Genomic DNA, 230,686 nt, shown 5'->3' with positions numbered 1-230,686 from the left:
GCCTCGAGCAGCGAGGACTGGGTCTTGGGGGAGGAGCGGTTGATCTCGTCGGCGATGACGATGTGCGCGAACACCGCTCCGGGCGTGAATTCGAACTGCCGCTGCACGGGATTGAACACCGACACGCCGGTGATGTCGCCCGGCAGCAGATCGGGGGTGAACTGGATGCGGCGCACGTCGGCGTCGATCGTGGCCGCCAGGGCTCGCGCGAGCATCGTCTTGCCGACGCCCGGGACGTCTTCGATGAGCAGGTGCCCCTCCGCCAGCAGGGCGATGAGGGCGCTCTGCACGGCGTCGGGCTTGCCGTCGATCACCCGCGAGACGGAGGCCAGGATCTGCCCGGTCAGCCGGGCGAAAGAATCCGCATCCAGCGGAGCGTCGGCGCCGGGTCGGCTGGGGGTGTCGGCGCGGCGGAGTCGTGATGCCGCCTCGGGCGTGACCGTCTCGTCCATGGCATCCCTTGGGTCGCGGGGTGGAGGCGCGTCGTCGCCGCCGTGACCTGATCGTAACCCGCACGGCGGGGGCGGGGGCCCGAAACGGCGCCGCGCACAGGCGTCACACGGCGGATGCTCGGGCCCCTAGGATCGGGGAGCGTTGGTCCAGCCGAGGAGCCCGCGCATGTCGCACCCCACCCCGTCCCCGTCCGTCTCCACGCACGTTCTCGCCGTCGACATCGGGGGGACGAAGGTGGATGCCGCCCTCGTCTCCGTCGCGGGAGAGGTCGAGCGTCGGAGCGTGACCCGCCGCACCACCGGACGCTCCGCCGACCGCGACGAGATCGCGCGCCACATCCGCGAGGCCGCCGCCGGAGCGCTCGCCGCGGTGCCCGAGGCGCGGGTCGGGGCCGTCGGGGTGGGCAGCGCCGGTCCGGTCGATCTGCCCTCGCGCTCCGTCTCGCCGCTGAACCTGCCGCTCGCCGCGGGGCTGTCGATCGACGAGGTGCTCGCCGGACTCGTCGACGGTCCGATCCGGCTCGCTCTCGACGGCACCTGCATCGCGCTCGCCGAGCACTGGCGCGGCGCGCTCGTCGGGTGCGACGACGCGATGGCGATCGTGGTGTCCACCGGAGTGGGCGGCGGACTGATCCAGGGCGGTCGGCCCGTCGCGGGGGCGAGCGGCAACGCGGGCCACCTCGGGCAGACCTTCGTGCGCACCGTCGAGGGCGACGAGGTCGTGGCATCCACCCTCGAGGCCGTCGCGGCGGGGCCCGGGACGGTCGCGTGGGCCCAGCGGCAGGGATGGCACGGCGAGACCGGTCTCGACCTCGCGGCCGCCCACGCGGCGGGCGACCCGGTCGCGATCGCGGCCGTGACCCGCTCGGCCACGGCCGTGGGTCAGGCGATCGCGGCGGCGGCGACGCTCTGCGACCTCGAGGCCGTCGCGATCGCGGGAGGCTTCTCGCAGGTCGCGCCCGACTACATCGACCAGGTGCGCGCGGCCGCGCAGGCCGCGTCGCTGCACGCCTACGCGCGGCGCTGCCGCATCGTGGGCTCGGGCCTCGACGGCGACGGCCCGCTCCTGGGGGCGGCGGCCCTCGCGCTGCAGTCCTGACGCCGGGTCTACCCTGAGAGACCGAGGGACCGCGCCGCGGGCCGGCGAGTGAGGGCGGGGAGCATGCGTACGGGTTCCAACCTGCCCGCCGTCGGCGAGTACAACCAGACGCTGGTGCTCGACCTCATCCGGCGCTCGCCCGAGGGGCTGAGCCGCGTGGAGCTGTCGGCGCGCACCGGTCTGAGCGCGCAGACGCTGAGCAACGTCACCCGCCGCCTGGCCGACGACGGCCTCATCATCGAGGCGGGGAAGGTGATCTCGGGTCCGGGCAAGCCCCGCACGCTGCTGAAGCTCGAACCGCGCTCGCGTTTCGCCGTCGGGGTGCACCTCGACCCCGTCGTCGACACGATCGTGCTCGTCGACATGGCGGGTGAGGTCATCGCGCACGACGAGATCCCCGCCCTGCGCGACGCCGCACCGGGTGATCTGGTCGCCGCCGTCGCGACGGCGGTGGACGCCATCGTCGCGCGCGCCGAGGTGACGCGCGATCTCGTGCTGGGCGTGGGGGTCGCCGCCCCCGGGCCGTTCGACGCCCGCGGCGGTCGGCTGCTCGATCCTCCGCTGCTGCCGCAGTGGCACAACGTCAACGTCCGAGAGGACCTGGGGGCGGCCACGGGGCTGCCGGTCATCGTCGAGAAGGACGTCACCGCGGCGATGGTGGGCGAGATGTGGTTCGACCGCTCCGACGCCCTGAGCGACGCGATGTTCCTGTACTACGGCGCCGGCGTCGGCATGGGGCTCGCGGTGGCGGGGGCGCCCGTGCGCGGTCGCACCGGCAACGCCGGGGGTATCGCGCACGTGGTCGTGGATGCCGAGGGCCCCCTGTGCGCGTGCGGATCGCGCGGGTGCCTGGGGGTGTCGATCGAGCCGCGCGTGCTCATCGCCGAGGCCGGGTACGACGACGTCGATCCGCGCGCGGGCCTGGACCGTCTCGTGCGCGACGCGGCGGATCCCCGGCACGCGGCCGCGGGGGTGCTGCGCCGGGCGGGGGAGCGGATCGCCCGGGCCCTGGTGGTGACCAACAACCTGCTCGACGTCGACGAGGTCGTGCTCGGGGGCCCCGCCTGGGAGCGCCTGGCCGGGGTGCTCGCCGATGTCGTGGCGGAGCACGTGGCGGCGGATGCCGCGTCGACGGCGACGCTGCCGATCATCGTGCGCCGCTCCGTGGTCGGTCTCGACGTGGCGGCCGTGGGGGCCGCGTGCCTCATGCTGGACGGCGCTTTCGCGGCTCGACCGGCGCGGATGATGATCGCCCTCTGACACGGCCGTGCGCGTCCATAGCCGGGCGTGTCGTGATCGTTATCTTGCGTCGCGCGTCGCGACTTGCCGAGTTAGTCCATTTGATTTATAAAAGGTTCTGGCGACGCGGTGTCTCCACCCGAGCAAGGGAGCTTCCATGAAGAAACTGACGATGGCGACCGGTCTTCTGACCGCCACCGCCCTGACCGTGGCTCTGGCCGGCTGCTCCGGTGGCAGCGGCGACGCGGCGGACTCGAAGACGATCCGTGTGGCGTACCAGACCACGGCGACCTTCAACCAGATGCAGACGCTGATGGAGAACGCCAAGAAGCAGTACGAGGCCGCCCACGAGGGCATGACGGTCGAGCTCGTCCCGATCCAGGCCGAGGGCGCCGATTACTACACGAAGCTCGCGCTGATGAACAAGTCGGCCAGCACCGCCCCCGACGTGCAGTACGAAGACACGTTCAAGATCCAGTCCGACGCGGCCGCCGGCTACCTGCTGCCCCTCGACGACTACCTCGCGAAGTGGGACGACTGGTCGCAGTTCGCCGAGGGCGCCAAGCAGGCCGGTCTCGGCCCCGACGGCAAGACCTACGGCGTCTCGCTCGGAACCGACACCCGCGGCCTCTGGTACAACAAGGCCCTGTTCCAGGCCGCCGGCATCTCCGTGCCGTGGCAGCCCAAGACCTGGGCCGACATCCTCTCGGCCGCCGAGAAGGTCAAGGCATCCAACCCCGACGTCATCCCGATCAACGTCTACTCGGGCAAGACGGCGGGTGAAGCGGCATCCATGCAGGGTCTCGAGATGCTGATGTACGGCACCGAGGACACCCTCTACGACACCGACAGCAAGAAGTGGGTCGTCGGCAGCCAGGGCTTCAAGGACTCGCTGCAGTTCGTCAGCGACGTCTACCAGGGCGGTCTCGGACCGTCGCTGCAGCAGGCGCTCGACCCCAACATCTTCACCAGCGTGACCGCCGACTGGCTGCCCTCGTCGAAGCTCGCCATCGCGCTCGACGGCTCGTGGCAGTCCGCCGCGTGGGTCGACGGCGGCACCGCCGCGTGGCCCGAGTGGAGTGACGCCCTCGGCATCGCCGCCATGCCCACGCAGGACGGCCAGGCGCCCGGCACGACGAGCATGTCGGGTGGGTGGACCCTCGCCATCGGCAAGAACACCAAGAACGCCGACGCCGCGTGGGACTTCCTCTCCACCGCCGTCAACAAGGACAACGCCACCGCCTACGGCATCGACAACAGCCAGATCGCCGTGCGCGCCGACGTGGCCCAGTCCAGCGAGTACCTCGACGCCAACCCGAGCTTCAAGACCTTCTCGAGCTTCGTCGACACCACGCACTTCCGCCCGGCCACCGAGGACTACGACAAGATCTCGAACCAGATCCAGGTCGCCATGGAAGCCGTCATGACCGGCCAGTCCAGCGTCGACGACGCGGCCGCCGCCTACGACCAGGCCGTCATCGGCATCGTGGGCGAAGACAACACCCAGCAGGGCTGATCGTGACCGCCCTGGCTACCCCCGGGGCGACCGGAACCGACCGGGGGTCGCGCGTGAAGACGCGCGGCCTCCGGTCGTCGGCCCGGGCGCTCCCGCTCCTGCCGGCAGCCCTGCTGCTGGCGGTGTTCCTGCTCGGCCCCATCCTGGTGTCGCTGTGGGGCTCGCTCACCAACGCGACGCTGTCGGGATCGACGGCCGTCGCGAGCGACTTCGTCGGCTTCGACAACTACGTGCAGCTCTTCAAGGCCCCCGACTTCCCCGTCGCGGTGGTCAACACGATCGTCTTCGTGTTCTTCTCGGCCGTGATCGGACAGAACGTCCTCGGCCTGGCCCTCGCGCTCATGATGCGCTCGGGCAATCGCATCGTCACGGCCGTGGTCGGCACGATCGTCGTGACCGCGTGGGTGCTGCCCGAGATCGTCGCGGCGTTCGCGGCGTACGCGTTCTTCCGCGACAACGGCACGCTCAACGCCGTCCTCGCCGTCTTCGGCGTCGCGCCCGTGAGCTGGTTGTTCACGCTGCCCGTGCTCATGGTGATCTTCGCCAACATCTGGCGCGGCACGGCGTTCTCGATGATGGTCTATTCCGCGGCCCTGGCCGATGTGCCGCCCGAGATCACCGAAGCCGCCGAGATGGACGGCGCCAGCGGCGTCAAGCGCCTGCTGCACGTCACCATCCCGATGATCCGCTCGACCATCGGCACGAACTCGATGATCGTGACGCTGCAGACGCTGTCGGTGTTCACGCTCATCTTCGTGATGACCGGCGGCGGCCCCGGCAACAAGAGCACGACGCTGCCGATCCTCGCGTACCAGCAGGGGCTGAAGTTCGGCGAGCTCGGCTACGGCACCGCGATCGCGACGATCATGCTCCTCATCGGCGCCGTGTTCTCCTTCTTCTACGTCCGCGCGCTGCGCGAGGAGGTCTCGTCATGAGCGCCACCACCACTCTCCCCGAGGTCACGGGCCGCCGCGCCCGGTCGGTCACGCCCGCCCGGAACCGGAAGAAGGCCTCGCTGTCGTCGCCGCGCACCCGCGCGCTGAGCGTGCTGTCGAACACGCTCATGATCGTGATCGGCTTCCTCTTCGTCGTCCCGCTCGTGTGGCTGGTGACGGCGTCGCTCGACGCCCAGCCGACGCTCGCGATCAAGATGCCCGAGGTCATCACCCTCGACAACTTCGCCGCGGTCATGAAGCCCGACCTGCTGTTCCTGCCGCTGTGGAACAGCGTGCTGCTCGCGGGCGGCACCGCCGTCGCCACGGTCGTGCTCGCCTCGCTCGCGGCCTACCCGCTGTCGCGCTACAAGATGCGCGTCGGAAAGCCGTTCCTGTACGCGGTGCTCTTCGGCACGTGCCTGCCGATCACGGCGATCATGGTGCCCGTCTACAGCCTGTTCGTGCAGTTGAACCTCATCGACTCCGTCGGCGGCACGATTCTCTTCCTCACCGCGAGCGCCTTGCCGATCGCGATCTGGATGATGAAGAACTTCATGGACGGCGTCCCCGTCGAGCTCGAGCACGCCGCCTGGATGGACGGCGCAGGATCCATGCGCACGCTCGTGCAGATCGTGCTCCCGCTCATGCGTCCGGGGATCGCGGTGGTGTTCATCTTCACCTTCATCCAGGCGTGGGGGAACTTCTTCGTGCCCTTCGTGCTGCTGCTCAGCCCGGATTACCAGCCGGCCGCGGTCAGCATCTTCAACTTCTTCGGGTCGTTCGGAGCCGTGGCCTACGGCCAGCTCGCGGCCTACTCGATCGTCTACTCCCTCCCGGTCCTCGGTCTGTACGTGCTCGTACAGCGCGGACTCGGCGGCCCGTCGGCCCTCGCCGGCGCGGTCAAGGGCTGACCCGTCCCCCCAGACAAGGAACCTCTTCGCCATGCACGACCGCACCGCGCTCATCGAGATGCGCATCGAACGCTTCGTCCGCGAGCGTCTCGCCCCCGCCGTCTACCGCGCCCGTCAGCCCCTCGACATCCGGGCGTGGGAGGCCCCGGGCGAGCCCGTGACCTTCGCCGAGGCACAGGATGCCGCCTACCGCCCGTTCGCGATCGGAACGCCGTGGGGCCGGGCGTGGGGGACCACCTGGTTCGCCGTGTCGGGGGAGATCCCCGCCGCGTGGCGCGACGACGCGGGCGCCCTTCCCGCGGGCACCGTCGCCGAGCTCGTGATCGACCTCGGCTTCACCGCCGGCCAGAGCGGCTTCCAGTGCGAGGCCCTCGTGTGGAACCGCCAGGGCGCGCCCATCAAGGGCGTCTCGCCGTTCAACAACGCCAGCCCCGCCGCGGTCGACGCCGACGGCCGGGTCGACGTGCTGGTCGAGGCGGCCTCCAATCCCGACGTGGGCAGCCTCTTCACGTTCGAGCCCACGCCGGTCGGCGACCCCGCGACCGCGGGCGATGCACCTCTCTATACGTTGCGTGAGATGTCGATCGGCCTTCGCGACCTCGCGGTGTGGGACCTGCTGCAGGACTTCCGCCTGCTCCACGGCCTGATCGCCGAGCTCGACGCGACCTCCGCGCGCCGCGCCACCCTGCTGGAGGGGATGGATGCCGCGATCGACGCCGTCGATCCGCACGACGTGGCCGGCACCGCCCAGGCCGGCCGCGACGTCCTCGCTCCGCTGCTGGCCGCGCCCGCGGCATCCAGTGCCCACGTGCTGCACGCCGTGGGCCACGCGCACATCGACTCCGCGTGGCTGTGGCCGGTGCGCGAGACGGCGCGCAAGGTCTCGCGCACCTTCAGCAACGTGCTGTCGCTCATGGACGAGGACCCCGAGTTCGTCTTCGCGTCGTCGTCGGCGCAGCAGTTCGCGTGGATGAAGGAGCACTACCCGGCGCTGTGGGAGCGGCTCAAGGAGCGGGTCGCCGAGGGGCGCTTCGTGCCCGTGGGCGGCATGTGGGTCGAATCCGACACCAACATGGTCGGCGGCGAGGCGATGGCCCGCCAGTTCGTGGAGGGCAAGAGCTTCTTCCTCGAGGAGTTCGGCATCGACACCGAAGAGGTCTGGCTGCCCGACTCGTTCGGCTACAGCGGAGCCCTGCCGCAGATCATGAAAGCCGCCGGTGCGCGCTGGTTCCTCACGCAGAAGATCTCGTGGAACGAGACCAACCGGATCCCGCACCACACCTTCCGGTGGGAGGGCATCGACGGCTCGCGCATCTTCACGCACTTCCCGCCGGTCGACAAGTACAACTCCGAGGTGACCGCGGCCGACCTCGCGCACGCCGAGCGCAACTTCGCCGACAAGGGCCGCGCGCGCACCTCGCTGCTGCCGTACGGCTTCGGCGACGGCGGCGGCGGACCCACGCGCGAGATGACCGCGACCATCGCGCGCGCCCACTCGCTCGAGGGCGCGCCGATCGTGAAGCACTCGACCCCGCGGGAGTTCTTCGAGACCGCCGAGGCCGAATACGCCGACCCGGCCGTGTGGGCGGGGGAGCTGTACCTCGAGTTCCACCGCGGCACCTACACCAGCCAGCTGCGCACCAAGCAGGGCAACCGTCGCAGCGAGCACCTGCTGCGCGAGGCCGAGCTGTGGGCGGCGACCGCGACCGTACGCACGGGGGCGGAGTACCCGGCCGAGGCCTTCCGCCGCCTGTGGCGCCTGGTGCTGCTGCAGCAGTTCCACGACATCCTCCCCGGCACCTCGATCGCGTGGGTGCACCGGGATGCCGAGCGCAACTACGCAGCCATCGCGGCCGAGCTCGAGCAGATCATCGCCGACAGCCTCCGCGCGCTCGCCGGCGAGGGCGACCGGACGCTGCTCGCCAACGCCGCGCCCCACGCCCGCGCCGGGGCGCCCGCCCTGGGCATCGCGCCGGCGCCGGGGGCGCGCGACGTCGCCCCGCGCGCCGAGGGCGAGGGGTTCGTCCTCGACAACGGCATCGTGCACGCAGTGATCGACGGCCGGGGTCTTCTCATCTCGCTCGTCGACGTGGTGTCGGGCCGCGAGGTCGTGCCCGCGGGGCAGGTGGCGGGACTGTTCGAGGTGTTCCGCGACACCCCGACGCAGTGGGACGCGTGGGACATCGACGAGACCTACCGCCGTCACGCCACACCCCTCGACAGCGCCGACGCCGTGCGCGTCGACGGCCATGCGGTCGTGGTGGAACGCTCGTTCGGCGACTCCACGATCGTCACGCGCTTCGCGCTCGCCGCGGGGTCGCGCACGGTGCGCCTGTCGCTCGACGTCGACTGGCACGAGCAGCAGAAGCTGCTCAAGCTCGGCGTCCCCGTCGACGTGCACACCGACCGTGCGGCATCCGAGATCCAGTTCGGTCACATCGTGCGCCCCACCCACACGAACACCTCGTGGGACGCGGCGCGCTTCGAGACCGCCGCGCACCGGTGGGTGCGGGTCGCGGAGCCCGACTTCGGCATCGCCGTGACCAACGACTCGACCTACGGACACGACATCACGCGCCACGAGCGCGAGGGTGGGGGCACGTTCTCGCTCGTGCGCTTGTCGATCATCCGCTCGGCGATGTTCCCCGACCCCGGTCAGGACCAGGGCGCGCACCACCTCGAGGTGGGCATCGTCGTGGGCGCCGACGTGCTCGACGCCGTGGCCGAGGGCTACCGCACGAACCTCCCCGCGCGCGTGGTGACGGATGCCGCGCACGAGAGCGTCGCCCCGCTGGTGGCGATCGACGCCCCCGGCGTCGTCGTCGAGGCCGTCAAGCTCGCGCAGGACGGGTCGGGCGACGTGGTCGTGCGCCTTTACGAGGCGCTGGGGGAGCGCACGCAGGCGCGGCTCGAGGCCGGCTTCGACGTCGCCCGCGTGAGCGAGACCGACCTGCTGGAGCGCGACGTGGATGCCGCGGCGGTGACCGCCGTGCAGGGTGGCGTCGTGGATCTCGAGCTGCGTCCGTTCCAGCTCGTGACGCTGCGTCTGTCGCGCTGACGTCCGATCGACGAGCGGCCGGGGTGCATCGCACCCCGGCCGCTTCGTCGTGCGGGGGAGGAGCGCGGGTGGGAGGCGCTCCGCGGGTCGGGTAGGCTGTACTCGGCTCTCCGCGTGGCGGTACCCAGGCCAACTCCCCCAGGACGGAAACGTAGCAAGGGTAACCAGGCTCTACCGGGTGCGCGGAGGGTCTTTTCTTTGCCCGGAAACGGGCCGCGCCCCGGTGGCGTACCGTCCGGCGGCCGGATCTGCGGCGGTCGAGCCCTCGGCGGGCCGACCTGCGGCTGCGGCGACCGTGGCAGACGGATGCGCCGCACGAGCACCCCGCTCCTTCACGCTCAGCGCCGACACGAGCAGCACGATGAGCGCCAGGGCGACGCCGCCGACCGTTCCGGAGCCGATTCCGAGACCTCCGCGTTCCGGCTCCACGCCCAGCCAGTCCGCGATCGACGCCCCCAGGGGGCGTGTGACGACGTAGGCGGCCCAGAATCCGACGACGGGACCGATGAGGCGAGCCGAGCGCAGGCCCACGATGACCGCCATGACCGCGATGAAGAAGAAGACCCCGCCGAGGTATCCGAGTTCGGTGGTCGAGGCGAGGAGGTCGCCGGCGGCGGTTCCGGCCGCGAAGGTCGTGATCACCGCTGCCCAGTACAGCAGCTCGCGCCGATCGGTCGTGACGTGGTGCACGTCGACCGACCCCTCCGCGCGCTGCCAGACGACGAAGACCGCCGCCAGAGCGAGCAGGAACACCGGGGTCGACACGGCATAGGGAATTCCGAAGGCGACGTGGACGACATCGGCGGCCATGGTTCCGAAGATGCCCACCATCGATACCGCCGCCCAGTACATCGCCGGGACGTAGCGACGCAGACGCAGTTGCACCCCCAGGACGACGACGAAGACCACCGCGGTGAGCAGCACCGTGGGTACGGGATCGAAGCGCGTCACGAGGAAATCGGACAGAGCTTCACCCATTCCGGTCGTGAGCACCTTCACGAGCCAGAACGATACGGTGGGTTCGGCAACGCGCGAGCGCGTCTTCGCGCTCATGCTCCGGTCTCCTCCGTGCGGCCCGCGCGCCGTCGCCGTACGGCCGCGATGACCACCGGCAGGACCGACACCGCGACGATGACGATGACGAGCACGTCGATGTTGTGCGCGATGAACGGGATGCCGCCCAGCAGGACCCCCACCAGGGTCATCGCGCACGACCAGCCGACGGCGCCGACCGCGTTCCAGAGCAGGAAACGCCGGTAGGGCATGTCGGCGGCGCCGGCGACGAGGGGGACGTACGTGCGCACGATCGGGACGAAGCGGCCGACGACGAGCGAGAGGCCGCCCCACCGGGCGAAGAAGGCCTCGGCCTCGGCGAGACGCGCGGTGGTCAGAAGGCGCGCATCGTCGCGGAAGAGGCGCCGTCCGAACCGTCGGCCGAGCCAGAAGCCCACCTGATCGCCCGCGAGCGCCGCGATCGAGGCGACGAGCGCGACCTGCCACGGGGCGATGCCGAGGGGGCCGCTGAGGATGGCCGCCGTGACCAGCAGCGAGTCGCCGGGGAGGAAGGGGAACAGCACCCCCGACTCGATGAAGACGAGCAGGGCGATCCCGGCGAGGACGAACGGCCCGAAGGCCTGCAGCACGGATGCCGCGTCGAAGGGGTTCAGGGCGGTGAGCATGCGCGGGGATCCTCCGGTCCGGGGCGGGACGGCCGCCCGTGCCGGAGCGGGAGCACCGACGGACCCGACTGTAGAGCCGGCCCTCCCAGATTCCGCCAAGATTGACGGCGCCCGACGACCGTGATCGCGTCGGCGCGTCAGCGGCCGGGGGAGAAGGGCCCGTCCAGCACCGCCCACTGCAGCAGCATGATCGTCTTGGCATCCTGGATCGCGCCGGTGCGGATCATCGACAGGGCCTCGTCGATGTCGTATTCGAGGATCTCGATCTCCTCGTCCTCCTCGGCGAGACCGCCCCGGTCGCCCTCCCGCTCGGCGCCGTCGTAGGCCGCCGCGAAGAAGTGCAGGCGTTCGGTGACCGATCCCGGGCTCATGTAGACGTCGAAGACGTGCGCGACCTCGTCGACCCGGACGCCGGTCTCCTCCTCGGCCTCGCGGCGGATCGCCGTCACCGGATCGTCGTCGTCGAGGAGTCCCGCCGCGGTCTCGATGAGCATGCCGTCGGGGTGGGCGTTGACGTACACGGGGTAGCGGAACTGGCGCGTGAGCAGCACGGTGCGCCGCGACGGGTCGTAGAGCAGGATCGTCGCGCCGTTGCCGCGGTCGTATGTCTCGCGCGTCTGCGTGCTCCACTCGCCGTCGTCGCCGCGGTAGCGGAACGTCGTGGCGCGCAGCACGTGCCAGCCGGCGGCGAGCAGGCGCACCTCGGCGACCTGCACGCGCGGGTTGCGGTCGAGGTCGCGTCCGGTCAGGTGCAGGCCGGTGCGTCCGCGGTGGTCGGGGACGGTGGTGCCGGGGAGGGCGGGGTCGGAGGTCACGATCGCGAGCTTAGGCGGCGGTCGTCCTGATCACTCGACGCCGAAGCAACCCCGGGGCGGTGTCGGGGGCCCGCTCTAGGCTGGATGCGTGACGCAGAGCATCTACATCACGTCGGCCGAAGGTCATTCGGGCAAATCCTCCGTGGCTCTGGGCGTCCTCGACGCCCTCAGCCGCGTGACGCCGCGTGCGGGGGTGTTCCGCCCCATCGCGCGCTCCACGGCCGAACGCGACTACGTGCTCGAGATGCTGCTCGACCACGACAGCGTCGACCTCGCGTACGACGACTGCGTCGGCGTCACCTACGACGACGTGCGCGACGACGCCGATGCGGCCCTGGCCCGCATCGTCGAGCGCTACAAGGCCGTCGAGGCGCAGTGCGACGCCGTGGTCATCATCGGCAGCGACTACACCGACGTCGGCAGCCCCGCCGAGCTCGCTTACAACGCGCGCATCGCCGCCAACCTCGGCGCCCCCGTGCTGCTCGTGCTCGGCGGCCGCGCGCAGCAGGGGCACAGCGAGACGCTGGGCCTGTCGGTCGCCCGCACCCCGCAAGAGGTCGGACAGATCGCCTCGCTCGCGATCTCCGAGCTGCAGCACGAGCGCGCGGCGCTGTTCGCCGTGATCGCCAACCGCGCCGACGCCGACCACCTCGACGAGATCGTGGCATCCGTGCGTCAGGTCGTCGACGCGGCCCCGGTCGCCGGAGCCGACGGCCGCACCGTGCCGGTGTGGGCGCTGCCCGAAGACCGCTTCCTCATCGCCCCCTCGGTGCGCGGCGTGCTGCGCTCGGTCGAGGGCGAGCTCATCAAGGGCGACCCGGCCCTGCTCACGCGCGAGGTGCTCGGCGTCGTCGTGGCGGGCATGTCGATGGTCAACGTGCTGCCGCGCCTGCAGGAGTCGGCGGTCGTGGTCATCCCCGCCGACCGCACCGAGGTGCTCCTCGCCGCTCTGCTGGCCAACGCCTCGGGGACCTTCCCCTCGCTGGCCGGAATCGTGCTCAACGGAGGGTTCGAGCTGCCCGACTCGATCGTGCGGCTCATCGACGGCCTGGGCTCCCCGCTGCCGATCATCGCCACCGACCTCGGCACCTACGACACCGCCGTGCGCATCATGAACACGCGCGGGCGCCTGGCCGCCGACTCCCAGCACCGCTACGACACCGCGCTCGCGCTGTTCGAGCGCCACGTCGACACCGAGCTGCTCACGCGCGAACTCGGCGTCGCCCGACCGAGCGTCGTCACCCCGCTGATGTTCGAGTACGGCCTGGTCGACCGGGCCCGCGCCGACAAGAGGCGCATCGTGCTGCCCGAGGGCACCGACGACCGCGTGCTGCGTGCGGCGGCGACCGTCCTCTCGCGGGGGATCGCCGATCTCACCATCCTGGGCGAGCCGATCGAGGTGCGCGGGCGCGCGATCGAGCTCGGCATCGACATCCGCGACGCGGAGGTGCTGAGCCCCTTCGACGCCGTGCACGTCGACAAGTTCGCCACCGAGTACGCTCGGCTGCGCGCCCACAAGGGCGTCACCTACGCCCAGGCCGCTGACACCGTCACCGACGTCTCGTACTTCGGCACCCTGATGGTGCACCTGGGGCTCGCCGACGGCATGGTCTCGGGCGCCGCGCACACCACCGCGCACACGATCCGCCCGGCCTTCGAGATCATCAAGACCGCCCCCGGCGTCTCGGTCGTCTCGAGCGTGTTCCTCATGGCGCTGGCCGACCGAGTGCTCGTCTACGGCGACTGCGCCGTCATCCCCGACCCCACGAGCGAGCAGCTCGCCGACATCGCCGTGTCGTCGGCGGCCACCGCCGAGCAGTTCGGCATCGACCCCCGCGTGGCGATGCTGTCGTACTCGACCGGCGAGTCGGGCACGGGCGCCGACGTCGAGAAGGTGCGCGCGGCGACGGCCCTCGTGCGCGAGCGCGCCCCCGAGCTGCTCGTCGAGGGTCCGATCCAGTACGACGCCGCCGCCGACGCGGCCGTCGCGCGGGCAAAGATGCCCGGGTCCGCGGTGGCGGGGCGCGCCACGGTGTTCGTCTTCCCCGATCTCAACACCGGCAACAACACCTACAAGGCCGTGCAGCGCTCCGCCGGTGCCGTCGCGATCGGGCCGGTGCTGCAGGGCCTGAACAAACCCATCAACGACCTGTCGCGCGGAGCCCTCGTCGACGACATCGTCAACACCATCGCGATCACCGCGATCCAGGCCCAGGGGAGCCCCGAATGAGCGTCGTGCTCGTCGTCAACAGCGGATCGTCGTCGTTCAAGTACCAGTTGCTCGACATGGCGCACGAGCGCGTGCTCGCCTCGGGCCTGGTCGAGCGCATCGGCGAGGCGACCGGCGTCGCGAAGCACACCGTCTTCGCCCTGGCCCCGATCGACGGTCCGGCGCCGACGGTGACGGATGCCACGTACACGATCGAGCGCGAGATCCCTGATCACACCGCCGGGTTCGCGGTCATGCTCGACGCTTTCGCCGCGCACGGACCCTCGCTCGACGTGCACCCGCCGGTCGCCGTCGGGCACCGCGTCGTGCACGGCGGCGCGCGGTTCTTCGCGCCCACCGTGGTCACCCCCCTCGTCGAGATCAACATCGACGAGCTGTCGGTGCTCGCCCCCCTGCACAACCCGGCGAACCTCGCGGGCATCGTCGCGGCCAAGAAGGCGTTCCCGGCCGTCCCGCACGTCGCCGTCTTCGACACCGCGTTCCACCAGTCGCTCGCCCCCGAGGCGTACACCTACGCGATCGATCGCGAGGTCGCCGAGGCGCACCGCATCCGCCGCTACGGCTTCCACGGCACCAGCCACAAGTTCGTCAGCGAGGCCGCCGCCACCTTCGTCGGCCGCCCGCTCGCAGAGCTCAAGCAGATCGTGTTTCACCTCGGCAACGGCGCCTCGGTCGCCGCGATCGAGGGCGGCCGGTCGGTCGACACCTCGATGGGGCTCACCCCTCTCGAGGGTCTGGTCATGGGCACGCGCTCCGGCGACCTCGACCCCGCCGTCCTCCTGCAACTCGCCCGTCGCGCCGAGATGTCGATCCCCGACCTCGACACGCTGCTGAACAAGCGGTCGGGCCTGCTCGGGATCGCGGGCGTCTCCGACATGCGCGACATCCAGGAGCGACGGGATGCCGGCGACCCGGCGGCGCGGCTCGCCTTCGACGTCTACATCCACCGTCTGCGCGCCTACGCGGGCGCCTACCTCGCCCAGCTCGGCGGGGTCGATGTCATCTCGTTCACGGCGGGAGTGGGCGAGAACGCGCCCGCCGTCCGAGCGGAGGCGATGGCGACGCTCGGCTTCGCGGGGGTCGAGATCGATCCCGAACGCAATGCGGCGCGAGAGCGCGGCATCCGACGCATCTCCACCGATTCCTCGCGCGTCGAGGTGCTCGTCGTGCCGACCGACGAGGAGCTCGAGATCGCCCGGCAGACGCTGTCGGTCACGGCCTGACCGGGGAGGAGGGGCCGGGCTCGTCGCCGAACGCGGCCCGCGCCTGCGCGATGAGCTGGTCGCTCGTCACGTCTTCGCCGAGCGCGGTGCGCAGCGTGTGCGCCTGGATGGCGGTGACGATTCCGCGTGTCACCTCGTCGAGGGGCCGCCTGTTCGCCAGGGCCCAGGGCGTCGCGGCGGCGCGGCACGCGTCCGAGAGGGCTCCGACAGCTGACACGTAGATCGCGTGCAGGTCGGGGTCGGTCGTGGCTTCGCTCCAGATCTGGAGAAGGATCCGCCGGGGCAGGGCGCCCTCGTCCGCGCGACCGCAGACGAGGGCGACGATCTCGGCGGGCGTACGGACGCGGTCGGGGGCGGCAAGGAGCTCCTCGACGCGGCTCGGGATGACGTCGGCTGCCACGGCCGCCATGATGTCCGACCGGGTGGCGAAGTGGGAGTAGATCGAGCCGACCGACAGGCCCGCCTCGGCCGAGATGTCGGCGATCGAGGTATGCGCGAGCCCCTTCGCAGCTGCGGCTCGGAGGGTGGCATCCATGATCTCGAGTCGCCGCGCGCGAGCGGTCTCTTCCGTGAGGCGGGGCACGCAAGAAGAATACCCGCTCCCCATGTTATAAAAAGAGCAACTGTTCTGTTTGATACGGAGGGCGCCATGTCGACCACCCCCATCACTTCGAAGCGCACGCGGTGGATGCCAGCCATCGCCATCGGCGTGGGGGCCGCCCTCGTCGTCGCCCTCATCGTGGCGGCGTTCCTCTGGCCCACCGTCACGTCTTCCGTGAAAGGGATTCCCCTCGGCGTCGTCGGAGAACCGTCGGCCGTGGCTGCGGTCGAGCAGGGGCTGCAGCAGAACGCCGCGGGCGTGTTCTCGACCATCGCCCAGGGATCCCGCGACGATGCCGTGGCGTTCGTGCAGCGGCGGGAGACCTTCGGTGCGATCATCACGGGCCCGACGCCCGAGGTGATGATCGCCAGTGCGGCGTCGCCGTCCGTCGCGGCGATCCTGCGCCAGGTCGCCGGCTCGTTACAGCAACAGGCGGCGGCGCGTGTCGCCGCGGCCGGGGGCGACCCCGCGTCGGTCTCGATCGCGGTGACAGACGTCGTTCCGCTCGTCGACGCGGACCCCAACGGCTCCGCCCTCGCGGCGGTCGGCTTCCCTCTGACCCTCGGTGGCATCGCCGGGGGCGTGTTGATCTCCCTCCTCGTGGCGGGGGTGGGCCGTCGCCTCGCTGCGCTCGCGCTGTTCACGGTGGTGTCGGCGGGGGTCGTCGCCCTCGTCACGCACGCGTGGTTCGGCGTCCTCCCGGCTCCGGGCGGCTCCTTCGGGCTCGTGGCGGCCATCGCGGTGAGTCTGCTCGGGACGGCGTCCTTCGTGGTGGGCGCGAACGCAGTGCTGCGTACGGCCGGGATCGCGATCGGCGCCGGCCTCACCATGCTCGTCGCCAACCCGATCTCCGCCGCCGCGGTCCCTGTGCAGTTCCTCGCGGAGCCGTGGGGCCAGGTCGGCCAGTTCTTCGTCCCGGGTGCCGCCGCCACGCTGGTGCGTGATCTGTCCTACTTCCCCGCGGCGGACGCCACCCGCCCCTGGCTCGTGCTCGTCGCCTGGGCCGCGCTGGGCGTGGTGCTCAGTGCGGTCGGACACTTCCGCAACCGCGAGGTGGTGCACCTCGAGGCGATCGAGGAGGACGCCCCGATGACCCGACGCTCGCGCCCGGTCCCGCGCGCGTCGGTGTGAATCGCTCGACGCGACGGCGACGTCGGATCGTGTCCGCCGCCGTCAGCCCCCGGCCAGCGCCATGTGCACCTGGTAGCGATCCCCGCGGTACCACGAGGTGACGTGCTCGACCGCCCGGCCGCCGGCGCGCGAGGTGCGCCGGAACACGAGGACCGGCGACCCGGGGGGCACCGCGAGCGCCGTCGCGACGGCATCCTCGACCGCCTCCGTCCACACCGTCTGCTCGGCGGCGTCGATGCGCACGCCGTACCTCTCGGCCAGCAGGCCGTAGAGCGACGCGCCGAGGTCCTGCTCGCCGAGGTCGTCCGCGAGGTGCGGTGAGTACCAGCCGGTCTCGAGGGCCATCGGGATGCCGTTGGCCAGGCGCAGTCGCTCGATCGACCAGGCCTCCTCGCCCTCGTCGAGACCGAGGGCCGCGCGCACGTCGAGGGGAGGGATCGCCTTCTCGGCGCGGCGGACGAGGGTCGTGGCGACCATGCCCCGCCGACGCATGTCCTCCGTGAACGACGCGAGGTGCAGCTGGGACTGCACGCGCTCGCCGGCGACGAAGGTGCCCTTCCCCTGCACCGTGTACAGCTTCTGCTCGTCGATCAGTTGCCGCAGCGCCTCGCGGACGGTCGCCCTGCTCACCCCGTGGCGGGACGACAGCTCCCGCTCCGACGGGATGGCCGCGTGGGCCGGCCAGGTGGTCCCGATGTCCGAAAGCAGGATCGCGCGCAGCTGGGCGTGCTTGGGGATGGGGCCGGCGGTGACGGCGGGCGGGGTGTCGGCATCGCGGAGACGGGGCATGACGGCGTCGACTTTCGGTGTTGACACGCTCGGCGGCGGCCAGTAGCTTCACTGGTACGTACCAGTACGGGCCACGTGGTCGGTCGGGCGGGGACGATCTGACCTTTCCCAACCTATGCGACGGTCGCTGGTGCGTACCGTCGAACCGCCGCCCCCGAGGAGTCCCCGTGACCGTCATCCTGTCCCCGCTCGTCGGAGCCGTGCTGCCGCTGGCCGATGTGCCCGATCAGCTGTTCGCCCAGGGGGCGATGGGCCCCGGCGTCGCGGTCGAGCCGCCCCTCGAGGTCGTCGACGTCGTCTCGCCGGTGGAGGGCACGCTGCTGCAGGTCTTCCCGCACGCGTTCGTCGTCGTGACCGATGAGGGGCTGGGTGTCCTCGTGCACCTCGGCCTCGACACGGTCCAACTGGAGGGCGAGGGCTTCACCGCCTTCGCCGCCAAGGGCGACCGGGTCGCTGCGGGTACGCCGGTCATCGCCTACGACGTCCCCGCCATCCGCGCGGCGGGCTTGCCCAGCGTCGTCCCCGTCGTCGTCCTCGAGCGCTCCGCTGACGAGGTGGCCCTCCTCGCCGCCGACGGCGCCGAGATCGTCCCCGGCGCCCCGCTCCTGTCCATCTGATCCGTTCCATCACCGTCGAGAGAGAACCGTCATGGCCACCACCGTCCCCACCGCGCGCCGTCGCGGCATCCCGGGCTTCGCGCAGATGCAGCGCCTGGGCAAGAGCCTCATGCTGCCCATCGCGGTCCTGCCGGCCGCCGGCATCCTGCTCCGCCTCGGTCAGCCCGACCTGCTGGGCCAGATCGACCTGCCCGTCATCGGCCCCTTCTTCCAGGCGATGAGCGCCGCCGGAGGAGCCCTGTTCGACAACCTCGCGCTGCTGTTCGCCGTCGGTGTCGCGATCGGCTTCGCGAAGAAGGCCGACGGATCCACCGCCCTCGCCGCCGTCGTCGGCTACCTCGTGCTCGCGAACGTCTTCAAGGCCATGTCGCCGGTCGTCCTGGCCGGGCAGACCACCGCCGCGGGCGACCAGGTGCAGATCAACTACAGCGTCTTCGGCGGTATCGTCATCGGCCTGCTGACGGCGTGGCTGTTCGACCGGTACCACACCATCCAACTGCCGTCCTACCTGGGCTTCTTCGGAGGACGACGGTTCGTGCCGATCATCGTCTCGCTCGTGAGCCTCGTCGTCGGATTCGGGCTCAGCTATTTCTACCCGATCTTCAACACCGGGCTGACGGGCCTCGGGGCCTTCATCGGCGGGACCGGCGCGATCGGGGCGTTCGTCTACGGCTTCACCAACCGCATGCTCATCCCGCTCGGGCTGCACCACATCCTCAACTCCTACGTGTGGTTCCTGCAGGGCTCCTACACCAAGGGCGACGGCAGCGTCGTGACCGGTGAGCTCACGCGCTTCGCGGCGGGCGACCCCACCGCCGGCGCCCTCACCTCGGGCTTCTACCCGGTGCTGATGTTCGGCCTCCCGGCCGCCGCCCTCGCGATGATCCACCTCGCCAACCCCGCGCAGCGCAAGGCCGCGATCGGCATCCTGGGTGCCGCGGGTCTCACCGCGTTCCTGACCGGGGTGACCGAGCCGCTCGAGTTCGCCTTCATGTTCGCGGCCTTCCCGCTCTACGTCGTGCACGCCGTGCTCACGGGGATCTCCCTCGCCGTCGCGTACCTGCTCGACATCCACCTCGGGTTCTCGTTCTCCGCCGGTCTGTTCGACCTGCTGCTGTACGGCACGGCCCCGGCGGCGAACAACGTCTGGTTGCTCGTCGTGATGGGCGTGGTCTACTTCGGCGTCTACTACCTGCTGTTCCGCCTCGTCATCAAGAAGTGGAACCTGCGCACGCCGGGCCGCGAAGACCTCTCCGCCCCGGCGGCCGACGCCCCGGCGGTCGACGCCGACGCCGACCCCGCGGCGGCCGGCCCTGCGGTCGCCGGCGCCGTCGCGGCATCCGCGCCGCTCGCCGCGTCCGCACCGGTCGCTGCTCCCGCCGCCCCGGCTTCCTCCGGCTCGACCGCCGAGCAGCTCATCGACGCCTTCGGAGGTCGCGCGAACCTCGTGCACGTCGACGCGTGCATCACGCGGCTGCGCATGGAGGTCGCCGACCGCACGCTCGTCGACCACGCACGACTGAAGCAGCTCGGCGCCGCGGGCGTGCTCGAGGTGGGCGACAACGTGCAGGCCGTCTTCGGTCCCCGTGCCGAGATGCTCAAGAACGACATCCTCGAGGTGCTGTGATGAACTCCGGATGCCGCGGAGCCCGCGCACGAGAGAACGGGGAGCGCTGATGGAGGTCGTGATCGTCTCGACCCCCGAGGAGGCCGGGCGCCTCGTCGCCGACGCCTACGCGCAGCTGCTGCGGGCGACCCGGGCGGCGGTCCTGGGACTGGCGACGGGCTCCACCCCGCTGCCGGTGTACCGCGAGCTGGCGCGCCGTCATCGCGACGAGGGGCTGAGCTTCGCGCGGGCGCGGGCGTTCCTGCTCGACGAGTACGTGGGCCTGCCCGCGGGACACCCCGAGCGCTACCGCGAGTTCATCCGCACCGAGCTCGAGCAGCACGTCGACTTCGCCCCCGACGCGATCGTCGGCCCGGGCGATCTCGACGTCGCGCCGCTGGAGGCGGGCCCCGCGTACGAGCGGCTGATCCGCGACGCGGGCGGCATCGATCTGCAGATCCTCGGCATCGGCACCGACGGTCACCTCGCCTTCAACATGCCGATGTCGAGCCTCGCGAGCCGGACGCGCCTGAAGACCCTGACCCCCCGCACCCGGCAGGACAACGCCCGGTTCTTCGACGGCGACATCGACAGCGTGCCCACCCACTGCCTGACGCAGGGACTGGCGACGATCCTCGACGCCCGCCACGCGGTCATGCTCGGCTTCGGCCGCGGAAAGGCCCAGGCCGTGCGCGAGGCGGTGGAGGGTCCGGTCTCGGCGCGGTGGCCCGCGTCGGTCCTGCAGCTGCACCCGCACGCCACGGTCGTCGTCGACGAGGATGCCGCGAGCCAGCTCGCCTTCGTCGACTACTACCGCACGACCTTCGCCGGCAAGCCGGCCGGGCAGGGGCTGTGATGCGTCTGCGCGCCGCCCGGGCGCTCATCGGGGGAGCCTTCGTCGGCCCCGTCGTGCTCGACGTCGTCTCGGGGAGGATCGACCGCATCCGTCCGGCGACGGGCGACGAGAGCGTGGACCACGACATCGTCGACGGCGTCCTGACCGCCGGGATGCTCGACCTGCAGGTCAACGGGTCGTTCGGCGTCGACGTCGCGACGGCCGACGAGGGCGGGTGGCGCACGCTGCTCGCAGGACTCGCGGCGCGCGGCGTCACCGGCGTCGAGCCGACCGTCATCACCGCGCCCCTGGCCGACACCGTCGCCGCCCTCGAGCGGGTGGGGCGCGCCCGCGAGACCTTCGCGGACGAGCCCGTCGCGCGGGTGCTCGGCGCGCACCTCGAGGGGCCGTTCCTCTCGCCCGCCCGCAAGGGCGCCCATCGCGCCGACCTCATGCTCGCCCCCTCCCGCGCGCACCTCGACACCCTGCTCGAGCGTCCGGCCGCCCGCGCGGCGCTGCGCACCGTGACCCTCGCCCCCGAGCTGCCCGGCGCCCTCGACGCGGTGCGCCGACTGACCGCCGAGGGCTACGTGGTCGCCGTCGGCCACAGCGACGCCACCGCGGCGCAGGTGCACGCGGCGGGCGACGCCGGCGCCACGATGACCACCCACGTCTTCAACGCCCAGCGCCCGCTGAAGCCGCGGGAGCCCGGTGTGCCCGGTGCCGTGCTCGCGGACGACCGCTTCTTCGTCGGCACGATCATCGACGCGCAGCACCTCGACCCGAGCGTGGTCTCGCTCGTTCTCGCCTCCGCCGGTCGACGCACCGTCGGGGTCACCGATGCGATCGTCACGGCCGGGCTCGAGGCCGACCGCTGGTGCGACTTCGGCGGACAGCCCGTCGCCAACGACGCGCACGGTCTCGGACGACGGCGCGACGGCACGATCGCCGGAGCGGGGATCGTGCTCGACGAGGGGGTGCGGCGCATGATCGCCGCGGATCTCGATCCCGCCGCGGTCCTCTCGGCGTGCACCGAGAACGCCGCACGCTCGCTCGATCGCACCGACATCGGGCACATCGCCGAGGGTGCGGTGGCCGATCTCGTGCAGTGGGATGCCGCGTGGCATCCGTCCGAGGTCTGGATCGGCGGACGCGCCCTCTCGGTGGTGGCCCGATAGCCCTCGCGCAGCCGCCCCGCCACTACGCTGGAGGGGCGGCGCTGAGGGCGCTCGCGCCACCGCACCCCGATCTGGAGCACGCCGTGACCGACAGCCCCGACCTGCCCGACCTGACGTCGTTCGACGGCGTGCTGTTCGACCTCGACGGGGTGCTCACGCCCACCGCCGAGGTGCACATGCGCGCGTGGAAGACGATGTTCGACGAGCTGTTCGCCGCGTGGAAGATCGAGCCGGCTTACACCGACCGCGACTACTTCGAGTACGTCGACGGCAAGAAGCGCTACGACGGGGTCGCGAGCCTGCTGCGCAGCCGCGACGTCGAGGTGCCGTGGGGCGACCCGTCCGACGACCCGAGCGAAGACACCGTCTGCGGCGTCGGCAACCGCAAGAACGAGGTGTTCTCGCGCATCCTCCGCAGCGAGGGCATCCGCCCCTATCCCGGATCGATCGCGCTCCTCGACGTGCTGCAGACGGCGGGGACGCCCATCGCCGTCGTGTCGAGTTCGAAGAACGCCGTCGAGGTGCTCGAGGCCGCCGGCATCCGCGACCGCTTCCCCGTCGTGATGGACGGAGTGATCGCCGAGCGCGACCACCTGGCATCCAAGCCCGCCCCCGACGTGTTCGCGGAGGCCGCGCGTCTGCTCGGCGTCGACCCGGCGCGATCCGTGGCCGTCGAAGACGCCCTGAGCGGCGTGCGCTCGGCCGCAGCGGCCGGTTACGGCGTCGTCGTGGGCGTCGACCGCGGCGTCGGCGCCGACGACCTCGCGGCCGCCGGGGCGACCGTGGTCGTCGACGACCTCGCGGCGTTCGTAGACTGAGCCGTCGCCTGCGCGCGACGCCCTCGCCGCCGACCCGGGCGGCGAGACCGTGCACCACCCGTGCGGACGGCTCCACGCCGTCGCGCTCCGACCCGAACCCGCCACCGGAAGGCACGCCCCGATGATCGATCGCGATCGTTTCCCCATCGACGAGTGGCGACTCGTCGAGACGCAGTTCTCGATCGACGACGTGGGGGTCACCGAGACCCTCTTCGCCGTCGGCAACGGCTACCTGGGGCTGCGCGGCAACTCGATCGAAGGCCGCTTCGCCCAGGAGCAGGGCACCTTCATCAACGGATTCCACGAGACGTTCCCGATCCGTCACGCCGAGCAGGCCTACGGCTTCGCCGAGGTCGGCCAGACGATCATCAACGCCCCCGATGCCAAGGTCATGCGCGTCTACGTCGACGACGAACCTCTCTCGCTCGACGTCGCCGACGTGCGCGAGTACGAGCGCGTGCTCGACATGCGCCAGGGGATCCTCCGTCGCGACATTCTGTGGGTGACGCCCTCGGGCAAGCGCGTGCGCATCGAGGACGAGCGCTTCGTGTCGTTCGACGAGAAGCACCTCGCGGTGCTGCGGCTGACCGTCACCGTCCTCGACGCCGACGCGCCCGTCACCGTCAGCAGCCAGCTGCTCAACCGTCAGGACGGCGAGGGCATCTACGGCGGTTCGCCGATGGCATCCACCGGGGCCGGATTCGACCCGCGCAAGACCGAGAAGCTCAGCGATCGCGTGCTGCAGCCGCGCGAGTACTGGCAGGACGGCGAGCGTTCGGCGCTGAGCTACGAGGTGAGCGAGTCGGGAATGACGCTCGCCGTCATCTCGGACCACCTCGTCGATACGAGGAACGAGTACACGTCGCGGCGCCTCATCGAGCCCGACATCGCCAAGAACGTCTACCGGGTGCACGCGAAGGCGGGCGTCCCCACCACGATCACCAAGCTCGTGAGCTACCACACCTCGCGGGGCGTGCCCACGGGCGAGCTGCTCGACCGCTGCCGCCGCACCCTCGACCGCGCCGTCGAGACCGGCGTCGACCGCCTGGTCGAGAAGCAGATCGCCTGGTACGCCGACTTCTGGGACCGCTCCGACGTGCGCATCGGCGGTCACGGCGACCTGCAGCAGGCGACGCGCTGGTGCCTGTTCCAGCTCGCGCAGGCCGCCGCGCGCGCCGACGGACAGGGCGTGCCGGCCAAGGGCGTCACCGGATCGGGATACAGCGGCCACTACTTCTGGGACACCGAGGTGTACGTGCTGCCGTTCCTGGCGTACACGTCGCCGCTGTGGGCGCGCAACGCCCTGCGCATGCGGTACCTCATGCTGCCCGCCGCGCGAAAGCGCGCGCACCAGCTCAACGAGGCGGGCGCGCTGTTCCCGTGGCGCACCATCAACGGCGAGGAGGCCTCGGCCTACTACGCGGCCGGCACCGCCCAGTACCACATCAACGCCGACGTCTCGTTCGCGCTCGCGAAGTACGTGCGCGCCACGGGCGACGAGGAGTTCCTCGCCCGTGAGGGCGTGGACATCGCGGTCGACACCGCGCGGCTGTGGTCGACGCTCGGCTTCTGGCGCTCCAGCGACGCCGCGGCCGACGGCGAGCACGACTCGTTCCACATCCACGGCGTCACCGGACCCGACGAGTACACCACCGTCGTCAACGACAACCTCTTCACCAACGTCATGGCGCGCTTCAACCTGCGCTTCGCCGCGCGCACCGTGCGCGACCTGGCCGAGAACGACCCCGATGCGTACGCGCAGATGGCCGACCGCATGAACCTCGACCCCTCGGAGCCCGAGCGGTGGGAGAAGGCGGCCGAGGCCATGCACATCCCGTTCAGCGAGGCCCTCGGCATCCATCCCCAGGACGCCGTGTTCCTCGAGCGCGAGATCTGGGACCTCGAGAACACCCCGCCCGATCAGCGACCGCTGCTGCTGCACTTCCACCCGCTGGTGATCTATCGGTACCAGGTGCTCAAGCAGGCCGACGTGGTGCTCGCGCTGTTCCTGCAGGGAAACCACTTCACGGATGCCGAGAAGCTCGCCGACTTCGAGTACTACGACCCGCTGACCACGGGCGACTCCACGCTGTCGGCCGTGGTGCAGTCGATCCTCGCGGCCGAGGTGGGCTATCAGGACCTGGCGCTGGAGTACTTCCGTCAGGCCGCGTTCGTCGACCTCGGCGACCTGCACCACAACGCCTCCGACGGCGTGCACGTCGCGTCGGCCGGCGGGGTGTGGACCGCGCTGGTGAGCGGCTTCGGCGGCATGCGCGACCACTTCGGTCGCCTGACCTTCGACCCGCGCCTGCCCGCCGACTGGCCCGAGCTGTCGTACGTGCTGCACTGGCACGGGACGCGCCTGGACGTCACCCTCACCGCGACCGCGCTCACCCTGCGGGCCGGGAACGACGGCGGTCCCGTCGCCTTCGCGGTGCGCGACGTCGAGTACACGGTCGCCCCGGGCGAGACCGTGCGCGTCGCCCTGCACGGTCAGGGCCCGGTGCGTCCGGGTCGCCCGTCGATCCGCCAGCTCGAGGGCTCGGTACGCGAGGACGGCACCCTGCTCTCGGCGTCGGTGCCCATCGTCACCGCGGCGATCCCGATCGTGAGCGACGACGATTCCCCCATCGCGGTGGGTCTCGACGGCGGATTCTGAGCCTCCCCGACGCGGCGGCATCCCTTCGGGATGTCGCCGCGTTCGTCGGTGGGGGGCCTCAGGGCGTCGATCATGCCGCCGTGCGTCCGCGCGGGTCGTCGAGAACAGGGGATCCGGCGAGAACAGGACGGATGCCGGGGCTCCCGGCCTGTTCTCGCGCGATCTCCTGCTCCCCCGCGCGCGGGTGGGGTCCGGCATCCGGGAAATCCGGCGGTGCGCACCCGGTCGGAGCCGGTCACGGAGGCGATGTCGGAGGGACGCCGTAGGCTGGTGGAGTGACGACAGCCCTGTACCGCCGCTACCGCCCCGAGGCGTTCGGCGAGATGATCGGGCAGTCGCAGGTGACCGAACCGCTCATGACCGCCCTGCGCAGCGACCGCGTGGGTCACGCGTATCTGTTCTCCGGTCCGCGCGGCTGCGGAAAGACGACCTCGGCCCGCATCCTGGCGCGCTGCCTCAACTGCGCCGCGGGTCCCACCGACACCCCGTGCGGTGTGTGCGACAGCTGCGTCGAGCTCGGGCGCGGCGGCGGGGGATCCCTCGACGTCGTCGAGATCGACGCGGCGAGCCACAACGGCGTCGACGACGCGCGCGACCTCCGGGAGCGGGCGATCTTCGCCCCCGCGCGCGACCGTTTCAAGATCTTCATCCTCGACGAGGCCCACATGGTCACGCAGCAGGGTTTCAACGCGCTGCTCAAACTCGTCGAAGAACCCCCCGCCCACGTGAAGTTCATCTTCGCGACCACCGAGCCCGAGAAGGTGCTCGGCACCATCCGTTCGCGCACGCACCACTACCCGTTCCGCCTCGTCCCGCCCGCGGCCATGCTCGACTACGTCCAGGAGCTCTGCGAGAGCGAGTCGGTCGGGGTCGAGGCCGGGGTCCTTCCGCTCGTCGTCCGAGCCGGGGGCGGTTCGCCGCGAGACACGCTCTCTCTGCTCGACCAGCTGATCGCCGGTTCCGACGCGGATGCCGCGGGGCACGTCCTCGTGCGATACGAGCGGGCCGTGGCGCTGCTGGGCTACACCCACTCCGAGCTGCTCGACGAGGTCGTCGACGCGTTCGCCGCGGGCGACGGGGGAGGGGCGTTCGCCGCGGTCGACCGGGTCGTGCAGACCGGTCAGGATCCGCGCCGCTTCGTCGACGACCTGCTCGAGCGCCTGCGCGACCTCATCGTCGTCGCGGCGACGGGCGCGGGAGCCTCCGCCGTGCTGCGCGGCGTGCCCGACGACGAGCTGGAGCGCATGGCCCGGCAGGCCACCGCCTTCGGTGTGCACCGTCTCTCGCGCACGGCCGACCTCGTGGTCGCCGCCCTCGACGAGATGACGGGCGCCACCTCGCCCCGTCTGCAGCTCGAACTGCTCGTGGCGCGCGTACTCACGCACGCCGGCGTCGCGCAGGGGACCGCTCCGGCGACCGCCCACGACCTCGACGTCGCGCACACCGCCTCCGCGGCCCCGATCGCCCCCGCCACGGGGCGTCCGGCTTCCCCCGCGGCCGACATCGCCGCTCCGGGCGCCACCGCGCGTGACGGGGGAGCGGCGTCGTCCCCGCGCATCGCCGCACCGGCCGCCGCCGCGGCGCCGGTCGCGTCGCCGGGTGTGCCGCGCATCGCGTCTCCCGGTGTCGCAGCGCCCACGGTGGCCTCGCCGGGGGCGGCTCCGGCCGTTGCATCTCCGGGTGTGGCGGCTCCTACGGTGGCTTCTCCCGGTGCGGCTCCGGGCGTTGCGTCGCCGGGTGCGGCTCCGGGCATTGCGTCGCCGGGTGCGGCTCCGGCCGTTGCTACTCCGGGTGTGGCGGCGCCCACGGTGGCCTCGCCGGGTGCGGCTCCGGGCGTTGCTTCTCCGGGTGTGGCTTCTCCGGGTGCGGCGGCGCCGGTCGCGTCTCCCGGTGCGCCGGCCGCACCGGCGTCGTCGCGTGGTGCCGAGCCGAGCGGCAGCGCGCCGATCGCGCAGCCGGATTCCGCCGCCCCCGTGCGTCCGCAGTCCGGCCCGGACGCCCCCGTGGCGCCCGCGCCGGGGCGGTCCGCATCCGGTGCCTCCGCCGCGACCGCCCGTTTGCACCCCACCGCCGCCGCTGCCGATGACGCCGACGCGCCGCCGCCGTTCACCGACGACGACGCGCCGCCCCCCTTCGACGACGACGGCGACGCGCACCCCTTCGACACCGCGCCCACGCCCGGGGGCGAGCGAGCCTCGATGCCCGCCGGGGCGACAGCCCCGTCGTCGCGTCCCGCGGCTGATGGCGCGGCCCCGTCCGCCGACTCCGGCCCGGCGGGCCGTGCGGCTCTCGCGACCCCGCGCCCGTCCGAGGCGAACGCACCGGCTCAGGCGACGGATGCGCCCGCCGCGAGCGAGCGGTCCGCCGCGGCGGAATCGACGGCGTCGACCGCGGCATCCGCCTCTCCCGCTCACGGCACGACGCGCCCCGCCTCGACGGACGCGACCTCCTCCGCCGACGACCCCTCGCCGCTCGAGCCGATCGCGCCGACCCCGCCGGCGACGCCCGTGGGCCCCATCGAGCTCGGGCACGTGCGCGACGCCTGGCCCGAGGTGCTCGGGCAGCTCGAGGTGGCCAGCAGGTCGTCGTGGCTGGTGGTGTCCACGGCCACGGTCGCCGCGTTCGAGGCCGAGGTGCTCACCCTCGCCTTCCGCACGTCGGCCGACCTCGCGGCCTTCAAGACGCGCACCCCCGAGGGCGGCCCGAGCGAAGACCTCCGGCAGGCCATCCAGGCGGTGCTCGGCGTGCGCGTGAAGTACCTCGCTCGTCTCGAGGGCGACGGCGGTCCCGGCGGATCACCGCGCCGCCCGGGCGATGGATCGCCGGCCGGTCCCGGAGCAGCCCGCAGCGCGGGGCCGACGGCATCTGCTCCGCGCACCGCGTCCAGCTCGGCGCCCTACGCCTCGTCGGTGACCGAGTGGGCCGTGGCGCCCATTCCGACCTCCGACGGGGGAGCGCCGACCGCCCTGGCCGTCGACGACGAGCCCGACGACGCGGTGGTCGAGCCGACGCGGATCGCTCCGCACGCCGGCGCCGTGCTGCCTCCGCGCGAGGTCGCCCCGTCGGTCCCGGCGCCCGACGAGGTCGACGACGACGACGTGATCCCGCCCGCGGACGAGACCGAAGCGCCGCTGCCGCCCGTCGTCGTGCCCCGCATGGCCCCGCTCCGCGGCGGCGTGCAGCGCTACGGCGAAGCCGTGGTGCGCCAGATGCTCGGCGCCACCTACGTGCGCGATGAGCCCTACGAGCCCCCGACGAGGTTCAGCTGATGTACGACGGCATCGTCCAAGACCTGATCGACGAGTTCGGTCGCCTCCCCGGCATCGGCCCGAAGTCGGCTCAACGCATCGCGTTCCACATCCTGCAGTCGCCGTCGTTCGACGTCTCGCGTCTGTCGACGCTGCTCGGCGAGATCCGCGACAAGGTGAAGTTCTGCGAGATCTGCGGCAACGTCACCGAACAGGAGCGCTGCTCGATCTGCCGCGACCCGCGCCGCAACGCGACCCTGATCTGCGTCGTCGAAGACGCGAAAGACGTCGCCGCGATCGAGCGCACGCGCGAGTTCCGCGGGCTCTACCACGTGCTCGGCGGTGCGATCAGCCCCATCGCGGGCATCGGACCCGACGACCTCCGGGTCGCGCAGCTCATGCAGCGCCTCGCCGACGGGACCGTGCAAGAGGTCATCCTCGCCACCAACCCCAACCTCGAGGGTGAGGCGACCGCCACCTACCTGAGCCGGTTGCTGCACACCCTGGAGATCCGGGTGACGCGACTGGCATCCGGTCTGCCGGTCGGCGGCGACCTCGAGTACGCCGACGAAGTGACCCTCGGTCGCGCTTTCGAGGGGCGTCGCGCGCTCTGAGCTCCGGCGGGGCGACGCGTGCTCGCCCCGCGCCCGGCCCTCACCCGCGTCGGCGCCCTCCCCGCGGGTCGGCGGGCCGCGGCGCTCAGCCGCTTCGGAGCCGTCTCCGTGCATCGGCCGGCCGCAGCGCCCGGCCTTCACCCGCGTCGGAGCCGTCGGCGGGCGGCCGAGCTCGACCCTCATTCGCGTCGGTGCCTGCGCGGCGGGTCGGCGAGCGGCATCCGTTCGTCGAGCGGAGTGGCCTCGCGCGGATCCCCGCCCGAGACCGGGTGAGAAATCCGTTGCGGGGTGGTGAACCTTTCGTTCACCCGTTGCTCTCGGGGCGGACAGAAGGAAGGAGCACGTTCATCTCTGCGGAACAGTGCCGGACGACCCGTAAGTCCCGCACACGGGTCCGTCAGACAGGGGCCATCTCCGTGGGCGAAAAGCTCTCCGTCGCGCCTGCCCGCCGGGGCCGCGTGATCTTCGACACCTTCCGATCGGCGTACGATCCGCGGCTCGCCGCGTGGTTGCTGTTCCGCTCCTACGTCCTCCCCGAGCTCGCGGGCGTTCCGCTCGCGGCCCAGGACGCGGCGCCCGGGACCGGGCTGGTCTCGCTCGGCGTGTTCGGCGTCTGGCGCCTGCTGGCGACCAACAACCGCGAGCTCGCCCGATGCGCGGCGGTGTTCTCCTCGCCGGCCGCCGCCCTCGAGGCGGCGCTCGCCGACCAGCGTCGCACCGCGGAACTGCAGCTGAGCGCCGTGCGCGGTCCCTCCGCCACCAAGCACGCCTGGGTCCTGCGCGGCGGAGGCCGCCCCGTGGTGACCAGCGCCCGCTGGTACGAATCGGCGGGGGAGGCGGTTGCCGCCGGGCGGATGGCGTCGGCCGTCCTGGCATCCGCAGAGGTGAACGAGACCGTCAGCATCGGCACCGCTTCGGGTCGTCGCTCGCGCGTGCTCGAGCGTTCGACGTGACGGGCGTCGAGGACCCGGCATTCGGCGGCGGCCTGATCGCCGGGCGATTCCGCCTCGGGGAGCTGCTCGGATCGGGAGGCACGGCGTCGGTCTTCGCCGCCGTCGACACCGTCACCGGGCGACGGCTGGCCGTCAAGCTGCTGCACCCTCACCTGTCCGAGAGCGCACCCGTGCGCGACGCGTTCCTCGCGGAGGCGAGGCGGACGGCCCAGGTCGCGCACCCCGCCGTCGTGGTGATCGTCGACATCGGCGTGTCCGACGACAGCGGCACCCCGATCGCGTGGATCGCGCAGGAGAGGGTGGCGGGCCGCCCCCTCTCGGAGCACGTCCGCGCGGAGGGTCCCCTGAGTCCGCGGGAGGCGGTCGCCGTCGCGGCCGACGTGCTCGCGGGCCTCGAGGCGGCGCACGCCGCGGGGGTGATCCACCGCGACGTCTCGCCCTCGAACGTGCTGGTCCGGCGCGAGACCGACGGCGGCATCCGCGCGACCCTGCTCGATTTCGGCCTTGCCGACGCGGCGGGGCGCACCGCCCACGGCGACGACGTCCTGCGCAGTGCCGTGACCGACGCCACGGCCGGTGTCGTCGGAAATGTGCAGTACGCCTCCCCGGAGCAGTTGTCCGGTCGACCCGTGGGTCCACGGGGCGATCTCTACCAGGTCGGCGGTCTGCTGATGTTCGCCCTCACCGGGCGCGCGCCGTTCGACGGCGACGACCGCCTCGCGCTCGCGCGGGCGCACCTGAGCGCACCGCCGCCGGTCCCGTCGGTGCGTCGGCACGGGATCGCGCCCGCTCTCGACCGTGTCGTGGTGCGCGCCCTGCTGAAAGACCCCGAGGACCGCTTCGCCGACGCCGGCGCGATGCGCGCGGCGCTGCTCGCGGCGCAGGCGACGGTCGACGCGCCGGCGAGCGGCCCGCGGACCCCGCAGCCCGGGCGACAGCGGGCGGAACCGTCCGTTGCTCGACGCCCCGCGGCCGCGGGGGCTCTCCCGGTGGTTCCGTCGTCGACGCCCGCTCCGTCTCCGTCGTCGCCGGGGCGGCGCTCGGCCGGGTGGGGTACCGTCATCGCGGTCGTCGCGGTCCTCGTCGCGGCCGCGACCGCCGTGCCCCTCCTGGCCGGCGCCGGGCGCGAGATCCCCGTCGCCGAAGCCGCGACCCGGGCGCCGAGCCCCCCGCCGACGACGCCGCCCACCCCCGATCCCACCCCGATCGTGGCGAGCCCCTCCACCCCGCCGCCGGTCACCGTCCCCGCCCTGACGAGCTACGCCGACGCGCCCACCGTGCTCGCCTCCGCGGGGTTGCGGGTGGGGGAGGTCACCGTGCGCGACGAGGCGGCGGTCGCCGGAACGGTGCTCGAGTCGATCCCCGGCGCGGGCTCTTCGGTGCCCCGCGACAGCGCGGTCGCCCTCGTGGTGGCATCCGGATCGAACACGGTCCCCGAGGTGTCGGGGATGGATGCCGCGACCGCGACCTCGCATCTGCGTGCGGCCGGGTTCGCCACGACCGTCGTCGCCGTCGTCTCGGAGCGCGCGGAAGGACTGGTCGTCGCGCTCGAGCCGGCGGCCGGGAGCTCCGTCGTCCTCGGGTCCGCGGTGCGCGTGCTCGTCGCGCGCGCCCCCGCGCCGAGCCCGACGCCGACCTCGCCCGCGGTCACGCCCTCCCCGTCGCCGACCGTCGCGCCGATGCCCACCCCCACGATCCTGCGCTGACCGCATCCGGGCGGTGCGGTGCGGTGTCGTCCGCCGTCCACCCGTCGGGAGCGACCGGAACCGGATGCCGAGGCGCGCGCCGCGGCATCCGGGCGGGTCCCCGGGCCCCGCGTCGCGGCATCCGAGAGCGCTCCCAGGCCCCGCGCCGCGGCATCCGGAAGCCCTCCCCGGGGGCGCGCGTCCGACCGACCCCCGCATCCGGGCCGCCCGCGTCCGGGCGAGCCCTCGGACACCCGCCCCCGCGGCGTCGATGTCCGTCGTTCACCTTCCGGCGCTGCGCGTTCACCCGGCGGCCAGGGCGTGTGGCGGATCGATCCCGGCCGCGTTCACAGCCCACTCTTACCGTCGCTCATACCGGCTGACCCGAGCCGGTTCCCGGCACACGAGCGACGCGCGTCGCCGGCCTGCGCACGCGCCCCGTTCCGCCCGCCCCGGACCGGGGGAGCCCGCGGCCGGCCGCGCTCGATGGAGAACGCGATGACCGACACCACCACGGAGGTCCTGCCTCGGCAGGCGGCCGATCCGCTCGAACCGCGGTCGCTCAAGAGCGCCCCGGTCGTGTCCGATCGGATCTTCCGCGGCGGCGCGTATGCGGCGGGCGTCATCACGGTCGCCGTGATGCTGGCCGTGGGCGTCTTCCTCACCGCTCGCGCGGGCGACGCGCTCGTGGTGGCGGGACCCTCGTTCCTCACCACCCAGGAGTGGTCGCCCGAGACCGGCTCGTTCGGGGTCGCGGCGGTGCTGTTCGGCACGGTCACGATCGCCCTCGTGGCGATGTCGGTCTCGGTTCCGCTCGCCCTCGGGACGGCGCTGCTCATCAGCGAGATCGTGCCGCCGCGCCTGCGAACTCTCCTGATCACCATGGTCGATCTGATGGCGGCCGTTCCGAGCGTGGTGTTCGGACTGTGGGGGGTGTTCTTCCTCCAGGCCAACGTCATCCCCGTGGCCGAGTGGATCTCGGTCTACTTCGGCTGGATCCCGATCTTCCAGGTGACGGATGCCACGGGTGCCCGTCTCACCGAGGCGGGGGCGTTCACCTCGTCGGCCTTCATCGCCGGCATCGTCGTCGCGCTCATGGTGGTGCCCACCCAGACCTCGGTCATGCGCGAGGCGTTCTCCCAAGCACCCCTCGGCGAGCGCGAGGGCGCCCTGGCGCTCGGATCGACGCGGTGGGGGATGATCCGCGCCGTCGTGCTGCCCTTCGGGCGCGGCGGCATCATCGGCGGCACGATGCTCGGCCTCGGGCGCGCGCTCGGCGAGACGATCGCCGTGGTCATGATCATCTCGCCGATCTTCACCATCAACACGCAGCTGCTCAAGACCGGCACCAACTCCGTCTCGGCGCTCATCGCGCTGCGCTACGGCGAGGCGAGCCAGTTCGGGCTCTCGGCGCTCATGGCAGCCGGACTCGTGCTGTTCATCATCACGCTGATCGTCAACTTCACGGCGTCCATGATCGTGGCCCGGAGCCGGTCCGGAGCGGAGAGCAACTGATGGCCATCCTCACTCCCGAAGCCCCCCTCGCGGGCGAGGGCGCCCCGGGCGAGCCGATCCGCACCACCATCCCGCTCCGCGACGGGCACGTCGGCGAGCGCCGCGACCTGCGCACGGTCCCCTTCGGCGACCGCTTCGACCTGCTCGGCAGCGCCGCCGCGGCGCTCGCGGTCTCGACGCTGCTGTTCGGATGGCTCACCCCGATGACGGGGGTCATCGGGTGGGTCGTGCTGTCGTTCGTCGGCTTCCTCGGAATCTACGCGGTGATGTCGTCGCTGCGCGCCGACCGCCTCGCCGTGCGCGAGCGGATCGTGACCGCCCTGTTCTACTCGGCGGGGGTGATCCTGCTGGGCGCTCTGCTGTTCGTGCTGTTCTTCACGCTCATCCGGGGGTCGGCCGCCCTGATGAACGGCAACTTCTTCGTCGAGACGATGACCACGGCCGGCCCCCTCGATCCGCTGACCACCGGCGGCATCGCCCACGCGATCGTCGGCACCCTCATCCAGATCGGCATCGCCCTGTCGATCACCATCCCCCTCGGTGTGATGACGGCGGTGTTCCTCAACGAGATCGGGGGGCCCTTCGCGCGGTTCGTGCGAACGGTGTCGGATGCCATGACCGCGTTGCCCTCGATCGTGGCGGGGCTCTTCGTCTACGCCGCCGTCGTGACCCTCATCACGCACGACCGCTCGGGGTTCGCGGCATCCCTCGCCATCAGCGTGATGATGCTGCCGATCATCATCCGCGCGTCGGACGTGGTGCTGCGCCTGGTGCCGAACAATCTGCGCGAGGCGTCGTACGCCCTGGGGTCGAGCCGGTGGCGCACGGTGTGGAACGTCGTCCTGCCCACCTCGCGCTCGGGTCTCGTGACGGCGGTGATCCTCGGCACCGCCCGCGGGATCGGCGAGACCTCGCCCGTGCTGCTGACCTCCGGCGTCACGGCGCAGATGAACCTCAATCCCTTCTCGGGCCCCATGATCTCGCTCCCGCTGCAGGTGTTCGACTTCGTCAAATCGCCCGAGCCCAACATGATCGCGCGCGGCTTCGGGGCGGCGGCGACCCTCGTCCTGCTCGTGCTGACGCTGTTCATCGTCGCGCGCCTGATCGGCGGCCGCGGACCGGGCCAGCTCTCCGACCGCCAGCGCCGCGCGGCCGCCGCGGCCTCGGCGCGGGACGTCCGGCGGATGAGCACCGACACCGCCACGCACTCGCGCGCCGTCCGCCGCCTCGGAGCGCCGAGCGGTCCGGCATCCTTCCTCCCCTTCCTCCGCACGGGCTCCGCCCGCACCCTCCGCCCCCGACCCTCCGAGGAGAACCCGTCGTGAACCTTCGTCGCCGCTGGGGCCGCATCGCGGCCACGCTCGCGGTCGTGACGCTCGTGGCCCTGGTGCCCGCGCCGGCCCAGGCCGACGGCTACGTCCCCATCTCGGGGTCGGGCTCGACGTGGTCGCAGAACGCCCTCGATCAGTGGCGCAAGAACGTCGCGAACAACTACGGCATGACCGTCAACTACTCCGGCACGGGGTCGTCGGCCGGACGCAACGACTTCATCAACGAGACCGTGGACTTCGCCGTGAGCGAGATCCCGTTCCAGAGCCAGCCCGAAGACAACTCCCCGCCGGAGAACCCCGCGACCCCCTACGCGTACATGCCGATCGTCGCCGGTGGCACCTCGCTGATGTACAACCTCAAGATCGGCGGCAAGCGCGTGACCAACCTGCGCCTGTCGGGCGAGGTCATCGCCAAGATCTTCGCGGGCCAGATCACGAAGTGGAACGACCCCGCGGTCCAGGCCGACAACCCGGCCCTGGCCATGCCCGACGTCTCGATCACCCCCGTCTACCGCTCCGACGGGTCGGGCACCAGCGCGCAGTTCACGCTGTGGATGTCGAAGCAGTTCGGCGGGGTGTGGACCTACGGCATGCGCTCGCAGTTCCCGCAGGTGACGCCGGCGTTCAAGGGCCAGAACGGCTCGCTCGGCGTGGCGGGCTACGTCAGCCAGAACTACGGCGAGGGCGCCATCACCTACGTGGAGTACTCGTACGCGATGAAGTCGGGCTTCCCGGTCGTCAAGGTGCTCAACAACGCCGGGTACTACGTCGAACCGACGTACCAGTCGGTCGCCGTCGCGCTGATGTCGGCGGCCATCAACCCCGACCTCACGCAGAACCTCGATGGCGTCTACAACAGCACCGATCCGCGCGCGTACCCGATGTCGAGCTACTCGTACATGATCGTGCCCACGCAGACGAACAAGGTCTTCACCGCCGAGAAGGGCCGCACGCTCAGCCGATTCGCGACGTACATGCTCTGCGAGGGCCAGCAGCAGGCGTCGGCCCTGGGGTACTCGCCGTTGCCGATGAACCTCGTTCAGGCGGGATCCGACGTGCTGAAGAAGATCCCCGGGACGGAGGGCGGCGTCGACTTCGCCAACTGCAACAACCCCACCTTCAAACCGGGGGACTCGCCGCAGAACAATCAGCTCGCTCTCACCGCCCCGGCGCCGCCGGAGTGCGACAAGAAGGGCGCGACGCAGTGCGTCGAGGGCACCGGCGGAGCACAGGAGGAGACGCCGGCGACCGGAGCGGGAGGCGCGAGCGGGGGAGCGAACAGCGCTGCCGCCGCGGCCGGGGCGACCGGAACAGCCGCGGCGGGGGATCCCGCCGCCGCCGCGGCCGCGGGAACGACGGCCGGGGCGACCGCGTCGGAGCCCGTGTACGACGCGAACGGCAACCTCGTCGCCGCGGCGGCGGGAGGGACCTCCGCGGCCGTCTCGGCCCCGTTCACCCTCGCCGAGAACGGCTGGGGGACAGCGCAGTTCATCATGCTCGCCGCCGGTCTGCTCGTGGTCGCGGCGATCCTCATCCCGCCGTTCCTCGCGCGACGTCCGCGCGACGCGCGCCGATCGAGATAGCCCTCTCACCTGGGATTTGTCACGTTCGCACGTGCAGCCCGCGGTGGCGGTTCCTCGTTACCGCCGCGTTCATCCCGCCGACACCCGTCACCCGTCAACTGGTCTCGACGCTCGCTCGAGACGTCCGCCCGAAAAGGAAACACCCGTGACTGAACAGCGCCAGCGCCACCGCGCCGTGCCCCCCTCCGGGGGCCGACGCGCGCGGCGGGCGTCGTCGCCCCGGCACTCGGACGAGCCCCGCGCCCGGCTGCGCCGTCTTCTCGCGTCGAGCGCGGTCGGGGTGATCGCGGGCGTGACCATCTTCGGTCTCACGGGCGGCAGCGGAGCCCTCTTCGCGAGCGGATCGGCGGCCGTCGCCGACGACTCCTCCGCCGTGACCGTCACCGCCCGGCAGCAGGACGCCGACATCGCCGACGCCCCCTTCCCCGACCTGGCCGTGACCGTGTCGCAGACCCGCGCGCTGGAATCCCAGGGCATCGTCGTGTCGTGGACCGGGGGCAAGCCCTCGACCGTCCCGAGCTCGCAGATCGGCGGAGCCGACTTCCTGCAGGTGTTCCAGTGCTGGGGCGACGATCCCGCCGATCCCGGCACCCCCGACCGCACCACCTGCCAGTACGGTCTCGGCGGCGTCCCCGGATCCCACCGCGACGACCCCCGTGACAGCGACGCCTCCGTCGCCGAGCAGGACAAGGCGTTCACCGTTTACGGCGACGGGTTCGCGACGCCCACGTACACGTCCATCCCGTTCCGCGCGGCCAACGGCCGCACGATCGCCAACGTCGTCGACGGGAAGTACTCGTACACCAAGGACGCCGACGGCAAAGACGTCCTGGCCGACATGAACACCAACGAGTTCTTCTCGAAGTACACCACCAACATGGTCGCCTGGGCCGGCTCGGGCGGCGACGGCTCGGGCTCGGTGAAGTTCGAGGTGCAGACCGCTCTGCAGTCCCAGGGGCTCGGCTGCGGGTCGCCCGTGACCGCCGCGGACGGTTCGGTCTCGGGATCCGGCTGCTGGCTCGTCATCCTCCCGCGTGGCAAGGCCGATGGAGGGGCATCCTTCGTCACGAAGTCGGGGCTGTTCTGGGATGCCTGGAAGCACCGCATCGCGGTGAAACTCGACTTCAAGCCGCTCGGCGTGCGCTGCCCGATCGGCGCGAGCGAGCGTCAGCTCGCGGGAAGCGAGCTGATCAGCCGCGCCATCTCGTCGTGGCAGCCCGCGGTGTGCAATCAGACCGGGGGCTCGGTCTACTCGGCGATCACCGGTGCCGAGTCCGACGCGGCCCGCGCCGCCAACGGCACCGCGCCGGCGCCCCTCGCCCTCACCTCGCGCCCGCTGGACCCGAGCCTGGGCACGGATTCCCTCCGCTACGCCCCGATCGCGGTGACGGGAGCGGCCATCTCGTTCGCGATCGACCGCAACCCCCGGCCCGGTGACGACACGGTCCCCGAAGAGGACCGCTCCCGCGTCGGACTGCCGTTCACCTCGCTCAAGCTCACCCCGCGGTTGGTGGCCAAGCTGCTGACGAACTCCTACCTCGACTCGCTCCCGACCTTCGCCGACCGCGACCACCTCAGCCACACCGACGGCGACACGCGCGTCTTCAACCCGCGCAATCTCGTCAGCGACCCGGATTTCCTCGCCATCAACGACCCGGAGTGGGCGTACCAGTCGCTCGCGGCCGCGTCCCTGGCCGACGCCCTCGTCCCGCAGGGGCGGTCGGATGCCGCTTACGCGATCTGGCAGTACGTGATGAGCGACGAGTCCGCGCGACGGTTCCTCGAGGGCACCCCCGACGACTGGGGGATGACGGTCAACCCCTGGAGTGCGACGACGGATGCCGCGAACGCCTCGTCGCAGGCGATGACCCTGCCCCGCGAGGACTTCCCCAAGGCCGATCCGATCGAGCAGGCGGCCACGGAGGCGGCCGGTCCGGTCAACCTCGTCACGTGGCGCCCGTACGTCAACGACCTCGATGCCGGCGCCTACAACACCCTCCGCGGAGACGGCCTCACCCTCGGCGGGTGGGATCCGATCGCCACGCCGCCCAAGTACGGGAAAGCCGATCGCAGCCTGCCCGGTCGCCAGACGGTCATCGCGGTCACCGACACGGCATCCGCCGCCCGCTATCAGATCGTCACGGCGGAGCTGAAGAATCCCGCGGGCGAGTTCGTCGGGGCGACGACGGATGCCATGGCGGCCGCGGCCGCGGCCATGACGGCCGACGCCGGTCAGTCCCAGGTGGTCTCGTTCGACCCCACCTCGCCGGCCGCGGCGTCAGCGCGGGGAGCGTACCCGCTGACGATGCCCGTGTACGCCGCGGTCAATCCGAAGGCGAGCGACGCCGACCTGCGCCGCAGCTACGCCGCCTTCATCCGGTTCGCCGCGACCGACGGCCAGCAGTCCGGCACCGCGATCGGTCAGCTGCCGCAGGGCTTCCTCCCGCTGCCCGACGCCTGGCGCGACCTCGCGACGGCCGCCGCCGACGACATCGAGGCGGGGCGGATGCCGACGGCCGGGGGCGGTGGCACCACGACGCCCGCGTCGCCGGGGACGCCCGTGGCCGGCGTCCCGTTCCCGAGCGGCGGCGTGGTCGGGAGCGCCCCCGCCGCCGCGGCGGTGCCCGCGGGTGGATCGGCCCCCGCGGCGACCGCCGCCGACCCCTCCGCGACTGGAACCGCCGCCGCGGCGAGAGCGGGAGCGACGACCCCCGACGACCCCGACCTCGGCGCCCTGCCGGCCGCCCTCCCCGTCAGCGTCGCGGGCGGTCTCGCCTCCGCCTTCGCCGTCCCCCTGCTCGGCCGCCTGCGTCGACGTCTCTGACGTCGCGCCGCTGACACCCCACGACCTGCCCTCTCCCAACTGAACACCCGAACCCCCATCACTGCATCACACATCGAAAGGCATTGAGTTGAAGCTCAAGAAGCTGGCCGCCATGGGCGCGGCCTGCGGTATCGCGATCGCCGGATTCGGCGTCGCCTCGGTGGCCTCGGCCGAACCGGTCTCGAACAGCTACGCGCTGGTCGGGTCCGACACGCTGCAGGACTCCGTCAACGCGATCACGAACGGAACCACCCTCACCGGTTCGCTCGTGCGCGTGACCTCGAGCAACAAGACGCTCGGGAACTTCGACGCATTCGGTGCGACCGCGATCCAGACCAAGCAGGGCGGTCCGTTCTTCGGACGCCCCGCCGGGTCGGGTGCGGGTGTCACGGCGCTGCGCGCCTCCATCACCGGAGCGGCCTACAGCGGCAACGCCGGCGTGCCGGCCCGTCCGATCACCGGCCAGGTCGACATCGCCCGCTCCTCGAGCGGACCGGGCAGCAACGCCAACGCCAACGGTCTGCTCGCCTACGTGCCCTTCGCCCGCGACGCCGTGGGCTTCGCGTACAAGGGCGGCGACTCGTCGTGGGCCACGCTGAGCGCCGCTCAGCTGAAGTCCATCTACGAGTGCAACACCACCTCCGTCGGCGGCGTCACGGTCAAGCCGCGCCTGCCCCAGAGCGGTTCGGGCACGCGCAACTTCTTCCTCGGTGCGATCGGCAACCCGACCCTCGGCTCGTGCGTCACCGACGCCAACGGCACCACGCCCGAGAACGACGCCTCGGTGCTCGGCGCCAACGACCTCATCCCCTTCAGCGCGGCCAGCTGGATCGCGCAGGCGAACGGGGCGACCGGGGTCAACACCACCCTCAACTCCGGTGCCAGCTTCGGCTCCCCGGTCGGCGGCGAGCCCGCCTTCACGGGCACCGCTCCCAACCTCGTCCCCAACACGGACTTCTACAAGGACGCGACCTTCGGCCGCGACACCTACCTCGTCGTCGAGTACGCGCGCATCGTCCCCGGTGACGCGAAGTACGACGCCGGCCTGGCGAACCTCGTCAACCCCTCGGTCGCCAACAGCCTCACCAGCTTCGGTGCGCTGCCGGTCTCCGTGGGTGGCGTGAAGAAGAAGTTCGGCTTCCTCGCCCCCTCCACCACCACCATCCAGCGCGCGTTCGCGACGCTGTGACCTTCGAGCTCGGAAAAGGACTCACTTCGATGAACATCAAGAAGTTCGGGACGATCGTCGCCGCGGCGACGGCGGTCTCGCTTCTCGCGGGCGGCTTCTCGGCCACCGCGGCGAACGCCGCCACGCCGGCGCCGCAGTTCTACCTCCTCGACGGCGGCGACGGGCACCTGCTCGCCGACGACTCCGTCCTGAGCTGGGACTCCCAGGTCCTGGCCACCCCCGGACCGACCGTCGACGACATCACCGTCACGTTCCCGGGCACCCCCGACGCGACCGGCGTGGCCTACTTCATCGCCCCCCAGGGCAAGGAGACCACCATGTCGGCGTGGACGGCGTCCAGCGACGGCGCCCTCACCCCCGGCACGGTCGACATCATGTCGCCGAACCTGACCCTCTCGGGCTTCCTGTTCGGCAACTGGGCCCAGGTCAAGGCGAACGGCGGCGACTTCAGCCTCGGCTTCGCGTGGACCCGCAACAACGGCCTCAACATCGCCGACGCCGGCGTGAAGTTCGTCGGCATCCACGTCAAGCCCGGCGGCGACTGGACGTTCGACCCGCAGAGCTCCGGCCCCGCGGTCACGGCCCCGACCACCGTCAGCGGTGCGATCGACGGCCTCGTCGTCGGGACGCCGTTCTCGCAGACGCTGACCGCCGACGGCACGGCACCCCTCACGTGGTCGATCAAGGACGGCGGCTCGCTTCCCGCCGGCCTGACCCTCGACGCCTCCACGGGTGTCGTCGCGGGAACGCCCACAACCGGGGGCGCGTACAGCTTCACCGCCGTCGCGACCAACAGCGCGGGCAGCGCCGAGAAGGCCTTCTCGGGCTCCGTCACCACCGGCAAGACCGGCCCCGACAAGCCGTCGGGCTCCTCGGCGAACAAGGTCGACGTGGCCGACCCGGCGAAGGGCGCGAAGAACATCGTCGTCCCCGCCGGCGCCGCCAACAAGGGCAAGACCCTCGAGGCGTGGGCCTGGTCGGAGCGCACGGACCTCGGTCAGGTCACCGATGACGGCAACGGTAACTTCTCGGTCGACATCTCGAGCCTCCCCGGCGGCGAGCACACGATCGCCCTCGTGCTCCCCGGCGACGCCGACTTCGGCATCCTCGCCTGGGACACCTTCACGAAGGTCTCGTCGTCGGGCGACCCCATCGCCGACAACGTCGACCTGACGGCCGCCGTGACCGCGAGCGACCTGTGGTCGCTCAACGCCGAGGCCACCAAGGTCGATTTCGGCAGCGTCGCGCGCGACAAGAGCGTGACCAAGGCCCTCGGCAAGGTCACCGTCGTCGACGACCGCAATGTCCTCAAGGGGTGGGACCTCACCGCCGCGTGGAGTCCCTTCACCAACGGCGCCGGCGACCAGATCCCCGCGAGCGCGCTCGCGCTGACGCCGAAGGCCTACTCCGGCTACACGCCGATCACCGGTGTGACGGTCGGCACGGGCTCGACGATCGCCTCGAGCACGGCGGTCTCGACGCTCACCACGGGTGCGCTCTTCGACGCCGACCTCACCTTCACCGCACCGAAGGACGCGCAGACGGGCGACTACACCTCGACCCTGACGGTCACCCTCACCTCCAAGTGAGCTGACCCGCGCCGCGGCCGCGCGGAGGGATCCGATCGATCCCTCCGCGCGGTCCCGCGTCGGGCGCCCACGCCCGATCCGTTCCCCTCAGCCCTCGTTCACCTCGGCGACACACTCGCGTCGCCCCCATCTGCGGAGATTGACCGTGCTCTCCTCGACCTCGCGGCGCCGCTTCCCGGCTCTGGGCGCCGCCTCGATCGCCACCGCCGCGATCGCCGCCCTCCTGTGCGTTCCGACGGCCGCGTCCGCGGCATCCGGCGCCCCCGTGACCGTTCCCGCCTCGATCGCCGCCCCCGCGTCGACGACGCCGTCGCTCCTCGCCGCCGAGGGTGATGCGGATGCCGCGACCGTCGGCGTCGCGACCCGCCCCGCGGGTGAAGACGGCCGCCCCGACGGGCGATCACGCTTCACCGTCTCCGCCGACCCGGGCCAGACCGTGACCGACCGCGTGCTCGTCGGCAACACCGGCACCGCACGCCAGGACTTCACCGTCTACGCCACCGACGCGTTCAACGCCGACACCGGCGACTTCTCGCTGCTTCCGACGGATGCCACGCCCACCTCGGTCGGGTCGTGGGTGCGGTTTGACGACGTGAGCGATCGCGTCACGTTCTCCCTCGACCCGCAGGAGGTGCGCCTTCTCACCTTCACCGTCGCGGTGCCCGCGGACGCCACCCCGGGCGATCACGTCGGCGGGGTCGTGGCATCCGTCATCGAGAGCGGAGCGCAGGTCAACGTCGACCGTCGCGTGGCGACCGCGATCTTCGCCCGCGTGTCGGGGGACCTGCAGCCGCAGCTCTCGCTCACGAGTTACGAGGCGTCGTACGAGGGGGCGTGGTGGAACCCGTTCGCGGGCTCGGTGCGGTTGCGGTACACCGTGACGAACCCCGGCAACATCGCCCTCGCCGCCAACCTCACCTCGGGCGTCGGCACCTGGTTCGGCATCCCGGCGACGGGGGAGCAGGGCGGCGGGGTCCCGGTCCTGCTCCCCGGCAACAGCGCGACCTACGAGCACACGGTCGACGGGGTCGGCCAGTGGCTGTACCTCAACCCGCACACCGTGCTCAACCCGTTCGTCGAATCGCCGGATCCGTCCATGCAGCTCACCATGGTGCCCATCACCCGGGATGCCGTGACCTTCGCCGTGCCGTGGACGCTGCTCATCGTCGCGGCGCTCGCCGCGGGAGCGGTCCTGCTCCTGCGCTGGCGACGTCGCCGCGACGAGCAGCGCGCGCAGGAGTGGATGGACTTCGTCGCGCGCACCGCGGCCGATGACGCCGCCGCCCTCGTGGGGGCCCGGGCGGACGGCTCGTGAACCGCGCCCGGCGGCCGCGTCCCGTCGGAATCGCACGGTGCGTCCTGGCCGTGGCTCTGGCCGTGGGGTCGCTCGGCGTCGGCTCCGCGGCATCCGCCGACGATTCCGGCACGCTCTCCGTGACCATCACGGACGGCTCGGCCACGCCCACCCCGGCTCCGACGGCCGCCGGTGACGGCGGGTCCGGTTCGCCGACCGGCGGGGCGGGCGCCGTCCCCTCGGGCGGCTCCCGTCCGCTTCCCGCCCCCGCGCCGGCCCCGGGAGCGGGCGGAGGCGCCCCCGCCGGGGGCGGGACCGCGCCGACCGGCGAGGTGAGCATCGCCGGGATGCTGTACGTCGGCGGGTTGAACGCCGCGGCGACCCCCGCGGTCGATCCGGCCGGGGGAGTCGTCGACGTCTGGTTCACGGTGCGCAACGCCTCGTCGAGCCCCATCGATGCGACCGCGGACTTCTCGATGGACACGGGCATCTTCCCGCAGCGCCTCGACACCGTCGACGACGTCGCCGTCCCGGCCCTGCAGCCGGGGGAGACGCGCGTGGTCGCCGCGCGCCTGAAGCACGGGGGGCAGTGGACGCTTCTGTCGACCCACGTCACCCTCACCCCGCCCGAGAGCGTGGACGGCGTCGCGCTGACCCCCGTCACACGCGATGCGCTGGCGCTGATGTTCCCGTGGGTGCTGATCTCGCTCGCGGTGCTCGTCGCCGTGGCCCTCACGCTCGTGCAGGTGATCCGTGTCGGCCTGCGCCGCGCGGCGACCGCGACGGTGGTGACGACGTGACCCTGCTCGGCCGCCTGGGCCCGCGGTGGGCCGACACGGCCCGCGCCGTGGCCGGGGCGCTGCCGTTCCCCGTCGCATCCCGGCGGGCGGGTGTCGCCGCGTCGATCGCGTCCGCCCCGATCGCCACCCCCACGGGGGCAGCGGCACCGCGCGGCGCGCGTCCCGGGTCGGGACCGATGCCGCCGCGGCCGCCCCGCCGCCCGCCGCGGGCGCGTCCCGTCTACGCTCCGCTGGCCCCCGGTCAGGTGTTCCTGCGCGGGATGCTCGTGTCGCTGTCGGTGCTGGTGCTGGTGTTCCTGGTCAATCTGCTCGTGATCAGTCACGTCTCGCACTTCGCCGCGCAGCAGCAGGCGCGCGACACCTTCCGCGCGCAGCTGGCGGCCGGTACGGCCCCCGTGAGCGAGGGCGATTTCGAGGATCACCTGCTCCCCGACGGAGCCCCCGTCGGCATCCTCTCGATCCCGCAGCTCGGGGTCGACGAGGTGATCTCCGAGGGGACGACCTCCGGGGTGCTCATGCACGGACCCGGTCACCGGCGCGACACCGTCCTTCCCGGTCAGGCGGGGGTGAGCGTGCTGATGGGGCGCGCGGCCGCGTTCGGCGGACCCTTCGGTGGTCTCCAGTCCCTGCAGCCGGGCGAGACGTTCACCGTGCGCACCGGGCAGGGCGAGCAGACGTTCGAGGTGCTCGGCGTGCGCTACGCGGGCGATCCGACACCGCCTGCTCCTGTCCGCGGCGAGAGCAGGCTGATCCTCATGACCGCGCGCGGGGCGCCGTACCTCCCGACGGGGGTCGCCTACCTCGATGCCCGCGCCACCGGGGCGGCGAAGCCCGCCGGCGCCCGCCAGACCACTTCGATGACCCTCCCTCCCCAGGCGCAGCCCCTCGCGACCGACATGACGACGGTGTGGGCGCTGGTGTTCGCCCTGCAGCTGCTCGTCGTGGCCGAGTTCGTCGCCGTGTGGGCGTACCGCCGCGTCGGATGGCAGAAGACGTGGATCGTCTTCGCCCCCGTCCTCCTGCTGGCGAGCGTGTTCGTCTCCGACCAGCTCATCCGCCTCCTCCCCAACCTCCTGTGAGCGAGACCCCATGACCTCGACCCCCGATCCCCGCGACGAGGCGAACGCCCCGGCGTGGGACGATGTCGCCCGCACCGAGGTGCACCCCGTCGGCTCCGCCGCGGGAGACACCTCGGACCCCTTCATGACCGACGTCCTGGGCCCCGACGAGGCGTTCATCCTCGCCGAGCTTGAACGCGACGGGCTCGAACGCGACGGGCTCGATCGCGAGGGGCTCGATCGCGACGGGCTCGCCGAGGCGGATCGCGCCGGGGCGACGGCTGTCGCCGCCCCGCCGACGTCGCGGCGCGGGGGGCGGCTCTTCTCCCGTCGGGACCCGTCGCCCTCGGTCGACGTCGCTCCGTCCGCGGCCGCCCCCTTCGACACCCGCACCGCGGTACTCGCCCCGACGGCCCCGCCGGTGTTCACCGCCCCCGGTCTCACGGCGCACGCACCCGCCGCCTGGCCCGAGGTCCCCGCCCCGGCGGCGGCGTCGCTGTCCGAACTCGATGCGCGGTCGATCTCCGCGTGGTTCGGCGATCATCAGGTGCTCCTCGACGTCTCTCTGACCATGCCGGCGGGTCAGGTGACGGCCCTCATCGGCCCGTCCGGGTGCGGCAAGTCGACCTTCCTCCGCATCCTGAACCGCATGCACGAGCTGGTGCCCTCGGCATCCCTCGCCGGCGAGGTGCTGCTCGACGGCGACGACATCTACGACGCCGGGCACCGTCTCATCGACGCCCGCAAGCACATCGGCATGGTCTTCCAGAAGCCCAATCCGTTCCCGGCGATGTCGATCTACGACAACGTCATCGCGGGACTGCGGCTCACCGGCACCCGCGCCTCGCGCGACGAGAAGGACCATCTCGTCGAGACGTCGCTGCAGAGCGCTGGACTGTGGAAGGAGGTCAAGGATCGCCTCCGCGCCCCCGGGGGCGGCTTGTCGGGCGGCCAGCAGCAGCGTCTGTGCATCGCCCGCTCGCTCGCGATCAAGCCGCGCGTGCTGTTGATGGACGAACCGTGTTCGGCTCTCGACCCCACCTCGACCCGCGTGATCGAGGAGACGATGGGCGAGCTGCAGAAGGAGCTGACGATCGTCATCGTCACCCACAACATGCAGCAGGCGCAGCGCGTGTCCCAGCAGTGCGCGTTCTTCCTGGCATCCCAGGGTCAGCCCGGCCACATCGTCGAGCACGGCGACACGGATGCCATGTTCGACTCGCCCATCGACCCCCGCACGTACGACTACGTCAACGGGCGCTTCGGGTGAGGCGCGGCGCATGACCCTCTTCGATCAGCAGACCGCCGTGCTGCCTCCCGCGCGCCCGATCGAGGAGCCCGAGCCGGTCCGGTCGGGGACGGCGCTCCTCCTCGCCCTGCTCGCCGGCGCCCTCGTCGTCCTCCTCTCGGCGGCGGTCTTCATCGCCGAGACGGTGGCCCGCGCCGAGGCGGAGCGGACGGTCGCCGACGGGGTCCGCTCCGCGTGGGCGATCTCCGGGAGCGAGCGCGTGCGGGTCGACATCCCCGGTTCCATCCTCGTGCAGGAGGCCCTCGGACGATTCGACCGCGTCGACGCGACGGTCTTCAGCCTGCCGACCGGCCGCGCCAACGCGGATCTGACCGTCTCCCTCGAGGGCCTGCGAGGGACAGACGGAGGATGGGATGCCGACCGCGTGTCCGCGGCGATGACCCTGACCGCGCCGCAGGCCACCGCGCTCCTGATACCCGCCGAGGAACAGGGACGGGTGCGCATCGACTTCTCGGGAGGCGACATGGTCGTCGGCGGGGCGATGCCCGGCGCGGCCGACGCGAGCGTCACGATGACGCCGCGCTTCGAGGGCGGTCGGCTCGGCGTGGCGCTGTCGGCCGTCACCGTGAACGGAGCGACCCTCTCGGCAGAGCAGGTGCAGGCGCAGACGGGTGCCGATCCCGCCGCGACGGGGCCCGCTCCGCTCTGCCTCGCGGAGACCATGCCGGGCTTCCTGCACCCGCGCGACGTGCGGATCGCCGAAGGGCGTCTGCGCATCGAGTTCGACATCGACCGGGACGCGTCCGAGACCGACGCGGGCCGACGACCCGGCTCCTGCCCCTGACCCGGCGTCGCGCTCTCCCGCCCCGGCTCGCTCCCGCCGCCGCCGCTATGTGCGGCTCTAGCGCCGCGCGCGCGCTCGCACGCGCGTGACGCTCGACAAGGTCGCACGCACCGGCTGCCCCAAGTAGATGCCGAGCGAGGCGCCGACCGCGAGCGCGATGCCGATGGTCGCCGCACCCGCGAGGGTGGTGACCCCGGTCATGAGCACGGCCGGGTCGTCGCCGGACTCCACGATTCCGAGCAGACCCCGGAACACCGCCGCACCCGGGACGAGCGGCAGGATCGCGGCCGTGGTGATGGCCACCGACGGCACGTGCAGACGGTAGGCGACCACGATCCCGACGAAGCTGCCGATGAACGCCCCCACCCCGCTCGCGGCGGCGACCTCGAAGCCGAGACCCGTCGCGGCCACGTAGCCCGCCCACGCCACGAGACTCAGAGCGGCGCTGACGAGGATGATGCGCGCCCCCGCCCCGTTGAACACCGCCACGGCGACGGCGATCACCGCGGCGCCCACGAACTGCAGGACGACGGGTCCGAGGGGGAGGGCCGTCGACGGCGGCGACATCCCCAGTCCGATCACCCGCACGGTCTCGAGTCCCGCGAGGATCCCGAGCACCACGCCGAGCGTCTGCGTCGTCAGCTCGAGGATGCGGCCCGTCGCGGTCAGGGCGAAACCGTCGATGGCATCCTGCGCCGCTCCCACGACCGTGAGCCCGGCGAGCATGAGCACGATCCCGGATGCCACGATCACCGACGGTCTGATCGCGGCCGCCGCCTCGATGCCGGTGTACCGCAGCAGCGGCGACAGTGCCGCCACGACGGTGAGGACGAAGCCGCCGGCGATCTGCGCGAAGAAGTACGGCACGCGCGCGCGGGCCATCAGGTACTGGGTGGTGGCGGCCAGCGCCGCGGCGATGAACGACAGCACCAGCGCGAGCCAGTTGGCGCCGAACATGATCGCGACCCCCGCCGCGAGGGAGGCCTGCGAGACGACGACGATCGCCGGTCGGTAGCGGAACGGCAGGCGCCGGATGGCGCGGCAGCGCGCGATCGCGTCGTCAAGGGCGAGCCCGCCGGTGATCTCGGTCACGAGGGCCTGGAGCCGCTGAAGTTTCGCGTGGTCGGGGACGGAGCCGCGCACGACCCGCAACAGGGTGGTGGGGTGACTGGCCCCGGGCCGGCTGTGCGCGATCGTGATCGAGTTGTAGGTGACGTCGACGTGCACCGGGTCGAGCCCGTACGCCCCGCACACGCGCACGATCGTCAGCGTGACCTCGTTCGCGGGCGCGCCGACGACGAGCATCGTCTCGCCGATGCGGATGGCGAGGTCGAGGATGCGCGTGGCGAGCGCCTCGTCGATGACGGGCAGCAGGGTCGTGTCGAGCGACGTCGCCTCGTCGGCGTGGACGAGTCGGCGCAGCGACGACAGCCAACGGCCGGGGGTGAGCGGCATCCGAACGCTCCAGGGGGAGGGGGGTGGAACCCGTCGATCCTATCCGCGACGCCGTCGGGCGCCGGTGCGCTCGCGCATGGCGGAGGAGGTATGCGCGCGCCTCTAGGATGATCCACGGGCGCGGCTCGAGCGCCGGCGTCGTGACACTCCGACGCACAACCCCTCCGGGAGTTCTCCACATGGCTCTGATCGTCCAGAAGTACGGCGGTTCGTCCGTCGCCGACGCCGAGAGCATCAAGCGCGTCGCCAAGCGCATCGTCGACACCCGTCGTGCCGGTCACGAGGTCGTCGTCGCCGTCAGCGCGATGGGAGACACCACCGACGAGCTGCTCGATCTCGCGGGCCAGGTCGCCCCGATCCCCGCGCCCCGCGAGCTCGACATGCTGCTCTCCAGCGGCGAGCGGATCTCGATGGCGCTGCTGGCGATGGCGATCCACTCGATGGGCTTCGAGGCCCGCTCCTTCACCGGCAGCCAGGCGGGCATGATCACGGATGCCACCCACGGGGCCGCCCGCATCGTCGACGTCACACCGGTGCGCCTGCGCGAGGCCCTCGACGAGGGCGCCATCGTCATCGTCGCCGGCTTCCAGGGCTTCAACCGCGACACCCGCGACATCACCACCCTCGGCCGCGGCGGTTCCGACACCACCGCCGTCGCGCTCGCGGCGGCGCTCGAGGCCGACGTGTGCGAGATCTACAGCGACGTCGACGGCATCTTCACCGCCGACCCCCGCGTCGTCCCGCTCGCGCGCAAGCTCGGCCGCGTCGGCAGCGAAGAGATGCTCGAGCTCGCCGCCAACGGCGCCAAGGTGCTCTACATCCGCGCGGTCGAGTACGCCCGCCGTCACGGCGTGCTGATCCACGCGCGTTCCACGTTCAGCGCGAGCGAGGGCACCTGGGTGCTCGACGCCTCGAAGAAATCCCCGCTCGTCCCCGAGGGAGCCACCATGGAAGAGCCCATCGTCGCCGGCGTCGCCACCGACCTCAGCCAGGCGAAGATCACCGTCATCGGCGTGCCCGACGTGCCCGGCAAGGCCGCCGACATCTTCAAGATCGTCGCGAAGTCCGGCGCCAACGTCGACATGATCGTGCAGAACGTCTCGGCCGCCGCCACCGGCCGCACCGACATCTCGTTCACCCTTCCCAAGACCGATGCCACGACGGCGCTGAAGGCGCTCGCCGGAGAGCAGGCCGAGGTCGGGTTCGAGAGCCTCGTGCACGACGACCAGATCGGCAAGCTCTCGGTCGTCGGCGCGGGCATGCGGACGCACTCGGGCGTCTCGGCGACCCTCTTCGAGGCGCTCAGCATGGCCGGGGTCAACATCGAGATGATCTCGACCTCCGAGATCCGCATCTCGGTGGTCGTGCGCGGCGTCGACCTCGCCGAGGCGGCCCGCCTCGTGCACACGGCGTACGGTCTCGACGGCGACGCCGAGGCCACCGTGCACGCCGGCACCGGTCGCTGACCCCTCGGAACAGTCTTCGCGCGTCGACCTGGGGCTTCGCTCCCTGAGTGCTGCGGTGGTTCCGTTGCCGGAAGCGGCAGACCCCCTGCGTCGTGTCCCTCCCCACGACCCGGTCCGCCGACCGGCGCCGTCGTCGATCCGGGCTCGTCCCGCAACGCGACGCAGGAACTTCTCCCGCCCTGCGGCGGATTTCCGCCGGATTCCGGCGCGAGAGCGACAGATCTCCTGCGTTTTGCCGCCCGGGTCATCGCCTCTCGGCGACCCGCGCTAATCTGACCCGAACCGCCGCCGTCGCGGCATCCGCCACCCGAAACACCCGAGGACCTCGCATGACCCGCATCTCCGATTCCGGAATCTCCCTCGCCGTCGTCGGCGCCACCGGCCAGGTCGGCACCGTGATGCTCGAGATCCTCGCCGAGCGGTCGTTCCCGATCCGCGAGCTGCGCCTGTTCGCGACGTCGCGTTCGGCCGGGTCGTCGATCGAGTTCGGCGGGCACTCCGTGATCGTCGAAGACGTGGCCACGGCCGACCCCGCCGGCGTCGAGGTCGCGCTGTTCTCCGCCGGGGCCACCGGCTCCCGCGCGCACGCGCCCCGCTTCGCCGAGGCCGGCGCCCTGGTCATCGACAACTCCAGCGCGTGGCGCATGGATGCCGAGGTCCCCCTCGTCGTGAGCGAGGTCAACCCGCACGCGATCGACCAGGCCGTGAAGGGCATCGTCGCCAACCCCAACTGCACGACCATGGCCGCGATGCCCGTGCTGAAGGTCCTCGACGCCGAGGCGGGCCTCGAGCGCCTCATCGTCAGCACCTACCAGGCTGTCTCGGGCTCGGGGCTGGCCGGGGCGCAGGAGCTGCTCGGCCAGGTCGAGGGCGTGCTCGCGCAGGGCGACGTCGAGCGCCTCGTGCGCGACGGCTCGGCCCTGGACTTCCCCGAGCCCGAGAAGTACGTCGCCCCGATCGCCTTCGACGTCATCCCCTTCGCCGGCAACCTCGTCGACGACGGTCTGAACGAGACCGACGAGGAGAAGAAGCTGCGCAACGAGAGCCGCAAGATCCTCGAGCTCCCTGACCTCCGCGTCGCGGGCACCTGCGTGCGCGTCCCCGTCTTCACCGGCCACTCGCTGAGCATCAATGCCGAGTTCGCCCGCGACCTCACCCCCGAGCGCGCCCGCGAACTCCTCGCCGACGCCCCCGGCGTGCGTCTCGAGGAGGTCCCGACTCCGCTGCAGGCGGCGGGAACCGACCCCAGCTACGTCGGCCGCATCCGCGCCGACCAGTCGGCGCCCGAGGGCAAGGGTCTCGTGCTGTTCATCAGCAACGACAACCTGCGCAAGGGAGCCGCGCTGAACGCCGTGCAGATCGCCGAGCTCGTCGCCCAGAAGCGTCTCGCGACCGCCTGAGACACGGCATCCGGATGCCGCTCGCGAGGTGTCTCGACATCGAACCGACCGATCTCTCGATGTCGAGACACCTCACGGCCCGCACCTAGAATCGACGGGTGACTGAAAACGTCGATGTTCTCCTCATCGGTGGCGGCATCATGTCCGCCACTCTCGGCACGCTGCTGAAAGACCTCCAGCCCGATCTGAAGATCGCGGTGCTGGAGCGCCTCAGCGACGTCGCGCAGGAGAGCTCCAACGCGTGGAACAACGCCGGCACCGGTCACGCGGCGCTGTGCGAGCTGAACTACACCCCTGAGGGCAAGGACGGCTCGATCGATCCCGCCAAGGCGGTGACGATCAACGAGCAGTTCCAGCAGAGCCGTCAGCTGTGGGCCTCGCTCGTGGCCGAGGGCGTGCTCGACGAGCCCTCGACGTTCATCAACGCCACCCCGCACATGACGTTCGTGCGGGGCGAGAAAGACGTCGCCTTCCTCCGCAAGCGCTACGAGGTGCTCAAGCAGCAGCCCTTGTTCGCTGGCATCGAGTACACCGAGGACTCGCGCGTCATCAACCAGTGGGCGCCCCTGCTCATGCAGAAGCGGCGCAAGGGCGAGCCCTTCGCCGCCACGCGCGTCCCCGCCGGCGCCGACGTCGACTTCGGCTCGCTCACGCGACAGCTGTTCGCGAACCTGCGCGAGAAGGGCGTCGAGGTCGTCACCAACCACGACGTCAAGAAGCTGAAGAAGCAGAAGGACGGGTCGTGGGAGGTGTTCTACCGCCACGTGATCGGCGGCACCCCCGGCTCGATCAACGCGAAGTTCGTCTTCGTCGGCGCGGGCGGCTGGGCGCTCAAGCTCCTGCAGCGCTCCGGCATCCCCGAGATCAAGGGCTACGGCGTCTTCCCGATCGGTGGGCAGTGGCTCAAGACCTCCAACCCCGACATCGTCGCGAAGCACCGCGCCAAGGTGTACTCCCAGGCGTCGGTCGGCGCCCCGCCCATGTCGGTCCCGCACCTCGACACGCGCGTGATCGACGGCGAGTCGTCGCTGCTGTTCGGCCCGTTCGCCACGTTCAGCCCGAAGTTCCTCAAGAACGGCTCGATGCTCGACATCGTGACGCAGGTGCGCCCGCACAACATCGGGCCCATGCTGAAGGTCGCGGTCGACAACCCGAGCCTGATCAAGTACCTCGTGAGCGAGCTGCTGAAGACCCACTCGAAGAAGGTCGACAGCCTGCGCGACTTCATGCCGACGGCGAAGGACGAGGACTGGGAGCTGCTCGACGCCGGTCAGCGCGCCCAGGTGATGAAGCGGGACAAGGACAAGGGCGGCGTGCTGCAGTTCGGCACCGAGGTCGTCACCGCGGCCGACCACTCGATCGCCGGTCTGCTGGGTGCCTCGCCGGGCGCCTCGACCGCGGTGTCGATCATGCTGGGCCTGATCAAGACCTGCTTCCCCGAGCGGATGCCGCAGTGGGAGCCGCGCCTGCGCGAGCTCATCCCCAGCTACGGCGAATCGCTGAACACGCAGCCCGAGATGGCTCGCAAAGAGCTGGACGCCACGGCTCGCGCGCTCGCGATCAACCCCTGAGGCCCGCGTGGCGAAGCTGTACTTCCGCTACGGCGCGATGAACTCGGGCAAGTCCACCGCGCTGCTGCAGGCGGCGTACAACTACGAGGAGCGCGGTCAGCGCGTGCTGCTGGCCAAGCCCGAGATCGACACCAAGGGCGCCGATCAGATCGACAGCCGCCTCGGCGTGACGCGACCGGTCGACTTCCTCGTGGGGGCGTCCGACGACCTGCGCGAGACGTTCCACGCGGCGGCCGGTCACGCCCCGGTCGCGTGCCTTCTGGTGGACGAGGCGCAGTTCTTCACCGCCGAGCAGGTAGACGACCTCTTGCGCATCGCGGTGCTCGACGGCATCCCGGTCCTGGCGTATGGCATCCGCACCGACTTCCGCACCGAGGCGTTCCCGGGGTCGGCGCGCCTGATGGAGATCGCGCACAGCCTCGAAGAGCTCAAGACGATCTGCCGGTGCGGGCGCAAGGCGATCTTCAACGCCCGGCTCGTCGGCGGACGCTTCGTCTTCGACGGCGATCAGGTCGCGATCGACGAGGGGCAGATCGCGGGCGAGGTCACCTACGAGTCGATGTGCGCGGCCTGCTACCTGCGCGAGTCCGGAGGGCGTCTCGACGGTCGCTGAGTCGTCCCGAGGTCGCTCCGCTGCGGCCGCGTGGCCGGCTCGCGTCGACGCCGAGACGGCACGTCGCCGACGAGTCGGTTGCAGGATGCCGCCGAGATGTCAGCGGGATGCCGTCTCGCGATCGAACGGCCGGGCCCCGCGTCGACCGCGCACCGGCCTCGGCCCGGCGGACGCTCCGGCGATGTCGGCGGTGACCGATAGCCTGGAGGTATGCGCGTCCTCCTCGCCGGCGGTGCCGGTTACATCGGAACCCACACGGCCGTCGCCCTCCTCGAGGCCGGTCACGACGTCGTCCTTCTCGACGACCTCTCCGGCACCCACGCCGTCGCCGCGGAGCGCGTCGAGCGCATCACCGGCAAGCCCGCGCCGCTGGTCGTCGGCGACGCCGCCGACGAGGGCGTGGTCACGGGCGTGTTCGACGAGCACGGACCGATCGACGCGATCATCCACCTCGCGGCGTTCAAGGCCGTGGGAGAGAGCACGCAGAAGCCGCTCGCGTACTACTCGAACAACCTCGACACCACGTTCACGCTGCTGAAGGTGGGCATCGCCCGCGGCATCCGCTCGTTCGTCTTCTCGAGCACCGGCACGGTCTACTCCGATCCGGACGACCTGCCGTTCACCGAGGAGTCCACGACGAGCGTCGATTTGTCGAACGCGTACAGCAAGTCCAAGCGCATGAACGAGGTCGTCCTCGCCGACGTGGCCCGGGTGAACCCGGAGCTCAACGTCACAGTGCTGCGGTACTTCAACCCGGTGGGCGCGCACGCGTCGGGTCTCATCGGCGAAGACCCCGCCGGCATCCCGAACAACCTCATGCCCTTCGTCTCGCGCGTCGCGATCGGCTCGCTCGACGAGATCGGCGTCTTCGGCGACGACTACGACACCCCCGACGGCACGGGCCTGCGCGACTACATCCACGTCGTCGACCTGGCCGAGGGGCACGTCGCGGCCCTCGAGCAGGCGCAGCCGGGTCACCAGGTGTTCAACCTCGGCACCGGGCGCCCCGTGAGCGTGCTCGAGCTCGTGGCGTCGTTCGAGAAGGCCGTGGGTCACGAGCTGCCGAAGAAGATCCTCGACCGCCGTCCGGGCGACGTCGCAGCGACCTACTGCGACCCCGCGAAGGCCGCCGAGGTGCTGGGATGGCGGACGCGGTTCTCGATCGACGACGCCTGCCGCGACTACTGGAACTGGCAGACGAAGAACCCCGCGGGGTACGCCACCACCGCCGAGGCGTGATCGCGCGCGCGTAGGGTGATGTGGTCCGGCCACATCCTCGCGCGCCGGACGGAGGGGACCCCATGCCGAACAGCGCGCCGCGGGCCTGGCAGATCGTGCTCGAGCGCATCGAGGTCGATCTGCGCGACGGTCGTCTCGGCCCGGGCGACCGGCTGACGCCCGAGCGCGAGCTCGCCGCCCAGCTGGGCGTCGGGCGCTCGAGCGTGCGCGAGGCCGTGCGCGTGCTCGAGGTGCTCGGTGTCGTGCGGACGGCGACCGGCTCGGGACCGTCCGCGGGCGCGATGATCGTCACCACGCCGCGCGGGGGCCTCGCGGCGTTCCTGCGCCTGCAGGTGGCGGCGAACGGCTTCCCCCTCAGCGACGTGGTGCGCACACGCGTCGTGCTCGAGGGCGACGTCGCCGAGCGGCTCGCGCGCTCCGACGCGGACCTCACCGAGATCGTCGGCATCCTCGACGCGATGGATGCCGCCGACCTCGCGCCGGAAGAGTTCCTCGCCCTCGACGCCCGCTTCCACCAGTCGCTGGCCGAAGCGTCGGGCAACGCGGTGATCGCCGCGATGATGGCGGGCCTGCGCAGTTCGATCGAGGCGTACACGCAGGCCGGCGCGGCGCGACTGGGCTCCTGGACGCGGACGGCCGACCGGCTGCGGCAGGAGCACCGGCGGATCGTCGACGCCGTGGCCCGCGGCGACGCCGACGACGCGCGCGAGCGGGTGCGCGGCCACATCACCGACTACTACACCGAGGTGGCGCAGGCGCTGAGCCCCTCCGACCCCGCCGACGACGCGATCGGCGACGCCGCGCGCGCCGCCGTGCGCGCATCCCTGCCCTCCCGAGAGGAAGCCCCGTGACCGATCGTCCCGCCCGCCCGCCCCGCCCGCAGCACGTCCTCCACGTCGTCGGGACCGAGCGACTGAGCCCGCACCTGGTGCGCGTGCGTGCGCGGGGGACCGACCTGTCGGCGTTCCGCGAGAGCCCGCACACCGACGCGTACGTCAAGATCACCTTCGCCAAGCCCGAACTGGGGCTCGAGCCGCCGTACGACCTCGCCGCCCTGCGCGAGACGCTCGCCCCCGGCGACCTCCCCGTCACCCGCACGTACACCGTGCGCGCCGTCTCCGGCGACGAGCTCACGATCGATTTCGTCGTGCACGGCGACGAGGGTCTCGCCGGCCCCTGGGCCGCGGCGGCGCAGCCGGGGGACCGGCTCGTGGTCTCCTCGCCCGGGGGAGGCTACGCGCCCGACCCCGCGGCGGACTGGCACTTCTTCGCCGGCGACGAATCGGCTCTGCCGGCCATCGCGGCCTCCCTCGAGGCACTGACTCCGGATGCCGTGGGCGCGGCGTTCCTGGAGGTGCAGTCCGCGGGGGATCAGGTGCCCCTGAGCGCGCCTCCCGGGGTCGTCGTCACGTGGGTCTACCGCGGGGAGGCGCCGGCCGGCGCGACGCCGGTTCTGGTGGAGGCGGTGGCCGGGTGGCATCCGCTCGACGGCCGTGGGCAGGTGTTCGCGCACGGTGAGCGCGAGGCGATGAAGGCGCTGCGCGACATCGTCTTCACCCGGTGGGGACTCGAGCGTGCCCAGGTCTCGCTGTCGGGTTACTGGGCGTACGGACGCACCGAAGACCGGTTCCAGGCCGAAAAACGCGAACCGATCGGCAAGATCCTCTGACGCCCTCGGGTCGACCGGTTTCCGGCGCGAGCCCTCAGGCCTGCGCGCGCTCCGGGAGCGTGGGGATGAGCTGCTCGAGGAAGTCCGCGGTGTCCTCCCAGCCGTGCACGGCCTGGCAGGTCACGCCCATGGCCAGGACCGGGTAGTCGTTGCCGTCGGGATCGAGCCGGTCGCCGACGAAGAGCATGTCGTCGAGGGGGATTCCGGTGGTCTCGGCGAGCTTGCCCATGCCGTAGGCCTTGTCGATCCCGCGGTGAGTGATGTCGACCGAGGTCGATCCGCCCGAGCGCACCTCCAGGTCGGGGATGCGCGCGGCGACGGCCTCGCGGAGGCTGTTCTTCTTCTCACCCGTGGGGTCCCACGCCATCTTCGCATCGAGCGGGGCGGACTGGCCGAGGGCGGAGAACGTGATCTGCGACCCCCGGTCTTCGAGGATGTCGCCCCACGGCTCGGACTCCCAGAGGCCGAGGCGCTCGGCCTCTTCGCGCACCGCGGAGAGGGCACGCTGCTTCTCGTCGTCGGTGAGCGAGTGGGCGTACACGGTCTCGATCCCGGCGGGCGTGAGCCGGTAGTACTGCGTGCCGCAGGTGGGCATGAGGTGGAACTGCGCGAGGAGCTCCGGGGATGCCTCGGGCAGGCGCTCGACCACCTGGGAGCGGAACTGCTGCAGCTGACCGCCCGAGATGATGGCCACCTCGACGCGCGCGGCCAGCGCCAGGAGCAGTTCGCCGATGCGCGGGTCGATGGCCGACTTGGACGGCGCGAGGGTGTCGTCGAGGTCGAAGGCGACGAGGCGGGGCGAGGCGTCGGACACGGGGCTCCTAGAAAGGGGTCGTCGTGCGCACGCGACGCACGGGCTGCTGTCGACGGGCACCGGAAGGTGCCACGTGATCGCCCTCGATTCTACGGGTGACCGCGAGCGACGCCCGTCGCCGGTGAACGGGCGATGAGCGGGCGACGCGGTGGCCTCAAACCTTGCGCGACAGGGTGCCGATCCGTTCCCCGGCGCGGTCGTACACCGTCATCGTGTCGCCGGAGATCTCGGCGGATCGGATCCGGCGCAGCCACGTGTCCACTCCGAGGCACGCTTTCAGGGTGCCGATCCCCAGGGAGAAGGAAAGTCGATCGCCGTCGACCGAATAGGAGCCCAGGATGCCGTTGCACCCGTCGCTGCCGCGCACTTCCCCGTCACTCATGACGAGGTGTTCCGTTCCCGTCCCCACCCATTCCTCGCCCGTGAACGGCGGATCGGATCGCGGGCTGCGAAAGACGATTCCCATGCTCATGAATGCGACCGCCGTTATGGCCCCCCACCTGCGGATCATGAGATTCTCCTCATCTTTGACGGAATGCGAAAAAAGTTCTTACCCAACGCTCAGCTTGTCATAAGGTGATTCGCGACGCTGAGAGGTGGGTGGGGGCCCGATCAACGGTTCCCGTCCTGCTCATGGTGCGTTTTTTCACCAACGACATGAGATGAGACGATGACACGAAACATGAAGCGTATGGGGTGGGCCGGTGCGTCCGCCGCTCTCGCGCTCACCGCGTCCGGCTTGCTGGCCCCCGCGGTCGCCTTCGCCGGTGACGACCAGTCGGTTGCGCCCACGTCGGGCGCCGAGTTCGACGCGACCGCCAAGCAACTGCTGAGCAGCGACGAGCAGGTCCAGGCCGTCGCGAAGGACGGAAACGGCAACGTCGTCGTCTACGCCACCGCCGATGAGTCCGCCCTGCAGGGTGAGGCGAAGACGTTCGTCCAGTCGAAGTCGAACGTCGAGGTCCGGGTCATCGACAGCCCGGTCAAGGCCCTCGCGAAGAACGACGTCGTCGCCGGCGCCGGGTACTTCTCGACCGACCCCGCCAACCCCGGCCCGGGTGGTCTGTGCTCGATCGGCTTCACCGGGTGGAGCCCCCAGGGCAAGCCCGCGGTCATCACCGCCGGTCACTGCAACGAAGACGGCCTGTTCTCGGCCAGCTTCCTGACGCTGCCCTCGGGCGACCCCGCCGGTGGCGGCGACAGCGAGAACGGCGACGTCAAGGTCACCGACGAGCTCGGCACGCTCGCCTTCTCGCAGTTCGGCGGTCCCGGCAACAGCGTCGGCGCCGACGGCGACAACACTTCCGTTGACATCGCAACGATCGACGTCACCAACGCCGACCTCGACCTGCTCCCCGAGATCACCGACTGGACCACCGCGAAGAGCGAGGACCTGTCGGCCTCGACTATCGACGTCAAGGCCGTCGGCTCCGCGCAGGTGCAGCAGGCCGCCTCCAAGTCGGGCCGCACCACCGGTTACACCACCGGCACCGTGACCGGTGTCGACGGGTGGTCGCGCATCGGCAAGCCCGACAACACCTTCCGTTGGGTCAAGGGCTTCGCCGTCGAGAGCGACTCCCGCATCGTCAAGGAGGGCGACTCCGGCGGAGCCGTCTTCCAGGGCAACACCGCGGTGGGCGTCGTCTCCGGTGGCGATGAGGATGGTGTCTTCATGTGGGCCGCCGACCTCCAGGCCGGTCTCGCGCAGACGGACGGCTACACCGTCGCGCTCAAGATCGACGCTCCCGCCCTCACCACCCCCGCCGACGGCGGCACGGTGGGCGTCGGCGGCGTCATCTCCGGTACCGCTCAGGTGGGCACCACGCTGAAGGTCAAGCCCTCGAACGGCGACTCCTTCGACGTGACCGTCGACGGTTCGGGCAACTGGAGCTTCCCCGCTCCCGACAAGCTCGGCACCTACTCCTTCTCGCTCACCTCGGTCAGCGGATACAACACCTCGGCCACGGTCGACGCCTCCGTCGAGGTCAAGGCCGAGGCTCCGGTCATCACGACGCCGGCAAACGGCTCCACGGTCGAGAACGAGCTCACGGCCATCTCGGGCACCGGCCTCGCCGGCGCGACGGTCACCCTGACGGGCGACGTCAAGGGCTCCGCGAAGGTCGCCGAGGACGGCTCCTGGTCGGTCAAGACCGACCTGGGCATCGGTCAGTACAAGGTCACCGCCACGCAGGCGCGTGACGGCGAGACCTCGGCCGCGGCCACCGTCGAGTTCACCGTCGCCCCCTCGGCTCCGGTCATCACCGGCATCCAGGACGGCGAGTCGTACAGCGGCGCCGCGGTTCCCACCGCCATCACGGGTACGGGCCTGACGGGCGCCGACATCACGGTGACCATCAACGACGCGAAGGTCGGCGAGACGGTCGTCAAGGACGGCAAGTGGTCGGTCGTGCTCAAGGACGCCCTGGCCCCCGGTGACTACGCCGTGGTCGCCACCCAGACGGTCGACGGTGTCTCGAGCTCCGCGTCGGTGAGCTTCTCGGTCGCCGCCGCTCCCGCGCCCTCGCCCTCGCCCAGCGGCACCCCCGCTCCCGGTGGCAACCCCGGCGGCGGCAACGGTGGCGGCCTGGCCAACACCGGTATGGGTGACGTCGCTCCCCTCGCGTGGGGCGCTCTCGCCCTCATGCTGGGTGGCTTCGGTGCCCTCGGCTACCGCAAGGTGCGTCGCGCCACGCGCTAAGCATCTCTGAGTCAGCGCCCCCGGTGCCTTCCCGTTTCGGAAGGCCCCGGGGGCGCTTTCGTTCGTGCCGCCTTCGGCGCACCGCGGTGGGGCGTGGGGATCTCCGAGGTCGCCGCGGAGCGCGATATCGGGTGCTCACGATCCCGCGTGCGGGGACGGGCGGGGAGGTCGCCGGAGCTACGCGGGGTCGCGCCGCTCGCCCGCAGCACGGAAACGGAGAAGGGCTCCCGCTCCGGGCGTTGCACTGCTTGCCTGCAGCTGGAAAACGAAGAAGGGCTCCCGCGCTGCGGGGTTGCGCCGGGTGCCTGCAGTCGTGGAAACGGAGAAGGACTCCCGCTCCGGGCGTTGCGCCGCTTGCCTGCAGCGGGGAAACGGAGAAGGGCTCCCGCTCTGCGGAAGCCCTTCTCCGTGATGCGATGGTCGGGGTGACAGGATTTGAACCTGCGGCCTCGTCGTCCCGAACGACGCGCGCTACCAAGCTGCGCCACACCCCGTTGCAACTTGAAAAGTCTACCCTGTCGCGGGCCATGCTCCGAACCACGGGACGCTCCGGGCGCGCCGCGTCCCGAATGCGCGCGCTGTCGCACAGGTGGCGACGACCCGCTGACGAGCGGATCGTCGCCCCCGGGTCAGGATGTCGGCATCCGTCGACGACGTGCGACCGCCCAGGCGAGAACGCCCACGCCGGCCGCTGTGACAGTCACTCCGATGCCGCTCGCGGCGGCCATCCCCGGGATTCCGGTCGCGGCGAGAGACGCGGCCGGCGCGGCCGCGGGAACAGGGACGGCCGCCGAAGGCGAGGCCAAAGGGGCGGCGACGGCGGTCGGGGTCGGGCTCGCGGTCGGCGCCACGGGAGCGACCTGCTCCGTCTGCGACGGCGAGGCGAATCGCTCCACCCAGCGGTAGCCCGGGGCGACGAACGGCGCGTCGTCCGGTGTCTGCTCCGCACGGTCGATCCGCCACACCGCCGTGTACACGCCCGGGCCGGGAAGCGGCGGTGCCTGCACCGTATAGGTCCCCGGTCCGACCGTCGGGTCGGTACGAAGGGTGAGCTGCAAGATGGGCGCGAGGTTCGCGGGGATCTCGTCGGACTCGGCCGGCCACGCGTTCGTGCGGTACACGTCCGCCGTGGCCGTGAGAGTCGTGAACGATCCGTCGCTCCGACGCGGCCACACGCCCTCGAGGGGGCTGACCGTCACCTGGTCGACGAACGCCCCGTCGACGAGGCGCGCCGTCGTCCGGATGCGCGGGGAGAAGCGCACCGGGCGAGGTGCGGCATCCTGGGTCGACAGGTCGAAGGTCCAGGGGGCGGCCGGCCCCGCGGACTCCTGCTGTCCCGGTGTCGAGAAGTAGCGGATGGCCGCCGCGCGGACGGTGAACGAGCCCGAAGCCCGCACGACGTACGGTCGGCCGTCGACGGACGCCGACGCGGGCGCGACGATCGGGAACGTGTCCCCGGCTCGGACGTTCTCGCGCACGGCGGATCCGGTGTCGGTGAAGACGGCGTTCTCGAGGTGGACGGAGCCCGTCGCGGCAGGGTCGATGTCGACGGTCAGCGCGCCTTTCGTGGGGTCGTCGGCGTCGGTGGTCAGGGTCAGCGACCCGCTCGTGCGCGGAACGGGAATCGCTTCGGCCTCGGCGAGATAGCGCTGCGCGCGCTCTTGGACGGCGCTGCTGTTCTCGGGGCTCGCGCGCCGCATGATGAAGTCGATCGCCCCGGCGAGGTCGTCTCCCTCGTAGCCCCACGAATGCAGGGTCGTCTGCCGATCGACGATCGCCTTGACCGCCCAGCCCACGCTCGCCGCCTGCACCGGATCATCGGTCTGGCCGTAGGCGGTCACGAGGTGGTTGATCGAGACGAGCTGCTGGGGAGTGAGTCCGTTGACGTCGCTCGAGGTGCCGTGATCGGTCGTCGCATCCGTCGCCACGGGGAGCCCCGGATGGATGCAGTACGTGTGCACGTCTCCGACGCGCATGGATCCGTGCCATCCCGTGCGGGAAAGCGGTGCCCAGGTGCCGAAGCCGGTGCCGCGGTCGGCGGCGACGGCGGCCGGGGCGCCGGCGAGCGTGCCGATCAGGACGGTGAGCAGGAGGAGGGCGGCGGGCAGTCGCCGTGGCGGCGACGGTGGACGGTGCATGGGTCTTCCCTTCGGTCGAGGACTTCGATCGTCGGGGAAGCGCGGGAGGCGGATAGCGCGAAAGAGGCCGATCCGTGGATGGATCGGCCCCTTTCCCGGCGGGGGAGGAGTGGTCAGCGAGGGAGCAGCGTGAGCAGACTCGCCTCGGGGCGGCACGCGAAGCGCACCGGAGCATAGATCGAGTGCCCGAGGCCCGCGCTGACGTTCAGCGGCACGCTGCGTCCGCCCGAGGACCACTCGCTCAGCCCGCGCGCCTGGTCCAGCGGCAGGTCGCAGTTCGACACGAGGGCCTTGCGGCTGAACGGCACGCGTACCTGACCGCCGTGCGTGTGACCCGCCAGCAGGACGTCGGCCCCGAAGTCGACGAACGTGTCGAGGGTGCGGGTGTAGGGGGCGTGCATCACGCCGAGGGTGAGGTCCGCCGCTGGCAGGGATGCCAGCACGGGAGGGATCAACTCGGGCTTGTCCCACTTGCGGTGGGCGTCGTTGACGCCGAAGGCGGTCACGCGCAGTCCCTTGACCTCGACCGACACCGCGGTGTCGTCGAGGACGTGCCACCCCAGGTCGTCGGTGAAGAACCGGTCGAGCGCGTCGACGTCGAGGTGCTTGTGCGCGGGGAGGTTGCCCGAGGGGCCGATGAAGTAGCGCAGCGGATTGCGGGGCGCGGGCTCCTGGAAATCGTTGGAGCCGTGCACCACGAGACCCGGAACGCCGCGGAGGGGCGAGAGGGCGGAGCGGATGCCGGTGAGCCCGTCGCGGTGCCCGAGGTTGTCGCCCGTGTTGATCACGAGGTCGGGGGAGAGCTCCGCCAGTCGGGCCATCCACTCCTGCTTGCGGTGCTGCCACGGCGCCATGTGGGCGTCGGAGACGTGCAGGACGCGCACGGGCTCAGCGCCCTTCGGCAGCACGCGCAGGGCGTGGTAGCGGACCGTGAAGAGGTAGCGTTCGATCCCCATCCCCCACACGGCCGCCCCGACGGCGGCCGCCCCCGCTACCCCGAGGGGCGCGAGGGCGGCCTTCACCACGGGACGGGTCACGAGGGGCAGTCCTTCGCGACGATCGTCAGGGTGATGTTGGTGTTCTTGTTCGCGGACGAGCCGCCGGCCGGGTTGGTCGAGACGACCTGTCCCTCCGCCGGAGCCTTCTCGTCCTTCGAGCACGAACCGATGGAGACGGTGCCGAAGCCCGCGGACAGCATCGCGGCGCGCGCCGAGCTCACCGGCTGGCCGGCCACGTCGGGCACGGTCCCGCCCTGGCCGTTGCCGGGGTTCAGCGTGATGACGGAACCGGCCGGAGCGGATCCGCCGCCGGGGTTCTGCGCCGCGACGCGGTCGTTTCCGAAGTCGGCGTCGACCGGGTCGCCGATCGAGACGCGGAAGCCCGCGTTCTCGAGGGTCGATCGGGCGCTGTCGATGGACTGACCGACGACGTTCGGCAGATCGCGCTGCTGCGTGCGCAGCGAGCTCGACGGCGGATCGGGGAATCGATCGCCGCCGTAGAACTCGTCGGCGGCGCGCTGGGTCGCCTTGGCGATCGAGTAGCGCATGTCGGACAGCTGCTGGCCGTTCGAGTACTTGCCGAACAGGGTCTGGATGCCGCGCCAGTTGCCGACCCACACCGCGGTGGTGACCTTGGTCGAGGACTCGATCATCCAGGTGTTCCAACCCTCGTGCGTACCGGTCTTGCCGAGCACGGGAGTGCCGTCGCCCGGGTTCGCCGAGGCACCCGTTCCGCCGCTGGTCATGACCCCCTGCAGCGCGTATCCGGCCGCGGCGGCCACATCGGCGGTCAGCGCCGGCTGGCAGTCGCGCTCAGGAATCCGCCGCTCGGCGCCGTCGCTGTCGGTCACCTTGTCGATCACCTTCGGCTGGCAGTGCGTACCGCCGTTGGCGACGGTGGCGTAGGCGCCCGCCATAGCCAGAGGCGAGACGGGGTCGTTTCCGATCACGTTGTTGGCGACGGCCATGTCGATGTCGGTGCCGTTGCCGCGCGTGACGCCGAGCTTCTTCGCGGTCTTGGCGATGTCGCACAGGTCGAGCTCAGAGGCCATCGCGAGGTAGCCCGTGTTCAACGAGTCGCGCGTGAAGCGAAGCGGTGTGCCCACGTATCCCGGGTTGTTCGCGAAGTTCTGGATGGTGTCTTTCTTGTCGAAGTTGATCCAGTCGCCGGTGCACGAGTTCTTCATGTTCGGCACCGGGCCGAGACGACCGTTGAGGTTCTCGTTGAGGGAGTGCCCCTTCTCGAGCCAGTCGATGAGGGTGAACAGCTTGAACGTCGATCCGGCGTTGAAGCCGTCGGAGCCGCCGAACGTGCTGTCGCCGGCGAAGACGATCGAGTTGTACGACGGATCCGCCTCCGCCTGCGCCTGGTCCTGCGTGAACTTGGTGTTCTGCGCGATCGCGAGGACGCGACCGGTGCCCGCCTCGAGGCTGACCGCGGTCGAGCCGAAGTCCATGTTGGGGTACATGGCCGGCGCGTTGTCGTTCATCGCCTGCTGCGCGGCATCCTGGACACGCCAGTCGAGCGTGGTCTGGATGGTGAGACCGTCCTGGCGCAGCGCGCGCACGCGGTCGTCGGTCTCCTCGCCGAAGGCGGGGTCGTTCAGGATCGTCGAGACCACGTACTGGCAGAAGTACGGAGCGGCCGAGACGACGCAGCCCTGGTCGGTCGAGGTGATCTGCGGGGTGATCGGCTCGATCGCGAACTGCACGTATTGCTCGTGCGTGATCTTGCCGTCGGCCTCCATGCGGCTCAGCACGTAGAGCTGACGGCCCTTCGTCTCGCTGTAGCCGTCGGCGGCGTTCACGAGCTGCTCCTGCGTGATCTCGCCGTTGTCGCGGAGCGTGTACAGGGCTTGGATCGTGCCCTGGTCGACGTCGTCGATCGAGCCGTCGGGTGCCTTGTTCCACGCGGTCTCGCCGTCGTTGATCGAGCCCTCGGGGATGTCGATGCGGAACCGGTTGGGGTTCTGCACCATTCCCGCGAGAACCGCGGCCTGGCCGATGTTCAGCTGCGAGGCCGGGACGTTGAAGTACCGCTTGGCGGCGGCGTCGATGCCGTAGGTGACCCCGCCGAAGTTCGCGATGTTGAGGTAGCCGAGGAGGATCTGGTCCTTCGTGTACTCCTTCTCGAGCTGCACGGCGTAGCGCATCTCCTGGAGCTTGCGCTGGTAGCCCGCGGCGCCGTCGGACTGGATGGCCTCGAGGGCGCACTTCTGCAGGGCCTCGTCGCGCGTCATGGCGGGAGTGGTGTCGGTCGCGTCGACGGCCTTGGCGTCGCGCTCGCAGCGCTGCACGAGCACGTTCTTCACGTACTGCTGGCTGATCGAGGAGCCACCCTGGGTCTCGCCGCCCGAGGCGTTGCTGAGCAGGGCTCGGGTCGTTCCGATGAGGTCGACGCCGCCGTGCTGGTAGTAGCGGGGGTCTTCCGACGACAGGATCGCGTCGTACATGACCGGGTTGACCTGGTCGAAGGTGACCGGGGAGCGGTTCTGGTCGAAGAACTTCGCCAGCACCTGGTCGCCGGCCATCAGCGTCGTCGGCTGCATGAGCTCGTCGGGCTGCAGGTAGCTCGGCATCTTGTCGAAGATCGTGATGGCGCTGGAGGCGGCGGCGCCGGAGACGGCGATGGCCGGCGTCACGGCGGCGGTGACGAGGAGTCCGGCGACCGCGCTCAGGCCGACGAGGCCGACGATGCCGCCGAGGGCACCGCTAGCCGTTCGTTTGTTCTCGGGCATAGGCTTGATGCTAAGCGACGTTGCTGGGCGATGCCTCGAAGGCGTGCGCTCGCGCGCGCACCTATCCGATTCCGCGCGCGAGGTCCTCGCGCGCGGCGACCGCCGGGAGCCGTCACATGACCACGTGGGAATACCTCACCACGCCGCTGCTGATCCACAACACCGCCGCGATCCTCAACAACTGGGGCAAGCAGGGGTGGGAGCTCGTCCAGGTGGTGACCGGCCCCGAGGGCGGCCTGGTCGCCTACTTCAAGCGCCCCGTGGGCGGCGGGTCCGCCAACGCCGGTCTCGGTGCGGCCGAGGCCGCCGCGCGCCAGTTCGAGGGCCAGCAGTGAGCGTCTCGGAGCGCCTCGCCGCGCTGGGCGTCGAGGTCCCCGCGGTCGTGCCGCCGGTGGCGTCGTACATCCCCGCGAAGCGCCTCGGCGACCTCGTGTACACCTCCGGCCAGCTCCCGATGGTCTCGGGGAGCCTCCCCGCCACGGGCAAGGTGGGCGAGACCGACGGCCTCGTCGCCCCGGCGGATGCCAAGGGGTACGCGCGTCAGTGTGCGCTGAACGCGATCGCGGCTGCGGCAGCGCTCGTCGGCGGCGTCGACAACCTCACCGGTGTGCTCAAGCTCACCGGGTTCGTGGCATCCGTCCCCGACTTCACCGGGCAGCCGGGCGTCATCAACGGCGCGAGCGAGTTCTTGGGCGAGGTCTTCGGCGAGACCGGGGCGCACGCCCGCTCGGCCGTCGGCGTGCCGGTGCTGCCGCTGGACAGCCCCGTCGAGGTCGAGGTGGTCTTCACCGTCGCCTGACGCGACGCAGACGAAGGGCCGTGGACGCGAGGCGTCCGCGGCCCTTCGTCGTCGCGGCGCGCATCAGTGGGAGCGATCGGCGGGGGAGCGACCTCACCCCGTCTCCGCTCGGCGGGGACTCGGCGGATTCTGAAGATCGGAGGAGGACGATCACCCTCGTGACTCCTCCTCTTGCGTGGTCCGGCTCCCCGCTGACGACCCCTCCCGCGCGGCTGCGCCGCGCCGCCCTCATCGCCGTCGCGACCGTCTTCGGCCTCGTGCTGGTGGGGTTCGTGCTGCGCTTCACGAACCTCGACGTCGCGGCCTCGACGGCGATCCATCACCTCCGGCACGGCGTTCTCGCGCCGCTCGCGGAGGCCCTCTATCTCGCCCTGAAACCGGTGCCCGCGGCGATCATCATGCTCGTGTCGACGGTCGCGGTCGCCGGGCTGACCCGGTCGTGGCGGCAGGCCCTCGTCTTCCTGGGGACGATCGCGCTGACGTGGGGGTCGGCCGAGGCGATCAAGCTCGTCGTCGACCGTCCGCGACCGGGCCTGAGCGAGGCGGCGATGGCGACCGTCGGAAAGGCCGTCGACGCTTCGTTCCCGAGCGGTCACGTCGCCTTCACCGCGGCGTTCGTCGTGACGTGCGCGTACCTGGCGTGGGGAACGCGATGGCGAGCGTTCGTGATCGCGCCGGGGGCGCTCCTCGTGGCGTGCATGGTCGCCGCCGTCGTGATCGAGGGAGTGCACTACCTCGGCGACGCCTTGGCATCCCTCGTCTGGGTGGCGGGCATCTTCCCGGCGGCGCGCGGGCTGTGCGCGGTGGCGGTCGCGAGGGCGGATGCCGAGGTGCGGCGCCGACGCTCGCGTCAGGTGGTCTGAGCTCGCGGCGGCGGCAACGCTTCTCTTTGTGCTTCAGTGCTGGTACAAATAACTTGTATCCGGTGGGGAGTACAAGAGGGGGACTCGATGCTCGAGAAGATGTGGGAACGCGCTCCGCTGATCGTGGGGGAGCCGATCGGCGTCCTCGTCGTGGCGGTCGTGGTGGCGATCATCCTGGTTCGCACGCGACGTCGAGGAGAGACGGATCGCCCAGCGGCGTCTCACGCCGTCCGTGCGGGCGCCCTCTCCGTCGTCCTCGTGTGGGGCCTCGATCACCTCGTCAGTCGACTCCTCGTCGACTACCCGAGCATCGCCTGGTGGGCGTTCGCCGTGCCGATCGCGGTGGGGGCTGTCGCTCTCTGCGTCCGTCCGGAACCCCGCCGACCCGGAACGCGACGGACGGGCGCACCGACCGCGGTGGGAGTGCGGAGGTCGTGGTCGAGCTTCACGGATCCTCGCTTGCTGCGCGTCGCCGTCGCCCTCGGCGGGGTCCTGACGATCACGACCGTGTGCGCCGGGCTCGCCTCCTCTCCGGACGAGGCCGGGCGATGGGCCCTGCTCGTCTTCGGCGATGGCGGGACCACGAGCTTCTACGGGTGGGCGTACGGTCTTCCCGTCCTTCTCGCGACGGCCCTCCTGGCGGGGGTCGTGGGCGCGCGCCTGCGCCGCATCGCCGCACCGCCCTTCCCCGATGCGGGGGTCGCCGACGAGCGTCTCCGTCGGCGGGCGGCATCCGACGCCGTCGTCTCCGTCGCCCTCGGATCCGTCGCGCTCGCCGCGGGCGAGGTCTTCCACTTCCTCGGACGGGTGGGGCTCGGCAGCGTCGGGGCGGGCATCCCCGGGGTGGGGGACTTCACCTGGGGCACCCCGTACGCGGCATTCGCGGGTGCTTTCGAGGGGGCCGGCTGGCTCCTCTCGGTGGCTGCTGTCGTTCTGCTGCTCGGTCTCGCTGCGGGAACTCTCCCCCCGCAGCTCTTCGGACCTCGGATGCCGATGCGCCCGCGCCCCGAGACGCCGGTTCGATGAGTCCGACGGAGGAGGCCGTCACCTCGGCGATCATCGTGGAGCGGCTCCGGGGGCTCATCGTCAGCGGTTCCCTGGGTCGGGGGGAGAGGCTGCCGACGGTACGTCAGACGGCGGCGGACTTCGGCGTGGCGGTGGGGACCGCCGCGCGGGCGTTCCGTCACCTCGAGAGCGAGGGGCTCGTGGTGACCCGCACCGGCGGGGGAACACGCGTCGCCGACGACGCCTCGCCGCTTCCGGGTCCGGTGGTCGCGCGCGCACGCACCCTCGTCGATCTGGCGCGCGAGCACGGTGCGTCGATCGATGATCTGCAGAGCGCGCTCGCGGCGATCTGGGCCGAGACGGACTGAGCCGCGCCGAGTCGATCCCGCGTCCGCACGGCCGCCCGCTCCGCACGGCCGGCCCCTCCGCACGGCCGGCCCCTCCGCGCCGGGAGGCCCTCACCCCGAGGCGGAGGGGCGACGGCGGTCGTGGATGCCAGGGATCCCGGCATCCACGACCGCCGGTGACTCACTTCACCTGGGCGCTGATGACGCTCATGACGGCCGTGTCGGCCAGGGTCGTCGTGTCGCCGACCTCGCGTCCTTCGGCGACGTCGCGGAGCAGGCGACGCATGATCTTGCCGGAGCGCGTCTTCGGCAGCTCGCCCACGATGTAGACGTCGCGCGGTCGCGCGATCGGGCCGATCTGCTCGCCCACCCACCGGCGCAGCTCGTCGCCGAGCCCCTCGACGGGGTGCTGCTTCAGGTAGCGGCTCTTGATGATGACGAAGGCGACGACCGCCTGGCCGGTGGTCTCGTCCGAGGCGCCCACGACGGCCGCCTCGGCGACACCCTCGTGACCCACGAGCGCGGACTCGATCTCGGCGGTCGACAAGCGGTGGCCCGAGACGTTCATCACGTCGTCGACGCGGCCGAGCAGCCAGACGTCGCCGTCGTCGTCGAGGCGGGCGCCGTCGCCGGCGAAGTAGTAGCCCTTGTCGGCGAACTTCTCCCAGTACGTCTCGCGGTAGCGGTCGGGGTCTCCCCAGATGCCCCGGAGCATGCTCGGCCAGGGCTCGGTGACCACGAGGAGCCCGCCGCTGCCGTTGCCGACCGCATCTCCCGCGTCGTCGACGACGGCGATGGAGATGCCGGGGACCGGCACCTGCGCCGAGCCCGGTTTGGTCTCCGTCACCCCGGGCAGCGCCGAGATCATGATCGCGCCGGTCTCGGTCTGCCACCACGTGTCGACGATCGGCGTCTCGTCGGCCCCGATGATCTCGCGGTACCAGACCCAGGCCTCGGGGTTGATGGGCTCTCCGACCGATCCGAGCAGACGCAGCGACGACAGATCGAAGCTCTGCGGCACGTCGCGCCCGATCTTCATGAACGACCGGATCGCGGTGGGTGCGGTGTAGAAGACGGTGACGCCGTGGTTCTGGATGAGCTCCCACCAGCGGCCGGGGTGCGGGGTGTCGGGGGTTCCCTCGAAGAGCAGCTGCGTGGCGCCGTTGGCGAGGGGGCCGTAGGTGACGTAGGTGTGCCCGGTGATCCAGCCGATGTCGGCGGTGCACCAGTAGACGTCGGTCTCGGGGTGCACGTCGTGCACGACGCGGTTCGTGAAGGCGGCCTGCGTGAGGTAGCCGCCGGAGGTGTGCAGGATGCCCTTGGGCTTCCCCGTGGTGCCGGAGGTGTACAGGATGAAGAGCGGGTTCTCGGCCGGGAACGCCTCGGCCTCGTGCTCGGCCGAGGCCTGCGGCACGACGTCGTGCCACCAGATGTCGCGGTCGTCGGTCCACTCGACGTCGTTCTCGCCGCGCTTGACCACGAGGACGTGTTCGACGGTCTCCTGGATGCCGGACCCGTTGCGGTCGGCGAGGGCCTGGTCGACCGCGGGCTTGAGGGGGGAGACCTTGCCCTTGCGCCAGCCGCCGTCGGCGGTGATGACGAGCTTGGCTCCGGCGTCGTCGATGCGGGAGCGGAGGCTGTCGGCCGAGAACCCGCCGAAGACGACCGAGTGGACGGCGCCGATACGGGCGACGGCGAGCATCGAGGCGATCGCCTCGGGGATCATCGGCAGGTAGATCGCGACGCGGTCACCGCGCTCGATGCCCAGGTCGATCAGCACGTTCGCGAGGCGCTTCACCTCGTCGGTGAGCTCCGCGTAGGTGACGTCGCGCCGGTCGCCGGGCTCGCCCTCCCACCGGAGGGCGATGCGGTCGCCGTTGCCGGCCTCGACGTGACGGTCGAGACAGTTGTAGGCGACGTTGAGCTCGCCGTCGGCGAACCATTCCGCGAACGGGGGGTTGGACCAGTCGAGCACCCGGGTGAAGGGGGTGTGCCAGTGCAGCTCGCGGGCCTGGTCGGCCCAGAATCCCTCCCTGTCGGCGGCCGCGCGCTCGTACAGACTGCGGTCTGCGACGGCGTTCTCGGCGAAAGCGGCCGACGGGGCGAACCGCCGGGTCTCGTTGAGGAGGTGGTCGATCTGGCTGCTCATCGCGGCGCTCCTTCGCGTTCACATCACGCCCGCGTCGATGCGCGGCGTCCTGACCCTCGTCACGCTAGCCATCGCTCCGCGCGGAGGCCACCTCCGATAGTTGGCATCCGCGCAGCCGGGAAACAGGTGATATATCGCGATGAATAGGTCGTGGGAGTTGGCCGCGCCCCGCGGCGCGCGTACTCTGGTTGAGCCCGAACATCGCTTCCGGCACTCGCGTCGGGGGGAGCCCCCCAATTTTCCTCCGGCGCGCGGCGGCATCCCTCGCCCCCCACTGTAGGGATGCCGCCCCCTTCTTTTTCCGGGACGGTTTCCACGCCTCCTCCCCATCGGGCGGATCTGCTCGGCCCTCCACGGAACGGCCCGCGGGCCCGGCGGTGAGAGGGCGCTCTGCCTAGCGTCGAGGGCGTGGCATCCCTCGTTCCTCCCCTCCCGTCCGACACCTCCGCGCGCTCCGTCCCCGTGGAGCGGAGCGGCGATGATCCCGGTGCGGGCGACGAGGATGCCGCGGTGTCGTTCCTGCGACCGTTCCTCGACGATCCGCGCGTGACCGACCTCTTCGTCAGTGGCGCAGACGGTCTGTTCGTCGATCGCGGCGACGGGATCGAGCGGGTCCCGTCGTGGCGGGCGAGCGAGGCCGAGGTGCGACGTCTCGCCGTGCGTCTCGTCGCCCGCGGAGGGCGCCACCTCGACGACGCCTCTCCGTGCGTCGACGTGCGACTCGAACGCGGGGTCCGGGTGCACGCGGTGCTCGCGCCGGTGGCCGCTCGAGGAACGAGCATCTCGGTGCGCGTGCCGCGATGGAACGCCCCCGATCTCGACCTGCTGCATCGTTCGGGAATGCTGTCGACCGCGCAGCGGACGCTCCTCGAGGGCCTCGTCGACCGCCGCGAGAACGTGCTCATCACCGGCTCGACGGGTGCGGGGAAGACCACGCTGCTCTCCGCGCTGCTGTCGCGGGTCCCTTCCTCGGAGCGCATCATCACGATCGAGGAGGTCGCCGAGCTCCGTCCCGCACATCCTCATCACGTCGCTCTCGAGGCGCGGCAGGCGAACATCGAGGGCGCGGGAGCCATCACGCTCGCGCGTCTCGTCCGCGAGGCGCTGCGCATGCGCCCTGACCGTCTCATCCTCGGCGAGTGCCGCGGAGAGGAGCTGCGCGAACTGCTGATGGCCCTCAACACGGGGCACGACGGAGGAGCCGGAACCGTGCACGCGAACGGGCTCGCCGAGGTCGCGACGCGCCTGGAGGCGCTGGGAGCGCTGTCGGGGATGGATGCCGCGACCACCGCGCGGCAGGTGGTGAGCGCGATCGGCGCGGTGATCCACGTCGACCGTGCCGGCGGGCAGCGACGCCTCGCCGCTTGGGGCCGGCCCGTCCTGCGCGGCGGAAAGCTCGCGATCCGACGGGAGGAGGGATCGTGACCTCGCCCGATCCCTACGAGACCGTGATGCGGCTCGCCGTGCTCCTCACCGGGGGAGCGTCTCCCGCGCTCGCGTGGGGTCACCTGGGTGCCGGTGGCGACCCCACCGCGCTCGCGGCGGCGGCCGCGGCCGAGCGGGGAGACGACGTCGGCGCGGTCCTGAGCGCATCGGGCGGCGCGTGGGGCGACATCGCCGTCGTGTACGCCGTGGCGGTCGAGACCGGGGCACCCCTGGCCGAGACGCTGCGGTCGGTGGCCGGCTCGCTGCGCGACGCCGCCGAGGTGTCGGCCGAGGTGCGCGTCGTCCTGGCCGAGCCCCTTGCCACGGCGCGGCTGCTCGGGTGGCTGCCCGTCGCCGGTGTGCCCCTGGGGGCACTGCTCGGATCCGACACGATCGGCGTGCTGATCGGCGACCCGGTTGGTCGCCCCTGCCTGGTCGCCGGAGTGGTCCTGATCGCGGCGGCGCGGGCCTGGACGCGCCGGCTCGCGCGATCGGCGCGGCCGTCCTCGACCGTGCCCGGTCTCGACGCCGAGCTCTGGGCCGTCGCCCTCTCGGCGGGAGCGTCGCCCCAGCGGGCGCGGACGGTGATCGCCCGGCGCTCCCACGACGTCGACGAGCGGGCGTCGCGCGCCGTCGACGACACCCTCGATCTGGCGTTGCGGGCGGGCGTCCCTGCGGCTGAACTCCTGCGTGCCGACGCCTGGGCCGCCCGGCACCGGGCACGCACCGATGGGCGGGAGAAGGCGGCGCGACTGTCGACGCGACTATTGATCCCCCTGGGCGTGTGCACGCTGCCCGCCTTCCTCCTCCTCGCCGTCGTCCCCGTCGTCATCGGCCTGCTCCGCTCCGGGACGTTCCCCTGAGTCGGTGCCCGCCTCCCCACCTCGATTCGCCCTCTCATCCACCCCTGAAAGAAGGAGACCCCATGTCCGACCTCACTCTCGCCGGATCGCGCCCGTCCGTCCCCCGGCCCCTGCCGCCGCTGACCGGCCCGAGCGCGCGACGGTTGTTCCTCGACGAACGCGGAGCCGCCACCGCGGAGTACGCGATCGCGACGATGGCCGCGGTGGCCTTCGCCGGGCTGCTGGTCGTCATCATGCGCAGCGACGAGGTGCGCGGCATCCTGACCGATCTCGTGCGTCGCGCGCTGACCGTGCAATGAACCCGTCGTTCGTCTCTCGACTCCGTGGCCTGGGGGAGCGGGGCGCGGTCACCGCGGAGTTCGCCGTGGCGCTCCCCGCGGTCCTGATCGTGCTCGCCCTCGGCGTCGGGGCGCTCGGCACCGCGGCGACCACGCTGCGCCTGCAACACGCGGCGATCGAGGGGGCGCGCCTGCTCGGTCGTGGGGACGACGCGGGGGCCTCGGCCGCCCTCTCCGCGGCCGGGGGCACGATGACGGTGAGCCGCGGCGACGGCCTCGTCTGCGTCGCGTCGTCGGCGGCGGGCGGTCTTCCGCTCGCCCTCCCGCTCCCAGTCTCGGTGGCGCGCGCCTGCGCGCTCGACGGGGGACGCTGATGGCGGGGAGCGTGTCGATGATCGGCGTCGTCGCGGTCGTCGTGGGCGTCACCGTGGCGATGGCGGCCGTCGGCGGTGCGGCTGTGACCGCGCGACGCGTGGCCGGAGCGGCGGATGCCGCGGCGCTCGCGGCGGCCGACACCGCCAGCGGTGCGGTCCCGGGCTTCCCGTGCGACGCGGCGGAGCGGGTGACGGCGGCGGCGGGATGGCAGCTGACCGAATGCCATGTCGACGGCCTGGTCGCCACGGTCACCGTCGCCGGGGCGTACGGTGGAGTTCCCCTCGATGCGCGCTCGCGAGCCGGACCTCCCGATGTCTCGAGCCCGTGAGACCTCCCGGAACCCGGACAGGGAGGCGTGTGTATGGTGTGCATCGAAGAAAGGACCCCAGTGGCAAACGGAAAGAAGCTCGTCATCGTCGAGTCCCCGACGAAGATGAAGTCGATCCAGGGATACCTCGGCGACGACTACGAGGTGCTCAGCTCGGTCGGTCACATCCGCGACCTGGCGTCGAAGAAAGAGATCCCGGCCGATAAGAAGGCCGCGTACGGCAAGTACTCGATCGACGTCGAGAACGACTTCGACCCCTTCTACGTGGTCAACGACCGCAAGACGAAGACGGTCGCCGAGCTCAAGCGCGCGCTGAAGACCGCCGACGAAGTCCTGCTCGCCACTGATGGTGACCGCGAGGGCGAAGCCATCGCGTGGCACCTGCTCGAGGTGCTCAAGCCCAAGGTCCCCGTGCGCCGCATGATCTTCCACGAGATCACCAAGGACGCGATCAAGGAGGCCGCCGAGCACACCCGGGAGCTCGACGTCTCGCTCGTCGACGCCCAGGAGACCCGCCGCGTCCTCGACCGCCTGTACGGATGGGACGTCTCGCCGGTGCTGTGGCGCAAGGTCGGTTCCGGCCGCGAGGGCACGGCGCTCAGCGCCGGCCGCGTGCAGTCCGCCGCCACGCGCATGGTCGTGGAGCGCGAGCGCGAGCGCATGGCGTTCGTCTCCGCGTCCTACTGGGACGTCGAAGCCCTCGCCTCGCAGTCCGGTTCGTCCTTCACCACGCGCCTCAACCGCCTCGACGGCGCTCCCATCGCCCGGGGTGGCGACTACGACGACAACGGTCAGCTGAAGAAGGCCGTCGTGGTCCTCGACGAGGCGGCCGCACGCACCCTGGCCGATGCGATCACCGCCGCCGGCCGCGCCACCGTCGCCAAGGTCGAGGCGAAGCCCGGCACACGCAGCCCCCGCGCCCCCTTCACGACCTCCACGATGCAGCAGGAGGCCGGTCGCAAACTCTCGATGAGCGCCAAGCACGCCATGGGCGTCGCTCAGCGTCTGTACGAGAAGGGCTTCATCACCTATATGCGTACCGACTCGGTCGCGCTGTCGGGGCAGGCCATCTCGGCCGCCCGCGCGCAGGCCGTGGCGTTGTACGGCGACAAGGCCGTTCCCGCCAACCCCCGCGTGTACAAGAGCAAGTCGAAGAACGCGCAAGAGGCGCACGAGGCCATCCGCCCCTCGGGAGAGAACTTCCGCACGCCGGCGTCGCTGGCGTCCTCGCTCGACCGCGACGAGCAGAAGCTGTACGACCTCATCTGGAAGCGCACCGTCGCCAGCCAGATGGCGGATGCCAAGTACGAGACGACCACGGTCACCCTCACGGTCCAGGCGGGGGCCCAGGTCGCCGAGTTCACGGCATCCGGGACCGTCTACACCTTCAAGGGCTTCCTCGAGGCGTACGAAGAAGGCGCCGACGAGAAGCGCAACGACGACGACGCCGACCAGTCGTTGCCGGCCGTATCGGTGGGCGACGAGTTGACGGTGAGCGACGTCGAGCCGAAGGGCCACAGCACCTCTCCGAAGCCCCGCTACACGGAGGCGAGCCTGGTCAAGGCGCTCGAAGAGAAGGGGATCGGCCGTCCGTCGACCTTCGCGAGCATCATCGGCGTGATCCTCGACCGTGGGTACGTCACCAAGCGGGGGCAGGCACTCGTCCCGAGCTGGCTCGCCTTCAGCGTGGTGCGTCTGCTCGAGGAGCACTTCGCCGATCTCGTCGACTACGACTTCACGGCCGCGCTCGAAGACGACCTCGACGCGATCGCCCGCGGCGAGCAGCGGCGCACCGAGTGGCTGAAGTCGTTCTACTTCGGGTCCGAGAAGCAGGTGGGCCTGCGCCACATCGTCGACAACCTGGGCGAGATCGACGCCCGCGAGCTCAACTCGACGCGCATCACCGACACGGCGACGCTCCGCTTCGGCAAGTACGGCCCCTACCTCGAGGTCACCGACCCCGCGGCCGACGCCGATGCCAAGCCGCGCATCGTCAACATCCCGGAAGACCTCGCTCCCGACGAGCTCACGCCCGAGAAGGCGCAGGAGCTCATCGACGCACCCGTCGCCGGCGATCGCGTCCTGGGCGAGAACCCCGACAACGGCAAGCTCGTCGTCGTGAAGGACGGTCGGTTCGGTCCCTACGTGCAGGAGACGGATGCCGAGGAGCCCGAGGAGGTCGATCAGGCCACGGGCGAGGTCGTCGAGGCGCCCAAGAAGCGCGGCGTGAAGAAGGAAGCCGCTCCGAAACCACGCACGGCGTCGCTGTTCCGGTCGATGTCGGTCGACACGATCGATCTCGGCACGGCCCTGCAGCTGCTGTCGCTCCCGCGCGTCGTCGGCGCCGACCCGGCGACGGGCGAGGAGATCACCGCGCAGAACGGTCGCTTCGGTCCCTACCTGAAGAAGGGCACCGACTCCCGCTCGCTCGACAACGAGCAGCAGATCTTCGACATCACGCTCGAAGAGGCTGTCGCCAAGTACGCCGAGCCGAAGTACGGCGCGCGGCGCGCGTCGAGCGCGTTGAAGGAGTTCGAGGCGGACCCGGTCAGCGGCAAGCCGATCAAGCTGAAGGACGGTCGCTTCGGTCCCTACGTCACCGACGGCGAGACCAACGCCACGGTGCCGCGCGGCGAGAACGCGATGGAGATCACCTTCGAGCGAGCCGTCGAGCTCATCGCCGACAAGCGTGCCAAGGGTCCCGCGCCCAAGCGCGCGGCCTCGGCGCGCAAGCCGGCCGCGTCCAAGACCGCGGCGTCCAAGACGACCGCGACGAAGACGACGGCGACGAAGACGACCGCGGCGAAGACGACCGCGACGAAGACGACAGCGAGCAGGGCCGCTGCGTCCAAGACGACCGCCGCGAAGACCACCGCCGCGAAGACGGCCTCCACGAAGACGGCGGCGACGAAGACAGCGGCGACGAAGACGGCCGCGACGAAGACCGCGACCACGTCGTCGACCACCCGCAAGGCCCCGGCGAAGACCTCGTGACCGGCGCCGCTTCCCGGCCGCTGCACGCCCCTCCGGCGGCGGCGGCCGGGGGTCCCGGCCTGTTCGTCACCTTCGAGGGCGGCGACGGCGCGGGCAAGACGACGCAGGCTTCGCTGCTCGAGCAGTGGCTCGTCGGCGAGGGACGCGAGGTCGTGCGCACGCGCGAGCCCGGCGGCACGGAGGTCGGCGTCCGCATCCGCGACATCGTGCTGCACCACCGCGGCCACATCGCCGCCCGCGCCGAGGCGCTGCTCTACGCCGCCGACCGCGCGCACCACGTCGAGACGGTCGTTCAGCCGGCCATCGCACGCGGCGACGTCGTGATCCAGGACCGCTACCTCGATTCGTCCGTCGCCTACCAGGGGGCCGGACGCGTGCTCGACGCCGATGACGTCCGCGCGCTGTCGCTGTGGGCGACCGGCGGGTTGCTGCCCGATCTCACGGTCCTCCTCGACCTCGACCCGACGGCCGCGCGCCGTCGTCTCGACGCCGACGACAAGCCCTTCGACCGGCTCGAGGCGGAGAAGAGCGACTTCCACGCGCGGGTCCGGGCGGGATTCCTCACCCTGGCCGAGCGCGAACCCGACAGGTTCGTGGTCCTCGACGCCACGCAGCCGCCCGAGGTCCTCGCCGCCCGCGTGCGCGACGCCGTGTCGACCCGGGTGAGCTGACGACGACCGACGGGATCGATCCGCGCGGATCGACGCACACCGTCAGCCGACGCCCAGCAGGGGTGTCGGACCCCGGGATTAGGGTGGAACGCATGTCCGTCGCGCTCGAGTCGTCTCCGCGGGCCGCCGACGCGGCCCCCTTCCCGTGGGACGCCGTCTGGGGCCAAGACGAGGCGGTCGCGACGCTGCGACACGCGGCATCCGACCCCGCCGCTCTCGCCCACGCCTGGCTCATCACCGGCCCGCCCGGCTCGGGGCGCTCGACGCTCGCCTACGCCTTCGCGGCGGAGCTCATCGCCGACCCCGGCGACGAGCGCGCGCAGCATCAGGTGCTCGCGCGCACGCACCCCGATCTCACCGCGCTGCGGACGGAGCAGGTGGTCATCCGCATCGACGAAGCCCGACGTCTCGTGGAGCGCGCCTCGTTCGCCCCGTCTCTCGGGCGTCACCGCGTGATCGTGGTCGAAGACGCCGACCGCATGGCGGAGCGCACCTCGAACGTGCTGCTGAAGGCCCTCGAAGAGCCGCCCGAGAAGACCGTCTGGGTCCTGTGCGCCCCGAGCGACGCCGATCTGCTGCCGACGATCCGCTCGCGCGTGCGCGTGCTGCGACTGCGCGAGCCCTCTGTCGCCGACGTGGCCGGGCTCATCGTCGAGCGCACCGGCGTCTCCGCCGAGGTGGCCGAAGAATCGGCGCGGCACGCGCAGCGTCACATCGGCATGGCCCAGCGCCTCGCCACCGACGACGACGCCCGAGCCCGTCGGGCGCAGACCCTCGCGGCGGTCCTGGCCGTGCGGGGCATCGGCGACGCGGTGGAGGTCGCGGGGCAGATCGTGCGCCTGGCGACCGACGACGCGAAGGCGCTCACGGCCACGCGCGACGAAGAAGAGCGTCGCGCCCTGCTGCGCATGCTCGGCGTCGCCGAGGGGGCCGCCGTGCCTCCGTCGGTGCGCGGGCAGGTCAACGCGCTCGAAGACGATCAGAAGCGACGGGCGACGCGCAGCCTGCGCGACGGAATCGACCGCGTGCTCACCGACCTCCAGTCGCTGTTCCGCGACGTGGTCATGATCCAGTACGGTCGCGAGGCCGACCTCGTCAACGTCGAGCGGCTCGATGCGCTGCGCGCGCTCGCGACCCAGTGGACGCCCGCGCGGACCCTGGGCGTGCTCGACCGCATCTCCGTGACGCGCCGCAACCTCGAGCAGAACGCCGCACCCCTGCTGGCCCTGGAGAGTCTCATGATCACGGTGGCGAACGGATCCGCGCCGTGAGCCTGCGTCGACGGGTCGCGGCCCTGATCGGCGGCCTCGCGGTCGTCGCCGTCGCGCTGTCGGGCTGCCTCTACGCGCAGATCCCGCCGATGGCGCCCGACGGCGGTCGCTCGCTCGCCCCGCAGACGCAGGGCGTCGACGCCGCCCTCCTTCCCTACTACGGGCAGACGCTCACCTGGTCGGCCTGCGGCAGCGCGGGCTTCGACTGCACCACGGTGACCGCGCCGCGCGACTACTCCGACCCGGCGGCCGGCGATCTGAGTCTCGCGGTCATCCGGCACCGTGCGACGTCGGGGGAGCCGCTCGGCTCCCTCCTGACGAACCCCGGCGGTCCCGGCGTCAGCGGTGTCGACACCGTCCGCGACTCGCTCTCGCTCGTCGCGGACGAGGCCCTCACCCGGTCGTTCGACGTCATCGGATTCGACCCGCGCGGAGTGGGACAGTCGACCGCGGTGTCGTGCTACGACACCGCGGGGATGGACTCCTATCTCTACGACATCCCTCCGGGAGCCCGGGGGAGCGACGAGCGCAACGCCGCTCTCGAACAGCGGCAGGCCGATTTCGCCCAGGCGTGCGAGGCCGGCAGCGACGGCATCCTGCCCTACATCTCCACCGAGAACGCGGCACGCGACATGGACCTGCTCCGCGCGGTGCTGGGCGACGAGAAGCTCAACTACCTCGGGTTCTCCTACGGATCGCTGCTCGGCGCCACGTACGCGGGGCTGTTCCCCGAGCGAGTCGGACGCATGGTGCTCGACGGCGGCATCGACCCGAGCCTCGCGGGCAGCGAGAGCGGCATCGCCCAGGCGGTGGGCTTCGAGAACGCCCTGCGTGCGTTCATGGCCGACTGCCTGCGCACGTCGGAGTGCCCGTTCTCGGGCTCGGTCGACGACGCGATGGACGACGTGGCGTCGATGCTGGCCCGCGCCGACGCGCGCCCCCTCGCCAACGGCGACGGGCGCCTCCTCGGCGCCGACACGCTGCTCACGGCCATCGTCGCCGCGCTCTACAGCGACCAGAACTGGCCATACCTGCGTGTGGCCCTGGCCGACGTGCAGAACGGCGACGCCTCCGTCGCCTTCCAGCTCGCCGACTTCTACAACGGTCGGGTCGACGGCCGGTACACCGACAACACCATGCAGGCGCTGCGCGCGTACAACTGCGTCGACTACCCGCGCGAAGACGACGCCGACGAGGCCGCGGTGCAGCAGCAACTCGCGCAGGAGGCTCCCGTCGTCGCGCCCTACTGGGTCGGGCCCGATGCCTGCGTGGCCTGGCCCGCGCCCCCGACCGGCGCCCCCGCCGCCATCACCGCTCCGGGCTCGCCGCCCATCGTCGTCCTGGGGACGACGGGCGACCCGGCCACGCCCTACGCCGAAGCGCAGGCTCTCGCCGCCCAGCTGTCGCAGGGCGTCCTCGTCACGTACGTGGGCGAGGGGCACCTCGCCTACAACAAGGGCAACGACTGCGTGAACTCCGCCGTCGACGATTACCTCGTCGACGACACCGTCCCCGCCGCCGACCTGCGCTGCGAGTAGCCCGCCCGCGCCGCCGTGCGCCTACGCTTGATCCGTCACATCCCGAGGAGACCCCTATGACCGCGCCCATCGCCGACCTGGCGACCTACATCGACCACACGCTGCTCAAGCCCGAGGCCACCCGTGCCGACGTCGAGCGCGTCATCGCCGAGGGGGCCGAGCTCGGCACCTACAGCGTGTGCCTCTCTCCCTCGTTCCTTCCGGTGGAGCTGCCCGAGGGCCTCAAGCTCGCTGTCGTGTGCGGATTCCCCAGTGGCAAGCACCACGCCGAGGTCAAGGCCGCCGAGGCGGCCCTCTCGGTGGCGCAGGGCGCGCACGAGATCGACATGGTCATCGACATCGGAGCGGCGATCGAGGGACGCTATGACGTCGTCGAGGCCGAGATCCGCGCCGTCCGCACGGCTGCTCCCGCCCCCACGGTCCTGAAGGTCATCATCGAGTCCGCCGCGCTCTCCGACGAGGCCATCGTCGCCGTGTGCGAGGCCGCGGTCGCCGCGGGTGCTGATTTCGTCAAGACCTCGACGGGCTTCCACCCCGCGGGCGGCGCCACCGTCCACGCCGTCCGGCTGATGAAGCAGACGGTCGGAGATCGCGCCGAGGTCAAGGCATCCGGGGGCGTGCGCACGCGCGCCGCGGCCGAGGAGATGATCGCCGCGGGCGCGTCTCGACTCGGTCTGTCGTCGAGCCGCGACATCCTCGCGGACCGCTCCGCGAGCGGCGACTACTGAGCGCGTACCGCGAGGGCCGCTGAAGCATGTAAGATCGATGATCGTGCACGCGACAGCGCGCACATGCCGCCTTAGCTCAGACGGCAGAGCGATTCACTCGTAATGAATAGGTCAAGGGTTCGATTCCCTTAGGCGGCTCCGAAGGCCCCCACCCGCTTCCACCGGGTGGGGGTCTTTCTTCGTCTACGCGGCGAACAGCCCAGGCGCGGCTCGGCGGCGGAAGCCCCGAAAGCGCGAAGCCAGTGACGCCCCCGGCGCGCCGTCCGCCGCCCCACGCCCCGTGCAGCCCCCGGAAGCGCCGAGGAGGCCCGATAGGCTGGAAGCTCCCGTTCCGCGCCCCGGTGGCGCCCCTCCCGCCCGTAGGAGCCCCGTTGTCGAACGCCCTCGATGCCCTCATCGAGATCTTCACGTGGGTGGGGCTCGGTGGCGGGTCGCTTCTCGCCTTCGTCGCGGTGTTCCTGTTGCTTCTGGACGGGACGTGGCTCCCGGCGCGTGCGGTGGTGGAGCAGGTCGACGGCGGCCGCGTCGTGCGCTGGTTCGATGAGCACGGCGGCGTCAACGAAGCGCCCCTCTCCGCTCACGACGACGCGAAGGTCGGCTCCGCCGACATGGCCGACATCTTCTACCGCCGCGGTTCGGCCCACCGCATGCGCCTCACCCGCTCGTCGCCCGTGGTCCGCTTCCTCTCGCTGCTCGCGGGGGGCGTCCTGGCGCTGGGCGTGGTGGCGTTCGTGGTCTCGATCGTCCTGCTCTTCGCCCGCGGCTGACCCGGGGTCACGGCGTCCTCCCGACGCGGATGCCGACGCCGCGGACGATCGTGACGCGTAGGCTCGGCTCATGAGCCGGGCCCTGTTCATCGTCGACGTCCAGAACGATTTCACCGAGCGCGGGGCGCTGGGTGTCGAGGGAGGCGACGAGGTCGCCGCGCGGATCTCGCGCTACCTCGACGCGCACGCGGGGGAGTACGCCGTCGTGGTGGCCTCGCGCGACTGGCATCACGGCGACGACGACAACGGCGGGCACTTCTCCGCCACCCCCGACTTCGTCGACACCTGGCCGGTGCACTGCGTGGGCGGCACCTACGGTGCCGAGTACGACGAGGTGTTCGACACGGGTCGCGTCACCCACCACCTCAAGAAGGGGCAGGGCCGGCCGGCCTACTCGCTGTTCGAGGGCGTGTCCGACGACGGCGAGACGGCCGCGCAGATCCTCGACGCCCACGGCATCCGTCAGATCGACATCGTCGGCATCGCCACCGACTACTGCGTGCGGGCGTCCAGCCTGGACGCCGTGGCCGCGGGCCGCAACGTGCGGGTGCTCACCGACCTGATCGCCGGGGTGCATCCCGACTCCAGTGCCGCGGCGCTGCGCGAGATCGAGGCGGCCGGCGCCGTCCTCGCGCGCTCAGAGGACTGAGTCGCCCGCGTCGGGCTCCTCGTCGGCGCGGGGGATCGTCACCGTCACGGTCGTGCCCTCGCCCGGGGCGCTCTGGATGCGCACGGTGCCCCCGTGCTCCGACACGATGCGGTGGACGCTCGACAGTCCGATCCCGCGACCACCGTCGGTCGCGACGGCGAAGCGGCCGCGCTCGCCCTCGTGCGTGATCGAGGCGAGGTCGTCGGGATGGATGCCGCGACCGTGATCCCGCACGCGGACCGCCGCGCCCTCGTCGGTTTCGAAGGCGTCGAGCTCGATGACGTCGTCGGAGTACTTCGCGGCGTTCTCGAGGACGTTGGCGATCGCGCGTCGCAGTCCGAGCACGTCGGCCCGCACCGGGACGGCATCCATGGTCCCGAAGCGCACGCGGCCGAGGTCGCCGGGGAGCACGAGGGCGACCGCCCCGCGGGCGATGAGGTCGAAGGTGGCGCGACGACGGCCGCGCTCGGACGTGGATTCGACGTCGGCCATGAGCGCCTGGGCCATCGCGACGATGTGGTCGCTGGCCTCGCCCGCCAGACGCAGCAGGCGGTGATCGGGCGGGAGGTCGTCGGCGAGGAGGTCGAGGTAGCCGCGCAGGGCCGTCACGGGTGAGAGCAGGTCGTGCGCGAAGGTGCGCTGCAGGGCGGCGCGCTCGTCGGCCGCCTGCTTCTCGCTGGTGAGGTCGCGCACGATCTTCACGAAGCCGAGCACCTGGCCCTGGTCGCTGCGGATGGCCGAGATGGTCACGCGCGCCCAGAACTCGCTGCCGTCGCTGCGCACGCGCCAGCCGGTGTCTTCGACGTGGCCGTCGCGCTGCGCGGCGGCGAGCAGTTGATCGGGGATGCCGCGGCGCCGGGCCTCCTCGCGGTAGAAGCGGGAGAAGTGCGAGCCGAGGATCTCGTCTTCGGTGTACCCCTTGATGCGCTCCGCGCCGAGGTTCCACCCGCGGACGAATCCGCCGCTGTCGAGCTTCACGATGGCGAAGAGGTCGACCTGCTCATCCCAGTCTCGCGGGATGGAGCGACGGATGCTCGTCAGCGGGTGCGCGGGGTCGACCCCGGAAACCGTCGGGAGGGTCGGCGGCTCATCGGGCACGGTGGTCATGCGGCCGCGCCGTCGGTCGGGCTGCTTGCTGAAGGCATGGGTCGATCATGTCGTTCCCCGCGCCACTCCACCAGCGATTGACACCGGCTCCCGGGCCGCTCACCGGCTCACGACGAGACCGTGACCAGCGTGCGCTGCCACCCGCTCGACCCGTCGGGGGCGATGGGGGCCTGCTCCTGGATCTGCAGGTTCCCCTGCTTGTCGGTCGCGCGGACGGCGATGTAGTGGCTGCCGGCTTCGGCGGCCCACTCGAGGCGCCACTGCACCCACGACTGATCGTTGATCGGCGTCGACAGCTGCGTCTCCTGCCAGTCGCCGTTGTCGATCTGCACTTCGACCTTCTGCACGCCCACGGGCTGGGCCCACGCCATTCCGGCGATCACGACGGTGCCGGCGGGGACGGGGGTTCCGATCTTCGGCGTGTCCACCCGCGACGAGAGCTTGATGGGTGCCTCGGCCGCGTAGCCGCGGGGCGTCCAGTACGCCTCGTCCTTGTCGAAGCGCGTCACCGTCAGCTTCGTGACCCACTTCGTCGCGGAGACGTACCCGTAGAGCCCGGGCACGACCATGCGGACGGGGAACCCGTGCTCGAACGGGAGGGGTTCGCCGTTCATGGCCACCGCGAAGATCGCGTCGAGGTTGTCGTCGGTGAGCGCGCTGAGAGGAGTGGATGCCGTGTACCCGTCCACGCTCTCGGAGAGCACCATGTCGGCATCCGCCTGCACACCCGCCATGCGCAGCACGTCGCGGATGGGGACGCCGGTCCAGATGGCGTTGCCGACGAGGTTGCCGCCGACCTCGTTCGAGACGCAGGTCAGGGTGACGCCGTACTCGTTCAGGCCCATGTTCACGAGGTCGTCGAAGCTCAGCTCGACCGGGGTGTCGACCATGCCCTCGATCTGCAGGCGCCACGTGGTGGGGTCGACGTTGGGGACCGTGAGAGCGGTGTCGACGCGGTAGAAGTCGCCGTTGGGGGTGATGATCGGGCTCAGTCCGTCGATCTCCCAGTTGGCGCCCTCGGGCACGGTGACGGTCGTGCGCGGGGCGGGCAGGCGCAGCGCGTCGCGCGCGGCGGCGACGGAGGAGGTCGTGGCGTTGAGGATGCGCGATCCGACGCCGACGACGACCGCGCCGACCGCGGTGAGCCCGGTCAGCAGCAGGAACTGGCGTCGACCGGCGCGGAGGCCCTCGATGTCGCGCTCCTCGGCGGCGGCGACCCAGCGCTTCAGGCGAGCGATGGTGAGGATGAGCACGAACACGCCGCCCACGGTGCCGAGCACCGGCGGCAGCCACGCGAGGGCTCCGGCGCCCGCGCGGGTGATGATTGCGGCGGTGGCGAGCGCCCCGCCGATCCCGAGAAGCACCGCACCGACCGGGCGGAAGCGGTACTGCAGGACTCCGGCGACGGCCGCGGCGACGGCCGCGCCGAGTCCGACGCCCACGAGGAGCGCGATCTTGTCGGTCTCGCCGAACAGCGTGATCGCGAGTTCTTTCAGCGGGCGGGGCACGATGTCGACGATGAACGACCCGACCGCGAGCACGGGGCTGGCCGATCGCGCGACGAGCGCGGCGAACAGCTCGGCGATCGCGAGGAGCGCGGCGGCCGAGACGATGCCGGCCAGGGCCGCCCAGATCCAGGCGTGCGGTCGGCGCACTGTCTTGGTGTCGGTGGTCCGTGCCGCGGTGTCGGTGGTCATGGCATCCCTCGTTTCCGGAGCCACGCACGCGCGACCCTGCCTCGCTACCTGTTCGGAGCGGAGAGGGGATCGGATCGCTCCGGATGCGAACGCACCCGCGCAGGCTCAGAAGGGCGTGCGGGCCGGCGGGCGGGAGGGGGCGAGAGCGAAGGCCGCGACGCCCGACACGATCAGCACCAGAGCGACGGTGAGCCCGGGCGTCACGTGCTCGCCGAGGAGCGGGACGGCGACGAACGCGGTCAGCACGGGGCTGAGTGCTCCGGCCGCTGCGGGGATGCTGCTGCCCAGGTTCTTCACGGCCACGACGTAGCAGGCCGTCGACAGCAGGCCGGTGCCCACGCCCTGCAGCAGCGCGTACGCACCCCACGCCGGGAGGTCGATCGAGCCGGTGAACAGCTGCGAGGGCAGCGCACCGGCCGCCGCGAGGGCGAGGGCGGCGACGACGGAGACGAGAGAGACCACGGCGATGACGCCAAGGGGGTCGAGCTGCGTGCGCGCGAGGCCGAGCGTGTAGGCCGCCCAGACGAGACCGGCGGTGAGCAGCACCGCGATCCCGTCGGGTCCGGCGGCGCCTCCGGTGAGGGCGGCGCTGGCGGCGACCCCGGCCACGATCGCGGCGAGGGCGATCAGGCGCTGCCGCGAGAGGGCCGCCCGCCCGCGGATCGCGAGGAGGATCGTGACGAAGAGGGGGACCGTTCCGGGGACGAGCAGTCCGGTGAGGGCCGCCGAGGTGAGGTGGGCGCCCCACGCGAACAGCAGGAAGTGGGGGAGTCCCGCAAGCAGGACGAGGCCGATCACGGCCGGACGCTCCCCGCGCAGGCGTCGGAGCGTCCGCGGGATCCAGGGGGAGAGGGCGAGGGCGGGCACGCCGAAGCGCACGATGGCCGCGTCGCCGACGCCCATCCCGATTCCCTCGAGCGCCCGGGTGGACAGGGCGAACGACGACCACAGGCAGACGACGGCGGCGACGGCGGCCACCCCCACCAGGGTGCGCCGCGAGAGAGCGGAGCGGCGGGCGAGGGGGAAGCTGGTCACCTCGTGAGCCTAGGAAGGGCGTCGCGGCAGTCGATTGCGAATCTTGCGTCTAAGGATCAGTAATTGGCAGAATCTGCCGCATGGAGTCTCTCGACGCGATCGATCGCCTCATTTTGGCGGAGTTGCAGCGCGACGGGCGCCTCAGCAACCAGGATCTCGCCGATCGGGTGGGCCTCTCACCCTCGCCCTGCCTGCGGCGCGTGCGCCGGCTCGAAGACGCGGGGGTCATCGCGGGCTACCGCGCTGTCGTCTCGCCGCCGGCGGTCGATCTCGCGATCACCGCGTTCGTGCGCTTGCGCCTCGCGTCGCACGAGGGCGCGACGGTGGATGCCGTGGAGGAGAAGCTCCGCGCGATCCCCTCGATCGTGGAGGCGCACCTGCTCGCGGGGGACTGGGACTACCTCGTGCGGATCGTCACGCCGACCTTCGAGGAGTACGAGCGTCTGCTGCGCGAGCACCTGCGCTCGATCCCGTCGCTCGCCTCCATCGACACCACGTTCGCGTTCGGCGTCACCAAGCCGCTCTCTCCCCTCCCCGTCGACGGCGGGCACGCCGCTCGGCGACGATGACGGGCGACCGCCCCGCTCGCGGCATTCGGAACCGGCGCCCCGGGACGGCCGGCCATCCGTGCTCAGCGCGCCCGACGCTGCTTCGCGAGTTTCGCCACCACCCGGCGACGCACCTTCTGCACCTTCGGGTCGGTCCACACGCGGTAGGCCACGGTCCCCGCCGCCACGGCCCGGCCGATCGCCGTTCGCGCGATCACCGCGCCCGCCAGCCCCACGGCTCCGGTTCCGATCCATCGTGCAACGCCCATGGGGGCCTCCCTCTGTCAGGTGGAGTCCCAGCCAACGCGACGGGAGCGGGGATGCCACGCCGCTTGCGCCGCCCGGGGGCGGTGTGCTGTGCGCTCAGGCGATGCGCTCGCCCACGGCCGCGGCGAACGGTTCGAGGGCGCTGATGACGTCGTCCGAGAGAACCGTGGTGCTCGCGGCGACGGCATCGTCGATCTGGCTCGTCCGCGATGCGCCGATGATGGCGGTCGTGACGACGGGGTCGCGCAGCACCCACGCCACGGCGAGCTGGGGGACCGAGAGACCGGCTTCGCGGGCGACGCCGTCGATGCCGCGGATGCGTTCGAGGTAGTCGTCGGTGAGGGCCGAGGCGTCGAGGAAGCGGCTGTCGGCCGCCCGCGAGTCCGCCGGGACCGAGCCGTCGAGGTACTTGCCCGTGAGCAGACCCTGGGCCAGCGGTGAGAACACCGCGCTGCCGACGGCGAGCCCGCGCAGCGTCGGGAACAGCTCGGCCTCGGGCGTGCGGTCGAACAGCGAGTAGCGCGGCTGGTGGATGAACAGGCGCACGCCCTCGGCGGCGAGCAGCTCGTGCGCGCGGCGGGTGAGGTCGGCGGGGTAGTTCGAGATGCCGGCGTAGAGCGCCTTGCCGCTGCGCACGATGTCGGCGAGGGCATGCACGGTCTCTTCGATCGGCGTGTCGGGGTCGACGCGGTGCGAGTAGAACACGTCGACGTAGTCGGTGCGCATGCGCGTGAGGCTCTGCTCGAGGGAACGCATCAGGTACTTGCGCGAACCGCCGTCGCCGTAGGGGCCGGGCCACATGTCGTAGCCGGCCTTCGTCGACAGGAACAGTTCGTCGCGGTAGCGACGCAGGTCGGTGTCGAGGACGGTTCCGAACGTCGTCTCGGCCGCGCCGTAGGGCGGGCCGTAGTTATTGGCGAGGTCGATGTGCACGATCCCGCGGTCGACGGCGTGGCGCAGGATCTCGCGCTGCACGTCGAGGGGGCGCGCGCTTCCGAAGTTCTGCCACAGCCCGAGGGAGATGCGGGGGAGAGGGATGCCGCTGGCTCCGGCCCGCTGGAAGGGGACGTCGTCGTAGCGGGTCGCGGCGGCTTCGAACGGCGAGGTCAAGCGGGGGTCATCGGCGGCGATGGGCATGGGACTGCTGCTCCTGGGAACGGGGACGGGGGCGTTCCGACTCTGCCACGGCGTCCGCGATCCCGGGGGACCGGCGTCGCGTGGCGTCGCCTTGTCCCCGCACAGCGTGGACGCGGGCCGGGACGCCGTCCCGACCCGCGTCGGGCGTTCAGCCCGCGAGCTCGGCGCGCAGCAGGGCCGCGCCCGCGGTGAGCGCGCTGACCTTGTCGTACGCGACGTGACGCGGAAGCGGCGCCATGCCGCAGTTCGAGCTCGGGATGAGCTTGTCGGCATCCACGAACTCCAGGGCACGGCGCAGGGTGTCGGCCACCTCTTCGGGCGTCTCGATGCGCTCGCTGGCGACGTCGAGGGCGCCGAGCATGACCTTCTTGCCCCGGATCAGCTCGACCAGCTCGATCGGAACGTTCGAGTGGTGGCTCTCGAGCGAGATGGTGTCGATGCTCGAGCGCTGCAGCAGGGGGAAGGACTCCTCGTACTGGCGCCATTCCGAGCCGAGCGTCGCCTTCCAGTCGGTGTTGGCCTTGATGCCGTAGCCGTAGCAGATGTGCACGACGGTCTCGGCGCGAAGTCCCTCGGCGGCACGCTCGAGGGCGGCGACCCCCCAGTCCTTGAGCTCGTCGAAGAAGACGTTGAACGCCGGCTCGTCGAACTGGATGATGTCCACTCCCGCCGCTTCGAGTTCGCGCGCCTCCTGGTTGAGGATGGTCGCGAACTTCCACGCGAGCTTCTCGCGGCTGCCGTAGTGGCGGTCGGCGAGGGTGTCGATCATCGTCATCGGGCCGGGGAGGGCCCACTTGATCGGTCGGTCGGTCTGCGCGCGCAGGAACGCGGCATCCTCGACGAAGACGGGACCTCGGCGACTCACGGCGCCGACCACGGTCGGCACGCTCGCGTCGTAGCGGTTGCGGATGCGCACCGTCTCGCGGTTCTCGAAGTCGACCCCGTCGAGGTTTTCGATGAAGGTGGTCACGAAGTGCTGACGGGTCTGCTCGCCGTCGCTGATGATGTCGAGGCCGCGACGCTCCTGCTCCTGCACCGCGGCGCGCAGCGCGTCGTGCTTGCCCTCGACGAGCACGTCGCCCTCGAGTTCCCAGGGCGACCACAGCACCTCGGGCTTCGCGAGCCACGCGGGCTTGGGGAGGCTGCCGACGGTCGAGGTGGGCAGGAGGGTCGTCACGGCGGCGGTTCCTTCGCGGGTCATCGGACGGGTGCGGCGTAGTCGGCGGCCCACGCGTCGAGGATGTGACGGTGCGGCGTCACGAAGTGCTCCTCGGCGTAGCGGCCCTGGGTGACCGCGAGTCGGCTCCGCTCCTCGCGGTCGTAATCGATGCCGGTCCGCACGAACTCGGGCTCGTCGAGCGTCGGCCGGTAGACCTCGCCCGCGGGGCTGATGGCGTTGTAGATCTCGGGACGGTAGATCTTCTGGAACGTCTCCATCGTGGCGATCGTGCCCGCGAGCTGCAGGTCGGAGTACTCCGCGGTGAGGTCGTCGCGGAAGTAGAACGCGAGCGGAGCCACGCTGCCGCGCGGCATGAAGTAGCGCACCTGCAGGCCCATGCGGCCGAAGTAGTCGTCGGTGAGCGAGAAGGAGTCCTGCGCGTACTCGACGCCGAGCACGGGGTGGACCACGCCCGTGCGCCGGTAGGTGCGGCTCGTCGACACGCTGATGCAGATCACGGGCGCCTGCGCGAAGCGCTCCCGGTACGCGTCGGAGTCGAGGAAGTGCTGGAAGATCTTGCCGTGCAGGATGCCGAAGTCCTCGGGCACCGTGAAACCCTCGCCGCCGGCGTTGGCCGCGGGCAGGACGACGCTGAAGTCGTAATCGCGCAGGTACGACGAGAAGTTGTTGCCGACGATGCCGCGGTGACGCTCGCCGGTGCGCGTGTCGACGATGCTCACGTCGAGCACCTCGATGACGGGGAACTCCTCGTCATCCGCTCCGTCTCCGAAGCGCAGGTGCACCGAGACGATGTCGAGCTCGACGCGGTACCGGTCGGCGTCTCCCGGGACGAGCTCGTTCAGCCGGTGGTTCATCATCGACAGGGCGTTGCGGAGGTTCTGCTGACGGCCCGCGCCGCGCGCCAGGTTGGCGAAGTTGGTCGTGACGCGCGAGGACTCGGCGGGGGCGTAGTCCTCGTCGAAACGGGTGGTGGTGATGCTGAACGTGATGTCGTTCGCCATGACGGGCCAATCGGGTGCGGGGGCCGGGTGGGCCCGCTGATGGGAGTGGTCCCATGGTGCGCCGCGAGCTCGGTCATCGGGTAATTCCCCTTCACTATGCGGTGCTATAGCTTGGAGCTATGGCGAAGCGGTCGAGCGGAATCACCCTGCAGCAGCTGCAGTACTTCATCGAGGTCGCCGCCGAGGGCTCCATCTCGGCCGCCGCCGACCTGCTCTACGTCGCGCAGCCCACGATGTCGGCCGCCATGAAAGACCTCGAGACGCGCGTCGGTCGCGATCTGCTCACCCGCTCGGCCCGCGGCGTCACTCTCACGGTCGACGGCGTCGAGTTCCTCGGCTACGCGCGCCAGGTGGTGGAGCAGGCCGAGCTCCTCGAGCAGCGCTACCTCGGCAGGCCCCCCTCGCGCCGCCTGCTCGGCGTCTCCGCCCAGCACTACTCGTTCGTCGTCGACGCGTTCGTGCGCATGGTGAAGGCGACGGATGCCGCGGAGTACGAGTTCTCCCTCCGGGAAACGCGCACCTTCGACATCATCGAAGACGTCCGGACCCTCCGCAGCGAGCTCGGCATTCTGTTCCGCAACGACTTCAACCGCAACGTGCTCGACAAGCTGCTGCGCGATTCGGGTCTGGCTTTCCACCCCCTCTTCGTCGCGGAGCCGCACATCTTCGTCTCGCGGCGGAACCCCCTGGCATCCCGTCGACGCGCCACCCTCGACGACCTCGTCGATCTGCCCCGCCTGACCTTCGACCAGGGCGCGAACAATTCGTTCTACTTCGCCGAGGAGATCCTCTCGACGCTGTCGAGCCGGCAGGAGATCCGGGTGTCGGACCGCGCGACGATCTTCAACCTCATGATCGGTCTCGGCGGGTACACGATCTCGACCGGGATCATCAGCGACGACCTCGACCCCGAGATCGTCGCGGTTCCGCTCGAGGTCGACGAGCAGATCGAGATCGGGTGGATCGGCCGCACCGCCATCCCCCTCACCGAGCAGGCGCAGCGCTACCTCGACGAGGTGCGCGCGGTGGTCGCGGGGTTCGGGGTGATGCTGCTCGACGCGGGGTGACGGATGCCGCCCCGCTCGCTGCATGCCGCTGACGTGATGCGGGGTGCGGCACACTGACCCGCATGCACGGGGGAGCGCATCGCATCATCGGATCCGTCGCCATCGGCCTGTCGGCACTGCTGGCGGCGGGGTGCGGGGTGATGCCCTCGCCGGAGTCGAAGCTGGAGGACTCGCTCGCCCGGATGGTGGAGGGGGCGCAAGACTCGCTGTGGCCCTATCGGGCGGACATCGTCTCCGACCCGGAGGCTGCGGTGGCTCGGGTCGGCTCGGTCTCCGACGTCCGTCCCGCGTACGTCGACCCCGCCTTCGTGCCGGCCGGGGGAACCTACAAGCTCCTCGGCGTCACGACATCCGCGGAGGGCGCGTCGCTCATCCTCGCGACGTCGGGAGGTTCCGAGACGGGTGGAGGACTGTTCTACGACTACCGCAGCGCGGCGGTCTACTTCGAGCTGCGTTTCCCGTCCGGTGAGCGGAGGATCGACACCCTGGCCTCTGATTGCACCGACGGGCAGGGGCACGGCCTCGCCGACGTCGCCGAGGTCATCGACTACACGCGCCACGGGGAGCCGCGGTCGATCGACGGCCTCGACGTCCGCCGCACCGTGACCGCCGAGGATTACCCGACGATGCCGTGCCAGTGCTCCAGCGGCGGGACGTGCGGCTGCCCGGGCGGGTAGATCCCTCCGCGTCCGGTAGGTCAGTGCCAGGATGGGGCATGGCATTCGGGATGGCCCACGACGTACGACGCCCGACGGACTCCTCTCGCGCGGATCGGGTGACGTACGTCGAGCTGTTCTTCGATCTGATGTTCGTTTTCGCGCTGACGCAGTTGTCCGCCTATCTCTTCGAGAACCAGACTCCGCTCGGTGCTTTCGAGGGCATCATCATGGTGTGCGCCCTATGGTGGGCGTGGGTGTCGACCACGTGGGTGACCAATTGGCTCGACCCGGTGACGCTTCCCGTGCGCGGAGCGGTCGTCGCGCTGGGTTTCGTCGCGCTGGTGATGAGCGTCTCGATCGCGGAGGCCTTCGGCGACCGCGCGTGGGCGTTCGCGATCTCGTACGTCGTCCTCCAGGTCGGGCGCACGGGATTCATCGTGTGGGCGACGCTCCGTCACGACCGGCGGGTCGCGCACGATTTCGGCCTGATCCTCGGGTGGACCGTCGCCGGCGGCGCCCTCTGGATCGTCGGCGCCGTGTTGCCGCACGCGTGGCAGCTGCCGTTGTGGACGGCGGCCCTGGCTCTCGAACTGCTCGGCACGATCCTCGGGTACCCGATACCGGGGCGAGGAAGAGTCCGCATCCAATCGTGGGATCTGTCCGGCCCGCACATCGCCGAACGGACCTCGCTGTTCGTCCTCATCGCCGTCGGCGAGGGATTGCTCGTCACCGGCCTCGCTTTCGTCGAGAAGGAGTCGTCAATCTCATCGGTCGCGTCGCTGGCGACGGCGTTCGTCGCGGCCGCGGCCGCGTGGTGGATCTACTTCGATCACGGTGAGCGCGTCGGCGCGGAGGCGATCGAGGCCTCGGACGAACCGGGCCGACTCGCCCGCACGGTGTACACCTGGGTGCACCTTCCGATCATCGGCGGGATCGTGTTGATGAGCGTGGGCGACAAGGAGATGCTCTCGCATCCCGATCAGCGCAGTGCCGCCGCGACGATCGTCATCGTCGGCGCGCCCCTCCTCTTCCTCGCCGGAACCGTGCTGTTCCGACGGACTCTCGAAGGACGGTGGTCGCGCGCTCAGCTCTTCGGCCTCGTCGGTCTGGCCGTGCTCGCGGGTCTGGCCGTCTTCGTCCCGCTCTCCGACGCGCTCGCGCTGTCGATCACGGCCGCCCTTCTCCTCGTCGCCGTCGCCGCGGGCGAAACGATCGAGCGAGTGCGTCGAGGCCGCCGGGCGGGGGGATGACCGCTCTCACGTGTCCCGTGTGGTGGGCCCGGAGGGGCTCGAACCCTCGACCCGCGGATTAAAAGTCCGATGCTCTGCCAACTGAGCTACAGGCCCTGATGACACCAGCCTACCGGGACTGTCGCGCCCGGCGTGCTCACCGCCGCGAGCGCGCGACCACCCAGAACAGGTAGGCGCCGCCGACCACGCCGGTCAGCAGGCCTACCGGGATCTGCAGGGGAGCGAGCGCGCGCTGCGCGATGACGTCGGCGACGACGAGCACGCTCGCACCGGTGAGGGCGGAGCCCACGAGGGGGATGCCGGCACTGCCGAGCATCCGCCGCGCGAGCTGCGGGGCGGCTAGGGCGACGAAACCGATCGGACCGGCGACCGCCGTGGCCGTTCCGGTCAGGAGGGCGGCGACGACGATCAGGGCCAGACGCAGGCGCGGCGTGCGCACGCCCAGCGCGCGAGCGGTGTCGTCCCCGAGCTCGAGCGCGCGCAGATCCCGGTGCAGCAGCACGAGCACGAGACTCAGGATGCCGATCGACCCGGCGAGCAGAGCGACGTCGTCCATCGACGTCGCGGCGAGGCTCCCGTGCAGCCACTGGTCGGCATTGCGGGCGATGTCGATCGGGGCCCGCGTCAGCAGGTAGTCGTTGACCGCGGCGAGCAGCATCGACAGGGCGATCCCCGCGAGGATCGTGCGCTCGCGTGACACCCCGACGCTGCGCGCGATGAGCATCACCACGACTACGGTGAGCAGGCCGCCCGTCCAGGCTCCGGCCGCCGGCGAGGCGGTGGGGGCGATCACGATCAGGCCGATCAGCGCGCCGGTGGCCGACCCGGCGGTGAACCCGACGATGTCGGGACTGGCGAGCGGATTGCGGGCGAGCGTCTGGAACACCGCGCCGGCGAGGGCGAGGGCGGCGCCGATCAGCAGTGCGGCCAGCACCCGGGGTACGCGCAGTCCGAGCACGACGACGCTCGTGCGGGCGTCGGCGTGACCGGTGAGGGCGGACACGACCTCGGGCAGTGACGTGTGGAACGACCCGGTCGTGAGGCCGACGACGGCGGCGGCGAGGGCGACGGCGAGGGTCACCGCCGTGATGAGGACGCCGCGGCGTCGTCGCGCCTGCACGGCGGGGCGGGTCACGTCGTCCTCCGCAGAACGAGCCACAGCAGCAGCGGGGCGCCCAGGAACGCGGCGACGATCCCCGCCTCGATCTCGCCCGGGGCGGCGATGACACGACCGAGGATGTCGCTCGCGAGGGTGAGCGCGGCGCCGACGAGGGCGGCGAGGGGGAGGGAGCGGCGGACGTCGGGGCCCACGAGCCGGCGCACGAGGTGGGCGACGAGCAGCCCGATGAAGGCCAGGGGACCGGCGGCCGAGGTCGCGGTGGCGCACAGGAGGGTGATCGCCGCTCCCGCGCTGACGATGACGATCGTGGGCGACACCCCGAGCGAGCGAGCGACGTCCGTGCCGAGCGCGAGCTGGTCGACGCCGCGCGAGACGACGACCGCCAGGATCGCCCCGACCAGGGTGAACGGCAGGAGCTGCAGGGCCACGTCGGGGTCGCGCCGCTCGAAGGAGCCGACCGCCCAGAACCGGAACGACTCGAAGGTGTCGTCGTCGGCGAGGGTGACGATGCGCACCACCGCCGACAGGCACGCGGTCAGGGCGACACCGGCCAGCACGAGTCCGACGGTGTCGGCGCGGCGACCGGCGCGGGCCGCGGCGTTGACGAGGACGGCGGCTCCCGCGGCCCCCGCGAAGGCGAACCAGACGTATCCGCCGGCCGTCCCCACGCCGAAGAAGGCGATCGCCGTGACCACCCCCAGGGCGGCTCCCGCGTTCACCCCCAACAGGCCGGGGTCGGCGAGCGGGTTGCGCGTCACCGCGCGCATGAGCACGCCGGCGATGCCCAGACACGCGCCCGTCAGGAGGGCGGTGAGGGTGCGGGGCGCTCTGAGCTCGTGGACGATCACGCCGACGGCATCCCGACGGTCCGAGAAGAGGGCGGCGACGACGTCCGCGGGTGCGAGGGGTCGCGAGCCGACGGCCAGCCCGGCCACGGCCAGGGCGGCGACGATCACCGTCATCGCGACGATCCACGCGATCAGCCGCGTCCGTTCGGCCCGACGACGGGCGCCGTGGGGAGGGACCGGCGTCGCGAAGGCGACGGTGGTCGGATCGGGCACAAAGGTAAGGATAACCTCACTAGGTGATCGTCTTTCGTTCCCCGTCCCGTCATGCCCGTTTCCGTCCTCGCCGTCGTGGTGTCGCCTCCCTCGGCATCGGAGCGATCGCCGTCGCCGTCCTCGGCCTGACCGGGTGCGCCGGACCCGCCCCGACGACCGGGGTGGATGCCGAGGCCGGAGCCACGGGTCAGTGGGTCGTGGCGCGCGATCTCGAGCCGGGCATGGGGTCGAGCGCGGACGACGGCGTGTTCCCGCGCCAGGTCACGCACTTCGCCGGGGTCACCGACATCCCCTCGGCGCCGTCGCGCATCGCGGTCGTCTCGACGGGCCAGCTCGACGCGCTGCTCACCCTGGGCGTCGTGCCGACCGCGGCGACCCGCGCCGAGAACAGTGGACTCGTGCCGACCTACCTGCGCGAGGCCTTCCCCCAGGATGCCGCCTCCCTCGACGCCATGACCGACATCGGGCAACGCACCGAGCCCGACCTCGAAGCCATCGCCCAGGCCCGCCCCGACCTCATCCTCATCAACTCCACGCGGGGTGCGGAGCTGTACGACGCGCTCTCGGCGATCGCGCCGACGGTCGTCACGAAGGGCAACGGGGTGAATTGGAAGAGCGACTTCCTGCTCATCGCCGATGCGCTCGGCGATGAGGGCGCGGCACGCGGCATCCTGGACTCCCTCCAGGCGGACAGCGCCGCCTTCGCCTCGACGCACGCGAACGGGGAGCCGACGGTGTCGTTCCTGCAGTCCACCGGTGACCGCACGCGGATCATGGGCGTGCCGTCGTTCGCCGGCGGGGTGGCGCAGGACCTCGGGCTCGGGCGCCCGGCCTCGCAGCAGTTCGACGAGACGTCGCAGGACATCAGCGCCGAGCAGATCGATCTCGCCGACGCCGACCACGTCTTCTACGCGGGGATCGGCCAGGGTCTTGCGTTCATCGAGGACGCCCCGCTCTGGCAGACCCTCGGGGCGGTGGCCGACGGGAACGCCACGGCGGTGGATTACGACCCGTGGTTCACGAACGCCGGCCCGACGGCGGCGCGACTCGTGCAGGACGAGATCGTCGAGGTCGTCGGTCGGAACTGACGGCCCCGGTTGCGACGAAAGCGAGCGCCGGACCCCCTCGCCTGGGGTCCGGCGCTCGCCGTCAGGTCCGATCGGTCATCGATCGGTCGGAAGCGTGATCGCTCACGCTCCGAGGACTTACATCGGGGGCATCAGCACCGAGTCGATGAGGTACACGGTCGCGTTGGCGGTCTGGACGCCACCGCAGATGACGTTGGTCGAGCCGTTGACGGTGATCGAGTCACCCGAGCCCGCGACGGTGAGGTCCTGGCCCTCGACCGTGGCGTGCGTGCCGTCGATCTTGTCCGGGGCGATCTGGCCGGGGACCACGTGGTACGTGAGGATCTTGGTCAGGGTGTCGGTGTCGGTCTTCAGCGAGTCGATGGTCGCGGCGTCGATCTTCGCGAAGGCCTCGTCGACGGGGGCGAAGACGGTGAACTCGCTGCCGTTGAGCGTGTCGACCAGGTTCACGTTGGGGTTCAGCTGGCCGCTGACCGCCGCGGTGAGGGTCTTGAGGAGCGGGTTGTTCGAGGCGGCGACGGCGACCGGGTCGGCAGCCATGCCCTCGACCGAGCCGGCGCCCGAGGGAACGGCGGCGGCGTAGTCGGCGCAGCCGGGGCCCACGAGGTTGGCGGCCGGGTCCATCATCGACGACGACGCCGACGCGGAGGGCGACGCGGCCATCGAGGGGGCCATCGAGCTGCTGTCCTCGGCGGTGCCGCCCGAGGTGGTGCCACCCGAGCACGCGGTGAGAGCGAAGGCCGAGCCCAGAACGAGGGCGAGACCGGCGACGACAGGCTTCTTGTTGGTGAGCATGACATTCCTCCGAAATCGTTCGGATCGCGTCTGCGACCCGTCAGGGACACCCCGGTGCGAGGGGCGGTTCGCCGTGGAGCGGCTTACACAGGGTCTTCGGGACCCCCCGGGGATCGGATTGCGGAATGTTGCGAAAGGTCCGCGGATTCCCGTTGCGGCTGTGGTAAAAATCCTGGTCAGGTAGACATAAATATTCTTCAGAATATTTTTGAAACCGGCCCGGAAGGCGGGGCGCGGGCCGGTCGCCGCCCTCCTTAGCCCAACCGCGACGCGCGCGCACGTACGCGTGACTCCCGGGCAGCGTAGGGAATGATGGATGCCATGGTGATCGACGGCTTCGACCTCCCCGACGACGGGGCGGGAGCCGCCGACCAGATCGGCGCCCTTCTCCTCCGGGTCGCCGACGGTGACCGCTCCGCATTCGCCGCCGTGTACGACGCGCTGTCCGCTCGCGCGTTCGGACTCATCCTGCGGGTCCTCGTGGACCGCGCGCAGAGCGAGGAAGTCCTCCAGGAGGTTTTTCTCGAGGTCTGGCAATCCGCCGCGCGGTTCGCTCCGAACAGAGGACAGGGAAGGTCGTGGGTACTCACGATCGCGCATCGACGAGCGGTGGACCGGGTCCGGTCCTCGCAGTCGAGCACGGATCGGGATGTGCGTGCGGGCTTCCGCGATATGGATGTCGCTTACGACGACGTCTCCGAGAGAGTAGAACTGAAAATGGAAGGGCGGCGCGTCGTCGATGCATTGGCGACGCTTCCCGACGCCCAGAAGGAGGCCCTCACGCTCGCCTATTTCGGCGGGTACAGCCAAAGTGAGATCGCTACCCTCGTCGGGGCGCCGCTCGGAACGATCAAAACCAGGATGCGCGACGGATTGTCGCGACTGAGGATGGAAATGGGGGTGGACAAGTGAACGAGAGGGATTTCGCCGACCTCGCCGTCGGACACGCGATGAACGCGTTGTCGGAGGCAGATGAACGCGCGTACCAGGAGGCTTTGGCAGGCAATCCGCACTGGGACCACCATGTACGCGATGCCAGTGACATCGTCACCGCCATCAGCGCCTCGGTCGAACCCGTCGAGCCCCCGCCCTCCGTGCGGGAAGCGCTCTTCGCGCGCATCTCCGACCTCCCGCAGGACCCCGCTCCGCTGTCGGTGTCAGCCGGCGCGCAGGCGATGCTCGACGACGAGGACTTCGCCGCCGCGGGTGCCGCCCCCGTCGCCTCCGAACGCGAGGCGGTCGCGGTCGGTCCGTCGGCGGCATCCGGATGGGGGCCGCGTCGATGGTTCACCCTCGCCGCCTCTTTCGCCGCCGTCCTCGTGCTCGGATTCGGCGCGGTGACGGTCAGCCAGATCTTCTCCCCGCAGCCCGCCGTGGTCGCCCTGCAGCAGATCGAGGATGCCCCCGACGCCCAGTCGGCGACCACCACGCTGCCCGACGGCACCGTCGCGACCGCCCACTGGTCGCCCTCGACGGGGCAGAGCGTCCTCGTGACCGACGGGATGCCGATGCCCGAGGCCGGCAAGACCTACGAGCTCTGGTTCGTGCGGGGCGAGACGCCGATCGCCGCGGGAACTTTCGAACCGGATGCCGACGGCAAGGCGACCGCCGTGCTGCAAGGCGAGATGCACAGCGGCGACGTGATCGCCGTGACCATCGAGCCCGCGGGCGGCTCGCCCGACGGGACGCCCAGCACGGCTCCGGTCGTCGCCGTCGCCACGGCCTGAGCATCGACGGGGGAGCGGGTCGCTCGCGGCCCGCTCGCCCCGGGGCACGCTCTAGCCTGGAACGATGAGCGATTCACCCCGCGAATTCCACAAGCCGGTCCGCCGGCCCGCCGAGCTCTTCGATCGGCTGTTCTCGGCCGAAGATCCGGCGGAGGTCTCGCGCGTCGCGCACAGCACCGCCCAGGCCCTGCTCTCGCGGGTGCGTGCCGATCCGAGCGTCGACGTGGTCGAGCGCCTCGTCGCCTTCACCGACGATCACGGCATCGACGACATCGCGGAGCTGTGGTCGCGTTCGCCCGCACGGTCGCTCCCCGGTTCGCTGTGGCGGCTCTACCTGCTGCAGCTGATGATCCACGACGACGCCGCGACCGCGGCGCTGCTCTACGAGCGCGGAAGGGTCGAGATGGCCACCGTCGACGCGGTGGTCGCGGGCGCCCCCGCTCCGGCCGGCCCGGAAGAGCTCGTCCAGCTCATCGACACCATCCTGCGCGGTCTGTTCGAGGGGGACTTCGCGGTGGCCCTCGATCGTGCCGCGGCCTTCTGTCGCGTGCAGGCAGCCGGCTCGACGCACCTCGCCGACGACTACGAGAACACCGAGTCGGAGCGTGCGACCGCCCTCACCACGCGCGCGCTGCGGCTCGCGACGTACGCGGACGACCTCTCGGCCTCGGCCGCGCTCTGGCGCCGAGACGCCCTCAGCTGAGCATTCGTCGTCGCCTCGAGCGGGTCTCCCGCGCCGCGTCGCTGGACCCGCAGCGGAGTGTCCTCGACGCACGGCCGGGCTGAAATGTCAGGCCCGGAAGCGGGGGACGGCGGCGCGGACTGCGCGGCCGTCCCGCAAAAGAAAAGTGCCGGACCGCAGAACGCCTCTCGGCGCAAGGCCGCTCATAGCGGCAGAAGATGGAGCCCGGGGTTACTGCGGCCCGGCTGTAGAAGTGTAGCAAGGCGACCGCGAAGACATTCCCTCGCGCGCCCCCGTTGACAAGGCCCGGGCGTGTCGGACCCCCGGCGTAGGCTCGCTGCATGGCTTGGCGTTTCGCTCTCATGATCGACCCCGTGGCATCCGACGATCAGGGCGGCGATCACACCGGCACTCTCCGCGTCGTCGATCCCGAGGCCGCCGCCCTGCCGCTCGGCGAACTCAGCGCGCAGCGCGGAGACGGGGTCTTCGAGTCGATCGGTGTGGTCGACGGGCACCCCCACGAGGTCGGACCCCACCTCGAGCGTCTCGCCCATTCGGCGGCCCTGTGCGATCTCCCCGCACCGAACCTCGCCCAGTGGCGCGCGGCGGTCGACCGGGCCGCGACCGAAGCCGGGCCGGGGGAGAGCGTGATCAAGCTCATCCTGAGCCGTGGCGTCGAGGGGGGTCCGCACCCCACGGCGTGGGTCACCCTCGCGGACGCCCCCGACAACACGGGGGCGCGGCGAGACGGGGTGCGCGTGGTGACACTCGACCGCGGTTACCCCCTGGGCGTCCCGGCGCGGTCGCCCTGGCTGCTGCTCGGGGCGAAAACCCTGTCGTACGCCGTGAACATGGCCGCGATCCGCGAGGCCAAGCGCCGCGGGGCCGACGACGCCGTCTTCGTCACCACCGACGGTTTCGTGCTCGAGGCTCCCACGGCATCCGTGCTCCTCCGGATCGACGGACGGTTCGTCACCCCGGCGCCGAGCGCCGGCATCCTGCACGGCACGACGCAGCTCAGCGTTTTCGCGCACCTCGAGGGGCGTGGTCTCCAGGCCGCTTACGAGACCGTCCCGGTGGCCGATCTCGCGCGAGCGGATGCCGCGTGGCTGCTGTCGAGCGTGCGTCTCGCGGCTCCGATCTCCGCCGTCGACGGTATGCCCGTCGCGATCGACCGCGACCTCACCGACGAGCTGAACGCGTTCCTCCTCGCGCGTCGCGACTGAGCGGGGCTCGCGGCGGGAACGGGCGTGTCCGGCCGCGCGCGTGGCGACCGCCCGCGCGCAACGACCCGGCACGTGCAGCGACGTGGCGCGCGTCTGACCGAGAGCGCATCGCTATCGAAGGCGCATCGCGATCGACGGCCGCCGGGAACGACGAAGGCCCCGCCGGAGCGGGGCCTTCGCGGGGCGCCTTATCCGAAGCGTCCCGAGACGTAGTCCTCGGTGGCCTGCACGGTCGGCGCCGTGAAGATCGTGGACGTGTCGTTGTACTCGATGAGCTTGCCGGGCTTGCCGGTTCCGGCGATGTTGAAGAACGCGGTCTTGTCGCTCACGCGCGAGGCCTGCTGCATGTTGTGCGTGACGATCACGATCGTGTACTCGTTCTTGAGCTCGGAGATGAGTTCCTCGATCGCGAACGTCGAGATGGGGTCGAGCGCCGAGCACGGCTCGTCCATCAGCAGCACGTCGGGCGACACGGCGATGGCGCGAGCGATGCACAGACGCTGCTGCTGACCGCCCGAGAGGCCGCCGCCGGGCTTGTCGAGGCGGTCCTTGACCTCGTTCCAGAGGTTCGCACCCTGCAGCGACTTCTCGACGAGCGCGTCGCCGTCGCCCTTCGAGAGGCGCTTGTTGTTCAGTCGGGCGCCGGCGAGCACGTTCTCACGGATCGACATCGTGGGGAACGGGTTGGGGCGCTGGAACACCATGCCCACGTGACGGCGCACGAGCACCGGGTCGACGCCCGGGCCGTAGAGGTCGTCGCCGTCGATCAGCACACGACCCTTCACGTGTCCGCCGGGGATGACCTCGTGCATGCGGTTCAGCGTGCGCAGGAACGTGGACTTGCCGCATCCCGAGGGGCCGATGAAAGCGGTGACGGAGCGAGGCTCGATGTCGATCGAGACGCCCTCGACCGCGAGGAAGTCGCTGTAGTAGACGTTGAGGTCCTGGACCTCGATGCTCTTGGACACGAAGGTGCCTTTCTTGGGCTCAGCGCGCCTTGGGCGCGAACACCGCCGCCACGATACGGGCGATCAGGTTGAAGATGACGACGAGGACGACCAGGAGGAAGGCGGCTCCCCAGGCCTGGGCCTGGGAGGCGTCGATGTCCTGCCCCGGGAAGCTGTACGCGGTGTACGCCATGACGGGGAGGGTCTGCATCGGGCCTTCGAACGGGTTGGCGTTGAAGTTGTCGGTGAAGCTCGCCGCGATGAAGATCGGCGCGGTCTCACCGACGACGCGGGCCACGGCCAGCACGACGCCGGTGATGATGCCCGACGCGGCCGTCCGCAGCACGACCTTGATGATCGTGGCCGAGCGCGGCACGCCCAGGGCGAGCGACGCTTCGCGCAGATCGGCGGGCACGAGGCGCAGCATCTCCTCCGTCGAGCGGATGACGATGGGGATCATCAGCACGGAGAGGGCGATGGATGCCGAGAACCCGCTGAAGGCCTTCGGCCCGACGATCAGGCTGAACAGCGAGAACGCGAACAGACCCGCGACGATCGAGGGGATGCCCGTCATCACGTCGACGAGGAAGGTGATGGCGCGGCGCAGCGGGTTGCTGGGCTGCGCGTACTCGACGAGGTAGACGGCGGCCAGGATGCCGATCGGCACGGAGATGAGGGCGGCGATCCCCGTGATGATGAGCGTTCCCGTGATCGCCTGCCAGGCGCCCGCGGTCGCCACGACCTCGAGGGTGTCGGGGTCGAACGCCGTGCCGCCCACCTGCGTGATGAACTGCAGGTTCACGACCGCGAGTCCCTTGGAGACCACGGTCCACAGCGTCGAGATCAGCGGGGCGACGGCGAGCAGGAAGGCCGCGGTGACGAGCCCGCGCACGACGCGGTCGACGGCCTTGCGGCGGTTCTCGACGATCGAGGAGCCGACGCCGATGGCGATCAGGTAGAGCACCGCGGTGAGGATGAGCCACGCGGCGATGTTGAAGCCGCCGAAGAGCAGCTGCAGGCCGGCGACGACGATCGCGACGCCGACGAGCACCATCGGTTCGATGAAGCGGGGCAGCTGTCCGCTGGTGAGGGCCAGCGGCGCGGAGGGGGCCGTGACGGTCATGAGCGCTTGCCCTTCTTGCGACCCTTGGCGCCGGGGCCCGTCGCGCCGATGATGTAGCGGGCGAACATGTTGACCGCCAGCGAGATGACGAACAGCATCAGACCGGTTCCGATGAGCGCGGAGCGCTGCAGGTCGGTCGCGATCGGGAAGTTCAGCGCGATGTTGGCCGCGATGGTCTGGGAGTTGTACCCGTCGGTCAGCAGGAGCACCGAGTAGATGAGGCTGGGCGACACGATCAGCGCGATGGCCATGGTCTCGCCGAGGGCGCGGCCGAGGCCGAGGAGCGTCGCCGAGACCATGCCGCTGCGCGCGTACGGGAACACCGCCAGGCGGATCATCTCCCAACGCGTGGCGCCGAGGGCGAGCGCGGCCTCTTCGTGCAGGCGCGGGGTCTGCAGGAAGATCTCGCGCGTGATCGAGGTGACGATCGGGAGGATCATGACCGCGAGCACCACGCCACCGGTGAGCATCGTCGAACCCGTCGACGACACCGGGCCCTGGAACAGCGGGATCCAGCCGAGGTACTTGTTGAGGAACTCGCCGACGGGCAGCAGCAGCGGGCGCATGACGATGATGCCCCACAGGCCGAAGACGATCGAGGGCACCGCGGCGAGCAGGTCGACGACGTAGCCGAGGGCGCCGGCCACGCGACGCGGGGCGTAGTGCGAGATGAACAGCGCGATGCCGATGGCCACCGGCGTGCCGATGATCATGGCGATGAAGGCCGCCCACACGCTGCCGAAGAGCAGCGGGCCGACGTACTCCCAGAAGTTGGACCACTGCCCGTTCTGGTAGCCGGCGAGGTCGCCCTCGCTCCAGTTGGCCGTGATCGCGGGGAGGCCGCGAAGGATGAGGAAGATCGCGACGCCCGCGAGGATGATCATGATCGACACCGCGGCCGTGGTCGACAGACCCAGGAAGACGGAGTCGCCGACCCGGCGCTTGCCCACGATGCTCGTACGGGCCTGGGTCGAAGCGGTCGGATCGGTCGGTGCGGACGGGGCGGTCTCGGTGTCGGAGACGGTGTCAGTCACGGGGGACCTCACGCTCGGCACGGGTCATGGGTGCTCCTCGGTCGGGTGGTCTCTGAGGATGTCGGCTCAGCGGAGCGTTCGACCCGGGTCGACCGTTCCGATCAGCCCGGCCCGACCCGCACGGAAGGTGCGAGCCGGGCCGAAACCGGAGAGATGTTTACTTGATGGCGGCGAGCGTCTCGGCAGCAGCCTCGAGCACCGAGTCGGGCAGCGGGGCCGAGCCGGCGTTCTTCGCGGCGACCTGCTGGCCGAGCGTGCTGGTCACGAAGCCGAGGTACGACTTCACGAGCTCGGCCTGCTTGGCGTCCTTGAACGAGGTGCAGGTGACGGCGTACGAGACCAGCGGGATGGGGTAGGTCTCGGCCGTGAGCTTCGAGTAGTCGAACTTCTTCGACAGGTCGCCCGTGACGCCGTTGGAGGCGTCGACGGCCGCGGCCTCGAAGGTCGCCGTGACGGCCTCGGGGCTGTAAGCGACGGCGGTGCCGTCCTGGATGACCGACGCGGCGTTCAGGTCGCCGATGGCCGAGTGGTCGGCGTAGCCGATGGTGCCGGAGCCGGCCTTGACCGCCTCGACGACGCCGGAGCCGCCCTTCTGCTTCGAGACGTTGCCCTCGATCGGCCAGTCCTTGCCCGCGGGCGAGGTCCACACCGACGACTGGGTCGCGGCGAGGTAGTTCGTGAAGTTCTGGGTCGTGCCCGAGCCGTCCGAACGCGCGACGGTGGTGATGGCGCCGGCGGGAAGCGCGGTGCCGTTGTCCTTGGTGATGGCGGGGTCGGACCAGTCGGTGATCTGCAGCGCGAAGATCTTCGCGATGGTCTCGCCCGAGAGCTTGAGCTCGGTCACGCCGGGGATGTTGAAGATGATCGCGACACCGTCGAGGTAGACGGGGATGTTCACGCCGCCGTCGGTGCACAGCGCCTTGGACTGGGTCGTCTGGTCGGCGTTGAGGGGCGAGTCGGAGCCGGCGAAGTCGTACGCGCCGCTCAGGAAGTTGGTGACGCCACCGCCGGAGCCCTGCGACTTGTCGTAGTTGATCGTGACGCCCTTGGCCTGGGCGTTGTAGGCGCTGGTCCACGCGGCCTGCGCGTTGGCCTGGGCGCTCGAGCCACCGGCGGTGATCGTGCCCGAGAGGTTCGGGTCGATGCTGAAGGCCACGTCGGACGAGGTGGGGGAGGCAGAGGTACCCGCGGCGTCGCCGGAGCCCGAGGTGCCGGCGCAGCCGGCGAGAGTCAGGGAGGCCACGGCGGCCACGGAGCCCAGCAGGGCGAGTCGGGAGAGCTTCACGGTGTGAATCCTTCGCATGTTTGGGGACGGAACCCGGTGCAGGGTTCGTCGTGAACGGTAAACAGCGACTCTTAAGAGTCTGCGTTGTGCGGGTGAACGGAAGGTGAACCGGGGTGGCCCGTCCGGGGTGTTTCCCGGGGCCTTGTACTCTTCGTCCCCGTGACGACCTCTGCCTCCGCCGCCCAGGCTCCGCTCGATCGAACGGATGCCGCCCACCCCGCGCGCACGCTCGTCGACCTTCTGTCGGCGGTGGCCGCGCGGCATCCCGAGGCCTCCGCGATCGACGACGGATCCGGCGCCCTCAGCTACCGGGAGCTGCTCGCCCGCGTGTGGAAGACGGCCGCCGCCCTGCACGACGCGGGGGTGCGCCGCGGCGACCGCGTCGGCGTGCGCATGCCGTCGGGCTCGAAAGAGCTGTACGTCTCGATCCTCGCCGTGATGGCTGCGGGGGCGGCGTACGTCCCGGTCGACGCGGACGATCCGGACGAGCGTGCGCGCCTCGTGTTCGGCGAGGCGGGGGTGCGCGGGATCGTCGCCGGGACCGGGGAGTTCGTTCCCGCCGATGGTGACGGCGACCTCGTGAGGTTGTACGAGGGGGCCGCGCCGCACCCGAGCACGAGCGCCGTGCCGATCGTGGCCCCTCCCACGGTCGACGACGACGCCTGGATCATCTTCACGTCGGGATCGACCGGCGTGCCCAAGGGCGTGGCCGTGTCGCACCGCTCCGCCGCGGCCTTCGTCGAAGCGGAGGGGCGCATCTTCCTGCAGGGCGAGCCGCTCGGCCCGGGCGATCGCGTGCTGGCCGGACTCTCGGTCGCGTTCGACGCCTCGTGCGAGGAGATGTGGCTCGCGTGGGGTCACGGGGCGTGCCTCGTCCCCGCCCCGCGCTCCCTCGTCCGCTCGGGCGAGGACCTCGCGCCGTGGCTGCTGCGGCAGGGGATCACGGTGGTCTCGACGGTTCCCACCCTCGCGGCGATGTGGCCGGCCGACTCGATCGAGAACGTGCGCCTGCTCATCTTCGGCGGGGAGGCGTGCCCGCCCGAGCTGGCCGCCCGTCTCGTCGCCGAGGGGCGCGAGGTGTGGAACACCTACGGGCCCACCGAGGCCACGGTCGTGGCATGCGCGGCGCCCCTGGACGGCACCCTTCCGGTGCGCATCGGCCTGCCCCTGGACGGGTGGGCGCTCGCCGTCGTCGACGCGGAGGGGCTCCCGGTCGCCGAGGGCGAGGTGGGCGAGTTGATCATCGGGGGCGTCGGTCTCGCGCGCTACCTCGATCCCGCGAAGGATGCCGAGAAGTACGCGCCCATGCCGACCCTCGGGTGGGAGCGAGCCTATCGCTCGGGCGACCTCGTGCGCTTCGAAGCGGCGGGGCTCGTCTTCCAGGGCCGCGCCGACGACCAGGTGAAGGTCGGGGGCCGTCGCATCGAACTCGGCGAGGTCGAGTCGGCCCTGCAGGACCTTCCCCAGGTCAGCGCCGCCACCGTCGCGGTGCGCACCACCGACGCCGGCGTCCCCGTGCTCGTGGGATACCTCGTCATGGAGGACGGCCGCGAGCTCGATCGCGCCGCCGCCCGCTCGCTCCTGGCCGAGCGGCTGCCGGCCGCGACAATCCCGCTCCTGGGGGTCGTCGACTCCCTCCCCGTGCGCACGTCGGGCAAGGTCGACCGCGCGGCGCTCCCGTGGCCGCTGCCGGGAGTGGACGCCCCCGCCCCCACCGACTTCTCGGCCGACGAGGCGTGGCTCGCCGAGCAGTGGCAGGCGGTGCTGGGGCTGGCCGTGACCGATCGCAAGGCGGACTTCTTCGATCTCGGGGGCGGCTCGCTCGCCGCCGCGCAGCTCGTCTCCCGCATCCGCGCGCGCGTGCCGGAGTTCTCCGTCCCCGACATCTACGACGTGCCGCGGCTCGGCGCGATGGCCAAAGCCCTCGGGCCCCAGCTGGGCGACGAGGCACCGGCGTCCTTTCACCGGGCGGTTCCGACGCCGCGGGCGACGCAGTGGGTGCAGACCGTGCTCGGTGCTCCGCTGTTCATCCTCTCCGGCATCCGCTGGCTCCTGTACCTGCTCACGGCGTCGGCCATCCTGCAGCTCGTGCCCGGGTTCGAGGTGCTGCCGAGCGTCCCCTGGGGCATGCTCGTGGTCGGGCTGCTGGTCTTCGCGACGCCGTTCGGGCGGATGGCGATCGCCGTGGCATCCGCGCGACTGCTCTTGGCGGGCGTGCGCGCGGGTGACTATCCGCGCGGGGGCTGGGTGCACATCCGTCTCTGGCTCGCCGAGCAGATCGCCGACCAGGTGGATGCCGTCGGCCTGGCCGGAGCGCCCTGGGTGTCGTACTACGCCCGTGCGCTGGGCGCGCGGATCGGTCGCGACGTGGATCTGCACGCGCTGCCCCCGGTCACCGGTCTTCTCGTCGTGGGCGACGGGGCGTCGATCGAGCCGGAGGTCGATCTCACCGGCTACTGGATCGACGGCGACCTCGTGCGCATCGGCGAGGTGCGCATCGGCGCCGAGGCGACCGTCGGCGCCCGGTCCACTCTCGCGCCGGGGACGAGGATCGGCCGTCGCGCTGAGATCGCCCCGGGTTCCGCGGTCTTCGGGCGGGTCAAGGCCGACCAGTCGTGGGCCGGGTCTCCCGCCGTCCGCGTGGGAGGAACGGCCAAGGACTGGCCGGCCGAACGACCGCCGACGCCCACCCGCTGGCTCTGGGCCTACGCGGGGTCGGCGGTGCTGATCGCGCTGCTCCCGCTCGCCGCGTTCACGGTCGGCGGTCTCGTCCTCGCCCAGGGGATCCGCGGATCGGCGACCCTGGCCGACGCGGCGGGGGCGGCCTTCGCCTGGCTCGTGCCGGCCGTCGCCATCACGGGACTCGTGTTCGCGGCATCCGTGGTGCTGCTCGTCCGCGTTTTCTCGCTCGGGCTGGCGGAGGGGACGCACCCGGTGCGCAGCCGCGTGGCGTGGCAGGCGTGGACGATCGAGCGCCTGCTGGACGCCGCCCGGACGATCCTGTTCCCGCTGTACTCGTCGCTGTTCACCCCCGTCTGGCTGCGGCTGCTGGGCGCGCGCGTCGGCCGCGACGTCGAGGCATCCACCGTCCTCCTCCTGCCGTCGATGGCGCGGATCGAAGACGGCGCGTTCCTGGCCGACGACACGATGGTCGCGTCGTACGAACTGCACGCCGGATGGCTGCGGATCGGGCCGGTGCGCATCGGCAAGCGCGCGTTCCTCGGCAACTCGGGCATGGCCGCCCCCGGCCACCGGGTGCCGCGCGACGGACTCGTGGCCGTGCTGTCCGCCGCGCCGCGCAAGGCGAAGGCCGGATCGTCGTGGCTCGGTTCGCCGGCCGTACGCCTGCGGCGTCTGTCGGCGGAGGGCGACGAATCGCGCACCTACCGCCCCACCGCGGGGCTCCGGCTCGCCCGGACGCTGTGGGAGCTGTGCCGGTTCGTGCCCGTCGTCGTGACGTGCGCGATCGGCCTCGGGGTCGTGCTCTCGCTCGCGGCGCTGTGGCAGGGCGTCGGGCCGGTGTGGACGCTGCTGCTGTCGGGCGTGGTCCTGCTCGCGGCCGGGGCCGTCGCCGCCGGGGTCTCCACGGCGGCGAAGTGGGCGATCGTCGGTGTCATCCGTGCGGGGGAGCAGCCGCTGTGGTCGAGCTTCGTCTGGCGCACCGAGGTGTCGGACACCTTCACCGAGATGGTCGCGGCGCCCTGGTTCGCACGGGCGGCCGCGGGGACCCCGGCGCTGGCTGTCTGGCTGCGAAGCCTGGGCGCGCGTATCGGCCGCGGAGTGTGGTGCGACAGCTATTGGCTTCCTGAGCCCGATCTCGTGACCCTCGGCGACGCGTCGACGGTCAATCGGGGCTGCGTCGTGCAGACGCACCTGTTCCATGATCGAATCATGAGCATGGACACCGTCGAGCTCGAGCCCGGGGCGACCCTCGGGCCCCACAGTGTGGTGCTGCCGGCCTCGACCCTCGGCGCCCACGCCACCGTCGGTCCCGCCTCGCTCGTGATGCGCGGTGAGACCGTTCCCGTCGGTTCGCGGTGGAGCGGCAACCCCATCGGCCCCTGGCGCGCGGTGAAGGTGCGCGCCTACCAGTCGACGTCGTGAGCGCCGCCGACCCATACGCCCCGCAGAGCGGCGACGTGTCGTACGACGTGCTCTCGTACGATCTGACGCTCGGCTACCGTGTCCGCACCAACCGGCTCGAGGGTGTCGCGACGATCCGTGCCGTCGCCCGCGAGGCGCTGTCGTCGTTCGCACTCGACCTGGTGGGTCTGCGCACGAGCCGTGTCCGGGTGAACGGGATGCCGGCGCGGTACGCCGCCGGACCGCGCCTGCTGCGCGTCACCCCGGGTGGGTCGATCGCCGCGGGAGACTCCTTCGACGTCGAGGTGACGTACGCGGGCGCTCCTGCTCCGCGGCGCTCGCGGTGGGGCGCGGTCGGGTGGGAGGAGCTGACCGACGGTGCGCTGGTCGCGGGGCAGCCGATCGGCGCACCCACGTGGTTCCCGTGCAACGACCGGCCCGACAACCGCGCGACGATGCGTATGGAGATCACGGTCGACGACGGCTACACGGTCGCGGCCACCGGCGTCGCCGGGGCGAGCACGCGCCGCGGTGGACGGGTGACGACGACTTTCACCTCAGACGTCCCCACGGCGACCTACCTCGCTGCGGTGCACGTGGGCCCCTATCGGACACGCCCTCTCGCCGGCAGCGGGGAGGGCGTCGTACCGGCCGTGGTCGTCACGGCCCCGCCCGCGCTGACGGCGGCCGCCGACCGGGCGTTCTCGACGGTGCCCGACATGCTGCGTCTCTTCGAGCGGTTGTTCGGGCCGTATCCCCAGGAGGCGTGCACCCTCGTGGTGACGGCCGATGAGCTCGAGATCCCGCTCGAAGCCCAGGGCCTCGCCGTCTTCGGCATGAACCACCTCGTCCCCGCCGCCCAGCGGCTCGTGGCGCACGAACTCGCCCACCAGTGGTTCGGCAACAGCGTCGGTCTCGCTCGCTGGAGCGACATCTGGCTGAACGAGGGGTTCGCCTGTTACGCGGAGTGGCTGTGGTCGGAGCAGTCCGGTGCCGCCGTCGTCGAGAGCTGCGTCGCCGAGAACTACGCCCGTCTGGCGGCGAAGCCCCGCGATCTGCTGCTGGCCGATCCCGGACCCGATGACATGTTCGACGACCGCGTGTACAAGCGCGGCGCGATCGCCCTGCACGCGGTCCGTCGTGCGCTCGGCGACGGTGCGTTCTTCGACCTCCTCCGCGCCTGGACCGCCGAGCACCGCCACGGGCTGGTCACCACCGATGACTTCCGATACGCCGTCGAGCAGGCCGGGGGAGCGGATGCCGCGGCGGTCCTGTCGCGCTGGATCGATCACGAGGCGCTTCCTCCGCGTCCCTGAGCGTGGCGCTAAGCGTCAGCGCACGGCGATGGCGGCAACGAGGCCCGCGGGGGCCTCGATGTCGACACCGTTCCAGTCGCGAGGTTTCCTCGCGACGCCTCCGTCACCGGCCGCGTGTCGGATGCGGGCCGTCCAGGCCGGACCCTGACCGCGCACCTCCACCCGCGCCGGATCGACCGCGAGACCTCGTCCGTCGGCCTTGAGCACGGCCTCGACGCGGGCCCATCCGATCGCATCCGCGCCGCCGTGCGGGAGGATCCGCTCCAGGCCGGCGGCGCCGGCGGGGGCCGCATCGACGCCGATCCGCGCGTGGTTCCGCGTCACCGCCACCACGGCCCACCCCGGTGCGTACGAGACCGAGACGGCGGCATCCGCCCCCTCCACGTGCGGGCGACCGTGATCGGCTCCGCACGCGGCGCAGAGCGACGAGACGGTCGCGCCGGGGAGCAGCTCAGCGAGGATGGCCCTCGACGCATCGCGCCGGGGCGAGCCGGCGGGAACCTCCCGCCAGGCCACCTCGACACCGGGCGGAAGCGTCACACCTGTGGTTCGTGCGTCTCGATCGCGACGATGCCCGCGCCGGGGTGCTCGACCGGCACGTGCACCACCGAGAACGCGGCGGGCTCGAGCGCCGAAGCGCTGCCGAGGTAGGAGCCGCTCATGGTGCCGGTCGCCAGGGCGAGCTCGTGCAGGATGTCGGGCAGCACGGGACCGTGGCTGGCGAGCACGACGGGCTTGCGCGAACGCACCCGCTGCCCGATCACCGACCGGGCGTCGGCGCGTCCGTCTTCCCAGGCGTCCTGGCTGATCGACTCGGCGAACTGCACGCGCTGACCGATCGCCTGGGCGATGGGCGTGGCGGTGCGGACGCAGCGCTCCGCCGGGCTGGAGATCACGCGACGCACCCCGAACGCGAGCAGCGGCCCCACGATCGCCTGGGCCTGGCGTCGGCCGCGGGTGGTCAGCGGGCGGGCGGTGTCGCTGCCCTCCCAGTCCTCGCGCGACCGCGCCTTCGCGTGCCGCAGCACGACGATCGGGAACGTCGGCAGGGCGCCCTCGTCGACGATCCGGCAGAACTCGTCGAGGATCTCGATGTCGACGGGGTAGCTCAGCCGCTTCCGCGCCTTCTTCAGACTCACCCACTCGATCGCGGCGACCTCTTTGTTCGGCACGAACGACGAGGTGCGCACGGCCGCGTCGGTCGCTTCGGCCGCCCAGTAGTGCACGATCTTCGTCCGGCCGTTCGGCATCCGATATCTCGACACCCCCACGGGGACGCCCAGGGCGACACGGATGCCGGTTTCTTCGCGGATCTCGCGCACGGCGGTCTCGGCGAGGGTCTCACCGGGGTCGACCTTGCCCTTGGGCAGCGTGAGGTCGCGGTACTTCGTGCGGTGGATGAGGAGGATGCGGAGCTTGCCCTCGATCACCCGCCACACGACACCGCCCGCGGCGTAGACGGCGGTCTCGGTCACCGCGCCGTCCGCGCGCGCCGCTTGCGCTGCACGAGCGCCATCGTGTGCTCCTGCAGGTCGACCAGGGGAGCGCCCTCGGCGTCGGTGCTGTGCCGCGTCCATTCGCCCTCGGAACCGAGGTGCCAGGAACTGGTGCCGTCGTTCATCGCGAGGTCGAACAGTGTCGTCAGCTCGCGCACCTGCGCCTCGTCGACCACCCGGACGAGCGCCTCGACGCGGCGGTCGAGGTTGCGGTGCATCATGTCGGCGCTGCCGATGAACACCTGCGGGTCGCCGTCGTTCGCGAACGAGAAGATGCGTGAGTGCTCCAGGTAGCGGCCGAGGATCGAGCGCACGGTGATGTTCTCGCTCATGCCCGCGACACCGGGCTTGATCGAGCAGATGCCGCGCACCCACACCTCCACGGGCACCCCGGCCTGGCTGGCGCGGTAGAGCGCGTCGATGATCTGCTCGTCGACCATCGAGTTGACCTTGATGCGCACGCCCGACGGCTTGCCGGCGAGGGCGTTCTGCCGCTCCTTGTCGATGTGACGCAGCAGCCCCTTGCGCAGGTGCAGAGGGGCGACGAGGAGGCGCTTGAACTTCTTCTCGATCGCGTAGCCGCTGAGCTCGTTGAAAAGACGCGTGAGGTCGCGACCGACCTGGTCGTCGACGGTGAAGAGGCCGAAGTCCTCGTAGATGCGACTGGTCTTGGGGTTGTAGTTGCCCGTGCCGACGTGGCTGTAGTGGCGCAGGCGCCCCTCTTCTTCGCGGATGACGAGAGCGAGCTTGCAGTGGGTCTTGAGGCCGACGAGGCCGTAGACCACGTGCACGCCCGCCTTCTCGAGCTTGCGCGCCCACACGATGTTGTTCGCCTCGTCGAAGCGCGCCTTGACCTCGACGAGGGCGAGCACCTGCTTGCCGGCCTCTGCCGCGTCGATGAGTGCCTGCACGATGGGGCTGTCGCCCGAGGTGCGGTACAGCGTCTGCTTGATGGCGAGCACGTGCGGGTCGCGCGCGGCCTGCTCGAGGAAGGCCTGCACACTCGTCGCGAACGACTCGTACGGGTGGTGCACGAGCACGTCGCCCTTGCGGATCGCGCCGAACAGGTCGGCGCGGCCGTTCTGCTCGGGCGGCTGGAAGGCCAGCGCCGTCTTGGGCACGTGGGGCGGGTAGTGCAGGTCGGGACGGTCGATGCGCGACAGGTCGAACAGGCCGCGCAGATCGAGGGAGCCGGGGAGGCGGTAGACCTCCTGGTCGGTGATGTCGAGTTCGCTCAGCAGCAGGTCGCGCGTGACGTCGTCCATGTCGTCGGTGATCTCGAGACGGATGGGCGGACCGAAACGGCGGCGGAGCAGCTCGGCCTCGAGAGCCTGGATCAGGTTCTCGGTCTCGTCCTCCTCGATCGTCATGTCCTCGTTGCGGGTGAGGCGGAACGCGTGGTGGTCGAGCACCTCCATCCCGGGGAAGAGGTCGCCGAGGTGGTTGGAGATGAGCTCTTCGAGGGGGAGGTAGCGCACGCCCGGACCGTCGCCGGCGACCTCGACGAAGCGCGGGAGCATGGGCGGCACCTTGAGACGCGCGAACTCCTGCCGCCCGGTGCGGGCGTTGCGGATGCGGATGGCGAGGTTCAGCGACAGCCCCGAGATGTAGGGGAACGGGTGCGCCGGGTCGACGGCCAGCGGCATGAGCACGGGGAAGACGTTGCGCTGGAAGTACTCGGTCAGGCGGGCCGCGGTGTCGTCGTCGAGCGAGTCCCAGGTGACGACCTCGATGCCGGCCTCGGCGAGGGCGGGACGCACCTTCTCGGTCCAGGCGGCGGCGTGGCGCAGCTGCAGGCGGTGGGCCTCGGCCGAGATGTCGGCGAGCACGTCGAGCGGCGCACGGCCCACGTTGGTGGGGACGGCCAGGCCCGTCACGATGCGACGCTTCAGACCCGCGACGCGCACCATGAAGAACTCGTCGAGGTTGCTGGCGAAGATGGCGAGGAAGTTCGCCCGCTCCAGGACCGGCACGGTGGGGTCTTCGGCGAGTTCGAGCACGCGCTGGTTGAACGCCAGCCAGCTCAGCTCGCGGTCGAGGTAGCGGTGGTCGGGCAGCTGGTCGTCCTCGGCCTCGACGGCCTCGTCGAAGTCGTCGTCGTCGGCGTCGCCGAGCCCGGCATCCAGCGCGTCGTGTTCCATCATCCCCACATCATTGCAGGGGTCGGTGACACGGGAGTGAACACGCGGTTCCGCTCGGGTCAGGCGGGGGCGGATGCCGCCGCGGGCGCGTCGTCCTCGTAGACGTTGAACCGGTATCCGACGTTGCGCACGGTGCCGATCAGCTGCTCGAGATCGCCGAGCTTCGCGCGCAGCCGTCGCACGTGCACGTCGACCGTGCGGGTGCCGCCGAAGTAGTCGTACCCCCACACCTCGCTGAGCAGCTGCTCGCGCGTGAACACGCGGGAGGGGTGCGTGGCGAAGAAGTGCAGGAGCTGGAACTCCTTGTAGGTCAGGTCGAGCGGCTTGCCGTGCACCTTCGCCGAGTACGACGACTCGTCGATCGTGATTCCGGAGGTCTGGATGCGCGTCGACACCTGGTCGACCGTGCGCCGGCCCATCGCGAGGCGGATGCGCGCGTCGATCTCGGCGGGGCCCGCGCCCACGAGCACGACGTCGTCGATTCCCCAGTCGGTAGAGACGGCCGTCAGACCGCCCTCGGTGACGATGAGCACCAGGGGGGCTTCGACACCGGTGGTCGACATGATCTTGCACAGCGACTTCGCGCCGACGAGGTCGAAGCGCGCGTCGATGAAGATGACGTCGGCGCTGGGCGCGTTGATCAGCTGCGCCGCCTCGGCGGGGATCTGGCGCACGCGGTGGCTCAGCAGTTCGAGCGCGGGCAACGCCGCACCGCCGCCGGGGGCGGAGCTGAGAACGAGAAGCTGAGCCAAGTGGACCTCCCCGCGCGGCCTGCCGCGCACCCGATCATCTTAGGGTGAGGCGCCGCGCCCCACCGTCACCGGCGCTTCGCGTGCATCCGCGACGCCCTCTGAGTGATGATGGGGGCATGTCGACTCCCGACCTCACCCCCCGACGCACCTTCGGCGGGATCGTCGCCGTCTGGGTGCTCGCCGCTCTGGCCGGGGTGGCGATCGGTCTGTTCGCCCCGGCGGGATGGCGCGCCCAGTGGATCAGCGTCGCCCTCGGCGGTTGCATCATCGCGGCGTTCGCCGTGCAGCTCTGGTACGGCCGGTCGCAGGCCTTCATCCAGCGCATGGCGCTGAGCAGCCTCGGCGCCCTCGTCGTCCTCGGCGTCATCACGGCCGGTTTCGCGCTCGCGCAGCTCGCCGCCCTCTAAGATCGAAGCATGGACCTCCTCGCGCTCGAACTGTTCTTCGTGGGACTTCTCGGCCTCGCCTCGCTGGCGATCGCCTTCGTGTCGGGAACGGTCATCTGGAACCTCTATCGCGGCCAGCGCTGAGCGCTCCCGTGATCGAGATTCCGACCGACCTTCCGGCCGACCTCGTCCCCCTGTCGTGGCTCGTCGGTGTCTGGGAGGGCACCGGCGTCATCGACTACGAGGCCGACGGACGCACCTTCTCGGGCGAGTTCGCGCATCGCGTGAGCTTCAGCCACGACGGCGGCGCCTTCCTCAACTACTCGGCCGACGCCTGGCTCCTCGAGGGTGACGAGCGCCGCCCCCTGGTCTCCGAGATCGGCTACTGGCGACTGGCGCGGCCCGTCGGCGACGCCGACGCCGGTCCCGCTCTGCTGCCACCGACGGCGCCCGCCGTCGAGCGCACCGCCGACGACGTCGAGGCGCTGCGCAACGCCGACGGCGGCTTCGACCTCGAGGTGAGCCTCGCCCACGCCGACGGCGTGCTCGAGCTGTACGTCGGCCAGGTGAAGGGCCCGCGCATCGATCTGGCGACGGATGCCGTCGTGCGCACGGCCGGCGCGAAGCCTTATGCCGCGGCGACGCGCCTGTACGGTCTCGTCGACAACCACCTCCTGTGGGCGTGGGACATCGCCGCTCTCGGCCGGGAGCTCGGCTCCCACGCGTCGGCGCGTCTCGCCCGGGCGGAGTGACATGAGCACCCTCGCCGACGTCCCCGGTGCCGTGATCGACGAGCGGGGACTCCGCCACGTCGGTTCTCCGGTCGCGGAGCAGCGCAAGCTCGCCTCCGGTCGCGCCCTCGCCCCGCTCGGCGACAGGCGCGTGATCTCGGTGAGCGGAGACGACCGCCGCAGCTGGCTCGACTCGCTGTCGTCGCAGGCGCTCACGCACCTGGCGCCGGGGGTGTCGACCGAGATGTTGATCCTCGACCCGCAGGGACGGGTCGAGCACGCGGCATCCGTCATCGACGACGGAGAGACCACCTGGCTGATCGTGGACGCCACCGACGCCGAGGCGCTGGCCGCGTGGTTGACCCGCATGCGCTTCCGCCTGCGGGTGGAGGTGCGCGAACGCTCCGACGATCTCTTCGTGGTCGGCGGCACGCGCGAGGCGGTGGCGGGCCTCCGCACCGTCGCGCCCGTCTGGGTCGACCCGTGGCCGGAGGTCTCTCCCGGCGGCTGGGCGTACGCCCGCGTCGAGCCGCACCCCGGCGCCGAACGCGACTGGGCGGAGGCCGTGGTGGATGCCGCGGAGTTCGAGCGACTGCTCGACGCCGCCGTGCGCAGCGAGCTGTCGTTGGCCGGCCTCGACGCGGTCGAGGCGTTGCGGGTGGCCGCGTGGCGCCCGCGCGTCGGGGTGGACGCCGACGAGCGTCTGCTCCCGCACGAGATGGACTGGCTGCGCACCGCGGTGCACCTGTCGAAGGGGTGCTACCGCGGTCAGGAGACGGTGGCGAAGGTGCACAATCTCGGGCACCCGCCGCGCCGCGTCGTGGCCCTTCAGCTCGACGGCAGCGACAATCTGCTCCCCGTCCGGGGCGACGAGGTCCTCGCCGGTGACGTTGTGGTCGGCACCATCACCTCGGTCGCGGTGCACCACGAGGAGGGGCCGATCGCCCTGGCCCTGGTCAAGCGCACCGCCGCGGACGGGGTGCCGCTCGTCGTCATGACCGCCGACGGTCCGCTCGCCGCGTCCGCCGAGACCATCGTCCCCGCGGATGCCGGTGCGACGGCGGACGTTCCGCGCCTGCCGCGCCTGGGCCGCCGCCGCAGCAGCACCCAGGAATGAGCGCGGACGAGTCGTCGACGACCGTCGGGGTCGTCGTCCCTCGTTCCCGCTGGAGGTCCACCCTCTCCCGGCGCGTCCACCGCGTGCGCGAGTCGGTGCCCGCGATCGCCCAGATCGTCGTCGCCGCGACGGCGGCGTTCGCCTTCGCGCACTTCGTGCTCGGTCACCCGGTGCCCCTGCTCGCCGCGACCGTGACGGTGTCGAGCCTCGGGCTGGTGCGCGATGCCCGACCGTGGCGCGTCGCGGAGACCGTGCTGGGCATGCTCGTCGGCATCCTGATCGCCGAGGTCGTGCTGCTCGTCGCCGGTGCCGGCTGGTGGCAGATCGCCGTGGCGATGGCCGTCACGCTCGTGGTGGCGCGCTTCCTCTCGCCGCAGCCGGGATTCGCGCTGGCGGCCGTCGTGCAATCGCTCATCGCCCTCGTGCTCGTCTCGGGGGCACCGTTCCTGCGGCTCGTCGACGGGGCGATCGGCGGTGTCGCGGCGCTCGCGGTGACGGCCCTCATCCCGCGGACGCTGCGGCGCACGGAACTGCGCGACGCCGATGAGCTGTTCGACGCCATGGATGCCGCGATGTCGACGATCGTGCGGGCCCTGCGCAAGGGCGACCGGGCTCGTGCGGAGCGCGGTCTGGAACGGGCGCGTTCTCTGCAGACCTATGTCGACGCGTGGAGCGGGTCGTTGGAGTCGGGTCGCGAGGTGGCGCGGATCTCACCGTTCCTGCGCCGTCAGCGCGCCGAGCTGCAGCGCCACGAGCGCGTGCGGGAGGCCCTCGACCTCGCGACGCGCAACCTGCGGGTCGTGGCGCGCCGCGCCGCCTATCTCTGCGCCGATGGGCAGCCCCGCCCCGTGCCCGCCGATCTGCTTGCCGAGCTCGCCCGGGCGGCCGCCCTCGTGCGCGACGGCCTCGACGACATCTCGATGGAGCCCGCGGCGCGCGAGGCCCTCACCGCGCTCACCCGTCGCCTCGACCCCGCGCGGCTCCTCCCCGACGGCGGGATCGGCGAGCTCAACCTCGTCGCCGCGATGCGCCCGCTCGCGGTCGACCTGCTCGTCGCCGCGGGCGTGCCGTCGGCCGACGCGCGCGCCCTCCTGCCGCGCATCTGACAGACGCGGGCACGCCGCGCTCGCGCGGATCACCGCGGAGCGACGGCCTCCCACCGCACCCCGACCTCGCCCAGTCGCCATCGGTCGCGGCGCACCAGCGGCCAGCCCGCGTCGGCGAGGGCCTGCATCGCGGTGCGCCAGCGGTGCACCGGCCCGAAGGGGGCGACGCTCGCCGCGCGCGCCCACTCGCGATCGAGGGATGCCACGAACCCGTGCACGCGCTCCCCGTCGACGTTGCGATGGATGAGCGCTTTCGGCAGGCGCTCGGCCGCGATCGCGGGGGAGTCGAGCCCGCTCAGTCGCAGCGACACCGTGAGGGTGCGGGGGACGGCATCCGCCCCCACCTCCGCCCAGGTGGCGATGCGGCCGATCTCGTCGCACGTGCCCTCGACGAGGATGCCGTCGGGCTGCAGGCGGCCGCACATGCGCGTCCACGCCTCGGCGACGTCGGCCTCGTCGTACTGCCGCAGCACGTTCATCGCCCGGATGACGACCGGGCGCCGCTCGCCCGGCACGGGCACCTCGAAGCCGCCGCGGGCGAAGGAGATGCCGGGGACATCCTCGGCCTGTTCCCGCGCGCGCGAGACCCGGTCGGGATCGATCTCGAGGCCGAGGACGGTGGCATCCGGTCGGCTCCGGCGCAGCCGGGAGAGAAGCTCGAGCGGCGTCACCGCGCTCGCCCCGAAACCGAGGTCGACGACGAGGGGATCGTCCGTTCGGCGCAGCACGGGGTGGCGGGCGATCCACCGATCGATGCGGCGCAGGCGGTTGGTGCCCGTCGTGCCCCGCGTGGGGCGTCCGACGGGCGAGGGGGTCACTCCGACATGATGCCAGCATCGACTCGGGGGGCGGGCCCGCGCGTCGATAGCATGGAGTCATGCCTCACACGCTGATCCTCCTCCGCCACGGGCAGAGCGAGTGGAACAAGACCAACCAGTTCACCGGCTGGGTCGACGTGCGACTCACCGACCAGGGCAAGGACGAGGCCAAGCGCGGCGGCGAGCTGCTGGCCGAGTCCGGCGTTCTCCCCGACGTGCTGCACACCTCGGTGCTCAGCCGCGCGATCCAGACCGCCAACATCGCGCTCGACGCGGCCGACCGCCTGTGGATCCCGGTGAAGCGCTCGTGGCGTCTCAACGAGCGTCACTACGGCGCGCTGCAGGGCAAAGACAAGGCGCAGACCCTCGAGGAGTTCGGCAACGAGCAGTTCATGCTGTGGCGTCGCTCGTTCGACGTGCCGCCGCCGCCGCTGCCCGCCGACGATCAGTACAGCCAGGTCGGCGACCCGCGCTACGCGGGGATCGACGGCGAGGTCCCCGACACCGAGTCGCTCGCGATCGTCATCGACCGCATGCTGCCCTACTGGCACAGCGACATCGTCCCCGACCTCCAGGCCGGCAAGACGGTGCTCGTCACCGCGCACGGCAACTCGCTGCGCGGCCTCGTCAAGCACCTCGAGGGCATCAGCGACGCCGACATCGCCGAGCTGAACATCCCCACCGGCATCCCGCTCGTCTATCGCCTCGACGACGACATGAAGCCCCTCGGTCCGGGCGAGTACCTCGACCCCGAGGCCGCCGCCGCGGGTGCCGCCGCCGTGGCCGCGCAGGGCAACAAGCACTGACGCCGCGAACACGGAAGGGGGGTGGATGCCGCGGCATCCACCCCCCTTTCGCGTTCAGGCCGTGATTAGATGACCGGGCTCGGCTCGTGCTCGACCTCGTCGTCGGCGCCGGCCCAGTCGCCGGTCGCGAGGTAGACGACCTTCTTGGCGACCGACACCGCGTGGTCGGCGAAGCGCTCGTGGTACCGGCTGGCCAGGGTCGCGTCGACCGTCGCGGTGGCCTCGCCCTTCCAGGAGTCGCCGAGGACCTTCTCGAAGACGCTCACGTGCAGCTCGTCGATGTCGTCGTCGGCGTCGCGGATCGACTCGGCGATGCGCAGGTCCTGCGTGCGCAGCAGCTCGGCGAGCTTGCGCGCCACCTCGACGTCAAGCTCGCCCATGCGGGTGAACGTCGTCTTGAGTCCCTTCGGGATCGCGCGCTCGGGGAAGCGAGAGCGCGCGAGCTGAGCGATGTGCTCCGCCATGTCGCCCATGCGCTCGAGCGAGGCGCTCACGCGCAGGGCGGTGACGACGATGCGCAGGTCGCGGGCGACGGGCTGCTGGCGGGCGAGGATCTCGATGGCGAGCTCGTCGAGCTCGACGGCCTTCTCGTCGATGACCGCGTCGGCTTCGATGACCTCTTCTGCGAGGGACACGTCGCTGGTTCCGAAGGCACGCGTGGCGCGGTCGATCGCAACCGTCACGAGGTCGGCGATCTCGACCAGGCGGCTCTGGACGTCCTCGAGGGACTGGTGGAATACTTCGCGCATCGCGGGTACCTTCCTCGTCGGCGGCACGGCACATGGGTGTCCCGCAACCCTCGGGGATTCTTCCCAGCGAAGGTTAACGAGTGGTGCTGTGACAGTGAATAGTAGCCTCTGCCGCGGCCCGGGCGGGGGTGAACGGCGGGTGACGTCGCATCCGTCCCTTTACGCTGTGGATATGGAACAACCGCAGCTCTCGCTGCTCGCGCTCCTGGCGGGTCTCCTCATCGGGGCCGCGGTGGTCGGCCTCGTCGCCGGAGCCATCCGCTCCCGGAACCGCACCCTGGCGCAGACCTCGACCGAGGTGCCGGAGGGCGTGGAGGCCATGCTGGATGCGATGGACGACCCCGCGTTCGTGTGCGACACGTCGTCGACGGTGCTGGCGCTCTCTCCCGCGGCGGAGGTCTTCGGCGTGCACGCGGGCGAGGTCATCGCGAGCGAGGAGCTCAAGCGCGTGGCGCGCGTCGCCCGCGACACCGGGGCGGGGATCGCGGAGAACCTCCGCCTTCGCCGCGGCGCGGCTCCCGCCGAACCGAGGCTCGTCGCCGTGCGGGCGACGCCCATCTCGGGGCGCCTCACCCTCCTGGTCCTGCGCGACATCACCGAGCGCGAGCGCGTGGAGGAGATGCGGCGGGACTTCGTCGCCAACACCAGTCACGAGCTGAAGACGCCGGTCGGCGCCGTCAGCCTCCTGGCCGAGGCGATCGAGTCGGCCGCCGACGACCCCGCCCAGGTGCGCCACTTCTCGACGCGCCTGCAGGCCGAGGTGACCCGGCTGAGCGCTCTCGTCAACCGCATCCTGAGCCTGTCGCGTCTGCAGGCGGCCGATGAACTGCGCGACGTGCGCGACGTCTCGATCGACGAGGTCGTGACCGCCGCCGTCGAGGCCTACGCCGTGCAGGCGGATGCCGCCCAGGTGACGGTGGTGCGCGGCGGGACCAAGGGGCTGTGGGTGCGCGGAGAGCCGCAGATCCTCACCGAGGCCCTCGGCAACCTGGTCGCGAATGCGATCGCCTACTCGCCGGAGGGGTCGAAGGTCGGTGTGGGGGTCAAGCTCGACGACGGCGTCGTGGAGATCGCCGTCACCGACCGCGGTATCGGCATCCCCGAGAGCGACCAGCACCGGGTCTTCGAGCGCTTCTACCGCGCCGACCAGGCGCGCTCGCGGCGCACGGGTGGCACGGGCCTCGGCCTGTCCATCGTCAAGCACGCGGTCCAGCGGCACGGCGGCGAGGTCCGACTCTGGTCGAAGCCCGCGCGCGGCTCGACCTTCACCATCCGCCTTCCGCTGTCCGAGACCCCCGATCTCGACGGCACCCGCTCCAAGCCGCGTCGCAAGGGCCGCAAGGCCACCGCAGCGATCGCCGTACCCGTGAAGGGAGACACCGCATGACCCGCGTTCTGATCGTCGAGGACGAACCCGATCTCGCCGACCCGCTGGCCTACCTGCTGCGCCGCGAAGGCTACGAGGTCGAGATCGCCGAGGACGGTGCCCTCGCCCTCTCGGCGTTCCGCGAGCGGGGGGCGGACATCCTGCTGCTCGATCTCATGCTGCCCGGGATGCCGGGGACCGAGGTCTGCCGCCAGCTGCGGCTGACGTCGCAGGTACCGATCATCATGCTCACCGCGAAGGACTCCGAGGTCGACATCGTGGTGGGCCTCGAGCTCGGCGCCGACGACTATGTCACGAAGCCGTACTCCACGCGCGAGCTGCTCGCGCGCATGCGGGCTGTCCTGCGGCGGCGCTCGCCCGAGGAGAGCGACCTCGACGACCGCGTGCTGTCGGGTGGACGGGTGGTGCTCGACATCGACCGGCACACGGTGGCCGTCGACGGCAGCGAGATCAACATCCCCCTCAAGGAGTTCGAACTGCTCGAGGTCCTGATGCGCAACGCGGGTCGCGTCCTCACCCGCGGTCAGCTGATCGATCGGGTGTGGGGCACCGATTACTTCGGCGACACCAAGACGCTGGACGTGCACATCAAGCGCATCCGGTCGCGCATCGAGCGCAACCCGAGCGAGCCCAGCATGCTCGTCACCGTCCGCGGCCTCGGCTACCGCTTCGAGGCCTGAGGTCCGGTTCCCGCGATCCGGGAACGACGAAGGCGCCGACGGAGACCGTCGGCGCCTTCGTCGTTCGTCTCAGGACGCGGGAGTCGCGGAGGGCGACGGCGTCACGGTCGGCATGACCGGGACCGGGGTCACCGAGAAGGACGGCGCGGGCGTCGGCGCGAGCGTCGAGAGGTAGGCGAGGGCGCCGTCGAGGACGGGCACCTGCATGAGCGATCCCTCGCCGTCGCCGGACTGGAAGTACACCGGGACGGTCGAGCCGGGGACCGCGTCGATGTCGTTCAGGCGCAGCGGCTCGGTGTCGGAGGTGAGGTCGCCGAGGCTGAGCGTCTTGTTCGCCGGCACGATCACGTTGGACTTCACCGCCGAGGAGCCCTCGCCGACCTCGATGCGCAGCGTGAGCGAGTCGGAGGTGTCGTTGACGATGGCGGCCACGAGGTTGCCGGTCGTTCCGTCTTCGTCGGCCACGATGAGCGCGTTGCGCACGTGCAGCGGGCCGGAGTCGGCGGGGACGTTCACGCCGTCGGAGGCGGAATAGTCGATGGTGGTCGCCTGCGGTGCGATGAGGTTGCACCCCGTCGTGCCCAGCACGACAGCGGCACCCACGGCGATGGACGCGATCAGGCGCGTTTTCACGGATCCTCCAAGAACGGCAGACGACATCGGAATCATCCTACGGGGTCCGAGGCGGCGACCCGGCCCCGTCGTCGCCGTGCGGGCGCGCGGGAGCAGGAGGGGTGCGGGGTGGGCGGAACCTTAGCGCATGCGGGCCTGTGGTATCCTGGATGTTGCCGAAAGGACATAACTCCATGCTTTTTGAGGTTGGCGAGACCGTCGTTTACCCGCACCATGGCGCGGCCACGATCATCGAGGTCAAAGAACGCGTTATCAAGGGCGAGACGAAGAAGTACCTGAAGCTCAACGTCACCCAGGGAGACCTCGTCATCGAGGTCCCTGCCGACAACGTCGACCTCGTCGGCGTCCGTGACGTGATCGGCAAGGAGGGTCTCGATCGCGTCTTCGACGTGCTGCGCGCGCCTTTCACCGAGGAGCCGACCAACTGGTCGCGTCGCTACAAGGCGAACCTCGAGAAGCTCGCGTCGGGCGACGTCATCAAGGTCAGCGAGGTCGTTCGCGACCTGTGGCGCCGCGACCAGGACCGCGGACTGTCGGCGGGCGAGAAGCGCATGCTGGCCAAGGCGCGCCAGATCCTCGTGTCGGAGCTCGCTCTGGCTGAGAAGACCGACGAAGACCGTGCGAGCGTCGTGCTCGACGAGGTCCTCGCGTCCTGACGCCTCACGATCGGCGCGCACCCTCTGAGGGGTGCGCGCCGATCGTCGTCGCGGGCACGGGCGGGGCGTCGCCGCGCTAGCGTGAACGGGTGACTCTCACTCCGGTTCCGCGCCTCGCGGTCATCGTCGTCGCCGCCGGCTCCGGCACCCGCCTGCGCGGGGGAGCGCCGAAGGCCTTCGTCGGCCTCGACGAGCGCAGCATCCTGCATCACGCCCTGCGGGGAGTCTTCGCCGCCGAGGCGGCCCAGGTGGTGGTTGTCGTCCCCGACGGGTTCGAGGGGGAGGCGCTCACCGACGCGCGGGACGCGGCCGGCGACCGGACCGACCTGGTCACCGTGGTCACGGGCGGCGCCACGCGACAGGAGTCCGTCGCGGCGGGCCTGGGAGCACTTTGGGCCGATGTCGAGATCGTCCTGGTGCACGACGCAGCGCGGGCTCTGACCCCGCGCGCGGTGTTCGATCGCGTGGTCGCGGCCGTCGACGCCGGCGCCGTCGCGGTCATCCCGACGCTTCCCGTCGTCGACACGATCAAGCGCGTCGACGCCGAGGGTCATGTGGTCGCGGCGGTCGACCGCTCCGAGCTCGCCGCCGCGCAGACGCCCCAGGGGTTCCGTCGCGACGTGCTCGAGGCGGCGTTGCGCAGCGCGGACGACGACCATACCGATGACGCCGCGGCGGTGGCATCCGCCGGTCATCCGGTCCTCACCGTCGAGGGCGACGCGGCGGCGTTCAAGATCACGACGGCCCCCGACCTGGAGCGCGCGCGGGCGATCGTCTCGGAGCGTCCCCTCGCGGCGACGCTGGCCGCCCCGGCGCAGCGGGGTCCGCAGGTGGGCATCGGGACCGACGTGCACGCGTTCGGCGGTGACGGCACGCTGTGGCTCGCCGGGCTCGAGTGGCCGGGCGAGGTCGCCCTCTCGGGTCACAGCGACGGAGACGCCGTGGCCCACGCGATCGTCGACGCCCTGCTCGCCGCCGCCGGCCTCGGCGACATCGGCACGCATTTCGGCGTGGATCGCCCCGAGTTCGCCGGCGCCCACGCCGACGCCTTCCTCTCGCACACCGTGGGTCTGCTGTCGGCGGCGGGCTGGCGCGTGGGCAACGTCTCGGTGCAGGTGCAGGCCAATCGTCCGCGCTTCGCCGCGCGGCGCACCGAGGCGGAGCGCGCACTCGCGGCGGCCCTGGGCGGCGCCCCCGTCTCGGTGAGCGCCACCACGACCGACGGTCTCGGTTTCACCGGGCGCACGGAAGGCGTCGCCGCGTTCGCGACCGCCCTGGTCCTGCCGGCCTGAGCCCCGGGTCAGAGGCGACGGGTCATGAAGGTCGACAGCGGGTCGGCCGCGTACGGCGGGAACGGGCCGCACTCCTCGAATCCCTCGCTGAGGTAGAGCCGGCGGGCGGGGACGAAGTCGTCGGTGCTCCCCGTCTCGAGCCAGAGGCTGTCGATTCCCCGCTCGCGCGCATCGTCGACGATGCGGCGGAGGATCGCCCGGCCCACACCCCGCCCGAGGAACGCGTCGACCACCCGCATCGACTTCAGCTCCGCGCGGTCCGCGCCGAGGTCCTTGCACGCGCCGATTCCCGCGAGGTCGCCGTCGATCCACGCCGACCACATCCGGATGCCGTCGGCGGCGAGCCCGTCGACATCGAGCGCGTGCACGCTCTCGGCGGGCGTGTTCGCGAACATCCCCGCCAGGTGCGCGGTCACGAGGGCGCGGACGGCGGGGGAGGACGGATCGTCGGGGCGGATCTCGAGGGTCACCCCGGCACCCTAGTGCGCGGGTGTTTCGAGCGGGAGTCCGCGCCCCGAGCGCACGGAGCGGCGGCGCGCGGCCGACACGGGTCGCGGTCAGGGGCGGCCGGTAGGCTGGAAGGGTGACCGTTCGGCTGTATGACACGAAAGCGCAGGCTCTGCGCGACTTCGTCCCTCTCGACCCCTCGAACGTCACCCTCTACGTCTGCGGACCTACCGTGCAGTCGGGCCCGCACATCGGGCACGTGCGCGCCGCTCTCGCGTTCGACCTGCTCCGTCGTTGGCTCGCCCACCGCTTCGGGCGGGTCACGTTCGTGCGCAACGTGACCGACATCGACGACAAGGTCCTCGCCAACGCCACTCCGGCGGAGCCGTGGTGGGCCCTGGCCTACCGCATGGAGCTCGAGTTCACCCGGGCCTATGCCGCCGTCGGCATCCTTCCCCCCACGTACGAGCCGCGCGCGACCGCATCGGTCACGCAGATGCAGGAGCTGATCGGCGAGCTCATCGAACGCGGTCACGCGTACGCCGCCGCGGGCGACGTCTATTTCGATGTGCGGTCGTGGCCCGCCTACGGCGAGCTGACCCGACAGGGACTGGATGCCATGGAGCCCGCCGCCGACGCCGATCCGCGCGGCAAGCGCGACCCGCACGACTTCGCGCTGTGGAAGGGCGCGAAGGACGGGGAGCCGCCGTCGGCGATCTGGGCCTCGCCGTGGGGCCAGGGTCGACCCGGCTGGCACATCGAGTGCTCGGCCATGTCGCGGCGCTATCTCGGTCCCGAGTTCGACATCCACGGGGGCGGGCTCGATCTGCGCTTCCCGCATCACGAGAACGAGATCGCGCAGTCCACCGCCGCGGGCGACGCCTTCGCCCGGTACTGGGTGCACAACGGCCTGGTCACCGTCGACGGGCAGAAGATGTCGAAGTCGCTCGGTAACTTCACCCTCGCCGCCGACGTCCTCGCCGCGCACGACCCGCAGGTCGTGCGTTACGCCCTCGCGGCGGCCCACTACCGCTCGAACCTCGACGTGTCGGACCGCGCCTTCGCCGAGGCATCCAGCGCGCTCGAGCGCATCTCGACCTTCCGCGAGCGCGCGTCGCGACTCCCCGCCGCCTCCGATGGTCGCGCGGACGAACCGGGGGAGATCCCCGCGGCCTTCGCGGCCTCGCTCGACGACGACCTCGGGGTGCCGCAGGCGCTCGCCACCCTGCACGAGACGGTGCGCGCCGGCAACAGCGCCATCGACGCGGGCGACACCGCGGCAGCGATCACCGCCGCGCGCGCGGTGACCGCGATGCTGGGCGTCCTGGGGCTGGACACCGCGGCACCCGCCGCCGCGACGGGAGCGGTCGACACCGCGCTCGACGCCCTCGTGCAGGAGATGATCGCGCAGCGCGCCCGTGCCCGCGCCGACAAGGACTGGGCTGCCGCCGACCGCATCCGCGATGCCGTCGCCGCCGCCGGAATCACGCTGGAGGACACTCCGGCCGGAACCAATTGGAGTATCGATGCCTAAGCCTGGACGCCCGGGAGCACGCAACCCCGGCAAGAAGAAGGGCCCCCTGAAGGGCACTGGCGGGCATTCCCGCAAGGCGCTCGAGGGCCGCGGGCCCACGCCCAAGGCCGAGGACCGTGCGTGGCACCCCGCCGGTAAGCGCAAGGCCGCCCAGGAGCGGTACGCCGCGGCCGGCGGCAAGGCGAAGCCGGGCGTGCGCGCCGTCGGCGGCAACCCGAACCGCAAGAGCCCCAAGGCCTCCGACGACACCGAGACGGTCACCGGCCGCAACTCGGTGCTCGAGGCGCTGCGGGCGAAGATCCCCGCGACCGCGATGTACATCGCGCAGCGCGTCGAGATGGACGACCGCGTGAAAGAGATGCTGTCGATCGCGACGAACCGCGGCATCCCCGTCCTTGAGGTCACCCGCCCCGAGCTCGACCGCATGGCGGGCTTCGACGGCGTGCACCAGGGCGTCGCCCTCAAGGTGCCGCCGTACTCCTACGCGCACCCGCAGGACCTGCTCGAGCAGATCATCGACCGCGGCGAGGTTCCGCTGCTGGTCGCCCTCGACGGCGTGACCGACCCCCGCAACCTCGGCGCGATCATCCGCTCCACCGGTGCGTTCGGCGGTCAGGGCCTGATCATCCCGCAGCGCCGTTCGGCGAGCGTCAACTCGGCCGCGTGGAAGACGAGCGCGGGAGCCGCCGCGCGCATCCCCGTCGCCCTCGCCGCCAACCTCACGGCCACGCTCAAGGAGTTCAAGAAGCAGGGCGTCTTCGTCCTGGGTCTCGACGGCGACGGCGACGTGTCGCTGCCGGCCCTCGAGCTCGCCGATCGTCCCGTCGTGATCGTGGTGGGTTCCGAGGGCAAGGGCCTCTCCCGCCTGGTCACCGAGACGTGCGACCAGGTCGTGTCGATCCCGATCTCGACCGCGACCGAGTCGCTGAACGCCGGTATCGCGGCATCCGTCGCGCTCTACCAGGTGTCGACGCTGCGCGCCGCGAACTGATCCCCGCCCCTCAGGAAGGAACGTCATGCCCCGTATCGCCGTCATCGGAGGAACCGGCTACGCCGGTAGCCACATCGTCGCCGAGGCCGCACGTCGCGGTCACACCGTCGTGTCGGTCGCGCGGTCGGTTCCGACCGAACGCGTCGAGGGCGCGACCTACCTCGAGGGGACCGTCCTCGACGTCCCCGGTCTCGTCGCGCAGCTCGAGGGCGTCGAGGTCGTCGTGTCGGCGGTCGCGCCGCGCGGCGACATGGAGGGCAAGCTCCGCCCCGCGATCGCCGAACTCGTCACGGCCCTGCCCGAGAACGTGCGCGTGGGCGTCGTCGGCGGTGCGGGCGGCTCGCTCGTCGCCGAGGGCGGACCGCGCCTGATCGACACCGACGGCTTCGCCGAGGAGTACAAGCCCGAGGCGCGCGAGGCCATCGGCATCCTCGAGGACCTGCAGGCCGACGACACCGGGCGCGACTGGTTCTACGTGCACCCGGCCGGCGGCTTCGGCGCGTGGGCTCCGGGGGAGCGCACCGGGTCGTACCGCGACGGCGGCGAAGTCCTCGTCGTCGACGGCAACGGCGACTCCTTCATCGGCGGTGCGGACTTCGCGGTCGCCGTCGTCGACGAGATCGAGAACCCGAAGCACTCGCGCGGACGCTTCACCGTCGGTTACTGAGCCGTTCCGTCACGACGAGGCCGTGGCATCCCGGGTCGATCCCGGATGCCACGGCCTCCGCCGTTCCGGGACGATCACGCCGCCGCGGCCTCGGTCGGGCGCGAGATCACCCGATCGGCCCGAGATCACCCGCTCGGTACGTGTGCTCTCGGCCCGAGCGTGTGATCTCGCGCGACGGCGACGGCGACGGCGACGGCGTCGGCGAGGACGCGGGCCCGCGGCTCAGACGAGATCGCGCCAGTCGACCAGGTCGGTGTCGGTGGTGGGGACCTCACCGGTGGCCGGAGCATCGGCGTCGGACACCGTGGGGATCGACATCGTGTCGGTCGGCGGACCCATCACGGTCGCCTCGTCGCGGCGGTGGCGTAGGACGTCGTCGATGTACGAGCTGACGACCTCGGCGAGGGGGACCGAGCGGCCGCGCGCCTGCGACATGTACCACCGGTGCTCCAGCACCTGGTGGAACACCTCGGCGGGCTCGAGCTTGGCGCGCAGATCCCACGGGATGGCCATGACGATCGGCTCGAAGACACGGGTCAGCCACTCGTGGGCGACCATCTCCTCGTCGGCGCCGAGGCGTGAGACGCGCGCGCGGAACTCGTCGAGGTCGTTGAGCAGACGGCGCGCCTGATTCTCTTCGACGTCGAGGCCCGTCAGTCGCAGCAGACGGCGCTGGTGGTGACCGGCATCGACGACCTTCGGTTGGATCGAGACCTGCGTGCCGTCGCTCGCGGTGCGGATCGACATCTCGCCGATGTCGAAGCCGAGGGCGTTCAGGCGATGCACGCGCTCGGTGATGCGCCACGACTCGTCGACCGCGAACGACTCCTTGTCGGTGAGGGCGCCCCACAGCGAGTGATACGACGACACGAGCCCGTCGGCGATGGCGACGGCATCCACCCCGCCCTCGAGCCGGCCGCCGGCTTCGAGGTCCATGATCTCGCCGGCGATGTTGGTGCGGGCGATGTCGAGGTCGTGGGCCCGCTGCCCGGGGCTGAGGCGGTTGCCGTGCAGCTCGCCGGTCTCGGCGTCGACGAGGTAGGCGGCGAACTCGCCGGCATCCCGTCGGAAGAGCGTGTTCGACAGCGAGACGTCGCCCCAGTAGAAGCCCACGTTGTGCAGGCGCACCAGGAGCACGGCGAGGGCGTCGACCAGACGCGTAGCCGTGTGCGGGCGCAGCACCTGCGTGAACAGGGCGCGGTAGGGGAGCGAGAAGCGCAGGTGGGCGGTCACCAGGGCCGCGGGGAGCGGACGGCCCGAGGCATCGGTGCGTCCGGCGATGACGGCGACGCGGTCGACGCAGGGGGCGGCGAGACGGTCGAGGTTCCCGAGCATGTCGTACTCGCGGCGGGCCATCTCCTCGGTGGTCTCCTTGATGGCCACCACGCGACCGGAGAGGTTCGCGAAGCGCACGAGGTGACGGGAGATGCCCTTCGGCAGGGCGACGATGTGGCTGCTCGGCCAGTCGGCCAGGCCGGTCGACCACGGCAGCTGCAGGAGACCCGGGTCGACGGTGCTGGCGGTGATGCTGAGCGATTCGGACACGGAAACCTCCGGGAAAACGGTGCGGCGCGCCCCCGGCCCGACCAGGTCGGGATGCCGAGGACGCGCCGCGTCGATGCGTGGGTCAGGCGGAGGCGATGGCCCGGTCGGTCAGGCGCTCGCCCGACTCGAGGTCGAACACGTGCACGTGTCCGGGGACCGGGGCCAGCACGACCGTCTCGCCCGCGTTGGGGTGACGGCGACCGTCGACGCGAGCGACGAGGTCGGTGCGCTTGCCGTTGATGTCGACGTGACCGTACAGGTAGCCGTCGGCGCCGAGCTCCTCGACGAGGTCGACGACGACCTTGAGGCCGCGGCCGTCGGCCGGGGCGACCTGGATGTCCTCGGGACGCACGCCGATGGTGACCTCGGAGCCATGGGCCTTGCCGATGGTGTCGGCCTCGACGGGGACCACGAGGTCGCCGAACCGCACGCCGCCCTCGGCCAGGTCCGCGGTGAAGAGGTTCATCGCGGGCGAGCCGATGAAGCCGGCCACGAAGACGTTCTTCGGGGTCTCGTACAGGTCGCGCGGGGTGCCGACCTGCTGCAGCAGACCGTCCTTGAGGACCGCGATGCGGTCGCCCATGGTGAGGGCCTCGGTCTGGTCGTGCGTGACGTAGACCGTGGTGACGCCGAGGCGACGCTGGAGCGACGCGATCTGGGTGCGCGTCTGGACGCGGAGCTTGGCGTCGAGGTTCGACAGCGGCTCGTCCATGAGGAACACCTGGGGCTGACGGACGATCGCGCGACCCATGGCGACGCGCTGACGCTGACCACCCGAGAGGGCCTTGGGCTTGCGGGTGAGGTACTGCTCGAGGTCGAGGAGCTTGGCGGCCTCGAGGACGCGGGCCGCGCGCTCCTCCTTGCCGACACCGGCGATCTTGAGCGCGAAGCCCATGTTCTCGGCGACGGTCATGTGGGGGTACAGCGCGTAGTTCTGGAAGACCATCGCGATGTCGCGGTCCTTCGGGGGCACGTCGGTGACGTCGCGGTCGCCGATGAGGATGCGACCCGAGTTGACCTCTTCGAGGCCGGCGAGCATGCGCAGCGAGGTGGACTTACCGCAGCCCGAGGGGCCGACGAGGACGAGGAACTCGCCGTCTGCGACGTCGAGGTTCAGCTTGTCGACCGCGGGGCGGGTTCCGCCCGGGTACAGACGGGTTGCGTTGTCGAAGGTGACGGACGCCATGTTTTCTTCTCCTTCACCGGCAGGTACGTGCCGGACGATCCGTAGTGAATGGAATGAACGGGGGCGACCCCGTGCGCCCGACGTTGGACGCAGGGTCAGTATCGCACGTGTCTGGCCATTTCTCAGCCAGCCTCGTTAGCATCGTTGATCGTTCGCCCCACCCGCGCGTTCCCCCCGATTTCATGCGGCAGTCGTTTATGCCCGGAAGGTTTCATGTCCCACGACCAGACCCCGAACGTTCCCGCCGAACGCGACCGTCGCGAAGCGGTGCGCGAGAAGGCGCAGCAGGTCAAGGCCAAGCAGACGCGCTGGCGCATCGCGCGGCGCTCGATGCTGGCCGTCGGGGCCGTGGCGGTCATCGCCGTGGGTGCGGTGGGCGTCTCCGCGGCGCTGAACTCCCGTGAGGCCCGTTCGCAGGCCCTGCCCGACGCGGCGACCGACGACGGTTTCGTCGTGACCACGGCGACCGGTGTGGCCGACCCCCTCGCCGATCAGACCGTCGACGGCAGCGCCGCGACGATGTCGGCGGATGCCGCGCCCTCGGCCGCCCCGACGCCGGAGCCCACCGGTTCGGCGGCGCCCGTCGACATCCGCGTGTACGTCGATTACATGTCGACCGAGGCGCACGAGTTCCAGGCGGCCAACGCCACCCAGCTGTCGAAGTGGGTCGACGACGGTGCCGCGACCCTCACCTACTACCCGGTCGCCATGCTGACCTCCAAGTCCAACGGGACGAAGTACAGCCTGCGCGCCGCGGGCGCGGCCGCGTGCGTCGCGACCCACGCGTCCGACCGCTTCTTCGCCTTCAACCACGAGCTGCTCACGAACCAGCCCGCGGTGGACTCCGACGGGTACAGCGACCAGCAGCTCGCCGACATGGCGCAGGGCGCCGGCGTCAGCGACGTCGCCACGGTGCGCGACTGCATCGAGGACGAGACCTACACCTCGTGGGCCAAGGCCGCGACCGACCGCGCCATCAAGGGCCTGCCCGACACCGACGGGCGCGCGCTGACGGCGACGCCGACGGTGCTCGTGAACGGCACCGAGTACGTGGGCAACATGGACGACGCGAAGGAGTTCGCCCAGTTCGTGCTGACGGTCGACAGCAACGCCTACTACTCCACGGCGACGCCCACTCCGGCGGCATCCGCGCCCGCCACCCCCGTCGGCTGACCGGCCGACGCATCCCGGCAGGCCGACCGCCCCGTGCGGTCGGCTTCCTTATGAGATTCTGGTGACATGAACGACGAGCTCGAGGACTCCCCACCGCGGCGGTCCGGTGATCAGTTGCGGGTGTGGGTCGACGAGTTCCTCGGGCAGGGCCACGCCGTGACGGGCACCATCAAGGTGGTCGCTCAAGAAGACGCCGACCGTCAGGACACGGGCCTGGTCGTGATGAACCTGCGCAACACCACGGCGTCGATCTACATGCAGCCGCGCGGTTACGACGACCCCCTGTGGGAGGCGACGCTCACCGCCCGCCCCGAGGACCTCACGCTGAGTCCGCACGACATGGCGAGCCTCGCCGCGGAGCTCGTCATCGCCGGGAACCTCTGCTCGTTCCTGCAGTTCAAGTCCCTCGAGTGGGATCGCGAGAGCGGCCGGCACGCCTGACGACGTCGCGCGACGTAGACTCGTTCGCCGGGGCGCTCGTCGCCCCACGCCGGCTTGGCGCAATTGGTAGCGCACCGTACTTGTAATACGGGGGTTGCAGGTTCAAGTCCTGTAGCCGGCACCGTCTCTCATGGAACAGCCCCGGCGTCCCGGCACTCAGGATCCGTGACGCGCGGTCCACTCCCGGAACGGCGCCGTCGCGTCATCCACCCGGATCTGCTCGGCGGGCAGCGACCTGTCCTCGGGCGCCTTCGCGTACTCCCCGTAGAACGTCGCGAGCGTCATCAGCCGGTTGCCGTCCTCGTAGTGCTCGCCCTCCTCGTCGCGCGTCACGGCGTAGAAGAGGCGGTCCGGCTGGGCGTAGTACACCGCGCCCAGGCACATCGGGCACGGGTAGGCCGTGACGTACATGTCGTGGCCCGACAGATCGGTGAGGCCCTTCTCGGCGGCGGCGCGGATGGCGCGGATCTCGGCGTGCGCCGTGGGGTCCCCCTCCTGGGCGACGTGGTTGACCGCCTCGACGACGATCTCGCCGTCCTTCACGATGAGGCAGGCGAACGGCTTGCCTCCGGCATCCACGTTGTCGTGGGCGCGGGAGACGGTGAGGGCGGACAGTTCCTGGCGGTTCATGCCTCAACGCTAGGCGCCGGCGGCTCCCGTGGGCCGGGCTGTGCAGCGAGGGGCGTCCGTGCTACCGATCACGACAGGGCGCGCGCGAGAGCGACGAGGAACACCCCCGCCGCAGCGATCGTCACCAGCCCCGCGAGCAGAGCCCCGGAGATCGCGAGCGCGCGCAGGGGTCCCGGGCGCGACCCGGCCTCGACGGCGAAGAGCAGCGCGGCGACGCCGACGACGAGCATCACGAGATCGCCGACGAGGCCCCCGGGCGCCCAGACCACCGCCGCCAGGGCCGCCAGCCCCGCGACGAGCGCGATGACGTGACGGACCTGGTGGCCCGGTGATCCGGCGGCGGAGGTCACGGTGCGGCTCCTCGTCAGCGCGGGCGCACGCGGAGCCACCGGGAGCCGTGGGCGCCGAGGGTGAGACCTGCTCCGAGCCAGGTCGGTGCCGACGTGACGAGGTCGAGGGCCTCGGGAGCCAGCCCCGACAGGGTCAGGGGGTCGATCTCGACCGCGGTATCCGCGACGTTGGCGATCACGAGCACGCTGAACCCGTCGTCGCCGGGGCGGAGGAACGCGACGACCGACGGCACGCGGGCGTCGAAGGCGATCAGCTCGTTGCCCGCGAACTCGGGCGTCGACCGGCGGACGGCGAGCAGCCGCGTCAGGCGCGAGAACACGCGACCGGCGGGGGTGGTGGCATCCGTGCGCTCGGCGTACGCCTGCGCGGGGCGGAACGGCCGGTGCACCCACCGGCTGTCGCCCGCCTCCTCCGGACGATCGGAGTACCCGTAGTCGTTGAGCTGGGCCACCTCGTCTCCGAGATACAGCAGGGGGATGCCGCCGGTCGACAGGGCGAGCGCGTGGGCGAGGATGACCCGGTCCTCCCCGCCGGCGTCGCCGGCCTCGATCCCGGCGAGGGATGCCGTGGTGCCGGTGACGCGCGCATCGCCCGTGCGCGGGTTCTCCTGGAACGGCACGCCGCGCGCGAACGTGCCGGGGGCGCGGCCCACGTAGAAGTCGTTGAGGAAGCGCCGGTGCGGGTATCCGTCGATGCCGAGCTCGGCGGCATCCTCGTCGGCGAAGGTCCAGCCGATGTCGTCGTGGCTGCGCACGTAGTTGACCCACGCCGTCCCCTCGGGGAGGGCGTGACGGCGCTCGAGGGCCTGCTGCAGCAGGCGACCGTCGCGGGTCGCGAGGGCCTCCCAGGTGAGCGCCATCTGCAGGGGGTTGTAGGAGATCTGGCACTCCTCGGGCGAGATGTACGACACCACTTCGTCGGGGTGCACGATCGCCTCCGACTTGAACAGCAGGCCGGGGGCGGCCATACGCAGCACCGCGTTGAACGCCTGCAGCAGCAGGTGCGCCTCCGGCAGCGACTCGCACGTCGTGCCGAGCCGCTTCCAGATGAAGGCCACGGCATCCATCCGCAGGATCTCCACGCCCTGGTTCGCGAGGAACAGCATCTCTCCGGCCATGGCCTCGAAGACGGCGGGGTTGGCGTAGTTCAGGTCCCACTGGAAGTGGTAGAACGTCGCCCAGATCCAGCGACCGTCGTCGAGCTGCACGAACGACCCGGGGTGGTCGTCGGGGAAGATCTCGCGCGTGGTCCGCTCGTACGCGTCGGGCATCTCGCGGTCGGGGAAGATGAGGTAGAAGTCCTCGTACCCCGCCTCGCCGGCGATCGCCTTCTGCGCCCAGCGGTGCTCGTTGCTGGTGTGGTTGAAGATGAAGTCCACCACAAGCGAGATCCCCGCGCGGCGCAGCTCGGCGGCGAGTTCGGCGAGCTCCGCCATGGTGCCGAGCTTCGGATCGACCCGTCGGTAGCTCGAGACCGCGTAGCCGCCGTCGCTGTTGCCCTCGGGGCTCTCGAACAGCGGCATGAGGTGCAGGTACGTCAGACCGAGCTCTCGGAAGTAGGGGATGGACTCGCGGATGCCGCGGAGTCCGCCCGCGTACCGATCGACGTAGCAGACGCCGCCGAGCATCCGCTCGTTCTCGAACCACTCCGGATCGCTTTCGCGCGCACGGTCGAGCGCCTTGAGGTCGGCGGGTCGGGACGCCCAGGAGCGTCGGGCGAGGTCGACCACGGAGGCCAACCGCTCGAAGCCGTCGACGCGCTCGCCGTAGAGCCGGGTGAACAGGTCGTGGAGGCGCGGCAGGTGCACCTCGACGTGGGCGAGGAAGGTGCGGTCGACGTTGTCCGCCGTCAGGTCGGCGAGGATCGCCGAGACGTCGTGGGAGGAGCGCTGGAGCTGTGTCACGGGGAAAGCCTGGCGCATGCCGGGCCCATCCGTCGACAGCGGCGCGGGGTGGGCCCACCGGGGCGCGGCACCCGGGGCCGGGCGGACGCCCCCGTACGATCGAGCGGGGCCCCGGTGCGGGCTCGAGGGAGGAGAGCCGTGTCGGAGCGCGGAACGATCGGCGTCGCCGTCGGCGGGGCGGTGCTGATCGGGGCCCTGACGGCCCTGCAGGCGCGCATCAACGGCACCCTCGGCGCCGAGATCGGCGACGGATTCGTCGCCGCCGCGATCTCTTTCGGCTCGGGACTCGCGATCCTGATCGTCCTGTCGGCGCTCCTGCCCGAGGGGCGGCGCGGGTTCGGACGGCTGGTGGATGGCATCCGCTCTCGATCCGTGCCGCCGTGGATGCTGCTGGGAGGTCTCGCGGGCGCGTTCACCGTCGCCAGCCAGGGCCTGACGGTCGCCACGATCGGGGTGGCGCTGTTCACGGTCGGTTTCGTGGCGGGGCAGACCACCGGCGGTCTCGTCCTCGACCGGATCGGCTACGGGCCCGCGGGGGTCGTGCCGGTCACGGTGCGCCGGGTGGTGGGCGCGCTGCTGGCGATCGGGGGCGTCGTGGTGTGCCTGTCGGGCGATGCGCTCGGCGGGGTTCCCCTCTGGATGCTGATCGTCCCGGCCGTCGCGGGCGCGGGAGTCGCGTGGCAGCAAGGGACGAACGGCCGACTGCGCGTCCGCGTGGAGAGCCCGCTCACCGCGACCCTGGTCAACTTCATCGGCGGCACCGTGGTCCTGCTCGTGGCGGCTTCGGTGCACGTCGGCATCGTGGGGGCTCCCCGCGTCGTGCCGACGGAACCGTGGCTCTACGTCGGGGGAGCGGTGGGAGTCGTCTACATCTTCCTGTCGGCGGTGGTCGTGCGACGCACGGGTGTGCTGCTGCTGGGTCTCGGGTCGGTGGTCGGCCTGCTCACGACCTCGGTGCTGCTGGACGCCCTGTGGCCCGCTCCCGCCGCACCCGCGACCCCCGTGGCCCTGCTCGCCGCGGCGGTCGCGATCGCCGGGGTCGTCGTGGCCGCCGTGCCGTGGAGGCGCCGGATCCGCTGAGGCGCGCTCGGGGCGGATGCCCCGCGCCCGCCCGGGTATCCGGGCTGCGCCCGCTCGATCGCCCCACGAACGCGACGACGCCGCCGGCCGGAGCCGACGGCGTCGATCGCACAGGGACGGGCGGGGGTCAGAGGCGCGCCTCGTCGACCTTCCGCCGCTTCTTGCCACCGGGCATGCGGGACAGGTGCTTCGCGGCATCCACCGTCTTGCGGCGGATCGGACGCGACATCGTCGGCTTGCCGCCCACGTAGAGCCAGCCCAGCAGCACCTCGTGCTTCGCGAGGCCGTGGGCCTTGGCCAGCACCTTGTGGCGCGTGTTGTCGTCGGTGCGCCAGAACACCCCGAAGCCGGCCTCGTCGAGCACGAGGCTCAGCATGTGGGCGACCCCGGATGCCACGGCCTCCTGCTCCCACGCGGGGATCTTCTTGGAGCCGAGGTCGGCGACGACCGCGATGATGAGCGGGGCACGGCGCGGCTTGGAGGAGTACCCCTTCTTGCCGTCCGCCTTGTTCAACGCGCGGGCGAGGATATCGCGATCGGCCCCGCGGATCTCGATGAGCCGCCAGGGCTTGAGGCTCTTGTGGTCGGCGACGCGCCCCGCGGCCGCGACGAAGGCCTCCAGCTCCGGTCCGGTGGGGGCGAGGTCGGTGACCTTCGACCACGACCGGCGGTCGCGCATCGCCTCGAGGGCGCTCATGCTCCGTCGGCGGGGGAGTCGGCGGGCGTGAAGTTCAGCGACAGCGAGTTCATGCAGTACCGGTCGCCCGTGGGGGTGCCGAAGCCGTCGGGGAACACGTGCCCGAGGTGCGAGCCGCAGTTCGCGCAGCGCACCTCCGTGCGCTGCATGCCGTGGCTGTTGTCGTCGAGCAGCTCGACCGCCTCGGGGCGCACCGACTCGTAGAAGCTCGGCCATCCGCAGTGCGAGTCGAACTTGGTCCCGCTCTGGAACAGTTCGGCTCCGCACGCGGCGCAGGTGTAGAGGCCGGCGCGGCTCTCGTCGAGCAGCTCACCGGTCCAGGCGCGCTCGGTACCCGCCTGACGCAGCACCGCGTACTGCTCCGGGCTGAGCTCGGCGCGCCACTGGTCGTCGGACTTGTCGACGGCGTAGGTCATGTCTTCTCTCCTTCGTCCCCTCCATTGTCTCGTGCCCGACGCCGCTCAGGCCGTGCTGCGATGATTCGGGGGTGGATCAGGATGCCGTCGCCGCCGTCGTCGCACGATACGGGCGCTTCGCCCGCGACGAGGCGCCCGGCAGATCCGCCGTGTACGAGGCGTGGGCCCGCCGCGTGGTCGACGACGCCGACCTCGCCGCCGCGCTGGCCCGGATCCCCGACACGCGCCGTCAACCCCCGCTCGTCTTCGCCGTGACGCGCGTCCTCGGGGCTCCCACCGACGACGCGGACGCCTGGGCGCGGTGGGTCGTGGCGCACGCCGACGAGGTCGAGGCGCAGTGCCGGGTGCGCAGCGTGCAGACCAACGAGCCGCTCCGGTGCGCCGCGCTGCTGCCGGCGCTCGCGCGCATCGAGGGGCCGATCGCGCTGCTCGAGGTCGGTGCGAGCGCGGGTCTGTGCCTGTACCCGGATCGCTACTCGTACCGGTACCACCGGGGCGACGAGGCGATCGCCCTCGACCCCGCCGACGGGCCTTCCGCCGTCGAGCTGCACAGCGCACTGACCGGGGAGCCGACGTGGGCGATGCCCGAGATCGTCTGGCGCGCCGGCATCGACCTGAACCCGCTGGACGCCCGCGACGACGACGACCGCGCCTGGCTCGCCGGGCTCGTCTGGCCGGGGGAGCACGGCCGGCGCGAGCGCACCGTCGCGGCCCTCGACGTGGCCGCCGCGGATCCGCCGCTGCTCGTCGCCGGCGACGGCGCCGAGATGCTCCCGGCGCTCGCCGCGGAGGCCCCGCGGGACGCGACGCTGGTCGTCACGACGCCGGGCGTGCTCGCCCACGTCCCCCGCGCGGGACGCGAGGCGATCATGGATGCCGCGCGCGCCGCGGGCCGCTGGATCACCCTCGACGCCCCCGGTCTGCACGATGGGTGGACCACTCCGGCGCGACCGGAGCAGGGCGGGTTCCGTCTCGCCCTCGACGGCGAGATCCTCGCCGACGTCGATCCTCTCGGCGCGTGGGTGGCGTGGCATCCGGGACGGACGGGCCGCGCGCAGTAGCGTGACGAGCGTGCCTCTCTCCGACCGCGATCTCGCCTTCCTCGCCTTCGAGGGTGAATGGCGTCGCCATGCGGGAGCGAAAGAGGAGGCGATCCGGGCCGAGTTCGGTCTGACGCCGGCCCGGTACTACCAGCTGCTCGGTCGCCTCATCGACACCCCCGAGGCCCTCGCGCACGACCCGATGCTCGTGCGGCGCCTGCGCCGTCGGCGCGACGACGCGGCCGCGCAGCTGCGGTCGCGGCTCGGCCGGACGGCCGCGCGCTGATCGGACGCGCAGACTCCGACCGATAGCATCGTCCAATGGCCAGTTCGACCTTCCCTCGGGATCGTTTCGACGACCTGCCGGACTCCACCGGCCGCGTCGGCGCGCACCGCGCGGAGAAGCCGCGTCTGCGCGGATGGATCGTGTTCCTGTGGGCGGCCATCGCCACGCTCGTGCTCATCATCGTCGGGATCTTCGGCACGCTCGTCGCCTCGGGGCGCATCACCTTCGGTTCCGACACCGCTCCGGTTCCGACGGTCTCGGCCGAGCCGACCGTCGCGGCCGTCGTCGACACGACCTATTCCGTGGTCGTGCTCAACGGCACCGGTCAGGACGGCCTGGCGGCCTCGGTACGCGACCAGATCGTGGCGGCTGGATGGTCGGGCGACACCGTCGAGACGGGAGACTCCGACTCCTCCGACTTCGCCCGGACCACCGTCTACTACCGCTCCGAGGGCGACGAGGCGGCGGCGCAGGGGCTCGCCCAGGCGATCGGCGGGGCCGAGGTGGCGCAGAGCGACTTCCTGCAGCCGACCGACGACCCGAACACCCCCGACGACGAGAGCGCCGTCAAGCGCCTCGTCGTGGTGATCGGCCTCGACCGCGCGTCCGGCGCGACACCCTCGACGACCGCTCCCTGACCCCCGCTGCGCCGCGTGTTTCCGCGGCGTAACAAGTTGGGGGCACGCGCGTCAACAATGGCCGACGGGGCCCGTTCGGCGGCATCCCGCGTGCTTACGATGACCGAGTCATCCAGCAACAGGAGATTCGCATGACGCAGGGCACCGTCAAATGGTTCAACGCCGAGAAGGGCTACGGGTTCATCACCGTGTCCGATGGGCAGGACGTGTTCGTCCACTACTCGAGCATCGAGATGTCGGGCTTCCGGGTCCTCGAGGAGGGTCAGGCCGTCGAGTTCACGGTCGGGACCGGCCAGAAGGGCCCTCAGGCGGAGTCCGTGCGTCTGGCCTGATCCGCTGTCGCGAACGCCGTGGCATCCCTCTCCGGATGCCACGGCGTTCGTCGTCTCACGGACGACGTCGTGGCTTGCACTCCCCAGGGGCGAGTGCCAGAATGAGTTAGCACTCGCTTTCGTCGAGTGCCAAAATCTGGAAGTCACCCGTCCGGGAGGGACGACACACTTATGGCAAAGATCATCGCTTTCGACGAAGAGGCCCGGCGCGGTCTCGAGCGCGGCCTCAACACGCTGGCCGACGCCGTCAAGGTGACCCTGGGCCCCCGCGGTCGCAACGTCGTGCTCGAGAAGAAGTGGGGCGCCCCCACGATCACGAACGACGGCGTCTCGATCGCCAAGGAGATCGAGCTCGACGACCCGTACGAGAAGATCGGCGCCGAGCTGGTCAAGGAGGTCGCCAAGAAGACCGACGACGTCGCGGGTGACGGCACCACCACCGCCACCGTCCTCGCCCAGGCGCTCGTGCGCGAGGGCCTGCGCAACGTCGCCGCCGGCGCCGACCCCATCTCGCTCAAGAAGGGCATCGAGAAGGCCGTCAAGGCCGTCACCGACGAGCTGCTCTCCTCCGCCAAGGAGGTCGAGTCCAAGGAGCAGATCGCCGCGACCGCGTCGATCTCCGCCGCCGACCCCGCGATCGGCGAGCTCATCGCCGAGGCCATCGACAAGGTGGGCAAGGAAGGCGTCGTCACCGTCGAGGAGTCGAACACCTTCGGCACCGAGCTCGAGCTCACCGAGGGCATGCGTTTCGACAAGGGTTACATCAACCCCTACTTCGTCACCGACCCCGAGCGTCAGGAAGCGGTCTTCGAAGACCCCTACATCCTCATCGCGAACCAGAAGATCTCGAACATCAAGGACCTTCTGCCCATCGTCGACAAGGTGATCCAGGAGGGCAAGGAGCTCCTCATCATCGCCGAGGACGTCGAGGGCGAAGCGCTCGCGACCCTGGTGCTCAACAAGATCCGCGGCATCTTCAAGTCGGTCGCCGTCAAGGCCCCCGGCTTCGGCGACCGTCGCAAGGCGCAGCTGCAGGACATCGCGATCCTCACCGGCGGCCAGGTCATCACCGAAGAGGTGGGCCTCAAGCTCGAGAACGCGACCGTCGACCTGCTCGGCCGTGCGCGCAAGGTCATCATCACCAAGGACGAGACCACGATCGTCGAGGGTGCCGGTGAGTCGGAGCTGATCGAGGGTCGCGTGACCCAGATCCGTCGTGAGATCGAGAACACCGACAGCGACTACGACCGCGAGAAGCTCCAGGAGCGCCTCGCGAAGCTCGCCGGTGGCGTCGCCGTCATCAAGGCCGGAGCCGCGACCGAGGTCGAGCTCAAGGAGCGCAAGCACCGCATCGAAGACGCCGTGCGCAACGCGAAGGCCGCCGTCGAAGAGGGTGTCGTCGCCGGTGGTGGCGTCGCGCTCATCCAGGCCGGCAAGACCGCTCTGGCGAACCTCGAGCTCTCGGGCGACGAGGCCACCGGTGCGAACATCGTCAAGGTCGCCATCGAGGCCCCGCTCAAGCAGATCGCGCTGAACGCCGGTCTCGAGCCCGGTGTCGTCGCCAACAAGGTCTCGGAGCTGCCCGTGGGCCACGGCCTGAACGCCGCGACGGGCGAGTACGGTGACCTGTTCGCACAGGGCATCATCGACCCCGCCAAGGTGACCCGCTCGGCTCTGCAGAACGCGGCATCCATCGCCGGTCTGTTCCTCACGACCGAGGCCGTCGTCGCCGACAAGCCCGAGAAGGTCGCCGCTCCCGCGGGCGACCCGACGGGTGGCATGGACTTCTGATCCACGCCTGACGCCTGAGAACGCCCCCTCCTCCGGGAGGGGGCGTTCTTCGTTGCGCGGGGGTCGCGCCGTGGCCGCGCGGGTCGGCTGCGCGCGGGGGCCGCTCGGTCGGCCGCGCGCGGCTGCCGCGCCGATCAGCCGCGCGGGGGCCGCGCCGTGGCCGCGCCGGTCGGCTGCGCGCGGGGGCCGCTCCGGTGAGCGGCGCGCGGTGCGCGGTGAGCGGCGAGAGCATACGATCGGCGCGAGATCACGGGCTCCGGCGCCGTCGCGTCGTATGTTCTCGCGCCGATCGTGTGCTCTCGCGGTACCACGGCGCGTCCGGGCGGGGAGCCCGGGCGGGGAGCCGGGGCGGGGAGCCGGGGTGGGTGTCGCGGGGTCAGGCCTCGGGGCGGTAGCCCTCGGGGAGGCGCTCGAGCGGCTGCGTCTCGATCAGGGCGTGCTCGGCGGCGTCGCGACGATCGGCCAGGGGCAGCGAGACCCGGAACGTCGCGCCCCCGCCGGGGGTGTCGACGACCTCGACCGTCCCGTGCAGCAGATCGACGATGGATGCCACGATCGACAGGCCGAGACCGGATCCTCCGGTCTCACGCGTGCGCGAGGTGTCGGCTCTCCAGAACCGCTGGAAGATCTGGTCCCGGATCTGCTCGGGAACGCCCTCGCCGTGGTCGATGATCTCGATCCAGCCCATGTCGTTCTCGGCATCCACGCCGATGCGCAAGCCGATGGGGGAGTCGTCGGCGGTGAACCGGCGCGCATTGCCCAGGAGGTTCGCCACCACCTGCCGCACCTTGTTCTCGTCGCCGAGGACGATCGGTGCGAGCCGAGGCGACGAGCGCGTGACGCCCGCCGGCGGCGCCACCGGGGCTTCCCCCGTCGTGGCGGCCGGGTCGGCGGCATCCTTCGGCCGACGGCGCAGGCGCGACAGCGTCGCCCCGGCGATCGCCATGGCGGAGGTGGGCGGAGCCGCCCGCCGGCGGGTGGAGGGGGTCGCCGGGTGGCCACCGGAATCGAGCAGCGGATCGAGGGTGATGGTGGGCAGCACCAGCTCGTCGCGCGAGGTGGTGTCGTCGACCGTCACCTCGCGCTGCGGTGAGGTGACGCGCAGGTCGAGGGCCGCGTCGCGCGCGATCGGGCGCAGATCGAGGGCGGTGATGGAGACGTCGCGTCGCTCGTCGAGGCGGGCGAGGGCGAGGAGGTCCTCGACCAGCGCGCCCATGCGGATCGCCTCCTTCTCGATGCGCTCCATCGACTGGGCCACGTCCTCGTCGGAGCGGATGGCGCCCATGCGGTACAGCTCGGCGTACCCGCGCATCGTCACGAGCGGCGTGCGCAGCTCATGACTGGCGTCGCCGATGAAGCGGCGCATCTGCCGCACGGTGGCATCCCGCTGCCCGAGGGCGCCGTCGATGCGCGCGAGCATCGCGTTGATCGCGGTCTTGAGCCGCCCCACCTCGGTGTCGGGCACGATGTCGGTGAGACGCTGGCTGAAGTCACCGGCGGCGATGTCCATCGCGGTCGTCTCGACCTGCCGGAGGTTGCGGAACGCGAGGGTGACGAGCCACCGGGTCAGTAGAGCGGTGGCGATGAGGATGAGCAACGCCACGAAGGCGTAGATGCCGATGTACGCGGCGACGATACGGTCGGTGGGCGCCAGGGGCTGCACCACCATCTGCGTGTAGACCCCGGGGTTCCCGGGCACCTGCAGCACGCCGACGCGCGCCAGGAAGTGCGCGCCCGACTCCGGGTCTTCGAGTTCGATGCGCCGATCGATCTGCCCGTACGTCTGCTCCACCGTGAAGGTGGGGGGAAGCTCGGGCAGCGTCTGCGACGAGGTGCCGTTGTAGAAGGCCTCGCGGCGACCGTCGGGTCCGTAGACGACGACCATCGAGCCGATCTGCGGGGCGTTGTCGACCTGCGTGAACTCGATGCCGCCGTCGACCGGCGTCGTGGTGAAGATGCTGTTCGCGATGCTGCCCGCCGCCTGCTGGGCGAGCTGCTCGTCGAGGTTGTTCACCAGGGTGGTGCGCAGGAACACCATGGTGCCGATGCCCGCGGTGAACAGACCGATCGCCAAGAGCGCGACGGTCACGCCGGTGACCTTGGTCCGAAGGCTCAGACCGCGCCACCAGCGCGTCAGCGCATCGTCGGAGGGTGTCAGGACGGCGGCCTTCCGCTCAGGCGCTCTTGCCCGACTTCAGCATGTAGCCGAAGCCGCGCTTGGTCTGGATGAGCGGCTCGGAGGAGTGCGGATCGATCTTGCGGCGCAGGTACGAGATGTAGCTCTCGACGATGCCGGCGTCGCCGTTGAAGTCGTACTCCCAGACGTGGTCGAGGATCTGCGCCTTCGACAAGACGCGGTTGGGGTTGAGCATGAGGTAGCGCAGGAGCTTGAACTCCGTGGGGCTGAGGTCGATCGACACGTCGCCGACGCTGACGTCGTGCGTGTCCTGATCCATGGTCAGCTCGCCGGTGCGGATGATCGACTCCTCGTCGGCCTGCATCGTGCGGCGCAGGATCGCCTGGATGCGGGCGACGATCTCGTCGAGGCTGAAGGGCTTGGTGACGTAGTCGTCGCCGCCGGCGTTGAGGCCCTCGATCTTGTCCTCGGTCTCGTCCTTCGCGGTGAGGAAGAGGATGGGCGCCGTGTAGCCCGCGCCGCGCAGGCGCTTGGTGACGCTGAACCCGTTCATGTCGGGCAGCATCACGTCGAGCACGATCAGGTCGGGTTCTTCTTCGAGCACGGCCGAGATCGTCTGCGCGCCGTTTGCCACGGCTCGCACCTGGAAACCGGCGAAGCGCAGGCTCGTGATGAGCAGGTCGCGGATGTTCGGTTCATCGTCGACGACGAGGATGCGAGGAGCTGTCATCCCCTCATTATCGTGATCCCACCCCGCAATGTGCTGGATATGGAACGGAAAGCCGCGTGCTGATATGCGTCAGGCGGCCGCGGCGTCGATCCCGTCGGCATCCAGGATCGTGTACGCGTACCCCTGCTCGGCGAGGAAGCGCTGGCGGTTCTGGGCGAAATCCTGGTCGACCGTGTCGCGGGCGATGAGCGTGTAGAAGCTCGCCGTGTGGTTCGACTGCTTCGGTCGCAGCAGGCGTCCGAGGCGCTGCGCCTCCTCTTGCCGGGAGCCGAACGAGCCCGACACCTGGATCGCGACGGACGCCTCGGGGAGGTCGACCGAGAAGTTGGCCACCTTCGACACGACCAGAAGCGGGATGCTGCCGTCGCGGAAGCCCTGGAAGAGCTCCTCGCGCTCGGGGATGGGCGTCGCGCCGGTGATCTGCGGCGCGCCGAGCGCCTCGGCGAGCTCGTCGATCTGGTCGAGGTACTGCCCGATGACGAGAACGCGCTCTCCCGGATGCCGCTGCACCAGGCGACGGGTGACGTCGATCTTCGCGGGGGCCGTGGCGGCGAGGCGGTAGCGGTCCTCGTCGGCGGCCGCGGCGTACTCGAGCCGCTCGTCGGCCGGGAGGTCGATGCGCACCTCGTAACAGGCGGCGGGCGAGATGAAGCCCTGGGCCTCGATCTCCTTCCACGGCGCGTCGAAGCGCTTGGGGCCGATGAGGCTGAAGACGTCGCCCTCGCGGCCGTCCTCGCGCACGAGCGTCGCCGTCAGGCCCAGGCGCCGACGCGCCTGCAGGTCGGCGGTGAGCTTGAACACCGGGGCGGGGAGCAGGTGCACCTCGTCGTAGAGCACGAGGCCCCAGTCCAGCGCGTCGAGCAGCGCGAGGTGGGCGTACTGGCCTTTCCGCTTGGCGGTGAGGATCTGGTACGTCGCGATGGTGACCGGCTTGATCTCCTTGACCTGGCCGGAGTACTCGCCGATCTCCTCGGGCGTCAGGGTCGTGCGGCGCAGCAGTTCGTCGCGCCACTGACGGGCGCTGACGGTGTTGGTGACGAGGATGAGGGTCGTCGTGCGCGTATCGGCCATGGCCCCCGCGCCGACGAGGGTCTTTCCCGCACCGCAGGGGAGCACGACCACGCCCGACCCGCCCTCGGAGAAGGAGTCGACCGCCTGACGCTGGTAGGGCCGCAGGCTCCACCCGTCCTCGGCGAGGTCGATGGGGTGCGGAGTGCCGGGGGTGTAGCCGGCGAGGTCTTCGGCGGGCCAGCCGATCTTCAGCAGCTCCTGCTTGATGTGTCCGCGTGCCCACGCGTCGACCAGGTAGCTGTCGGGGCTCGGGTGCCCGATCAGCAGGGGAGCGATGCGCTTGTTGCGCGAGACCTCGCCGAGGACCGCGGCATCCGTCGAGCGCAGCACGAGGGCGCCCTCGTCGTCGCGCTCGATCACCAGGCGCCCGTACCGGTTGACCGTCTCGCGGATGTCGGTGCTGACCGACGCGGGGACGGGGAAGCGCGACCACTTGTCGAGCGTCTCGAGCATGGCGTCTGCGTCGTGGCCGGCCGCGCGGGCGTTCCACAGGCCGAGGCGCGTGATGCGGTAGGTGTGGATGTGCTCGGGTGCGCGCTCGAGCTCGGCGAAGACCGCGAGCTCGTGCCGCGCCGTCTCCGCCTGGGGGTGCGCGACCTCGAGGAGGACGGTGCGGTCGCTCTGCACGATCAAGGGGCCGTCAGACATAGCGTTCGAGTCTACCGGGGTCGCGACGGGCCCGGCGTCGCCCGGCCTCAGTCGACCGGGGCGACCGCGTCGATGTGCGACAGCGGGAGCGTTCGTTCGACGTCGGCGGCCCGGTCGCGACCCCGCAGACGGCCACCGCCCAGCCCCGTCGCCTCGAGGCGGAACACCCGCGCCGACCCGTCGGGCAAGCGCACGGTCACGTCGACGACGGCGCGCGCACGGACGGCCTGATCGAGCTCGCGCTCGAGCCACGCGGCATCCGAATCTCCCGCTCCGCTGCGCAGGCGCTCGAGGAGCGGACCGTAGGTCTCCACGGGGTCGGGGGCCGGCTGCTCCGCGCCGGAGAGCTTCGCGCGCTCGAGGGCGCGCGGTCGACCCTCGGCGTCGACGGCGACGGCGGGGTAGTGGGCGTCGGTGAGCGCCCAGAACACGACGTCGGCCGACACGTGCGAGACGAGATCGTCGTCGTCTCGGGCGAGCGCCACCGACCGCAGCGACTGGTCGACCTCCATCGATCGGCGCAGCGTCTCGTCGTCGGTCGTCACCCGGGTCAGCTGCGTCTCGGCGTCGACGCCGACGCGCACGCGCCCGTGCTCGGCGGACGTGCGCTCGATCACGTAGGCGAGCGGCTGGGGGAGGCCCGTGAGGGAGATCTCCGTCAGGAACGCGCGGAGCGATTCGGCCGTCTCTCCCGCGGTGATCGCCGCGCCGATGGTGCCGGCGCTGAAGCGGTAGCTGGAGGCCTGGGCGCGGGACTCGCGCGTCGCCATCGTGCGCAGTCGCACGTCGAGATGCGGCGCGAGGGGTCCGGGGGCGATCGCGGTGAGGTCGTTCTGCAGGTAGACGCGGTCGACCTCGGGAGGGAGGAGGTCGCGCAGCGCGGAGGTGTCGAGGTCGCCGCCGGCGGCGAGCGGGGCCGCCCACGGGACGACGCGTCCCGCGCCGTCGAGCAGTCCCCACCGCACGAAGCGACGGACCCACAGCGCGGCGCGCTCGGGCCCCTCGGGGTCGAAGGGGGTCGCGCTCGCCCACTGCTCGCCCGGGATCCAGCCCCCGTCGGCGGAGCGGTAGGCCCGCGGGAGGGCGTCGCGCAGGGCGAGGGCCGTTCGGGCCCACCGCTCGAGCGTCGGCAGGCGAAGCCACTCGCGCCCGGACGGCGACACCAGCCACGCGCGATCGTTCGCGCCGAGCAGACCCACGTCGGCCGCGAGCCCGACGAGGAGGTCGGCTTCGGCGGCGGTGGTCACCGCTCCCGCGTCGACGAGCCGGCGACGCTCCGTGGCGCCGAGGGAGCCCGAGCCGATCCGCCCCAGGGGGGACTCGAGGGTGAGCATGAGGATGTCGGCGACGCCGGCGGCGTTCGTGAACGCGGCCTCCGCCGCTTCCGAGGCCGACTCCGCGGGCGCCTCCCCGGTCGCGCCCCGAGGCGGGGACGCGGACGGCACGCCGTCGGGAAGCGCCTCGCGGACCGCGGTCGAGACGCTCGCGAACGGCACGCCGTCGTCTCCGACCAGGGCGTGGCCGACGAGCGCGTCGCGGGCCGCACCGCTCGCGGGCGTGCCCGCGACGGCGTCGAGGAGGACGAGCGCTTCGTCGCGCGAGAGGGAGGGGAGCTCTCGCGCGATCGAGAGGGGATCGAGCAGCGCCTCGGCCGCGTCGAACATGTCGCGCCACGGGCTCGAGGGCGACACGTGACGTCGCGCGAAGAGGTGCGCGAGATCGGCGTCGTCGCGCGCGCCCAACGAGACCGCCAGTGCGCGTTGTGCGGAGGTCTCGGGCACGTCAGCGGGCCTTGTTGGCCCGCGCCCTTCGGACGAAGCTCATGACGAGCACGGCGATCATGAGGGCGAAGCCGATCGGAAGGGCGAACAGCGGGATGACGACGATCACGGGCCAGGCGCCCTGCGTGAAGTCGCTGACCCCGGCCGGCTGCGCGAGGATCACGATGAAGAAGCACACGATCGACAGGGCGACCAGACCCAGCGACATGAACGTCAGGATGCGGTCGATGCGTCGGACGGGGACGTCGTCGCCCGGCGTGCTGCCGCCGGTGGTGCGGGTGCTCATCGCGCTCAGCCTACTGCCTGGCGCCGGTGTCGTAGGCTGGAAGACCGGGATCCGCTCGGTTCCCGCGTTCCGCCGCGCGTTCGCGCACATATCCAGCGAGGTGTCCATGCCCACCGGCAAGGTCAGGTTCTACGACGACGAGAAGGGCTTCGGCTTCATCAGCACCGATGACGGCCAGGACGTGTTCCTGCACGCCACGGCTCTGCCCGCCGGGACCCCCGCTCCCAAGGCCGGGACGCGCCTCGAGTTCGGCGTCGCCGACGGCAAGCGCGGCCTTCAGGCCCTGTCGGTGCGCGTCCTCGATGCCCCGGTGAGCCTTTCGAAGCGCTCCCGCAAGCCCGCCGACGACATGGCGATCATCGTCGAAGACCTCGTCAAGCTGCTCGACGGCATCGGGGGAGACCTGCGTCGCGGTCGCTACCCCAACGGCCCGCACGCCCAGAAGATCGCCGCGGTCCTGCGCAAGGTCGCCGATGACTTCGAAGCCTGAGCAGGGCGAGTTCGCGCCGGTCGCCGACGAGCGTCTGACCGGCGCGCACGACCTCGCGCTCTCGGCCCTGCACGAGATCACCCCGGCCGACACGGTCGGCCCCGCCGCCGGCTACACGCTCGAAGACGACGGCGTCGTCTCGCTGCGCTTCCACACGCGCCTGTCCGGATACCCGGGCTGGTTCTGGACCGTGAGCGTGGCCGTGGTCGAGGATTCCGAGCCGACCGTCCTCGAGGTCGAACTGCTCCCCGGCGACGGGGCGCTGCTGGCGCCCGACTGGGTGCCCTGGGCAACGCGGCTGGCCGAGTACCAGGCGGCCCAGGCCGCCGCGGCGTCCGAGGACGCCGACGACGAGTCGGACGACGACGCGGATGACGACGACTCCGACGACGACGAGTCGGACGATGACGATGACGAGGAGCCCAAGGCGCGCTTCCACGCAGGCGACCTCGACGGCGTCGACATCGACGAGCTCGACGCGGACCACGCGCACGACGACGCCGACGAGGCGGAGTCCGAGTCCGAGGATCACGCCGCCGATGACGGGGACGACGAGTCGGAAGACGACGAGTTCGACGACGACGAGTCCGAAGACGACGACGATCGCGACGAGGGCGAACGCAGCTACTGACTTCTGCTGCCCGACCTTCTCCCGTACGACGAAGGCCGCCCCGCGAGATGCGGGGCGGCCTTCGTCGTAGCGCGGTCAGGCGCCGGGCAGGTGCTCGATCGTGTAGTCGATCGCGCTGATGAGACGACGGACGTCGTCGGGCTCGATCGAGACGAAGGTCGCCACGCGCAGCTGGTTGCGGCCGAGCTTGCGGTAGGGCTCCGTGTCGACGATCCCGTTGGCGCGCAGGCTCTTCGCGATCGCCGCCGCGTCGATGCTGTCGTCGAAGTCGATCGTGACGACGACGGGGGAGCGGTCGGCGGGGTCGGCGACGAACGGGGTCGCCAGGTCGCTGGCATCCGCCCACGCGTACAGGGCGGAGGACGACTCGGCGGTGCGGGCACCGGCCCACGACAGGCCGCCGTTGTCGAGGATCCAGCCGAGCTGCTCGTCGAGGAGCAGGAGCGTCGCGAGCGCCGGAGTGTTGAGCGTCTGCTGCAGCCGCGAGTTGTCGAGCGCGTTCTTCAGGCTCAGGAACTCGGGGATGTAGCGACCGGATGCCGCGATCTTCTCGATCCGCTCGATCGCCGCGGGCGAGACCGCCGCGTACCACAGGCCCCCGTCGGAGCCGAGGTTCTTCTGGGGGGCGAAGTAGTAGACGTCGGCCTGGGCGATGTCGAGGTCGATGCCGCCCGCGGCGCTGGTGGCGTCGATCACGGTGAGGGCTCCGGCATCGCCCGCGACGCGGGTGACCGGGGCGGACACGCCCGTCGAGGTCTCGTTGTGCGGCCACGCGTAGACGTCGACGCCCTCGACGACCTCGGCGACCGTGCGGGTTCCGGGCGCGGCCTTGCGCACGTCGGGGGCCTGCAGCCACGGGGCGGCGGCCGCGGCGGCGAACTTGCCGCCGAATTCGCCGAAGACGAGGTTCTGGCTGCGGTTCTCGATCAGGCCGAAGGCGGCGGCATCCCAGAAGGCGGTCGACCCGCCGTTGCCGAGGATGATCTCGTAGCCCTCGGGGAGGCGGAACAGCTGCGCCAGGCGCTCGCGCGTGCTGGCGACGAGGTTCTTCACCGGCGCCTGACGGTGAGAGGTTCCGAGGATCGTCGCCCCGCGGGTGACGAGCGCCTCGAGCTGCGCACCGCGCACCTTCGAGGGGCCGCACCCGAAGCGGCCGTCGGCGGGCAGGAGGTCGGTGGGGAGTTCCACGTGCGGCATGGGTCCGATTCTAGGGTCCCGCTCTTCGCGCGCCCGCGCTCGTGTCGGAGGGGATCGGTAGGCTGGGAGGACTTGCCGCGCGACATCGAGGACTGCTGAATGACCGACCTGATCGACACCACCGAGATGTACCTGCGCACGATCCTCGAGCTCGAAGAGGAGAAGATCGTGCCGCTGCGCGCCCGCATCTCCGAGCGCCTCGGCCACTCGGGTCCGACGGTCTCGCAGACCGTGGGGCGCATGGAGCGCGACGGACTCGTCGTCGTCTCGGAGGACCGCCGGCTCGAGCTCACCGACGACGGACGCCAGAAGGCCGTCGACGTGATGCGCAAGCACCGTCTCGCCGAGCGACTGCTGAGCGACGTCATCGGTCTCGACTGGGCGTACGTGCACGACGAGGCCTGCCGGTGGGAGCACGTCATGAGCGAGCAGGTCGAGCGTCGCCTGGTCGAACTGCTCGGCCACCCGACCGAGTCGCCGTACGGCAACCCCATCCCGGGCCTCGACCAGCTCGGCGACACCGCCAGCTCGACGTTCGACGACGGCGTGGTGGGGCTCGTGCGCAAGCTCACCGACGCGGGTGGTCCGATCTCGGGCACCGTCCGCCGTCTGGCCGAGCCGGCGCAGGTCGATCCCGAGCTCCTTCAGCAGCTCAAGGCGGCCGGCGTCCTGCCGGGGGCGCGCGGCGAGTACCGCTTCAACGAGGGGTACGTCCTGGTGCAGATGGACGGTGTCGACGAGGGTCTCGAACTCCCCGTCGAGGTGGCCTCGCACATCTTCCTCGTCGCCGAGGCGTGAGGCGTCGGCCCGAGCGCCGAGGCTGAGCCTTCGCCGGGCATCGGGGACGGGCGGGGTCCGAAGCGTGACTTGTTCGTTATCTTCGGGTAGCCTCTGAGGGTCCACAGGCGAGAAGCCCGCCGTCGGACCCCTCGCGGTTTGCCTCATCGGCTCGTCGTCCGCAGAGGGTGAAGCCCGCACATCGTGCCCCCAAGATCGAGTGCTGACGAGCCAGCGTCATGGACGCAGAGGCGCCGGAGGAACTTTGGCTGAACACAACGATCCCGCTGCGGACCTACCCGAGGACCCCGCAACGGGCCCCACGCGAAAGAGCGCGCGCGCAGACGTCGCCCGCTCGACCCGCCGCCCCGTGACCCCGCGCATCGCCGCGACCGCGCCGACGACGCGCCCCGCCCCGACCGGCAGTGGCTCTTCGCCGCGCCGCGTCGGCAAGCCGCTGCGCAGCGCCGTGATCCTCTCGATGGTCGCGGGCCTGGTGGCGACGGTCGCGATCCCCGCGTACGCGGCCACCGTGCCCACGACTGAGAAGGTCACGCTGCAGCAGATGTCGGCTCCCGACAACCAGTCGCTGGTCGTCGCGTCCGACGCGACGGCCGAGAGCCTCGACCGCAGCAGCTACTCCGCCACCACCGCGGAGGAGATCCAGAAGAAGAAGGACCAGGAAGCTGCTGCGGCCGCCGCCGCCGAGCGCGCTCGACAGCTGGCATCCGCCGCCGGCGCGTCGGTGTCGAACGTCGACCTGAACATGACCGCCCCGGGCTCGGGGGAGGTGCGCTGGCCGCTGACCAGCTACATCCTCGGCCGTGGCCTGTGGGACTCGGGATACCACCAGGGCGTCGACCTGCTCGCCCCCGGTGGCCAGCCGATCTTCGCCGCCGCGGCGGGCGTCGTGAGCGTGTCGTCCGAGAGCTACGGCGGCTACGGCGTCGGCATCGTCATCGAGCACGTGATCAACGGCCAGAAGGTGTCGACGACGTACGGTCACATGACCTACGGCAGCCGTCAGGTGCAGGCGGGCGACACCGTCGCCGCCGGACAGCTGATCGGCCTCGTCGGTTCCACGGGCAGCTCGACCGCGAACCACCTGCACTTCGAGGTGCACATCAACGGTTCGGTGGTCGACCCCTACGCGTGGCTGCAGCAGAACGCGGGCTGACCTTCCCCTCGTGACGGCGGCGTGCCGGAGACGATCGTTCTCCGACACGCCGCTTTCCGTTTCCCCGCGCAGCCGACCCCGGGCGTGTCGTGGTGGGTTAGCCTGTCAGCGACGTCGGAAGAACCGGAGGGAACGCCGATGAACACCAGTCCGCGCATCCGCACCATGGATGCGCTCGGGCTGCTCGTTCTTCGGCATCGTGTGTTCGTATGCCGCGGTTTCGCCGCGATCACCCAGGCGCTGTCTGTCTAGACAGCGCCTTTTTTCATACCCCTGCGTCTCTGCCGTCGTCGCGAGTCGAACATCCGAGAAGCCGTCTCGGCCATTCGAGAGGAAGCGGAAATGCGCACACTGGTTCTCAACGCGGGCTACGAGCCCCTCGCCGTCGTGTCGTTCAAGCGGGCCCTCGTGCTCGTCATGAACGACAAAGCCACGGTCGTCGAACGCATCGAGGAAGACCCCGTCTGGGCGGCGGCCGGAACCTACGACCGCCCGGCGGTGATCATCCTCACGCGCTACGTGCGGGTGCCCGGGGCTCGGCAGGTGCCGGTGACGCGTCGCGGGGTCCTGCGTCGCGACGCCCACCGGTGCGCGTACTGCGGCAAGGCCGCCTCGACGATCGACCACGTCCTCCCGCGCTCCCGCGGGGGCAAGGACACGTGGGAGAACCTCGTGGCGTGCTGCCTGACGTGCAACAACGTCAAGGGCGACCGCACACCCCAGGAGATGCGCTGGGAGCTGCGGCTGGTGCCCGCTCCTCCGCGCGGCTCCTCGTGGACCGTCCGGGGGGTCGACAAGAGCGACCCGCGGTGGGAGCCGTACCTGGCGCTCGCCGCCTGAGCCGACGGGTCGGATGCCGTCCGGCCGGGATCCTGCCCGGACGGTGATTCCGCGCGCCCGCGACACGGGGGCGCGGCGGCGGCCTGGTCTCGCGAGCGGTAGCGGTGTACGCTAGGCGAATGCTTGTTCGCTCAACGAACGTCGACGCATGATCGACAAGACCGTCCCCGACGTCGCGGCCGCCGTCTCCGGCATCCGAGACGGCGCGACCGTGATGATCGGCGGCTTCGGTCGAGCCGGTCAACCGGTCGAGCTCATCGACGCGCTCATCGCCCACGGGGCATCGGGCCTCACCGTCGTCAACAACAACGCCGGAAACGGGGACACCGGCCTCGCCGCCCTCCTCGCGGCCGGTCAGGTGCGCAAGATGATCTGCTCGTTCCCCCGGCAGAGCGACTCCTGGGTGTTCGATCGGCTCTACCGCGCCGGCGAGGTCGAGCTCGAGCTCGTGCCCCAGGGCAACCTCGCCGAGCGCATCCGCGCGGCCGGGGCGGGCATCGGCGCCTTCTTCACCCCCACCGGCTTCGGCACGCAGTTGGCCGAGGGCAAAGAGACGCGCCGCATCGACGGGCGCGACTACGTGCTCGAGTACCCGATCCGCGCCGACGTGGCTCTCATCAGCGCCCGCGCCGCCGACCGCTGGGGCAACCTCGTCTATCGCGAGACGGCCCGCAACTTCGGCCCCATCATGGCCGCCGCCGCGACCACCACCGTCGTGCAGGTCGACGAGATCGTGCCGCTGGGTTCCCTCGACCCCGAGGGCGTCATCACCCCGGGTCTGTACGTCGACCGTGTCGTCGCCGTCGGTGAGCGCCGCTGGCTCCGCGACGGCGCCTTCGTCGGCGGAGTCGACATCGAGGGCCGACCCCTGGAGTCCGAGGAGGGCACCGCATGACCACCCGCATCTCGCGCTCCGAGCTCGCCGCGCGCGTGGCATCGGACATCCCCGAGGGCGCCGTGGTCAACCTCGGCATCGGCGCGCCCACCCTCGTCGCCGACTACCTGCCCGAGGGGCTCGAGATCGTGCTGCACACCGAGAACGGCATGCTCGGCATGGGTCCGGCCCCCGAGCGCGGCCGGATCGACCCCGACCTCATCAACGCCGGGAAGCAGCCCGTCACCGCGCTCGCCGGGGCGGCGTACTTCCACCACGCAGACTCCTTCGCGATGATGCGCGGCGGACACCTCGACGTCTGCGTGCTGGGGGCGTTCCAGGTGTCGGCCGGCGGCGACCTCGCGAACTGGTCGACCGGCGAGCCCGGGGCGATCCCCGCGGTCGGCGGGGCGATGGACCTCGCGATCGGCGCGAAGGACGTCTACGTCATGACCGACCTGCTCACCAAGGGCGGCGAGCCCAAGCTGGTCGCATCCTGCAGCTACCCGCTGACGGGCGTCGGGTGCGTCTCGCGCGTCTACACCGACCACGGCGTCTTCGACGTCACCTCCGACGGCTTCCGCGTGCGGGAGCTGTTCGGCGACAACACGCACGCCGAGATCGAGCAGCTCCTCGGCCTGGAACTGGAGTCCTGACCCATGCCCGCTTCCTTCGTCTACGACGCCGTCCGCACGCCCTTCGCGCGGCACGGCAAAGCGTTCGCCGACGTGCGCCCCGACGACCTCGCGGCCACCGTGATGGCATCCGTCGTCGAGCGCACCGGGATCGACCCCGCCCGCATCGAGGACGTGATCTTCGGCGATGCGAACCAGGCGGGCGAGGACAACCGCAACGTGGCGCGCTTCGGGGCACTCCTCGCGGGCTTCCCGTCGTCCGTGCCCGGAACGACCATCAACCGCCTCTGCGGATCGTCTCTGGATGCCGTGATCCAGGGCTCGCGCGCGATCGAGGCGGGCGACGCCGAGGTGATCCTCGCGGGCGGCGTCGAGTCGATGACCCGCGCCCCCTTCGTGGTCGAGAAGAGCCCACGGCCCTTCCCCGCGGCGAACCAGACGATGTGGAACACCTCGATCGGCTGGCGCATGACCAACCCGCGCCTGCGGAAGGACTGGACGATCTCGAACGGCGAGAGCGCCGAGAAGCTCGCCGAGATCCACGACATCTCGCGCGAGGAGCAGGACGCCTTCGCCGCGCGCAGTCACCGCCTCGCCGCCAGGGCATGGGCCGAGGGGCGCTTCGCCGACGAGATCGTGCAGGTCGAGGGGCACGCCCTCGCGCGCGACGAGGGGATCCGCGACGACTCAACCGCCGAGGTGCTCGCGGGGCTGCGCCCGGCGTTCCGCGCCGACGGCACGGTCACCGCGGGCAACTCCTCGCCGATCAACGACGGCGCCTCCGCCGTGCTGCTGGGCGCCGAGGGGGCGCTGGACGCCGAGCCCCTCGCCCGCATCGCCGGGCGGGCCGCGTTCGGCAACGACCCCGACGTGTTCGGCGTCGCCCCCGTCGAGGCCGCGAACCGGGCTCTCGCGCGCGCGGGCCGGTCCTGGGACGAGGTGAGCTTCGTCGAACTGAACGAGGCGTTCGCCTCGCAGACCCTCGCGTGCGCGAAGCTGTGGACGGCCCTCGACCCCGCGCTCCTCAACGAGAACGGCGGTGCCATCGCGATCGGCCACCCGCTGGGCGCCTCGGGCGGCCGCATCATCGCCCGGGCCGCGCACGAGCTGAAGCGCCGGGGCGGAGGGGTCGCGGTCGCCGCGATCTGCATCGGGGTCGGTCAGGGCCTCGCCGTCGTCCTCGAGCGCTGACGCGCGGATAGGGTGAGGCGGTGGACGAGCAGGGTGCCCCCGAGACCGTGCAGGCCTTCGCGCGAGGCCTCGCCGTCATCCGCGCCTTCGACGCGCAGAACCGTTCGCTGACGCTCAGTGACGTCGCCCGCCGCGCCGACGTCACGCGCGCCGCGGCCGGCCGGTTCCTCCGCACGCTCGAGAGCCTGGGGTACGTGCGCAGCGATGGGCGGTTGTTCACGCTGACCCCGCGCGTGCTCGAGCTCGGATTCAGCTACCTGTCGGCATCCACCCTCCCCGACGTCGTGCAACCGCACCTCGAGGCGCTCTCGCGCGCGACCGACGAGAGCGCCTCGGCGGCCGTGCTCGACGGCTCCGACATCGTCTACATCGCCCGCGTGCCGCTGCGGCGCATCATGTCGGTGGGCATCACCGTGGGCACGCGCTTCCCCGCGACGGCGACGAGCATGGGGCGGGTGCTGCTCGCGCACGCGGACGAACGGATCGTGGATGCCGTCCTCTCGGCGCCGCTGCCCGCCCACACGCCGCAGACCCTCACCGACCCGGACGCCGTGCGCGCCGAGCTGCAGCGGGTGCGCGAGCGCGGATGGGCGATGGTCGACGGCGAGCTCGAGCCGGGACTGACCTCGGTGGCCGTCCCCCTGCGCTCGCGCGACGGAGAAGTCGCGGCGGCCGTGAACGTGTCGATGAGCAGCGGCCGTCACGCCGACGAGGTGGTGCGCGAGCGGTTCGTGCCCGCGATGCTCCGCGAGGTCGAGGCGATGGAGGCCGATCTGCGGTTGCTGTAGCCGAGGCCCCGGTGGCCGTCTTGCGCAGAATCGCCCTCGCCGCGGATCCCCTCGATAGGGTCGGAATGTCGGCGCGATCGATTCCGCGACGACGCGGGGGAGTCTTCGAGTCGAGCTCCGTCCGCGTACGCGAGAGAGTGCCGGTCGCCGCGGAACAGCGCGGCGAGATGCCTCACGCGGAAGGACGACCTTCGATGACCACCGACACTCCCGCCCCCGCGACGGCCGCTGAGCGGACCGGCCTGCTGGACTCCCCGCCCGAGGAGCGCTTCGACCGGATCACCCGTCTCGCGCGCGAACTGTTCGACGTCGACTACGCCCTGGTGAACATCGTCGACGCCGACGAGATCTACACGAAGTCGCAGCCCGAGGGGCCGCGCTTCGGTCGATCGCCGCTCGAGGCGGTGTTCTGCGGCGAGACCGTCAAACAGGACGGCCTGCTCGAGGTCGACGACGCCACCGCCGACGAGCGGTTCCGCGACATCGCCGCGGTGACGGAGTACGGGATGCGGTTCTACGCCGGCTTCCCCCTGCGCACCGACGACGGGGAGGCCGTCGGCACGCTCTGCCTCCTCGACTCCGACACGCGCTCCCTCGACGCCGCGCAGCGCGCCACTCTCGAACAGTTCGGACGCTGGGCGCAGGCCGAGGTGCGCCAGAGCGACGACGAGGGGCACGCCGCAGCGGCCGGTCCCGCCCCGACGCGCGACGGCCTGGACGGCGCCGACGGCGTGCGCCTGGCATCCCTCGCGATCCCGCACGGAGTCGTCAGCGGCGACAGCAGCGGATGGCAGCAGGTGGGCGGCAGGGTGGTGCTCACCCTCGCCGACGTCATGGGCAAGGGGGAGGCGGCCGGGGCCGTCGCCGAGGCACTGCTGGGAGCACTGCAGGCGCGACGCGACATGCAGCCGGTCGAGGCCATGCTGTCGGTGGAGGCCGAGGCCCGCTCCGACGGTCGATACCGCGACGTGTTCGCGACGGTGTTCCACGCGGTCGTGGACGCCGCCTCGGGCACCGTCGACTTCGTCGACGCCGGGCACGGGCTCACCCTCGTGCTGCACGCCGACGGAACGAGCGAGCGGCTCGACTCCCGCAACCTGCCGCTCGGGCTCCGGCCCGCGGACGTCGAGTGGGAGCCCGGCCGCGTGCGGGTCGGACGGGGTGACCTGCTCGTGAGCGTCTCCGACGGGGCGCTCGACGCGTACGACTCCACCCTCGAGAGCCTCCGCATGATCGGCGACGACCTGCGGGCGGCCGCCGACCCGCGTGGCTTCTTCGACGAGCTCGCCCTGAAGGTCTCGACGCACGAGGTCGACGACGACGTCACGGCCGTCGTACTGTCGGTGCACTGACCGATACGGATGCCGGGTCCGCGCGCAGACGCGCGGGTCCCGGCATCCGTGCTCCCCGGAGCTCAGCGGGGGATCACGCGGAAAAGGAAGCGCGAGCGGACCATGGCGAAGATGATCCCGATCACCGCCGCGTGGATGAGCGTGCCCTGCCACAGGCTGCCGCGGTCGAGCCCCGGGATGTTCGCCACGGCGAGCACGAAGAACACGTGCACGATGAACACGTACAGGCTGGCCTGGCCGAGGGGGATCCACAGCCACCCCATGCTCTTCTCGAGCGGCTTCCACGCGACCGTCAGCACCGCGTAGCTGCACACCAGGACGAGGGGCAGGTCGAGCAGTCGCCCCCACTCGAGGAAGATGCGCTGATAGCCGGAGTCGTACAGGTTCGCGTAGAGGTCGGCGGGGAAGGGCACGGGGGTGAAGCCGTAGGCCTGACCCGCCCAGAGGTACACCAGGATGCCGGCATAGCCGACGACGAAGATCCCCACCCCGATCTTGCCCGGGAGCGAGGTGAGGGCCCGGATGATCTGCCGGCGGTAGAAGCCGATGACCAGGCCGTGGGTGAACAGCACCTGCCACAGCGCGAGGGGGAACACCGCGTCGAACTGCGAGGGGAGGCGCAGGGCCTCGGGCGCGAAGCCGTGCAGGGCGTAGACGCCCCAGCTGAGCGCGAGCACCAGCCACCACAGGCGGCGTTTGATGAGCCACATCAGAGCGGGGTAGGCCAGGCTCAGCACCACGAACAGGCCCATGATGTTGAACGGCCAGGGCCCCATCTCGAGCAGGAGGAACTGGCGCACCGCGTACCACGGGGGCGGATAGTCGAGCAGTCGCTCGCCGTTGGGATACAGGTCGTACACGCGGCCGCTGTCGCCCGTGCCGCCCTCGCCCGTTCCGCGGTCGGTGAACGTCGTGATCGCGGAGGCGTCGACGAAGGGCACGAAGCCGATCGCGAAGATCAGCAGGATCACCGCGAGCGCGACGACGTACTGCTTGCGCGCGCGTCCCCACGCCGCCACCGCGGCGCCCCACTCGCCGGCCCGCGCGACCGCCGCGGGGAAGACCATCCCGAGCACGATGCCGCTGAGCAGCACGAACAGCTCGGCCCCGGTGATCGCGCCGATCGCCTTCAGGGAGGCGTAGGCGAACGGGCTCGTCACCTCGATGTGCGTGACGACCACGACCACGATGATGAAGCCGCGCACCATGTCGATGCGCAGGTCGCGACTGGCCGAGGTGTCGTCGTAGCGCCACTTCGGCAGGGCCCGGCCGATGATCCCGGATGCCAGGAACGCCACCGCGAGGACGGCAGCGCTGCCGGTGATCCAGTTCATCTCCTCGTTCGGATCGGCCCCGGCCTGGCGCACCTGCACGGTCGCGGCGGAGCCCTGAGCGGGGGTGACGACGTCGGAGACCGGCCCCCAGCGGATGAGTCCGGTCGAGACGAGGTCATTGCGCAGGGCGGAGGCCACCTCTCCGTTCGCCGTCGCTCGCCAGTCGACCTGCCGTCCGCCGGCCTCGGCCTCGTCGCGCACGACCTCGAGCCACGTCACCCCGGAGATGAGGGGATGCCGGTCCAGCTCGGCGAGCACCTGCGTCCACCATCCGCGTTTCACCGACAGCTCGGAATCGCCGTCGCGCCCGAAGTCGTACAGGGCGCCGGTGTCGAGGAGGAGGGTCTTGCCCTCGCCCACGGCGAACCGGTCGTAGAACGACGCGCGCGGCGCGGTCGTGTACCCCCACCGCTCGTCGAGGCGGGCGGCGACCTCGCCGTCCTGCGGAGCGGTGTTGAGCTCGAGCGGGACGTCGCGGCCGGCCGCCGCGGCCGACTCGCCCTTGCCGAAGTAGTACAGCGACAGGCCCACGCGGTCGACGGAGTCGGCATCCGGGAAGTACGGGCCGTAGGGGTCGTCGGCCTCGGTGAACAGGCCGTCGCCGTCGGTGTCGATCGCGACGCGGTCGCGCGCGGTGATGGCGTCGAGGCGGCCGTCGGCGCGCTCGAAGGGGTATCCGGCGCCGTAGGAGGGACTCCACACCGTCTCGGCCGCGGACGAACCCGCGTGCACCGCGGCGGCCACCGTCTCGAACGCGCTCACGTAAGCGGTGGGCTGCTGACCCCACGAGACCCAGGAGCCGTTCATCTCGGGGGCGAAGCGCACGAACTGCTCGGTGCCGTACTGCGAGCGGTAGCGCTCGAGCCGGGTGTTGAGGTCGGCGGCGTCGGCCTCGGTGAGGGCCGCGAGTTCGACCGAGGGCTCGAGGGTCAGCACCAGGGACGCCCCCTGCGCAGCGACCTGCAGGGCGGCGTGCTGCCACTCCGAGATCGAGCGGGCGTCGAGCGGATACGACACGCGCACGCTGTACATCGCGGGCGTCTCGCCGAGGCGCGTGCGGTACCCGTCGGGGCCGTCGTCGCCCCAGTTCAGCTCGGGCCCGAAGCGCACCCCGTCGGTGGCGGGGGCGGCGGGCGTCGGGGTCGGCTCCGGATCCGCCGTCGGAGTCGGGGATTCGGTGGTCGCGCCCGCGACGGTCACCGCCGCGGGTGTCGCGGCGGCGAGAGCGGGAGCGCCGGTGAGGAGGAGGAGCGCGGCGGCGGCCCCCACGGCCGCCGCGATCCGTCGCACCGCGCGCGTCACGTCCTTCTCGTCTCCAATGTCCACACGTTGCGATCGCCCTCGCGGCGGAAGTCGACGTCGTCTACCCCCGCGTTGGCGAGGGCGAGGCCGCGGCCGCTCTCCTCCTCGGCATCCGCCATGCGCACCGACGCGAGATCGAGCAGGGGAGGATCGCCGTCGTCGCGGAACGTCGCGACCAGCCTCTGCGCATCGGCGAAGAGGTCGAGCGTGAACCGTCGCGCATCGGAGTCCCCGCGCGAGTGCTCGACGATGTTGCCGGCGATCTCGATCACCGCGGTCTCGAAGCCGAACCGCGTCGACGGCGTCACCTCGCCCACCTCGTCCCACCATCCGGCCAGCAGGTCGAAGATGGCCTCGAGGCTCGCCGGGGCGACGGCCGCGTCGAGCGAGCGCCGCGCGTCGCCGTCAGTCACGGAGGGCCTCGTCGACGCTCGGGCGGGGACGCAGCACGCGGTCGAGGTTGGTGAGACCGAGGACCATGGTCACCTGTTCGCTCGGTGCGGCCAGTCGCAGATCGCCCCCCGCCTGACGGGCGGTCTTCAGGCACGCCACGAGGGCGCCGAGTCCCGACGAGTCGACGAACTCGGTCTGCGACAGGTCGACGACCACGATGTCGCCCGCGCCGCGCGTGATCTCGGCGGTCACCGTTTCGCGGAACGACTTCGCCGACACCATCGTCAGCCGGCCTCGCGGGGTCACGACCGTTCCGTCGGTGCGGGAATCGATGTCGACCTGGAGCATGTCAGTAACCCTTCGGTAGGTGGTCGGAGGCGGAGTACAGCACCGCACGGATGATGATGCTGAAGACGGCGAGGTCGTAGAGGACCCAGGCGATGTTGACGAGCGGCGCGATGCCCTCGGCCTGGCCGACGGCGTAGCGGATCGTGACGACGCCGAGCGAGGCGACGAGCGCGCCCATCACCCACAGCTGCGGCTTGACCAGGTCCCACCGGGGGCGGTTCTCGAGCGAGCGGGTCTTCGGAGTCACCGAGAAGCCGAGCGAACGGCCGCGGTAGACGTTGTCGAAGGCGCTCGTGACGGAGCGGATCCACACCGGGAACAGGGCGAGCGAGTACTGCGCGCCCCGCCAGGTCGGTCGTCCGTTCGCCACGACGAGGAAGAGCAGCTGGTTGATGACGAAGAACGGGATGAAGCGGGCGAAGAAGTCCACGCTCCACGCCTGCACGGGCATGACCCCGAACGACAGGTACAGCACGGGGGCGGCGACGTACACGAGGGCCGCGAAACCGGAGAGGTAGCTCCACATCGTGCCGAAGTACATCAGGCGCTGGCCCCAGCTCATCCCCCTCTGCACGAGCGGGTTCTCGCGGAACATCACCTGCATCGTCCCCTGCGCCCACCGCAGGCGCTGGGTGAGCATCGTGGGCAGGTCCTCGGGGGCGAGGCCCTTCGCGAGCACCTCGTCGTGGTACACCGACTTCCAGCCGAGGCCGTGCAGGCGCATCGAGGTGGCCATGTCCTCGGTGACCGAGATCGTGGCGAGGGGCATGATCGCCTGCGCCTCCTCTTCGCGCCCGACGTCGAAGGACTCCACGAGCATGCTGACCGACTCCACCGCGGCCAGCGGCGACAGGCTGCGCTCGCCGAGGGCCTCGAGGGCGAGGTCGTCGAGAGCGGCGAGGGCGGCCGGGTCGCCCGTGACCTCGGCCAGTTCGGCGAGTTCGGCGCGCACCTCGGCGATGTCCTGGTCGGCGAGCTCGCGGCGCACCGCCATGATCTGCCGCTGGAAGGCGTAGGTGAGGTCGGCGAGGGCGTCGCCGCGCGCGATCCCCGCCTTGAGGTCGTCGAGCGCGACCGAGACGCGATCGAGGGATGCCACGATGCGGGCGTCGGAGGCGTGCTCGCGCCGCGCGCGGGCGAGAACGCGACGCGAGGAGCGGATGCCGCGGTTGACGGCGAGCGTGACCTCGCCGACGTAGCGCGAGACGCCGAGCTGCATGAGCGCCTCGCGGCGCAGAATCGCGTTGGAGCCGCAGAAGAAGGCGGCGTTCCACCCGTCCTTGGACTGCTGGATCGGGCCGTAGAACAGCGGGGCCTGGCTGCCGAGCGGATCGCTGGCCGGCACGTTGGTGAACCACTGCGGCGTCTGCACGAGGGCGACGCGGTCGTCTTCGAACCAGCCGAGCGTGCGGTCGAGGATGTCGGGGGAGGGGATCTGGTCGGCGTCGAGGATGAGGAAGAACTCGCCCTCGGTGACCATCAGAGCGTTGTTGAGGTTGCCGGCCTTGGCGTGGCGCGGGCGGTCGCGCCACGCCTCCGAACGGGTGATGACGCCGATGCCCTCGGCTTCGGCGAGGACGCGCAGCTCGGCGCGGTCGCCGTCGTCGAGGATCCAGGTCTCGTGCGGATAGCGGATCGCCTTGGCGGCACGGGCGGTCTCCATGACGAGGTCGAGGGGCTCGTTGTAGGTCGTCACGAGCACGTCGACCGTCACGTCGTGGCGCAGCGGGGGAGCGTCGTGACGCTCGCGCAGCCGCCACGCGCCGAGGCCGAAGAGGAGGGAATCGATGAGGCTGTACGTCTCGGCGAGGACGAGCGGGACCGCGATCCACCAGGACTCCCAGTTCACCGACGCCAGCCAGCGCCAGGTGATGTAGTTGATCCCCGTCGCCGCCGACAGGATGACGATCACGCGCACCAAGGCCAGGCGTCGTACGCGCGAGACGTCACGACGCCGGGCCTGCCGTCGCAGATCATCGCGACGGATCGTTGTTTCGACGACCAATGGGGGGAACCTTCCGTCTCTTTTCATCTTCTCTGAAGACGGGGTCCGCCGTCGATCCTTGACGCGCACGTCCTCGACGCGGGAGGGTACGCCCTCCGGGATGGCGGGAGGCGATCGGAGCGATGTCGGAGGTCGATCGTATCTTCGACCCACAGGGATTGAGAGAGTAGAACACATGTTCTAACCTGTGGGAGTGAGGGCGATCGTGAGAGACCAGGTGCAGGCCGTACCCGACATCACCGCGCTGCGCGATCGCCTCGAGCGCATGCAGGGGCGGCGCATGGACGCCCCCGTGCTCCCGACGCATCCGGCATTCTCCTCGCTTCTGCCCGGGGGAGGGTTGCGCTCGGGCTCGGCGTACGCCCTCGCCCGGTCGGCGTCCCTGCTGCTGGCGCTGATGGCGCGCCCCTCTCAAGACGGCGCCTGGTGCGGGGTCATCGGCATGCCCGAGCTGGGGGCCGAGGCCGCCGAGAAGTACGGCCTCGACCTCGACCGGCTCGTCTTCATCCCCGACCCGGGTCCGCGCTGGCTCGCGGTGACCGCGACGATCACCGAGGTGCTGCCGGTGGTGGCCGTGCGCCCGCCGGCCGTATCCGCGGCCGCGCGGGGAGGGGCCGAGACCACCCGACTGGCCGCGCGCCTGCGCGACCGCGGGTCGGTGCTGCTGGTGCAGGGCGCCTGGCCGCAGGCCGAGGCCGTGATCGACGTGGCCGATCCGCGATGGGCGGGACTCGGGCAGGGGCACGGGTATCTCGCCGGTCGCGAGCTCACGGTGTCGGTCAGCAGTCGCCGCTCGCCCCACCCCCGTCGCGCCCGCATGATGCTCCCCGCGGCCGACGGTTCGATCGAACTGCTGGGCGCCCCCGCCGAGCGCCTCGTCCCGCGCGAGCGCGAGACCTTCCCCGTGCGGGCGGTGGGCTGATGGCTGCGCCGACGCGCAGCCTCGTGCTGTGGTTCCCCGACTGGCCGATCACGGCGTTCGTGCGCGAGGCGGTGTCCCCACCCCGGCCGGATGCCGCCGTCGCGGTGTTCGCGAACAACCTCGTCGTCGCGTGCTCCTGGGCGGCGCGCGCGCAGGGCGTGCGACGCGGCCAGAAGCGACGTGATGCGCAGGCACTGTGCCCGGGACTGCAGGTGGTGGCCGCCGACCCCGTGCGCGACGCTCGCGCCTTCGCCCCCGTCGTCGCCCGCATCGAGGAGCACGCCCCCGGCGTGCAGGTGGTGCGTCCGGGACTGTGCGCCCTGCGGGCGCGGGGTCCGGCCCGCTACTACGGGGGCGAGCTCGAGGCGGCGCGCACGCTGATCCGCCTGCTCGACGACGACGGGTACGGCGGTGTGCGCGCGAGCGTGGCCGACGGCGTCTTCACCGCCGAGCAGGCGGCACGCGCGGCCGGCGCCGACGAGCCCGTGCGCGTCGTGCCGCCCGGAGAGGCGGGGGCTTTCCTCGCGCCGCTGTCGATCGCGACCCTCGACGACGACGAGTTCGGCAGCCTCCTCTCGCGCCTAGGGGTGCACACCCTCGGCGATCTGGCCGGGCTGCCGGTCGAAAGGATGCGGGAGCGGTTCGGCGAGAGGGGGGTGCGCCTGCACGCCCTGGCCGGGGGACTCGACTCGCAACCGGTGCAGCCGCGCACGCCCCCGCCCGAGCTCCACCGCGACGTCGCCTTCGAGCCTCCCCTCGAACTGGCCGACCAGATCGCCTTCGGCATGCGCGTGGCGGCCGAGGAGTTCATCGCGCGCCTCGGCGCGCACGATCTCGTCTGCACCGAACTGCGCGTCGTGCTGACCGGCGAACGGGGGGAACGCAGCGAACGCGTGTGGTTGCACCCCGGTTCGTTCGACGCCGCCGGGGTGGTCGACCGCGTGCGCTGGCAGCTCGCCGAAGACGCCCAGGGGATCTTCGGCAGCGGGGTCGCGGGGGTGCACATCGAGCCCGAGGCCGTCGACGCCGCCGCGCACCACGCCCGGGGGCTGTTCGGGGCGGGGCCCGACGAGCGCGTGCACCACGCGCTCTCGCGCGTGCAGGCGATGCTCGGCCACCGCGCGGTGGTGACGCCGGTCATCGGCGGAGGGCGATGGCTCGCCGAACGGCAGGTGCTGGTGCCGTGGGGCGACCGGGCCGTCACCGCGAAAGAACGCATGCGCCCCTGGCCGGGGAGCCTCCCCGACCCCCTCCCGGCCACCGTCTACCCCGAGCCCCGGCTGGTGGGGGTCACCGACATCGCGGGAGCACCCGTCACCGTGGGCGAGCGCGACGTGCTGAGCGCTCCGCCGGCGGTGCTCGAAACGGCCGGGCACCGCCGACGCATCCAGGAGTGGGCGGGCCCCTGGCCGATCAGCGAGCGCGGCTGGGATCCCCTGCGTGCACGCCGGGCGCACCGGTTCCAGGTCGTCGACGCCGATGGGGGCGCCTGGCTGCTCGTCGTCGAAGAGGGCGAATGGCGAGCGGAGGGGCGCTATGACTGACGGCCGCTCGTCCTCTGTCCGATCGTCCTCTGTCCGCTCGTCCTCTACCCGCAGGCGGGCCTCCGCGCCGTCGGCGTCCGACGCGGAGGTGCACTGATGGGCTGGACCAATCCGCCGGTGAAGTGGTCCGAGCTCGAACGTCTGCTCAGCGACGCCCGACGTCCGACCGGCGCTCCGCCGAACGGCGACGGCGGTGACAGCCCGGCGTGGTCGCACAAGCGCGGCGCCTACGTGCCGCCGACGATCGAGCGTCCGACCGACACCGTGCCGTACGCCGAACTGCACGCGCACTCGTCGTACTCGTTCCTCGACGGAGCCTCCTCGCCCGAAGAGCTCGTCGAAGAGGCCGAACGCCTCGGTCTGCACGCCCTCGCGCTCACCGATCACGACGGGTTCTACGGCATCGTGCGCTTCGCCGAAGCGGCCGAGGCCCGCACGGTGAAGACGGTGTTCGGGGCCGAGCTGTCGTTGGGACTCCCCGGCCCGCAGAACGGCGAGGCCGATCCGACCGGCTCGCACCTGCTCGTGCTCGCGCGACGCGAAGAGGGCTACCACCGCCTCGCCGCCGCGATCACCCACGCGCAGCTCAGCGGCGCCGAGAAAGGACGCCCGGTCTACGACCTGGAAGATCTCGCCGAACGCGCCGGAGGACCACGCGATCCCCAGTGGGCGGTGCTCACCGGATGCCGCAAGGGCGCGGTCCGGCAGGCCCTGGCGTTCGAGGGGCCGGCGGGGGCGGCGCGCGAACTCGACACCCTCGTCGAGCTGTTCGGACCCGAGGCCGTGCACGTCGAGCTGATGGACCAGGGCGACCCGCTCGACTCGCGCCGCAACGACGTGCTCGCCGCGCTCGCCGCCGAGCGGGGGCTCCCCACCCTCGCCACGAACAACGTGCACTACGCCGCCCCGCAGAAGCAGGTACTGGCCGCCGCCGTCGCCGCGGTGCGCGCGAATCGCGGCCTCGACGAGCTCGACGGGTGGCTCCCCGCCCACGCCGGGGCGCACCTGCGCTCGGGAGTGGAGATGGCCGCGCGCTTCGCCCGGTATCCGGGGGCGGTGGCGCGCACGGTGGCGCTCGCCGACGAGATCGCGTTCCCCCTGCGCCGGGCCAAGCCGGCCCTGCCGAAGCAGAAGGTGCCCGAGGGGCACACGCCCATGTCGTGGCTGCGGCACCTGGTCTGGGAGGCCGTGCCGAGGAAGTACCCGAATCTCTCCGACGACGACCGCCGCCGCATCGAGCGCGAACTCGAGGTGATCGAGATGAAGGACTTCCCCGGATACTTCCTGATCGTCTACGGCATCGTCGCCGAGGCCCGCCGCCGCGGCATCCTGTGTCAGGGGCGCGGATCGGCCGCCAACAGTGCCGTCTGCTACCTGCTCGACATCACCGCGGTCGACTCCATCTTCTACAAGCTGCCGTTCGAGCGGTTCCTGTCGAGCCTGCGCGACGAAGAACCCGACATCGACGTCGACTTCGACTCCGACCGGCGTGAAGAGATCATCCAGTGGGTGTACAAGGAGTACGGGCGCGAGCGCGCGGCCCAGGTGGCGAACGTCATCCAGTACCGCCCGAAGAACGCCGTGCGCGACATGGCCCGTGCCCTGGGGCACTCGCCGGGGCAGCAGGACGCCTGGTCGAAACAGGTCGAGCGGTGGGGAGCGACGCTCGAGACCGGGTCGGATCACGACATCCCCGACCAGGTGATCGAGTTCGCCTCCGAGCTGTTGAAGGCGCCCCGGCATCTCGGCATCCACTCCGGTGGCATGGTGCTCACCGATCGACCGGTGGGCGAGGTGGTGCCCATCGAGCACGCGCGCATGGAGAACCGCACCGTCATCCAGTGGGACAAAGACGACGCCGCGTGGATGGGGCTGGTGAAGTTCGACCTGCTGGGGCTCGGGATGCTCGCGGCGCTGCAGTACTGCTTCGACCTGATCCGGGATGCCACGGGCGAGGTGTGGGAGCTGTCGACCCTGCCGAAAGAAGAGAAGGCCGTGTACGACATGCTCTGCCGCGCGGACTCGATCGGGGTCTTCCAGGTGGAGTCGCGCGCGCAGATGGGACTGCTGCCGCGCCTGCAGCCGCGGAAGTTCTACGACCTCGTCGTGCAGATCGCCCTCATCCGACCCGGGCCCATCCAGGGCGGGGCGGTGCACCCCTTCGTGCGACGCAAGCTCGGCCAGGAGGAGATCACCTACGTTCACCCCAAGCTCGAGCCGGTGCTGTCGCGCACGATGGGCGTCCCGGTGTTCCAGGAGCAGCTCATGCAGATGGCGGTGGCCGTGGGCAACTGCTCCGCCGAAGACGCCGACCTTCTGCGACGGGCGATGGGGTCGAAGCGCGGGCTCGAGCGCATCGACTCCCTTCGCGAGACGCTGTACGCGGGCATGGCCGAGAACGGCCTGGTCGGTCGGGTCGCCGACGAGTTGTACGCCAAGATCCAGGCGTTCGCCAACTTCGGGTTCGCGGAGTCGCACTCGCTGTCGTTCGCGCTCCTGGTCTACGCGAGTTCGTGGATCAAGCTGCACTATCCGGCGGCCTTCCTGGCGGGACTCCTGCGGGCGCAGCCCATGGGGTTCTACTCGCCCGCGACCCTCACCGCCGACGCCCGCCGGCACGGCGTCGTGGTGCGCCGCCCCGACCTGCTGCGTTCGGAGGTCCAGGCATCGCTCGAACCGCTCGACGACACCGCGGTTCCGGCGAGGGGGGCGGATGCCGAGACCCCGGCGGGAGCATCGGACGGCGGCGCCGAAGGGCCCCCGCGGGGCGTGCCGGTCGGCGGGGCGGGCCGACAGGCCACTCCGCCCCGCGGCGTCGGGGCCGCGACCGGACGCGACACCTGTACGCACCGGGACCAGCCCCCGACCGGGGAGTTCGATCCCACCGCGCCCGACGAGACCCTCGCCCACCGTCGTGACGGGGGCTTCGCCGTGCGGTTGGGGCTCGCGGGGGTGACCGGGATCGGGGTGAAGGTCGCCGAACGCATCGTCGCGGAGCGCGAGAGCGGGGGCGCCTACCGCGACCTGCGTGATCTCGTGCGGCGTACGGAACTCGTCACCGCGCAGATCGAGGCGCTCGCCACGGCGGGGGCGTTCGAGTGCCTCGGGCACACGCGACGCGAGGCGATCTGGCTCGCCGGTTCAGCGGCGATGGACCGTCCGGAGTTCCTCCCCGACTCGATGGTGTCGGTGCAGCCCCCGCTGTTCACCGATGCCTCCAGCTACGAGGTGCTCGCCGCCGACCTGTGGGCGACGGGGCTTTCGGCCGACGACCATCCGTTGACGCATTTCCGCTCCGCGCTCGACGCCCGAGGGGTGATCACCTCGCGCGAACTGCGGACGTTCGAGACCGGTCGACGCATCGAGGTCGCGGGACTGGTCACCCATCGGCAGCGGCCGGCCACGGCATCCGGAATCACCTTCCTCAACCTCGAAGACGAGCACGGCCTCATGAACATCATCTGCTCGGTGGGGGTGTGGAACAGATACCGCCGCGTCGCCCGCGAATCTCCCGCCCTCATCGTGCGCGGCATGCTCGAACGCTCGGTCGAGGGCGTGACCAACGTCGTCGCCGACGGGTTCACCGACCTGCGTGTCGGGGTCTCGCACGCGTCGCGGGACTTCCGATGACGAGAGACGGCCTCACTAGACTCGGGGCAATCTCGCCCGGTTCCGCACCAGACAGTAGGGGACACGACATGACCGACACGCCCACACCGCCCGACGGCTGGTACCCCGACCCCGCAGGCGGCGGCGGTCTGCGCCGCTGGGACGGCGCGAGCTGGACCGACGAGGTGCGCGCGGTCGACGGATCGCCGCGGGCCGCGTCCTCGCCCGCCGAGGGGGAGTCGTCGAGCGCCGCCGCGGTGGCCGAACCGGAGTCTCCGGTCGCGGGATCGGACAGCGCCGGTGCAGCGGAGTCCGGACGGGAGGCGGCGTCGACCGTTCCGGACGAGCCGGGGGTCGTCACGGCATCCGAGCCCGGTGCGACGCCGGAGCCTGTCGCGGGGGGCGAGCCCGCAGCTGCGTCCGAGCCCGCGTCCGCCGAGCCCGTCGCGGGGCATGAGCCCGCGCGCGCCGTCGCGTCCGAGCCCGCACCCGCCGAGCCCGCCGCCGCGCCCGAGCCCGTATCCGCCGGGCCCGTCGCCGGGTCCGAGTCTTTCGTCGCACCCGCCGAGCCCGCGTCCACCGCGCCCGAGCCCGCGCCCGCCGAGCCCGCGTCCGCGCCCGCCGAGCCCGCGTCCGCCGCGCCCGAGCCCGCGCCCGCCGCACCCGCAGCGAGCGTCCCGCCCGTCGTCCCGCCGGTGGCGCCCGTGTCGGCGCCCGCCCCGTCGGCGTACCCGTCCGCGCCCGCGTACCCCGGCGCCGCGGCATCCTCCACTCCGCCGGCCCACCCGGGTGCGCCCGCCTACCCGGGCGCACAGGCCTACCCCGGTGCGCTGGCCTATCCCGGTGCGAACGCGTCGGCCGCCCCCGCCCCGCGCACCGACATCGCGACCAACACGGTCTGGGTCTGGCTGCTGGCCGTCCTGCCGCTGGTCGGCGTGCTCGCGCTGTTCCTGTTCGACTGGTCCACCTTCATCCAGGAGTCCATCTACGCGCAGGTCTACGGCGGCGGATCCACGGCCACCGAGACGATCGTGTCGGCCGTGACCACGCTGGTGAGCGTCGTCTACTACGCCGTCACCGTGCTGTTCGCCTTCCTCGACTGGCGCCAGCTGCGCGCGCGGGGGGTCGAGCGGCCGTTCCACTGGGCGTGGAGCTTCTTCGTCGTGATCATCAGCAGCGGGCTGGTCTACGTGATCGGTCGCGCCATCATCCTGCGCAAGCGCACGCGCGGCGGTCTCGCCCCGATGTGGGTGGCCATCGCCGTCAACGTCGTCTCGCTCATCGCGATCATCGGCTGGGGGATCTACCTGCTGTGGCAGATCATCCCGCTGATCGAACAATTGCAGTACTACGGCTACTGACCCCGCGTGCGACACCTGGGAGTCGCACGCTGACGCCGCGTGCGACACGCGGGTGTCGCGCCGGGCATCGCGCGCGAGAGTGACGTTTCGCGTGACTACACCGGGGTGTCGCGCGCGGGTGAGGCGTTTCGCGTGACGACACCGGGGCGTCGCGCGCGCGTGAGGCGTTTCGCGTGACGACATCCGGGTCTCGCGTCGGGCACCGCGCGCGAGTGTGACGTTTCGTGACGCCGTGCATCGTCGCGTGACGACGACGGACCCCGCCCTCTGTGGGCGACATACGCTCCTCGGACCGGCGCCTGACGCCGAGAGAGCCGGGGAGGCCACGCATGTCCACACCGTCCATCGCCCAGCAGGTCGACGAGTTCAACGGCGGGTTCGAAGCCCAGATCGGCGATCGCCTCGCCTCGGTGTTCGCGGGGGAGCAGTCCGATCTGCGCGACGCGGGAGTTCCCTCCCGTGCGCTCGGTGTCGGCGACCACGCGCCCGACGCCGAGCTCCTCACCGCCGACGCGACGCCGACGACCTTCGCCGCGGCGCGTGCCGGCGCCGCCGCGGTGGTCGTCTTCTATCGCGGGGCCTGGTGCCCCTACTGCAACATCACGCTGCGCACCTACCAGCAGGAACTGCTGCCCGCCCTCCGTGACCGCGACGTCGCGCTGATCGCCGTCTCCCCGCAGACCCCCGAGGGCTCGACGCAGACCGTGACGAACGGCTCCCTCGAGTTCACAGTGCTCTCCGACCCGGCGAACGCGTTGGCCGCCGGCTTCGGCATCGTCACCGAGCCGAGCAGCGCCGCCCGCCAGGCCCACACCGAGCTCGGATTCGACGTGGCCGACAGCAACGCCGACGACACCGCCCGCATCCCGTTCCCCTCGGTCTACGTGATCGATGCGGACGGCACCATCCGTTTCGCCGACGTGCACGTCGACTACACGACGCGCACCGAGGCCGACGAGATCCTCGCCGCGGTCGACCGACTGCAACAGGACTGACCCCGGGCCGCGGGCCCCGCACCGGTCGTCGCCGTGCGGGGCCCGTCAGCTCTGCGGCGCGGCGCGGACCGCCACGATCGCATCCAGGAGCGCGTGGGCGGTCTCGTCCTTCGATCCGGATGCCGTGGCGACGATCCGACCGCCGCGATCGACGATCGTGAGACTGTTGTCGGCCGTCTCGAAGCCGCGGGTCCACCCGACGGCGTTGGCGGCGAGCAGGTCGACGCCCTTGCGCGCGGCCTTGGCGCGCGCGCGTTCGAGCAGCTCAGCGTCATCCGCCACCGTCTCGGCGGCGAAGGCGACGATCGTCTGCCCCTCCCGCCGCGCGCCGACCAGGCCGGCGACGATGTCGCGGTTCTCGACGAGCTCGAGGGTCAGCCCGCCGGGGGAGTCCTGCTTGCGCACCTTCTGCTCCGACACCGCGGCCACGGAGTAGTCGGCGACCGCCGCGGCCATGACGATCACATCGGCGTCGGGGGCCGCGGCATCCATCGCCCGCCCGAGCTCATCTGCCGTCGCCACCGAGACGACCTCGATGCGCGGGTCGGGGCGGACATCGGCGTCGAGGTGCGCGGCGACGAGGGTCACGCGCGCGCCGCGATCGGCTGCCGCGCGGGCGATCGCGATGCCCTGGCGACCGCTCGAGCGATTGCCGAGGAAACGCACCGGATCGATCGGCTCGCGCGTGCCTCCCGCGCTGACCACGAGCGAGACGCCGTCGAGGTCGCGCGGGCCCTCGACGAGGGCGAGGGCGGCCGCGACGATCTCCTCGGGCTCCGACATGCGTCCGGGGCCGGAGTCGCCGCCGGTGAGGGCGCCGTCGGCCGGGCCCACGACGTGGACGCCCCGCCCGCGCAGCACCTCCATGTTGTGCGCGGTCGCCGGGTGCCGCCACATCTCCGTGTGCATCGCCGGAGCCACCACGACGGGCGCGGTCGTGGCGAGGAGCGTGGTGCCGAGCAGATCGGACGCGAGTCCCGCCGCCATCGAGGCGAGGGTGTTCGCCGTGGCCGGGGCCACGATGACGAGATCGGCCGATTGCCCGAGAGCGACATGGCGCACCTTCGCGACGTCGTCGTGCACCGACGTGGTCACGGGATTGCGACTGAGCGCCTCCCACGTCGGCAGCCCCACGAAGCGCAGCGCGTCGTCGGTCGGGATCACGTGCACGTCGTGCCCGGCCTTCACCAGCGCGCGCACGAGGCCGACGGTTTTGTAGGCGGCGATGCCCCCGGTCACTCCCACGACGACGAACATCGCTCCAGTCTTCCAGGTCGCCCGGGTCGTCGACGGGCGTGTTCGCGCCGCGCGGGAACAGGATGCCGCGGGCGGGCCGTCGTGATGTCCCACTCCTGGCACATGGCTGCGGCGGGCGAGCGCGTCAGGCGCCCGCGCGAGCGCAGGGGATCCGCCGAGAACAGGATGATGCGGGGTGGCGGCGTCCTGTTCCGGAGCGATGTCCTGTTCTCGGCCGGTGGCTGCCCCGGCTCCGAGCGCGAGGAGCCGCCGCGAGCGCACGGCGCGAGCCGCCCGCCGCACGGCGCGAGCCGTCGCTGCGAGACACTTGCACGCCGCACGCCGCACGCCGCACGCCGCGAGCCGCCCGCCGCACGCCGCGAGCCGCCCGCGGCACGCCGCGAGCCGTCGCTGCGAGACGCCGGGCCCGCTGCACGGCTCCCGGCGCCCGCCGCGCGGGTACCGTGGGAGGAATGTGCACGGTCGTGATCGACGTCCCCCGCAACGACGGTGAGCCCGTCCGACTGCTCGCCGTGCGAGACGAGGACCGCGACCGCCCCTGGCGGGGCCTCGGCCCCTGGTGGCCCGCGCACGAGGGCGTGGTCGGCGTCCGCGACGATCGCGCGGGCGGTGCCTGGCTCGCGGTCGATCCCCGGGCCGGCCGGCTCGCCGTGCTGCTCAACCGCGAAGACCTCTCCGACCGCGGCGACGACGAGGTGGTCAGCCGCGGCAGCATCCCCCTCGAGGCGGTGGGGCGCGGCATCCCGGATCATCCGGCGACGCGCGGCTTCAACCTCGTCGAGGTGGATGCCGACGGCGCCCACCTCGTGGAGTGGGACGGTCTCTCCGCCCGCCGCACGCGCCTCGCTCCGGGCACCCACATGATCGCGCACCACGCCGCCGACGACCCCGGAACCCCGCGGATCGCCCGATGGCTCGAGCCGTTGCGAGCGGCGGGGATCGCCGCGGGACCCGAGTGGTGGATGCCGTGGCTCGACGTCGTCGAGCGGGCGACGGTCGATCCCTCGGCCTCGATCCTGCGCCGCGACGAGCACGAAGGACACGTGCTCGAGTCGCTGCTCGTCTGCGCCGCGAGTGTCGGTCCGGACGGCGTCGAGGTGCGTGAGGCCACGCTCGCCGAGCCCGGGCGATGGGACGAGGGCATTGCGGCCGGACTCCGTGCGCAACCCGGCGCCGCGACGCCGTCAGCGGCGACTCGCGCCGACGCCGCGCAGTAGGCTGGGACGATCCCGCCTCCGTAGCTCAGGGGATAGAGCGCCGCACTCCTAACGCGGGCGTCGCAGGTTCGAATCCTGTCGGGGGCACCGATTCGCGAGGCGATCCGTCTCCGCCCCGCCGCCGATGTACGCCCCGCCGCAGCGCGTCCCCCCGCCGCCGCGCCCGCCCCCGCCGCCGTACGCTCCGCAGTCGTGCGAGATCACACGTTCGGCGCGAGATCACAGGCGCCGGGCCGCACCGAACGTGGCGGCTCGCGCCGATCGTGTGATCTCGCGCCCCGCCCGTTGCCCCCGCGCCCGCCGCGTGGCATGATTACTGAACGATCGGTCGGAAAACCTCGCAGTCGAGGTGGACGCGACCCCGCCAGAGCCGGCGGGGGAGAGGATGGCGATGACGCAGGCGTTTCTCATCGGCGGTGCACGCACCCCGGTCGGGCGGTACGGCGGGGCTCTGGCATCCGTCCGCCCCGACGACCTGGCGGCCCTCGTGGTCAGCGAAGCCGTGGCCCGCGCGGGCGTTCCCGCCGAGGCGATCGACGAGGTGATCCTCGGGGCCGCGAACCAGGCGGGGGAGGACAACCGCAACGTCGCCCGCATGGCCGTGCTGCTGGCCGGGCTTCCCGACGCGATCCCCGGTCTCACCGTGAACCGCCTGTGCGCCTCGGGTATGAGCGCCATCGCGCTCGCCGCGCAGGCGGTGCGCGCGGGCGACGCCGACATCGTCGTGGCCGGGGGCGTGGAGTCCATGACTCGAGCGCCCTGGGTGCAGGCCAAGCCCGAGCGCGCGTGGGCGAAGCCGGGGGCGGCATTCGACACCTCGATCGGCTGGCGCTTCACCAATCCGCGTCTCGCCGCGCGCGACAAGGCCACGTTCACCATGCCCGAGACCGCCGAAGAGGTCGCGCGCGTCGACGCCGTCTCGCGGGCCGACGCCGACGCCTTCGCGCTGCGCAGCCACGAGAGGGCGATCCAGGCGCAGGATGCCGGGAGGTTCCGCGACGAGATCGTCGCCGTCGAGACCGCCCGAGGCCTGGTCGACACCGACGAGGGGCCGCGGCGCGACACCTCGCTCGACGCGCTCGCCGGGCTCCGACCGGTCGTGAAGGGAGGCGAGGTCGTGACGGCCGGGAACTCCAGCTCACTGAACGACGGTGCCTCCGCGATCGTCGTCGCCAGCGCCGACGCGGTCGAGCGCTACGGACTGAGGGCGCGAGCGCGCATCGTCTCGCACGCCTCCGCGGCCCTCGCCCCCGAGATCATGGGCCTCGGCCCCGTGCCCGCTACCGAGAGGGCTCTCGCGAAGGCGGGGCTGTCGGCATCCGACCTCGGCGCGGTCGAGCTGAACGAGGCCTTCGCCTCGCAGTCGCTCGCGTGCATGCGCCGGCTGGGTCTCGACCCCGAGATCGTCAACGCCGACGGCGGCGCGATCGCGCTCGGACACCCGCTGGGCTCGAGCGGGTCGCGGTTGCTCGTGACCCTGCTCGGCCGCCTCAAGCGCGAGAACGCACGATACGGCCTCGCGACGATGTGCGTCGGCGTCGGCCAGGGCACGGCGATGATCGTGGAGCGGGTCGATGCGTGACGCGGAGGCGGGTCGGTCGCGGCCGGGCGCGGGTGGTTCCGGCGCAACCTCCGTGATCCGCGCAACCTCAGTCGCCTCTCCCGCGGGTCGGGCTGAGGATGCGCGAATCGCGGAAGATGTGCGCGCGGCGGCGTCGCCGCGGCACGCGACTGCGGAGCTGGAGGATGGGCGTACGCCGGCGCCGGCGCCGGGGCTCCCGCAGGACGCGCCCGCGGCGGAGCCCGACGCCCCCCGCCTCCGCATCGACGCCACCGCCGACCGCGTCGTGGCGACCCTCGACCGTCCCGAGCGCCGCAACGCGATCGACCAGCGGATGGTCGACGAGCTGCACGCCCTCTGCGCCCAGCTCGAGGAGAACCCGCGCGCGCTCATCCTCACCGGCGCCGACGGGATCTTCGCCGCCGGGGCCGACATCGCCCAACTGCGCGAGCGCACCGGCGACGACGCCCGCCGCGGCATCAACGCCACGGTCTTCGATCGCATCCGTCACCTGCCGATGCCCGTGATCGCGGCCGTCGACGGCTTCGCGCTCGGCGGGGGCGCCGAACTCGCGTACGCCGCCGACATCCGTATCGGCACTCCGCGCGTGCGCTTCGGCAACCCCGAGCCGGGGCTCGGCATCATCGCCGCGGCCGGAGCGTCGTGGCGACTGCCCGAGATCGTCAGTCACGCCCGCGCGAGCGAGCTACTGCTTACCGCTCGCGTGATCGACGCCGACGAGGCTCTCGCGTGGGGACTGCTGTCGAGCGTGCACGAGCCCGAGGCGCTGCTCGACGCCGCGCACGCGATCGTCGACCGCGTCGCGGCGAACTCCGCCCGCGCGACGATCCTCACCAAGCGCGCCCTGCTCGCCCCGCGCGCGGAGCACCCCGCGATCGACGGCGAGCTCCAGGCCGAGCTGTTCGACAGCGCCGACAAGCGCGCCCGTATGACCGCGTTCCTCGAGAGGAAGAAGAAGTGACGCTTCCCGACACCCGCGTGAGCGCGGACGTCCGCACCGGGGATGCCGGCATCCCCACCGCCGTTCCCGCCCGAGTCGGCGTGCTCGGCGGAGGCCGCATGGGCGCCGGCATCGCGCACGCGTTCCTGCTCGCCGGGGCCCGCGTGCACGTCGTCGAACGCGACGCCGCAGCGGCCGACGCCGCGCGCGACCGCGTCGAGACCGCTCTGTCGCGCTCCTCGCAGAAGGGCGTCGAGATCCCGGATGCCGACACCCTCATCGTCGGCACCGACACGGCCGCGTTCGCCGACGCGGGCCTCGTCATCGAGGCCGTCCCCGAGGATCGCGCGCTGAAGCTCGACGCCCTCGCGCGGATCGAGGGGGCCGTTGACGGCGCCGCGGTGGTGGCATCCAACACCTCCTCCATCTCGATCGACGCGCTCGCGGGGTCGCTCACCCGGCCGGAGAGGTTCCTCGGCCTGCACTTCTTCAACCCCGTCCCGGCATCGGCGCTGGTCGAGGTGGTGACCGGGGCGGCGACGACGCCGGAGGTCGTGGGCGCGGCGACGGCCTGGGTCGAGGCCATCGGCAAGACCGCCGTCGTCGTTCGCGATGCCCCGGGCTTCGCCTCCAGCCGACTCGGTGTGGCCCTCGGTCTCGAGGCGATCCGCATGCTCGAGGAGGGCGTCGCCTCCGCGCACGACATCGACACGGCGATGGAGCTGGGGTACCGGCATCCGATGGGTCCCCTCCGCACGACCGACATCGTCGGACTCGACGTGCGCCTGGGCATCGCCGAAGAACTCGAGCGCGCGTTCGGCGCGCGCTTCACCCCGCCCGCGCTGCTGCGAGAGCTCGTCGCCGAGGGGCACCTGGGTCGCAAGACCGGCCGCGGATTCTACGAATGGAGCGAGTGATGACGTTTCTCCCCAGCTACGTGAACGGGGCCTGGTGGGCGCCGGAAGATGACCCGGATGCCGCGATCGTTCGCGACGCCTCGACGGGGGAGGAGATCGTGCGGGTCAGCACGAAGGGGCTCGACCTCGCCGGAGCCGTCGCCTTCGCGCGTCGCGAGGGTCAGAAGAGCATCGGCGCCCTCACCTTCCCCCAGCGCGCGATGGTGCTGAAGAACCTCGCGATCGCCCTGAACGAGCGCCGCGAAGAGCTCTACGCCCTATCGGAGCGCTCCGGTTCGACCCGGCGCGACTCGCTCAGCGACGTCGACGGCGGCATCGGCGTGCTCTTCACCTTCTCATCGAAGGCGCGGCGCGAGCTCCCCGCCGGAAAGGTCGTGCTCGACGGACCGATCGAGCCGCTGTCGAAGGACGGATCCTTCCTCGGTCGGCACGTCTACACACGCCTGCCCGGCGTCGCGGTGCAGATCAACGCCTTCAACTTCCCGATGTGGGGAGCGCTCGAGAAGTTCGCCCCCGCCTTCCTCGCCGGACTCCCCACGATCGTGAAGCCCGCGACCCCGACGGCGTACATCGCCGAGGCGTGGGTGCGCATGGTCGTCGAGACCGGACTGCTCCCCGAGGGCTCCCTGCAGCTGGTGAGCGGCAGCGTCCCGGGCCTGTTCGACCTGCTCGACCTCGGCGACACGGTCGGTTTCACCGGCAGCGCCGCGACCGCCGAGCGCCTGCGCGCGCAGGCGAAGCCGGGCGTGCGGTTCACGAGCGAGACCGACTCGATCAACGCCTCGATCCTCGGCCCCGACGCGCTGCCCGGCACCCCCGAGTTCGACGCGTACGTCAAGCAGTTGCTCGTCGAGATGACCACGAAGGCGGGACAGAAGTGCACCGCGATCCGCCGGGCGATCGTGCCGGCGGGAACGACGGATGCCGTGGCCCAGGCCCTGCGCGACAAGATCAGCGAGCGCGTGGTCATCGGCGACCCGCGCACCGCGGGCGTGACGATGGGTCCAGTCGTCTCGCGCGAGCAGCGCGACGAGGTGCTGCGGCAGGTACGCGCGCTCACCGACGCCGGTGGGCGCTTCGTGGTCGGCTCGGACGAGGCGCCCGAGGGTGCACCCGCGGAGGGCGCGTTCCTGCAGCCGATGCTCCTGGCCTTCGCGGATGCCACGACCCCGGCCGTCAACGACATCGAGGCGTTCGGACCCGTCGCCAGCATCGTCGAGTACGCCGACGTCGCGGAGGCGGCGGCCATCGTGGGTCGCGGCGGCGGCTCCCTCGTCACCAGCGTCGCCACCCACGACCCCGACGTCGCGACCGAACTCCTCACCCGCATGGGCGCGATGAACGGCCGCGTGCTCTTCCTCGACCGCGACGACGCGCGCACCTCCACCGGACACGGCGCCCCCGTGCCGCACCTCGTGCACGGCGGACCCGGCCGCGCCGGCGGCGGCGAGGAGCTCGGTGGCATCCGGTCCGTCCTGCATTACATGCAGCGCACGGCGATCCAGGGCTCGCCGCGCATGCTCACCGCGCTGACCGGGGTGTGGCATCCGGGAGCCGAGACCGACTCCGCCGGCGCGCACCCGTTCCGCAAACCGCTCTCGGAGCTGCGGATCGGGGATGCCGTGGAGTCCGCGGAGCGCGAGGTCACCCTCGACGACATCGAGGTGTTCGCGAGATTCACCGGCGACACGTTCTACGCGCACATGGACGAGGAGTCGGCCGCGGCGAACCCGTTCTTCCCGGGGCGTGTCGCGCACGGGTACCTGCTCGTGTCATGGGCGGCGGGGCTCTTCGTCGACCCCGCGCCGGGTCCCGTGCTGGCGAACTCGGGGCTCGAGAATCTGCGGTTCGTCACCCCCGTCTCACCCGGCGACCGCATCCGCGTCGCGCTGACGGCCAAGCAGATCACCCCGCGCGAGACGGACGAGTACGGCGAGGTGCGGTGGGATGCCGTGATCCGCAACCAGGATGACGAGATCGTCGCGCAGTACGACGTGCTCACGCTCGTGGCCAAGACGTGGGCACCGGCTCCTGTGGCGGTGCCCGCATGAGCCTGCGGCCGATGATGCGCAACGACCGGGCGTCGGCGATGCTCGGCATGGTCGTCGAGCACGACGCGCCGGGGGAGTCCCGCGTGTCGATGACCGTGCGCGACGACATGCTGAACGGCTTCGCGATCACGCACGGCGGGCTCGTCTTCACCCTCGCCGACACGGCGTTCGCGATCGCGTGCAACGAGGACGAGCGGGTGACGGTCGCCGGCGGCGCCGACATCACGTTCCTGAAGTCCACGACGGCCGGCCAGACCCTCACAGCGACGGCCGTGCGCCGCGCGCGCAGCGGCCGGACCGGCCTGTACGACATCCGCGTGACCGACGAGACGGGCGACCTCGTCGCCGAGGTGCGCGGCCGCAGCATCACGACGGATCGGCGCCCGCCGGGCACCTCGGAGACTCCCGCAAACCCGGCTCGCGCAACCTCCGCGATTCGCGCAACCTCAGCGCAACCCGCCGTGCCGGCGGCTGAGGATGCGCAGATGACTGAGGATGTGCGGGCCGCGGGTTGCGACGACGCAACCTCTGCGGTTCGCGCAACCTCCACGATTCGCGCAACCTCAGCGCGACTCGCCGTGCCGGCGGCTGAGGATGCGCAGATCACTGAGACTGCGCGAAGCGCAGACCGCCGACCCCCGTGCGACCCCGACCACCAGCGCAGCGCCGCGCTCCCCACCACGGAGGTGTCCCGATGACCCTGACCACCGCATCGCGCCCGGACTTCCTGGCATCCGTCGATCCCACCGGCATCCCGCTCGACCGCCTGCGCGCCCTGCAGCTCGAGCGCCTGCAGTGGACAGTGCGCCACGCGTACGACAACGTCGCGCTGTACCGCCGGAAGTTCGAGGAGGCGGGCGTGCACCCCGACCACATCCTCACGCTCGACGACATCCGCCTGCTGCCCTTCACGACCAAGGCCGATCTGCGCGAGACCTACCCCTTCGGCATGTTCGCGGTGCCGATGGCCGACGTCCGCCGCATCCACGCCTCGTCGGGCACCACCGGGCGTCCCACCGTCGTCGGGTACACGGCCGGAGACCTCGACCGGTGGGCCGACCTCGTCGCCCGCTCGCTGAGCGCCGCCGGCATCCGCCCCGGGGATCGCGTGCACAACGCCTACGGCTACGGACTATTCACCGGCGGCCTCGGTGCGCACGCGGGCATCGAGCGCCTCGGCGCGACCGTGATCCCGATGTCGGGCGGGCAGACTGCGCGTCAGGCGCAGCTCATTCAGGACTTCGAACCGGATGCCATCCTCTGCACGCCCAGTTACCTGCTGACGATCGCCGACGCGCTGGAGGCGGCCGGCGTCGATCCGCGCTCCACCTCGCTCAAGGTGGCCGTGCTCGGGGCGGAGCCCTGGACCAACGAGATGCGGCGCGAGATCGAGCGCCGCCTCGACCTCGTGGCCGTCGACATCTACGGCCTGAGCGAGGTGATGGGCCCGGGTGTGGCATCCGAGAGCGCCCTCACGAAGGACGGACCGCACGTGTGGGAGGACCACTTCCTCCCCGAGACGATCGACGGCGACACGGGGGCACCGGTCGCGGACGGGGAGCTCGGCGAGCTGGTGTTCACCTCGCTCACGAAGGAGGCCTTCCCGGTCATCCGCTATCGCACCCGCGACCTCACCCGACTGCGCCCCGGCACGGCGTTCCCCGCGATGCGCCGCATCGAGAAGATCACCGGCCGCAACGACGACATGATCATCCTGCGCGGCGTGAACCTCTTCCCGACGCAGATCGAGGAGATCGTGATGGGCATCGAGACCCTCACCCCGCACTTCGTCCTCGAACTGCGTAGGGAGGGGCGGATGGATGCCATGACCGTGCGCATCGAGCGGCACCCGGCCCTGGAGCGCGAGGTGTGCGAGGCCGCGGGCGTGGTGCTCCGGCAGCGCATCAAGGTGCTCATCGGGACGAGCGTCGACGTGCGCGTGGAGGAGCCGGGCGTCCTGCCCCGCAGCGAGGGCAAGTACAAGCGCGTCTACGACCTGCGCTGACGCGTGGGGGGACCGTTGCGGACCGCCGCGCCCGCGGATACACTTTACTGAACGATCGGTCTGTAAAAGGAGTCGACGATGACGATGACCGCACCCCCCAGCGACGTCCGGGACGGCGAGGAGATGTTCCACGCCCTCATCGAGGCGGACGGCCGCATCGAGCCGCGCGACTGGATGCCCGAGGCCTACCGCCGCACGCTCATCCGCCAGATCTCGCAGCACGCGCACTCCGAGATCATCGGCATGCAGCCCGAGGGGGCGTGGATCACCCGCGCGCCGAGCCTCAAGCGCAAGTCGATCCTGCTCGCCAAGGTGCAGGACGAGGCGGGGCACGGTCTGTACCTCTACTCCGCGGCGCAGACGCTCGGCATCACGCGCGACGAGATGACCCAGCAGCTCGTCGACGGCGAGGCGCGGTACTCGTCGATCTTCAACTACCCGACGCCGACGTGGGCCGACATGGGCGCCATCGGGTGGCTCGTCGACGGTGCCGCGATCTGCAACCAGGTGCCGCTGTGCCGCGCGTCGTACGGACCCTACGGTCGGGCGATGGTGCGCATCTGCAAGGAGGAGTCGTTCCACCAGCGTCAGGGCTTCGAGATCCTCCTCACCCTCATGCAGGGCACCGAGGAGCAGCGCGAGATGGCTCAGGATGCCGTGAACCGCTGGTACTGGCCGAGCCTGATGATGTTCGGGCCCCCGGATGACGATTCGCCCAACTCGGCGCAGTCGATGGCGTGGAACATCAAGCGCTTCAGCAACGACGAACTGCGGCAGCGATTCGTCTCGATGCTCGTGCCGCAGGCGGCCGTGCTGGGAGTGACCCTGCCCGACCCCGAGCTGCGCTACGACGACGAGACCGGCGAGTACGTCATGGGCGAGATCGACTGGACGGAGTTCCACGAGGTGCTCGCGGGCCGCGGACCGCTCAACACGATGCGCCGTCAGCACCGCCGCGACGCGCACGAAGAGGGAGCCTGGGTCCGCGAAGCCGCCGCGGCCTACGCCGCGAAGAAGAGCGCCGCCCGCACCGAGACGGCGGCCGCCTGATGGCCACGCCCGGAGGCAGCCCCGCCGAGACCTGGCCCCTGTGGGAGGTCTTCGTCCGCGCGAACCGCGGCCTCAGCCACGTGCACGTCGGTTCGCTGCACGCGCCCGACGCCGAACTCGCCGTCCGCAACGCCCGCGACCTCTACACCCGTCGCGGTGAGGGCGTGTCGGTCTGGGTCGTTCCCTCGGATGCCGTGACGACGAGCGATCCGGGAGCGAAGGGCGCCTTCTTCGAGTCGCCCGCGGGCAAGAACTACCGGCACGCGGTGTACTACACCGCCTCCGAGGGGGTGCCGCACCTGTGAGCATCTCGACCGATCACGGGGACCGGTCCCTTCGACAGGCTCAGGGACCTGGCGCGGCGTCGGTGGCTGAGCCCGTCGAAGCCGCCGACCCGCACGGCGCCGATCCGCACGGCGCCGATCCGCACGGCGCCGACCCGCACGGCGCCGACCCGCACGGCGCCGATCCGCACGGCGACGTGTCGCTCGACGCGCGCGAGCTCGCGGCCGAGCTCGCCGGGGGAGAGGACCGTGCCACCGACCCCGACGTCGCCGCCTACGCGATGCGGCTCGGCGACGACGCGCTGATCCTCGCCCAGAACCTCTGCGGCTGGATCGCCCGCGCCCCCGAGCTCGAAGAAGACGTCGCCCTCGGCAACATCGCCCTCGACCTGCTCGGCCACGCGCGTTCCCTGCTGCGTTACGCCGGCACCTACGACGGCCGCACCGAGGACGACCTCGCCTACTGGCGCGACGAGCGGGACTTCCGCAGCGCCTGGCTGTTCGAACTGCCGAACGGCGACTTCGCGCACACGATCGCCCGTCAGCTCCTGGCATCCGCGTATCTCCTGGAGCTGTATCGCGAGCTCGCGGCATCCTCCGATCCCGTGCTCTCGGCGGTCGCCGCCAAGGCCGAGAAAGAGGTCGACTACCACCGCGACCACGCCGTGCAATGGACGCTGCGCCTGGCGGGCGGGACCGAGGAGTCGCGCCGACGCTTCCTGGTCGGCCTCGACGACACCTGGCCGTACCTCGACGAGCTGTTCCGCGACGAGCTGCTGCACGATCGCCTCGAGGGGATCGCCGTGCGTCCCTCCACGCTGCGCGGGCGGGTCGACGAGGTGCTGGCCGCCGTGCTCGCCGAAGAGGACGTCGCCGTGCCCGCGATCCCCGCCTCCTCCGCGGGCGGACGCGAGGGGCGTCATCACCCCGCTCTCGGGCCGTTGCTCGCCGAGATGCAGGTGCTCGCCCGCCGCCACCCGGGGGCGACGTGGTGACCCCGACCCTCGAACGCGCCCGCGAGATCGCGGCGGCCGTCGTCGATCCCGAGGTGCCGGTGCTGACGATCGACGACCTCGGAGTGCTCCGCGACGTCCGTCTCGACGGTGACACGGTGACCGTGACGATCACGCCCACCTACTCGGGGTGCCCGGCGGTCGACGCGATCCGCGACGACATCGTCCTCGCCCTCACCTCGGCCGGCTTCGACGACGCCGTCGTGAAGACGACGCTGACCCCCGCGTGGACCACCGACTGGATGAGCGACGAGGGCAAGCGCAAGCTCACCGCGTACGGCATCGCCCCGCCCACCGGTCGCGCGCCCGCGGGTCCCATCCGCGTGAAGCTGAGCGTCGCGTGCCCCCGCTGCGGCTCCCTGAACACGCGCGAGGTCTCGCGCTTCGGCTCGACCTCGTGCAAGTCGCACTGGGAGTGCCGCGCGTGCCTCGAACCCTTCGACCACTTCAAGGCCCTGTGATGACGACGACGGACACGGATGCCGCGACCCCGGCCCTCTCGACCCCGGCCCCCTCGACGCTCGGCGCGGTGCGCGAGACCGGCGGGCGCGCCCGCGCGAGGTTCCACACCCTGCGGGTCGCCGACGTGCGCCCGCTGACCCCGACCGCGATCGAGGTGACCTTCGCCGTCCCCGACGAGCTCGCCGACGCCTTCGACTACGCCGCCGGGCAGTACGTCGCCCTGCGCGCGCGCGTCGACGGCGACGACCTGCGCCGCTCCTACTCGCTGTGCCGCCCGCCCGCGCGGGGCCGCATCAGCGTCGGCATCAAGCGCGACCCCGACGGACGCTTCTCGAGCTGGGCGCATGAGGGCCTGCGCCCGGGCGACGAGATCGAGGTGATGAGCCCGCAGGGCACCTTCGTCTCGAAGGCGTCGACCACGACCGGACACGTCGTCGCGATCGTCGCGGGCTCCGGGATCACGCCGATCATGGCGCTCGCGACCGACGTGCTCGAGCGCTCCGCTCAGAGCCGCATGACGATCGTCTACGCCAACCGCTCCTCGACCGACGTGATGTTCGTCGACGAGCTCGCCGACCTGAAGGACCGCTATCCCTCGCGTCTCACGCTGCACCACGTGCTCTCGCGCGAGCAGCGCGCGGCGCCGGTGTTCTCGGGCCGCATCGACGAGGAGCGGCTGCGTCTGATCCTGTCGCGGCTCATCGACCCAGCATCCGTCGACGAGTGGTTCCTGTGCGGACCGTTCGCCCTCGTCGAGCTGTGCCGCGAGACGCTCGCCGAGGTGGGGGTTCCGCGCGAGCGCGTCCGCTTCGAGCTGTTCACCGCGGGCGACGGCGACGCCCCCGCGCAGACCGGGGGAGCGCGCCCGGTGCGCGTGCGCGCCGACGAGCCGGTGCGGCGGATCGACTTCACGCTCGACGGTCAGTCGGCATCCGTCGACAGCCCGGTCGAAGCGAACGAGACGATCCTCGCGGCGGCCCTGCGGGTGCGGCCCGACGTGCCGTTCGCGTGCGCGGGAGGGGTGTGCGGCACGTGCCGCGCACGCGTGATCGGGGGGGCGGTCTCGATGAGCGAGAACTACGCCCTCGAACCCGACGAGATCGAGCGCGGATACGTGCTCACCTGCCAATCGCACCCGACCTCCGACGCGGTCCGCGTCGACTACGACGGGTGAGCACCGTGATCGACTACCGCCTCGCCGACGACGTCGCCGAGATCGTCCTCGACGCCCCCTCCCGGCGCAACGCCCTGGGCCCGACGGATCTGCACGACCTCGCCGCCGCCTACGGCCGCGCCGAGGCCGACGGGGCCCGCTCCGTGCTGCTGCGCGGGGAGGGGCCGTCGTTCTGCGCCGGCCGTGACATCTCGGGCGTCGACCCGGCGACCGACGACGTCGCCGCCTACCTCGACGACACGCTGACGCCCCTGCTGCGCCGCATGGCGGACTTCCCCGCACCCACCTTCGCGGTGGCGCACGGCGCGTGCCTGGGCGTCGGGCTCGGCCTGCTCATCGCGACCGATGTCGTGTACGTCGCCGACACCGCGAAGATCGGTTCGCCCTTCGCGGCCCTGGGGGCGGCCCTCGACTCCGGCGGCCACGCGCTGTTCGCCGAGCGGCTCGGCATCCACGCGACCCTCGACCTCGTCTACACCGGGCGCCTGCTGTCGGGTGACGAGGCGGTGCGGGCGGGGATGTTCTCGCGCGTGTTCCCCGCCGCCGAGGTGCAGGATGCCACGACCCTGGCCGCGCGCCGGGCTGCGGCCGGACCCACGGCCGCGTTCCGCGCGAGCAAGCGCATCGTCTCGGCGATCCGCGACGAGCGGCGGGGGCTGTGGGAGGCGATGGCGCTCGAGAACCGCGCGCAGGCGGCGCTCGCCGCCACCGACGACTACCGCGAAGGCTTCGCCGCGTTCCAGGCCAAGCGCGCGCCCTCGTTCACCGGGCACTGACGCGACCCGGCCGGTTCGCGCAGGGTGCGGTCGTCGCCCCGCACGACAGGGCGCCGCACTGCTTGAATCGGGGGATGCCGCGCATCGACGACGACGACGAACTCGCGACCCTCCGACGCCGGGCCTTCGCGCCGGGCGCCGACATCTCCGCCGACCCCGCGGCCGTGCAGCGTCTGATCGAGCTCGAGCAGCGCGCGCGCGACGCGCTCGCGGGTGACGAGAGCCGCCCGCCGCGCGGCGGGGAGCCGGACCCCGTCGCGGTCGACGCCCCGGACGACGCGGAGGCGACCGAGGACGACGGCGAGATCGCCCGCCCGCGTCGGAGGATGCCGCGCGTGCGGCGTTCCACGGCCGTCCTCCTCGCCGGGGCGGCGCTCATCGTGGCGACCCTGCTCACGGCGCTCGTGATCGTGCAGCGCGTGCAGACCGATCCGCTGCAGGTGGGGGCCACCCAGGTCGCGCGGCTGGCCCCCGACCCCTCGTTCGAGATCCCGAGCTCGCTGTACCGCGGGATCACCGGCAACGTGAAGGCCTACGCCGCCTTCGAGGGCTTCCGCCCGGTTACCTACCCGTCGTTCCGGGCCGGAGAGGGCGCGGCGAGGTGCATGACGGTGTACCAGCCCGACCTGTTCGACGAGAGCGAGGACGGGTACGGCTACGAGGGGCAGTTCCTGCTGCCCTCGTGCGCGGCGGGTCTGTTCCCCGCGACCTTCACGATCCTCCTCACCGAGGACACCCCCGAGCGCGCGGCCACGACGCTTCCCGTCGACACGGCCCTGCAGTTCGTCTACGACGAGGACCTCGACGAGATCGTGGTCTTCCGCGGCTGAGGCCGTCGGACACGACGATGCCCCGGCACGCGGGCCGGGGCATCGTCGAGAACGCGTCAGCGCGTCACGCGCGGATCACGCGGCGGTGGTCACCGCGAACTGCACCGACCCCTGCGGGTCGATCTGCGCGTCGAGTACGCGGTCATCGAGCACCGCGGCGGCGTCGGTGTCGAGGAACACCCGCGCTCCGGAGTTCTCGACGACGGTGTCGGCCGGTTCGGGGGCGTCCACGACCGACAGCGCGAACTGCGACTCGGGGGAGCCCGCTCCGGCGATGCGCACGCCGCCCTGCGGGGCGTCGGGGAACTGCGCGGTGATGGTCTTGACGGCGGTCGTGGCCTCTTCGGTGAGCGTCAGCATGGGTGACTCTCCTTCTCTGATCGACGACAGGAGTCAGCCACGATGCCGAGAATCCGGGCCGCTCTCAACTCCTCGCGGCCATTGCCAGGGGTTTCCCACCGGCCGTCCAGGGGTCAGGGGAGCAGTCCCGCGCGCCGCGCACGCGTGACGGCGGCGTGCCGCGTCGAGGCGTCCAGCTTCGACATCGCCGACGCGAGATACGACTTCACGGTGGTCTCGCGCAGGCCGAGGGATGCCGCGATCTCGCCGTTCGTCGAGCCGACGGCCGCGCACGCGAGCACGTCGACCTCGCGCCGGGAGAGGTGCAGGTCGGCATCGGCGGTCGAGCCGGCCGCATCACCGGTGAGCGCGGCCAGGCGCGCCTCGATGTCCTCCAGCCGGCGACGCACGGCGTCGTCGCCGACGGTGGCGGCGAGGCTGCGCAGCTGCGCGTAGCTCTCGCGGATCTCTTCGCGCGCCCCCGCGCTCAGCCCGCCCTCGGGGGCCGGCGCCGCGGCCATCCGCCGCTCCACTTCGGCGCGCACCCGCAGCTCGGTGCCGAGCTCGCCGGCGACGTCGAAGGCCGGTCGGGCTTCGACCTGGCCGACCTGCGACTGCGCCCACGATCCGCAGTACAGCACCCCGCGCGCCGCTCCGCCCACGAGCACGGGTACCGCGAACAGCGTCGCGATGCCCTCGCCGAGGATCGCGCGGTCGTAGTCGTGGGTGATCGAGCGGGCGGTGCGGTAGTCGAGGGTCATCCGCGGGCGGCGTTCGACGAGGGCGCGACCGCCCAGCCCGCGGGTCGCGTGCACGACGAGTCCTTCGATGCTGCGCGTCCGCGCCCCGACGATCGTGGTCACGTGCACCGCTCCGTCGTGTTCGAGACCGCCGAAGGCCACGGGGAAGTGCGTGCGCCGGGCGAGCTCGCTCACGGCGTGCGACACCAATCTCGTGTCGTCTCGAAGTGTGGACGGTGCAGCCACGCACTACCTACTTCCGGGGGTGACGGCGTCGTCGCCGCGTTTCGTAGCGTCGACCCTACCACCGGGGAAGCGCCAGCCGACCCGGACTTTTCCCCCGAACGGCGCAGCGTGGCGCTGCGCCGGACTCATGAGGCAAGGAGGCCACATGACGGACCGTCGGATCGACGACGCGCACACGAGCGGCGTCGACTACATCGCGGTCGAGGAGTCCGCCCCGTTCCGGGAGTTGAAGCGGCGTCAGCGCAGCTTCGTCTTCCCCCTCGCGGTGGCGTTCCTCGTCTGGTATTTCGTCTACGTCCTGCTGTCGTCGTTCGCCCCGGGCTTCATGGCCCAGCCGGTGTCGGGCGCGATCACGGTGGGACTCCTGTTCGGACTGGGGCAGTTCGTGACCACGTTCGCCATCACGATGGGCTACGTCGCCTACGCGAACCGTCGCCTCGACCCGGGGGCCGAGGCCCTGCGCGATGAACTCGAGCGCGCCGAGGGGGGTCGATCGTGAACGACGTGCTCGCCGCCGTGGAGGCCGCCGTGCAGACGGTCGAGAACAACCCGGTGCTGAACATCTCGATCTTCGGGGCGTTCGTCGCGGTGACGCTGTTCATCGTCATCCGCGCCAGCCGCAACAGCAAGACGGCGGCCGACTACTACGCGGCGGGCCGCTCGTTCACGGGCCCGCAGAACGGCTTCGCGATCGCCGGCGACTACCTGTCGGCGGCGTCGTTCCTCGGCATCGTCGGCGCCATCGCGATCAACGGCTACGACGGCTTCCTCTACTCGATCGGCTTCCTCGTCGCATGGCTCGTGGCGCTGCTGCTCGTGGCCGAGCTGATGCGCAACACGGGCAAGTTCACGATGGCCGACGTGCTGTCGTTCCGGCTCAAGGAGCGTCCGGTCCGCATGGCCGCCGCGATCACGACGCTCGCGGTGTGCTTCTTCTACCTCCTCGCGCAGATGGCGGGTGCCGGCGGCCTGGTGTCGCTGCTGCTCGGGATCACCGAGCGGGTGGGGCAGTCGATCGTGGTGGCCGTCGTCGGCATCCTGATGATCGTGTACGTGCTGATCGGCGGCATGAAGGGCACGACCTGGGTGCAGATCGTCAAGGCGTTCCTGCTCATCGGCGGTGCCGTGGTCATGACGGTGTGGGTGCTCGCCATCAACGGCTTCAGCCTCAACACCCTGCTCGAGAGCGCCGTGGCGGCGTCGCCCAAGGGTGATGCGGTGCTGGCCCCGGGGCTGCAGTACGGCAAGAACCCGTGGGACTTCATCTCGCTCGCCCTCGCCCTCGTGCTGGGAACCGCGGGTCTGCCGCACGTGCTCATGCGGTTCTACACGGTCCCCACCGCGAAGGAGGCCCGTCGCTCGGTGGTCTGGGCCATCTGGCTGATCGGCCTGTTCTACATCCTCACCCTCGTCCTCGGTTACGGTGCGGGAGCCCTCGTGGGGGCGGATGCCATCCTCGCGGCGCCCGGCGGCGTCAACGCGGCCGCTCCGCTGCTCGCGTTCGCGCTCGGTGGTCCGCTGCTGCTCGGGTTCATCTCGGCGGTGGCGTTCGCCACGATCCTCGCGGTGGTGGCCGGTCTGACGATCACGGCGGCGGCCTCGTTCGCGCACGACATCTACGCGAACGTCGTGAAGAAGGGCGACGTCCCGCCCGACGGCGAGGTCAAGGTCGCTCGTCGCACGGTGATCGTGATCGGTGTGCTCGCGATCCTCGGCGGCATCGGCGTGCAGGGGCAGAACGTGGCGTTCCTGGTGGCGCTGGCGTTCGCCGTCGCCGCCTCGGCGAACCTGCCGACGATCCTGTTCTCGCTGTTCTGGCGCCGGTTCACCACGCGCGGCGCGGTGTGGAGCATGTACGGCGGCCTCGGGTCGGCGCTCGTGCTGATCTTCCTCTCGCCGGTCTTCTGGGGCACGCCCACGAGCGTGTTCGTGAACACCGGGGTGGCGATCTGGCCGTTGAACAACCCCGGCATCGTGTCGATCCCGCTGGGCTTCTTCCTCGGGTGGCTGGGCTCGGTCACCTCGCGCACGGCCGAGGACCGCCGCAAGGCGGCCGAGATGGACGTGCGCTCGCTCACCGGTTTCGGCGCCGAGAAGGCCTCGAACCACTGATCCGGTCGCGCCCGGCCCCCTGCGGGGCCGGGCGTCGCCGTGTCCGCACCTGCGCCCCGACCCCGGCTTATCCGGTCGCCTGCAGCCTCTCGCCCCGCACGACACGGCTCTCGAGGTCGAGCAGGTACTCCTTGACCTCGGGGTGCCCGCCGTACTCGCCGATCGACCCGTCGGCGCGCACGACCCGGTGCACCGGCACCACGATCGAGAACGGACTCGAGGCGCACGCCGTACCCACGGCGCGGGCGGCGCGCGGAGCGTCGGCCATGAGCGCCACCTCGCCGTACGAGGCGACCTCTCCGTAAGGGATGTCGAGAGTCGCCTCCAGCGCCGCCCGCGTGAATCCGCGAACGAGGCGCCAATCGAGACCGACGTCGAACGTGCGCCGCTCGCCGGCGAAGTATTCGTCGAGCTGCGCGCAGAGGGGCTCGCCGACCGCGGCATCGGGTTCGGGGACGACGCCCAGACGCTGGGAGATCTCGGCGCGCGCGAGGTCGATCCCGTCGTGCGCGACATCGAGACGCACGAGGCAGTCGTCGACGAACGTCAGCAGGATCGGACCGAGGGGACCGTCGTATTCGGTGCTCGTGACTGTGCTCATGCCCTCATCCTCTTCACGGCCGCCGGGGCCCGCTGCGCTGCGGCCTCGAGATGGGGAGGATGCCGGTCATCCGGCGCCTGGGGAGGAAGAGCCGGTGGCGCGGCGTGTCGTCGATTGTCGCGAAACTCGCCCCCGCTGCGCGCGATCCCGGACCGCCCGGCTTAGTCTGACAGGTGTGTGGCGAGCTGAGGACGGTACCGTGATCGGTGCCGACGGAGACGATTCGACGTCGTCCGTCGATCCGGGCGAGCTGCGATTGTCGGAGCCCGGCATCGTGGTCCGCCACGTCGCCGACCCCGAGCGCGATCGCATCCGCGCCGAGGCGGCCGCCCTGGGCGGCAGGTCGACGCTGCTGCGTTTCGACGACGCGCTCGACGCGGGCATCGACATCACCAAGGCGCACCCGGGCTCGCTCCCGCAGTTCATCACCGGGCGCGCGACCATGCTGTCCAACCTGTTCCGCGACGAGGTCGCGCTGCGCACCGCGCGCATGGCCGCCGACCGCATCACCGCCAAGAACGTCGAACTGCGCACCGCGCGCGGTCTCGAGCCCGTGCACCTCGCCGTGGGCCTGTCGGCGTGGAAGATCGGGGGAGTGGAGTGGTCGGCCCCCGTGCTGCTGCGCCCGCTCGCGATCCGTCGTCATCACGGCGACTTCGAGCTCAAGCTGCACGGCGCGTTCGTGATGAACCCCGAGCTCGCGCGCGCGTTCCGCACGCACCTCGGCATCCAGATCGACAGCGCCGCCCTCGCGGGCCTCGCCTACGACCAGGGCGTGTTCAAGCCGCAGCCGGTCATCGACCACATCCGCCGGTTGACCTCGCACGTCCCCACCTTCGTGGTGCACCCGCGCCTGATCATCTCCTCGTTCGCCGACGTCGGCTCGGGCATGGCGCGCGACACCCACGACCTCGACGATCCGCTGCTGAACGCGCTCGCCGGTCACCCCGACGACCGCGCCCGCATCTCCGTCCGTCGTGACGACCCGGTCGTCGTCAGCCCCGACGAGCGCGCGCCCGCCGCCGACACGCTGCTCCTCGACGCCGACGCCGAGCAGGAGCGCGTCCTCGCGCGCATCGCCGCCGGTCACTCCCTGGCCGTGCACACGCTGCCGGGCACCGGGGGCACGCAGACGGTGATCAACGCGATCGGGCAGCTCGTGCACGACAACAAGCGGGTGCTCGTCGTCAGTGCCCGCCGCTCGACGCTCGACGGCATCCGTCACCGCCTCGCCGGCGTCGGACTCACCGGCCTCGCCGTCTCGCCCCACCACGTGCGCCGCGACCTCATCCGCGCCATCGGCCGCAACGAGAAGGCCGAGCAGCCCAAGGTCGCCGAGATCGACGACGCCCTCGTGCGCCTGCGCACCGTGCTGCGCGACTACCGCTCGGCCGTCACCGAGCCGCACCTCGCGCTGGGGGTCTCGGCGCTCGACGTGCTGCGCGCGCTGACGTCCCTGGCATCCACCTCTCCCGCCCCCTCGACCGAGGCGCGCTTCGACCTCGCGACGCTCGAGCGCCTCGCGGGCCGCCGCGACGCCGCCGCCCGCGCCCTGGCAATGGCCGCGCGACTGGGGGAGTTCCGCTTCGGCCCCGACGACTCGCCGTGGTACGGCGTGAGCTTCACGCGCACCGAAGACGCGCGCGCCGCGCACGACCTCGCCGGCAAGCTGCACGCGCACGAGGTGCCGCGGCTGCTCGAGCGCGGGTACGAGCTCATCGCGCAGACGCGCATGCGTCCGTTCCAGACGGTGTCGGAGCTGGGTGCCTACCTCAAGCTCCTGCAGGGGATCCGCGAGTCGCTCGATCGCTTCAGCCCGAGCGTGTTCGAGCGTCCACTCGGCGAGCTGATCGACGCGCACTCGCCGCGTCGCGACGCGTCGGCGATGAGCGGTCCGAACCGCCGCCGCCTCAAGCGCCTGTCGAAGGAGTACGTGCGCCCGGGCGTGCACGTGCCCGACATGTACGAGGCGCTCGTGCGCATCCAGCAGCAGCGCACCGAGTGGCAGCGCGTCGTCGAGGCGGGCGTCACCCCCGAGGTGCCGCTGGGACTGGCCGACGTGCACGTCGCCTGGCAGCGCACCGACGCCCTGCTCGGCGAACTCGACCAGATCCTCGGTCGCCAGGGCTCCGAGCGTCTCGCGACCCTCCCGGTGCAGCGCCTCATTCGCACCCTCGCGGGCCTCGCCGCCGAGTCGACCTTCTTCGACAACCTCGTCGAGCGCGCCCAGCTGCGCTCCGAGCTCGCCCGCCTGGGCCTCGAGCAGCTGCTCATCGAGCTGTCGGTGCGCCACGTTCCCGAGGAGCGCGTGGGCGCCGAGCTCGAGTTCGCGTGGTGGCAGTCGGCGCTCGAGCACCTGCTGCGCACGGACCGCGCCCTGCTGGGGGCGAACACGAGCGTCGTCGACCGCCTCGAGCGCGACTTCCGCCTGGTCGACGAGGCGCACGCCGCCGCCGCCGGCCCGCTGCTCGCCGCGCAGCTGGCGACCCAGTGGCGCATCGGCATCGTCGACCACGCCGACGAGGCCGCCGCGCTCAAGCGCGCTCTCAAAGACGGTCTGCACACGGCGCAGGAGATCTCGGATGCCGCTCCCGCCCTCCTGCGCACCCTCGCGCCGGTGTGGCTCGCGTCGCCGTACGAAGTGCCCGACGTGCCGCACGACCTGGCCTTCGATGTCGTGATCATCGCGGATGCCGCGGCCCTGAGCCTCGCCGAGGCGACGCCCGCCCTGCGCCGCGCCCGGCAGGTCGTGCTGTTCGGCGACCCGGTCGTGCAGAAGCCGACACCCTTCCGCGTGAGCGCCGCGATCGCCGCGGCCCCCGACGGTGCCGATGCCGATTCCGACGAGGTCCCGTTCGACGAGACCTCCGTCTTCGAGCGCATCGCCGAGCTGCTGCCGGTGGAGACCCTCACGCGCAGCTACCGCGCCGGGGGAGAAGACCTGTCGCAGCTCGTCAACGACGCCTTCTACGGCGGCGAGATCGTGTCGCTGCCGTGGGCGGGTTCGTACCTGGGCCGCGGGAGCCTCAGCGTCGACTACGTCGAGGGCGGTGTCGGTGCGCCCGACCCCGTCAGCGGAGCCGTCGAGAGCCCCGACGCCGAGGTCGCCCGCGTCGTCACCCTCGTCGTCGAGCACGCGGTGAACCGCGCCTCGGAGTCGCTCATGGTCGTCACGGCGAGCCGCAAGCACGCGGAGCGCGTGCGGGCCTCCGTGGTCGCGGCGCTCGCGGGCCGCTCCGACGTGGCCGAGTTCGTATCGCGGGATGCCGCCGAGCCGTTCGCCGTGCTCACCCTCGAGGAGTCGGTGGCCGAGAGCCGCGACCGCGTGGTGTTCTCGCTCGGCTTCGGTCTGACCCGCCACGGGCGCGTGCTCAGCGACTTCGGCGACCTGTCGACGCCGGACGGGGAGCGCCTGCTCACGGTCGGCATGACCCGCGCGCGCCGCTCGATGGTGATCGTGTCGTCGATCCGTCCCTCGGCGTTCGACGACGGTCGCCTCGAGCACGGCGCCGCGACGCTCATGGGCATCCTCGGCAACGTGGCCGCGCGCGGCCGCGAGAGCCGCCTCGAAGACCTCGCCGACCCGCTCACCCGCGCTCTCGCGCGCGAGCTGCGCCGTCTCGGCGTCGAGGTCGACGTCGACTACCGCGGTCTGCTGCCGCTCGTCGCCCGGCACAAGGGCAAGGCCGTCGTGGCCGAGAGCGACCCCGAGACGATCGGGGAGTCCCTGCGCGAGACGCTGCGCCTGCGGCCGCAGATCCTGCGTCGCCTCGGCTGGCACTACGTGCGCGTGCACGCATTCGACCTCTACAGCGACCCCGCCGGAGTCGCGGCGCGCATCGCGGAACTGCTCGGGATCGCCCCGGACGACACCGCCGCGCCCGACTCCACGACCGAGCCGCTCGACCTGCCCGGCTGAGCGCCCGCATGTCCGAGAATCCGGATGCCACCGTCTCCGGTGCCGCGCCGGTGAGCCCGGCGCCTTCAACGGCCACTTCTGCGGCGGAGGCGCCGGCGGCCGAGCCGAACGACGCCTCCGACGCCCGCCAGCCGGTCGTTCGCGTGCGCGGGGCGCGGCGCGCACGGCTCCTGGCCGCACCGGGGACCACGGCGGAGCCCGCCCCCGCCGATGACCCCGCGCGGGGCACGGGCGCGCGCCCGGCGGCATCCGGACCCAACGACGAGCGCATGATGCGCGAGGTCCCCCCGCACTACTGACGCCGGGCCCCTCGGTCCATACCCCGCGCGGGCCTGAGCGGACGCTCACGCGCAACGGCGCCCGGGCCGGGAGGTCGGTCCCGGCGCGGACGCCGTTTCGCGCGAGAGCGCGGTTCAGAGCTTGTTCTGCCGCTCCAGCAGGTCGCGGATCTGCACGAGCAGCTCTTGCTCGGTGGGGAGCTTCGGCTCCTCGGTGGCCGCCTCGTTCACCCCGGCGCGCGCGGCGGCACGGGCCTTCCAGCGGTTCATGGGGTAGACGAAGACGAAGTAGACGATCGCGGCGACGGCCACGAAGTTGATGATCGCCACCAGGATCGCGCCGAATTCGAACGTCGAGTACCCGCCCAGCAGGGTCGGGATGGTGACGTTGAGGTCGCTGAGATCGCCGACCTGGAACAGGAACCCGATGAGCGGGTTGATCAGTCCCTGCACGATGGCGTTGACGATGGCCGTGAACGCCGCTCCGATGACGACCGCGACCGCGAGGTCGATGACGTTCCCTCGGAGGATGAACTCCTTGAATCCCTTGATCATGCGCTGGCTCCCCTTCTGCCGCGCCGACCCGGTCTCAGGAGGCCGAAGAGGGAGCGGACGTCTTCGTTTCCGACTTCGATGATGTCGAAGAACCCGAGGAGGCGCCACCGGACGATCCCGCGCTCGACCCGCGCGAGTCGGTGCGGTAGAACCCCGAGCCGTTGAAGGTCACCCCGATGGAGCCGTACTGCTTGCGCACCTCGCCGCCGCACTCCGGGCACTCGGTGAGGGCCGCGTCGGAGAAGGACTGCACGGCGTCGAAGCGGTGGCCGCACTGCTTGCAGGCGTAGGAGTAGGTGGGCATCGGTGTTCCTTCGGGTGGTCAGGCGGGGTGAGCGGCGATCGCGACCGTGCGCGTGGGGGTGACCACGCCCGTGACGGGCTGGTCGTGCACGTCGCGGGGCACGTCGTCGACGAATTCGGAGTCGAAGATGACCGCGTACACGGGCGGGCACTTCTCCATCGAGCCGAGCGTCTTGTCGAAGTAGCCGCGGCCCCAGCCGAGCCGCATCCCGTTGCGGTCGACGGCGGCGGCGGGGATGACCAACAGGTCGACGTCGTTGACGGCGATGGGACCCAGCACGTCGCCCACGGGCTCGGGCAGGCCGAACATGCCCTCGGTGATCTCGGTGTCGGGGGTGGCGACGCTCCAGTCGAGCAGTCCGTCCTCCCGGGTGATGGGCAGGAGCACCCGGATGCCGCGCGCCACCGCGCCGGAGACGAAGGCGTGGGTACCCGGCTCGGTCGGCGTCGACAGGAAGCACGAGATGCTCCGGGCGCCCAGGCGATCGACGAGCGCGTCGAGCTGTTCTTTGACCCCGACCTCGGCCACCTCGCGCGAATGGGCGGAGACGGTCTGGCGGCGTTCGCGCAGATCGGCGCGCAGTGCGCGCTTGGCCTGCTCGATGCGATCCGGCATGCCGGTAAGTCTACGTGCGCGCGTGTTGCCGACGGTGTCGCGCGGTCCCGCTAGGGTATGGCCATGCCTCATAAGCCCTTCAAGGCCGTCATCCCGGCCGCTGGACTCGGTACTCGCTTCCTTCCCGCCACCAAGGCCATGCCCAAAGAGATGCTGCCGGTGGTCGACAAGCCCGCCATCCAGTACGTCGTCGAAGAGGCGACCGGGGCCGGCATCCAAGACGTCCTGATCATCATCGGGCGCAACAAGAACAACATCGCCAACCACTTCGACTCGATGCCCGAGCTCGAGACGAAGCTCCGCGAGAAGGGCGATCACGACAAGCTCGCCAAGGTCGAGCACTCGTCCGATCTGGCCGACGTGCACATGGTGCGACAGGGCGAGCCCAAGGGCCTCGGCCACGCGGTGCTGCGCGCGCGCAGCCACGTCGGCGACCACCCCTTCGCGGTGCTGCTCGGCGACGACCTCATCGACGAGCGCGACCCGCTGCTCGAGAAGATGATGGCCGAGTACGACAAGCGCGGCGCGACGGTGATCGCCCTCATGGAGGTCGACCCCTCGCAGATCCACCTCTACGGTGTCGCGGCCGTCGAGCCCACCGACGACGACGGCGTCGTCAAGGTGACGCAGCTGGTCGAGAAGCCCAAGGCCGAGGACGCTCCCTCGAACCTGGCCATCATCGGCCGCTACGTGCTCGGCCCCGACGTGTTCGACATCCTCGAGCGCACGGAGCCCGGCAAGGGCGGCGAGATCCAGCTGACCGACGCGCTCGAGGAGCTCGCTACCGGCGGCGGCGACGGGGGCGGCGTGTACGGCGTCGTCTTCCGCGGACGCCGCTACGACACGGGCGACCGCGTGGACTACATCAAGGCCATCGTGCAGCTCGCCGCCGACCGCGACGACCTGGGCCCCGCCCTGCGTCCGTGGTTCAAGGAGTTCGCGCAGGGTCTCTGACCCGGCGGGGCGATATGGATCTATCGATCCCGAGGCGGCACGGCGAGGTGTCGATCCGTCTCATCCGCAACCGCGATGCGCGAGTGCTGCAGCAGCAGCTGATCGACAACCGCTCGTGGCTGCGCCCGTGGGAGGCCACGAGCCCCGACGGCCCCGTGTCGTTCGACATGCGGCTCGGCATCCGTCGTCTTCTGCAGCAATACCGTGACGGCCTCGGCGTCCCCTTCGTGATGGCGTGGGACGACGAGGTCGCCGGGCAGTTGAACGTCTGGGGCGTCTCCCGGGGTTCGCTCGCGTCGGCGACGATCGGCTACTGGGTCGCCGAGGAGTTCGCCGGTCGCAACATCACGACCGTCAGCGTGGCGATGGCGACCGACGTCTGCTTCGCCGAGCTCAATCTGCACCGGGTCGAGATCTGCATCCGCCCCGAGAACCACGCGAGCCTGCGCGTGGTCGAGAAGCTCGGCTTCCGCTACGAGGGGCTCCGTCGCCGGTACATCCACATCGACGGCGACTGGCGCGACCACTACGCCTTCGCCCTCGTGCGCGAGGAGGTTCCGCACGGCGTGCTCGACCGCTGGTCGCGGGGGCAGGTGCCGCCCGACGCGGCGCGCATCCCGCCGGCCGACCGCATCTGAGGCCGGTCGAGCGCCGACCGGGGCCGCGGCGCGGCGCGCCGTCCTGCTTCGCACCGCGTCATGCCGCCCTGTGCTGTGCCGGGGTGCACCGCCGCTTCGCATCGCGTCGTGCCGCCCTGTGTCGCGCCGGGGCGCACCGAGACGGCATCCCGCTGTCGACCCGTGCGCAGGATGCCGCCGTCTCGTCACGGGCGTGCATTCTCGCGCCAGCACAGATTCCCGCCGATCGGACGCGACGACACGCGGGAGGATGCCGAGGTGTGATCTCTCGGTGACCTACCTTTATCCCATGGGTGGCCAGGTGCTGAGCGGCGGGGTGATCGTCTTCGTGGCGGTCGCGCTGTGGTTGGTCTATCTCCTGCCGTCGTGGCAGAGCCGGCACCGGTTCACCTCCGCCGAACGCAACGCCGTGCGCCTCAACCAGGCCCTCCGCGTGCTCGCCGAGACCGCCGAGACGCCGCGCGAGGTCCACCTCGAACTGACCGCCCGCACCGCGCACCAGCAGCACAAGCTCGCGCGGCAGGTGCAGGCGCAGCAGGCGCAGGCCGAACTGGCCGCCGCCAAGGCGCGCCTCGAGGTCGCGAAGCTCGAGAGCGCCCGCGACCGCGACGTCGTAAAGGAGCAGCGCGCTGCGGCGATCGAGCTGGCGCGCGCCGAGCGCGCCGCGGCAGTCGAGGTCGCTCGCGCCGAGCGCGCCGCCGCCCTCGAGAAGACGCGTGCCGAGCGTGCCGAAGCCGTGGAACGCGCGCGAGCCGTCCAGGCCGCGGCCGTCGCCGTCCCCGCCGCGCGTCGCGCGAGGGTGCGTCGCCGCTTCCGTCTCGTGGTGTCCGTCGCGCTGCTGGCCGGGCTGATCTCCTTCGGGTTCGGTGCCGTGCAGGTCGTCGGCGGCGCGTCGCCCGTGCTCCTCGCCAGCGGTGCGGCCGTCGTGCTGGCATCCCTCCTCGTCCTGCGTCGGATCTCGGTCGTCGCCTCCCGCACCGCGACGCTCCCGGTCGAGGTGGCGGTGCGCCACGCGGTGGCCGAGGTGCAGGACGTCGCCCTCGTGCCCGAACCGCGCCCGACCTGGACGCCTCGCGAGCTCCCGCGCCCGCTCGTGGCGTCGGTGGGGTCGCGTGCCGCCGCGGCGGTCGACGAGCAGTTGGCGCGCGAGGCTCTGCGCGCCGCCGCCCGCGAGGAAGCCGCCCGGCAGATCGCGGCCGAGCAGGCTCCCACGCCGATCGAGACGGCGCGTCCGGCCGCTGCCGCCCCCGTCGCCTCTCCGTACGCGACGATGGGCTACGTCGACGACAGCGAGATCGAGAACCACGTCCAGCGGCTCCTGGCGCGTCGCGCGTCGGGGGAGTGAGCCCCGTCCGCATCGACGGATCGGATGCCGCGAGGTCCTCTCTCGACAGGCATGCGCTCAGCGGCATGTCCATCACTGTCCCGCGCTCGCGGTCGCGCGGCGGCGCGCCCGGGATACGGTCCGCGTCAGGTGACGCGCATGTGACGTGATAGTGTTTACGAGGTTTCCGGGCCTGTGGCGCAGTTGGTAGCGCGCCTCGTTCGCATCGAGGAGGTCAGGGGTTCGAATCCCCTCAGGTCCACCACCCACGAAGGCGCCGCACCCCGCTCGGGGGCGGCGCCTTCGTCGTCACTCCGGCCCCGCGGCCTCGGATCCGCGGATCGCGGGCGGGAGCGCGATGCGGAACACCGTGCCGCCGTGAGCGCCCGCGTGGGCGGAGATGCGACCGTCCAGTCGCTCGGTCAGCCGTGCCGCGATCGAGAGGCCGAGGCCCGAGCCGACGCGGCGGACGTCGCGGTAGCGGTCGCGGAGAACGCCCCGCTCGAACGCGTGAGCGAGGTCGTCGTCGGAGAGCCCGGGGCCGGTGTCGGCCACCGAGATGACCGCCCCGTCCGCGTCGGCGACGACGTCGAGGCGGATGCGGGTTCCCGCGGCGCTCACGCGCAGGGCGTTCTCGACGAGGCCGTCCACCACTTGTCGCACGCGCAGCGGGTCGGTGGTGACAGCGGCATCCGCTCCGGCGTCGACGACCACCGCGACACCGGCGGTGTCCGCGGCCGCCTTCCAGGCCGCCTCCGCGTCCGCGAGCAGAGCGCGCAGCTCGACGTCGCGCGGCCGGATCGGGAAGTCGTCGGCCTCGAGGCGAGCCAGGGCCAGCAGGTCGTCGGTGAAGGCGGACAGCCGCGCGGCCTCGGCATCCAGGGTCTCCCCGACCTCGGCCAGACGTGACGGGGGGACGAGTCCGTCGCGCAACGCCGAGGCGTAGCCCCGGATGGCGGTCATCGGCGTGCGCAGCTCGTGGGAGACGGAGAGCAGGAATTCCCGTTGGCGCGACTCGGAGTGGGCGAGCGCGGCGCCGACCGCCTCGAGCGAGCGTTCGACGTCGCGGATCTCGTCGACCGGACTCGCGGAGAAGACGATGCGGCGGTCGCCCCCGGCGATGCGGCGCGCGGCCGCGGCCAGCCCGGCGAGAGGCCGGGACAGACGGCGGCTCGCGATGAGCGCCGCCACCGCGGCCGCGGCGAATCCGATCGCGAGGGCGAGACCGACGCGTCCGAGGATGTCGACACCGAGCGACCGCACGCGATGCAGATCCTGCGCGACGACCACCGCACCCCCACCGGCGAGGGGGCGCGCCTCCACGGCGAAGGCGGCGCGGTCGCGGTGGACGGTGGTCGACACATCCGCCCCGGCCGTGACCTGCTCGCGCACCTGCGCGTCGACGAGGGACGCGGCCGATCCGTGGACGCTCCCGTCGGCGTCGACGAGAGCGACGAGGGCGTCGGGGTCGCTGAGCGCGGACAGGCCCGCCACGACGGCGTTCCGGGCGTCGGCGGAGGCCGCGGCGAGACGGTCGGCCTGAGTGGCCACGGCGGCCCGCGCCGCGGAGACGTCGACGGCCTGCAGGAGGGGTAGGGCGGCGGCCGCGGTCGCGACGACGGCCACCACCGCCACGAGCATCGTCGTGCGCGTGATGATGCGCCGCAGCGGGCCCTTCACGCGTCGATGGCGTAGCCGACGCCGCGGATCGTGCGGATGCGGTCGGGCGCCCCGAGCTTCGCGCGCACCTGGGCGATGTGGGTGTCGACGGTGCGGGTGCCCGAGTAGTCCGCCACGCCCCACACCTCCGACAGCAGCTGCGTGCGGGAGAACACCTGGCCGGGGCGACGCATGAGCTGGGCCAGCAGGTCGAACTCCGTGGCGGTCAGCTCGACCGGGCGCCCATCGACGCGAACGGTGCGCCGGACGGCGTCCAGTTCGCAGGTGCCCACCGTCAGCAGGTCCGACGACGCCGTCACACGGGAGCGGCGCACGAGGGCCTTCACGCGCGCGACGAGCTCGCGCGGTGAGGCCGGCTTGGTGAGGTAATCGTCGCCGCCGAGCTCGAGCCCCAGGATGCGATCGACCTCGGCGTCGCGGGCGGTGGAGAACAGCGCAGGCGTCCAGTCGCCCGCCTCGCGCAGGCGCCGGACGAGCTCGATGCCGTCGATCCCGGGGAGTCCGATGTCGATGACGGCGGCCACGGGGCGGAGCCGCGTGATGTCGAGCAGGCCCGAGGTCCCGTCCCTCGAAAGGTGTACGCCGAAGCCCGCCTCCACGAGGTAGAGGCGGGCGACGTCGGCGAGAGAGGGTTCGTCTTCGACGACCACTACGAGGCCGCGGTCCTGCGTCATGGGCACAGGGTAGGGCGACTGTGCAGCAGCGGGCTGTGAGGGCGGCCGGTGCTCACTTCAGGGCGGCGCGGACCGTCTTCGCATCGGTCGCGGCGGTTGACACGGCGGTACGCACGCCCGCGAGCTGGTCGTGCACGTGCGACAGCGCCGTCGGGTCGGCCTTCACGGCATCCGGCGACAGGGCGAGCGCGGCGGTGGCGAGGCCGTCGACGTCGGACTGCACCGTCGAGATCTGCGTCTCGAGGTCGGCGAGAGCGGCGGTCGCCGCGGGCGTGCTCTTGTCGGGGTGCGCGGTCAGGGCGGCCGACAGCTTCTTCTGCTCCGCCTCGAGGCGGGGGAGCGTCACCGAGGTCACGCGGTCCGCGGTCGCGGCGGCGCGCACCTGGGGCAGGGCGACCTCCCGCACGCGGTACGCGTCGGCGGCCGTCCGCACGGCGTCGCGCACCTGCGACACCGACGTCGCCGCCGCGATCGTCGTCTGGAGCGTGCGGATGCCGTCGAGATCGTCGTTCTCGATGGCGAGGGCCTTCGCGCGGTCGGCGTCGTCGAGGTGCGTGTCGGCGGTCGTGCGGGAGATCTGCGCGGTGAGGGCGTCGATCCAGTGGGTGGCCGTGTCGGTCGCGCGCGACTGGGCCGTGGCCAGATCCACGCGCGGGTGGGCGGAGTCGCCGGGCGCCGGGGTTGCCGCCGAGGCCGCGGCCGGGACGGCGACGGCTGCGGCAAGGGCGAGGGCGGTGACGGCGATCGGGGCGAGGAAGGAAGAGGTTCTCATGCGTCCACTGTCGGTCGTGGATGTGGCCGGTCCGTCAGGCGATTGTGCGGATCGTGTCAGGATCGCCCTGCCATGGCGCGAGCTGTCCCGCTAGGCTCTCGCTCACCCCGATCGCTCGAGCACGAAAGCCGCGCTGCGCCATGATCCTCGCCCATGACATCTCCGGTTCCGGTCCGCTCCTCGTGCTCGTGCACGGCATCACCGAGGACCGTCGCAGCTGGGACCCCGTCGATCTCACGCCATCCTTCACCGTCGTCCGCGTCGACGTGCGCGGCCACGGCGCGTCGGAGGTGGCGGAGCCCTACGACATCCCGACCCTCGCGGCCGACGTCCACGACACCGTCGTGCGGCTGCAGGAGCAGGGCCTCGTGCCCGATGGCCCGCCGATCGTCGTCGGTCACTCGATGGGCGGCATCGTCGCGACGGCGTACGGAGCGCTCTTCCCCGCGCGCGCGATCGTGAACGTCGACCAGCCACTGCACCTGGCCGGGATGCAGCAGCAGATCCAGCAGGCCGAGGCCATGCTGCGCGGCGAGCAGTTCCCGCTGTTCATCCACGGCATGTTCGCGCAGATGGCGGGAGGATTGGATGCCGCAGAGCTCGACCGCGTGAATGCGATCCGCGCTCCGAAACAGGACGTCGTCCTCGGGATGTGGCGTCCCCTGCTCGACGACTCGCCCGAGGACCTGTCAGCGCTCGTGGATCGGCTCACGGCGGTGCCCTCCGACGTGCCCTACCTCGTCATCACCGGACTCGACGCGGGTCCCGAGTACGCCGCGTGGCTGCAGGATGCCATCCCGCACGCCGTTCACGAGGCGTGGCAGCCACCGACCCACTACCCCCACCTTGCCGACCCGGCGCGTTTCGTCGCCCGCGTCGAGGCGTTCGCGGGCTGAGCGCCACTCCGCTCGCTCCCGACGGGCAGGGAGAGTTCTGCGGGGGATCGCGCGGTCGGGTCAGTCCGCCGCGGCCCCCTCGGCCCAGCCGCCCGGCGCCGCGACGTTGAACATCCACGCCACGCCCCACGGATCGACGACCTCGCCGTAGAAGTCGCCCCACACCTGCTTCTCGAGCGGTTGCTTCACTTCGGCGCCGCGTTCGACGAAGCGATCGTAGAAGCCGCGCACCCGGTCGAACTCGTCGCTCATGAACGCGGCGTGCGTGCGACTCGCGCCCCACCCCTGCGCGGGCTCGTCGAAGCCGTCGGCACCCATCACCGTGAACCCCTCGGCGCGCAACTCCGAATGCATCACGCCGTCGGCGGGGGCGTCGGGGATGCCGAAGTCGGAGAACGTGTTGATCGTCAACTCGCCGCCGAAGACCGACTGGTAAAAGGTCATCGCCTCTCGGGCGGCACCGGCGAACGAGATGTAGACGACGAGGGAGGTCGACATGCGGCATCCTTTCTCGGACGGAGCGGATCGGCGCCCACGTTAGTCCCGGGCGGGGGAGAGGGGAAGGCCCTCACGCCCCCTGGAACGTCCGCAGTTGGGCGAGCAGTCGCGGGGCGCTCGCGTCGAAGGCGCGGCCGCCCACGATGACGCCGACCACGAAGACCGCGACGCCCCAGACGGGTCCGATGCCGAGGGCGAGCCACCCCGCGGTCGAGGAGCCCGTGGCGGTGGAGATGATCGCGGGGACCACCGCCGGCAGCGACACCACGGCGACCAGGCCCCAGCAGAGCAGGAACGCCAGGAACATCGAGAACGTCGATCCCGGCACCCGCTTGAACGGCGAGTCGCCCGGGGCAGGGGTGGGGACCACGAGGAGCGCGGAGCTGACGGCGCTGACACCGAGGCCGACCAGGGTGAGCGCGAGCGAGGCACCGAGGACCGCCGGCAGAAGATCCCACCGCCCGGCGATGGCGACGGTGCCGATGTCGATGATCAGCACGAGCGGAACACTGACGGTCGCCGCGCCCAGCATGCGACCGAGGCGGTCGTCTCGCCCGGTGATCCCCGTCTGCAGCACCGTTGCGAAGGCCGTACCGTCGTACGAGACGTCGGTGTAGGCCAGGACGCCCGCGAAGAAGCCGACCAGCAGCCCCGACAGCGCGAACAGGGGCCCCGACGTGTGGCCACCGGAGTACACGAGCATCAACACCGGCATGATCGGCAGGATCAGCAGTTGCCGAAGGTAGCGCATGTCCCGCGTCCACGACGTCAGCGATCGCGCCCACGTCGCGCCGACGGGGGTGGAGGGCATGAGGCCGAACCACGCGAGGGATCCGCTGCGGCTCCGCGCCACCGAGCGGGAGGGCGCAGCGACGACGGATGCCGACAGGCTCCGCCACCACAAGAACCACAGCAGCGCCAGCGTGGCCGCGGCGATGAACAGTCGGAGGATGCCCGGGGGCCACGCCCCCGTGGCGAGGTCACCGGGCACGGCCCACGCGGCGCCGATCGGCGTCCACGACAGGGCTTCGACGATGCTCTGCAGCTGGATGCCCTGATCGGTCGCGGCGCGCAGGGCGTTCATGATGCCGATCACGAGCGGACTCGCGAAGATCAGCGCGAGGAAGCCGACGAGCCCCACGACCTCCCGCGTGCGACGCCCGCCACCCAGCCCTCCGGCCAGGGCGGCGACCGCCCGCGACGCCACCACGCAGATGAGCACCCCGAGGGGCACGCACACCACCGCGGCGACCGTGGCCACCGGCTGCCGCACCCACACCAGGAACGTCGCGAGCGCGCCGAGCGAGGTGGCGATGCCGGGCACTCCGGTGAGACCGCCCGCGGTGATGGCGACCATCATCTGCCGCGTCGTCATGGGGAAGGGGGCGAGCTTGGCCGGGTCGAGAGTGGTGTCGATCCCCGCGGCGAACACCGGTCCGATGACCCAGCCGAGCGTGAGCAGGGCGCCCGCGGCCGTCACGGCGGCGCGCGCGATGTCGAAGTCGAGGGTGCCGACGAAGAACAGTCCGACGCCCGCGAGCAGGAGCATCCAGAGCGCCCCGAGTACGCCGAGGATGAAGCCGACCAGCTGCATCGGACTCCGCATGAGGGTGTTGCCCAGCACGCGGAAGCGGATCCTCAGGACTGTCGCAACCACTGCGGCCCCTCCGAGTGGTGGCGGCCGCCCACGAGGTCGACGAAGCGATCCTGCAGGGTCTGCGTGCCCCGCACCTCGTCGACGGTCCCGGATGCCAGGAGCCGGCCCTGCGCGATGACGGCGACGTGATCGCACATGCGCTGGACCAGGTCCATCGAGTGGCTCGAGACGATGACCGTGCCGCCCGACGCGGTGTACCCGCGCAGGATGTCCTCGATGTTCGCCGCCGACACGGGGTCGACCGACTCGAAGGGCTCGTCGAGAACGAGCAGACGGGGCGCGTGCACCAGGGCGCACGCCAGCGCGACCTTCTTCGTCATGCCCGCCGAGTAGTCGACGACGGGGGTGCCGGCGGCCTCGCCGAGGTCCATGATGCGCAGGAGGTCGGCCGTGCGCGAGGCGACCTCGTCGCGATCCAGACCGAACATCATGCCGGTGTAGGTCACCAGCTGCTCGCCGGTGAGCCGATCGAACAGGCGCACGCCGTCGGCGAGGTTGCCGATGAGGCGCTTCGCCTCGACGGGCTGCGCCCACACGTCGACGCCGTAGATGAGGGCGCTCCCGGCATCGGGGCGCAGCAGGCCCGTGGCCATCGACAGCGTCGTGGTCTTGCCCGCGCCGTTCGGTCCGACGAGTCCGTAGAACGACCCGGTCGGCACGGTCAGATCGAGACCGGCGACCGCGGTCTTCTCTCCGAAGCGCTTCACGAGTCCGGCGAGTCGCATCGCGGGCGGTCCGTCGCCCGTCGACGCGGGGACCACGGCATCCGGAAGCACGGTCGGCGGCACCGCCGCCGGGGTCTCACGGGAAGAATCGGTCACGTTCTCGAACCTCTCTCTGCGGGCGATCGCCCACGGATATGCGTCGGATGCTGCTCGTCAGTACCGGATGGCGTCGATGACCTTGACGCGGACGGCGACCAGGGCCGGGAGCAGACCGGCGATCGCCCCGACCACCGTCGCGGCGACGAGGCCGGTGACGGCGGCGTCCACCGGGAACGGCGGGAAGTCCGTGACCATGCCCTGGCCGATGACCTCGCGCACGATGGGGGACTGCACGACGAGGATCGACACGATCACCCCCGCGGCCCCCGCGACGACCGTGGCGACGACGCTCTCGAGCATGACGGCGAAGAAGACGCGGCTGGCCGTCGCCCCGAAGCTCCGACGGATGCCGATCTCGCGCACGCGCTGCTTGACGGTCACGAGGGCGATGTTCACCAGGCCCAACGCTCCGAGCAGCAGCACGAGCACGGCGATGCCGATGACGACCATCTTCGTCACGAGGAACGGGTCGTCGCCGTAGGTGGCCCAGTCGCGCCGGTCGGCGGTCACCTCGACACCGGTGCCAAGAGCCGCGCGCAGGTCGCGCTTGACGACCTCGGTGAGCTGGTCGGCGATCTCGGGCGGGACCCACATCTCGTACTGCGGCATGCTCGGCCCGCCGTAGGGATCGTTCGGCGAGGCCGCGGCCTCGCCGCGTTCCCCGGCCGTCGCCTTCTGCATCGCCTGCAGCTGGTCGTTGAGCATGAACATGGTGGGTTCGGTCTCCCACGATGCCACCGGGGTCACCCCCACGACGACGGCGCGCACCCCGCCGGAGGGGATCCCGGACGCGGCGTTGGGCACGCCCTGCCCGCCGAGCGCGACGACTGGGTGAGTCTCGAGCGGAGGGCGGCCCATGCGGTCCCAGAAGATCTCGCTCACGATGATGCGCGGCGCGAGCTGCTGGGCGTCGAGATCGGTGAACCACTCGCCCTCGCTCATCTGCACGCGGTGCATCTCGCCGTAGGGCTGATCGACCGCCTGGGTCGCGACCTGCACGATGCCGTCGGGGAAGGGGACGGCCTGCTGGAGCGGGAGCGTGCGGCTGGCGTACGTGATGCCGTAGCGCTCGACGACCTCGTTCCAGGCCACGTCGATCTGGGGCGCCGTGAGCTCACCGCCGTCGGTGCGGTAGGCCGAGACCGACAGGCTCGCCGGGCGCCCGGACTGCCGTTCGCTCAGCTCCTGGGTGGCCTGCTGCACGATCGCGCCGAGGGCGACCACCGTGGTGAGGGAGCACACCGCGACGGCGACGCCCACGAGCGACAGCAGCACGCGCGTGCGGTGCACCCGCACCTCCTGCCACGCCTCGAGGAGGGCTCCGACCATCGAAGTGACGGCGCCCATCAGTCCTGACCCTCCCGCTCGCGATCAGCGGGGTCCGCCGGGCGGTCCTCGTCCTCGAGGGTCGCGGTGGCCCCGCCGAGATTCAGAAGAGCGAGCCCGTCGTCGGCCGCGGTCGCGGCATCCGCCGACGCCGACGCGGGGGCCATCTCGCGCCGGTCGCGACGCGTGAGCGGCTCGAGGGACGGATCGTCGACGGGCGTCAGCACGCCGCGGTCGAGGCGGAAATGACGGCGCGCGCGCCGGGCGATGGTCGGGTCGTGAGTGATGATCACCTGCGCGGCGCCGGTCCGCTCGGCGACCTCGTCGATGAGCTCCATGACGCTCTGCCCGGTGTCGAGGTCGAGGGCGCCCGTCGGCTCGTCGGCCAGGATCAGCCGCGGCCCTCGCACGAGGGACCGCGCGATCGCGACGCGCTGCTGCTCGCCGCCCGACAGACGATCGGGCATGCTGTGCAGGCGGTGCTCGAGGCCGACGAGCGCGAGCATCTCGGTCGCGATCTTCGTGCGGCGCCAGAACGTGCGCCCCGATGCGTACAGCAGCGGCATCGTGACGTTCTCGAGCGCCGTGCGCCCCGGCAGCAGGTTGAACTGCTGGAAGACGAACCCGATCGCGGCGCCGCGCAGGCGGTCGCGCTGCGCCGCCGAGTACGACCGCACGGGGCGGTCGTCGAAGAGGATCTCGCCGCTGGTGGGCAGATCGAGCAGACCGAGCATGTTCAGCAGGGTCGACTTGCCCGAGCCCGACCGCCCCACGATCGACACGTGGTCGCCGGGTTCGATCTGCAGGTCGATCCCGTTGAGGATCGTCAGGGCGGGCTGGTCCTGCGGGATCACCGTGCGGGTGACCTCGCGCAGCGAGAGCAGGCTCATCCGGCCGTGGCCGCTTCGCAGTACATCGACCCGTCCGGATAGGTCGTGCAGCCGTCGTTCGCCGGCGCCATCGCCCCGGGCGCGAACTCCAGGAGCTGATCGCCCTCGGCCACCCCCTGCGTGATCTGCACCTGGGTGCCGTCGGTCAGGCCGAGCGCCACCGGACGCTCCTCGGTCGTGCCGTCGGCGTTCATGATCCACACGGTGCCGCTCTGGGCGGCGCCGCGCACGGCGGTCGTGGGGACGACGAGCACGTTCTCGGCCCGCCCGCCGGCGATGGTCATCTCGGCGGCCAGTCCCGAGAACACCGTCACGTCCGACGGAACGGTGCAGGTCGCCGTCGTGCCCGAGCCGGAGCCCGCACCCCCCGACCCGCCGGCCGCTCCGCCCGCGGCGGACGAGCTCTCGGACGCGTCACCGCCGCTGCCGGCGAGGGGAGTGGTGATGCGCAGGTTGCCGCACGTGAAGGCGGCGGGACCGCCGGTGATCGTCACCGTCGCCTCGGTGGGCCGGTCGAGCAGGCGGTACTGCTGCGCCGGCTCGAGGGTCCCGCTCACCGAGAAGGTCGGTGGAGCCACCGCACCCGCCGCCATCCCGATCGTGACCTCCTGGCCCGAGATGACCGAGAGCGAACTCAGGATGCCGCCCGCCGGCGCCGTGACGTCCTGATAGCGGAAGATCGCCGGCTTGGGTTTGCCCTCGGCATCCACGCTGTCGGCGGGATCGCGCTCGATCGGGACCTTGACGTCGAAGACCACGTCGCCCTGGGCGACCGTCGCGCCCTGCGCGATGAAGATCTTGTTCACGGTGCCCGCGGCGGTCGACTTCATCGCCACGGCCGGGTCGGCGGCCACGGTGGCCGAGACGACGACGTCGTTGGTGATGGTGCCCAGGGCCGCGACCGTCGTCGGTTCCACGATGCTGCCCGTCGGCATCGCGGGAGACGCATCGACGGGGCGATCGGGGAAGAACGCCAGCTTGATCAAGGCCGCCGCCACCACGGCGACGAGAAGGATACGCAGAATCGGAAAGACCCACGTGCGTGCGATCCCCATGAAACCCCCCGGAACGGAAATCGTCGTCATCGAACATCCCCACCCTAGGGGGGTGCACGTCGCGACGACGGCCGGTTCGGCCGCCGCGAGCGGGAAATCATCCTCGGGGATGACGCGCGCGGCATCCGTCGTCCTCCCCGCGGCGGAGAACGACGGATGCCGCGGCCCGACCGTTCGAGACGGGGGCCGCGGCATCCGCGGGGCGAGGGGTCAGTCCTTCGGCGGGGCCACCACGCGCGGGGTCGTCGGATCGAGCGGGGCGCCGGTGGCCAGTCGCGCGTGGCTGCGCGAGTAGGCGAAATAGATCGCGAAACCGAGAGCGAGCCAGATGAGGAAGCGCAGCCAGGTCTCGACCGAGAGATTGAGCATCAGGTAGGTGCAGATGAGGGCCGACAGGATCGGCAGCACCGGGCTGAACGGCACGCGGAAGCCGCGCTTGAGGTCGGGACGCTTGCGCCGCAGCACGATCACGCCGATCGAGACGAGCACGAACGCCGACAGCGTGCCGATGTTGACCATCTCTTCGAGGACGCCGATGGGGGTGAGCCCGGCGACGATCGCCACGATGACCGTGACGATGATCGAGATGACCCAGGGGGTGCGGAAGCGCGGGTGCACCTTGGCGAGACCGCCGGGAAGCAGGCGGTCGCGCGACATCGCGAAGATGATGCGCGTGGCACCGATGAGCAGCGTCAGCACGACGGTCGTCAGACCCGCCACCGCGCCGGCGGCGATGACCGTGGCCATCCAGGTCTGCCCGTGGAAGGCGAACGCGTTCGCGAGGGCCGCCGACGGGTTGAGGTCGGAGTAGGGGACCATGCCGGTCACCACGACCGCGACGGCGCAGTAGAGGATCGTGCAGATCACGAGCGACGCGATGATGCCGATCGGCAGGTCGCGCTGGGGCCGCTTGGTCTCCTCGGCGGTGGTGGCCACCACGTCGAAGCCGATGTAGGCGAAGAACACCAGGGCCGCACCCGCGAGGATGCCGCCGACGCCGAAGGTCGCGGGCTCGAGTCCGGAGAGGAACTGCAGCAGCGGCTGCGTGAGGCCGGAGGCCGATTCGGTGGGCACCGAGTCGGGCACGAAGGGGCTGTAGTTGGCCGGGTTGATGAACATGATGCCCGCGATGATCACGAACAGCACGATGAACAGCTTCACGGCCACGAGCACGAGGTTGACGCGCAGCGACTCCTTGATGCCGAGGGTCATCAACCCGCCGAGCACGAGGACGAGCAGGATCGCCGGCAGGTCGACGACTCCGCCGTACGAGATCGCGGCGGGGAGGGTGATGCCGATCTGCTCGAGGAACGTGCCCAGATAGGCGCTCCACCCCTGGGCCACGACGCTCGCGCCCAGGAACATCTCGAGGATGAGGTCCCACCCGATGATCCAGGCGAACAGTTCGCCGAGGGAGGCGTACGAGAACGTGTACGCCGAGCCCGAGACCGGGACGGTCGAGGCGAACTCCGCGTAGCACATTGCCGCGAGGCCGCACGCGATCGCGGCGATGATGAAGCTGATGACGACGGCGGGTCCGGCGACGTCGTGGGCGGCGCGACCGGTGAGGGTGAAGATGCCCGCGCCGATCACGACGCCGACGCCGAAGACGGTCAGATCGACCGCGCTGAGGGACTTCTTGAGCCGGAACTCCGGCTCATCGGTGTCGGCGATGGACTGCTCCACCGACTTGGTACGGAAAAGGCTCACGCGACGCTTCCCTGTCTCGACGGATCTCTGTCTCGGGCGATGTCCGGGGAGCGAACACCACCCCCGGAGGATAGCCCCCCGGGAGCGCCGTGACCACCACCCCCTCGACCGGCCGCGCGCGAGATATCACACGAATAGTCATGCGGGTAATTCATCGAATGGCGGTGTATTGTTTTTCGTATTATGGCTATGAAGCACATCACCCACCTCGTCGACGATCTCGACGGAACCGTCCTCGAAGACGGACAGGGAAAGCAGATCACCTTCTCGGTCGAAGGCCGCGCTTATGAGATCGACCTTTCCGACCGCAACGCCGACAAGTTCTATTCGGCGATCGCGCCTTTCGTGGATGCCGCTCGTTCGGTTTCCCGGGGCGCCTCCACCGCGCGTCGTTCGCGTTCGCCGCGACGCGCGAACGACGTCGATCTCGGTGCCGTCCGCGAATGGGCTCGCGCCAATGGACACACGGTGAGCGACCGCGGTCGCGTTCCCGCGTCGATCCTCGACGCCTACGCGGACGCCAATTCCTGATATCACTCCGGAGGAATCGGCCCGCGCGACGACGGCCGACATCGCGTCGAGTGCGGTGACGCAATTCGCCGTACTCGACGCTCTTCTCGGCGGTGTCTATTCGAGTGGCATCCCGGTTTCCTCCCTCGCCGCGCTCGGCGACACCGGTATCGGGTGCTGCGAAGGGTTGGGCGGAGAAGTCGTCCTGATCGACGGCGTGCCCTTCGAATGCACCCCCGACGGCCCGCCGCGGCGGATGTCGGAGGAGGAGACCCTTCCGTTCGTCGACATCTGCACGCTCGGCTCCGGCCCGTCGACCACGGTCGGAGAGGTCGATTTCGCGGGTCTCGACGCCCTCGTCGCCGAGCGACTGGCCAGCCGGAACTTCTTCCACGCCGTGCGTCTGGACGGCGTGATGACGCGGGTGCGCACGCGGGTGACGCGTCGCGAGCTCCCGCCGTTCCGTCCGCTGGCGGAGGTCGCCGCGGAGCAGATCGAGACCGAGACGATCGACCGCGCGGGGTCGCTCGTGGGGTTCTGGATGCCGGCGATCTATCAGGGCATCACGGTCGCGGGTCTGCACCTGCATTTCCTCAGCGACGACCGCGAGGTCGGCGGCCACGTGCTCGATGTGCGCGTGCGTCGCGGTCGGCTGCGCGTCACCGCCTATTCGCGACTTCAGTTGCGGCTCCCCGACGACGAGGAATTCCGTCGGACCGAGCTCACGCATGACGAGGATCACCGCATCGTCGCGGTCGAGAGTCGACCCGCGATGTTCTCGGACGGTGAAAGCTGACGAAGGAGCGGGTGAATTCGCAATCCTTCTCCCCGGGACGGGATGATTCACCGTCCTACGATCGCCCCATGGCGAAAAAGCACATCACTCAGCTGATCGATGATCTCGATGGCGTGGTCATCGATGACGGAAAGACGGTGAACTTCTCGCTCGACGGCCGTTCGTACGAGATCGACCTGTCCGAAGAGAATGCGAAGAAGATGCGCGACGCGTTCTCGCCCTTCATTTCGGCGGGTCGCGCGGTGGGATTCTCCGCCGGACCGGCGCGAAAAGCCCCGCGCGGTCGACCGGCGCCCACGAGGGATCTCGTCAACGTCCGATCCTGGGCGGAGAAGAACGGATATTCCATCAATACCCGCGGGCGGATATCGGCCGCCGTTCTGGCCGCGTACGACGCCGCGCACTGACGCGCATGAGAAGAGCCGGATGCCGTGACGACGGCATCCGGCTCTCTGCGTCCCGGGCGTGTCAGACGAGCGCGTTCTCGCCCGCGCCGACGGCGAGACGCTCGGCGGCGAGCCCCTCGGCGGCGGCGAGCGGGGTGACGCCGCGCGACGCGGCCTCATCGAAGATGCGGCGTACGGTGTCGCCGATGTCGGCCACGCGGCCCATGATCTGCTCGAGCGTTCCGCGCTGCTTGGCGACGAGGTCGAGGTAGATCACTCCACCGGCGTTGACGACGAAGTCGGGTGCGTAGAGGATGCCGCGCTGCGCGAGCCGTTCGGCGCCGGAGCGTTCGGCCAGCGGGTTGTTGGCGGGGCCGCAGACCGCGCGCGCGTCGAGGGCGTCGATCACCGCGTCGGTGAGAACGCCGCCGATGCCGGCGGGCACGAACACGTCGGCGGGGACCAGGTGGGCCTCGCCCGGCTCGACCCAGGCGGCGCCCAGTTCGGCGGCCAGCTCGCGCTTGGCGGGGTTGACGTCGGTGACGGTGAGGATCGCCCCCTCGGTCGCGAGACGCTCGGCGAGGCGGCTTCCCACCTGACCGAGACCGGCGATCGTGATGCGGCGCCCGGTGACGTCGTTGGTGCCCACGGCGCGCTCGAGGGTCGCGATGAGCGAGGCGTAGACGCCGAGGCTCGTGGGGCCGGCGGGCTCGCCCGAGCCTCCGACGGTGTCGGGGAGCCCGACCACGTGCGCGGTGCGCTCGCTCACGACGAGCATGTCGTCGGTGGTCGAGCCCACGTCTTCGGCCGTGCGGTATAGGCCACCGAGGCTCTCAACGGCATCGCCCAGGTCGAGGAAGGCGGCGCGGCGGCGGTCGGCGTCGAGCACGGTGCCCGGGGGCAGACCGATGACGCTCTTGCCACCGCCCGCGTCGAGGCCGGCGGCGGCGTTCTTCAGGGTCATGGCCGCGGACAGGCGCAGGGCATCGCCGAGAGCGTCGGTCCACGAGGGATAGGTCCACAGCCGGGCGCCGCCGAGGGCGGAGCCGAGCACCGAGGAGTGAAGGGCGACGGCGATGAAGAGGCCGCTGCGGTGTCCCGTCATCACCTCCACGCGCTCGTGGGCGAAGTCGGGCAGGGGCAGGGCGTTGGTCATCGCGTTCCTTGTCGTCGGCCGCCTTGTGGGCGGCACGTTCCGGAGCCGCGGCGTTGCGGCATCCACCCTCCATTCTGTCGCGAGACGCCGTCGCGCGCGACGCCGGCGCGGTCTCGTTCGCCGAGATCACACGATCGGCGCGAGATCACATGCGCGCGACGGTGCGGAAGGTGTCGGGTCACGCCGATCGTGTGCTCTCGCGGGGGATCGACGCGGGCGGGGCGCCCGCGGGGGCCGTCGTAGGCTGTCGGGCATGGTTGACGCCCTTCCCGTTCGGAGCCGTCTCGTCGCCGCGTCGCTGGAGGCCGCCGGCATCCCCGGCGAGATCATCGTGCTCCCGGATGCCGCGTCCACGGCCGCCCTGGCCGCTGCGGCCCTGGGTGTCGAGGTGGGCGCGATCGCCAACAGCCTGGTGTTCTGGAGCGACGACGAGCCGCTGCTGGTCATGACCAGCGGAGCGCACCGCGTCGACACGGCGGCGCTGGCGGAGCGGCTCGGGCGCGGGGCGATCCGCCGGGCGACGCCGGAACAGGTGCTCGCCGCGACCGGCCAGCCGATCGGGGGAGTCGCGCCGACCGGGCACCCCGCGGCGCTCACGACCGTCGTCGACGAGGATCTCGCGGCGTTCGATGAGATCTGGGCCGCCGGGGGGACGCCGCACACGGTGTTCCCGCTGACGTTCAACGAGCTCGTGCGGGTGACCGGCGGGACGGTCGAGCGCGTCGCCTGAGGGCGGCGGCCTTCGCGTGGTGCGGCGCGGGGCCGCCCTCGCTTGACTCGTCCCAGTTTTGGTGGGTCGGGCGGTGCGTCACCGGCGATAAGTGGGACAGGCGCCGCGCTTTTGGGGACGAGGGCGCGCGTCGCCGACCTCGTCCCACTTCTGGTGGGTCGGGCGGTGCGTAACCGGCGATAAGTGGGACATGCACCGCGACTTTGGGGACGAGGGGTGCGTTGACGACCTCGTCCCAGTTTTGGTGGGTCGGGCGGTGCGTCACCGGCGATAAGTGGGACAGGCGCCGCGCTTTTGGGGACGAGGGGCGCCCCGGCGCAGCGAGGAAGGGCCGGGCGGCGCCGCACGCGGGGCGCCGCCCGGCGGCTCACGCCTGGGGGGAGGGCGTGAGCGCCGTCAGGCACACCACCGCGGCCGCCGCCGACCACGCCTGCGGGCGGCAGGCGGCCGGATACGGGGTGGGCACCGACGAGTGGGAGCGCGGGTCGCCGGAGTGCAGCTCGGGCACGCGGTAGGCGAAGCCCTCCGCGGCATCCAGCAGCCCCTCGACGACCGATCGCGCCGGAGCGGCGAGTCCCGCACGGAGCATGCCGTGCGCGGCGATCGCGGTGTCGTGCACCCAGACGCTGCCGCCGTGGTACGACACCGGCCAGTATCCGGCGGCTCCCGTCGACATCGTGCGGATGCCGTACCCGCTCGACATGCTCTCGCCGAGCAGCAGGTCGGCGATGTGCGCCTCCTCGTCGGGGGAGAGGATGCCGGTGCCGAGCAGGTGCCCGATGTTGCTGGTCAGCGTGTCGACGGGACGCTTCTCGCGGTCGAGGGCGACGGCGGGGTAGCGGCCCTCGGGCGTCTCGACCCAGTACGTCTCGGCGAAGCGGCGCTTGAGGTCGGCGGCCCAGGCGCGCCAGAACGCGACGTCGTCGGCATCCGTCGCCTCTCCGAACTCCGCGAGCAGGTCGGCTCCGGCCCGGGCGGCCTCGTACGCGTACGCCTGCACCTCGCACAGGGCGATGGGTCCCTCGGCGAGGCGGCCGTCGCGCCACTGGATCGAGTCGCCGGAGTCCTTCCACCCCTGGTTCGACAGGCCCGTCCCGAGGCGGTCGATGTAGTCGAGGAAGCCGTCGCCGTCGCTGTCGCCGCTGTCGCGGATCCAGCCGAGGGCTCCGCGGAGCGCCGGGAGGAGTTCGCGCACCTCCTCGTCGGGCATGCCGGCGCGCCACGCGTCGGCGAGAAGGCAGATCCACAGGGGGGTCGAGTCGACGCTGCCGTAGTACTTCGGCGGCAGCACGATGCCCTCGCCGGGGATCTCGAGCGCCGAGGCGCGCAGCTCGTGGAGGATCTTGCCGGGTTCCTGCGCGGTCTGCGCGTCGTCGTCGGCTCCCTGCAGGCGCGCGAGCACACGGAGGGTGGATGCCGCGATCTCGCGGTCGAGGGGGAGGGTCAGGCGCGCCGCCCAGATCGAGTCGCGGCCGAAGAGGGTGAAGAACCAGGGCGCTCCTGCGGCGAAGAATTCGTCGCGGGGGTGCTCGGGGAGCACGAGCCGCAGCGCGTCGAGGTCGTCGAGCGCCGTGCGCAGCCACCGAGCGAGCCGCGGGTCGGAGGAGCGCGCGGCGACCGCCGCGGCATCCCATCGCGCGGGGGCGGTGGCCGAGCCCACGACGAGGGTGTCGTCGCGCAGGCTCAGCGTCCAGCCGACGGTGACCTCGCCGAGCGCGGGGATCTCGATGCTCCACGCCGCGTCGACCCCGTCGGCCCCGGATGCCACGAGGGCACCCGGGGCGGCCAGCTCGAGCCCCTGCGGGCCGGCGTCGACGCGGGCGGTGTCGCCCTCGACATGGATCCGGGCGGGCCGGGGCCGCGCGTGGCCCGACTTCACCTCGTGCAGCTGGGCGAACTCGGGGGTGAGGCGCAGTCGCAGCGTGGCCCGGACGGGACGGTCGACGCGCGAGGCGACGGTCCACGCCTCGCTCACGACGCCGTCGTCGACTCGGCGGTCGCGCAGCAGGCGCACCTTGGGGTCGGGGGTCGAGTCGTCGACGCCGCGCAGGATGCCGCCGAAGACCACGCGCGAGGCGCCGTCGGGCGCGGTCGAGATCCACTCGATGGGCGACTCGTCGCACGACGCGACGAGCGAGGCGACGTGGCGGACGTCGCCGTGGTAGACGCCGTGGACGGCGGCGGCGCCCATGTCGCCCGAGCCGTCGGACCACGCCTGGGTCGGCGCGCGCAGCACGATGAGGGCGTCGTTGAGCAGGGGTTGCAGGGGCATGGTCTCGGTGGTCGTCCCGTTCGGCGAGGTGGTGGGGGCGGTGGTCATTCTTTGACGGCTCCTTCGCTGGCGTTCATGATGCGGCGCTGGAAGATGAAGAACACCACGGCGACCGGGATCGTCATCAGGGCCGCGGCCGCGAGTTTGAGGGGGAATTGGCTGCCCTGGCTGAGCTGACCGCTCGCGAGGGACGCCACGCCCTTGGTCAGGGTGGTCAGCTCGGGCGACTGGGTGGAGATGACGAAGTGGCTGAGCTCGTTCCACGAGCCCTGGAACGACAGGATCACGATCGTGATCAGCGCGGGTCGCGCCATCGGAAGCACGACCGACCAGAACACGCGGAAGGTGCCCGCTCCGTCGATGCGGGCCTGCTCCTCGACGGACGGCGGGATCGACTCGAAGAAGTTCTTCATGATGAACACGCCCGCGGCATCCACGAGGAGGGGCAGGATCATGCCCGCGTAGGAGTCGTACATGCCCAGCTGGTTGATCACGAGGAACTTCGGGATCAGCAGCACCACGGCCGGCACGGCCATGACCGCGACGAGGCCGGCGAACACGATGCCGCGTCCGCGGAACTGCAGGCGCGCGAGCGCGTATCCGGCGAGGGAGTTGAAGAACACCCGGCCGAGGGTGACGAACACCGTCACCACGACGGAGTTGCCGAACCACACCGGGAAGTCCGAGTTCAGGAACAGCCGCTCGTAGGCCGCCCACGTGAAGGGCTGCGGCACGAGCGAGATCGGGTCGGCCGCGGCCGCGGCATCCGTCTTGAACGACGTCGCCACCTGCACGAGGAACGGATAGATGTAGACGAGGGCGAGCACGAGCAGCAGCACGTACAGGCCGATCTGCCAGCGCAGGGTCTTGGCCGACATGCGGTGCTTCGCGGGGCGCGTGGGGCCGTCGACGCGCTGCTCGGCGAGGACGGTCGTCTGCGGGGAGGCCGTGGCGGTCATCGCGTGACCCCCTTCTGTGCGCGCACCTCGTACTGGCGGATGCGACGTCGCGAGACCGGGCGATCGCGCAGCACGAAGCGCTGCAGGATCGTCAGCGCGACGATGATGACGAACAGCACGAACGCGATCGCCGCGCCCTGGCCCCACTGCTGCGAGAGGAACGCCGACGAGTAGCTGAGGTAGGCCGGGGTGAGGGTGGTCTTTCCGGGGCCGCCCTGGGTTCCGGTGTAGATCTGGTCGAACACCTGCCAGGTGCCGATGAGCCCGAGCGTCAGCACGGTGAAGAGCACGGGCTTGAGCTGCGGCAGGGTCACGCGCCAGAAGCGCTGCCAGCCGTTCGCGCCGTCCATCATCGCGGCCTCCTGCACGTCGGCGCCGATGTTCTGCAGGCCCGCGATGAACAGGAGCATGAAGGTGCCCGAGGTCGTGAACACCGCCATGAGGATGAACGCCGACATCGCCACCGAGGGTCCGGCGAGCCAGTCCCACCACGACACGCCCAGCATCGTGTTGCCGGTGAGGACGGCGGGACCGCTGGTGACGCCGACCGCGGCGAGCAGGTTGTGCACGACGCCCGAGGGGTCGCTGAACCAGTTGGGGCCGTTGATGCCCAGCCACGACAGCACCTCGTTGACGGCACCGGATGCCGAGAAGAGGAAGAGCCACAGCACCGTGATGGCGACCGAGCTGGTCACGGAGGGGAAGTAGAAGGCGGTGCGGAAGAGGCCGCGACCCCGCAGGACCGCGCGGTTGACGAGCACCGCGAGGAAGAGCGAGAGGGCCGTCTGCAGGGGGACGACCAGCAGCACGTACCAGGCGTTGTTGCGCAGGGCCGTGCCGAAGTCGCGCTCGGCGAGCCCGCCGCCGGTGGTGACGGCGGCGTAGTTATCGAGGCCGACGAAGCCGACGCTCGGGGAGAAGGGACTGCCGCGTCCGGTCCAGTCAGAGAAGCTCACCCACAACGCCATCAGCACGGGGACGAGCAGGAACACGCCCAGGATGATCAGCACGGGGGCGGTGAAGAGCCAGCCGGCGGCGGCCTCGCCGCGCCGGATCCCCGCGGAGGGGGACCCGGCGCGACGCGGCGCTGTGGTGAGAGCACTCATGAGGGGGGTCGCTTACTTGACGATCGCCTCGAGGTTGGACTGCGCCGTCTTCAGCAGCGCCTGCGGGTCGCCGGTCTTCAGCGACTCCAGCTGCGCGTTGAAGTCGGTGATGACATCGGCGGCACCGGCCATGTTCGGCGGGAACTGCGCGTAGTCGGCGCCGGCGAGGAACGCGGTCTTGTCGGGGTTGGCGGTCGACCAGGCGTCGGCGGCCGACTGGATCGAGGGCATCGGGCCGAACGCCTTCGAGAAGGCCAGCTGCTGGTCGGTGCCGGTCAGGTACTCCACGAGAGAGCGGGCCTGCTCCTGGTTGCCGCTGTCGGCGGCCATGCCCCAGCAGTTGGTGAACTGCAGCGTGCCCTTGCCGCCGGGGCCCGCGGGGAGCTCGGCGACCTGGTACTTCACGGTGGGGTAGTCGGCCGACATCGCGCCCGAGATCCAGTTGCCCTCGATGACCATCGCGGCCTTCTGGGTGCCGAACGCCTCGCCGCCCCAACCCGCGCCCACGTCGGAGGCGAAGGCGAAGGTGCCGTCGTTGAGGTGCGTCTTGACGTAGTCGAGCGCCTCGACGTTGGCGGCGCTGTCGGCGGTGGCCTTGCCGTCGGTGACGAGTCCGCCGCCGGCCTGGGCCATGAACGCGCCCACGCGCTGGTACTCGGCGCCGAACGCCAGGCCCACGCGGCCGTCGGTGGTGAGCTTCTGGGCGACGGATGCCAACTGGTCCCACGTCGTGGGGATGTCGGCATCCGTGAGTCCCGCCGCCGCCCACAGGTCGGTGTTGATGATCAGCGCGAGCGTGGAGAAGTCCTTGGGGGCGCAGAAGAACTGACCGTCGACGGTGAAGTTGTCGACGAGCGAGGGGTAGAAGTCGCTCTTGTTCGACAGGTCGTCGCCGTACGCCTGGATCGAGCCGTTCGCGGCGTAGCCGGCGAGGGCCTCGGGGGCGAGGTAGAACAGGTCCGGCGGGGAGCCCGCGGCGAAGCCCTGCGAGAGCTGCTGGGGGAGGTCGTTGGCGGTCTGGACCTCGGCTTCGACGCCCGACTGCTCGCTCCACGCGGCGACGGCGTCGGTGACGGCCTGGGTCTCGGCGTCGCCCGAGGAGCCGATCAGCAGGGTGAGCTTGCCGCCGCCCGAGGCCTGGCCTTCGCCCGGGGTGTCGTTGAAGCCCGAGCCGCAGGCGGTGAGCGTGAGGGCTCCGGTGGCGAGTAGGGCGCCGGCGGTGAGCCAGAGGCGGACAGGGTGCCGTGTCATGTGTCTCTCTCCTTCGATGAGGCATGCGACCCCTCCGGGTGCTCGGAGGGCCGTCTTTTTGAACGTTCAAATGACGGTTCGACAAAGGTAAGGAACGGCGGGGCCACGTGTCAAGCCGTCGCGGCGCCGACCCTTTAGGCTGACGAGACCGCGAGGGCGCGCACCGCGCCGCGCACGCAGGCGCCCGCGGTAAGGGACCCGGATCGCGGAGAGGGGAGGACGGCGATGATGAAAGCGCCCACCGTCGACGACGTCGCCCGCGTGGCGGGGGTCTCCCGCCAGACCGTATCGAACGTCGTCAACACCCCCGACATCGTGCGCGAGACCACGCGGCTGCGCGTGGAGGCCGCGATCGCCGAGCTCGGCTACCGCCCGCACGCCGCCGCGCGGCGCCTGCGCACGCGCCGCAGCTCCACCATCGGCATCCACCTCGATCCCTACGCGGGAGGCATCGCCGGGGTCGTGCTCGACCGCTTCGTCCACGCCCTCACCGAGAGCGCGGGCGAGCGCGACATGCGCGTGCTGCTCTACGCCGCGCGCACCGCCGAAGAGGAGATCGACCGGCTCTCCGACCTGCTGGAGGGGGGAGAAGTGGATGCCGTCGTCATCACCGGAACCTTCCACGGCGACCCCCGCACCGGGTGGCTGAACGCGCGGGGTCTGCCGTTCGTGTCGTTCGGTCGACCGTGGGGCGAGGACGACGTCGAAGCCCCCGCGCACCTGTGGGTCGACGTCGACGGCGCCGCCGGGACGCGGGCGGCGACCACCCACCTGCTCGAGGTCGACGGGGCGCGGCGCGTCGCCTTCCTCGGCTGGCCCGAGGGCTCGGGGACGGGCGACGAGCGCGAACGCGGGTGGCGCGAGAGCGTCGGAGCCGCGCGCGGACCGCGCTGGGTCGTCGAAGACAGCGTCTCCCTCGCTCGCGACGCCGTCGCGGCGGAGCTCGCGACTCGATCCGACGTCGACGCCATCGTGTGCGCGAGCGACTCCCTCGCGATCGGCGCGCACCTGGCCACGGCCTTGGCCCGGCGCACCGACGTGCGCATCGTGGGCTTCGACAACACCCCGGCGGCCGAGGCCCTCGGACTGTCGAGTGTCGAGCAGCTGCCCGAGCGGGTGGCATCCGGGGTGCTCGAACTGCTCATGGGAGACGGGACGGTCGTTGCCCCGCGCGCCGCGACCGCCGGCGCCGCGCACGTGCTCGTGGAACCGCGGCTCGTCGTGCGCTGAGGCACGGCGCTCGGGTGCGGGTGGACGAGAACCACCGCTGACTGTCCAAAACACCCGGGCGGACCTGACGACCGTCCGGGTGTTGCGGACATTCGGCGGGAACGGCAGGGCGGTCGGCCCGGATCAGGCGGGGCGGCCGATGCGGCGGGCGAGCTCGGCGGCGGTGGCGGATGCCGCGGACGCCAGCGCCGCGGCATCGTGCGGCGGTCCGTCGGCCGGCCACGTGATCGCCACGGCCGCGGCGGGCCAGCCGGCGTGGTCGAGCACCGCCGCGGCGACGGAGCGGAATCCGGGGGTGACCTCGCCGTTCTCGCTCGCGTAGCCGGCCGCGCGCACCTCCCGGAGCACCTCGCGCAGCGCGCGCGGGGTCGCGGGGCCCAGGCCGTGGCGCTGGGTGAGGGCGGTGGCATCCGGGAAGAGCGCGCGCACCTGCTCGCGGGGGAGCGCGGCGAGCATCGCCCGACCCGTGGCGGTGAGGTGCGCGGGCAGGCGCACGCCCACGTCGGTCACGAGCGCGGGGCGGCGGGGCGCGCGCTCCTCGACGATGTACAGCACGTCGCGACCGGCGAGCACGGCGAGGTGCGCGCTCTCGCCGACGCGATCCGACAGGGCGGCGAGCAGCGGTCGGCCGAGGCGGGCGAGCGGCTGCTGCCGGGCGTAGCCGCCGCCGAGCTCGAACGCCGCCGTGCCCAGGCCCCACCGGCGATCTCCGGGCAGGTGCACGACGTACCCGTGCTGCTCGAGGGTGGAGAGCAGGTGGTACACGCTCGAGCGGGGGATGCCGAGGGTCGTCGCCATCGTCTGCGCAGCCATCGGGCCGGGTTGACGCGCGAGCAGCGAGAGGATCCGCAGCGTCTGATCGGCGGCGGGGACCTGCGGGCGGAGATTGTCTGGCATGACAGACACAGGATGCCAGAACCCCGTCGTTCCGCGACAGCGGACGCGGTGGAATCGCCTCATGCACACGAGCGTCACCGTCGGATCCACCCCCCTCACCCCGCGCGAGGTCGTCCAGGTCGCGCGCCACGACGCGCGCGTGGTCGTCGACGCCGACGCCCTGCAGCGCGTGGCCGACACCCGGGCGCTCATCGAGGGTCTTGCCGACGACCCGCAGCCGCACTACGGCATCTCGACCGGCTTCGGGGCGCTTGCGACCACCTTCATCGCCGAAGACCGGCGCGCCCAGCTGCAGGCGAGCCTCATCCGCTCGCACGCCGCGGGAACCGGTGCCGAGGTCGAGCGCGAGGTCGTGCGCGCCCTCATGCTGCTGCGCCTGCAGACCCTCGCGACCGGCCGCACGGGCGTGCGCCCCGTCGTCGTCGAGACCTACGCGGGCCTGCTGAACGCCGGGATCACCCCGGTCGTGCGCGAGTACGGCTCGCTCGGCTGCTCGGGCGATCTCGCGCCGCTGTCGCACGTCGCGCTCGCCGTGATGGGCGAGGGGGAGGTGCGCGACGCCGCGGGGCGAGCGCTCCCGGCCGCCGACGCCCTCGCCGCGGCGGGCATCGCGCCCGTCGCGCTGCGCGAGAAGGAGGGCCTCGCCCTCATCAACGGCACCGACGGCATGCTCGGCATGCTGCTGCTCGCCCTGCACGACCTCGAGATGCTGCTCACCACCGCCGACGTCGCGGCGGCGATCTCGATCGAGTCGCAGCTCGGGACGGATGCCGTCTTCGCGGCCGATCTCATGGCGCTCCGCCCGCAACTCGGACAGGCCGCGTCCGCCGCGAACCTGCGCTCCTTCCTCGCCGGCTCCCCGATCGTGGCGAGTCACCGCGGCCCGGAGTGCACGCGCGTTCAGGACGCCTACTCGCTGCGCTGCACCCCGCAGGTGCACGGAGCCGCGCGCGACACGATGGCCCACGCCGCGCAGGTCGCCGAGCGCGAGCTGGCATCCGCCGTCGACAACCCCGTCGTCACGGTCGACGGACGCGTCGAGTCGAACGGCAACTTCCACGGCGCACCCGTCGCGTACGTGCTCGACTTCCTCGCGATCGCCGTGGCCGACGTGGCGTCGATGTCGGAGCGGCGCACCGACCGCGCGCTCGACGTGGCGCGCAGCAACGGACTGCCGCCCTTCCTCGCCGACGAGGTGGGCGTGGATTCCGGCCTGATGATCGCCCAGTACGCGGCGGCGGGGATCGTGTCGGAGCTCAAGCGTCTCGCGGTTCCGGCCTCGGTCGACTCGATCCCCTCGAGCGCGATGCAGGAGGATCACGTGTCGATGGGATGGGCCGGCGCCCGCAAGCTCCGGCGCGCGATCGACGGCCTCGCCCGCGTCCTCGCGATCGAGGTGCTCACCGGATGCCGCGCCCTCGACCTGCGCGCGCCCCTGCAGCCCGCGGCGGCCACCGGGGCGGTGCGCGACGTCGTCCGCGGCCGCGTCGAGGGCCTCGGCCCCGACCGCTTCGTCTCGCCCGAGATCGAGGCGGTCGCCGACCTCGTCGCCTCGGGCGCGATCGCGCGCGCAGCGACCGAGCAGGCCGCGACCGAGCTCGTCGCCTCCCGCGGCTGACCCCCGTCCGTTCCGTCCGATCGAAGGAGATCACGCCATGACCGACACCACCCTCCCCGCGTCGACCCCGGATTCTGCGACGCCGTCGCGCGGCGAGGCCGGGGCCGAGTCCGGAGCCGAGGCCGCCGCATCCGCTCGCCGCTCTGCGATCCACGCGCCCCGCGGCGCCGCCCGCTCCGCGAAGAGCTGGGGGGCGGAAGCCGCCAAGCGGATGCTCATGAACAACCTCGATCCCGAGGTGGCCGAGCGCCCCGATGACCTCGTCGTCTACGGCGGAACCGGGCGGGCTGCCCGGTCGTGGGCGGCCTACGACGCGATCGTGCGCACGCTCGACGACCTCGAACCCGACGAGACGCTGCTCGTGCAGTCGGGGAAGCCCGTCGGCGTCTTCCGCACGCACGAGTGGGCGCCGCGCGTGCTCATCGCGAACTCGAACCTCGTCGGCGACTGGGCGACGTGGCCCGAGTTCCGCCGGCTCGAAGACCTCGGGCTCACGATGTACGGGCAGATGACCGCGGGCTCGTGGATCTATATCGGCACGCAGGGCATCCTGCAGGGCACCTACGAGACCTTCGCGGCCGTGGCGCGCTCGCTCGGGCGGGAGTCCCTCGAGGGCACTCTCACCCTCACCGCCGGCTGCGGCGGCATGGGCGGCGCCCAGCCGCTCGCCGTGACGATGAACGGCGGCGCCGTGCTCATCGTCGACGTCGACCGCGCTCGTCTCGACCGGCGCGTGGCGCACGGCTACCTCGACGAGGTCGCCGACGACCTCGACGCCGCGATCACCCGGGTGAGCGCCGCCCGCGACGCGGGTGAGGCCCTCTCGGTCGGCGTCGAGGGGAACGCGGCCGAGATCTTCCCGGAACTGCTCGCCCGCGGCATCCCCATCGACATCGTCACCGATCAGACGAGCGCGCACGACCCGCTGTCGTACCTGCCCGTCGGCGTCGCCGTCGATCGCTGGAAGGCCGAGGCCGCCCGGGACCCCGAGGACTTCACCCGCCGCGCGCGCGAGAGCATGGCCGCTCACGTGCGGGCGATGGTCGGATTCCAGGATGCCGGAGCCGCGGTGTTCGACTACGGCAACTCGATCCGCCGCGAGGCGGAGCTCGGCGGCTACGACCGCGCGTTCGCCTTCCCGGGGTTCGTGCCGGCGTACATCCGCCCGCTCTTCGCCGAGGGGAAGGGACCGTTCCGCTGGGTCGCGCTGTCGGGAGACCCCGAGGACATCGCCAAGACCGATCGGGCGGTGGCCGAACTCTTCCCGCACGACACGGCCCTGCACCGCTGGCTCGAGAAGGCGGGCGAGCAGGTGCACTTCGAGGGGTTGCCGGCGCGCATCTGCTGGCTCGGTTACCAGGAGCGCCACCTCGCGGGGCTGAAGTTCAACGAGATGGTCGCCTCGGGCGAGCTGTCGGGGCCGATCGTGATCGGTCGAGACCACCTCGACGCGGGATCCGTCGCCTCCCCCTACCGCGAGACCGAGGCCATGGCCGACGGGTCGGACGCGATCGCCGACTGGCCGCTGCTGAACGCGCTGCTCAACACCGCGAGCGGGGCGTCGTGGGTGTCGATCCACCACGGCGGGGGCGTCGGCATCGGTCGCAGCATCCACGCCGGGCAGGTGTGCGTGGCCGACGGGTCGGACCTCGCCGCCGAGAAGCTCGCGCGCGTGCTGGTGAACGACCCCGGCACCGGCGTCATGCGACACGTGGACGCGGGGTACGACCGCGCCCGCGAGGTGGCGGCCGAGCGTGGACTGACGGTGCCGATGTGGTGAGCGGGGCCGGTGCGGGGAGCGGCGCGGAGGTGGTGAGCGGCGCGGAGGCGGCGGGAGGCACGGAGGTGGCGGGCGCGCCCGCGACGGACTCCTTCTGGCTGACCGCCATCGCCGAACTGACCACGAACGTCGCCGACGCGGGCGACCCGTGCGGCACGATCCGCGACGCCGCGGTGCGCGTGCACGCGGGACGCGTCGCCTGGGTCGGAACGACGGATGCCGCCACCTCGAGCGCGCATCGTCCCGGTCGCGACGGCCTCCCCGTCGTGGACGCCGCCGGTCGCGCCGTCGTCCCGGGCTTCGTCGACAGCCACTCGCACCTCGTGTTCGCGGGAGACCGCGCGGACGAATTCGCCGCGCGGATGGCCGGACGGTCGTATGCCGCCGGCGGCATCCGCACCACCGTGTCGGCCACGCGCGCCGCCTCCGACGACGACCTCCGCCGGCGCCTGCGCGCGCTCGTCGACGAGTGCCGCGCGCAGGGCACCACGACGCTCGAGATCAAGACCGGCTACGGCCTCGACGTCGAGACCGAGACACGGCTGGCGCGCCTCGCGGCGGAGGTGACCGACGAGGTGACCTTCCTCGGCGCGCACGTCGTCCCTGCCGAGTTCGCGGGACGGCCCGACGACTACGTCGCCCTCGTCACCGGCGCGATGCTCGAGGCTGCGGCTCCCTTCGCGCGCTGGATCGACGTGTTCTGCGAAGACGGGGCGTTCACAGCCGACCAGTCCCGGCGCGTGCTCGACGCGGGTCGCGCGCGGGGGCTCGGCATCCGGGTGCACGGGAACCAGCTCGGCTACGGCGACGGGGTGGCCCTCGCGGTCGCATCGGGGGCCGCGGCCGTCGACCACTGCACCTACTTGACCGACGACGACGTGTCGGCGCTCGCCGCGTCCACCACCGTCGCGACCCTGCTGCCGGGCGTCGAGTTCTCGACGCGCCAGCCCTACCCCGACGCGCGGCGTCTGCTCGAAGCGGGAGTGACCGTGGCCCTGGCGAGCGACTGCAACCCCGGCTCGAGCTTCACCAGTTCGATGCCGCTCATGATCGCCCTCGCGGTGCGCGAGATGGGGATGACACCGGCCGAGGCCGTGTGGGCGGCGACGGCCGGGGGAGCGCGCGCCCTGCGGCGCACCGACGTCGGACGCATCGCCCCGGGAGCGCGGGCCGACCTCGTGCTGCTCGAGGCGCCCAGCCGCGTGCATCTGGCCTACCGGCCCGGCGTTCCGCTCGTGCGGCGGGTGTGGAAGGACGGCGTCGAGGTCTGAGGTCGCGGCGGGGCGCGGCGGGGCGGGGTACGGCGGGGCGGGGCGGGGGCGTGCTCCGGCGTGCTTCGGCGTCGGCGGGATGTCGGTGATTCGCGTGAAGTCCGCTGGGTTTTACGGGTTGGGGCTGAGGTTGTGCGGATTGTCGAGGTTGTGCGCGGCCGGCGCGCCCGGCGCGGCGGGCCCGGGGTCTCGGTGCGGCCGGGTCGGCGCGGGCGGCGGGTGGTCGTCGCGCTTCGAATACGCGTGCGGCCGGGGGAGCATGGCGGCCGGGGCGTCGGTGCGTGGCGGCCCCGTTCCGGGGGTCGTCCGGCCGGGGCGACCGAGGGCGTGCCGTCGTTTTTCGGGCGGTCGCGCGCCCCTCAGCGCGGCGTCGGGCTACGGCGTGAACAGCTCGAACTCGTCGGGGGCGATGACGTCCACGTCATCCCAGGTGCCGTCGTTCCACGTGAAGACGGCGACGGCGCACGTGACCATGCGGACGTCGCGATCGGCGAGGCGCGAGACGAGGGCGCTCATGCCGGGGTCGTGCGCGACGACCATGACCTCGTCGCCGCCGGCGGCTCGGGCCGTCGCCAGCAGTCGGTCGGGCTCGGCGAGATAGAGCTCGGCGTGCTCGGTCAGGGCGGCGTCGAACGTCTGCGCGAACACCGCGGCGGTCTCGCGCGCGCGCAGCGCCGTACTCGACACGATGGTCTCGGGTCGCACGCCGGCACGCAGCACCGCGCGGGCCACGGCCGGGGCGTCGCGACGACCACGGTCGTTCAGCGGGCGATCGTGGTCGTCGAGGCCCTC

At 71.5% G+C, this 230,686-nt stretch carries 206 protein-coding genes, 6 tRNA genes, 1 other RNA gene and 1 pseudogene (2 of these 214 only partly in view); 136 read left to right on the top strand and 78 right to left on the bottom strand.

The window, feature by feature from the left end; translation table 11 throughout:
• Positions 1-452, bottom strand: partial view of an AAA family ATPase gene (locus FB047_RS08430; RefSeq protein WP_240752681.1) — the beginning only. Its footprint begins 592 nt before the window's first position; the window shows 452 of its 1,044 coding nt (coding positions 1-452); it begins with the start codon at positions 450-452; its stop codon lies beyond the left edge, outside the window.
• Positions 453-618: 166 nt separating this feature from the next.
• Here FB047_RS08430 and FB047_RS08425 point away from each other — a divergent pair, with 166 nt between their 5' ends.
• The 7 genes from FB047_RS08425 (at position 619) to ffs (ending at position 9,408) form a co-directional block, all read left to right on the top strand.
• A complete protein-coding gene (locus tag FB047_RS08425) occupies positions 619-1,551 on the top strand; it encodes an ROK family protein (RefSeq protein WP_136586725.1) in 933 nt (310 codons plus the stop codon).
• Between the two features lie 63 nt (positions 1,552-1,614).
• Entirely contained in the window at positions 1,615-2,811 is a 1,197-nt protein-coding gene (locus FB047_RS08420; RefSeq protein WP_136586724.1) for an ROK family transcriptional regulator, read from the top strand.
• Between the two features lie 136 nt (positions 2,812-2,947).
• Positions 2,948-4,306 carry an extracellular solute-binding protein gene (locus FB047_RS08415; protein ID WP_136586723.1) on the top strand — a complete coding sequence of 453 codons (1,359 nt, stop codon included), beginning with the start codon at positions 2,948-2,950 and terminating at the stop codon, positions 4,304-4,306.
• Between the two features lie 2 nt (positions 4,307-4,308).
• Entirely contained in the window at positions 4,309-5,241 is a 933-nt protein-coding gene (locus tag FB047_RS08410; RefSeq protein WP_136586722.1) for a carbohydrate ABC transporter permease, read from the top strand.
• The gene (locus FB047_RS08405; protein ID WP_205822797.1) at positions 5,238-6,152 is read left to right on the top strand and encodes a carbohydrate ABC transporter permease; all 915 of its coding nucleotides are present in this window, start codon (positions 5,238-5,240) and stop codon (positions 6,150-6,152) included. The genes FB047_RS08410 and FB047_RS08405 overlap by 4 nt, the downstream gene beginning before the upstream one ends.
• A gap of 31 nt (positions 6,153-6,183) precedes the next feature.
• Entirely contained in the window at positions 6,184-9,210 is a 3,027-nt protein-coding gene (locus FB047_RS08400) for an alpha-mannosidase (RefSeq protein WP_136586721.1), read from the top strand.
• A 101-nt stretch (positions 9,211-9,311) separates the two neighbouring features.
• Positions 9,312-9,408: signal recognition particle sRNA small type (gene ffs / locus FB047_RS08395), an RNA gene on the top strand.
• A gap of 138 nt (positions 9,409-9,546) precedes the next feature.
• Here the strand turns inward: ffs and FB047_RS08390 are convergent.
• The 3 genes and pseudogenes from FB047_RS08390 to FB047_RS08380 form a co-directional block, all read right to left on the bottom strand.
• Positions 9,547-10,263, bottom strand: a pseudogene (locus FB047_RS08390) (COG4705 family protein); the annotation flags it as partial.
• Complete coding sequence (locus tag FB047_RS08385) at positions 10,260-10,889, bottom strand: DedA family protein (protein ID WP_136586720.1); 630 nt, start codon at positions 10,887-10,889, stop codon at positions 10,260-10,262. The gene FB047_RS08385 and the pseudogene FB047_RS08390, both read right to left, overlap by 4 nt.
• 137 nt (positions 10,890-11,026) lie before the next feature.
• Positions 11,027-11,704 (bottom strand): NUDIX domain-containing protein, encoded by a 678-nt coding sequence (locus FB047_RS08380; RefSeq protein ID WP_136586719.1) that lies wholly within the window; start codon positions 11,702-11,704, stop codon positions 11,027-11,029.
• A gap of 88 nt (positions 11,705-11,792) precedes the next feature.
• Here FB047_RS08380 and pta point away from each other — a divergent pair, with 88 nt between their 5' ends.
• Positions 11,793-13,934, top strand: a complete 2,142-nt coding sequence (pta, locus tag FB047_RS08375) for a phosphate acetyltransferase (RefSeq protein ID WP_136586718.1) — start codon at positions 11,793-11,795, stop codon at positions 13,932-13,934.
• A complete protein-coding gene (locus FB047_RS08370) occupies positions 13,931-15,157 on the top strand; it encodes an acetate/propionate family kinase (protein ID WP_136586717.1) in 1,227 nt (408 codons plus the stop codon). The genes pta and FB047_RS08370 overlap by 4 nt, the downstream gene beginning before the upstream one ends.
• Here FB047_RS08370 and FB047_RS08365 read toward each other — a convergent pair.
• Positions 15,147-15,740: a TetR/AcrR family transcriptional regulator gene (locus FB047_RS08365; protein ID WP_167494187.1), complete on the bottom strand. Its 594-nt coding sequence runs from the start codon at positions 15,738-15,740 to the stop codon at positions 15,147-15,149. The two genes, FB047_RS08370 and FB047_RS08365, sit on opposite strands and share 11 nt — an antisense overlap.
• Before the next feature lie 66 nt (positions 15,741-15,806).
• Between FB047_RS08365 and FB047_RS08360 the strand changes: the two genes are divergently transcribed.
• Positions 15,807-16,889, top strand: coding sequence for a hypothetical protein (locus tag FB047_RS08360; protein WP_136586715.1), 1,083 nt, complete (start codon positions 15,807-15,809; stop codon positions 16,887-16,889).
• Between the two features lie 42 nt (positions 16,890-16,931).
• On the opposite strand, the gene FB047_RS08355 is transcribed toward FB047_RS08360, so the two are convergent.
• A complete protein-coding gene (locus FB047_RS08355; RefSeq protein ID WP_136586714.1) occupies positions 16,932-17,678 on the bottom strand; it encodes a GntR family transcriptional regulator in 747 nt (248 codons plus the stop codon).
• 167 nt (positions 17,679-17,845) lie between these two features.
• Here FB047_RS08355 and FB047_RS08350 point away from each other — a divergent pair, with 167 nt between their 5' ends.
• From FB047_RS08350 to FB047_RS08255, 21 genes are all read left to right on the top strand, one after another.
• Positions 17,846-18,295 (top strand): PTS sugar transporter subunit IIA, encoded by a 450-nt coding sequence (locus FB047_RS08350; RefSeq protein ID WP_205822795.1) that lies wholly within the window; start codon positions 17,846-17,848, stop codon positions 18,293-18,295.
• Between the two features lie 31 nt (positions 18,296-18,326).
• Complete coding sequence (locus FB047_RS08345) at positions 18,327-19,922, top strand: PTS transporter subunit EIIC (RefSeq protein WP_205822794.1); 1,596 nt, start codon at positions 18,327-18,329, stop codon at positions 19,920-19,922.
• Positions 19,923-19,971: 49 nt separating this feature from the next.
• A complete protein-coding gene (nagB, locus tag FB047_RS08340) occupies positions 19,972-20,757 on the top strand; it encodes a glucosamine-6-phosphate deaminase (RefSeq protein ID WP_136586713.1) in 786 nt (261 codons plus the stop codon).
• Positions 20,757-21,914: an N-acetylglucosamine-6-phosphate deacetylase gene (locus FB047_RS08335; protein WP_167494186.1), complete on the top strand. Its 1,158-nt coding sequence runs from the start codon at positions 20,757-20,759 to the stop codon at positions 21,912-21,914. The genes nagB and FB047_RS08335 overlap by 1 nt, the downstream gene beginning before the upstream one ends.
• An 83-nt stretch (positions 21,915-21,997) precedes the next feature.
• Complete coding sequence (locus tag FB047_RS08330; RefSeq protein ID WP_136586711.1) at positions 21,998-22,732, top strand: HAD family hydrolase; 735 nt, start codon at positions 21,998-22,000, stop codon at positions 22,730-22,732.
• 121 nt (positions 22,733-22,853) lie between these two features.
• Positions 22,854-25,391, top strand: a complete 2,538-nt coding sequence (locus FB047_RS08325) for a glycoside hydrolase family 65 protein (protein WP_136586710.1) — start codon at positions 22,854-22,856, stop codon at positions 25,389-25,391.
• A gap of 275 nt (positions 25,392-25,666) precedes the next feature.
• Positions 25,667-28,660: a DNA polymerase III subunit gamma and tau gene (locus FB047_RS17440; protein WP_136586709.1), complete on the top strand. Its 2,994-nt coding sequence runs from the start codon at positions 25,667-25,669 to the stop codon at positions 28,658-28,660.
• Positions 28,660-29,253 carry a recombination mediator RecR gene (recR, locus tag FB047_RS08315; RefSeq protein WP_136586708.1) on the top strand — a complete coding sequence of 198 codons (594 nt, stop codon included), beginning with the start codon at positions 28,660-28,662 and terminating at the stop codon, positions 29,251-29,253. Before FB047_RS17440 ends, recR begins: the two co-directional genes overlap by 1 nt.
• A 416-nt stretch (positions 29,254-29,669) precedes the next feature.
• Positions 29,670-30,206, top strand: a complete 537-nt coding sequence (locus tag FB047_RS16890) for a hypothetical protein (RefSeq protein WP_167494185.1) — start codon at positions 29,670-29,672, stop codon at positions 30,204-30,206.
• Positions 30,203-31,912, top strand: a complete 1,710-nt coding sequence (locus FB047_RS08310) for a protein kinase domain-containing protein (protein WP_167494184.1) — start codon at positions 30,203-30,205, stop codon at positions 31,910-31,912. The genes FB047_RS16890 and FB047_RS08310 overlap by 4 nt, the downstream gene beginning before the upstream one ends.
• 477 nt (positions 31,913-32,389) lie before the next feature.
• Positions 32,390-33,406, top strand: a complete 1,017-nt coding sequence (pstC, locus tag FB047_RS08305; protein ID WP_136586706.1) for a phosphate ABC transporter permease subunit PstC — start codon at positions 32,390-32,392, stop codon at positions 33,404-33,406.
• Positions 33,406-34,731: a phosphate ABC transporter permease PstA gene (gene pstA, locus FB047_RS08300; RefSeq protein ID WP_240752680.1), complete on the top strand. Its 1,326-nt coding sequence runs from the start codon at positions 33,406-33,408 to the stop codon at positions 34,729-34,731. The genes pstC (FB047_RS08305) and pstA (FB047_RS08300) overlap by 1 nt, the downstream gene beginning before the upstream one ends.
• Positions 34,728-36,320, top strand: coding sequence for a phosphate ABC transporter substrate-binding protein PstS (gene pstS / locus FB047_RS08295; protein ID WP_136586705.1), 1,593 nt, complete (start codon positions 34,728-34,730; stop codon positions 36,318-36,320). Before pstA (FB047_RS08300) ends, pstS begins: the two co-directional genes overlap by 4 nt.
• 145 nt (positions 36,321-36,465) lie before the next feature.
• Positions 36,466-39,144: a type 2 periplasmic-binding domain-containing protein gene (locus tag FB047_RS08290; protein ID WP_136586704.1), complete on the top strand. Its 2,679-nt coding sequence runs from the start codon at positions 36,466-36,468 to the stop codon at positions 39,142-39,144.
• An 88-nt stretch (positions 39,145-39,232) separates the two neighbouring features.
• Positions 39,233-40,333, top strand: a complete 1,101-nt coding sequence (locus tag FB047_RS08285) for a type 2 periplasmic-binding domain-containing protein (RefSeq protein WP_136586703.1) — start codon at positions 39,233-39,235, stop codon at positions 40,331-40,333.
• A gap of 29 nt (positions 40,334-40,362) precedes the next feature.
• Entirely contained in the window at positions 40,363-41,922 is a 1,560-nt protein-coding gene (locus FB047_RS08280) for an Ig domain-containing protein (protein ID WP_136586702.1), read from the top strand.
• 145 nt (positions 41,923-42,067) lie between these two features.
• Positions 42,068-43,237, top strand: a complete 1,170-nt coding sequence (locus FB047_RS08275) for a COG1470 family protein (protein WP_136586701.1) — start codon at positions 42,068-42,070, stop codon at positions 43,235-43,237.
• Positions 43,238-43,287: 50 nt separating this feature from the next.
• A complete protein-coding gene (locus FB047_RS08270; RefSeq protein ID WP_136586700.1) occupies positions 43,288-44,016 on the top strand; it encodes a hypothetical protein in 729 nt (242 codons plus the stop codon).
• Positions 44,013-45,095 carry a sortase gene (locus FB047_RS08265; protein ID WP_240752679.1) on the top strand — a complete coding sequence of 361 codons (1,083 nt, stop codon included), beginning with the start codon at positions 44,013-44,015 and terminating at the stop codon, positions 45,093-45,095. Before FB047_RS08270 ends, FB047_RS08265 begins: the two co-directional genes overlap by 4 nt.
• A gap of 475 nt (positions 45,096-45,570) precedes the next feature.
• Positions 45,571-46,344, top strand: coding sequence for a phosphate ABC transporter ATP-binding protein (locus FB047_RS08260; protein WP_240752695.1), 774 nt, complete (start codon positions 45,571-45,573; stop codon positions 46,342-46,344).
• A 10-nt stretch (positions 46,345-46,354) separates the two neighbouring features.
• Positions 46,355-47,167, top strand: a complete 813-nt coding sequence (locus FB047_RS08255) for a hypothetical protein (protein ID WP_136586699.1) — start codon at positions 46,355-46,357, stop codon at positions 47,165-47,167.
• Positions 47,168-47,224: 57 nt separating this feature from the next.
• Here the strand turns inward: FB047_RS08255 and FB047_RS08250 are convergent, their stop codons facing one another.
• On the bottom strand, positions 47,225-48,622 hold the full coding sequence (locus FB047_RS08250) for a threonine/serine exporter family protein (RefSeq protein ID WP_136586698.1): 1,398 nt from the start codon (positions 48,620-48,622) through the stop codon (positions 47,225-47,227).
• A gap of 179 nt (positions 48,623-48,801) precedes the next feature.
• On the opposite strand from FB047_RS08250, the gene FB047_RS08245 reads away from it, so the two are divergent.
• From FB047_RS08245 to FB047_RS08215, 7 genes are all read left to right on the top strand, one after another.
• Positions 48,802-50,088: an aspartate kinase gene (locus FB047_RS08245; RefSeq protein WP_076676959.1), complete on the top strand. Its 1,287-nt coding sequence runs from the start codon at positions 48,802-48,804 to the stop codon at positions 50,086-50,088.
• A 329-nt stretch (positions 50,089-50,417) separates the two neighbouring features.
• The gene (locus FB047_RS08240) at positions 50,418-51,488 is read left to right on the top strand and encodes an aspartate-semialdehyde dehydrogenase (RefSeq protein ID WP_136586697.1); all 1,071 of its coding nucleotides are present in this window, start codon (positions 50,418-50,420) and stop codon (positions 51,486-51,488) included.
• A gap of 98 nt (positions 51,489-51,586) precedes the next feature.
• Entirely contained in the window at positions 51,587-53,059 is a 1,473-nt protein-coding gene (locus FB047_RS08235) for a malate:quinone oxidoreductase (protein ID WP_136586696.1), read from the top strand.
• A gap of 7 nt (positions 53,060-53,066) precedes the next feature.
• Positions 53,067-53,672 carry a thymidine kinase gene (locus FB047_RS08230; protein ID WP_136586695.1) on the top strand — a complete coding sequence of 202 codons (606 nt, stop codon included), beginning with the start codon at positions 53,067-53,069 and terminating at the stop codon, positions 53,670-53,672.
• Positions 53,673-53,882: 210 nt separating this feature from the next.
• Positions 53,883-54,911, top strand: coding sequence for a UDP-glucose 4-epimerase GalE (gene galE, locus FB047_RS08225; RefSeq protein WP_136586694.1), 1,029 nt, complete (start codon positions 53,883-53,885; stop codon positions 54,909-54,911).
• A gap of 62 nt (positions 54,912-54,973) precedes the next feature.
• On the top strand, positions 54,974-55,762 hold the full coding sequence (locus FB047_RS08220; protein WP_136586693.1) for a FadR/GntR family transcriptional regulator: 789 nt from the start codon (positions 54,974-54,976) through the stop codon (positions 55,760-55,762).
• On the top strand, positions 55,759-56,580 hold the full coding sequence (locus FB047_RS08215) for a siderophore-interacting protein (RefSeq protein WP_136586692.1): 822 nt from the start codon (positions 55,759-55,761) through the stop codon (positions 56,578-56,580). Before FB047_RS08220 ends, FB047_RS08215 begins: the two co-directional genes overlap by 4 nt.
• Before the next feature lie 34 nt (positions 56,581-56,614).
• On the opposite strand, the gene FB047_RS08210 is transcribed toward FB047_RS08215, so the two are convergent.
• A complete protein-coding gene (locus tag FB047_RS08210; RefSeq protein WP_136586691.1) occupies positions 56,615-57,394 on the bottom strand; it encodes an HAD-IIB family hydrolase in 780 nt (259 codons plus the stop codon).
• 154 nt (positions 57,395-57,548) lie between these two features.
• Complete coding sequence (locus FB047_RS08205) at positions 57,549-57,905, bottom strand: META domain-containing protein (protein WP_136586690.1); 357 nt, start codon at positions 57,903-57,905, stop codon at positions 57,549-57,551.
• A gap of 171 nt (positions 57,906-58,076) precedes the next feature.
• Here FB047_RS08205 and FB047_RS08200 point away from each other — a divergent pair, with 171 nt between their 5' ends.
• Positions 58,077-60,092: a hypothetical protein gene (locus tag FB047_RS08200; RefSeq protein ID WP_167494183.1), complete on the top strand. Its 2,016-nt coding sequence runs from the start codon at positions 58,077-58,079 to the stop codon at positions 60,090-60,092.
• A 417-nt stretch (positions 60,093-60,509) separates the two neighbouring features.
• Here FB047_RS08200 and FB047_RS08195 read toward each other — a convergent pair.
• The 4 genes from FB047_RS08195 to FB047_RS08180 form a co-directional block, all read right to left on the bottom strand.
• Positions 60,510-60,586: transfer RNA gene (locus FB047_RS08195), tRNA-Pro, on the bottom strand.
• A gap of 135 nt (positions 60,587-60,721) precedes the next feature.
• Positions 60,722-62,230, bottom strand: a complete 1,509-nt coding sequence (locus FB047_RS08190; RefSeq protein ID WP_136586688.1) for a hypothetical protein — start codon at positions 62,228-62,230, stop codon at positions 60,722-60,724.
• 113 nt (positions 62,231-62,343) lie between these two features.
• On the bottom strand, positions 62,344-63,267 hold the full coding sequence (locus FB047_RS08185; RefSeq protein WP_136586687.1) for a metallophosphoesterase: 924 nt from the start codon (positions 63,265-63,267) through the stop codon (positions 62,344-62,346).
• Positions 63,264-65,966 (bottom strand): transglycosylase domain-containing protein, encoded by a 2,703-nt coding sequence (locus FB047_RS08180; RefSeq protein WP_136586686.1) that lies wholly within the window; start codon positions 65,964-65,966, stop codon positions 63,264-63,266. The genes FB047_RS08185 and FB047_RS08180 overlap by 4 nt, the downstream gene beginning before the upstream one ends.
• Before the next feature lie 116 nt (positions 65,967-66,082).
• On the opposite strand from FB047_RS08180, the gene FB047_RS08175 reads away from it, so the two are divergent.
• From FB047_RS08175 to FB047_RS08155, 5 genes are all read left to right on the top strand, one after another.
• Complete coding sequence (locus tag FB047_RS08175) at positions 66,083-66,301, top strand: Sp36 family protein (RefSeq protein WP_108317699.1); 219 nt, start codon at positions 66,083-66,085, stop codon at positions 66,299-66,301.
• Complete coding sequence (locus FB047_RS08170; protein ID WP_136586685.1) at positions 66,298-66,765, top strand: RidA family protein; 468 nt, start codon at positions 66,298-66,300, stop codon at positions 66,763-66,765. Before FB047_RS08175 ends, FB047_RS08170 begins: the two co-directional genes overlap by 4 nt.
• A gap of 158 nt (positions 66,766-66,923) precedes the next feature.
• Positions 66,924-67,628 carry a phosphatase PAP2 family protein gene (locus FB047_RS16885; RefSeq protein ID WP_167494182.1) on the top strand — a complete coding sequence of 235 codons (705 nt, stop codon included), beginning with the start codon at positions 66,924-66,926 and terminating at the stop codon, positions 67,626-67,628.
• A gap of 87 nt (positions 67,629-67,715) precedes the next feature.
• Positions 67,716-68,654 (top strand): hypothetical protein, encoded by a 939-nt coding sequence (locus FB047_RS08160; RefSeq protein WP_136586683.1) that lies wholly within the window; start codon positions 67,716-67,718, stop codon positions 68,652-68,654.
• Positions 68,651-69,001 carry a GntR family transcriptional regulator gene (locus FB047_RS08155; RefSeq protein WP_136586682.1) on the top strand — a complete coding sequence of 117 codons (351 nt, stop codon included), beginning with the start codon at positions 68,651-68,653 and terminating at the stop codon, positions 68,999-69,001. Before FB047_RS08160 ends, FB047_RS08155 begins: the two co-directional genes overlap by 4 nt.
• A 160-nt stretch (positions 69,002-69,161) precedes the next feature.
• On the opposite strand, the gene acs is transcribed toward FB047_RS08155, so the two are convergent.
• Complete coding sequence (gene acs / locus FB047_RS08150; RefSeq protein WP_136586681.1) at positions 69,162-71,129, bottom strand: acetate--CoA ligase; 1,968 nt, start codon at positions 71,127-71,129, stop codon at positions 69,162-69,164.
• A gap of 462 nt (positions 71,130-71,591) precedes the next feature.
• Here acs and FB047_RS08145 point away from each other — a divergent pair, with 462 nt between their 5' ends.
• The 13 genes from FB047_RS08145 (at position 71,592) to FB047_RS08085 (ending at position 83,016) form a co-directional block, all read left to right on the top strand.
• On the top strand, positions 71,592-72,554 hold the full coding sequence (locus FB047_RS08145) for a TadA family conjugal transfer-associated ATPase (protein WP_205822854.1): 963 nt from the start codon (positions 71,592-71,594) through the stop codon (positions 72,552-72,554).
• Positions 72,551-73,417 (top strand): pilus assembly protein TadB, encoded by an 867-nt coding sequence (locus FB047_RS08140; protein ID WP_240752678.1) that lies wholly within the window; start codon positions 72,551-72,553, stop codon positions 73,415-73,417. The genes FB047_RS08145 and FB047_RS08140 overlap by 4 nt, the downstream gene beginning before the upstream one ends.
• A 62-nt stretch (positions 73,418-73,479) precedes the next feature.
• Positions 73,480-73,716: a DUF4244 domain-containing protein gene (locus FB047_RS08135; protein ID WP_240752677.1), complete on the top strand. Its 237-nt coding sequence runs from the start codon at positions 73,480-73,482 to the stop codon at positions 73,714-73,716.
• Complete coding sequence (locus tag FB047_RS08130) at positions 73,713-74,069, top strand: TadE family type IV pilus minor pilin (RefSeq protein ID WP_136586679.1); 357 nt, start codon at positions 73,713-73,715, stop codon at positions 74,067-74,069. The genes FB047_RS08135 and FB047_RS08130 overlap by 4 nt, the downstream gene beginning before the upstream one ends.
• A 17-nt stretch (positions 74,070-74,086) precedes the next feature.
• Complete coding sequence (locus FB047_RS08125) at positions 74,087-74,398, top strand: Rv3654c family TadE-like protein (RefSeq protein ID WP_240752676.1); 312 nt, start codon at positions 74,087-74,089, stop codon at positions 74,396-74,398.
• A gap of 60 nt (positions 74,399-74,458) precedes the next feature.
• Complete coding sequence (gene topA / locus FB047_RS08120; RefSeq protein ID WP_136586677.1) at positions 74,459-77,392, top strand: type I DNA topoisomerase; 2,934 nt, start codon at positions 74,459-74,461, stop codon at positions 77,390-77,392.
• Positions 77,389-78,063, top strand: a complete 675-nt coding sequence (gene tmk, locus FB047_RS08115) for a dTMP kinase (RefSeq protein WP_136586676.1) — start codon at positions 77,389-77,391, stop codon at positions 78,061-78,063. Before topA ends, tmk begins: the two co-directional genes overlap by 4 nt.
• A gap of 92 nt (positions 78,064-78,155) precedes the next feature.
• On the top strand, positions 78,156-79,334 hold the full coding sequence (locus FB047_RS08110; RefSeq protein ID WP_136586675.1) for a DNA polymerase III subunit delta': 1,179 nt from the start codon (positions 78,156-78,158) through the stop codon (positions 79,332-79,334).
• A complete protein-coding gene (locus FB047_RS08105) occupies positions 79,331-80,872 on the top strand; it encodes an alpha/beta hydrolase (RefSeq protein ID WP_240752675.1) in 1,542 nt (513 codons plus the stop codon). Before FB047_RS08110 ends, FB047_RS08105 begins: the two co-directional genes overlap by 4 nt.
• 56 nt (positions 80,873-80,928) lie before the next feature.
• Positions 80,929-81,600, top strand: a complete 672-nt coding sequence (gene deoC, locus FB047_RS08100; RefSeq protein WP_136586674.1) for a deoxyribose-phosphate aldolase — start codon at positions 80,929-80,931, stop codon at positions 81,598-81,600.
• A 65-nt stretch (positions 81,601-81,665) separates the two neighbouring features.
• Positions 81,666-81,738, top strand: a tRNA-Thr gene (locus FB047_RS08095).
• A gap of 233 nt (positions 81,739-81,971) precedes the next feature.
• Positions 81,972-82,367, top strand: a complete 396-nt coding sequence (locus FB047_RS08090; protein ID WP_136586673.1) for a hypothetical protein — start codon at positions 81,972-81,974, stop codon at positions 82,365-82,367.
• 70 nt (positions 82,368-82,437) lie between these two features.
• Complete coding sequence (locus tag FB047_RS08085; protein ID WP_136586672.1) at positions 82,438-83,016, top strand: isochorismatase family protein; 579 nt, start codon at positions 82,438-82,440, stop codon at positions 83,014-83,016.
• On the opposite strand, the gene FB047_RS08080 is transcribed toward FB047_RS08085, so the two are convergent.
• The 3 genes from FB047_RS08080 to FB047_RS08070 all read right to left on the bottom strand — a co-directional run bounded on the left by FB047_RS08080 (position 83,005) and on the right by FB047_RS08070 (position 86,855).
• Positions 83,005-84,123, bottom strand: coding sequence for a PAS domain-containing sensor histidine kinase (locus tag FB047_RS08080; protein ID WP_136586671.1), 1,119 nt, complete (start codon positions 84,121-84,123; stop codon positions 83,005-83,007). The genes FB047_RS08085 and FB047_RS08080 overlap by 12 nt on opposite strands.
• Before the next feature lie 107 nt (positions 84,124-84,230).
• Positions 84,231-85,820: a molybdopterin-dependent oxidoreductase gene (locus FB047_RS08075; protein ID WP_136586670.1), complete on the bottom strand. Its 1,590-nt coding sequence runs from the start codon at positions 85,818-85,820 to the stop codon at positions 84,231-84,233.
• A gap of 105 nt (positions 85,821-85,925) precedes the next feature.
• On the bottom strand, positions 85,926-86,855 hold the full coding sequence (locus FB047_RS08070) for a DMT family transporter (RefSeq protein WP_136586669.1): 930 nt from the start codon (positions 86,853-86,855) through the stop codon (positions 85,926-85,928).
• A gap of 80 nt (positions 86,856-86,935) precedes the next feature.
• On the opposite strand from FB047_RS08070, the gene FB047_RS17370 reads away from it, so the two are divergent.
• Entirely contained in the window at positions 86,936-87,424 is a 489-nt protein-coding gene (locus FB047_RS17370) for an Lrp/AsnC family transcriptional regulator (RefSeq protein WP_136586668.1), read from the top strand.
• A 62-nt stretch (positions 87,425-87,486) separates the two neighbouring features.
• On the opposite strand, the gene FB047_RS08060 is transcribed toward FB047_RS17370, so the two are convergent.
• From FB047_RS08060 to FB047_RS08045, 4 genes are all read right to left on the bottom strand, one after another.
• Positions 87,487-87,672 (bottom strand): hypothetical protein, encoded by a 186-nt coding sequence (locus tag FB047_RS08060; protein WP_136586667.1) that lies wholly within the window; start codon positions 87,670-87,672, stop codon positions 87,487-87,489.
• 94 nt (positions 87,673-87,766) lie between these two features.
• On the bottom strand, positions 87,767-88,807 hold the full coding sequence (locus tag FB047_RS08055; protein ID WP_136586666.1) for an aldo/keto reductase: 1,041 nt from the start codon (positions 88,805-88,807) through the stop codon (positions 87,767-87,769).
• Between the two features lie 148 nt (positions 88,808-88,955).
• Positions 88,956-89,984, bottom strand: a complete 1,029-nt coding sequence (locus FB047_RS08050; RefSeq protein ID WP_205822779.1) for a methionine synthase — start codon at positions 89,982-89,984, stop codon at positions 88,956-88,958.
• Between the two features lie 20 nt (positions 89,985-90,004).
• Positions 90,005-90,988 (bottom strand): putative oxygenase MesX, encoded by a 984-nt coding sequence (locus FB047_RS08045; RefSeq protein ID WP_136586664.1) that lies wholly within the window; start codon positions 90,986-90,988, stop codon positions 90,005-90,007.
• Positions 90,989-91,107: 119 nt separating this feature from the next.
• Between FB047_RS08045 and FB047_RS08040 the strand changes: the two genes are divergently transcribed.
• The 3 genes from FB047_RS08040 (at position 91,108) to FB047_RS08030 (ending at position 93,964) form a co-directional block, all read left to right on the top strand.
• Positions 91,108-92,055, top strand: a complete 948-nt coding sequence (locus FB047_RS08040; protein WP_136586663.1) for a LysR family transcriptional regulator — start codon at positions 91,108-91,110, stop codon at positions 92,053-92,055.
• Between the two features lie 62 nt (positions 92,056-92,117).
• The gene (locus tag FB047_RS08035; protein ID WP_136586662.1) at positions 92,118-92,732 is read left to right on the top strand and encodes a hypothetical protein; all 615 of its coding nucleotides are present in this window, start codon (positions 92,118-92,120) and stop codon (positions 92,730-92,732) included.
• A 38-nt stretch (positions 92,733-92,770) separates the two neighbouring features.
• A complete protein-coding gene (locus FB047_RS08030; protein WP_136586661.1) occupies positions 92,771-93,964 on the top strand; it encodes a low temperature requirement protein A in 1,194 nt (397 codons plus the stop codon).
• A 20-nt stretch (positions 93,965-93,984) separates the two neighbouring features.
• Here the strand turns inward: FB047_RS08030 and FB047_RS08025 are convergent.
• The 3 genes from FB047_RS08025 to FB047_RS08015 form a co-directional block, all read right to left on the bottom strand.
• Positions 93,985-94,060, bottom strand: a tRNA-Lys gene (locus tag FB047_RS08025).
• 40 nt (positions 94,061-94,100) lie between these two features.
• The gene (locus FB047_RS08020) at positions 94,101-95,099 is read right to left on the bottom strand and encodes a FecCD family ABC transporter permease (protein WP_167494181.1); all 999 of its coding nucleotides are present in this window, start codon (positions 95,097-95,099) and stop codon (positions 94,101-94,103) included.
• On the bottom strand, positions 95,096-96,145 hold the full coding sequence (locus FB047_RS08015; RefSeq protein WP_240752674.1) for a FecCD family ABC transporter permease: 1,050 nt from the start codon (positions 96,143-96,145) through the stop codon (positions 95,096-95,098). The genes FB047_RS08020 and FB047_RS08015 overlap by 4 nt, the downstream gene beginning before the upstream one ends.
• A 23-nt stretch (positions 96,146-96,168) precedes the next feature.
• On the opposite strand from FB047_RS08015, the gene FB047_RS08010 reads away from it, so the two are divergent.
• Positions 96,169-97,233 (top strand): iron-siderophore ABC transporter substrate-binding protein, encoded by a 1,065-nt coding sequence (locus tag FB047_RS08010; RefSeq protein ID WP_240752673.1) that lies wholly within the window; start codon positions 96,169-96,171, stop codon positions 97,231-97,233.
• A 117-nt stretch (positions 97,234-97,350) separates the two neighbouring features.
• Here FB047_RS08010 and FB047_RS08005 read toward each other — a convergent pair whose 3' ends face one another.
• Positions 97,351-98,028, bottom strand: a complete 678-nt coding sequence (locus FB047_RS08005; RefSeq protein ID WP_136586659.1) for a fasciclin domain-containing protein — start codon at positions 98,026-98,028, stop codon at positions 97,351-97,353.
• A gap of 321 nt (positions 98,029-98,349) precedes the next feature.
• Here FB047_RS08005 and sigK point away from each other — a divergent pair, with 321 nt between their 5' ends.
• From sigK to FB047_RS07985, 4 genes are all read left to right on the top strand, one after another.
• Positions 98,350-98,940, top strand: coding sequence for an ECF RNA polymerase sigma factor SigK (sigK, locus tag FB047_RS08000; RefSeq protein WP_136586658.1), 591 nt, complete (start codon positions 98,350-98,352; stop codon positions 98,938-98,940).
• The gene (locus FB047_RS07995; RefSeq protein WP_136586657.1) at positions 98,937-99,755 is read left to right on the top strand and encodes an anti-sigma factor; all 819 of its coding nucleotides are present in this window, start codon (positions 98,937-98,939) and stop codon (positions 99,753-99,755) included. The genes sigK and FB047_RS07995 overlap by 4 nt, the downstream gene beginning before the upstream one ends.
• A 64-nt stretch (positions 99,756-99,819) precedes the next feature.
• Entirely contained in the window at positions 99,820-100,458 is a 639-nt protein-coding gene (locus tag FB047_RS07990; RefSeq protein WP_136586656.1) for a DNA-directed RNA polymerase subunit beta, read from the top strand.
• Positions 100,459-100,778: 320 nt separating this feature from the next.
• The gene (locus tag FB047_RS07985; RefSeq protein WP_136586655.1) at positions 100,779-101,663 is read left to right on the top strand and encodes an aminodeoxychorismate lyase; all 885 of its coding nucleotides are present in this window, start codon (positions 100,779-100,781) and stop codon (positions 101,661-101,663) included.
• 188 nt (positions 101,664-101,851) lie between these two features.
• On the opposite strand, the gene pstB is transcribed toward FB047_RS07985, so the two are convergent.
• From pstB to FB047_RS07965, 4 genes are all read right to left on the bottom strand, one after another.
• Positions 101,852-102,631, bottom strand: a complete 780-nt coding sequence (gene pstB / locus FB047_RS07980) for a phosphate ABC transporter ATP-binding protein PstB (protein WP_136586654.1) — start codon at positions 102,629-102,631, stop codon at positions 101,852-101,854.
• Between the two features lie 19 nt (positions 102,632-102,650).
• Positions 102,651-103,733 (bottom strand): phosphate ABC transporter permease PstA, encoded by a 1,083-nt coding sequence (gene pstA / locus FB047_RS07975; RefSeq protein ID WP_136586653.1) that lies wholly within the window; start codon positions 103,731-103,733, stop codon positions 102,651-102,653.
• Entirely contained in the window at positions 103,730-104,767 is a 1,038-nt protein-coding gene (gene pstC, locus FB047_RS07970) for a phosphate ABC transporter permease subunit PstC (protein WP_420812648.1), read from the bottom strand. The genes pstA (FB047_RS07975) and pstC (FB047_RS07970) overlap by 4 nt, the downstream gene beginning before the upstream one ends.
• A gap of 157 nt (positions 104,768-104,924) precedes the next feature.
• On the bottom strand, positions 104,925-106,052 hold the full coding sequence (locus FB047_RS07965; RefSeq protein ID WP_136586652.1) for a phosphate ABC transporter substrate-binding protein PstS: 1,128 nt from the start codon (positions 106,050-106,052) through the stop codon (positions 104,925-104,927).
• 159 nt (positions 106,053-106,211) lie between these two features.
• On the opposite strand from FB047_RS07965, the gene FB047_RS07960 reads away from it, so the two are divergent.
• A complete protein-coding gene (locus FB047_RS07960) occupies positions 106,212-110,156 on the top strand; it encodes a Pls/PosA family non-ribosomal peptide synthetase (RefSeq protein WP_136586651.1) in 3,945 nt (1,314 codons plus the stop codon).
• A complete protein-coding gene (locus tag FB047_RS07955) occupies positions 110,153-111,451 on the top strand; it encodes a M1 family metallopeptidase (RefSeq protein ID WP_136586650.1) in 1,299 nt (432 codons plus the stop codon). Before FB047_RS07960 ends, FB047_RS07955 begins: the two co-directional genes overlap by 4 nt.
• A 15-nt stretch (positions 111,452-111,466) precedes the next feature.
• Here FB047_RS07955 and FB047_RS07950 read toward each other — a convergent pair whose 3' ends face one another.
• The 4 genes from FB047_RS07950 to FB047_RS07935 are packed head-to-tail and all read right to left on the bottom strand — an operon-like array spanning position 111,467 to position 115,840.
• Positions 111,467-111,991 (bottom strand): 4'-phosphopantetheinyl transferase family protein, encoded by a 525-nt coding sequence (locus FB047_RS07950; protein ID WP_136586649.1) that lies wholly within the window; start codon positions 111,989-111,991, stop codon positions 111,467-111,469.
• Positions 111,988-112,926 (bottom strand): NUDIX hydrolase, encoded by a 939-nt coding sequence (locus FB047_RS07945; protein ID WP_136586648.1) that lies wholly within the window; start codon positions 112,924-112,926, stop codon positions 111,988-111,990. Before FB047_RS07945 ends, FB047_RS07950 begins: the two co-directional genes overlap by 4 nt.
• Positions 112,923-115,091 (bottom strand): RNA degradosome polyphosphate kinase, encoded by a 2,169-nt coding sequence (locus FB047_RS07940; protein ID WP_136586647.1) that lies wholly within the window; start codon positions 115,089-115,091, stop codon positions 112,923-112,925. The genes FB047_RS07945 and FB047_RS07940 overlap by 4 nt, the downstream gene beginning before the upstream one ends.
• Before the next feature lie 56 nt (positions 115,092-115,147).
• Complete coding sequence (locus FB047_RS07935; protein WP_076676835.1) at positions 115,148-115,840, bottom strand: winged helix-turn-helix domain-containing protein; 693 nt, start codon at positions 115,838-115,840, stop codon at positions 115,148-115,150.
• A gap of 116 nt (positions 115,841-115,956) precedes the next feature.
• Here FB047_RS07935 and FB047_RS07930 point away from each other — a divergent pair, with 116 nt between their 5' ends.
• The 4 genes from FB047_RS07930 (at position 115,957) to FB047_RS07915 (ending at position 119,180) form a co-directional block, all read left to right on the top strand.
• On the top strand, positions 115,957-116,247 hold the full coding sequence (locus FB047_RS07930) for a hypothetical protein (RefSeq protein ID WP_136586646.1): 291 nt from the start codon (positions 115,957-115,959) through the stop codon (positions 116,245-116,247).
• A 131-nt stretch (positions 116,248-116,378) separates the two neighbouring features.
• Complete coding sequence (locus tag FB047_RS07925; RefSeq protein ID WP_136586645.1) at positions 116,379-116,978, top strand: heme-binding beta-barrel domain-containing protein; 600 nt, start codon at positions 116,379-116,381, stop codon at positions 116,976-116,978.
• Position 116,979: 1 nt separating this feature from the next.
• Positions 116,980-118,074: a CAF17-like 4Fe-4S cluster assembly/insertion protein YgfZ gene (gene ygfZ, locus FB047_RS07920; RefSeq protein ID WP_136586644.1), complete on the top strand. Its 1,095-nt coding sequence runs from the start codon at positions 116,980-116,982 to the stop codon at positions 118,072-118,074.
• Positions 118,071-119,180 (top strand): FUSC family protein, encoded by a 1,110-nt coding sequence (locus FB047_RS07915; RefSeq protein ID WP_205822758.1) that lies wholly within the window; start codon positions 118,071-118,073, stop codon positions 119,178-119,180. The genes ygfZ and FB047_RS07915 overlap by 4 nt, the downstream gene beginning before the upstream one ends.
• A 29-nt stretch (positions 119,181-119,209) precedes the next feature.
• Here FB047_RS07915 and FB047_RS07910 read toward each other — a convergent pair whose 3' ends face one another.
• Positions 119,210-119,998, bottom strand: coding sequence for a class I SAM-dependent methyltransferase (locus FB047_RS07910; RefSeq protein ID WP_136586643.1), 789 nt, complete (start codon positions 119,996-119,998; stop codon positions 119,210-119,212).
• A 59-nt stretch (positions 119,999-120,057) separates the two neighbouring features.
• On the opposite strand from FB047_RS07910, the gene FB047_RS07905 reads away from it, so the two are divergent.
• On the top strand, positions 120,058-120,804 hold the full coding sequence (locus tag FB047_RS07905) for a phosphoglyceromutase (protein ID WP_136586642.1): 747 nt from the start codon (positions 120,058-120,060) through the stop codon (positions 120,802-120,804).
• A 65-nt stretch (positions 120,805-120,869) separates the two neighbouring features.
• On the opposite strand, the gene phoU is transcribed toward FB047_RS07905, so the two are convergent.
• Positions 120,870-121,553 carry a phosphate signaling complex protein PhoU gene (phoU, locus tag FB047_RS07900; protein ID WP_136586641.1) on the bottom strand — a complete coding sequence of 228 codons (684 nt, stop codon included), beginning with the start codon at positions 121,551-121,553 and terminating at the stop codon, positions 120,870-120,872.
• Between the two features lie 172 nt (positions 121,554-121,725).
• On the opposite strand from phoU, the gene FB047_RS07895 reads away from it, so the two are divergent.
• Both FB047_RS07895 and FB047_RS07890 read left to right on the top strand, forming a co-directional pair.
• Complete coding sequence (locus FB047_RS07895; protein WP_136586640.1) at positions 121,726-122,940, top strand: sensor histidine kinase; 1,215 nt, start codon at positions 121,726-121,728, stop codon at positions 122,938-122,940.
• Positions 122,937-123,620 carry a response regulator transcription factor gene (locus FB047_RS07890; protein WP_136586639.1) on the top strand — a complete coding sequence of 228 codons (684 nt, stop codon included), beginning with the start codon at positions 122,937-122,939 and terminating at the stop codon, positions 123,618-123,620. Before FB047_RS07895 ends, FB047_RS07890 begins: the two co-directional genes overlap by 4 nt.
• 69 nt (positions 123,621-123,689) lie before the next feature.
• Here FB047_RS07890 and FB047_RS07885 read toward each other — a convergent pair whose 3' ends face one another.
• The gene (locus tag FB047_RS07885; protein ID WP_240752672.1) at positions 123,690-124,280 is read right to left on the bottom strand and encodes a DNA modification methylase; all 591 of its coding nucleotides are present in this window, start codon (positions 124,278-124,280) and stop codon (positions 123,690-123,692) included.
• Positions 124,281-124,426: 146 nt separating this feature from the next.
• Here FB047_RS07885 and FB047_RS07880 point away from each other — a divergent pair, with 146 nt between their 5' ends.
• Positions 124,427-124,909 (top strand): CarD family transcriptional regulator, encoded by a 483-nt coding sequence (locus tag FB047_RS07880; RefSeq protein WP_013585821.1) that lies wholly within the window; start codon positions 124,427-124,429, stop codon positions 124,907-124,909.
• A gap of 89 nt (positions 124,910-124,998) precedes the next feature.
• A complete protein-coding gene (gene ispD, locus FB047_RS07875; protein WP_136586637.1) occupies positions 124,999-126,201 on the top strand; it encodes a 2-C-methyl-D-erythritol 4-phosphate cytidylyltransferase in 1,203 nt (400 codons plus the stop codon).
• Between the two features lie 8 nt (positions 126,202-126,209).
• Here the strand turns inward: ispD and FB047_RS07870 are convergent, their stop codons facing one another.
• Positions 126,210-126,671 carry a GNAT family N-acetyltransferase gene (locus tag FB047_RS07870; protein ID WP_240752671.1) on the bottom strand — a complete coding sequence of 154 codons (462 nt, stop codon included), beginning with the start codon at positions 126,669-126,671 and terminating at the stop codon, positions 126,210-126,212.
• Positions 126,672-126,784: 113 nt separating this feature from the next.
• On the opposite strand from FB047_RS07870, the gene cysS reads away from it, so the two are divergent.
• The 3 genes from cysS to FB047_RS07855 are packed head-to-tail and all read left to right on the top strand — an operon-like array spanning position 126,785 to position 129,840.
• Positions 126,785-128,182, top strand: a complete 1,398-nt coding sequence (gene cysS / locus FB047_RS07865) for a cysteine--tRNA ligase (RefSeq protein ID WP_136586636.1) — start codon at positions 126,785-126,787, stop codon at positions 128,180-128,182.
• Positions 128,175-129,173 carry a 23S rRNA (guanosine(2251)-2'-O)-methyltransferase RlmB gene (gene rlmB / locus FB047_RS07860; RefSeq protein WP_136586635.1) on the top strand — a complete coding sequence of 333 codons (999 nt, stop codon included), beginning with the start codon at positions 128,175-128,177 and terminating at the stop codon, positions 129,171-129,173. The genes cysS and rlmB overlap by 8 nt, the downstream gene beginning before the upstream one ends.
• Before the next feature lie 25 nt (positions 129,174-129,198).
• On the top strand, positions 129,199-129,840 hold the full coding sequence (locus FB047_RS07855; protein ID WP_136586634.1) for an NAD(P)-dependent oxidoreductase: 642 nt from the start codon (positions 129,199-129,201) through the stop codon (positions 129,838-129,840).
• A 222-nt stretch (positions 129,841-130,062) separates the two neighbouring features.
• On the opposite strand, the gene FB047_RS07850 is transcribed toward FB047_RS07855, so the two are convergent.
• Both FB047_RS07850 and FB047_RS07845 read right to left on the bottom strand, forming a co-directional pair.
• Positions 130,063-131,385, bottom strand: coding sequence for a DUF4032 domain-containing protein (locus tag FB047_RS07850; RefSeq protein ID WP_136586633.1), 1,323 nt, complete (start codon positions 131,383-131,385; stop codon positions 130,063-130,065).
• An 82-nt stretch (positions 131,386-131,467) separates the two neighbouring features.
• Positions 131,468-132,571: an ABC transporter ATP-binding protein gene (locus FB047_RS07845; RefSeq protein WP_136586632.1), complete on the bottom strand. Its 1,104-nt coding sequence runs from the start codon at positions 132,569-132,571 to the stop codon at positions 131,468-131,470.
• 213 nt (positions 132,572-132,784) lie between these two features.
• On the opposite strand from FB047_RS07845, the gene FB047_RS07840 reads away from it, so the two are divergent.
• From FB047_RS07840 to FB047_RS07830, 3 genes are all read left to right on the top strand, one after another.
• Positions 132,785-133,744: a DsbA family protein gene (locus FB047_RS07840; RefSeq protein ID WP_136586631.1), complete on the top strand. Its 960-nt coding sequence runs from the start codon at positions 132,785-132,787 to the stop codon at positions 133,742-133,744.
• A gap of 66 nt (positions 133,745-133,810) precedes the next feature.
• Positions 133,811-134,185 carry a hypothetical protein gene (locus FB047_RS07835; RefSeq protein ID WP_136586630.1) on the top strand — a complete coding sequence of 125 codons (375 nt, stop codon included), beginning with the start codon at positions 133,811-133,813 and terminating at the stop codon, positions 134,183-134,185.
• Positions 134,186-134,233: 48 nt separating this feature from the next.
• Positions 134,234-134,306: transfer RNA gene (locus tag FB047_RS07830), tRNA-Thr, on the top strand.
• A 35-nt stretch (positions 134,307-134,341) separates the two neighbouring features.
• Here FB047_RS07830 and FB047_RS07825 read toward each other — a convergent pair.
• From FB047_RS07825 to FB047_RS07815, 3 genes are all read right to left on the bottom strand, one after another.
• Entirely contained in the window at positions 134,342-134,815 is a 474-nt protein-coding gene (locus FB047_RS07825) for a nucleoside deaminase (RefSeq protein WP_136586629.1), read from the bottom strand.
• A gap of 68 nt (positions 134,816-134,883) precedes the next feature.
• Positions 134,884-135,165 (bottom strand): hypothetical protein, encoded by a 282-nt coding sequence (locus FB047_RS07820; RefSeq protein ID WP_136586628.1) that lies wholly within the window; start codon positions 135,163-135,165, stop codon positions 134,884-134,886.
• 14 nt (positions 135,166-135,179) lie between these two features.
• The gene (locus FB047_RS07815) at positions 135,180-137,069 is read right to left on the bottom strand and encodes an amylosucrase (RefSeq protein ID WP_420812647.1); all 1,890 of its coding nucleotides are present in this window, start codon (positions 137,067-137,069) and stop codon (positions 135,180-135,182) included.
• A 138-nt stretch (positions 137,070-137,207) separates the two neighbouring features.
• Between FB047_RS07815 and FB047_RS07810 the strand changes: the two genes are divergently transcribed.
• Positions 137,208-138,149 carry a DMT family transporter gene (locus FB047_RS07810; RefSeq protein ID WP_136586626.1) on the top strand — a complete coding sequence of 314 codons (942 nt, stop codon included), beginning with the start codon at positions 137,208-137,210 and terminating at the stop codon, positions 138,147-138,149.
• Between the two features lie 127 nt (positions 138,150-138,276).
• Here the strand turns inward: FB047_RS07810 and FB047_RS07805 are convergent, their stop codons facing one another.
• A complete protein-coding gene (locus FB047_RS07805) occupies positions 138,277-138,846 on the bottom strand; it encodes a nitroreductase family protein (protein ID WP_167494180.1) in 570 nt (189 codons plus the stop codon).
• Positions 138,843-139,262 carry a peptide-methionine (R)-S-oxide reductase MsrB gene (gene msrB, locus FB047_RS07800; RefSeq protein WP_136586625.1) on the bottom strand — a complete coding sequence of 140 codons (420 nt, stop codon included), beginning with the start codon at positions 139,260-139,262 and terminating at the stop codon, positions 138,843-138,845. Before msrB ends, FB047_RS07805 begins: the two co-directional genes overlap by 4 nt.
• A gap of 71 nt (positions 139,263-139,333) precedes the next feature.
• On the opposite strand from msrB, the gene FB047_RS07795 reads away from it, so the two are divergent.
• From FB047_RS07795 to groL, 5 genes are all read left to right on the top strand, one after another.
• Entirely contained in the window at positions 139,334-140,323 is a 990-nt protein-coding gene (locus FB047_RS07795) for a DUF2332 domain-containing protein (protein WP_136586624.1), read from the top strand.
• Positions 140,324-140,333: 10 nt separating this feature from the next.
• Positions 140,334-140,588 carry a DUF3263 domain-containing protein gene (locus tag FB047_RS07790; protein WP_136586623.1) on the top strand — a complete coding sequence of 85 codons (255 nt, stop codon included), beginning with the start codon at positions 140,334-140,336 and terminating at the stop codon, positions 140,586-140,588.
• A gap of 35 nt (positions 140,589-140,623) precedes the next feature.
• Entirely contained in the window at positions 140,624-141,226 is a 603-nt protein-coding gene (locus FB047_RS07785; protein WP_136586622.1) for a LytR C-terminal domain-containing protein, read from the top strand.
• A 131-nt stretch (positions 141,227-141,357) separates the two neighbouring features.
• A complete protein-coding gene (locus FB047_RS07780; RefSeq protein ID WP_076676782.1) occupies positions 141,358-141,558 on the top strand; it encodes a cold-shock protein in 201 nt (66 codons plus the stop codon).
• Between the two features lie 171 nt (positions 141,559-141,729).
• Positions 141,730-143,349: a chaperonin GroEL gene (gene groL / locus FB047_RS07775; RefSeq protein WP_076676780.1), complete on the top strand. Its 1,620-nt coding sequence runs from the start codon at positions 141,730-141,732 to the stop codon at positions 143,347-143,349.
• Positions 143,350-143,725: 376 nt separating this feature from the next.
• Here groL and FB047_RS07770 read toward each other — a convergent pair whose 3' ends face one another.
• The 5 genes from FB047_RS07770 to FB047_RS07750 form a co-directional block, all read right to left on the bottom strand.
• On the bottom strand, positions 143,726-145,387 hold the full coding sequence (locus FB047_RS07770) for a sensor histidine kinase (protein ID WP_205822843.1): 1,662 nt from the start codon (positions 145,385-145,387) through the stop codon (positions 143,726-143,728).
• A gap of 136 nt (positions 145,388-145,523) precedes the next feature.
• Complete coding sequence (locus FB047_RS07765; protein WP_076676776.1) at positions 145,524-146,216, bottom strand: response regulator transcription factor; 693 nt, start codon at positions 146,214-146,216, stop codon at positions 145,524-145,526.
• 69 nt (positions 146,217-146,285) lie between these two features.
• Complete coding sequence (locus FB047_RS07760) at positions 146,286-147,935, bottom strand: DNA repair helicase XPB (RefSeq protein WP_136586620.1); 1,650 nt, start codon at positions 147,933-147,935, stop codon at positions 146,286-146,288.
• 47 nt (positions 147,936-147,982) lie between these two features.
• Positions 147,983-149,716, bottom strand: a complete 1,734-nt coding sequence (locus FB047_RS07755) for a helicase-associated domain-containing protein (protein WP_205822756.1) — start codon at positions 149,714-149,716, stop codon at positions 147,983-147,985.
• A gap of 1 nt (position 149,717) precedes the next feature.
• Entirely contained in the window at positions 149,718-150,002 is a 285-nt protein-coding gene (locus FB047_RS07750; protein WP_136586619.1) for a multidrug ABC transporter ATPase, read from the bottom strand.
• 106 nt (positions 150,003-150,108) lie between these two features.
• Here FB047_RS07750 and FB047_RS07745 point away from each other — a divergent pair, with 106 nt between their 5' ends.
• The gene (locus FB047_RS07745; protein ID WP_076676768.1) at positions 150,109-150,492 is read left to right on the top strand and encodes a cold-shock protein; all 384 of its coding nucleotides are present in this window, start codon (positions 150,109-150,111) and stop codon (positions 150,490-150,492) included.
• Positions 150,476-151,123 carry a DUF3027 domain-containing protein gene (locus FB047_RS07740; RefSeq protein ID WP_136586618.1) on the top strand — a complete coding sequence of 216 codons (648 nt, stop codon included), beginning with the start codon at positions 150,476-150,478 and terminating at the stop codon, positions 151,121-151,123. Before FB047_RS07745 ends, FB047_RS07740 begins: the two co-directional genes overlap by 17 nt.
• A 75-nt stretch (positions 151,124-151,198) precedes the next feature.
• Here the strand turns inward: FB047_RS07740 and serC are convergent, their stop codons facing one another.
• On the bottom strand, positions 151,199-152,320 hold the full coding sequence (gene serC / locus FB047_RS07735; protein WP_136586617.1) for a phosphoserine transaminase: 1,122 nt from the start codon (positions 152,318-152,320) through the stop codon (positions 151,199-151,201).
• A 99-nt stretch (positions 152,321-152,419) separates the two neighbouring features.
• Here serC and FB047_RS07730 point away from each other — a divergent pair, with 99 nt between their 5' ends.
• From FB047_RS07730 to FB047_RS07695, 8 genes are all read left to right on the top strand, one after another.
• Positions 152,420-153,118, top strand: a complete 699-nt coding sequence (locus tag FB047_RS07730; protein ID WP_136586616.1) for an iron-dependent transcriptional repressor DtxR — start codon at positions 152,420-152,422, stop codon at positions 153,116-153,118.
• Between the two features lie 349 nt (positions 153,119-153,467).
• Positions 153,468-154,274, top strand: coding sequence for a M23 family metallopeptidase (locus FB047_RS07725; RefSeq protein ID WP_240752670.1), 807 nt, complete (start codon positions 153,468-153,470; stop codon positions 154,272-154,274).
• Positions 154,275-154,616: 342 nt separating this feature from the next.
• Complete coding sequence (locus FB047_RS07720) at positions 154,617-155,114, top strand: HNH endonuclease (RefSeq protein WP_136586615.1); 498 nt, start codon at positions 154,617-154,619, stop codon at positions 155,112-155,114.
• A 148-nt stretch (positions 155,115-155,262) separates the two neighbouring features.
• A complete protein-coding gene (locus FB047_RS07715; RefSeq protein ID WP_136586614.1) occupies positions 155,263-156,009 on the top strand; it encodes a 3-oxoacid CoA-transferase subunit A in 747 nt (248 codons plus the stop codon).
• Positions 156,006-156,644, top strand: a complete 639-nt coding sequence (locus FB047_RS07710) for a 3-oxoacid CoA-transferase subunit B (RefSeq protein ID WP_136586613.1) — start codon at positions 156,006-156,008, stop codon at positions 156,642-156,644. The genes FB047_RS07715 and FB047_RS07710 overlap by 4 nt, the downstream gene beginning before the upstream one ends.
• A gap of 3 nt (positions 156,645-156,647) precedes the next feature.
• Positions 156,648-157,814 carry a thiolase family protein gene (locus FB047_RS07705; protein WP_136586612.1) on the top strand — a complete coding sequence of 389 codons (1,167 nt, stop codon included), beginning with the start codon at positions 156,648-156,650 and terminating at the stop codon, positions 157,812-157,814.
• A gap of 20 nt (positions 157,815-157,834) precedes the next feature.
• The gene (locus tag FB047_RS07700; protein WP_136586611.1) at positions 157,835-158,602 is read left to right on the top strand and encodes an IclR family transcriptional regulator domain-containing protein; all 768 of its coding nucleotides are present in this window, start codon (positions 157,835-157,837) and stop codon (positions 158,600-158,602) included.
• A gap of 194 nt (positions 158,603-158,796) precedes the next feature.
• On the top strand, positions 158,797-159,954 hold the full coding sequence (locus tag FB047_RS07695; protein WP_167494179.1) for a SpoIIE family protein phosphatase: 1,158 nt from the start codon (positions 158,797-158,799) through the stop codon (positions 159,952-159,954).
• Between the two features lie 62 nt (positions 159,955-160,016).
• On the opposite strand, the gene opgC is transcribed toward FB047_RS07695, so the two are convergent.
• From opgC to FB047_RS07675, 4 genes are read right to left on the bottom strand one after another with little or no spacing between them, the layout of a single operon-like run.
• Positions 160,017-162,590 (bottom strand): OpgC domain-containing protein, encoded by a 2,574-nt coding sequence (gene opgC / locus FB047_RS07690; protein WP_167494178.1) that lies wholly within the window; start codon positions 162,588-162,590, stop codon positions 160,017-160,019.
• Positions 162,587-163,003 carry an ATP-binding protein gene (locus FB047_RS07685; protein WP_136586608.1) on the bottom strand — a complete coding sequence of 139 codons (417 nt, stop codon included), beginning with the start codon at positions 163,001-163,003 and terminating at the stop codon, positions 162,587-162,589. Before FB047_RS07685 ends, opgC begins: the two co-directional genes overlap by 4 nt.
• Positions 162,996-163,331 (bottom strand): STAS domain-containing protein, encoded by a 336-nt coding sequence (locus tag FB047_RS07680; RefSeq protein ID WP_136586607.1) that lies wholly within the window; start codon positions 163,329-163,331, stop codon positions 162,996-162,998. The genes FB047_RS07685 and FB047_RS07680 overlap by 8 nt, the downstream gene beginning before the upstream one ends.
• A gap of 1 nt (position 163,332) precedes the next feature.
• Positions 163,333-165,249, bottom strand: a complete 1,917-nt coding sequence (locus tag FB047_RS07675; RefSeq protein ID WP_240752691.1) for a glycosyltransferase family 2 protein — start codon at positions 165,247-165,249, stop codon at positions 163,333-163,335.
• Between the two features lie 280 nt (positions 165,250-165,529).
• Here FB047_RS07675 and FB047_RS07670 point away from each other — a divergent pair, with 280 nt between their 5' ends.
• The 5 genes from FB047_RS07670 to FB047_RS07650 all read left to right on the top strand — a co-directional run bounded on the left by FB047_RS07670 (position 165,530) and on the right by FB047_RS07650 (position 173,767).
• Complete coding sequence (locus FB047_RS07670; RefSeq protein WP_240752669.1) at positions 165,530-166,258, top strand: hypothetical protein; 729 nt, start codon at positions 165,530-165,532, stop codon at positions 166,256-166,258.
• Positions 166,258-167,802, top strand: a complete 1,545-nt coding sequence (locus FB047_RS07665) for a DNA polymerase Y family protein (RefSeq protein ID WP_136586605.1) — start codon at positions 166,258-166,260, stop codon at positions 167,800-167,802. Before FB047_RS07670 ends, FB047_RS07665 begins: the two co-directional genes overlap by 1 nt.
• Positions 167,803-167,898: 96 nt before the next feature.
• The gene (locus tag FB047_RS07660; protein WP_136586604.1) at positions 167,899-171,432 is read left to right on the top strand and encodes an error-prone DNA polymerase; all 3,534 of its coding nucleotides are present in this window, start codon (positions 167,899-167,901) and stop codon (positions 171,430-171,432) included.
• A gap of 68 nt (positions 171,433-171,500) precedes the next feature.
• A complete protein-coding gene (locus FB047_RS07655) occupies positions 171,501-172,772 on the top strand; it encodes a DUF2510 domain-containing protein (RefSeq protein ID WP_167494177.1) in 1,272 nt (423 codons plus the stop codon).
• A gap of 329 nt (positions 172,773-173,101) precedes the next feature.
• Positions 173,102-173,767, top strand: a complete 666-nt coding sequence (locus FB047_RS07650; RefSeq protein WP_136586602.1) for a peroxiredoxin-like family protein — start codon at positions 173,102-173,104, stop codon at positions 173,765-173,767.
• A 45-nt stretch (positions 173,768-173,812) separates the two neighbouring features.
• Here FB047_RS07650 and coaBC read toward each other — a convergent pair whose 3' ends face one another.
• A complete protein-coding gene (gene coaBC / locus FB047_RS07645) occupies positions 173,813-175,024 on the bottom strand; it encodes a bifunctional phosphopantothenoylcysteine decarboxylase/phosphopantothenate--cysteine ligase CoaBC (protein WP_136586601.1) in 1,212 nt (403 codons plus the stop codon).
• Between the two features lie 452 nt (positions 175,025-175,476).
• On the opposite strand from coaBC, the gene FB047_RS07640 reads away from it, so the two are divergent.
• The 15 genes from FB047_RS07640 to FB047_RS07570 all read left to right on the top strand — a co-directional run bounded on the left by FB047_RS07640 (position 175,477) and on the right by FB047_RS07570 (position 189,325).
• Complete coding sequence (locus tag FB047_RS07640) at positions 175,477-176,241, top strand: NRDE family protein (RefSeq protein WP_136586600.1); 765 nt, start codon at positions 175,477-175,479, stop codon at positions 176,239-176,241.
• 14 nt (positions 176,242-176,255) lie between these two features.
• Positions 176,256-176,328, top strand: a tRNA-Arg gene (locus FB047_RS07635).
• A gap of 304 nt (positions 176,329-176,632) precedes the next feature.
• Positions 176,633-177,823, top strand: coding sequence for a thiolase family protein (locus tag FB047_RS07630; protein WP_136586599.1), 1,191 nt, complete (start codon positions 176,633-176,635; stop codon positions 177,821-177,823).
• 265 nt (positions 177,824-178,088) lie between these two features.
• Positions 178,089-178,784, top strand: a complete 696-nt coding sequence (locus FB047_RS07625) for an enoyl-CoA hydratase/isomerase family protein (RefSeq protein ID WP_338095121.1) — start codon at positions 178,089-178,091, stop codon at positions 178,782-178,784.
• A 98-nt stretch (positions 178,785-178,882) separates the two neighbouring features.
• Positions 178,883-179,680, top strand: a complete 798-nt coding sequence (locus tag FB047_RS07620; protein ID WP_420812651.1) for a 3-hydroxyacyl-CoA dehydrogenase family protein — start codon at positions 178,883-178,885, stop codon at positions 179,678-179,680.
• Positions 179,680-181,731, top strand: coding sequence for a phenylacetic acid degradation bifunctional protein PaaZ (paaZ, locus tag FB047_RS07615; RefSeq protein WP_136586597.1), 2,052 nt, complete (start codon positions 179,680-179,682; stop codon positions 181,729-181,731). The genes FB047_RS07620 and paaZ overlap by 1 nt, the downstream gene beginning before the upstream one ends.
• A complete protein-coding gene (paaI, locus tag FB047_RS17405) occupies positions 181,728-182,429 on the top strand; it encodes a hydroxyphenylacetyl-CoA thioesterase PaaI (protein WP_136586596.1) in 702 nt (233 codons plus the stop codon). Before paaZ ends, paaI begins: the two co-directional genes overlap by 4 nt.
• Positions 182,426-183,736 carry an AMP-binding protein gene (locus FB047_RS07605; protein ID WP_136586595.1) on the top strand — a complete coding sequence of 437 codons (1,311 nt, stop codon included), beginning with the start codon at positions 182,426-182,428 and terminating at the stop codon, positions 183,734-183,736. Before paaI ends, FB047_RS07605 begins: the two co-directional genes overlap by 4 nt.
• A gap of 78 nt (positions 183,737-183,814) precedes the next feature.
• Complete coding sequence (gene paaA, locus FB047_RS07600; RefSeq protein WP_136586594.1) at positions 183,815-184,786, top strand: 1,2-phenylacetyl-CoA epoxidase subunit PaaA; 972 nt, start codon at positions 183,815-183,817, stop codon at positions 184,784-184,786.
• Positions 184,786-185,091 carry a 1,2-phenylacetyl-CoA epoxidase subunit PaaB gene (gene paaB / locus FB047_RS07595; protein ID WP_055838158.1) on the top strand — a complete coding sequence of 102 codons (306 nt, stop codon included), beginning with the start codon at positions 184,786-184,788 and terminating at the stop codon, positions 185,089-185,091. The genes paaA and paaB overlap by 1 nt, the downstream gene beginning before the upstream one ends.
• A gap of 62 nt (positions 185,092-185,153) precedes the next feature.
• Complete coding sequence (gene paaC, locus FB047_RS07590) at positions 185,154-186,065, top strand: 1,2-phenylacetyl-CoA epoxidase subunit PaaC (protein WP_136586593.1); 912 nt, start codon at positions 185,154-185,156, stop codon at positions 186,063-186,065.
• Positions 186,062-186,544: a 1,2-phenylacetyl-CoA epoxidase subunit PaaD gene (gene paaD, locus FB047_RS07585; protein WP_136586877.1), complete on the top strand. Its 483-nt coding sequence runs from the start codon at positions 186,062-186,064 to the stop codon at positions 186,542-186,544. Before paaC ends, paaD begins: the two co-directional genes overlap by 4 nt.
• Positions 186,544-187,719 (top strand): 1,2-phenylacetyl-CoA epoxidase subunit PaaE, encoded by a 1,176-nt coding sequence (gene paaE / locus FB047_RS07580; RefSeq protein WP_240752668.1) that lies wholly within the window; start codon positions 186,544-186,546, stop codon positions 187,717-187,719. Before paaD ends, paaE begins: the two co-directional genes overlap by 1 nt.
• Positions 187,720-187,724: 5 nt before the next feature.
• Complete coding sequence (locus tag FB047_RS07575; RefSeq protein WP_136586875.1) at positions 187,725-188,495, top strand: enoyl-CoA hydratase/isomerase family protein; 771 nt, start codon at positions 187,725-187,727, stop codon at positions 188,493-188,495.
• Between the two features lie 74 nt (positions 188,496-188,569).
• A complete protein-coding gene (locus FB047_RS07570; RefSeq protein ID WP_136586592.1) occupies positions 188,570-189,325 on the top strand; it encodes a hypothetical protein in 756 nt (251 codons plus the stop codon).
• A 75-nt stretch (positions 189,326-189,400) separates the two neighbouring features.
• Here the strand turns inward: FB047_RS07570 and FB047_RS07565 are convergent, their stop codons facing one another.
• Together FB047_RS07565 and FB047_RS07560 are read right to left on the bottom strand one after the other, a co-directional pair.
• The gene (locus tag FB047_RS07565; RefSeq protein ID WP_136586591.1) at positions 189,401-189,685 is read right to left on the bottom strand and encodes a Fe-S cluster assembly protein HesB; all 285 of its coding nucleotides are present in this window, start codon (positions 189,683-189,685) and stop codon (positions 189,401-189,403) included.
• A 113-nt stretch (positions 189,686-189,798) separates the two neighbouring features.
• Positions 189,799-190,599: a helix-turn-helix transcriptional regulator gene (locus tag FB047_RS07560; protein ID WP_338095119.1), complete on the bottom strand. Its 801-nt coding sequence runs from the start codon at positions 190,597-190,599 to the stop codon at positions 189,799-189,801.
• A 196-nt stretch (positions 190,600-190,795) separates the two neighbouring features.
• Here FB047_RS07560 and FB047_RS07555 point away from each other — a divergent pair, with 196 nt between their 5' ends.
• Together FB047_RS07555 and FB047_RS07550 are read left to right on the top strand one after the other, a co-directional pair.
• A complete protein-coding gene (locus tag FB047_RS07555; protein ID WP_136586589.1) occupies positions 190,796-191,149 on the top strand; it encodes a DUF485 domain-containing protein in 354 nt (117 codons plus the stop codon).
• The gene (locus FB047_RS07550; RefSeq protein ID WP_205822754.1) at positions 191,146-192,762 is read left to right on the top strand and encodes a solute symporter family protein; all 1,617 of its coding nucleotides are present in this window, start codon (positions 191,146-191,148) and stop codon (positions 192,760-192,762) included. Before FB047_RS07555 ends, FB047_RS07550 begins: the two co-directional genes overlap by 4 nt.
• A gap of 67 nt (positions 192,763-192,829) precedes the next feature.
• On the opposite strand, the gene FB047_RS07545 is transcribed toward FB047_RS07550, so the two are convergent.
• On the bottom strand, positions 192,830-193,363 hold the full coding sequence (locus tag FB047_RS07545; protein WP_136586588.1) for a methylated-DNA--[protein]-cysteine S-methyltransferase: 534 nt from the start codon (positions 193,361-193,363) through the stop codon (positions 192,830-192,832).
• A gap of 199 nt (positions 193,364-193,562) precedes the next feature.
• Here FB047_RS07545 and FB047_RS07540 point away from each other — a divergent pair, with 199 nt between their 5' ends.
• Positions 193,563-197,282 (top strand): AAA family ATPase, encoded by a 3,720-nt coding sequence (locus tag FB047_RS07540; protein WP_205822751.1) that lies wholly within the window; start codon positions 193,563-193,565, stop codon positions 197,280-197,282.
• 8 nt (positions 197,283-197,290) lie between these two features.
• Positions 197,291-197,581 (top strand): hypothetical protein, encoded by a 291-nt coding sequence (locus FB047_RS07535; RefSeq protein ID WP_136586587.1) that lies wholly within the window; start codon positions 197,291-197,293, stop codon positions 197,579-197,581.
• Positions 197,582-197,695: 114 nt separating this feature from the next.
• Here FB047_RS07535 and mscL read toward each other — a convergent pair whose 3' ends face one another.
• Genes mscL through FB047_RS07520 form a run of 3 tightly spaced genes read right to left on the bottom strand, consistent with a single transcriptional unit; the run spans position 197,696 to position 199,034 of the window.
• On the bottom strand, positions 197,696-198,115 hold the full coding sequence (gene mscL / locus FB047_RS07530) for a large conductance mechanosensitive channel protein MscL (RefSeq protein WP_136586586.1): 420 nt from the start codon (positions 198,113-198,115) through the stop codon (positions 197,696-197,698).
• 34 nt (positions 198,116-198,149) lie between these two features.
• Positions 198,150-198,419: an FmdB family zinc ribbon protein gene (locus FB047_RS07525; protein WP_136586585.1), complete on the bottom strand. Its 270-nt coding sequence runs from the start codon at positions 198,417-198,419 to the stop codon at positions 198,150-198,152.
• Positions 198,420-198,437: 18 nt separating this feature from the next.
• Positions 198,438-199,034 carry a 5-formyltetrahydrofolate cyclo-ligase gene (locus FB047_RS07520; RefSeq protein WP_136586584.1) on the bottom strand — a complete coding sequence of 199 codons (597 nt, stop codon included), beginning with the start codon at positions 199,032-199,034 and terminating at the stop codon, positions 198,438-198,440.
• Between the two features lie 63 nt (positions 199,035-199,097).
• On the opposite strand from FB047_RS07520, the gene galU reads away from it, so the two are divergent.
• The 4 genes from galU (at position 199,098) to FB047_RS07500 (ending at position 202,215) form a co-directional block, all read left to right on the top strand.
• Positions 199,098-199,988 carry a UTP--glucose-1-phosphate uridylyltransferase GalU gene (gene galU / locus FB047_RS07515; protein ID WP_076676699.1) on the top strand — a complete coding sequence of 297 codons (891 nt, stop codon included), beginning with the start codon at positions 199,098-199,100 and terminating at the stop codon, positions 199,986-199,988.
• A gap of 14 nt (positions 199,989-200,002) precedes the next feature.
• Positions 200,003-200,626: a GNAT family N-acetyltransferase gene (locus FB047_RS07510; RefSeq protein ID WP_136586583.1), complete on the top strand. Its 624-nt coding sequence runs from the start codon at positions 200,003-200,005 to the stop codon at positions 200,624-200,626.
• A gap of 271 nt (positions 200,627-200,897) precedes the next feature.
• Positions 200,898-201,971 carry a large exoprotein gene (locus FB047_RS07505; RefSeq protein ID WP_240752667.1) on the top strand — a complete coding sequence of 358 codons (1,074 nt, stop codon included), beginning with the start codon at positions 200,898-200,900 and terminating at the stop codon, positions 201,969-201,971.
• Between the two features lie 168 nt (positions 201,972-202,139).
• Positions 202,140-202,215, top strand: a tRNA-Ala gene (locus FB047_RS07500).
• A 44-nt stretch (positions 202,216-202,259) separates the two neighbouring features.
• Here the strand turns inward: FB047_RS07500 and FB047_RS07495 are convergent.
• Genes FB047_RS07495 through FB047_RS07485 form a run of 3 tightly spaced genes read right to left on the bottom strand, consistent with a single transcriptional unit; the run spans position 202,260 to position 205,076 of the window.
• Positions 202,260-203,630 (bottom strand): sensor histidine kinase, encoded by a 1,371-nt coding sequence (locus tag FB047_RS07495; RefSeq protein ID WP_136586582.1) that lies wholly within the window; start codon positions 203,628-203,630, stop codon positions 202,260-202,262.
• On the bottom strand, positions 203,627-204,304 hold the full coding sequence (locus FB047_RS07490) for a response regulator transcription factor (protein WP_136586581.1): 678 nt from the start codon (positions 204,302-204,304) through the stop codon (positions 203,627-203,629). Before FB047_RS07490 ends, FB047_RS07495 begins: the two co-directional genes overlap by 4 nt.
• 52 nt (positions 204,305-204,356) lie before the next feature.
• Positions 204,357-205,076, bottom strand: a complete 720-nt coding sequence (locus tag FB047_RS07485) for a hypothetical protein (protein WP_136586580.1) — start codon at positions 205,074-205,076, stop codon at positions 204,357-204,359.
• Positions 205,077-205,216: 140 nt separating this feature from the next.
• On the opposite strand from FB047_RS07485, the gene FB047_RS07480 reads away from it, so the two are divergent.
• Complete coding sequence (locus tag FB047_RS07480) at positions 205,217-205,972, top strand: alpha/beta fold hydrolase (protein WP_167494176.1); 756 nt, start codon at positions 205,217-205,219, stop codon at positions 205,970-205,972.
• Positions 205,973-206,032: 60 nt separating this feature from the next.
• Here FB047_RS07480 and FB047_RS07475 read toward each other — a convergent pair whose 3' ends face one another.
• From FB047_RS07475 to FB047_RS07445, 7 genes are all read right to left on the bottom strand, one after another.
• A complete protein-coding gene (locus tag FB047_RS07475) occupies positions 206,033-206,470 on the bottom strand; it encodes a VOC family protein (RefSeq protein ID WP_136586578.1) in 438 nt (145 codons plus the stop codon).
• A 70-nt stretch (positions 206,471-206,540) separates the two neighbouring features.
• Complete coding sequence (locus tag FB047_RS07470) at positions 206,541-208,127, bottom strand: hypothetical protein (RefSeq protein ID WP_136586577.1); 1,587 nt, start codon at positions 208,125-208,127, stop codon at positions 206,541-206,543.
• Positions 208,109-208,852: an ABC transporter ATP-binding protein gene (locus FB047_RS07465; protein ID WP_136586871.1), complete on the bottom strand. Its 744-nt coding sequence runs from the start codon at positions 208,850-208,852 to the stop codon at positions 208,109-208,111. Before FB047_RS07465 ends, FB047_RS07470 begins: the two co-directional genes overlap by 19 nt.
• Positions 208,853-209,005: 153 nt before the next feature.
• Positions 209,006-210,298 (bottom strand): ABC transporter permease, encoded by a 1,293-nt coding sequence (locus tag FB047_RS07460; RefSeq protein ID WP_136586576.1) that lies wholly within the window; start codon positions 210,296-210,298, stop codon positions 209,006-209,008.
• Entirely contained in the window at positions 210,298-211,167 is an 870-nt protein-coding gene (locus FB047_RS07455) for an ABC transporter ATP-binding protein (RefSeq protein ID WP_136586575.1), read from the bottom strand. Before FB047_RS07455 ends, FB047_RS07460 begins: the two co-directional genes overlap by 1 nt.
• Positions 211,164-212,168 (bottom strand): permuted SH3 domain-containing protein, encoded by a 1,005-nt coding sequence (locus FB047_RS07450; protein ID WP_136586574.1) that lies wholly within the window; start codon positions 212,166-212,168, stop codon positions 211,164-211,166. The genes FB047_RS07455 and FB047_RS07450 overlap by 4 nt, the downstream gene beginning before the upstream one ends.
• 264 nt (positions 212,169-212,432) lie before the next feature.
• Complete coding sequence (locus FB047_RS07445; RefSeq protein WP_136586573.1) at positions 212,433-213,932, bottom strand: amino acid permease; 1,500 nt, start codon at positions 213,930-213,932, stop codon at positions 212,433-212,435.
• Positions 213,933-214,121: 189 nt separating this feature from the next.
• Here FB047_RS07445 and FB047_RS07440 point away from each other — a divergent pair, with 189 nt between their 5' ends.
• From FB047_RS07440 to FB047_RS07430, 3 genes are all read left to right on the top strand, one after another.
• Complete coding sequence (locus FB047_RS07440; protein ID WP_319801387.1) at positions 214,122-214,463, top strand: histone-like nucleoid-structuring protein Lsr2; 342 nt, start codon at positions 214,122-214,124, stop codon at positions 214,461-214,463.
• Positions 214,464-214,518: 55 nt separating this feature from the next.
• Positions 214,519-215,238: an acetolactate decarboxylase gene (locus FB047_RS07435; RefSeq protein WP_240752666.1), complete on the top strand. Its 720-nt coding sequence runs from the start codon at positions 214,519-214,521 to the stop codon at positions 215,236-215,238.
• Between the two features lie 68 nt (positions 215,239-215,306).
• On the top strand, positions 215,307-215,645 hold the full coding sequence (locus tag FB047_RS07430) for a histone-like nucleoid-structuring protein Lsr2 (RefSeq protein WP_136586870.1): 339 nt from the start codon (positions 215,307-215,309) through the stop codon (positions 215,643-215,645).
• 61 nt (positions 215,646-215,706) lie between these two features.
• Here FB047_RS07430 and FB047_RS07425 read toward each other — a convergent pair whose 3' ends face one another.
• The gene (locus FB047_RS07425; RefSeq protein WP_136586570.1) at positions 215,707-216,780 is read right to left on the bottom strand and encodes a Glu/Leu/Phe/Val dehydrogenase family protein; all 1,074 of its coding nucleotides are present in this window, start codon (positions 216,778-216,780) and stop codon (positions 215,707-215,709) included.
• Positions 216,781-217,033: 253 nt separating this feature from the next.
• On the opposite strand from FB047_RS07425, the gene FB047_RS07420 reads away from it, so the two are divergent.
• On the top strand, positions 217,034-217,510 hold the full coding sequence (locus tag FB047_RS07420; protein WP_136586569.1) for a YbaK/EbsC family protein: 477 nt from the start codon (positions 217,034-217,036) through the stop codon (positions 217,508-217,510).
• 367 nt (positions 217,511-217,877) lie between these two features.
• On the opposite strand, the gene FB047_RS07415 is transcribed toward FB047_RS07420, so the two are convergent.
• From FB047_RS07415 to FB047_RS07400, 4 genes are all read right to left on the bottom strand, one after another.
• Positions 217,878-219,830: a glycogen debranching N-terminal domain-containing protein gene (locus FB047_RS07415; protein WP_136586568.1), complete on the bottom strand. Its 1,953-nt coding sequence runs from the start codon at positions 219,828-219,830 to the stop codon at positions 217,878-217,880.
• A complete protein-coding gene (locus FB047_RS07410) occupies positions 219,827-220,660 on the bottom strand; it encodes a carbohydrate ABC transporter permease (RefSeq protein ID WP_406600916.1) in 834 nt (277 codons plus the stop codon). Before FB047_RS07410 ends, FB047_RS07415 begins: the two co-directional genes overlap by 4 nt.
• 77 nt (positions 220,661-220,737) lie before the next feature.
• Complete coding sequence (locus FB047_RS07405) at positions 220,738-221,847, bottom strand: carbohydrate ABC transporter permease (protein WP_136586566.1); 1,110 nt, start codon at positions 221,845-221,847, stop codon at positions 220,738-220,740.
• A 12-nt stretch (positions 221,848-221,859) separates the two neighbouring features.
• The gene (locus FB047_RS07400; RefSeq protein ID WP_136586565.1) at positions 221,860-223,098 is read right to left on the bottom strand and encodes a sugar ABC transporter substrate-binding protein; all 1,239 of its coding nucleotides are present in this window, start codon (positions 223,096-223,098) and stop codon (positions 221,860-221,862) included.
• Positions 223,099-223,323: 225 nt separating this feature from the next.
• On the opposite strand from FB047_RS07400, the gene FB047_RS07395 reads away from it, so the two are divergent.
• A complete protein-coding gene (locus tag FB047_RS07395) occupies positions 223,324-224,328 on the top strand; it encodes a LacI family DNA-binding transcriptional regulator (protein WP_136586564.1) in 1,005 nt (334 codons plus the stop codon).
• 123 nt (positions 224,329-224,451) lie between these two features.
• Here FB047_RS07395 and FB047_RS07390 read toward each other — a convergent pair whose 3' ends face one another.
• Positions 224,452-225,225 carry an IclR family transcriptional regulator gene (locus tag FB047_RS07390; protein WP_136586563.1) on the bottom strand — a complete coding sequence of 258 codons (774 nt, stop codon included), beginning with the start codon at positions 225,223-225,225 and terminating at the stop codon, positions 224,452-224,454.
• Between the two features lie 61 nt (positions 225,226-225,286).
• Here FB047_RS07390 and hutH point away from each other — a divergent pair, with 61 nt between their 5' ends.
• The 3 genes from hutH to hutI all read left to right on the top strand — a co-directional run bounded on the left by hutH (position 225,287) and on the right by hutI (position 229,894).
• Positions 225,287-226,843: a histidine ammonia-lyase gene (hutH, locus tag FB047_RS07385; RefSeq protein ID WP_136586869.1), complete on the top strand. Its 1,557-nt coding sequence runs from the start codon at positions 225,287-225,289 to the stop codon at positions 226,841-226,843.
• Between the two features lie 37 nt (positions 226,844-226,880).
• Complete coding sequence (hutU, locus tag FB047_RS07380; protein WP_136586562.1) at positions 226,881-228,623, top strand: urocanate hydratase; 1,743 nt, start codon at positions 226,881-226,883, stop codon at positions 228,621-228,623.
• Positions 228,624-228,688: 65 nt separating this feature from the next.
• A complete protein-coding gene (gene hutI / locus FB047_RS07375) occupies positions 228,689-229,894 on the top strand; it encodes an imidazolonepropionase (protein ID WP_420812646.1) in 1,206 nt (401 codons plus the stop codon).
• A 375-nt stretch (positions 229,895-230,269) separates the two neighbouring features.
• Here hutI and FB047_RS07370 read toward each other — a convergent pair whose 3' ends face one another.
• Positions 230,270-230,686: the 3' portion of a SixA phosphatase family protein gene (locus FB047_RS07370; RefSeq protein ID WP_136586561.1), read on the bottom strand. 48 nt of this gene lie beyond the right edge of the window; only the last 417 of its 465 coding nucleotides appear in the window; its start codon lies off the right edge, out of view — the gene reads right to left on this strand; it ends in the stop codon at positions 230,270-230,272.

This window comes from Microbacterium hydrothermale (genome assembly GCF_004854025.1).
GTDB classification, from domain to species: Bacteria; Actinomycetota; Actinomycetes; order Actinomycetales; family Microbacteriaceae; genus Microbacterium; species Microbacterium hydrothermale.
The sequence above is the reverse complement of the archived record's forward strand: the minus strand, read 5'-3'. Positions and strand labels throughout refer to the sequence as shown.

Bases quoted from the DNA above. Each gene is read 5' to 3' on its own strand.
- FB047_RS08425 (WP_136586725.1), top strand. From the start codon at position 619: ATGTCGCACCCCACCCCGTCCCCGTCCGTCTCCACGCACGTTCTCGCC.
- FB047_RS08420 (WP_136586724.1), top strand. From the start codon at position 1,615: ATGCGTACGGGTTCCAACCTGCCCGCCGTCGGCGAGTACAACCAGACG.
- FB047_RS08415 (WP_136586723.1), top strand. From the start codon at position 2,948: ATGAAGAAACTGACGATGGCGACCGGTCTTCTGACCGCCACCGCCCTG.
- FB047_RS08405 (WP_205822797.1), top strand. From the start codon at position 5,238: ATGAGCGCCACCACCACTCTCCCCGAGGTCACGGGCCGCCGCGCCCGG.
- FB047_RS08400 (WP_136586721.1), top strand. From the start codon at position 6,184: ATGCACGACCGCACCGCGCTCATCGAGATGCGCATCGAACGCTTCGTC.
- FB047_RS08385 (WP_136586720.1), bottom strand. From the start codon at position 10,889: ATGCTCACCGCCCTGAACCCCTTCGACGCGGCATCCGTGCTGCAGGCC.
- FB047_RS08370 (WP_136586717.1), top strand. From the start codon at position 13,931: ATGAGCGTCGTGCTCGTCGTCAACAGCGGATCGTCGTCGTTCAAGTAC.
- FB047_RS08360 (WP_136586715.1), top strand. From the start codon at position 15,807: ATGTCGACCACCCCCATCACTTCGAAGCGCACGCGGTGGATGCCAGCC.
- FB047_RS08355 (WP_136586714.1), bottom strand. From the start codon at position 17,678: ATGCCCCGTCTCCGCGATGCCGACACCCCGCCCGCCGTCACCGCCGGC.
- FB047_RS08345 (WP_205822794.1), top strand. From the start codon at position 18,327: ATGGCCACCACCGTCCCCACCGCGCGCCGTCGCGGCATCCCGGGCTTC.
- nagB (WP_136586713.1), top strand. From the start codon at position 19,972: ATGGAGGTCGTGATCGTCTCGACCCCCGAGGAGGCCGGGCGCCTCGTC.
- FB047_RS08335 (WP_167494186.1), top strand. From the start codon at position 20,757: ATGCGTCTGCGCGCCGCCCGGGCGCTCATCGGGGGAGCCTTCGTCGGC.
- FB047_RS08325 (WP_136586710.1), top strand. From the start codon at position 22,854: ATGATCGATCGCGATCGTTTCCCCATCGACGAGTGGCGACTCGTCGAG.
- recR (WP_136586708.1), top strand. From the start codon at position 28,660: ATGTACGACGGCATCGTCCAAGACCTGATCGACGAGTTCGGTCGCCTC.
- pstC (WP_136586706.1), top strand. From the start codon at position 32,390: ATGACCGACACCACCACGGAGGTCCTGCCTCGGCAGGCGGCCGATCCG.
- pstA (WP_240752680.1), top strand. From the start codon at position 33,406: ATGGCCATCCTCACTCCCGAAGCCCCCCTCGCGGGCGAGGGCGCCCCG.
- FB047_RS08280 (WP_136586702.1), top strand. From the start codon at position 40,363: ATGAACATCAAGAAGTTCGGGACGATCGTCGCCGCGGCGACGGCGGTC.
- FB047_RS08255 (WP_136586699.1), top strand. From the start codon at position 46,355: ATGACCCTCTTCGATCAGCAGACCGCCGTGCTGCCTCCCGCGCGCCCG.
- FB047_RS08250 (WP_136586698.1), bottom strand. From the start codon at position 48,622: ATGCCGCTCACCCCCGGCCGTTGGCTGTCGTCGCTGCGCCGACTCGTC.
- FB047_RS08245 (WP_076676959.1), top strand. From the start codon at position 48,802: ATGGCTCTGATCGTCCAGAAGTACGGCGGTTCGTCCGTCGCCGACGCC.
- FB047_RS08240 (WP_136586697.1), top strand. From the start codon at position 50,418: ATGACCCGCATCTCCGATTCCGGAATCTCCCTCGCCGTCGTCGGCGCC.
- galE (WP_136586694.1), top strand. From the start codon at position 53,883: ATGCGCGTCCTCCTCGCCGGCGGTGCCGGTTACATCGGAACCCACACG.
- FB047_RS08220 (WP_136586693.1), top strand. From the start codon at position 54,974: ATGCCGAACAGCGCGCCGCGGGCCTGGCAGATCGTGCTCGAGCGCATC.
- FB047_RS08205 (WP_136586690.1), bottom strand. From the start codon at position 57,905: ATGATCCGCAGGTGGGGGGCCATAACGGCGGTCGCATTCATGAGCATG.
- FB047_RS08200 (WP_167494183.1), top strand. From the start codon at position 58,077: ATGAAGCGTATGGGGTGGGCCGGTGCGTCCGCCGCTCTCGCGCTCACC.
- FB047_RS08190 (WP_136586688.1), bottom strand. From the start codon at position 62,230: ATGCACCGTCCACCGTCGCCGCCACGGCGACTGCCCGCCGCCCTCCTC.
- FB047_RS08180 (WP_136586686.1), bottom strand. From the start codon at position 65,966: ATGCCCGAGAACAAACGAACGGCTAGCGGTGCCCTCGGCGGCATCGTC.
- FB047_RS08175 (WP_108317699.1), top strand. From the start codon at position 66,083: ATGACCACGTGGGAATACCTCACCACGCCGCTGCTGATCCACAACACC.
- FB047_RS08160 (WP_136586683.1), top strand. From the start codon at position 67,716: ATGCTCGAGAAGATGTGGGAACGCGCTCCGCTGATCGTGGGGGAGCCG.
- FB047_RS08155 (WP_136586682.1), top strand. From the start codon at position 68,651: ATGAGTCCGACGGAGGAGGCCGTCACCTCGGCGATCATCGTGGAGCGG.
- acs (WP_136586681.1), bottom strand. From the start codon at position 71,129: ATGAGCAGCCAGATCGACCACCTCCTCAACGAGACCCGGCGGTTCGCC.
- FB047_RS08135 (WP_240752677.1), top strand. From the start codon at position 73,480: ATGTCCGACCTCACTCTCGCCGGATCGCGCCCGTCCGTCCCCCGGCCC.
- FB047_RS08130 (WP_136586679.1), top strand. From the start codon at position 73,713: ATGAACCCGTCGTTCGTCTCTCGACTCCGTGGCCTGGGGGAGCGGGGC.
- FB047_RS08125 (WP_240752676.1), top strand. From the start codon at position 74,087: ATGATCGGCGTCGTCGCGGTCGTCGTGGGCGTCACCGTGGCGATGGCG.
- FB047_RS08110 (WP_136586675.1), top strand. From the start codon at position 78,156: ATGTCCGTCGCGCTCGAGTCGTCTCCGCGGGCCGCCGACGCGGCCCCC.
- deoC (WP_136586674.1), top strand. From the start codon at position 80,929: ATGACCGCGCCCATCGCCGACCTGGCGACCTACATCGACCACACGCTG.
- FB047_RS08085 (WP_136586672.1), top strand. From the start codon at position 82,438: ATGAGCCGGGCCCTGTTCATCGTCGACGTCCAGAACGATTTCACCGAG.
- FB047_RS08080 (WP_136586671.1), bottom strand. From the start codon at position 84,123: ATGACCACCGTGCCCGATGAGCCGCCGACCCTCCCGACGGTTTCCGGG.
- FB047_RS08075 (WP_136586670.1), bottom strand. From the start codon at position 85,820: ATGACCACCGACACCGCGGCACGGACCACCGACACCAAGACAGTGCGC.
- FB047_RS17370 (WP_136586668.1), top strand. From the start codon at position 86,936: ATGGAGTCTCTCGACGCGATCGATCGCCTCATTTTGGCGGAGTTGCAG.
- FB047_RS08060 (WP_136586667.1), bottom strand. From the start codon at position 87,672: ATGGGCGTTGCACGATGGATCGGAACCGGAGCCGTGGGGCTGGCGGGC.
- FB047_RS08055 (WP_136586666.1), bottom strand. From the start codon at position 88,807: ATGCCCATCGCCGCCGATGACCCCCGCTTGACCTCGCCGTTCGAAGCC.
- FB047_RS08045 (WP_136586664.1), bottom strand. From the start codon at position 90,988: ATGGCGAACGACATCACGTTCAGCATCACCACCACCCGTTTCGACGAG.
- FB047_RS08040 (WP_136586663.1), top strand. From the start codon at position 91,108: ATGGCGAAGCGGTCGAGCGGAATCACCCTGCAGCAGCTGCAGTACTTC.
- FB047_RS08035 (WP_136586662.1), top strand. From the start codon at position 92,118: ATGCACGGGGGAGCGCATCGCATCATCGGATCCGTCGCCATCGGCCTG.
- FB047_RS08030 (WP_136586661.1), top strand. From the start codon at position 92,771: ATGGCATTCGGGATGGCCCACGACGTACGACGCCCGACGGACTCCTCT.
- FB047_RS08005 (WP_136586659.1), bottom strand. From the start codon at position 98,028: ATGCTCACCAACAAGAAGCCTGTCGTCGCCGGTCTCGCCCTCGTTCTG.
- sigK (WP_136586658.1), top strand. From the start codon at position 98,350: ATGGTGATCGACGGCTTCGACCTCCCCGACGACGGGGCGGGAGCCGCC.
- FB047_RS07990 (WP_136586656.1), top strand. From the start codon at position 99,820: ATGAGCGATTCACCCCGCGAATTCCACAAGCCGGTCCGCCGGCCCGCC.
- FB047_RS07985 (WP_136586655.1), top strand. From the start codon at position 100,779: ATGGCTTGGCGTTTCGCTCTCATGATCGACCCCGTGGCATCCGACGAT.
- pstA (WP_136586653.1), bottom strand. From the start codon at position 103,733: ATGACCGTCACGGCCCCCTCCGCGCCGCTGGCCCTCACCAGCGGACAG.
- FB047_RS07940 (WP_136586647.1), bottom strand. From the start codon at position 115,091: ATGATGGAACACGACGCGCTGGATGCCGGGCTCGGCGACGCCGACGAC.
- FB047_RS07930 (WP_136586646.1), top strand. From the start codon at position 115,957: ATGTCGACTCCCGACCTCACCCCCCGACGCACCTTCGGCGGGATCGTC.
- ygfZ (WP_136586644.1), top strand. From the start codon at position 116,980: ATGAGCACCCTCGCCGACGTCCCCGGTGCCGTGATCGACGAGCGGGGA.
- FB047_RS07915 (WP_205822758.1), top strand. From the start codon at position 118,071: ATGAGCGCGGACGAGTCGTCGACGACCGTCGGGGTCGTCGTCCCTCGT.
- FB047_RS07905 (WP_136586642.1), top strand. From the start codon at position 120,058: ATGCCTCACACGCTGATCCTCCTCCGCCACGGGCAGAGCGAGTGGAAC.
- phoU (WP_136586641.1), bottom strand. From the start codon at position 121,553: ATGCGCGAAGTATTCCACCAGTCCCTCGAGGACGTCCAGAGCCGCCTG.
- FB047_RS07895 (WP_136586640.1), top strand. From the start codon at position 121,726: ATGGAACAACCGCAGCTCTCGCTGCTCGCGCTCCTGGCGGGTCTCCTC.
- FB047_RS07890 (WP_136586639.1), top strand. From the start codon at position 122,937: ATGACCCGCGTTCTGATCGTCGAGGACGAACCCGATCTCGCCGACCCG.
- FB047_RS07885 (WP_240752672.1), bottom strand. From the start codon at position 124,280: ATGTCGTCTGCCGTTCTTGGAGGATCCGTGAAAACGCGCCTGATCGCG.
- FB047_RS07880 (WP_013585821.1), top strand. From the start codon at position 124,427: ATGCTTTTTGAGGTTGGCGAGACCGTCGTTTACCCGCACCATGGCGCG.
- rlmB (WP_136586635.1), top strand. From the start codon at position 128,175: ATGCCTAAGCCTGGACGCCCGGGAGCACGCAACCCCGGCAAGAAGAAG.
- FB047_RS07855 (WP_136586634.1), top strand. From the start codon at position 129,199: ATGCCCCGTATCGCCGTCATCGGAGGAACCGGCTACGCCGGTAGCCAC.
- FB047_RS07845 (WP_136586632.1), bottom strand. From the start codon at position 132,571: ATGGCGTCCGTCACCTTCGACAACGCAACCCGTCTGTACCCGGGCGGA.
- FB047_RS07840 (WP_136586631.1), top strand. From the start codon at position 132,785: ATGTCCCACGACCAGACCCCGAACGTTCCCGCCGAACGCGACCGTCGC.
- FB047_RS07835 (WP_136586630.1), top strand. From the start codon at position 133,811: ATGAACGACGAGCTCGAGGACTCCCCACCGCGGCGGTCCGGTGATCAG.
- FB047_RS07825 (WP_136586629.1), bottom strand. From the start codon at position 134,815: ATGAACCGCCAGGAACTGTCCGCCCTCACCGTCTCCCGCGCCCACGAC.
- FB047_RS07805 (WP_167494180.1), bottom strand. From the start codon at position 138,846: ATGAGCGCCCTCGAGGCGATGCGCGACCGCCGGTCGTGGTCGAAGGTC.
- msrB (WP_136586625.1), bottom strand. From the start codon at position 139,262: ATGACCTACGCCGTCGACAAGTCCGACGACCAGTGGCGCGCCGAGCTC.
- FB047_RS07785 (WP_136586622.1), top strand. From the start codon at position 140,624: ATGGCCAGTTCGACCTTCCCTCGGGATCGTTTCGACGACCTGCCGGAC.
- FB047_RS07780 (WP_076676782.1), top strand. From the start codon at position 141,358: ATGACGCAGGGCACCGTCAAATGGTTCAACGCCGAGAAGGGCTACGGG.
- groL (WP_076676780.1), top strand. From the start codon at position 141,730: ATGGCAAAGATCATCGCTTTCGACGAAGAGGCCCGGCGCGGTCTCGAG.
- FB047_RS07770 (WP_205822843.1), bottom strand. From the start codon at position 145,387: ATGGTGTTCCTGCGCACCACCCTGGTGAACAACCTCGACGAGCAGCTC.
- FB047_RS07765 (WP_076676776.1), bottom strand. From the start codon at position 146,216: ATGACAGCTCCTCGCATCCTCGTCGTCGACGATGAACCGAACATCCGC.
- FB047_RS07760 (WP_136586620.1), bottom strand. From the start codon at position 147,935: ATGTCTGACGGCCCCTTGATCGTGCAGAGCGACCGCACCGTCCTCCTC.
- FB047_RS07750 (WP_136586619.1), bottom strand. From the start codon at position 150,002: ATGAGCACCCGCACCACCGGCGGCAGCACGCCGGGCGACGACGTCCCC.
- FB047_RS07745 (WP_076676768.1), top strand. From the start codon at position 150,109: ATGCCCACCGGCAAGGTCAGGTTCTACGACGACGAGAAGGGCTTCGGC.
- FB047_RS07740 (WP_136586618.1), top strand. From the start codon at position 150,476: ATGACTTCGAAGCCTGAGCAGGGCGAGTTCGCGCCGGTCGCCGACGAG.
- serC (WP_136586617.1), bottom strand. From the start codon at position 152,320: ATGCCGCACGTGGAACTCCCCACCGACCTCCTGCCCGCCGACGGCCGC.
- FB047_RS07730 (WP_136586616.1), top strand. From the start codon at position 152,420: ATGACCGACCTGATCGACACCACCGAGATGTACCTGCGCACGATCCTC.
- FB047_RS07720 (WP_136586615.1), top strand. From the start codon at position 154,617: ATGCGCACACTGGTTCTCAACGCGGGCTACGAGCCCCTCGCCGTCGTG.
- FB047_RS07715 (WP_136586614.1), top strand. From the start codon at position 155,263: ATGATCGACAAGACCGTCCCCGACGTCGCGGCCGCCGTCTCCGGCATC.
- FB047_RS07710 (WP_136586613.1), top strand. From the start codon at position 156,006: ATGACCACCCGCATCTCGCGCTCCGAGCTCGCCGCGCGCGTGGCATCG.
- FB047_RS07705 (WP_136586612.1), top strand. From the start codon at position 156,648: ATGCCCGCTTCCTTCGTCTACGACGCCGTCCGCACGCCCTTCGCGCGG.
- FB047_RS07695 (WP_167494179.1), top strand. From the start codon at position 158,797: ATGACCACCGACACTCCCGCCCCCGCGACGGCCGCTGAGCGGACCGGC.
- FB047_RS07680 (WP_136586607.1), bottom strand. From the start codon at position 163,331: ATGCTCCAGGTCGACATCGATTCCCGCACCGACGGAACGGTCGTGACC.
- FB047_RS07665 (WP_136586605.1), top strand. From the start codon at position 166,258: ATGGCTGCGCCGACGCGCAGCCTCGTGCTGTGGTTCCCCGACTGGCCG.
- FB047_RS07660 (WP_136586604.1), top strand. From the start codon at position 167,899: ATGGGCTGGACCAATCCGCCGGTGAAGTGGTCCGAGCTCGAACGTCTG.
- FB047_RS07655 (WP_167494177.1), top strand. From the start codon at position 171,501: ATGACCGACACGCCCACACCGCCCGACGGCTGGTACCCCGACCCCGCA.
- FB047_RS07650 (WP_136586602.1), top strand. From the start codon at position 173,102: ATGTCCACACCGTCCATCGCCCAGCAGGTCGACGAGTTCAACGGCGGG.
- coaBC (WP_136586601.1), bottom strand. From the start codon at position 175,024: ATGTTCGTCGTCGTGGGAGTGACCGGGGGCATCGCCGCCTACAAAACC.
- FB047_RS07640 (WP_136586600.1), top strand. From the start codon at position 175,477: ATGTGCACGGTCGTGATCGACGTCCCCCGCAACGACGGTGAGCCCGTC.
- FB047_RS07630 (WP_136586599.1), top strand. From the start codon at position 176,633: ATGACGCAGGCGTTTCTCATCGGCGGTGCACGCACCCCGGTCGGGCGG.
- FB047_RS07620 (WP_420812651.1), top strand. From the start codon at position 178,883: ATGGGCGCCGGCATCGCGCACGCGTTCCTGCTCGCCGGGGCCCGCGTG.
- paaZ (WP_136586597.1), top strand. From the start codon at position 179,680: ATGACGTTTCTCCCCAGCTACGTGAACGGGGCCTGGTGGGCGCCGGAA.
- paaI (WP_136586596.1), top strand. From the start codon at position 181,728: ATGAGCCTGCGGCCGATGATGCGCAACGACCGGGCGTCGGCGATGCTC.
- FB047_RS07605 (WP_136586595.1), top strand. From the start codon at position 182,426: ATGACCCTGACCACCGCATCGCGCCCGGACTTCCTGGCATCCGTCGAT.
- paaA (WP_136586594.1), top strand. From the start codon at position 183,815: ATGACGATGACCGCACCCCCCAGCGACGTCCGGGACGGCGAGGAGATG.
- paaB (WP_055838158.1), top strand. From the start codon at position 184,786: ATGGCCACGCCCGGAGGCAGCCCCGCCGAGACCTGGCCCCTGTGGGAG.
- paaE (WP_240752668.1), top strand. From the start codon at position 186,544: ATGACGACGACGGACACGGATGCCGCGACCCCGGCCCTCTCGACCCCG.
- FB047_RS07570 (WP_136586592.1), top strand. From the start codon at position 188,570: ATGCCGCGCATCGACGACGACGACGAACTCGCGACCCTCCGACGCCGG.
- FB047_RS07565 (WP_136586591.1), bottom strand. From the start codon at position 189,685: ATGCTGACGCTCACCGAAGAGGCCACGACCGCCGTCAAGACCATCACC.
- FB047_RS07555 (WP_136586589.1), top strand. From the start codon at position 190,796: ATGACGGACCGTCGGATCGACGACGCGCACACGAGCGGCGTCGACTAC.
- FB047_RS07545 (WP_136586588.1), bottom strand. From the start codon at position 193,363: ATGAGCACAGTCACGAGCACCGAATACGACGGTCCCCTCGGTCCGATC.
- FB047_RS07535 (WP_136586587.1), top strand. From the start codon at position 197,291: ATGTCCGAGAATCCGGATGCCACCGTCTCCGGTGCCGCGCCGGTGAGC.
- mscL (WP_136586586.1), bottom strand. From the start codon at position 198,115: ATGATCAAGGGATTCAAGGAGTTCATCCTCCGAGGGAACGTCATCGAC.
- FB047_RS07525 (WP_136586585.1), bottom strand. From the start codon at position 198,419: ATGCCCACCTACTCCTACGCCTGCAAGCAGTGCGGCCACCGCTTCGAC.
- FB047_RS07520 (WP_136586584.1), bottom strand. From the start codon at position 199,034: ATGCCGGATCGCATCGAGCAGGCCAAGCGCGCACTGCGCGCCGATCTG.
- galU (WP_076676699.1), top strand. From the start codon at position 199,098: ATGCCTCATAAGCCCTTCAAGGCCGTCATCCCGGCCGCTGGACTCGGT.
- FB047_RS07510 (WP_136586583.1), top strand. From the start codon at position 200,003: ATGGATCTATCGATCCCGAGGCGGCACGGCGAGGTGTCGATCCGTCTC.
- FB047_RS07490 (WP_136586581.1), bottom strand. From the start codon at position 204,304: ATGACGCAGGACCGCGGCCTCGTAGTGGTCGTCGAAGACGAACCCTCT.
- FB047_RS07485 (WP_136586580.1), bottom strand. From the start codon at position 205,076: ATGAGAACCTCTTCCTTCCTCGCCCCGATCGCCGTCACCGCCCTCGCC.
- FB047_RS07480 (WP_167494176.1), top strand. From the start codon at position 205,217: ATGATCCTCGCCCATGACATCTCCGGTTCCGGTCCGCTCCTCGTGCTC.
- FB047_RS07475 (WP_136586578.1), bottom strand. From the start codon at position 206,470: ATGTCGACCTCCCTCGTCGTCTACATCTCGTTCGCCGGTGCCGCCCGA.
- FB047_RS07465 (WP_136586871.1), bottom strand. From the start codon at position 208,852: ATGCGACTCGCCGGACTCGTGAAGCGCTTCGGAGAGAAGACCGCGGTC.
- FB047_RS07460 (WP_136586576.1), bottom strand. From the start codon at position 210,298: ATGGGCGCCGTCACTTCGATGGTCGGAGCCCTCCTCGAGGCGTGGCAG.
- FB047_RS07455 (WP_136586575.1), bottom strand. From the start codon at position 211,167: ATGAGCCTGCTCTCGCTGCGCGAGGTCACCCGCACGGTGATCCCGCAG.
- FB047_RS07440 (WP_319801387.1), top strand. From the start codon at position 214,122: ATGAAGCACATCACCCACCTCGTCGACGATCTCGACGGAACCGTCCTC.
- FB047_RS07430 (WP_136586870.1), top strand. From the start codon at position 215,307: ATGGCGAAAAAGCACATCACTCAGCTGATCGATGATCTCGATGGCGTG.
- FB047_RS07425 (WP_136586570.1), bottom strand. From the start codon at position 216,780: ATGACCAACGCCCTGCCCCTGCCCGACTTCGCCCACGAGCGCGTGGAG.
- FB047_RS07420 (WP_136586569.1), top strand. From the start codon at position 217,034: ATGGTTGACGCCCTTCCCGTTCGGAGCCGTCTCGTCGCCGCGTCGCTG.
- FB047_RS07415 (WP_136586568.1), bottom strand. From the start codon at position 219,830: ATGACCACCGCCCCCACCACCTCGCCGAACGGGACGACCACCGAGACC.
- FB047_RS07410 (WP_406600916.1), bottom strand. From the start codon at position 220,660: ATGTCGGCCAAGACCCTGCGCTGGCAGATCGGCCTGTACGTGCTGCTG.
- FB047_RS07405 (WP_136586566.1), bottom strand. From the start codon at position 221,847: ATGAGTGCTCTCACCACAGCGCCGCGTCGCGCCGGGTCCCCCTCCGCG.
- FB047_RS07400 (WP_136586565.1), bottom strand. From the start codon at position 223,098: ATGACACGGCACCCTGTCCGCCTCTGGCTCACCGCCGGCGCCCTACTC.
- FB047_RS07395 (WP_136586564.1), top strand. From the start codon at position 223,324: ATGATGAAAGCGCCCACCGTCGACGACGTCGCCCGCGTGGCGGGGGTC.
- FB047_RS07390 (WP_136586563.1), bottom strand. From the start codon at position 225,225: ATGCCAGACAATCTCCGCCCGCAGGTCCCCGCCGCCGATCAGACGCTG.
- hutH (WP_136586869.1), top strand. From the start codon at position 225,287: ATGCACACGAGCGTCACCGTCGGATCCACCCCCCTCACCCCGCGCGAG.
- hutU (WP_136586562.1), top strand. From the start codon at position 226,881: ATGACCGACACCACCCTCCCCGCGTCGACCCCGGATTCTGCGACGCCG.